Here is a 162441-nt window from a genome sequence, read left to right on the forward strand (position 1 = left end):
GCTCATCCTGAAGCACAGGATTCAAAGGCAAATCGCATTTTGCTGGAGGCGGCAGAGAAAACAGAACATGTCACCGTTCACGATCTCTATGCTGCCTACCCGGATTTTTTTATTGATGTCTACCACGAGCAACAGCTGCTGCGTGAGCATGATGTGATTATTTTTCAACATCCGCTTTACACCTACAGCTGCCCGGCGCTGTTAAAAGAGTGGCTGGATCGCGTGCTGTCGCGCGGCTTTGCCAACGGCGTGGATGGTAATGCGCTCGAAGGCAAATACTGGCGCAGTATTGTGACCACCGGTGAGCCAGAGTCCGCCTTTCAGCGCCAGGGGCTAAATCGCTACGCCATGAATGACATTTTACGTCCCTTCGAGCTGACGGCGCAGATGTGCCGCATGCACTGGATGCCGCCGATGATTATTTACTGGGCTCGCCGTCAGGATCCCGATTTACTGAAAAACTATGCCCGCGCGTACAGCGACTGGCTGGCAGCACCGCTGCCAAATGGAGGGTTATAAATGGAAGGACAAACGCTACTGACCGCGGGGGTAATCTATCTCGTTGCGGCGGTGCTGATCGTACCGGTAGCGGCGCGTCTCGGTATTGGCGCGGTTTTAGGGTACTTGCTGGCCGGTATTGCTATCGGGCCATGGGGACTGGGGTTTATTAGCGACGTCGATGAGATTCTGCACTTTTCTGAGCTGGGCGTCGTGTTTCTGATGTTTATCATCGGGCTGGAGCTTAATCCGGCAAAGCTTTGGGCGCTGCGCCGTTCTATTTTTGGTATCGGCGCGGCGCAGGTGATTTTTTCAGCGGCCATTCTCGGCGTATTGCTGTGGCTGACCAAATTTGACTGGCGAGCGGCGGTTATTGGCGGCATTGGTCTGGCAATGTCATCCACGGCGATGGCGCTCCAGCTGATGCGCGACAAGGGAATGAATCGCAGTGAAGCCGGGCAGTTAGGCTTTTCAGTACTGCTGTTCCAGGATCTGGCCGTCATTCCAGCTCTGGCGTTGATTCCGCTGCTGGCAGGCAATGACAGCGGCAGTATCGACTGGATGAAAGTGGGCATGAAGGTGCTGGCCTTCGCTGGCATGTTAGTGGGTGGCCGTTATTTGCTGCGCCCCATTTTTCGTTATATCGCGGCATCGGGCGTACGCGAGGTGTTTACCGCTGCTTCACTGCTGCTGGTATTAGGATCGGCGCTGTTTATGGATGCGCTGGGATTGTCCATGGCGCTGGGGACATTTATCGCCGGCATTCTGTTGGCGGAAAGTGAATACCGGCATGAGCTGGAAGTGGCGATTGAGCCGTTTAAAGGTTTGCTGCTGGGGCTGTTTTTTATCTCAGTCGGCATGGCGCTGAATCTTGGCGTGCTCTATACCCATATTATCGCGATTTTGCTGGGCGTACTGGCGCTGGTGGCGGTAAAAATCCTGGTTTTATACGTACTGGCGCGTATTTATGGTCTGCGCAGCTCGGAGCGCCAGCAGTTTGCCGGTGTACTGAGTCAGGGCGGTGAGTTTGCCTTCGTCCTGTTTTCAGCCGCGTCATCCGCCAAACTGTTTTCGGGCGATCAACTTCCGCTTCTGCTGGTAACCGTGACCTTGTCCATGATGACGACGCCACTGCTGATGCAAGGCATTGACCGTCTGTTAGCGCGTCGTTTCAATGAAATCGACGAAGATGCTGAAAAGCCGTTCGTTGAAGACGATCAGCCGCAGGTTATTGTGGTGGGCTTTGGTCGTTTTGGTCAGGTCGTTGGCCGCTTGCTGATGGCGAACAATAAACGTATCACGGTACTGGAGCGCGATATCAGCGCGGTGAGCCTGATGCGTAAATATGGCTACAAGGTTTATTATGGCGATGCCACCGAGCTGGAGCTACTGCGTGCAGCCGGGGCGGCCAGTGCGCAATCCATTGTGATTACCTGCAGTAATCCGGAAGATGCCATGACGATTGTCCATCTCTGCCAGCAGCATTTTCCGCATCTGCACATCATGGCGCGTGCTCGCGGCCGCGTAGAAGCCCACGAGCTACTTCAGGCGGGCGTTACGCAGTTCTCGCGTGAAACCTTTTCCAGTGCGCTGGAACTGGGGCGTAAAACATTGATGTCGTTGTGTATGCATCCGCATCAGGCGCACCGCGCACAGCAGCATTTCCGTCGGCTGGATATGCGCATGTTACGGGAACTGATGCCCGCCCATTCCGACAATGCACAGATTTCTCGTGCGCGTGAAGCCCGTCGGGAACTTGAAGATATCTTCCAGCGTGAAATGCAGCATGAACGGCGTCAGATCCATGACTGGGACGACGATCAGTAATCAGAGAAGGCAGGTAGAGCATCATGCGTAAACGTTTTATTGCCGGTGCGGTTTGTCCGCACTGCCAGGAAAAAGACACGCTGGCCATGTGGCGTGAAAACAATGTCGATGTGGTTGAGTGTGTGAAGTGCGGCCATCAAATGCGCGAAGCGGATAAACAGGCACGCGATCAGGTTCGCAGCAATGAGCAGGTGATCGGAATTTTCCATCCCGAGTAGCGAAATGGCCCAGCTTTTTTTAAGCTTAACCACACAGCGGGATTGAATTCCGTTACAATTGACGCCATTAACGCTGTGGTCGCAAGAGAAAAAGATAACCTCTTGTACTCAGCCCCGAACCTTTCTGGTTGGTGTTATTGCACGCAAGAATAGACCAATGAGACGGGATCTTTGTTCTCAACGGTTAGGAGATATCATGAAAGTAGCAAAAGACCTGGTGGTAAGCCTGGCCTATCAGGTACGTACAGAAGACGGTGTGTTGGTTGACGAGTCACCGGTGAGTGCACCGTTAGACTATCTGCACGGTCATGGTTCCCTGATTTCTGGTCTGGAAAACGCGCTGGAAAACCACGTAGCGGGCGATAAGTTTGAGGTGCACATTCCTGCAAACGACGCTTACGGTCAGTACGATGACAACCTGGTACAGCGCGTACCAAAAGACGTTTTTATGGGCGTTGATGAATTACAGGTTGGTATGCGTTTCCTGGCAGAAACCGATCAGGGCCCAGTACCGGTTGAAATCACCGAAGTTGAAGACGAGCATGTTGTGGTTGACGGTAACCACATGCTGGCAGGTCAGAACCTGAACTTCAATGTTGAGGTGGTTGCGATTCGTGAAGCCACACCGGAAGAGCTGGCCCATGGCCACGTTCACGGTGCCGATGGTCATCATCACGATCATGACCACGATCACGATCACGGCCATGACCACGGTCAGGGTGGTTGCGGTACCGGTGGTTGCGGTTGCAGCCACTAAGTTCAAATCTGCATGTCAAGGCCACCTCCGGGTGGCCTTACTTTTTTCTGCCTGTCGCGGTGCGCGCGTCGATAACCGCCTGAATCAGTAATGAGGCGGTGGCGTTTCTTCAGAAGGATCGGCAATCATCGATGGCGCGCTGGCTTTGAACTTCTCAAGCAGCAGGCGCATATGTTCGCGCATCTTACTCATTTCAAGTTCATGCTGGACCACGGTATTGTTCAGTTGATCGATGGTCATCTCCTGAAAAGCCAGTTTACTTTCAAGCGTTTCAATACGTTGTTCCCACTCTGACTGTTGCATGACCTGTTCTCCTGTTAAGGTGCTACTCAGCGCGCAATTCTAATGGCTGACGTTGCAGAATTGCCCTATTTTTTATCTTTAATTTAGTGTTTAGCTTGAAAATGGCCCAGATGGCAGCATCTCTGGTGAAACTTCCTGATGCAAAAAAGGTCGGAAGTAGACCAGGATAATTACGCTGTGGGAGTGTTCGCCACTGCCACGTAAAGTTATAGTGTGGGCCCGCAGTCCGCAATGATTCCCGAGGTGTCAGGCTTCGGTTTTGGAGAAAGGATGAAATCACTGTTCAAAGTCACATTGTTAGCTACCACCATGGCCGTTGCGCTAAATGCTCCGCTGGCAATGGCCGCAGAAACTGCAGCGGCACCGGCTGCTGCTGATGCACCTCAGACTGCTCCCCAGGCTCCAAAAAACGCTGCCTTCAAAAACGAAGATCAGCAATCTGCATATGCATTAGGTGCATCGCTGGGCCGTTACATGGACAACTCTCTGAAAGAACAAGAGAAGCTGGGCATCAAACTGGACAAACAGCAGCTGATTGCCGGTGTTCAGGATGCATTCGGTGGCAAGAGCAAACTGTCTGACGAAGAAATCGAGCAAACACTGCAGGCGTTTGAAGTGCGTGTGAAAGGCGCGGCTTCAGCCAAGATGGAAAAAGACGCGAAAGAAAACGCTGAGAAAGGGGAAGCTTACAGCGCTAAGTTTGCCAAAGAGAGCGGCGTGAAGAAAACTGACAGTGGTCTGCTTTACAAAGTAGAGAAAGAAGGCACCGGCGATGCGCCGAAAGACAGCGATACCGTGGTCGTCAACTATAAAGGTACGCTGATTGACGGTACTGAGTTCGACAACTCTTACACGCGCGGTGAGCCTCTGTCATTCCGTCTTGATGGCGTGATCCCGGGCTGGACCGAAGGCCTGAAGCACGTTAAGAAAGGCGGTAAGATCAAGCTGGTCATTCCACCGAACCTTGCTTACGGTAAAAACGGCGTTCCGGGTATTCCGGCTAACTCCACCCTGGTGTTTGATGTTGAACTGCTTGATATCAAACCTGCTCCGAAAGCGGATGAAAAAACGCAGGCCCCTGCTGCTGACGCGAAGAAATCGCAGTAATCTGTCTACCGCCACCTTCGGGTGGCGGTTTCTGTTTATGACAAACCTCTGGCATAAGCCCGCGACATTTGCCAGACTATCGCCTGCATAACTATCCCAATATTGAGTCTGCCCGTAAGCCGCTGAGACAGGCTCCAGCCATGTAGGGTGATGTCTTCAATGTCTAATCCATTCAATCCCGGTGAACTGAGCGACTTCGATCTTCTGGAGCAGCATCCGTTCGAGCAAACTGATTACGATATTCTAAAGTCGTATGAGGCCGTCGTAGATGGCCTTGCCATGTTGATTGGCTCGCATTGCGAAATCGTCCTTCACTCACTGGAGGATCTGAACTGTTCGGCCGTGCGCATTGCTAACGGCGAGCACACAGGGCGTAAAGTGGGATCGCCCATTACGGATTTAGCACTGCGCATGCTGCACGATATGCAGGGTGCAGACAGCAATGTTTCCCGTGCCTACTTTACCCGCGCGAAAAGCGGTGTGCTGATGAAGTCAGTGACCATCGCGATTCGTAACCGACAGCAGCGGGTGATTGGGCTGCTGTGTATCAATATGAACCTTGATGTTCCGTTTTCGCAGATTATGTCGACATTTCTTCCCCCTGAGATGCATCAGGTTGACTCCAACGTCAACTTCGCCAGTTCGGTAGACGACCTGGTGATGCAAACGCTGGAATTTACTATTGAAGAGGTGAGCGCCGATCGCAACGTCTCTAATAATGCCAAAAATCGTCAGATCGTATTGAACCTGTATGAGAAAGGTATTTTTGACATCAAGGACGCGATTAATCAGGTGGCGGACCGCTTAAATATTTCTAAACACACCGTGTATCTGTACATCCGTCAGTTTAAAAATGGCGACTTTCAGGGGCAGGATCGCTAATGCGCTATGCGCTGTTAGTGACGGGACCGGCTTATGGCACGCAGCAGGCGACCAGCGCCTTGCTGTTTGCCAACGCGTTGCTGGCAGCCGGCCATCAACTGGAAAGCGTGTTCTTTTACCGCGAAGGGGTGCTGAATGCGAATCAGCTGACGGCACCGGCCAGTGATGAGTTTGATCTGGTAAGGGCATGGCAGACACTCAGTCAGACTCAGGGCGTCGCGCTGAATATCTGCGTTGCGGCGGCGTTACGCCGCGGCGTGACCGACCAGCAGGAAGCGTCACGGCTGGCGCTGCCCGGCGCTAATCTTCAACCCGGCTTTACGCTGGCGGGGTTAGGCGCGCTGGCGGAAGCTCTGCTGCGTTGCGAACGTATGGTGCAGTTTTAATGAATCGTGTTGCATTTGTTTTTACCCGTGCGCCGCATGGTAGCAGCGCGGGGCGTGAAGGACTGGATGCTGCGCTGGCCACCGGCGCGTTAAGCGACGATATTGGCCTGTTTTTTATCGGCGATGGCGTGCTCCAGCTCTGCAGCGGGCAACAGCCAGAAAGCATTCACGCCCGTCATTATGCCGCGACCTTTGGTGTGCTGGCGCTGTACGATATTGAGCAATGTTACCTGTGTCGGGACGCGTTACGGGATCGCGGTTTAGCGGAACGTGCGCCGCGCATGTTGGATGCTGAGATTTTAGATGCGCCGTTGCTGCGTCAAAAACTCGCGAGCTATGACCGTATTGTGACTTTTTAAGAGCGTGTAATGCTGCATACTTTATTTCATTCTCCGGCCTACAGTGATATCGATTCGCTGTCTTTGCTCCTCAGCCCGGACGACGACCTGTTATTGCTGCAGGACGGCGTGCTGGCTGCGATGCAGGGCAGTAAGGCGTTGGAAAAACTGAGCGCCAGTGGGGTAAACGTGTGGGCGTTGGAAGCGGACCTGAATGCACGCGGGCTGGGCGAGCAAATTTCCCCCATTGTGCAGCCAGTAGACTATACTTTCTTCGTTGCGTTAACGGTAAAACATCGACAACAAATGGCCTGGTAATTCGTTAACCCCCTGGTTATTTCTTGACACCCTTTTGACACAGCCCTAAAATTCTGCCTCCTCGTAATTCTACGAGGTGATTTATTACGTGTTTACGAAGCAAAAAGCTAAATCCCAGGAGCTATTTAATGGCAACAGTTAACCAGCTGGTTCGCAAACCACGCGTCCGCAAAGTTGCAAAGAGCAACGTGCCGGCGCTGGAAGCTTGCCCGCAGAAACGTGGTGTTTGTACTCGTGTGTACACCACCACTCCTAAAAAACCAAACTCAGCACTGCGTAAAGTTTGCCGTGTGCGTTTGACTAACGGTTTTGAAGTCACCTCCTACATCGGCGGTGAAGGTCATAACCTGCAGGAACACTCCGTGATCCTGATCCGTGGCGGTCGTGTTAAAGACCTGCCAGGTGTGCGTTACCACACCGTTCGTGGCGCGCTGGACTGCTCAGGTGTTAAAGACCGTAAGCAGTCACGCTCCAAGTACGGCGTGAAGAAGCCAAAGGCTTAATGGTTCTCCGTTAAGTAAGGCCAAACGTTTTAACTTAAATGTCAAACTAAACTCGTAGAGTTTTGGACAATCCTGAATTAACAACGGAGTATTTCCATGCCACGTCGTCGCGTCATTGGTCAGCGTAAAATTCTGCCGGATCCTAAGTTCGGATCAGAGCTGCTGGCTAAATTTGTAAACATCCTGATGGTAGATGGTAAAAAATCTACTGCCGAATCTATCGTCTATACCGCGCTTGAGACCCTGGCTCAACGTGCTGGTAAAGATGGCCTGGAAGCGTTCGAGGTTGCTCTCGAAAACGTACGTCCGACTGTCGAAGTTAAGTCACGTCGCGTTGGTGGTTCAACCTACCAGGTTCCAGTTGAAGTCCGTCCGGTTCGTCGTAATGCCCTGGCAATGCGTTGGATCGTAGAAGCTGCTCGTAAACGCGGTGATAAATCTATGGCTTTACGCCTGGCGAACGAACTTTCTGATGCTGCAGAAAACAAAGGTACTGCAGTGAAGAAACGTGAAGACGTTCACCGTATGGCTGAAGCCAACAAGGCGTTCGCTCACTACCGCTGGTAACAGCTGCGTAGGTGTTATTAACCCAGCGGGCGTCCCAGTGGCTTACCTGCTGGGCTTTATTAACTTAGAACGTCTAAGAATCAGAGGAATCAAATGGCTCGTAAAACACCCATTGAGCGCTACCGTAACATTGGTATCAGTGCGCACATCGACGCCGGTAAGACTACAACTACCGAACGTGTTCTGTTCTACACCGGTGTAAACCACAAAATCGGTGAAGTTCATGACGGCGCAGCAACCATGGACTGGATGGAGCAGGAGCAGGAACGTGGTATTACCATCACGTCAGCTGCGACCACCTGCTACTGGTCTGGTATGGCTAAGCAGTTTGAACCACACCACGTAAACATCATCGACACCCCGGGACACGTTGACTTCACCATCGAAGTTGAGCGTTCTATGCGTGTGCTTGATGGCGCAGTTATGGTTTACTGTGCAGTTGGTGGTGTTCAGCCACAGTCTGAAACCGTATGGCGCCAGGCTAACAAATATAAAGTTCCACGCATCGCGTTCGTTAACAAAATGGACCGCATGGGTGCTAACTTCCTGAAAGTTGTTGACCAGATGAAAGCGCGTCTGGGTGCAAACCCAGTTCCACTTCAGCTGGCTATCGGCGCAGAAGACAGCTTCACCGGTGTTGTTGACCTGGTGAAAATGAAAGCGATCAACTGGAACGATGAAGACCAGGGCGTGACCTTCGTTTACGAAGACATTCCAGCCAACATGCAGGAACTGGCTGAAGAATGGCGTGCGAAACTGGTTGAAGCCGCAGCTGAAGGTTCTGACGAGCTGATGGAGAAATTCTTCGGCGGCGAAGAGCTGACAGAAGAAGAGATCAAAACTTCTCTGCGTAAGCGCGTTCTGAAAAACGAAATCATTCTGGTGACCTGTGGTTCTGCATTTAAGAACAAAGGTGTTCAGGCGATGCTGGATGCGGTTGTTGAATACCTGCCAGCACCGACTGACGTTACCGCGATCAACGGTATCCTGGACGACGGTAAAGACACACCGGCTGAGCGTCATTCCGATGACAAAGAGCCGTTTGCTGCGCTGGCGTTTAAAATCGCTACCGACCCGTTTGTAGGTAACCTGACCTTCTTCCGCGTTTACTCTGGTGTGGTTAATACGGGTGATACCGTATTCAACCCGGTTAAGTCAAACCGTGAGCGTCTGGGCCGTATCGTTCAGATGCACGCCAACAAGCGTGAAGAAATCAAAGAAGTTCGTGCGGGCGATATCGCAGCAGCGATCGGCCTGAAGGACGTGACGACAGGTGACACCCTGTGTGACCCAGATAACGTCATCATCCTTGAGCGCATGGAATTCCCAGAGCCGGTAATTTCTATCGCCGTTGAGCCGAAAACCAAAGCTGACCAGGAAAAAATGGGTCTGGCTCTGGGTCGTCTGGCGAAAGAAGACCCGTCATTCCGCGTATGGACTGACGAAGAGTCTAACCAGACTATCATCGCTGGTATGGGTGAACTTCACCTCGATATCATCGTTGACCGTATGAAGCGTGAATTCAACGTTGAAGCGAACGTGGGTAAACCACAGGTTGCTTACCGTGAAGCCATTCGCTCTAAAGTCACCGGTATCGAAGGTAAACACGCCAAGCAGTCTGGTGGTCGTGGTCAGTACGGTCATGTTGTTATCGACATGTACCCACTGGAGCCGGGCGTTAACCCGAAAGGTTACGAATTTGTCAACGATATCAAAGGTGGTGTAATTCCTGGTGAATTCATCCCGGCCGTTGATAAAGGTATCCAGGAGCAGTTGAAATCAGGCCCACTGGCAGGTTATCCGGTTGTGGATCTGGGTGTTCGTCTGCACTTCGGTTCTTACCATGACGTTGACTCCTCTGAACTGGCGTTTAAACTGGCCGCGTCTATTGCCTTTAAAGATGGCTTTAAGAAAGCGCAGCCTGTTCTGCTTGAGCCTATCATGAAGGTTGAAGTTGAAACCCCAGAAGAGAACACCGGTGACGTAATCGGTGACCTTAGCCGTCGTCGTGGTATGCTCAAAGGGCAAGAATCTAACGCTACTGGCGTTCAGATCCACGCTGAAGTTCCGCTGTCTGAAATGTTCGGATATGCAACTCAGCTGCGCTCTCTGACCAAAGGTCGTGCTTCGTACTCCATGGAGTTCCTGAAGTATGACGACGCACCGAGCAACGTTGCGCAGGCCGTTATTGAAGCTCGTAGCAAATAAGCTACGGTTTAAATTTGAACTGATGCCTTCATCCAGAGTGATGAAGGCATAACGTAAGGAATATCGCCATGGCGAAAGAGCAATTTCAACGTAACAAACTGCACGTAAACGTGGGCACCATCGGTCACGTTGACCACGGTAAAACCACCCTGACTGCAGCGATCACCACCGTTCTGGCTAAAACCAACGGCGGCCAGGCACGTGCGTTCGATCAGATCGACAGCACCCCGGAAGAAAAAGCACGTGGTATCACCATCAACACGGCACACGTTGAGTATGAAACCCCGTCTCGCCACTATGCGCACGTTGACTGCCCAGGCCACGCCGACTATGTGAAAAACATGATCACCGGTGCTGCGCAGATGGACGGCGCGATCCTGGTTGTTGCTGCGACTGACGGCCCAATGCCGCAGACCCGTGAGCACATCCTGCTGGGTCGTCAGGTAGGCGTTCCTTACATCATCGTGTTCCTGAACAAGTGTGACATGGTTGATGACGAAGAGCTGCTGGAACTGGTTGAGATGGAAGTTCGTGACCTGCTGTCACAGTACGACTTCCCGGGCGACGATACACCAATCGTTCGCGGTTCAGCCCTGAAAGCGCTGGAAGGTAACCCAGAGTGGGAAGAGAAGATCGTTGAGCTGGCTGGTCACCTGGATAACTACATCCCGGATCCAGTACGTGCAATCGATATGCCATTCCTGCTGCCAATCGAAGACGTATTCTCAATCTCTGGCCGTGGTACTGTTGTAACCGGTCGTGTAGAGCGCGGTATCGTTAAAGTCGGCGACGAAGTTGAAATCGTTGGTATCAAAGATACCGCGAAATCAACCTGTACCGGTGTTGAAATGTTCCGCAAACTGCTGGACCAGGGTCAGGCAGGCGAAAACTGTGGTGTTCTGCTGCGCGGTATCAAGCGTGAAGACATCCAGCGTGGTCAGGTTCTGGCGAAGCCAGGCTCAATCAAGCCACACACCAAGTTCGAGTCAGAAGTTTACGTTCTGTCTAAAGACGAAGGTGGCCGCCATACTCCGTTCTTCAAGGGCTACCGTCCACAGTTCTACTTCCGTACCACAGACGTGACCGGTTCAGTAGAGCTGCCAGAAGGCGTTGAAATGGTTATGCCAGGCGACAACATCAAAATGGTTGTTACCCTGATTCACCCAATCGCAATGGACGAAGGTCTGCGCTTCGCAATCCGCGAAGGTGGCCGTACCGTTGGCGCGGGTGTTGTTGCTAAAGTTATCGCTTAATTGTGATATCTGATGTGGCCGCGTAAGCGGTCACAGCAAGACAGAAGAGGGCACTTAGGTGCTCTCTTTTTTTTGGGCTTAAACAGGCTACCTGAACGTTTTCCCTACAAAGGGTAGGTTTGAAATAAAAACGATTCGCATTTACACTGTGTGCACGAAATAGACTGAGTGATGAAGAAATGTACGTCTGTCTGTGTAATGCCATTAGTGATAAGACCCTCCGTGAAGTCGTGCGCCGCTACCAGCCGAAATCTATTCAGCAGCTTCGCCAAATCGTACCCGTGGGTAAGCAATGCGGTAAGTGCATTCGTGTCGCCCGTGAAATCATGGATGAAGAGATGCAGCAGGTTCCGCAGTATAAAGAGATCGCCTGAGCGCTTTCTTTCCTGGGACATGATAATACCCACAGTTTTCATCGCGTTTTTTTGACTTCTTTTTAACCGCATCTACGCTCAAATAAACATGAGCGGAGGACGTGAAATGAAGGGCGATGCGAAAATCATAAGTCATCTCAATAAACTGTTAGGGAATGAACTGGTTGCGATTAATCAGTATTTTCTCCATGCGCGGATGTTCAAAAACTGGGGGCTGATGCGTCTTAATGACGTTGAGTACCACGAATCCATTGATGAAATGAAGCATGCGGACAAATACATTGAACGCATTCTGTTTCTTGAGGGCATTCCAAATCTGCAGGATCTGGGACGACTCAGGGTCGGAGAGGATGTGGAAGAGATGCTGCAGTCCGATCTTAACCTTGAACTTGAAGGCGCAAAAGATCTGCGCGAAGCGATCGCGTATGCCGACAAAATTCATGACTACGTCAGTCGGGATATGATGATCGAAATCCTTGCGGACGAAGAGCACCATATCGACTGGATCGAGACCGAACTCGATCTGATCAAAAAAATGGGCATTCAAAACTATCTTCAGGCGCAAATCAGAGACGAATGAGGCTTTGCAGGACGATCATTCCCCAGCCCGCGGCGGCCAGAAAAGGGCCAAAAGGAAGCGGGCTGTTCATATACAAGCGCTTGTGGATGATAGCCCTGACCGCAAAGGCAAGCAGGGCTGACACACTGGCTATCAAGGCAATCCACGGCAGAGCCTGCCAACCACACCATATGCCCAGTGCGGCAAAGAGTTTGATATCGCCGTTACCCAATCCCTCTTGATGCTTTATCTGACGATACAGCCAGGCCAGTAGCCAGAGTGAACCGTAACCTGCGACGGCACCACCGACTGCCGAGGTGACGGAGAGCGGCGCAGCGAAAAAGAAGCGCGACAGTCCCAGCCAGAGTAAAGCGCCCGTCAGCACATCCGGCAGCAGGAAGTGGCGCTGGTCAATAACCGCAAGTAACAGAAGCAGGCAGGACGCCACCAGAATAAATGCTGCGGTGAGGGGGCACGCGTTAAACACGATCACCAGCATCAGGCAAAGCAGGGCGCCCGTCAGCTCAAACAGCAGGGGCAGCACGCCGATAGCCTGGCGACAGGCACGACAGCGCCCCTGAAGACACAGCCAGCTGATTAAGGGGATTTTATCGCGCCACAGGATGGGGGCCCGGCACAGCATGCATCGCGAAGGTGGCGTCCACAGCGCGCGGAACCAGTCGGACGGTGACGCCGTGGGCGAGTAACGTTGGCAGGCCAGGGCAAGAGTGCTACCCAGAGCGGCGCCAAGCGCCGTGACAGTGAACAGGATGATAAGCACCGCATTGCCTCAAATGAACTGACATGTCGCCTCAGCCTGGCGGAAGGCCCATCTGACGTCGCGGGCAAGATGAGCAGAGTGGAGCGCCCCTCACAGAGAAATTGCGGCTTTACATCTCTTATTCATCATTTTGTGCGGGCTGTGCCAGCACATCAGTTTCCACTTTTCACCGGCAAATTCCTGACATGGGTTGCTTCCTGAGCAAATATACGTATAATGCGCGGGCCTACCGATATTGGTAGGCGCGATTCGAGCTGAATCGCAGACGGCAGAATGTTGGGCCGTCTGACAATACTCCCAACTGTGGAGTTATATGCTGAACGATTACACTCTCCCATCAATCGTAATGGGTTCGAGTAGTAATTTTTTTCGTCTATAAAATGTTTGGAGCCTTGGTCTCATGTCGAACCAAAGAATCCGTATCCGTCTTAAAGCGTTTGATCATCGTCTGATCGATCAATCAACCGCGGAAATCGTCGAGACTGCCAAGCGCACTGGTGCGCAGGTCCGTGGTCCGATCCCGCTGCCAACCCGCAAAGAGCGCTTTACCGTTCTGATCTCCCCGCACGTTAACAAAGACGCGCGTGATCAGTACGAAATTCGCACTCACAAGCGTCTGGTAGACATCGTTGAGCCAACTGAGAAAACCGTTGATGCTCTGATGCGTCTGGACCTGGCTGCCGGTGTTGACGTGCAGATCAGCCTGGGTTAATCAGGTCATCGAGCGATTGAGAGGTTGAAACAATGATTGGTTTAGTCGGTAAAAAAGTGGGTATGACCCGCATCTTCACTGAAGATGGCGTTTCTATCCCAGTAACCGTAATCGAAGTTGAAGCGAACCGCGTTACTCAGGTCAAAGGCCTGGAAAACGATGGTTACCAGGCAATTCAGGTTACCACCGGTGCTAAAAAAGCAAACCGTGTGACCAAACCTGAAGCTGGTCATTTTGCTAAAGCTGGCGTAGAAGCTGGCCGTGGCCTGTGGGAATTCCGCACCGTTGAAGGTGATGAGTATGCCGTAGGTCAGAGCATCAGCGTTGAAATTTTCGCTGACGTTAAAAAAGTAGACGTAACTGGCACCTCTAAAGGTAAAGGTTTCGCAGGTACCGTTAAGCGCTGGAACTTCCGTACCCAGGACGCTACCCACGGTAACTCCTTGTCTCACCGCGTTCCGGGTTCTATCGGTCAGAACCAGACTCCGGGCAAAGTGTTCAAAGGCAAGAAAATGGCAGGTCAGCTGGGTAATGAGCGCGTAACTGTTCAGAGCCTGGACGTAGTACGTGTTGACGCTGAGCGCAACCTGCTGCTGGTTAAAGGTGCAGTTCCCGGTGCTACCGGTAGCGACCTGATCGTTAAACCAGCTGTGAAGGCGTAAGGGGATAGCAATGGAATTAGTATTGAAAGACGCGCAGAGCGCGCTGACTGTTTCCGAAACTACCTTCGGTCGTGATTTCAACGAAGCGCTGGTTCACCAGGTTGTTGTTGCTTACGCATCAGGCGCCCGCCAGGGTACTCGCGCGCAGAAAACTCGCGCTGAAGTAACCGGTTCAGGCAAAAAGCCTTGGCGTCAGAAAGGCACCGGCCGTGCGCGTTCAGGTTCTGTAAAGAGCCCGATCTGGCGTTCAGGTGGCGTGACCTTTGCTGCGAAGCCACAAGACCACAGTCAAAAAGTTAATAAAAAGATGTACCGCGGCGCGCTGAAAAGCATCCTGTCCGAACTGGTACGTCAAGATCGTCTGATCGTCGTCGAGCAGTTCTCTGTTGAAGCACCGAAAACTAAGTTGCTGGCGCAGAAGCTGAAAGACATGGCGCTGGAAGACGTGCTGATCATCACCGGTGAACTGGATGAGAATCTGTTCCTGGCTGCGCGTAACCTGTACAAGGTTGACGTGCGTGATGCAGCGGGTATCGATCCAGTTAGCCTGATCGCCTTCGACAAAGTCGTTATGACTGCTGATGCAGTTAAGCAAGTTGAGGAGATGCTGGCATGATCCGTGAAGAACGTCTGCTGAAAGTACTGCGCGCGCCGCACGTATCTGAAAAGGCATCTAGCGCGATGGAAAAAACCAACACCATCGTACTCAAAGTAGCTAAAGACGCGACTAAAGCAGAGATCGTTGCTGCTGTTGAGAAGCTGTTCGAAGTAGAAGTTAAAGACGTAAACACCCTGGTTGTTAAAGGTAAGGTTAAGCGTCACGGACAGCGTATCGGTCGTCGTAGCGACTGGAAAAAAGCTTACGTCACCCTGAAGGAAGGCCAGAATCTGGACTTCGTCGGCGGCGCTGAGTAAGTCGGAGGAGAAAGACAATGGCAGTTGTTAAATGTAAACCGACATCTCCGGGTCGTCGCCACGTCGTTAAAGTGGTGAACCCAGAGTTGCACAAGGGCAAGCCGTTTGCTCCATTGCTGGAAAAAAACAGCAAATCCGGTGGCCGCAACAACAACGGTCGCATCACTACCCGTCACATCGGTGGTGGTCATAAGCAGGCTTACCGTCTGGTTGATTTCAAACGCAACAAAGATGGTATCCCGGCAACCGTTGAACGTCTTGAGTACGATCCGAACCGCTCTGCGAACATCGCACTGGTTCTGTACAAAGACGGCGAACGCCGTTACATCCTGGCCCCTAAAGGCCTGAAAGCCGGCGACCAGATTCAGTCTGGCGTTGATGCTGCGATCAAAGCAGGTAACACACTGCCGATGCGTAACATCCCGGTGGGTTCTACCGTTCACAACGTAGAAATGAAACCAGGCAAAGGCGGTCAGATTGCTCGCTCAGCCGGTGCTTACGTGCAGATCGTTGCGCGTGAAGGTTCCTACGTTACCCTGCGTCTGCGTTCAGGTGAAATGCGTAAAGTCGAAGCTGACTGCCGCGCAACACTGGGCGAAGTCGGTAACGCTGAGCATATGCTGCGCGTTCTGGGTAAAGCCGGTGCAACCCGTTGGCGTGGTGTTCGTCCGACCGTTCGTGGTACCGCGATGAACCCAGTAGATCACCCGCACGGTGGTGGTGAAGGTCGTAACTTTGGTAAGCACCCGGTAACCCCGTGGGGCGTTCAGACCAAAGGTAAGAAGACCCGTAGCAACAAGCGTACCGATAAGTTTATCGTACGTCGCCGTAGCAAATAATATTAGAGGATAAGCCATGCCACGTTCTCTCAAGAAAGGTCCTTTTATTGACCTGCACTTGCTGAAGAAGGTAGAGAAAGCGGTGGAAAGCGGTGACAAGAAGCCTTTGCGCACTTGGTCCCGTCGTTCAACGATCTTTCCTAACATGATCGGTTTGACCATCGCTGTCCATAATGGTCGTCAGCACGTTCCTGTCTTTGTTTCCGACGAAATGGTTGGTCACAAACTGGGTGAATTCGCGCCGACACGTACTTATCGCGGTCACGCGGCTGATAAAAAAGCCAAGAAGAAATAAGTAGGAGGAAGAGATGGAAACTTTAGCTCAACATCGCCACGCTCGTTCTTCTGCTCAGAAGGTTCGCCTTGTTGCTGACCTGATCCGCGGTAAGAAAGTGTCGCAGGCACTGGACATTTTGACCTACACCAACAAGAAAGCGGCTGTACTGGTCAAGAAAGTTCTGGAATCTGCCATTGCTAACGCTGAACACAACGATGGCGCTGATATCGACGATCTGAAAGTCGCGAAAATTTTCGTCGACGAAGGCCCAAGCATGAAGCGCATTATGCCGCGTGCAAAAGGTCGTGCAGATCGCATCCTGAAGCGCACCAGCCACATTACTGTGGTTGTGTCCGATCGCTGAGACTCTGGAGACTAGCAATGGGTCAGAAAGTACATCCTAATGGTATTCGCCTGGGTATTGTAAAACCATGGAACTCTACCTGGTTTGCGAACACCAAAGAATTCGCTGACAACCTGGACAGCGACTTTAAAGTACGTCAGTACCTGACTAAGGAACTGGCTAAGGCGTCTGTATCTCGTATCGTTATCGAGCGTCCGGCTAAGAGCATCCGTGTGACCATTCACACCGCTCGTCCTGGCATCGTGATCGGTAAGAAAGGTGAAGACGTAGAAAAACTGCGCACGGTCGTGGCGAAAATCGCTGGCGTACCTGCACAGATCAATATCGCCGAAGTCCGTAAACCGGAACTGGACGCTAAACTGGTTGCTGACAGCATCACTTCACAGCTGGAGCGTCGCGTGATGTTCCGTCGTGCTATGAAGCGTGCGGTTCAGAACGCCATGCGTCTGGGCGCGAAGGGTATTAAAGTTGAAGTTAGCGGCCGTCTGGGCGGCGCCGAGATCGCACGTACCGAATGGTATCGTGAAGGTCGCGTGCCGTTGCACACTCTGCGTGCTGACATTGACTACAACACCTCTGAAGCGCACACCACTTATGGTGTAATCGGCGTTAAGGTATGGATCTTCAAAGGCGAGATCCTGGGTGGTATGGCTGCTGTTGAACAACCGGAACCGGCTGCTCAACCTAAAAAGCAGCAGCGTAAAGGCCGTAAGTAAGGAGAGTCGCTATGTTACAACCAAAGCGTACAAAATTCCGTAAAGTGCACAAAGGCCGCAACCGTGGTCTGGCGCAGGGTACGGATGTTAGCTTCGGGACTTTCGGTCTGAAAGCTGTTGGCCGTGGTCGTCTGACTGCCCGTCAGATCGAAGCAGCACGTCGTGCTATGACCCGTGCAGTTAAGCGTCAAGGTAAGATCTGGATCCGTGTATTCCCGGACAAACCGATCACCGAGAAGCCGCTGGAAGTGCGTATGGGTAAAGGTAAGGGTAACGTCGAGTATTGGGTTGCCCTGATCCAGCCTGGTAAAGTCCTGTATGAAATGGACGGCGTACCAGAAGAGCTGGCCCGTGAAGCATTCAAGCTGGCAGCAGCAAAACTGCCTATCAAAACCACCTTTGTAACTAAGACGGTGATGTAATGAAAGCAACAGAGCTGCGTGAAAAAAGCGTTGAAGAGCTGAACACTGAGCTGCTTAATCTGCTGCGTGAGCAATTTAACCTGCGCATGCAGGCAGCATCTGGCCAACTGCAGCAGTCTCATCTGCTGAAGCAGGTTCGCCGTGATGTTGCGCGCGTTAAGACTTTACTGACTGAGAAGGCGGGTTCGTAATGACCGATAAAATCCGTACTCTGCAGGGTCGTGTCGTTAGTGACAAAATGCAGAAATCTGCGGTTGTTGCTATCGAGCGTTTCGTGAAGCATCCAATCTATGGAAAATTCATTAAGCGTACGACTAAGCTGCACATCCATGACGAGAACAACGAATGTGGAATCGGTGACGTGGTAGAAATCCGCGAATGCCGTCCACTGTCCAAGACTAAGTCCTGGACTCTGGTTCGCGTTGTAGAGAAAGCAATTCTGTAATAGAATCTGCCCTCTTTAAAAATCGAATGAACGGCTCGCAAGAGCCGTTCATTTTTTCTACCCATCTGCGAGAACCGGTGTTATAATGCCGCGCCCTCAATTATGGGGCTTTCAATCGACCTGAGGTCTAGGTCCCGAAGTAGTAGTTGACATTAGCGGAGCACTGAAATGATCCAAGAACAGACTATGCTGAACGTCGCCGACAACTCCGGTGCACGTCGCGTAATGTGTATCAAGGTTCTGGGTGGCTCGCACCGTCGCTACGCAGGCGTCGGCGACATCATTAAAGTTACCATCAAGGAAGCAATTCCACGTGGTAAAGTTAAAAAAGGTGATGTCCTGAAGGCGGTAGTGGTGCGCACCAGGAAGGGTGTTCGTCGCCCGGACGGTTCTGTCATTCGCTTCGATGGTAATGCATGCGTTATTTTAAACAATAACAGTGAGCAGCCTATCGGTACGCGTATTTTTGGGCCGGTAACTCGTGAACTTCGTACTGAAAAGTTCATGAAAATTATCTCTCTGGCACCAGAAGTACTCTAAGGAGCGAACAATGGCAGCTAAAATCCGTCGTAACGACGAAGTTATCGTGTTAACCGGTAAAGATAAAGGTAAGCGCGGTAAAGTTAAGAACGTCCTGTCTTCTGGCAAGGTCATCGTTGAAGGTATCAACCTGGTTAAGAAACATCAGAAGCCTGTTCCGGCTCTGAACCAACCAGGCGGCATCGTTGAAAAAGAAGCTGCTATTCAGGTTTCTAACGTTGCTCTCTTCAATGCGGCAACCGGTAAGGCTGACCGTGTAGGCTTTAGATTCGAAGACGGCAAAAAAGTCCGTTTCTTCAAGTCTAATAGCGAAACTATCAAGTAATTTGGAGTAGTACGATGGCGAAACTGCATGATTACTACAAAGACGAGGTAGTCCAGAAACTCATGAGTGAGTTCGGCTACAATTCTGTCATGCAAGTCCCTCGGGTCGAGAAGATCACCCTGAACATGGGTGTTGGTGAAGCGATCGCTGACAAGAAACTGCTGGATAACGCAGCAGCTGACCTGGCAGCAATCTCCGGTCAAAAACCGTTGATCACCAAAGCACGCAAATCAGTTGCAGGCTTCAAAATCCGTCAGGGCTATCCGATCGGCTGTAAAGTAACTCTGCGTGGCGAACGCATGTGGGAGTTCTTTGAGCGTCTGATCACCATTGCTGTACCGCGTATCCGTGACTTCCGTGGCTTGTCCGCTAAGTCATTCGATGGTCGTGGCAACTACAGCATGGGTGTACGTGAGCAGATCATCTTCCCAGAAATCGACTACGACAAAGTCGATCGCGTTCGTGGTTTGGATATTACCATTACCACTACTGCGAAATCTGATGATGAAGGCCGTGCTCTGCTGGCTGCCTTTGACTTCCCGTTCCGTAAGTAAGGTAGGGTTACTTAATGGCTAAGCAATCTATGAAAGCACGCGAAGTTAAGCGTGTGAAATTAGCAGACAAATTCTTCGCAAAACGCGCTGAACTGAAAGCGATCATTTCTGATGTGAACGCTTCCGACGAAGACCGTTGGGATGCCGTTCTCAAGCTGCAGAGTCTGCCGCGTGATTCCAGCCCTTCACGTCAGCGTAACCGCTGCCGTCAAACAGGTCGTCCGCACGGTTTCCTGCGGAAGTTTGGGTTGAGCCGTATCAAGGTCCGTGAAGCCGCAATGCGCGGTGAAATCCCGGGTCTGAAAAAGGCTAGCTGGTAATTGTCACCAATTGAATCACGGGAGTAACACAGATGAGCATGCAAGATCCGATCGCGGATATGCTGACCCGTATCCGTAACGGTCAGGCCGCGAACAAAGTTGCGGTCACCATGCCCTCCTCCAAGCTGAAATTGGCAATTGCCAACGTGCTGAAGGAAGAAGGCTTTATTGAAGATTTTAAAATCGAAGGCGACATCAAGCTGGAACTGGAACTGACTCTTAAGTATTTCCAGGGTAAAGCTGTTGTAGAAAGCATTCAGCGAGTAAGCCGTCCCGGCCTGCGCATCTATAAGAAAAAAGATGAGCTGCCAAAGGTAATGGCTGGTATGGGTATCGCTGTCATTTCTACATCGAAAGGTGTCATGACTGATCGTGCAGCGCGCCAGGCTGGTCTTGGTGGCGAAATTATCTGCTACGTAGCGTAATCGGAGGAATAAAATGTCTCGTGTTGCTAAAGCACCTGTCGTTATTCCTGCCGGCGTAGAGGTAAAACTCAACGGTCAGGTAATTTCGATTAAAGGTAAAAACGGCGAGCTGACTCGTACTATCAATGATGCTGTTGAAGTTAAGCATGCTGACAACGCTCTGACTTTCGCTCCGCGCGAAGGTTTCGTTGACGGCTGGGCGCAGGCGGGTACTTCTCGCGCGCTGCTGAACGCAATGGTTATCGGTGTTACCGAAGGCTTCACTAAGAAGCTGCAGCTGGTTGGTGTTGGTTATCGTGCTGCCGTAAAAGGCAACGTAGTTAACCTGTCTCTGGGCTTTTCTCATCCAGTTGATCACCAGCTGCCCGCGGGTATCACTGCAGAGTGTCCGACTCAGACTGAAATCGTGCTGAAAGGCGCTGATAAGCAGGTGATCGGCCAGGTTGCAGCTGACTTGCGCGCCTACCGTCGTCCTGAGCCTTATAAAGGCAAGGGTGTCCGTTACGCCGACGAAGTCGTGCGTACCAAAGAGGCTAAGAAGAAGTAAGGTAACACTATGGATAAGAAATCTGCTCGTATCCGTCGTGCGACCCGTGCACGTCGCAAGCTCAAAGAGCTGGGTGCTACTCGCCTGGTGGTACATCGTACCCCGCGTCACATTTACGCACAGGTAATCGCCCCGAACGGTTCCGAAGTTCTGGTTGCTGCTTCTACTGTAGAAAAAGCTATCACTGAACAACTGAAGTTTACCGGTAATAAAGAAGCCGCAGCTGCTGTAGGTAAAGCTATTGCAGAACGCGCAATCGAAAAAGGCATCACTGGTGTTTCTTTCGACCGTTCCGGTTTCCAATATCATGGTCGCGTCCAGGCACTGGCAGATGCTGCCCGTGAAGCTGGCCTTCAGTTCTAAGGTAGAGGTCTAAGATGGCACACATCGAGAAACAAGCTGGCGAACTGCAGGAAAAACTGATCGCGGTAAACCGTGTATCTAAAACTGTAAAAGGTGGTCGTATTTTCTCCTTCACCGCACTGACTGTAGTGGGTGATGGTAACGGCCGCGTTGGTTTTGGTTACGGTAAAGCGCGTGAAGTTCCAGCAGCGATCCAGAAAGCGATGGAGAAAGCCCGTCGCAATATGGTTAATGTCGCGCTGATCAACGGCACCCTGCAGCACCCTGTTAAAGGTGCGCACACTGGGTCCCGTGTGTTCATGCAGCCGGCTTCAGAAGGTACCGGTATCATCGCCGGTGGTGCAATGCGCGCCGTTCTGGAAGTCGCTGGAGTACATAACGTTCTGGCAAAAGCCTATGGTTCCACCAACCCGATTAACGTGGTTCGTGCAACTATTGACGGTCTGGGCAATATGAAGTCTCCGGAAATGGTCGCTGCTAAGCGTGGTAAATCCGTTGAAGAAATTCTGGGGTAATCACGATGGCTAACACTATTAAAATCACCCAAACCCGTAGTTCAATCGGCCGCTTGCCTAAGCATAAAGCCACTCTGGTTGGCCTGGGTCTGCGTCGTATTGGTCATACCGTAGAGCGTGAAGATACGCCAGCTGTACGCGGTATGGTCAACGCGGTTTCCTACATGGTTAAAGTGGAGGAGTAAGAGATGCGTTTAAATACTCTGTCTCCGGCCGAAGGGTCTAAGCACGCTACCAAGCGTCTGGGTCGTGGTATCGGTTCTGGCCTCGGAAAAACCGGTGGTCGTGGTCACAAAGGTCAGAACTCTCGTTCTGGCGGTGGCGTACGTCGCGGTTTCGAAGGTGGTCAGATGCCTCTGTACCGTCGTCTGCCGAAGTTCGGTTTCACCTCTCGCAAAGCAATGATCACCACAGAGATTCGTCTGTCTGATCTGGCGAAAGTTGAAGGCGGTATCGTCGACCTGAACGCGCTGAAAGCAGCCAACATTGTCGGTGTTCAGATTGAATTCGTTAAAGTAATTCTTTCTGGTGAAGTTTCTGCACCGGTAACGGTTCGCGGCCTGCGTGTCACCAAAGGTGCTCGTGCTGCAATCGAAGCTGCTGGCGGTAAAATCGAGGAATAAGTAGCAGATGGCTAAACAACCGGGATTAGATTTTCAAAGTGCCAAAGGTGGCTTTGGTGAACTGAAACGCAGACTGCTGTTTGTAATCGGTGCACTGATTGTCTTCCGTATTGGCTCTTTTATTCCGATCCCTGGTATTGATGCCACTGTACTTGCCAAACTGCTTGAGCAACAGCGTGGCACCATCATTGAAATGTTTAACATGTTCTCTGGTGGTGCTCTCAGCCGTGCTTCTATCTTTGCTCTGGGTATCATGCCGTATATTTCGGCATCGATTATTATCCAGCTGTTAACGGTGGTTCATCCCGCGTTAGCTGAAATTAAGAAAGAAGGGGAGGCTGGCCGTCGTAAGATTAGCCAGTACACCCGTTACGGTACGTTGGTATTGGCCATATTCCAGTCAATCGGTATTGCTACCGGTTTACCGAATATGCCTGGTATGCAAGGCCTGGTAATGAATCCAGGCTTTGCATTCTATTTTACCGCTGTTGTGAGTCTGGTTACCGGGACAATATTCCTGATGTGGCTGGGCGAACAGATAACTGAGCGTGGTATCGGTAACGGTATTTCAATCATTATCTTCGCAGGTATTGTTGCGGGTCTTCCGCCGGCCATTGGCCATACCATCGAGCAAGCGCGGCAAGGTGACCTGCACTTCCTTCTGTTGCTGTTGGTTGCAGTTCTCGTATTTGCAGTGACCTTCTTTGTTATTTTCGTTGAGCGTGGTCAACGCCGCATTGTGGTGAACTATGCCAAACGTCAACAAGGTCGCCGTGTATACGCTGCACAGAGCACACATTTACCGTTGAAAGTGAATATGGCAGGGGTTATCCCGGCAATCTTCGCTTCCAGCATTATTCTGTTCCCGGCAACGATTGCATCGTGGTTCGGGGGCGGTACCGGTTGGAACTGGCTGACAACAATTTCGATGTATTTGCAGCCAGGACAGCCGCTTTATGTGCTACTCTATGCGACTGCTATCATCTTCTTCTGTTTCTTCTACACGGCGTTGGTTTTCAACCCGCGTGAAACAGCAGATAACCTGAAGAAGTCTGGTGCATTCGTACCGGGAATTCGTCCGGGAGAGCAAACGGCGAAGTATATTGATAAAGTAATGACGCGGTTAACCTTAATCGGTGCCCTCTACATTACCTTTATCTGCCTTATCCCGGAGTTCATGCGTGATGCGATGAAAGTTCCTTTCTACTTTGGCGGTACATCACTGCTCATCGTAGTGGTCGTCATCATGGACTTTATGGCTCAAGTGCAAACTCTGATGATGTCAAGTCAGTACGAGTCTGCATTGAAGAAAGCTAACCTGAAGGGCTACGGCCGTTAATTCAGGTGGTTGAGAAGTTACGGAGAGTAAAAATGAAAGTTCGTGCTTCCGTCAAGAAATTATGTCGTAACTGCAAAATCATTCGCCGCGACGGTGTCGTTCGTGTGATCTGCAGCGCCGAGCCAAAGCATAAACAGCGCCAAGGCTGATTTTCACATATTTTTCTTGCAAAGTCGGGTTGAGCTGGCTAGATTAGCCAGCCAATCTTTTGTATGTCTGTACGTTTCCATTTGAGTATCCTGAAAACGGGCTTTTCGGCATGGTACGTACATATTAAATAGTAGGAGTGCATAGTGGCCCGTATAGCAGGCATTAACATTCCTGATCAGAAACATACCGTTATCGCTTTAACCTCGATTTTCGGTATTGGTAAGACTCGTTCGAAAGCCATCTGCGCTTCAACGGGCATTGCTGAAAATGTTAAGATCAGTGAGCTGTCTGAAGAACAAATTGATCAGCTGCGTGATGCAGTTGCTAAATTCGTTGTAGAAGGTGATCTGCGCCGTGAAATCACCCTGAGCATCAAGCGTCTTATGGACCTTGGTTGCTACCGTGGTTTGCGCCATCGTCGTGGTCTTCCGGTTCGCGGTCAGCGCACCAAGACCAACGCACGTACCCGTAAGGGTCCGCGTAAACCGATCAAGAAATAATCGGGGTGAGTAAATAATGGCAAAGGCACCAGTTCGTGCACGTAAGCGTGTAAGAAAACAAGTCTCAGATGGCGTGGCTCATGTCCATGCTTCTTTTAACAACACAATCGTTACCATTACTGATCGTCAGGGTAACGCACTGGGTTGGGCAACCGCCGGTGGTTCCGGTTTCCGCGGTTCACGTAAATCCACTCCGTTTGCTGCTCAGGTCGCTGCAGAGCGCTGTGCAGAAGCGGTAAAAGATTACGGTATTAAGAACCTGGAAGTTATGGTTAAGGGTCCGGGTCCGGGTCGCGAATCAACAATTCGTGCACTGAACGCCGCTGGTTTCCGCATCACGAATATTACTGATGTGACTCCGATCCCTCATAACGGTTGTCGTCCGCCGAAAAAACGTCGCGTATAACGCCCCGTTTTTTAGGATAGTTGGAGAAAGAAAATGGCAAGATATTTGGGTCCTAAGCTCAAGCTGAGCCGTCGTGAGGGCACTGACTTATTCCTTAAGTCTGGCGTTCGCGCGATTGATTCCAAGTGTAAAATTGAACAAGCTCCTGGTCAGCACGGTGCGCGTAAGCCACGTCTGTCTGACTACGGCGGCCAGTTACGTGAAAAGCAAAAAGTTCGTCGTATGTACGGTGTTCTTGAGCGTCAGTTCCGTAACTATTACAAAGAAGCAGCACGTCTGAAAGGCAACACCGGTGAAAACCTGTTGGCTCTGCTGGAAGGCCGTCTGGACAACGTCGTTTATCGTATGGGCTTTGGTGCCACGCGTGCGGAAGCACGTCAGCTGGTGAGCCATAAGTCTGTTCTGGTAAATGGTCGCGTTGTTAACATCGCTTCTTATCAGGTATCTCCGAATGATGTCGTTAGCATCCGTGAGAAAGCCAAAAAGCAATCTCGCGTGAAGGCCGCTCTGGAGCTGGCTGAGCAGCGTGAAAAGCCAACCTGGCTGGAAGTTGATGCAGCTAAGATGGAAGGTGTGTTCAAACGTATTCCTGAACGTACCGATCTGTCTGCGGACATTAACGAACACCTGATCGTCGAGCTTTACTCCAAGTAAAGCTTAGTACCAAAGAGAGGACACAATGCAGGGTTCTGTGACAGAGTTTCTAAAACCGCGCCTGGTAGATATCGAGCAAGTGAGTTCGACGCACGCCAAGGTGACCCTTGAGCCTTTAGAGCGTGGCTTTGGCCATACTCTTGGTAACGCGCTGCGCCGTATTCTGCTTTCATCAATGCCGGGTTGCGCGGTGACCGAGGTTGAAATTGATGGTGTACTGCATGAGTACAGCACCAAAGAGGGTGTACAGGAAGATATCCTGGAAATCCTGCTCAACCTTAAAGGTTTGGCGGTAAGAGTTCAGGGCAAAGATGAAGTTATTCTTACCTTGAATAAATCTGGCATTGGCCCTGTGACTGCAGCCGACATTACCCATGATGGTGATGTCGAAATCGTCAAGCCGCAGCATGTGATCTGCCATCTGACCGATGAAAATGCATCTATTAGCATGCGTATCAAAGTTCAGCGTGGTCGTGGTTATGTGCCGGCTTCTGCCCGAATTCATTCGGAAGAAGATGAGCGCCCAATCGGCCGTCTGTTAGTTGACGCTTGCTACAGCCCTGTAGACCGTATCGCCTACAATGTTGAAGCAGCGCGTGTAGAGCAGCGCACCGACCTGGACAAGCTGGTCATCGAAATGGAAACCAACGGCACAATCGATCCTGAAGAGGCGATTCGTCGTGCGGCAACCATCCTGGCAGAACAACTGGAAGCTTTCGTTGACTTACGTGATGTACGTCAGCCGGAAGTGAAAGAAGAGAAACCAGAATTCGATCCGATCCTGCTGCGCCCTGTTGACGATCTGGAATTGACTGTCCGCTCTGCTAACTGCCTTAAGGCAGAAGCTATCCACTACATCGGTGATCTGGTACAGCGTACTGAGGTTGAGCTGCTTAAAACGCCTAACCTTGGTAAAAAATCTCTTACCGAGATTAAAGATGTGCTGGCCTCACGTGGTCTGTCTCTGGGCATGCGCCTGGAAAACTGGCCACCGGCAAGCATTGCTGATGAATAACCCGATCACAGGTTAAGGTTTCACTGAGAAGGATAAGGTCATGCGCCATCGTAAGAGTGGTCGTCAACTGAACCGCAACAGCAGCCATCGTCAGGCTATGTTCCGCAACATGGCTGGCTCTCTGGTTCGTCATGAGATCATTAAGACGACTCTGCCGAAAGCCAAAGAGTTGCGCCGCGTAGTTGAGCCGCTGATTACTCTTGCCAAGACCGACAGCGTAGCTAATCGTCGTCTGGCATTCGCCCGCACTCGTGATAACGAGATCGTGGCAAAACTGTTTAATGAGTTAGGCCCGCGTTTCGCGAGCCGTGCAGGTGGTTACACTCGCATTCTGAAGTGTGGCTTCCGCGCTGGTGACAACGCTCCGATGGCATACATCGAGCTGGTTGATCGTCCAGAAGCTCAAGCAGAAGCTGCGGCAGAGTAATCTGTTGCAACGTGAAAAACCCGCTTCGGCGGGTTTTTTATTGTCTGCAGTTCCGCGTCTGCTACGCTTGTCATGTTATGAAGGAGGCGAACAATGTGGTTAATTGATCAGCTTGTTGAACAGCATATCAAAGCGGCGCAGGAGAAAGGCGAGCTAAGTAACCTGCCGGGTGAAGGTGCGCCGCTGCAACTTGAAGACGACAGTCAGGTTCCACCTGAGCTGCGTGCAGGATTTCGACTGTTAAAAAATGCAGGCTTCCTGCCCCCGGAGCTCGAACTCCGGCGCGAAGCGCTGCAGGTCAGCGATCTGTTACACCATTTAGATCCTGACGATCCTGAGCGACTGATTCAGACACAACGGCTGCTGCTGCTGAAGGTTAAACTTCGTCAGGCCGGCATGAGCACAGATTTTCTGGATGGGGAATATGGCCGCGCAATTAAGCGCAAAATTTCGCCAGATTAGCATGTTTTATGTCGTCAGCATCCGCGTATAATAGTGGCTGCTGCATCTTTAACAGCCTTATTTCTATCAACGACACGGAGAAATTATGTCCAGTTATCGCCATACGAAAGGGCAAATACAGGATAACGCCTTACAGGCATTGTTACACGATCCTCTCTTCAGACAGCGGGTCGAACAGAAACAAAAAGGGAAGGGCAGTTTCAAACGTAAAGCAAAACATGGAAAAGGAAAAGACTGGGAGGCCAGTGATAAGCAAGCCGTTTATCACTGGCCTTCTGCTTTTCGGGCACAAAAAAGCCGCGTTATAGCGGCTTCGTCGTTTAAATTTTTGTGTTTTGTTGTTTAAGTAAGTCGCGAATTTCGGTCAGAAGCAGTTCTTCGTTTGAAGGTTTGGGGGCCGGTTTTTCCACTTCTTTCTTTTTATACAGTTTGTTCATCAACTTGATTGCCATGAAGATAGCAAAAGCAACAATGATGAAATCAAATACGGTTTGCAGGAAAACACCATATTCCATGACGACAGCGGGCGCATTACCTACGGCGGGTTTAAGCACCCAACTAAACGATTTGAAATCAACGCCGCCAATCAGCAAACCCAAAGGTGGCATAATGATGTTCGCCACCAATGATGAAACAATTTTACCAAATGCCGCACCAATGATGACACCGACTGCCAGGTCAACCACATTGCCGCGCATCGCAAAATCACGAAACTCTTTGAATAAACTCATACTTCTCTCCTTGCCTTAGCCAATGCCATAAAGTTTAACAAAGCTTGCCATATTTGCCATTGCTGCGAACAATTTGCTAAATGATGTCAGACACAGCCCTGAATTTTTTACAGGAAGAACGGACTTGGCTGAAACAGGCGTTCGACGTCCGGTACAAATTTCTTATCGGTTAAAAACATGACGACGTGGTCGCCCTGTTCAATACGCAGGTTGTCATTCGCTATCATCACATCATCGCCGCGAACCACCGCACCAATCAATGTGCCTGGTGGAAGCTTGATATCATCAATTGACCGTCCCACCACGCGTGAGGTGGTTTCATCACCGTGCGCAATGGCTTCAATGGCTTCGGCAATACCGCGGCGTAAAGACGAAACGCCTACAATGTCCGCTTTGCGCACGTGCCCTAACAGGGCTGAAATCGTGGCCTGCTGTGGCGAAATGGCAATATCAATTACGCTGCCCTGGACCAGATCGACGTAAGCCCGTCGTTGTATCAGCACCATGACTTTCTTGGCACCCATTTTTTTAGCCAGCATGGCCGACATAATATTCGCTTCGTCATCGTTGGTGACGGCAATGAATAAGTCGACCTGCTCGATGTGCTCTTCCGCCAGCAGCTCCTGATCGGACGCATCACCATAGAACACCACTGTATCATGTAACTGTTCTGCCAGCTCGGCAGCACGCTGAGGATTACGCTCAATGAGTTTGACGCTGTAATTTTTCTCAAGCCGCTGCGCCAGGCCAAAACCAATATTTCCGCCGCCCACCAACATGATGCGTTTATAGGGTTTTTCCAGCCGCTGCATTTCACTCATGACTGCACGAATATGCTGGCTTGCGGCAATGAAAAAGACCTCATCCCCTGCTTCAATAATGGTGGATCCCTGTGGACGGATAGGGCGATCCTGACGGAAGATTGCCGCCACGCGCGTATCGATATGTGGCATATGGTCCCGCAGGATCGACAGCGGATTGCCTACGAGCGGACCGCCATAATAGGCTTTGACAACGGCAAGACTGACCTTACCTTCGGCAAAGTTAACGACCTGCAGTGCACCAGGATACTGAATCAGACGATATATGTTGTCGATGACCAGTTGCTCAGGCGAAATCAAATGATCGATGGGCACGGCTTCAGGAATAAACAGTTTATCGGCGTCGCGCAGATAGTCCGCCGCACGGATACGGGCGATGCGATTTGGCGTGTTGAAAAGCGAATAAGCGATTTGGCAGGCAATCATATTGGTTTCATCCGAGCTGGTCACGGCAACCAGCATATCGGCATCCTCTGCACCGGCCTCACGGAGAATACGTGGGTGAGAACCATGGCCCTGCACGACACGTAAATCAAATTTGTCCTGCAGTTGGCGTAACCGCGTTGAGTCTGTATCCACAACGGTAATATCGTTATTTTCACCAACCAGGTTTTCTGCCAGTGTGCCGCCGACCTGACCAGCACCAAGAATTATGATTTTCATCGCTTATCAATGCCTTTTCAGAGTGGACCCGTGCGTTTCACCAGCTTAGCGTAGAAAAAACCATCTCCGCCTTCTGCCTCGGGAAAGACCTGCCAACCGTTCAGGGGCGCGCCGGACAATGAAACCGCTTCCGCATCAGCGTGACGCTCGATGAACTCGCTGATTTGCCGCTGGTTCTCGTCCGGTAAGACAGAGCAGGTTGCATAGATCATCGTACCGCCGGGTTTGAGCAGCGGCCAGGTCGCATCCAGAATTTCACGTTGTAATGCGGCCAGCTCTGCAATGTCGCGATCGCGACGTAACCACTTAATGTCGGGATGCCGGCGGATAACGCCGGTCGCTGAGCAGGGCGCATCCAGCAAAATGCGGTCAAACTGACGTTGGTCGCACCACTGCTGCGGCGTGCGCCCATCTCCCTGTTTTACCTCGGCGGTCATCCCCAGACGAGTCAGATTTTCATTCACGCGTTTCAGTCGTTGGGCATCAACATCGACAGCAAGCACCTGTGCCTCGGGAGCAATCTCCAGAATGTGGGTCGTTTTCCCTCCCGGCGCCGCGCAGAGATCCAGAATCTGCTCACCGTTTTTTGGCTCAAGCAGAAGCGCACAGCGTTGAGCGGAGAGATCCTGTACCGTAAACCAGCCTTGCTCAAAGCCAGGCAGCAGAGTAACCGGTGCAGGCGCCGCAAGACGCAGCGCTTCTGGCACATCTTGGGCGACAGCAGCACTCTTCTCCTCTGCGGTGAGGCGCGCCAGCCAGCTGTCACGTGAATGATGTTGGCGATTAACACGCAACCACATCGGTGGTCGCTGGTTGTTTGCCTCAACAATTTGCTGCCACTGCTCTGGCCATGCCTGCTGAAGCCGGTTCAGTAACCAGCCCGGATGAAGATGACGCTGAGGACCATCCTGAATACTGGCAAGAAGGGCTTCCTGCTGACGCTGGAACTGGCGCAAGACGCCATTGATTAATCCTTTCAGGTTTGCGCGTTTCAGCACCTCCGCCCCGGCCACTGTCTCCGCTAATGCTGCATGAGCGGGCACGCGTGTATAAAGTAGCTGATATAAGCCCACCATAATCAGGAAATGCAGCGTACGCTGCTTACCCGTTAAGGGACGTTCCATCAGTTTGCCGATCAGCGCTTCCAGCTGCGGTAACGTGCGCAGTACACCAAAGCAGATCTCTTGTACCAGGGCAGCATCTTTATCTGAGAGTTTTTTCTGTGCCGCGGGCAAGGCGGTATTGAGTGATTCGCCTTTATCGACAACGCGTTCGATCAGTTGAGCAGACAGGCTACGAAGATTGGTTGATTTAGTCATAAGATAGTGCCATCAAGCAAAAGGCCCGGTTTTGCCGGGCCTGAGGGTCAGTCCAGAAGCGTGCCGGTTTCAAACCATTCGCGACGCGAGTTAAGCAGGTCCTGTGCTGACATCGTTTTTTTACCGGCGGGTTGAAGCTGAAGTAAATTCAGCACGCCGTCGGCAGTGGCAATGTGAATGCCGTGTTTGTCAGCCTGGATAATCTCTCCCGGCTGCTTGTTGACATGAGGTAAGACGCTGGCTTGCCAGACTTTCACCGGCTGGTCATTCACCATAAAAAAGCTTATCGGCCAGGGATTAAAAGCACGAATGCAGCGTTCCAGCTGTTCAGCCGGCAACGTCCAGTTAAGGCGCGCCTCTTCTTTGCTCAGTTTTTCTGCGTAGTTAGCCAGACTTTCATCCTGCTGAACGGCCTGCGCGTTACCGTCACGTAACTGGGATAATGTGGTCATCAACCCTGCCGGACCCAGATCTGCCAGCTTATCGTAAAGCGTTGCGCTGGTGTCTTCAGCGCTAATCGGACAGGCGAGTTTTAACAACATGTCACCCGTATCCAGCCCGACATCCATCTGCATAATGGTCACGCCGGTTTCGCTGTCACCCGCCCAGAGTGCGCGCTGAATAGGCGCGGCGCCACGCCAGCGTGGTAACAGGGAACCGTGCACGTTGATACAACCCAAACGGGGCATCTCAAGCACGGTTTTTGGCAGGATGAGCCCATAAGCGACGACAACCATGACGTCAGCCTGTAAGTCTGCAACCAACTGTTGGTTTTCGGCCGGGCGCAGGGATTGGGGTTGAAATACCGGAATGTTGTGAGCCTGGGCCAATGACTTGACCGGGCTGGCGGTCAACTTATTGCCGCGACCTGCAGGACGATCCGGCTGGGTGAAGACGCCGACAATCTGATGCTCAGAAGCAAGCAGCGCGTCAAGATGACGCGCTGCAAAGTCTGGCGTGCCAGCAAAGATAATTTTAAGCGGAGCAGACACGTTTATCCCTTATTCCGATCTCAGGAAGCCTGAGCATTTTGACGCGCCAGCTTTTCTAACTTTGTTTTAATGCGCTGACGCTTTAAAGGCGAAAGATAATCGATGAACAGCTTACCATCGAGATGGTCGATTTCGTGCTGGATGCAGATAGCCAGAAGATCACCGGTTTCAAGTTCGAAGCTTTTACCCTCGCGGTCCAGTGCACGGACTTTTACCCGCTCGGCACGAGGCACAAAGGCACGTTGCTCAGGAATAGACAGGCAACCTTCTTCGATACCCGTTTCGCCGCTCTTTTCCAGCAGCTCAGGATTGATTAAGACCAGGCGTTCGTCGCGGTTTTCAGAGACATCAATCACAATGATGCGCTGATGAATATCCACCTGCGTCGCGGCAAGGCCGATACCTTCTTCGGAATACATGGTTTCGAACATATCATCGACGATACGCTGAACGTCCGCGTTAACTTCTTTAACAGGCGCGGCAATTTTGCGCAGGCGCTCGTCAGGGAAATGTAATACCTGTAAAACTGACATAAATATCCAGATATAAATTCTAAAAGGGAAAGATTACTTCCTCATATTGTAGACTTTTTACTACCCGATTGACAGCATTCTGCGGAGGGACGCGATGCTTGTCAGAGGGCTTTGAAGATGAGAAAACGGGAGCAATTACTGCGGCTGGGCACTATACCGGGCTTAACCGGCAGGCGTTGGTTAAAGGCGGCACAGCAACTGTCTGAAGGCAAAGATGTTGACGATGTGTTGACCCAGAATGGATTAGAGGTTTCACAGCGCCACCATTACCATCATCTCTCCCCGGGTTGGCTGAAAACGGTAAACAAGTGGCTGTCGCAAAGCCCGTTACATCATTTGATTACCGCCCTTGATCCGCTTTATCCCGCTCAGCTCACTGAAATCAGCTGTTTTCCTCCTTTGCTGTATGTAAAGGGCGATCCTTCCGTTCTGGGTACATCGCAGCTGGCGGTGGTGGGCAGCCGCCAGTGCTCTCACTCCGGTCGTTACTGGTGTGACGTGTTCACACAGGCGTTGTCGCTCAGTGGCTTCACCATCACCAGCGGCCTGGCTCTCGGTATTGATGGTGTTGCACATCGTGCTGCGCTGAACGTGAGGGGGAAAACCGTTGCGGTACTGGGCAGCGGACTGGCCCACCTCTATCCCAGGAGGCATGTTGCGCTGGCTCAGGAAATTGTCGAGCAGGGGGGCGCGGTGATATCCGAGTTTCCGCTTGATGCACTTCCTCTGGCACACCGGTTTCCACGCAGAAACCGGATTATCAGCGGATTAAGCCAGGGCGTGTTAGTCATTGAAGCGTCATTAAAGAGTGGTTCATTAGTCACAGCCCGTTACGCATTAGAGCAAAATCGCGCTGTTTATGCCTTGCCTGGAGCATTGGGCAACAGCGGCAGTGAGGGAACAAACTGGTTGATTCAGCAGGGAGCAATGCTGGTGGCACATCCTAATAACATCATTGAAGATTTACGCGCTATGCTTAACTGGTTACCTGTTACACAATCAGACGAAATTTATTCTGATGCCAGTGACGATGCTCCATTGCCATTTGCCGAGCTGTTGGCTAACGTAGGTGATGAGGTTACACCTGTTGACGTTGTCGCTGAACGTGCCGGCCAACCTGTGCCAGTTATTACAGCTCAGTTGCTGGAACTGGAGTTAGCAGGATGGATCGCAGCTGTACCCGGCGGCTATGTCCGATTGAGGAGGGCATGCCATGTTCGACGTACTCATGTACTTGTTTGAGACCTATATCCACAACGAAGCAGAAATGGGTGTTGATCAGGACAGATTGACAGATGACTTGACGGATGCCGGTTTTCATCGCGAAGACATTTATAACGCGTTGAACTGGTTAGAAAAGTTGGCAGACTACCAGGAAGGTCTGGTCGCACCAATTTTACTGGCAAATGATCCGCTCTCCATGCGCATCTATACAGATGAAGAGAGCAAGCGTTTAGATGCCGAAAGCCGCGGTTTCCTGCTCTTCCTGGAACAAATTCAGGTATTGAGCCTTGAAACACGAGAAATGGTCATTGAACGTGTCATGGCGCTTGATACTCTTGATTTCGATCTTGAGGATCTTAAATGGGTGGTGTTGATGGTGCTTTTTAACATCCCAGGATGTGAAAATGCCTACCAACAAATGGAAGAACTGTTATTCGACGTCAACGAAGGTATGCTGCATTAAATTTCACTGATGCATTATCGTTATGAGTAAAACCGCACTCTTCACTGTGCGTAAACAGGATCCCTGCCCCGCTTGCGGGGCAGAACTTGTTATACGTTCAGGAAAACACGGCCCTTTTTTGGGCTGTGCAAACTACCCTGCCTGCGATTACATTCGGCCCTTGGGCAACCAGGCCGACGGGCACGTTGTGAAAGTTCTGGAAGGTCACGCCTGCCCGCAATGTGGCGCAGATAAAGTATTACGCCAGGGCCGTTTTGGTATGTTCATTGGCTGTAGCCATTATCCAGAATGTGATTACACAGAAACGATCGATAAACCTGATGAGACGACTCTCGATTGCCCGCAGTGTCAGCAGGGTAAACTGGTACAGCGGCGATCGCGCTTTGGTAAAACGTTTCATTCCTGTGATCGCTATCCAGCCTGCCAGTTTGCCGTCAACCTGACACCCGTGGCCGGGCGTTGTCCGCATTGTGAATTTCCACTTTTAGTTGAAAAAAAGACCACGCAAGGCACCCGGCTTTTTTGCGCCAGTAAACGTTGTGGCAAAGCTATCATTGAAGAGACGTAAGACATCATCATGCAAAATCAACCAGTTTCCGGCTCACTCCAGGATTGTGTGAACCATCTGAAGCAACATGCAGTCATTGCTTACCCTACAGAAGCGGTATTCGGCCTGGGCTGCGATCCTGATAATGAATCGGCCGTCATGGCGCTGTTGGCGTTGAAACGGCGGCCCGTGGAAAAAGGATTGATTCTGATAGCGGCCGATTATGGCCAGCTCATGCCCTACGTTTCCGATCACGTGTTAACGGCGATGCAGCGTGAACGTATGTTTGCCTGCTGGCCCGGCCCGGTGACCTTTGTCGTGCCTGCGGCACCGCATACGCCGCGTTGGTTAACCGGACAATTCGATTCTCTGGCTATTCGCGTCAGCGATCATCCTGACGTTCAGGCGTTGTGCCGGGCGTTTGGCAAGCCTCTGGTGTCAACCAGTGCGAATCTTTCAGGGCAGCCGCCCTGTCGCACAGTAGATGAAGTCAAACGGCAGTTTGGTCCGGCGTTCCCCGTGCTCAACGGGAACACGGGAGGCAGGTTAAATCCCTCCGAGATCCGCGACGTCATCAGCGGCAACCAGATACGGCAGGGTTAGCAGATGACACATTTTGCCGTTTTTGGTCACCCAATAAGCCACAGTAAGTCGCCGCAAATCCATCAGGCTTTTGCCAGACAAACGGGGATCACCCTTCAATATGATCGTATTGAAGCGCCTGTGGATAGTTTCCCCGAGGCGGTTACGACGTTTTTTGCCCAAGGCGGAGCGGGCGCAAATATCACGTTACCTTTCAAGCAGCAGGCCTGGGAATATGCCGATCAACTGACCGAGCGGGCTTCTACCTCGGGGGCGGTTAACACGTTGAAAAAGTGCCCGGACGGACAGATTCTTGGCGACAATACGGACGGCATTGGTTTAGTCAGCGATCTTCAGCGTCTGTCGATGATCAAACCAGGCGATCGTGTCTTACTGATGGGGGCTGGTGGGGCAGCGCGTGGCGTTATCCTGCCTCTGCTTTCTCTGGGAACGACGATTACGCTAGTCAACCGCACGGCTGCGAGTGCCCAAAGCATGGCAAAGGCGTTCGGACAGTATGGGGCGGTGAGTGCATGTTCATTTAATGCGCTGAGTGGTAAACAATTTGATTTACTGATTAACGCGACATCGAGTGGCATTAATGGCGATGTGCCGCCATTACCCTCATCATTAATCCATGCTGATTTACACTGCTATGACATGTTTTATCAGAACGGATTAACCGCTTTTCTGCGCTGGTGCCAACAACAGGGTTCATCGCATCTTGCGGATGGATTAGGCATGCTGGTGGGGCAAGCCGCGCATGCATTTCATTTATGGCATGGCATCATGCCGGAAATTGCGCCGGTGATCGCGTCATTGAAAGCGGAGCTGTCGTCGTGAATCAGGCTATCCAGTTTCCAGATCGTGAAACGCTGGATACGACATTAATGGCTGTCTGTTTCCCTGTTTTGGTCAATGGCATGGGGCTAACCTGTGCCATCAGTGTGACGGCTTTACACCAACAATTCGGGGAAGGGGATGCGATGGCACTGTTTCGTGACCATCGCTGGGATTTGGAAGATCAGGCGGAAGACTGTATCCGTAACGATCAGGTCGATAATGAAGGATGGATCTGGCTGTCGCCGGCCAGGTAGTCGTTCTTCCAACTGACATAGTTGCTGGCAGAGTAGAGCAATCCTGCTATTTCTTTTTCATTCAGCGGTCGGATCTGTTTGACCGGACTGCCTACATAAAGATAACCACTTTCCAGCCGCTTACCGGGAGGAACCAGGCTCCCGGCACCAATCAGAACGTCATCCTCAACAATCACGCCATCCAGCACAATTGACCCCATTCCAACCAGTACGCGATTGCCAATAGTACAACCGTGCAGCATGGCTTTATGTCCGACAGTAACATCCTCACCGATCACCAGTGGGAAACCTGCAGGATTAGCATCAGACTTATGGGTAACATGCAGCACGCTACCATCCTGAATATTGGTGCGGGCGCCGATGCGAACCTGGTTCACATCACCACGAATAGCCACCAGAGGCCAGATACCGACATCGTCTTCCATGATTACGTCACCCGCCACAACGCTGGTGGGATCAACCATGACGCGCAGACCCAACTGCGGGAAGAGATGTTTATAAGGACGTAACGCTACAGTCATTGTGCTCTCCTTTACTGTGTTTACCGGCAGCCTGATGCGATTGTGACCAACTGGCAAGGGGATTTTGCGCCGGATCGTTGGTGATCTAATCAATATGAATGTTTTCTCGGCAGTCAGTAAAAAGATCCAAAAAAAGGGTTGTGCAATTAAATCGGATCCCTATAATGCGCCTCCATCGACACGGCACAACGGCTTACGGAATGCGGTGTTGAGAGGGTCAGGCAACTGAGCCGCCGGAGAAAAACTTCTGAAAAAGAGGTTGACTCTGAAGGAGGAAAGCGTAATATACGCCACCTCGCGACAGACGGTTAACCCGCTGTTCGCACTGCTCTTTAACAATTTATCAGACAATCTGTGTGGGCACTCGCAGGATTGATATCAGCGTCTCCGGACGTAAAAAATATCAAGTCTCACGAGTGAACACATAATGAAATTCATTATGACGTTTTACAGATGAGCACCGCTTAACTTGTTTAAGCAAATCAAACTTTAAATTGAAGAGTTTGATCATGGCTCAGATTGAACGCTGGCGGCAGGCCTAACACATGCAAGTCGGACGGTAGCACAGAGAGCTTGCTCTCGGGTGACGAGTGGCGGACGGGTGAGTAATGTCTGGGGATCTGCCCGATAGAGGGGGATAACCACTGGAAACGGTGGCTAATACCGCATAACGTCGCAAGACCAAAGAGGGGGACCTTCGGGCCTCTCACTATCGGATGAACCCAGATGGGATTAGCTAGTAGGCGGGGTAACGGCCCACCTAGGCGACGATCCCTAGCTGGTCTGAGAGGATGACCAGCCACACTGGAACTGAGACACGGTCCAGACTCCTACGGGAGGCAGCAGTGGGGAATATTGCACAATGGGCGCAAGCCTGATGCAGCCATGCCGCGTGTATGAAGAAGGCCTTCGGGTTGTAAAGTACTTTCAGCGGGGAGGAAGGCGATGTGGTTAATAACCGCATTGATTGACGTTACCCGCAGAAGAAGCACCGGCTAACTCCGTGCCAGCAGCCGCGGTAATACGGAGGGTGCAAGCGTTAATCGGAATTACTGGGCGTAAAGCGCACGCAGGCGGTCTGTTAAGTCAGATGTGAAATCCCCGGGCTTAACCTGGGAACTGCATTTGAAACTGGCAGGCTTGAGTCTCGTAGAGGGGGGTAGAATTCCAGGTGTAGCGGTGAAATGCGTAGAGATCTGGAGGAATACCGGTGGCGAAGGCGGCCCCCTGGACGAAGACTGACGCTCAGGTGCGAAAGCGTGGGGAGCAAACAGGATTAGATACCCTGGTAGTCCACGCCGTAAACGATGTCGACTTGGAGGTTGTTCCCTTGAGGAGTGGCTTCCGGAGCTAACGCGTTAAGTCGACCGCCTGGGGAGTACGGCCGCAAGGTTAAAACTCAAATGAATTGACGGGGGCCCGCACAAGCGGTGGAGCATGTGGTTTAATTCGATGCAACGCGAAGAACCTTACCTACTCTTGACATCCACGGAATTTGGCAGAGATGCCTTAGTGCCCTCGGGAACCGTGAGACAGGTGCTGCATGGCTGTCGTCAGCTCGTGTTGTGAAATGTTGGGTTAAGTCCCGCAACGAGCGCAACCCTTATCCTTTGTTGCCAGCGATTCGGTCGGGAACTCAAAGGAGACTGCCGGTGATAAACCGGAGGAAGGTGGGGATGACGTCAAGTCATCATGGCCCTTACGAGTAGGGCTACACACGTGCTACAATGGCGCATACAAAGAGAAGCGACCTCGCGAGAGCAAGCGGACCTCATAAAGTGCGTCGTAGTCCGGATCGGAGTCTGCAACTCGACTCCGTGAAGTCGGAATCGCTAGTAATCGTGGATCAGAATGCCACGGTGAATACGTTCCCGGGCCTTGTACACACCGCCCGTCACACCATGGGAGTGGGTTGCAAAAGAAGTAGGTAGCTTAACCTTCGGGAGGGCGCTTACCACTTTGTGATTCATGACTGGGGTGAAGTCGTAACAAGGTAACCGTAGGGGAACCTGCGGTTGGATCACCTCCTTACCTGAAGATACCTTCCCGCGAAGTGCTCACACAGATTGTCTGATAGAAAAGTAATGAGCAAAGCGTCTACGCGTTGGGGTGCGGTAACAATATTAATTGTCGCCTGATTATACAATCTCACCTTCACGTGAAACTACCCGTGTCTGTTGCACAAGTATTTCACGTCCCCTTCGTCTAGAGGCCCAGGACACCGCCCTTTCACGGCGGTAACAGGGGTTCGAATCCCCTAGGGGACGCCACTTGCTTGGTGACAGGTGAAAGGTGTTGCCCACATATCTTAAAGATGACTTGCGAGTCATGTTTAAGATATTGCTCTTTAACAATCCGGAACAAGCTGAAAATTTGAAACGACACAGCGTCGCATTCTTCCGTAATAAAGAATGATGACAATGTGTTCGAGTCTCTCAAAAGCTCACGACACGCAGCGTAAAACGCCTGTGGGTTGTGAGGTTAAGCGACTAAGCGTACACGGTGGATGCCCTGGCAGTCAGAGGCGATGAAGGGCGTGCTAATCTGCGATAAGCGCCGGTAAGGTGATATGAACCGCAATAACCGGCGATACCCGAATGGGGAAACCCAGTGTGTTCCGACACACTATCATGCAGTGAATACATAGCTGTATGAGGCGAACCGGGGGAACTGAAACATCTAAGTACCCCGAGGAAAAGAAATCAACCGAGATTCCCCCAGTAGCGGCGAGCGAACGGGGAGGAGCCCAGAACCATCATCAGCTTGTGCATCAGTGGAAGCGTCTGGAAAGTCGCAGGGTACAGGGTGATACTCCCGTACACAAAGGTGCACAGGCTGTGAGTTCGATGAGTAAGGCGGGACACGTGGTATCCTGTCTGAATATGGGGGGACCATCCTCCAAGGCTAAATACTCCTGACTGACCGATAGTGAACCAGTACCGTGAGGGAAAGGCGAAAAGAACCCCGGCGAGGGGAGTGAAACAGAACCTGAAACCGTGTACGTACAAGCAGTGGGAGCCTCTTTATGGGGTGACTGCGTACCTTTTGTATAATGGGTCAGCGACTTATATTCTGTAGCAAGGTTAACCGTATAGGGGAGCCGCAGGGAAACCGAGTCTTAACTGGGCGTTAAGTTGCAGGGTATAGACCCGAAACCCGGTGATCTAGCCATGGGCAGGTTGAAGGTTGGGTAACACTAACTGGAGGACCGAACCGACTAATGTTGAAAAATTAGCGGATGACCTGTGGCTGGGGGTGAAAGGCCAATCAAACCGGGAGATAGCTGGTTCTCCCCGAAAGCTATTTAGGTAGCGCCTCGTGAACTCATCTCCGGGGGTAGAGCACTGTTTCGGCTAGGGGGCCATCCCGGCTTACCAACCCGATGCAAACTGCGAATACCGGAGAATGTTATCACGGGAGACACACGGCGGGTGCTAACGTCCGTCGTGAAGAGGGAAACAACCCAGACCGCCAGCTAAGGTCCCAAAGTCATGGTTAAGTGGGAAACGATGTGGGAAGGCCCAGACAGCCAGGATGTTGGCTTAGAAGCAGCCATCATTTAAAGAAAGCGTAATAGCTCACTGGTCGAGTCGGCCTGCGCGGAAGATGTAACGGGGCTAAACCATGCACCGAAGCTGCGGCAGCGACACTATGTGTTGTTGGGTAGGGGAGCGTTCTGTAAGCCGTCGAAGGTGTGCTGTGAGGCATGCTGGAGGTATCAGAAGTGCGAATGCTGACATAAGTAACGATAAACAAGGTGAAAAACCTTGTCGCCGGAAGACCAAGGGTTCCTGTTCAACGTTAATCGGAGCAGGGTGAGTCGACCCCTAAGGCGAGGCCGAAAGGCGTAGTCGATGGGAAACAGGTTAATATTCCTGTACTTGGTGTTACTGCGAAGGGGGGACGGAGAAGGCTATATCAGCCGGGCGACGGTTGTCCCGGTTTAAGCGTGTAGGTGTGTGTTCCAGGCAAATCCGGTTCACTTTACACTGAGGCGTGACGACGAGGCACTACGGTGCTGAAGTGATAAATGCCCTGCTTCCAGGAAAAGCCTCTAAGCATCAGGTAACACAAAATCGTACCCCAAACCGACACAGGTGGTCAGGTAGAGAATACCAAGGCGCTTGAGAGAACTCGGGTGAAGGAACTAGGCAAAATGGTGCCGTAACTTCGGGAGAAGGCACGCTGGCGCGTAGGTGAAGGGACTTGCTCCCGGAGCTGAAGCCAGTCGAAGATACCAGCTGGCTGCAACTGTTTATTAAAAACACAGCACTGTGCAAACACGAAAGTGGACGTATACGGTGTGACGCCTGCCCGGTGCCGGAAGGTTAATTGATGGGGTTATCCGCAAGGAGAAGCTCTTGATCGAAGCCCCGGTAAACGGCGGCCGTAACTATAACGGTCCTAAGGTAGCGAAATTCCTTGTCGGGTAAGTTCCGACCTGCACGAATGGCGTAATGATGGCCAGGCTGTCTCCACCCGAGACTCAGTGAAATTGAAATCGCTGTGAAGATGCAGTGTACCCGCGGCAAGACGGAAAGACCCCGTGAACCTTTACTACAGCTTGACACTGAACACTGAGCCTTGATGTGTAGGATAGGTGGGAGGCTTTGAAGCGTGGACGCCAGTCTGCGTGGAGCCGGCCTTGAAATACCACCCTTTAATGTTTGGTGTTCTAACGTAGGCCCGTAATCCGGGCTGCGGACAGTGTCTGGTGGGTAGTTTGACTGGGGCGGTCTCCTCCCAAAGCGTAACGGAGGAGCACGAAGGTTGGCTAATCCTGGTCGGACATCAGGAGGTTAGTGCAATGGCATAAGCCAGCTTGACTGCGAGAGTGACGGCTCGAGCAGGTGCGAAAGCAGGTCATAGTGATCCGGTGGTTCTGAATGGAAGGGCCATCGCTCAACGGATAAAAGGTACTCCGGGGATAACAGGCTGATACCGCCCAAGAGTTCATATCGACGGCGGTGTTTGGCACCTCGATGTCGGCTCATCACATCCTGGGGCTGAAGTAGGTCCCAAGGGTACGGCTGTTCGCCGTTTAAAGTGGTACGCGAGCTGGGTTTAGAACGTCGTGAGACAGTTCGGTCCCTATCTGCCGTGGGCGCTGGAGAATTGAGGGGGGTTGCTCCTAGTACGAGAGGACCGGAGTGAACGCACCGCTGGTGTCCGGGTTGTCACGCCAGTGGCACTGCCCGGTAGCTAAGTGCGGAAAAGATAAGTGCTGAAAGCATCTAAGCACGAAACTTGCCCCGAGATGAGTTCTCCCTGAGCCTTTAAGGCTCCTGAAGGGACGTTGAAGACGACGACGTTGATAGGCCGGGTGTGTAAGCGCAGCGATGCGTTGAGCTTACCGGTACTAATGACCCGTGAGGCTTAACCTTACAACGCCAGAGGCGTTTTGGTAGAGAGACGACTTAAATTTTCAGCATTGTTTACCGGATAAAGAATTTAGTTCTGTTCTGCGGACGTGAGTCCGAAGGATTTTGCGCTGAGTGCAAGGCGGCAACCGAGACGGGGTGAAGGAGCATACTGAGGTATGTGACTGAGCGTCGCGAGGGAAGCCAGCGCGGCAGCAGCGTAAAAGACGCAGGACGGAGCACAAAGAATTTGCCTGGCGGCTGTAGCGCGGTGGTCCCACCTGACCCCATGCCGAACTCAGAAGTGAAACGCCGTAGCGCCGATGGTAGTGTGGGGTCTCCCCATGCGAGAGTAGGGAACTGCCAGGCATCAAATTGAAGGACCTGCACGTGACTTCGGGCAGTTCACTACTTGACAGAGAGTAGGACAAAAGCGAACGCTTTTGAACGCTGCGAGGCAGCGGCCCGAAGGGTGAATCACAGCGTGATTCATAAACTGCCAGGCATCAAATTGAAAGACCCGAGCATCAGCATAACAGTGCCGGGAGTACCTGTTGCGTGCTGATATGGCTCAGTTGGTAGAGCGCACCCTTGGTAAGGGTGAGGTCCCCAGTTCGACTCTGGGTATCAGCACCAGTTATATATGGCTAGAGTTCGGCAAATAAAGAATTTGCCTGGCGGCTGTAGCGCGGTGGTCCCACCTGACCCCATGCCGAACTCAGAAGTGAAACGCCGTAGCGCCGATGGTAGTGTGGGGTCTCCCCATGCGAGAGTAGGGAACTGCCAGGCATCAAACAGAAAAGCCCCGTACGAAAGTGCGGGGCTTTTTTACGTCTGCAAAGCGGTAAAAAGCCAATACTGAGCCGATTATGGCGCGCGGAAGGCCCCCTTTGGGCACTGAAAACTTTCGAATGCTCCTTTCCATACGAATAAAACGCCGGCTAAAAACCGGGCAACTGAGCTCAAACAGGGTTGTTAGCGTAATGAAACGCGATTATAAGCAACGCTGGCAGCTGAGGCGTTGTGCAACCACAGTTAACGCAGTGCGATTATTCGCGTAGCAGAAGAATATTATGCTGAGCGTCATGAGGGGAAACCGCACCTCCGTCGTAGACGAAGATGCGGGGAGAGATAAGAGGGGTTAGTGGATAACCTGGGACAGGAAAGCGCGGGTACGCTCTGACCGAGGATTAGCAAAAAACTCCTGCGGAGGAGCGACTTCCACGATCTCACCGCGATCCATAAAGATCACTCTGTCGGCTACCGTACGGGCAAAGCCCATTTCGTGCGTCACACAAAGCATTGTCATACCATCTTCGGCCAGTCCAATCATCGTATCGAGCACTTCCTTCACCATCTCTGGATCCAGAGCAGAGGTCGGCTCATCAAACAGCATGATTTTAGGCTTCATGCATAGCGAACGTGCGATAGCTACGCGCTGCTGCTGTCCCCCAGAAAGCTGGCCGGGAAACTTATGCGCATGTTCTTCAATACGAACACGCTTGAGGTAGTGCATAGCAAGCTCTTCGGCTTCCTTTTTAGCAATTTTACGCACCCACATGGGCGCCAGCGTGCAGTTCTGCAAAACCGTAAGATGAGGGAAAAGGTTAAAATGTTGAAACACCATACCGACCTCGGTACGGACCCGCTCAATGTTGCGCACATCATCATTCAAATGAATACCATCAACCACAATACGGCCCTTCTGGTGTTCTTCAAGATGGTTGATGCAGCGAATTGTGGTGGATTTGCCTGAACCTGATGGTCCACACAAGACGATACGTTCCTGGGGTTTAACCTGAAGATTAATATCTTTCAGCACATGGAATTGCCCGTACCACTTGTTCACATTTTCCAGCGAAATCATCGCATTGGTTGAATCAGTTATTATTTGTGTCATAGAAACCTCAGTGCGATTTGCGCCCAGTGTGAAAACGTTTTTCCAGATACTGGCTGTAACGTGACATGCTAAAACAGAAAATCCAGTAGACCAGCGCGGCAAAGACATAGCCTTCAGTAGACATGCCTAGCCAGGCGGGATCGACGGTAGCCTGCTGCACGCTACTAAACAGATCGAATAAACCAATAATGATGACCAGGCTGGTATCTTTGAATAACGCGATAATGGTATTCACCAGTCCTGGAATAGTCAGCTTTAAGGCCTGCGGAAGGATGACCAGCATTTGCGTCTTCCAGTATCCCAGAGCCAGCGATTCAGCAGCTTCATACTGCCCCTTAGGCAAGGCTTGCAGTCCACCACGTACCACCTCTGCCACATAAGCCGACTGGAACAAGATCACGCCAACCAGTGCACGCACCAGTTTGTCGATGGTCGTTCCTTCTGCCATAAACAACGGCAACATGACCGAAGACATAAACAGCACGGTTATCAGCGGCACGCCGCGCCAGAACTCAATAAAAATCACTGACAGCGTTCGCACCACCGGCATCCGGGAGCGTCGTCCCAGCGCCAGTAAAATCCCCAGCGGTAAGGCGCCAGCGATACCGACGGATGCAATGATCAGCGTCAGTGTAAGCCCACCCCATTGACGGGTTTCCACGCGGTCCAGCCCTAAGAAACCGCCATACAACAGAAACCAGACAACAAGGGGGTAGCATACTGCCCATGCGGCAATGTAGCGTCCACGGTAAGGCAGCCGTTTAATAAACATCGGCACAATGGATGCCAGCCCAATGACCAGCGCCAGGTTGATGCGCCAGCGCAGTTCATGTGGATAAAGCCCATACATAAACTGGCCAAAGCGGGCATGAATAAAGACCCAACATGCCCCCTCTTTCGTACAGTCTGCGCGTGTTGTGCCAAACCAGTTTGCATCGAAGATCAGCCAGTTCAGAGCAGGTGGAATCACATGCCAGATAAGCCAGATGCAAAGCAGCGTCAGAAAGGTATTAAACCACCCTGAAAACAGATTTTTGCGCGCCCACAGCCAGGCCCGGCTCAGCGGTGATGAGGCTATCTGCGGTGTTTCGTGTGTAGTGACAGACATAGTTATCCCGTTCTCTTAACGCTCAACCAGCGCGATTTTGCGGTTGTAGAAGTTCATCAACATTGAAATCAGCAGGCTGATAATCAGATAGACGCTCATGGTGATAGCAATGGTTTCGATGGCCTGGCCGGTCTGATTCAGGACCGTTCCGGCAAACAACGACACCATATCGGGATAGCCAATTGCCGCAGCCAGAGAAGAGTTCTTCACAATATTCAGATACTGGCTGGTGAGGGGAGGAATGATCACGCGCATCGCCTGAGGGATAATAACCTGACGCAAGGTGACAGGATTGGGTAATCCCAGCGAGCGGGCCGCCTCATGCTGCCCATAGGGCACAGCCTGAATACCTGAACGAATGACTTCCGCAATAAACGAGGAGGTATAAATCGACAGCGCCAGCGTCAGTGCCGCCAGCTCAGGAATCATGACGAAACCGCCCCTAAAGTTAAAGCCGCGTAACTCAGGAATGTCCCAATGCATGGCTGCGCCAAAGCCCAGATGTGCAATGAAGGGAAAGAGTAACAACATCAAAATGGCGACAGGCCAGGTGCGACGAAATTGACCGGTTTTAAGCTGATGCTGACGGTTGAAGCGGAACAGGGCGTAACTCGCGACAACAGACAAAACGAGGGCAAAAACAAATGGCCAGCTTCCCGGTGCATAGGTCGGCCAGGGCACATACAGGCCACGGTTGCTGACGAAGGCCAGATCGAAAGCATTGAGCGCCTGACGGGGGCCGGGCAGGTTACGTAATACCGCAAAATACCAAAAGAAGATCTGGAGTAAGGGGGGAATATTGCGGAAAATTTCAATATAGATATTGGCGATTTTACGCAGTAACCAGTTATCTGACAGGCGTGCCAGCCCGATAAAAAACCCCAGAACAGATGCAAAAACAATACAGAGTGCCGAAACCAGTAACGTATTGGTCAGCCCGACCAGAAAGACGCGTGCGTAGGTGTCACCCTCAGTGTAGTCAATAAGATGCTGAACAATGCCGAAACCCGCATTGCGCTCCAGAAAACCAAACCCGGAAGTAATACCGCGATTAGCGAGATTGATAACGGTGTTGTGGATAAGGTAGCCCACCACAGCAACTACAATAATGATCGCAACTATCTGGTAAAGCCAGGCTCGAACCGTGGGATTACCGAACGAAAAATCCCTTTTCACGGTTGGGCGTTGTGACATGTTTAAACCTCAATAACAAAAGCTTTGCTGGGGCACCGTAGAAAACGGTGCCCGACGGGTTGAGGCGCGATTAACGTACCGGTGGCGCGTACTGAATACCGCCCTGATTCCAGAGTGCATTCTGGCCACGAGCGATTTTTAACGGGCTGTCTTTACCGACGTTGCGATCAAAACTTTCCTGATAGTTACCTACCTGTTTAATGATGTTGTAAGCCCATTTGTTATCCAGCTTCAAATCTTTGCCGAAATCACCTTCAGCGCCCAGCAGGTGAGCCATATCAGGTGTTGCCGGTTTAGCCGTCATTTCATCAACGTTTTTGGAGTTGATGCCCATCTCTTCGGCGTTCAGCATGGCGAAAAGCGACCACTTAACAATGGTGAACCAGTCATCATCACCGCGACGTACAAGCGGCCCCAGTGGTTCTTTAGAAATCACTTCAGGCAAGACGATAAAGTCGTCTGGCTTACCTAATTTAATGCGCAGGGCGTACAACTGAGACTGGTCAGATGCCAGCGTATCGCAACGACCGCTGTCCAGTGCCTTAGCGGATTCATCAGAGCGATCGAAGGTGACCGGCGTGTACTGCATTTTGTTGGCTTTGAAGAAGTCAGCGACGTTCAGCTCGGTATCGGTGCCCGCCTGAATACAGACGGTCGCACCGTCGAGTTCTTTCGCGCTCTTCAGACCCGCTTTCTTGTGGGTCAGGAAGCCAATGCCGTCGTAGTAGTTGACGCCGGTAAACATGAAGCCCATGCCGCCGTCACGTGATGAAGTCCAGGTGGTGTTGCGAGAAAGCACATCGACTTCGCCGGACTGCAGCGCGGTAAAACGCTCTTTTGCCGTCAGCGGGGTGTACTTCACTTTTGTGGCGTCGCCAAATACGGCGGCCGCGGCAGCACGACAGATATCCACATCAAGGCCGGTAAATTTGCCGCTGGCATCCGCATAAGAGAACCCCGGCAGGCCATCGCTGATCCCACACTGAATGAAGCCTTTCTTTTTAATCGCATCGAGTGTAGGGCCTGCATGGGCCTGCTGAGCAACGGCAAGCAGAAAAGCCGCAGCAACCAGAGTAGAGAGCATCATCTTTTTCATAAAGCATCCTGTGTGGCATGTCATGTTGTGTTGTTATGTATTGCGCACTTTATTGTGCGTCCTGTCTGTGGCGAACGGCCCCCCACGACTTTGCAAAGCCAGTGCCAGGTTTGCAGAATCCTGAAGTCACCTGAAAGATCGGGTAATAATCTGAATTATCTGGAAGGCTGCGTTAATATGACGCACCAAAAGGAAGCATTTCGAGTCGTAGGGATCACATTTAGTGCAAAATGTTTCACTATTTAGCAACATTGTGAGCAGCGTTGCATGCGCTGACTGCAAGCAGGGTGCTCGTTGCGAAAAAAGTAAAGCAGGCTCACACAAGGCCGCTATAGCGGGGCTGAGAGGCAGGAAACGGGAAAAGACAGGGTTGGAAATGAGGACGATATGAAAAAGGCAGCCCGTTAAAAATCACGCTGGCGACTGCAACTACAGTTACCATATTTGACGAAACTGTTTCACAAGTTTTAAAACAATTTGTGTGTCAGGGCACAAATAAAAACGCCAGCCCTGAGGCTGGCGAGATTAACGGCCTGAACCTGAATCAGTTCATGCCGTATTTTTTCAGTTTCTTACGCAGCGTACCGCGGTTGATACCCATCATCAGGGCAGCACGGGTCTGGTTGCCACGGGTATACTGCATCACCATGTCCAACAGAGGCTGCTCGACTTCAGCCAAAACCAGCTCATACAGGTCACTAACATCCTGACCATTCAGTTGAGCAAAATAGTTCTTCAGTGCCTGTTTAACCGAATCACGCAAAGGTTTTTGAGTTACCTGATCCTGTGAGTTAACGGTAGAAACGGTCAGTACGTCAGAATTTACGCGTTGTTCGAACATAGTTCTTTCAGCTCTTTATTTCGTTACGCAAGATTTTCGAAGTATGCCTCCAACGCCTCCAGCTGTTCGCTGGCATCCTCAATGGCGTTGAATGTGCGCCGAAACTGGTCATTTGGGGCATGTTCCTGGAGATACCAGGAGACGTGCTTTCGCGCTATACGGTATCCCTTGCCTGAACCGTAAAAGTCGTGCAGCTCACGTATATGCGAAACAAGCAAACGCTTGACCTCTGCCAGTGGCAGCGGGGCAAGCAGCTCCCCAGTGTCCAGATAATGCTGGATTTCCCGGAAGATCCACGGTCTTCCCTGAGCAGCACGTCCTATCATCAGAGCATCGGCTCCGGTGTAGTCGAGCACTGCTCTGGCTTTATGCGGGTCAGTTATGTCTCCATTCGCGATAATCGGAATAGAAACACTCTGCTTAACTGTCCGAATACTGTCGTATTCAGCGTCTCCGTTGAACAGGCAGGCACGAGTGCGGCCATGTATCGTCAAAGCCTGAATGCCACAGCGTTCAGCCAATTGGGCAATCGCGACACAGTTTCTGTTTTCTGGATCCCATCCGGTACGGATTTTCAGCGTTACCGGGACATCAACAGCATTTACCACGGCAGAGAGAATTGACTCTACTACTGAGGGATACTGCAGTAAGGCGGAGCCCGCCATTTTGCGGTTCACCTTTTTCGCCGGGCAACCCATATTAATATCAATAACCTGTGCACCAGCATCAACATTAATACGTGCAGCCTGGGCCATCTCACTGGGATCACAGCCTGCAATCTGGACGGCACGAATGCCGGGTTCATCACTGTGCACCATGCGTAAACGAGATTTGTCACTGGCCCAGACTTCGGGGTTCGATGACAACATCTCAGAAACCGCCATTCCTGCACCCATCTCGTGACAAAGCGTTCTGAAAGGCCTGTCGGTAATACCGGCCATCGGCGCTGCAATCAGTCGATTTCTCAGCTGGAGGTTTCCAATGCGCATGAAGTCGTAATGCCATACTGTGTCTGCAAGGCGGCGTATATTACGCATTTTTTTATGAAGATGAAAGGCCAAACTTTGAACAATTCACAAGAAAACCGCTTTTATCCTGCACTGACCCTGTTGATAAGGATAAATAACAAGATAAATCAGTATATTAAGTGTTTGTGTTTATTTTGTGAACAAAGGTTTTTCCGACGAAGATTCGGTATTCACCAGATAAAAAACGTCACATACCGTGATTAACGATACAAGCAGCGGTTTTATCAACCACAAAGACTGCGCCACAGGAGGGTTTAGCCTCAGCCGATTGCAATCGCGGCTCTGGGTGAAACACTGAACGGACAGTAACGAATGTTTAACAGCCCTGCCGATCCGCCAGGGCTGCTGTTGGTAGCTGCAATGCCTGAAAGGCTAAGCGGTTTTAACGCCTGTAATACGACACCACTCTTCCTTGACTGCAACGGGATCGAGCGCAAAATGCGTCCTGTAAGCTTCACAGACGCTTTCAGCCTGGCTCTCCAGTACGCCTGACAAACCAAGATGCCCGCCAGATTTAGGCAGGACACCAATAAGCGGTGCCAGCTCGCGGAGCGGCCCGGCCAGGATATTCGCGACCACGACATCAGCCTGCAGGTTTTCCGGCTGCTGATGCGGCAGATACAGGGATAAACGATCGGCCACCCCATTGCGCTCGGCGTTGTCGCGGCTGGCCTGGATCGCCTGGGGATCGATATCAATACCGATAGCCTGCGCCGCCCCAAGTTTAAGCGCCGCAATTGCCAGGATCCCTGAACCGCAGCCAAAATCGATCACGGTTTTACCCGCGAGATCCAGGCCGTCGAGCCACGTCAGGCACAGCGAAGTGGTGGGGTGCGTGCCGGTTCCGAACGCCAGGCCGGGATCGAGCATCACATTGACGGCATCGGGGTCGGGTACATCGCGCCAGCTTGGACAGATCCACAAACGCTCACCGAACCGCATAGGATGGAAGTTTTCCATCCATTCACGTTCCCAGTCTTTGTCTTCGATCTGCTCGATCTTGTGACGGAAATTCTCGCCGAGCAGCGGATGTTGAGACAGTTCCGCAATCACGCCATCCATGTCGCTTTCAGCGTCGAACAATCCGATAACGTCGGTATCACCCCATAAACGCGTTTCACCCGGCATAGGTTCATATACCGGCGTATCGTTTGTGTCCTGAAAGGTCACAGACACGGCACCGACTTCCATTAGCGCGTCGCTCAGTCCTTCCGCGTTTGCGCCAGAACTGTTAATTTTGATTTGAATCCAAGGCATAACGTCTCTCTTAATTCAGTGTTGTGGTGCATCAACCGCATGCGGTAAGCGCCCAAACAGGTTGCCGACCAGGAATGCCAGCAGACTTAACATTAATGACGGCACAATGGGATGAAAACCCCATAGTTGCAGACCAAAGGTTGCCAGAACGGCATAACATCCTCCGCCCACCACCATGCCGCTGACAGCGCCGGCGGCGTTAGCGCGCTCCCAATATAAACCCAGCACCAGCGGCCATAAGAACACGGCTTCCAGACCACCAAAAGCCAGCAGGTTGAGCCAGATAATCATGTTTGGCGGATGCCAGGCGACAAACAGCAGTATGACACCCAGCAAAAAGGTCACCGTTCCCGATAATATTCGCAACCGCGGCTCATTATCGATTTGCTGCGGTGCAAGGCGCAGGTAGAGATCTTTCACCAGCGTAGCGGAGGCCTGCAGCAACTGGGCATTGATAGTGGACATGATCGCCGCCATCGGCGCGGCTAAAAACAGCCCGGCAGCCAGTGGTGGTAGCACGGTGATCATCAGCGTAGGGATAACGCTGTCCGGCACGGTCAGGTCAGGTAATACCGCGCGTCCGAGCGCCCCGGCCAAATGCATTCCCAGCATCAGGAGCACAACAACAATGGTGCCAAGCACAATAGCCCGGTGTACCGCTTTACTGTCCTTGTAAGAGATACAGCGAACGGCGGTGTGCGGCAGGCCGATGACGCCAAAGCAGACCAGCACGATAAACGAGCTCAGGAACGTGGGCGTAATAATATCGCCCGGTCCCTCCGGCGACAGCAGCTTGGGATCGATGGCGTGCAGTTTATCGACGGCCGAGTGAATACCGCCAGCGTGGTGAATAACGGCAAACAGCAGTAAAAACGTGCCTATCAGCATCACCACGCCCTGCATCGCATCATTCAGCACACTGGCGCGGAAGCCGCCGAAGGCCGTATAAAGCGCTATTGTACCGCCAAAGATCAACAGGCCGGTGTCGTAAGGGATCCCGGCAGCGGTTTCCAGCAGACGCGCGCCACCAATAAACTGCACGGCCATCGCGCCCACGAAGGCAATCAGCAGGCTCAGGCTAGCTAACCAGACCAGCAGCGTACTGCCATAGCGTGCATAGAGCATATCGTTAAGGGTCACGGCGTTGTGCTTGCGCGCCAGAATGGCAAACTTTTTACCCAGCACGCCTAACGACAGCCAGACAGCAGGCACCTGTACCATAGCCAGCAGCACCCAGCCCAGGCCGTACTTATAAGCTGCACCCGGCCCGCCGATAAACGAGCTCGCACTGATATAGGTGGTCGTGATGGTCATTGCCAGGACAAATCCGCCCATTGAGCGGCTGCCCAGGAAATACTCAGTCAGGAAATTTCCCTGGCGTTGTTTTCGCATCGCAAAGACGGAAAGGCCCGCGATAACAGCCAGATAAGCCAGCAGTGGAAGAATGATTTCAGTATTCATTTTCATCCTCCAGCGACATATTCCGGAAGATTTTACGCACCATCATCCAGCATAAAAAAATGAACAGTAGGGGGGCAAAAAGACAGGAGAGCTCAAACCAGCGAGGTAAGCCGGTCAGGCCAGTGGCATTTCCCCCTAACCAGGCAGAACCGCCCCAGACGGCTAACCAGGCCAGCGTCAGATAGAGTGACCAGCGAGCTTCTTTATGAGCCTGTAAATAACGCGCGTCCATAGTGTGACCTCAACGCCAGCGGGAAAAGAAAAAGGCCGGAATATCCGGCCTCAGACTGACTCAGCGTGGCGATTACTTCTCGTGCAGGCCAAGCTTTTTCTCCAGATAGTGGATATTGGTTCCACCCTGCTGGAAGTTCTCATCGGACATGATTTTCATCTGCAGTTCGATGTTGGTTTTGATACCGTCGATAATCAGCTCCGCCAGGGCATTTTTCATACGTGCAATGGCGATATCGCGGGTTTCACCGTAGGTGATTAACTTGCCAATCATGGAGTCATAATAAGGCGGTACGCTGTAACCGGCATAAATATGAGATTCCCAACGCACGCCAAAACCACCCGGCGCATGGAAGCGGGTGATTTTGCCCGGGCTTGGCAGGAAGCTAACCGGATCTTCCGCGTTGATACGGCACTCGACCGCATGACCGCGAATAATCACGTCTTCCTGCTTGATTGACAGCGGCTGACCCGCAGCAATACGCAGCTGCTCTTTAATCAGGTCAACGCCGGTGATCATCTCGGTAACCGGATGCTCAACCTGGATACGGGTGTTCATTTCAATGAAATAGAACTCGCCGTTTTCATACAGGAATTCAAACGTACCTGCCCCGCGATAGCCAATATCAATACAGGCTCGGGTGCAACGCTCACCGATGAAGGAACGCAATTCTGGCGTGATCCCCGGTGCTGGCGCTTCTTCCACGACCTTCTGGTGACGACGCTGCATTGAACAGTCGCGTTCGCCCAGATAAATGGCATTGCCCTGGCCGTCGGCCAGTACCTGAATCTCGATATGGCGTGGATTCTCCAGATACTTTTCCATGTAAACCATGTCGTTGTTGAAAGCCGCTTTGGCTTCCGCTTTCGTCATGTTGATGGATTGTTCCAGATCTTTATCGCTACGCACAACGCGCATGCCGCGACCGCCGCCGCCGCCAGAGGCTTTGATAATAACCGGATAGCCGATGCGCTTGGCGAAGGCACGGTTTTTTTCCATGTCATCGGTGAGCGAGCCATCGGAGCCGGGGACGGTAGGAACGCCCGCTTTCTTCATCGCGGTAATCGCGGACACTTTATCGCCCATCAGGCGAATGGTATCGGCTTTCGGACCGACGAAGATAAAGCCAGAGCGCTCAACCTGCTCAGCAAAATCGGCGTTCTCAGAAAGGAAGCCGTAGCCGGGGTGAATCGCCACCGCGCCGGTGATCTCAGCGGCAGAAATCAGCGCCGGGATGTTGAGGTAACTTTTGACCGACTGCGCCGGGCCGATGCAAACCGTTTCGTCTGCCAGCAGCACGTGCTTCAGGTCACGATCCGCGCTTGAATGGACCGCGACAGTCTTGATGCCCAGTTCTTTACAGGCACGCAGAATGCGCAGCGCAATCTCACCGCGGTTAGCAATAACAATTTTATCCAGCATGGTTCGCCCCGTTATTCGATGACAACAAGTGGCTCGTCAAATTCTACCGGCTGACCACTTTCCACCAGAATGGCTTTAACAACGCCAGACTTATCCGCTTCAATCTGGTTCATCATTTTCATGGCTTCAACGATGCACAGCGTGTCACCTGCATTGACTTTCTGACCCACTTCCACGAACGCTTTTGCATCCGGGCTTGGTGTGCGATAGAAGGTTCCTACCATTGGTGAACGTACGATGTGGCCGCTGATCTCAGCAGGCGCGGCTTCTGCAACGGCGGCAACAGGTGCAACGGCTGTCGCCAGAGCAGGCTGTTGAGCAACCGGCGCGGCATAAGCCTGTTGCATCATTGGGTAACCGGTATTTGCAGGTGCGCGACTGATGCGAACAGACTCTTCGCCTTCGGAGATTTCCAGCTCAGAAATGCCAGATTCTTCAACCAGTTCGATCAGTTTTTTAATTTTACGAATATCCATGAATGGGGTTCCGTACTCAGTTTGATTAATTAGTATGAGACAGGCGCTTTACTGCCGTTTGCAATGCCCACGAGTAACCGTCAGCGCCAAGCCCACAAATGACGCCAGCAGAGACATCAGAAAAATAGGAGTGATGGCGAAAAGGCTCGCGACCGTGCACATTTGACAGGTGAACTTCGATAAAGGGAATATTCACCGCTAGCAGCGCATCACGTAATGCTACGCTGGTATGCGTAAACGCAGCAGGATTGATAAGGATATAATCCACATTGCCTTTTGCCTCATGAATGCGATCAATAAGCTGAAATTCAGCATTGGATTGCATATGGCTTAATCTTACATTCAGCTGGTCTGCCTGATGGCTCAAATCGGAAACGATCTGATCCAGGGTGACATCCCCGTATTTTTCAGGCTCGCGCGTCCCTAACAGATTAAGGTTGGGACCGTTCAAAAGCAGAATATGTAATTTGTCGGCCATCTTGCTGCCATCTCCCGCAATCATTGAGGCATCGCGTAAAATACCTTGCCGCTTTCCATTTGTCACCCGTCACAGTAAAAAAGAAGCGTCATATCGCAATAAAGCCGGGCATTATATCCGTTTCGTGGCATTTCGCAGCAAAATACTGGTCTTATCTGCGAAGTTGATCGGGTGCGGCCTGTGGACCCCATTTTTCGCAGACGTTAGGAGAAGCGCAGGGGCTAACGCGGCCACCATTTAATGAACTTTTTATAGCGCCAGGCTAACAGGATCAGGGCGAAAAGCGCGTAGATGACAGGCTGGGGAGAAAGGATTTTTACCGACCATATGTAGTGAATTGGGGCCAAAATCGCGACCAGATAAATCGCGTTGTGCAAGGTTTGCCAGCGTCTGCCCAGTTTTCGCTGCATGCGTTGAAAAGAGGTCACCGCCAGCGCCAGCAGAATAAACCAGCAAATAATTCCCAGCGTGAGATAGGGGCGTGAAATCAGTTCGCTACCGAGCAGACCAAGGTTGTTAATGCCCAGTTCCAGCAGGTAGTAGCTGGTTAAATGCAGGCTGGCCCAGAAAAAAGTCCAGATCCCCAGCAGCCGTCGGGTGCGAATGAGTAAAGGCTGTTTGGCGATGCGCGTTAACGGCGAGACAAGCAGCGTCGCCAGTAGCAGTTTCAGCGCCATACGGCCGGTAAAATGCTGGATATCTTTGGCGGGATCGGCGCTAAGACCGCCCTGCATAGCGGCCATAATCAAGTAAACCAGCGGTAAGAAAGCCGCCAGATGTAGCAGGACTTTAAGCCAGCCGATCTGCTTTATTGTCAGGCGCACTCAATAATTCTCCCGCAAATCCATACCGCGATACAGCGACGCGACCTGATCGGCATAACCGTTGAAGAGTAATGTTGGCTGACGATCCACATTAAAGCTGCTGCCCGGACCAATAAAACGCTCGGTCGCCTGCGACCAGCGTGGATGATTAACATGCGGATTAACGTTAGCATAGAAGCCGTACTCGTTATCGGCAATCTGGTTCCAGGTCGTCGGTGGCTGATCATGCGTCAGCGTGATTTTCACAATGGACTTGATGCCCTTGAAGCCATATTTCCACGGGACCGTCAGGCGAATCGGGGCACCATTCTGCGGGGGCAGCGCTTTACCGTAAACGCCTGTCGTCAGAATCGTGAGGGGATGCATGGCTTCATCCAGACGTAAACCTTCTACATAAGGGTAATTTAGCCCGCCGCCGATAAAGCGATCTTTTTGACCAGGCATCTGATCGGGAGCATAAAGCGTCTGGAAAGCGACAAAACGCGCTTTGCTGGTGGGTTCTGCCAGCTTCAGGAGTCTATTGAGTTCGAAACCTATCCAGGGCACCACCATCGACCAGGCTTCAACGCATCGCATCCGATAGATACGCTGCTCCATGGCAAAGCGTTTGAAGATATCATCCATATCTAATGTGATGGGCTTTGCCACTTCGCCTTCAATCGTCAGCTTCCAGGGATCGGTCTTTAGCGTCCCCGCATTGGCGGCCGGATCGGCTTTATCAAGGCCAAACTCATAGAAATTGTTATAGCCCGAAACCTTGTCTGCAGGCGTCAACGGCAGGTTAGCCTGGTATTGTGCAGGTTTGGTAAAGTCCAGAGGGCGGCCTGCGGGCGCGGGTGGGCGGTCATTGCCTTTAAACCAACTCAGAATATCGGCGTTGGCCATGCCGGGAATGCTAATAGCGGCAGCGCCCAGACCCAGGGTCTGAAGCACGCGACGACGATTCATATTAAAGATGTTTTCTGGCGTTACATCAGCTTCAGTCAGGCGTTTTTTCAGCGTCATCGTCTCTTCTCCGGCTCGATTTTCATCATCAGCATGATGACTATTACTTAAGCTGGCGAATTTTGCCGCAAAAATGTGAAATTTCCTGGTAAACCCTTCCAATGAGAATGCGCTGAAAAAAGGATAATTAAGCGCTCTGGGCCTTTCTCAACGGTATACTTCGGCTTCATGCACGACCTCGCTGCCGCCGGGAACAATTTGTGTTATTTTTCTCAAAATTTCTCCCGGCGGACGGGCAGAGGGGCGGCGTGATTCGGCTACAACCGTAGTGAAACAGGCACAGGGATGCGATTAACTACCAAACTTTCTGCATTTATTACATTTATTAGCGTACTGGCAATGGTTTTAATGCTGGTGGGCTGTGCTTTTAGCGTTTTCTGGCTCACGCATCAACGCGTTGAAAATCGCGTACAGGTTTTGGCAACGGAAGTGGATAAAGTCTTGCTAAAACAGCCGCCCGATGCGTTAGAAGCCTGGCTTGCGCCGGTCTTACCCGTCATCAACGCTGAGCAATTATCTTTATACAATGGCCGGCAGAATGTTTTTACGCTTTCCCGCCACGAAAACCAGATGCTGCAACATCAAAAAAACCGCTACATCCACTTTGACATTGCGCTGATGCATCAGCCGGGTATGCGTTTGCAATTGACGATACTTGACCCGGCACAAACCTGGCTAAGATCTATTCCCACCACCTATACGCTTGCCGCCCTGATGCTGGTGGTGCTGATTATGGCGGTGACGTTGTTCATCACCCATCGCTGGCTGGTAAGACAATGGCGCGGAATGGAACAGCTGGAGAGCCGGTCGGCATCAATACTCAGCGGCGCGCGCCAGCTTTATCGCCAGAAGCATGCTGATGAGTGGCCGCCTAAAGCCAGCCGGGCAATTGACGTGTTGCTCTCCGATTTACAGGAAGCCGGTGAGCAGCGTGTGCGCATTGATACCTTAATTCGTACCTTCGCTGCACAGGACGGGCGGACGGGGCTGAATAATCGCCTTTTCTTCGACAGTCAGCTGGCAACGCTGCTTGAAGATCAGGAAGATGTTGGCACGCATGGCGTGGTCATGATGATCCGTTTTCCTGAACTTGATACACATGATGATTCACTGGGGCCCGTGCTGGTCGAAGAGTATCTCTTCAATGTCGTGAATATGTTGTCGACCTTTGTCATGCGTTACCCCGGCGCACTTCTGGCCCGCTATTTTCGCAGCGATTTTGCGGTCTTACTGCCGCACCGCAGCCTGAAAGAGGCTAACAGCATCGCCGATCACCTCATCAATGCGGTCGATGCCCTGCCGCCTATGCGCATGGTCAACCGGGACGATTTTATCCACATTGGTATCAGCGCCTGGCACAGCGGACAGACGGTGCCCCAGGTCATGGAAAACGTTGAAATGGCCACGCGTCGGGCAACCCTGTCGGGCGGAAACAACTGGTCCAATGGCGCAGGAAATCCCCTGGATGCCGGGCGCGGCAGCGTTCGCTGGCGTACTCTGCTGGAAAATACCTTAAGTCGCGGCGGCCCCCGGTTATATCAAAAGCCCGCCGTGGACAGAGAGGGTAAGGTGCGGCATCGCGTTCTGCTCACGCGCATTTTTGACGGGGATAAAGAGGTCCTGTCGGCAGAATATATGCCCCTGGTTCAGCAGCTCGGTATGGCTGAGAACTGGGACCGGCAGATGGTATTACGCGTTGCCGCACTCTCTGAATTGTGGCCGGAAGAGACGCTGGCGATCTCCGTTAACATTGAGTCGTTGCTGAAACGTCCCTTTATTGCCTGGTTGTACACGATGTTGTTGCAGTGCCCAAAAAGTCAAAGAAAGCGATTTTTATTTGAACTTGCAGAAGGGGACGTCTGTCAACACATCAGCGATTTGATTCCCGTATTTCACGCATTGCAGGCGTTCGGTTGTCGCATCGCCGTTAATCAGGCGGGTTTGACGGTGGTCAGCAGTGCCTATATCCGGCAGTTACCGGTTGAGTTGATCAAGCTGGATGCGGGTTTAGTACGTAATATTGAGCGCCGTACAGAAAACCAGCTGTTCGTGCGAAGCTTACTGGATGTTTGCAAACCCACCGGGACGCAGCTGTATGCGACTGGCGTGCGAACGCACGCAGAGTGGCAGACTTTGGTCGGGTTAGGTGTAGAAGGTGGTCAGGGTGACTTTTTTTCACCTTCACAACCGGTTAACAGTAACGTAAAAAAGTACTCCCAACGTTACCGTTTTTAATCGTTTGACCGGTTTCAGGGTTATCGCCTGCGCTTTTGGTGAATATGTGACAATAAACAGGCAGAATAATGCGCCTGAAATGTTAGATTTTATGTCGGAGTAAAGTTAAGAAAATTCTTTAACATGCCGCTCTGATGCCGTGGTATCGCTGTTCCGCTCGTGTGCGTAACAGGCATAAATGATGTAAAGCGAATGCAGTCTAATTTTTCACCGAAGCAGAACGTTTTTGCGCCTTGTGGCAGCTTCGTGTGGTTGGTAAAGTAAGCGGATTTTATTTTCCGCCTCCAGCTTGCAGGATTATCCTTTAGTATGTTTAAAAAATTTCGTGGCATGTTTTCAAATGACTTGTCCATTGACCTGGGTACCGCGAACACCCTGATTTATGTAAAAGGACAAGGCATCGTGCTGAACGAGCCTTCCGTGGTTGCTATTCGCCAGGATCGTGCCGGTTCACCAAAAAGCGTGGCGGCAGTAGGTCATGACGCCAAACAGATGCTTGGCCGTACGCCAGGCAATATCGCAGCTATCCGTCCAATGAAAGATGGCGTTATCGCCGATTTCTTTGTGACGGAAAAAATGCTGCAGCACTTCATTAAGCAGGTTCACAGCAACAGCTTTATGCGTCCAAGCCCGCGCGTGCTGGTCTGTGTGCCAGTTGGCGCTACCCAGGTTGAACGTCGTGCGATTCGCGAATCGGCCCAGGGCGCTGGCGCCCGCGAAGTTTTCCTGATTGAAGAGCCGATGGCGGCCGCGATTGGTGCTGGCCTACCGGTTTCCGAAGCAACGGGTTCTATGGTCGTCGATATCGGTGGTGGTACCACTGAAGTCGCCGTTATTTCCCTGAACGGCGTCGTGTACTCGTCATCCGTCCGTATCGGCGGTGATCGTTTCGACGAAGCCATTATTAATTATGTGCGCCGTAACTATGGTTCACTGATTGGTGAAGCCACGGCAGAACGCATCAAGCATGAGATCGGCTCGGCTTATCCGGGCGATGAAGTGCGCGAAATTGAAGTGCGTGGACGTAACCTGGCGGAAGGTGTGCCACGCGGCTTTACACTTAATTCCAACGAGATTCTTGAAGCCCTGCAAGAGCCTCTGACCGGTATCGTCAGTGCAGTCATGGTTGCGCTGGAACAGTGCCCGCCGGAGCTGGCATCTGATATCTCCGAGCGCGGTATGGTACTGACCGGTGGTGGTGCGCTGCTGCGTAACCTGGATCGCCTGCTGATGGAAGAAACCGGTATTCCTGTGGTCGTCGCGGAAGATCCCCTGACCTGCGTGGCTCGCGGTGGCGGTAAAGCGTTGGAAATGATCGACATGCATGGCGGCGATTTATTCAGCGAAGAATAATTGCCTCAACCGGCTGGAATCGTTGTAACAGTGCGCAGGGAGTAGCGTGTAAACCGGCGCTGCGTGCATCGGTATGATGTGACCAGCCCAGGAAAGTGCGGCCCGCCCGTACTTTCTTACCTTGTAGTCGAGGAACACGCAGATTATATGAAGCCGATTTTTAGCAGAGGGCCTTCTCTGCAATTGCGTCTATTTCTGGCGGTGATTGTGGCGATTGCCATTATCATCGCTGATAGTCGCGTGAGTTCATTTACTCAAATACGCAACTATCTGGACACGTCGGTCAGTCCGTTTTACTTCCTGGCCAACGGGCCGCGCCAGCTACTTGATGGCGTGTCAGACACGCTGGCTTCTCGCCAGCAGCTCGAACTGGAAAATAAAGCGTTACGTCGAGAGCTTTTTCTGAAGAACAGCGACCTGCTCATGCTGGGGCAATATAAGCAGGAGAACGCGCGCCTGCGCGAGCTGCTGGGTTCCCCACTGCGTCAGGACGAGCACAAGATGGTGACCCAGGTGATCTCTACCGGCACCGATCCTTACACCGATCAGGTCGTGATCGATAAGGGCAGTGCGAATGGCGTATATGAAGGCCAGCCGGTTATCAGTGATAAAGGTGTGGTCGGTCAGGTGATTGCCGTAGGCCAGTTCACCAGCCGTGTTCTGTTGATTTGTGATGCATCACATGCGCTGCCTATTCAGGTGCTGCGCAATGACATTCGTGTCATCGCAGCGGGCAATGGTTGTACGGAAGATCTGCAGCTGGAGCATCTGCCGGGCAATACTGACATTCGCGTTGGTGACGTGCTGGTCACCTCTGGCTTAGGTGGCCGTTTCCCTGAAGGCTATCCGGTGGGTGTTGTGTCATCGGTCAAGGTTGACACACAGCGCGCCTACACTGTCATTCAGGCGCATCCTACCGCGGGTCTGCAACGTCTGCGTTACCTGCTGCTGCTGTGGGGCGCGGATCGCAAAGGCGAGATGCCGATGGCACCTGACGATGTTCATCGGGTAGCTAATGAACGGCTGATGCAAATGATGCCGCAGGTTCTGCCTCCCGCCGGTGAAATGGGCCCTCCTGCGCCTTCAGCGCAGAACACCACTCCGGCTTCGGGTAGTAGCGAAAGCGCCGCACAGGGTTCCGCTTCGCGCTCACGCGGAGGCCAGAATTGAGTCGATATCGCAGCCAGGGTCGATGGGTTATCTGGCTGTCCTTCCTTATGGCCTTTATTCTGCAAATCATGCCGTGGCCGGAACAGATCTATATGTTCCGGCCATCATGGCTATTGCTGATTCTCGTCTATTGGGTTCTGGCGCTACCGCACCGTGTCAACGTCGGAAGTGGTTTTCTGCTGGGAGCGATTATGGATTTAATCGCGGGTTCGACGCTCGGCGTTCGGGCGTTGGCGCTGAGCATCATCGCCTATCTGGTCGCATTTAAATTCCAGCTATTCCGTAACTTAGCGTTGTGGCAGCAGGCGTTAATGGTTATGGTGCTGTCATTAGCAATGGATGTGATCGTCTTCTGGGCGGAGTTTCTGGTGATCAACGTCTCATTCCGCCCTGAAATTTTCTGGAGCAGTGTTGTCGACGGGATTCTCTGGCCGTGGCTATTCTTATTAATGAGAAAGATCCGCCGTCAGTTCGCTGTTCAATAAGGAAATTTATGGTAACCCTTTATCTGGCCTCCGCGTCTCCCCGTCGACGTGAGCTGCTGACCCAACTGGGTCTGACCTTTGAGCGCATCATCACTGACGTTGAAGAACAGCGTCAGCCCCATGAAGCGGCAGACGTTTATGTCCGCCGCCTGGCGCATGACAAAGCGAAAGCCGGTACGCTGATTGCCCAACACGATCTGCCGGTGCTGGGCGCGGATACCATTGTCGTGCTCAATGGAGAAGTGCTGGAAAAACCGCACGATGCCGACCATGCCAGCGCCATGCTCAGTAAACTCTCCGGGAAAACCCATCAGGTCATGACCGCAATTGCCCTCGCCGATCGTCAGCAGGTGCTGGACTGCCTGGTGGTAACCGAGGTGACATTTCGTAACTTAACCGCGCGCGACATTACCGATTACATCGCAACAGGTGAACCCATGGATAAAGCCGGCGCGTACGGCATTCAGGGGAAGGGCGGAAACTTTGTTCGTAAAATCAATGGAAGTTATCACGCGGTGGTCGGATTGCCCTTGGTTGAGACAGCGGAGCTGATCGACCATTTTCAGTCACTGCGTGCCGTAAGGGGTTAACATGACGGCTGAACTACTGGTTAACGTTACGCCTGCTGAAACGCGTGTCGCCTATATCGACGGCGGCATCCTGCAGGAAATCCATATTGAGCGTGAAGCCCGACGCGGCATTGTTGGCAATATCTACAAGGGACGCGTCAGTCGCGTGCTGCCTGGCATGCAGGCGGCCTTTGTGGATATCGGACTGGACAAGGCCGCTTTCCTGCATGCTTCTGACATCATGCCGCATACGGAATGTGTCGCAGGCGATGAAAAGAAAAATTTTGTCGTACGCGATATCGCAGAACTGGTTCGTCAGGGGCAGGATTTGGTCGTGCAGGTAGTGAAAGACCCGCTTGGCACAAAAGGCGCGCGCCTGACTACGGATATCACGTTGCCTTCCCGTTATTTGGTGTTCATGCCTGGTGCTGCGCACGTCGGGGTTTCTCAACGTATTGCCAGTGAAAAAGAACGCGAGCGTCTCAAAGCGGTAGTAGCTGACTACTGCGACGATCTGGGCGGCTTTATTATTCGCACGGCAGCCGAAGGCATTGGCGAAGAAGAGCTGGCACAGGATGCCGCCTTTCTGAAACGTCTGTGGACCAAAGTCAGCGAGCGGAAAAAACGTAACCAGACACGTTGCCTGCTTTATGGCGAACTGGCGCTGGCGCAGCGTATTCTGCGAGACTTTGCCGGCGCAGCCCTTGACCGCATTCGCGTAGACTCGCGGCTAACCTGTGATTTACTTAACGAGTTTACCAGCGAATACATCCCCGAGATGGCCAGCAAGCTCGAACTTTACAACGGCAAGCAGCCCATCTTCGATCTGTTCGACGTTGAAAATGAGATTCAACGCTCGCTGGAGCGTAAAGTTGAACTCAAATCTGGCGGATACCTCATCATCGATCAAACTGAAGCGATGACGACGATAGACATCAACACGGGTGCCTTTGTCGGACACCGAAACCTTGATGAGACGATCTTTAATACCAACGTGGAAGCCACTCAGGCCATTGCACGTCAGCTAAGGCTTCGCAACCTTGGCGGCATTATTATCATCGACTTCATTGATATGAGTAATGAAGATCATCGTCGTCGCGTACTGCATTCACTGGAAACGGCGCTGAATAAAGATCGGGTCAAGACAGGTATCAGCGGTTTTTCCGCATTGGGGCTGGTGGAAATGACCCGCAAGCGCACGCGCGAAAGCATTGAGCACGTGCTGTGCGAAGACTGTCCTGTGTGCAAAGGGCGCGGCACGCTGAAAACGGTTGAAACCGTGTGCTATGAAATCATGCGCGAAATCGTCCGCGTGCACCATGCTTATGATTCGGATCGTTTCCTGGTGTATGTTTCGCCAACCGTAGGTGAAGCGTTGAAAACGGATGAGTCCCATGCGCTGGCCGAAGTGGAGCTTTTCGTGGGCAAGCAGGTAAAGGTGCATGTCGAAGCGCTTTACACCCAGGAACAATTTGACGTGGTGATGATGTAATACTGGCTGGTCGGGCTGACGATGCCTGACTGCACATTTTAGGGTAAAATGTGAACCCATACCGCTATGTCATAGGACGCCGGGTATGAGCAGCAACCATCCGTCGTTAACGGTAGACAAGGAGAGGTGTGAGTGAGGCAGTTGCCAAGAATTCTGTTACTGCTGCTCGCGACAGTCGTTGTGATTGTGGCGCTGCTCGTCAGCGCGCTACGTCTGGCGATGCCGCATCTCGATGCCTATCGCAGTCAGGTCCTTCAGTGGGTTTCTGACGCCAGCGGCGTCAACGTGAAAGCCAGTGAGCTACGTGGCAAGTGGGAGAATTTTGGGCCCACGCTACAAATCCGCAATTTAGACGTCGATATGAAAGAGACGGGGTCGCTCTCTATCGCGCGTATCACCGTGGCACTGGACGTCTGGCAGTCACTGCTTCACTGGCGCTGGCAGTTCCGCGATCTTACCTTCTGGCAGTTACATCTCGACAGCACACAGCCTCTGTTAACCAGTGACAATGACAAGCACAGTTTCAAACTCACTCAGGTTAACGATCTGTTTTTGCGCCAGTTCGATCACTTTGACCTGCGTGACAGCACCATTCGTTTTATCACGCCATCCGGCCAACATGCTGAACTGGCGATACCGAAACTGACATGGCTGAATGAAAACACCCGGCATCGGGCTGAAGGTGAAGTCAGCTTGTCGAGCTTTACCGGCCAGCACGGCGTGGTGCAGGTCCGTCTCGACCTGAAAGACAGCGGTGGCTTACTCAACGATGGTCGTATATGGATGCAGGCTGATGACGTTGATATGCGCCCCTGGCTGGGCCGCTGGGTGCGGGATAATACGCGTCTTGACAGTGCCCGATTCAGTCTGGCGGCCTGGGTTAATTTGCGCGATGGCGACGTCTATGCCGGCGATCTGCTGTTAAGTCGGGGCGGCGCAAGCTGGCAGGGCGAAAGCGGCCCACATACGCTGAGCGTTGATAACCTTACTGCCCATCTGTCGCGTTACAAAAATGGCTGGGTGGTTAATGTGCCGCAAACCAAACTCAGCACAGACGGTAACGCCTGGCCCGCTGGTCATTTTTCGCTACTCTGGCAACCTCAGGACGCGCAGATGCTGGGCAGCAACAGCGAGGCTGAGGTACGGGTTCGCGCGACGCAACTGGCGCTGGACCATATTGCCCCCCTGGTGCCGCTGTTTGCGCCCTTGTCACCGGCGCTGTTTGATAACTGGCGAGCACTGCGACCTCGCGGCACCATTGACGGGCTGGCCCTGGATATTCCTGTTGAGCAGCCTGAGCAGACACGCTTTCAGGTTAAATGGCGAGATTTCAGCTGGCAGTACTGGAAACTGGTTCCGGGAATCAGTCATTTAAGTGGCGAGGCAGCAGGCAGCCTGAATAACGGACAGGCCAGGATTGCGATGGGTCAGGCTACGGTGCCCTATGGTGATATGTTCCAGGCCCCGTTAGAGATCAAGAAGGTGACCGGCAGCATGAACTGGCTGCGTGACCAACACGGACTGACTCTGGCAGGTCAGGATCTTGATGTACAGGCGCGTTCACTCTGGGCGCATGGCGATTTCCGTTATCAGCAAAATACCGATACGCATCCTCAGCTGGATATCCTGGCCGGGATCAACGTTACTGACGCGGGCGATGCCTGGCGCTATTTCCCAACGCCGTTAATGGGGCATTCACTTACGCGCTATCTGAGCGGTGCCGTAAAAGGGGGCAGGGTCGACAATGCTACGCTGCTGTTCAACGGCAATCCGGCGCTTTTCCCCTTCCAGCACAACGACGGCATGTTTCAGGTCTGGGTACCGTTACGCAAGGCTACCTATGGCTTCCAGCCGGGTTGGCCGGATATCAGCAATCTCGATATCGATCTTAACTTTCTCAATGACGGTTTGTGGATGCAGGCTCATCTGGCAAAACTGGGGGAGGTTAATGCCCGCAACGTCAGCGCCGTCATTCCTGATTACATGAAGGAAAAGCTGATTATCAATGGCGATATCAGCGGTGATGGGCAGGAAATTGGCGAATACTTTCAGCACACGCCACTTAAGTCCTCGCTGGGCGCGGCGCTGGAGCAGCTACAGATTAAAGGTCTGACCAAGGGCCATCTCAAACTTGATATTCCGCTGGATGGTAAGGATGTTCACGCCAGCGGTGATGTGGTGATGAACAATAACAGCCTGCATATCAAGCCGCTGAACACCACCATGACGCATCTGACAGGACAGTTTCGTTATGACAACGGCAATCTCGAAAGCGATCAGATGCAGGCTAACTGGTTTGGTCAGCCACTCAATGTCAGCTTTAGTACGAAAGAAAACCCCGATGATTTTGGCGTTAACGTAAAGTTGCTTGCTGACTGGCAGCTGGCAAAAATCACCGGAATGCCGCCTCAGATTGGCAGCCAACTGGCCGGGCATCTTCCCTGGCAGGGTGAGGTGAACGTTTCCTTACCGCACAAGGGCGGCGCGCGTTATGACGTAGCCTTGAAAGGTGACGGAAAAGAAGTAAGTAGTCGCTTACCTTCGCCGCTTGATAAAAAAGCGGGCGAAAGCCTGCCGATCGCCGTCAATGCTAAAGGCGATTTAACGCATTTTGATCTCAGCGGTAGCGTGGATGAACGACATAAGTTCAACAGCCGCTGGCTGCTGGAACCCACACTGCGCGTCGATCGGGGCATCTGGCTTAACGATACAAAAACCCTACCGACGTTGCCAGACCGATCGGGAATGGTGCTGAACCTGCCGGCGCTGGATGGCGAAGCCTGGGCGGCATTGATGGCGACCGGCGGCGGCGGATCAACCCGTTCGACGACGGGTGAGCATCAGGTGGGCGGCGCAACGCTGCCAGGCAATATTATCCTGCGCAGTCCTTCTGTGACTCTGGCCGGGCAACAGTGGCATAACGTTGATACCTCTCTCACTCAGGAAATGAGTGGTAAGACCCGGGTGAAGGTCAACGCCGATGAGCTGAGAGGCCAGTTAACGACCTCACCTTCGGCCCCGTGGCAGATTGCACTGGATTACCTGTATTACAATCCAGAATGGAAGGCGACGGCCGATCAAAAAGGCGCGTCGACTTCACCGCTGGGACAAAAGAGCGAGCGGATCGATTTTAGTCAGTGGCCTGCCTTACAGCTGCAGTGTGCGGAATGCTGGCTGATGGGGCAGAAGTATGGCCGGGTGAACGCCAGACTGCAGCCCAATGGAAGTACGTTAGCACTCACTAACGGACTGGTTGACACCGGCACCTCGCGCCTGAATATTCAGGGCGAATGGGTTAATCGTCCAGACGACCAGCGAACCTCATTGAAAGGCACATTACAGGGCAGCAACATCAATAACGCCACCAACTGGTTTGGCGTAAATACACCGCTGCGGGATGCGCCTTTCAAGATTGATTATGATCTGCACTGGCGCTCTGCACCGTGGCAGCCTGCAGCGGAAACGCTGAGCGGCACATTAAAAACGCATTTTGGCAAAGGGCAAATCAGTGATGTGGATACCGGCGCTGCGGGACAGATCCTGCGTCTGCTGAGCTTTGATGCGTTGTTGCGCAAACTGCGTTTTGACTTCAGCGATACCTTTAACAAAGGATTCTACTTCGACGCCATCAACGGCACCGCCTGGATTGAAAATGGCGTCGTACGCACGGATAACCTGCTTGTCGATGGGCTGGAAGCGGATATCGCCATGCAGGGGAATATGGACCTGGTGAAGCGCCGCATTGATATGGAAGCGATAGTCACGCCAGAAATCTCAGCCTCAGTCGGCGTAGCGGCTGCGTTTGCCATCAATCCGGTGGTGGGCGCTGCGGTATTTGCTGCCAGCAAGGTGCTGGGGCCGCTCTGGAGTAAGATTTCCGTGCTGCGTTATCACATCAGCGGGCCGCTGGATAAGCCTGAAATTGATGAAGTAATGCGTAAACCACGCGAAACCTATAACAAGTGATATTTGACGGCGTAACATAATTGCCGCAGGCTATGATTATCCGAGCACATATTAAGTGAGAAACGATGACTCTGAATCTGGTAAGTGAGCAGTTGCTAACTGCTAACAACATTAATCAGCAGGACCTTTTTTCCCTGTTAGGGCAGCTTTCAGAACGTCGTCTGGACTATGCCGATCTCTATTTCCAGTCCAGCTTCCATGAATCCTGGGTTCTGGAAGATAAAATCATTAAAGACGGGTCCTACCATATCGATCAGGGCGTGGGCGTACGCGCCGTAAGCGGTGAAAAAACCGGCTTTGCCTATGCTGACCAAATTACCCTGAATGCGTTGCGTTTATCTTCTGAAGCGGCACGTAGCATTGTGCGTGAACAAGGCAACGGCAAGGCACAGACGCTGTCGGCCGTAGTTAACCGCTCGCTGTACGCGCCGGTCGATCCGCTCGGTAGCCTGAGCCGTGAAGATAAAATAGCCCTTCTGCATCGTGTAGACCAGGTCGCACGTGCTGCCGATCCCCGCGTTCAGGAAGTCAATGCCAGCCTGACTGGCGTCTATGAGCAGGTCCTGGTTGCCGCTACTGACGGCACCTTAGCCGCCGATGTCCGCCCACTGGTTCGTCTGTCCATTAGCGTCCAGGTTGAAGATCAGGGCAAGCGTGAGCGCGGTTCAAGCGGCGGCGGTGCGCGTACCGGCTATGCCTTTTTCCTGGCCGATGAGAACGGCGAGGTGCGGGCCGATGCCTGGGCTCGTGAGGCCGTGCGCATGGCGCTGGTAAATCTGTCAGCGGTGGCTGCGCCTGCAGGAACCTTACCTGTGGTGTTGGGCGCTGGCTGGCCGGGCGTACTGCTGCACGAAGCCGTAGGTCACGGCCTGGAAGGTGATTTCAATCGCCGTGGTACATCGGTCTTTAGCGGCAAGATGGGCCAACTGGTCGCTTCTGATCTGTGCACCGTTGTCGATGACGGCACGATTGATGGATTGCGGGGTTCGTTAGCTATCGACGATGAAGGCGTGCCGGGGCAATACAATGTGCTGATCGAAAATGGCGTATTGAAAGGCTATATGCAGGATAAGCTGAATGCCCGACTGATGGGGGTGAATCCCACCGGTAATGGTCGTCGCGAATCCTATGCGCACCTGCCGATGCCGCGTATGACAAATACCTATATGCTGGCCGGTAAATCCACGCCGCAGGACATCATTGAAAGCGTGGAGTACGGATTATATGCCCCTAACTTCGGCGGCGGTCAGGTCGATATCACTTCCGGAAAGTTTGTGTTCTCCACCTCGGAAGCCTATCTGATTGAGAAGGGCAAAGTGACCAAACCCGTAAAAGGGGCGACATTGATCGGCTCCGGTATCGAGGCAATGCAGCAAATTTCGATGGTCGGCAACGACCTGGCGCTGGATAAAGGCGTTGGCGTCTGTGGTAAAGAAGGACAGAGCCTGCCGGTAGGCGTGGGGCAACCCACACTCAAGCTGGATAAGCTGACAATCGGCGGCACCGCCTGACCGAGACGCAAAACCCGCCAACTGGCGGGTTTTTAGCTTTTGCGGTGCTGTTTGTACTGCTCGGCAACCTGCTCGAAATACTGCGTCAGATAGTCGATGCAAACCTGCACTTTCAGCGGCAGCTTGTCTCTTTCAGTATAAAGCGCATAAACCGGTCGTGGGTCAGATTGGTACTGCGGGAACAAAATATCAATCTCACCTTTCTTGATTTCATCCGCCACCCACATCATCGGGACATAGGCGATGCCATTACCGGCCTTAAGCCAGCGGATGAGCGTCTGAGAGTCATTGGTGACAAAACGCCCCTGCGGTGATAAACGCGTAACGATGCCTTCGGGGGCAATCAGCTCAAAATTGTTATCTGGCCTTACGCTGTATTCCAGCCAGGCAAATTTAGTGATATCGCCAGGTTTCTCCGGCGTCCCATGCTGCGTCAGATAGTGTTTAGCGGCACAGACCACCATTGGCATCGCCCCGAGTCGGCGCGAGAACAGGCTCGAATCCTTTAAAGCGCCCACCCGGATCACCACGTCCAGCCCGTCCGCGATTAAATCTGGCGCAGGAATACCGGTGACCAGGTTGACGCTCAGCCCCGGGTAATCACGCAGCATGTCGCTCGTCATACCGGCCAGCACGTTCTGTGCCATCGTGGAAGAACTGCCAATGCGTAGTACGCCGATCGGCGTGTTGTTAAAGGCATAAAGCTGTTCGTGAACCTGGTTAGCCTCTGCCAGCATACGGCGACAGCCCTGATAGTAGATTTTACCGGCTTCAGTGAGCCCAATGCTGCGCGTACTGCGGTTGAGTAGCTTTATCTGCAGCGCATCTTCCAGTTTGGCGACAATCTGGCTGATTGATGACACGCTAAGGTGAAGCTGTCGTGCGGCCGCAGTAAAAGAACCCAGTTCAACTACTTTGGCAAAAATCGACATACCTTTGAGTCGTTCCATTGTTTACTCTGGCTAAAAAGTGATTTAGATCACATTCAGTAGAAAACGTATAGTTAAGCGCGTTACTATATGTCGACCGGGGTATGACCTGGCGACGCTTCATTACCTGAAAACACCCGATGATACGCTATTATTAAGTCAGCCGTAGTTCAGATGTGGCTTATGGCGCGCAGGCGTTTGCGTCCTTCAGGCGGTGAATTATCCCGGCCGTATCGAACTAAGGATTTTTAATGAGTGTACTTCCGGTATTTGTCATGTTTGGGCTCTCTTTTCCGCCCATTTTCATCGAACTCATCGTTTCGCTCATGCTGTTCTGGATGGTGAAACGCGTGCTGACGCCCAGCGGTATCTACGATCTTGTCTGGCATCCGGCACTCTTCAATACAGCCCTTTACTGCTGTGTATTTTATCTGGTATCCCGTTTATTTGTTTGAGGTTTACGTGAACACGCTTATAAGAAAAATCGCGCGTTACGCGATCACCATCCTGCTGGTCATCATCGCCGTCATTATCATATTCCGTGCCTGGGTGTTCTATACCGAATCCCCCTGGACACGCGATGCAAGGTTTGCGGCCGATGTGGTCGCGATTTCACCTGATGTCACCGGGTTAATTACCGAGGTTCCCGTTCACGACAACCAACGGGTTAAAAAAGGTGACACGCTGTTTGTGGTCGATCGTCCACGGTACCAAAAAGCGTTAGATGAAGCGCAGGCTGATGTGGAATATTACCAGGCACTGGTTAATGAAAAACGCCGTGAGGCCGGACGTCGAAACCGACTCGGAACCTCTGCGATGTCACGCGAAGCCATTGAGCAGTCCAACAACGATCTGCAAACCAGTGAACATCAACTGGCAAAATCTGTCGCTACCCGCGATCTGGCTAAGATCGACCTGGAACGAACCACGATCACCGCGCCGTCAGATGGATGGGTGACGAACCTGAACGTCTACCAGGGCGAATTCATTACGCGGGGAGCGGTTGCCGTGGCGCTGGTACAGCAGCGCTCATTTTACGTGCTGGCTTATCTCGAAGAGACCAAGCTGCATGGTGTGCGCCCCGGCTTTCGGGCCGAGATCACGCCATTGGGCAGCAATGTGACGCTGCGCGGTACGGTTGACAGCATCGCGGCAGGCGTGACCAACAGCAGCAGCAGCGTTGACAGTAAAGGAATGGCAACGGTCCAGTCTAACCTGGAGTGGGTACGCCTGGCGCAGCGCGTACCGGTTCGCATCCGTCTTGACCAGGACCCCGGCAATCACTATCCGGCCGGAACGACAGCGACCGTGGTCATCACTGGCACAGAGGATCGTCAGCATACTGATACATCGCCCATCATGTCCTTCTTTAACCGTCTGCGTGAGTTTGGTTAAGAGGACGCTATGACTGAGTTCCTGCGGTTCCCGATAAAGCTGACTTTTGCGCTGGTTGCGGCGCTGATGATCGGCTTTCATCTTAACCTTGAAACCCCCCGCTGGGCCGTCATGACAGCGGGCATTGTGGCAGGCGGGACGGCGTTTGCGGCAGGCGGCGATCCCTATTCGGGCGCATTACGCTATCGCGGTATTCTTCGTATCATCGGAACCTTTATTGGCTGTGTCGCCGCGCTGGTCATCATGATTGCGACCGTACGCGCACCGGTAGTCATGCTGCTGTTGTGTTGTATTTGGGCGGGTTTCTGCGTATGGCTGTCTTCGCTGATCAAGGTTGAAAACTCCTATGCGCTCGGACTGGCTGGTTACACCGCGTTAATTATTGTCGTGACGGCGAATGCCAGTGGTGGGCTGACGCTGGTCCCGCAATATGCCGTGGAACGCTGTAGCGAGATCATTTTAGGGATACTGTGCGCCATTCTGGCCGATATGATTTTCTCGCCACGTTCGATTAAAAAAGTGATTGATGCTGAAGTTGACTCGCTGCTGGTGGCGCATTACAGGTTGCTGCAGCTGTGCGTGGCGCATGAGGACAAAGAAGAAGTCGATAAAGCCTGGGGGGCTTTGGTACGGCGTACCACGGCGCTCAGCAGTATGCGTAGCCAGTTGATGATGGAGTCTTCGCGCTGGCAGAATACCAGTCGACGGCTGCAAATGCTGAACACTCTGTCACTGACGATGATTACCCAGGCGGCTGAAACCTTTTTAATTCAAAACTCACGGCCTGACTACATTGCAACGCAGTATCGTGTGTTAATGGAGAAAGAGGCAGCGACGGCAGAAGACGTACACAAGCGTATGAAAGCGCTGCGACGGTTAATTGCCGTCAGCAGTAAAACGGTCCCCGAGACGCTGGAAAGCTGGGTTGAGGCAGCAACGGAATATCAGCTGCTGACGCATGGCATCAAAAGTAACGGCCGTATCACAGCGCTGGAGGAGGGGATTCTTCAGCGCGAGGTCGTGATTCAGGCGCGTTCTGCTGAAAACCACCATGCGATGATTAACGGTGTTCGCACCTTTGTAGCGACTGCGCTCGGTTCGCTGTTCTGGCTCTATACCGGCTGGACATCAGGTAGCGGCTGTATGGTCATGTTGGGCGTGATTACGGCACTGGCGATGCGCATGCCCAATCCGCTCATGATGGCTAAAGACTTTGTTTACGGTATGACGGTGGCGGTCCCGCTGGGCGCACTCTATTTCATGTATATTTTGCCCAACACCCAACAAAGTGCCGTGCTGCTGTGCATTGCCATTGGCCTGTTAGGGTTTATTTCCGGCATTTTAATTCAGCGCAGGCAGATTGGTACGCTGGGAGCCATGGTCGGCACAATCAACGTGCTGGTGCTGGATAATCCGATGCAGTTCAACTTTACGCAGTTTATCGACAATGCGCTGGGACAGTGGATCGGCAGCTTCGTTGCGTTGATGGTCATCCTGTTGATTCGGGATAAGTCCAAAGCGCGCACGGGCCGTAAATTGCTCAACCGCTTCATGTATGCGGCGGTCTCGGCGATGACCACTAACCAGGCTCGCCGTCGTGAAAACCATCTTCCGGCACTCTATCAGCAGCTCTTTTTACTGCTTAACCTGTTCCCGGGTGACATCGACAAATATCGCATTGCCCTGACCTTAATTATTGGTCATCAGCGATTACGTGCTGCCGATGTGCTGGTTAATGCCGATCTGTCTGCGTATCATCGCCAACTGCGTCACACGGCGGATCGGATCATCTCGGTACGCAGTGACGAAAAGCGCCGTTACTATTTCGAACGGTTACTCAAAGAGCTGGATGTCTATCAGCACAAGCTGGCGCACTATGACGCCCCAACCAGCGTGACCGAGCCGGTAACGCGACTGGCTGAGATGCTGAAAAAATATCAAAATACGCTCGTCCAAATCTGAATTATGGCCGCGGCAAGCGCTGGCGGCCATGATGATCCCCCGTGTTATCTGACCTGTCATTTTTGCCATCTATACTTTCCTGACAGATGACAAACCGACAGGAGCACCTAATGCATTCTTTACTGCACGACAGCGAACTGTTCCAGACAGGCTATCTGGTAAACGGGCAATGGCTGCGTACCACGTCTACCTTTGACGTGACGAATCCTGCCACGGGCGAGGTCGTCGCTCAGGTGGCAAAAGCAGGAAAAACGGAAACGGAAGCTGCAATAAAGGCTGCCCAGGATGCTTTCCCAGCGTGGCGAGCACAGACCGCCAAGGGGCGTTCAGAACTGCTGTACCGCTGGTATAGGTTAATCATTGAACACAAACGCTGGCTGGCTGAGTTAATGACAACGGAGCAAGGCAAGCCGCTCAAGGAAGCAGAAGGCGAAGTGGAATATGCCGCCAGCTTTATTCAATGGTTCGCCGAGCAAGCTAAACGGGCTAACGGTGAAATCATCCCTCCTGCTAAAGCGGGCTCGCGCATTCTGGCAACCCGTGAGCCGGTCGGCGTCGTCGCCGCTATCACGCCCTGGAATTTCCCTATGGCGATGCTGACACGTAAGTTAGGCCCGGCGCTGGCAGCGGGATGTACAGGCATTATTAAACCCGCGAATAACACACCGCTTTCCGCATTTGCCTTACTGGCGCTGGCAAAAAAAGCCGGCATCCCTGATGGCGTGCTTAACGGTGTAGCAGGCGACACGCATGCCATTAGCGATGCCATTATGGCCAGCAAAGCCGTACGTAAAATTTCCTTTACCGGTTCGACGGCAGTGGGGAAAACGCTAATGCGTAACGCTGCTGAAACCATGAAAAAGGTTTCGATGGAACTGGGCGGTAATGCGCCCTATATCGTCTTTGAAGATGCAGATATCGATGCAGCCGTGCAGGGAGCCATCGCCAATAAATTCCGCAATGCCGGTCAGGTTTGTGTCAGCGTTAACCGCTTTTTCATTCACAGTGCAGTTTACGAACGTTTTACGACCCAACTGGCCGCTGAAGTGGATAAGCTTAGCGTCGGAAACGGCATGGATAATGGCGTGGTCGTCGGCCCGTTAATCGAATCATCCGCATTAGAAAAAGTCGAAGAGCATGTCAAAGATGCCATTGCTCAGGGCGGAAAAGTGCTGACGGGTGGTCAGCGGCACGCGCTGGGCGGTAATTTTTGGCAGCCAACGGTCATTGTTGAGGCACATGAAGGCATGAAACTGGCTCAGGAAGAAACGTTTGGCCCGGTGGCAGCCTGTTTCCGCTTTGATGACGAAGAAGAGGTTGTCCGTCGTGCCAACCAGACGGAATACGGGCTGGCGGCGTATTTTTATACGCAAAACCTGCAGCGGGTATTCCGGGTCTCTGCCGCGCTCGAAAGTGGAATGATTGGCATCAATGAGTGTGCGGTCTCGACAGAGTTGGCCCCCTTTGGCGGCGTGAAAGAGTCTGGTCTGGGACGTGAAGGATCGGTACTGGGGATGGATGAGTACCTGGAGGTCAAAGCGCTGCACCTCGGCGGGTTAAGTTAGATGAACATCCGGGCGGCGCAGGGCCGCCCAGAACCGGATAACGGGAGTCGCCAGTATGAAAGTCGAGCGTTTTGATTTTAATGAGATTGTCGATCAGGCCCATTTTTTACGGCAATTTTGCGAACGCTTTGCTTTAAAGGCGTACGCCATCTGTGATTTGGATGGATTGTGGGACATCATTGTCTGCAAAGGTTTACCTCTCCCCCTGAAAATAGAGTTTGTGAATTTAGGACAAGGGCAGAAGCGGCGATATGGAGCCTTAATTCTGCTGTTCGACGAGGCGGAAGAGGAGCTGGAAGGACAACTGCAATTTAACGTAATAGAGCGTTAACAGCGTTGAAGACCGACTAACGTGTGTTATCGGGTCGCCCACGTGCGAGAAATTCCTCGAGAGCTCTCGCAACGTCACCGTTTGCTGACGCTGAGCATTTTCAGGTCGTGCTAACCTGCCACCTCATCATCAGGACAGGTTACATGAAAAGTAAAAATGGCACGCCCACGCCCCATGATGCGACATTCCGTCAATTCTTGTCCCAGCCCACCATTGCCCGTGATTTTATGGCATTGCATCTTCCGGCAGAGTTTCTCGCGCTGTGCGATCTGGATACGTTAAAACTGGAGTCTGGCGCTTTTGTGGAAGAGGACTTACGGCAATATTTTAGCGATATACTGTACAGTCTAAAAACCACAAGCCGCGATGATGGCTATATCCATGTGTTGATTGAACATCAGTCATCACCTGACAGGCATATGGCATTCAGACTGATGCGTTATGCCATTGCGGCAATGCAGCGGCACCTGGATGCCGGGCACAAAAAACTCCCGTTAGTCATTCCGATTTTATTCTACAGTGGCAAACGCAGTCCCTATCCCTATAGTACCCGCTGGCTGGACGAATTTTCGATTCCCGCCTTCGCCAGTCGGCTCTACAGCAACGCTTTTCCGCTAGTGGACGTGACGGTGATTCCTGATGAGGAGATTGTCGGCCACCGCAGCATGGCTGCATTAACACTGCTGCAAAAGCATATTCATCAAAGAGATTTAGCAGAACTCATCGATAAGCTGGCCCCTGTCACACTGGCGGGTTATCTCTCTTCATCACAGGTTATATCGTTGGTAAACTATCTTTTACAGGCGGGCGAAACCGCGGACGCTGACCTTTTCGTCAGAACGCTGGCGCAGCGGGTGCCGCAACATGAGGATGCATTGATGACCATCGCACAACAGCTTGAGCAGAAAGGCATTGAAAAGGGGATGGAAAAGGGCCTGGAAGAGGGCCTTCAGCTTGGTGAACAACGTGGCCTGGTGAAAGGCCGCAGTGAGGGAGAACGGTCGGCTGCACTAAAAATCGCGCGAACAATGCTGCAAAACGGTTTGCCTCCCAGCCTTGTCGCAGAGATGACCGGACTGTCAGACGATGATTTGGCGCAGATTGCCCATTGATATATTGCGCCTTAGGTCTGTGATTTACGGTACTGTTGACAGCTGTGATTTACGGTACTGTTGACAGCGTATTAATCCCCCGCGTAAGCCAGACTTCTTCTGCTCATGTCGTTTTATGTCGCTGAATCCCGTCGATTAACATTGGCGGATGAAGGCTGCCTTTGCTTACCCCCTGTCACAGTTCACTCACCGCGCGTTTCAGGCAAAAAAAAGCCCCGGCGAGCGGGGCTAAAGGGTTCGTCATACGTCAGACGAGGAACTATTTATACAGCTGCGCGGTGATGTGGTAGCTGTCACCGGTATTAGCCTCAATAATTTTATAGGCACTTGCGCCTTGTTCATCCGCTTTCTGGGACAGCTGGGCGCGATAGTCGATAGGTGAACCCGCAACGCCACTGATGCTTACGGTTCCTGCAGGTTGCAGATTCTGCGTTTGATCGGCCGTGACGAGCTGCGCTGCTGAAGCGCCAAAAGCGATCACGGAGAGCAGACTCATCGTTGCGATGGTTGATTTGATGTTCATGATTTATTCCTCATAGCAATCAACAACCTGCGGAATGGCATACATAGAGCGGGTCATCGATTTTGTCAGGGCGGCAACATTGCCGCAGATGAATTATTTATACAGTTCGGCGGTGACGTGGAAGGTATCGTCACGGTTGTTCTCAATCACGCGGTAATGGCCTGCACCTTGTGCATCCGCTTTCTCAGACAGTACCTGGCGGATGTTGGTCTGGTCGCCATTGATACCGCTTACGCTAATTGTTTGGTTTAGCGGCTGCAGATTCATGTCTTGCGCCTGCTGATTTGTGACCATGCTAGCGGCATTGGCACCAAAAGAGAGCAGTGAGGCCACGCCCAGCGCGGCAATCGTTAATTGGATTTTCATGATTCATTCTCCGGTAAGGATGTTTAACCAGCGGTCGCATTGGGACCGCTGGTTACCTGTCAGGTCCTGCGAGTTTATTTGTACAGCTCAGCCGTCGCGTGGTAGTTGCCGTCGTTATAGGCCTCAATAACACGGAAAGCTTTCGCGCCTTGTTGATCGGCTTTATCGCTCAGTTGCTGTCTGATATCGGATGGCGCGCCGGCCACACCGCTCACGCTTACCGTGCCAACAGGCTGCAGATTTTGTGCTTGTGAAGCAGAAATATAATCTGCTGCAGAAGCGCCGAATGACAGGGCAGATAAAATGCTCAAGGCAGCGATGGTAGATTTAGTTTTCATAAAAGATGTCCTCGTCCTGGTTGTTCTTCTTTTTTATTAGTGTGATTCACATCACGAAACTAAGTATAGGACTAATAACGGCAGAAATTAATACCTGCCTAATAATGTTTTGTTGATGCAATTTAACCATTTGGGATTTTTTAATAACTAAAAGTTATTAAAAATGGCTAAAATGCCACTACAGATGGGTAATTACGCATAAAAACAGTAAGATACGTTACTTTAACTTTTAGTGCGAAAAATCATGGTTGATCTGGCTGCTTATCTGTTTTGGTCTGGGTGATGACGCCAGTATTTGAATATAAAGCAGTGTAAAATAGCGCGTAATGTTAAAGGTGGCAAAGGGTATGACCAATATTTTATGTGCTGAAAACGACGCGGCTAAAGAGTAATGCCTTGAAAAGTAACGTATCGGCTGAAAGAGAGCTGACAGAAGGAAGAGGGGGATAACGGGCAGAATAAACCGGCGATGTGCTGCCGGTTAGCGGGAACGACTATAGCTCTTGTTCAAACAGGACGAGGATAGCATCGTGAAGTTGTTTGACGGTAAAGGCGCGTGCCGGCGTGATAAAAATGGTGTCATCACCCGCAATCGTTCCCAGAATCCCCTCAGATTTACCCAGAGAATCCAGCAGGCGAGCGATCAGCTGCGCTGCGCCAGGGCTGGTATGGATCACGACCAGCGCATCATTGTAGTCAATATCCAGAACCAGATTCTTCAATGGACTGGTTGTTGTCGGCACGCCCAGCTCGGCAGGCAAACAGTACACCATCTCCATTTTGGCATTGCGGGTCCGCACCGCGCCAAACTTTGTCAGCATCCGGGAAACTTTGGACTGGTTGATGTTCTCAAAGCCGTCTTCCTGAAGCGCCTGAACAATTTCGCCCTGAGAACTGAATTTTTCTTCTTTTAATAAAGCCTTGAAGGCTTTGATCAGATCGTCTTGTTTCGATGGGTTTCGCATAATTTACCAGCAAATGTAAGAAAAACCGCGGAACAGACCGCAGCAAAGTCATTATTATGCATATAAATGAATTTTTATGCAATTGGTTGTTAATTGAACGGGGCGGTATCCATGGCGGGCGGCGATAATAGCAAAGAATTTACTCAGACCAAAACCCAGCTCACAGCCTGGAAAGGCAAAGGTTGCAAAGCTGTTATATTATTGATGAGGTAAGAAAATAAAAATTTACACTGCCGTTCTCTGTCTGCCGACGTCAAGGTTGTCGATTTCAGGTGATACCGGCCAACTCCCGCGCAACAGTTGGAGAGAAATCCCGTCACCGTCGTCGGCGCTTACCTGAGGTAGCCCTGACACGGCAAACAGGTTAGCTCGTTGTCTGCAACGCAGGATGAGGACGATATAGCGATGATAAGTAAGTTTTAAAATCCCGAGACTGCGGGCATTAGCGCGTAAAATAGTCTCGGATACCCGTCATCACCTGAGCAGTTGATTAAGGTCTGACACAGATGGAATTTCGGCTCTTCTCTGCCCCACCTTAATAAGGAGTTATGAATGAAAGTTGCCGTACTCGGTGCCGCTGGTGGCATAGGCCAGGCGCTAGCACTTCTACTCAAAACCCAGCTTCCCGCAGGTTCAGAACTTTCTCTCTACGACATCGCGCCCGTCACGCCTGGCGTCGCGGTCGATCTCAGCCACATTCCTACCGCAGTTAACGTTAAGGGTTTTAGTGGGGAAGATGCCACCCCGGCTTTAAAAGGTGCGGATGTCGTGCTCATCTCTGCTGGGGTAGCGCGTAAGCCTGGTATGGATCGGGCCGATTTGTTTAACGTCAATGCCGGCATCGTGCGTAATTTGATTGAGCAGGTTGCTACGACAGCGCCGAAAGCGTTAATTGGGGTGATCACCAATCCGGTTAACACGACGGTGGCGATTGCGGCCGAGGTCCTGAAGAAACACGGTGTTTATGACAAGAATCGACTGTTTGGCGTGACAACGCTGGACATTATTCGCGCCAATACCTTTGTCGCTGAGCTGAAAGGCAAACAGCCTGGCGAGGTGAACGTGCCCGTGGTGGGGGGACACTCAGGCGTCACTATTCTGCCATTACTGTCCCAGGTTGCGGGCGTCAGCTTTAGCGATCAGGAAGTGGCTGACCTCACCAAACGTATTCAAAACGCCGGTACAGAAGTGGTGGAAGCGAAAGCCGGTGGGGGGTCAGCAACGTTATCCATGGGGCAGGCCGCCGCCCGTTTCGGTTTATCGCTGGTACGTGCCTTAAACGGCGAAGCGAACGTTGTGGAGTGTGCCTACGTGGAAGGCGATGGCGAGCATGCCCGCTTCTTCTCTCAGCCCCTGCTGTTAGGTAAAAACGGCGTGGCGGAGCGTAAGCCTGTTGGTGCCCTTAGCCCGTTCGAACAGCAGGCGCTGGATGGCATGCTGGAAACACTGAAAAAAGATATCGCGCAGGGCGAAGCTTTTGTGAAGCAATAACCCCCGCAGCCCGAACAGGAAAGCGCCCGGTCAGACCGGGCGTTTTTTTATAATCCGCCTGATTTAAAAGTCCGCGTCGTCGACGCACCATTTCCGGCAGGCGTTTTTCTGCTTAAGGTTTCTACCCGCATCTGGAAGGGTGGGAAAGGCATTTCGATACCATGTTCTGCAAAGCCGTGCAGAATAAGCTGATGCAGTTCATGGCGAAGCGGCATGCGATGGCCCATTTCAGCGGCGTGTACGCGTAGCTCAAATAACTGTATTCCCTGCTGCAGGTCAACCAGAAACACTTCCGGCGGCGGTGTATCCAGAACGTAGCTACAACGTTCTGCAGCCAGCTTCAGCAACGTGGTGACCTCCTCGCTGCTTACCTGTGCGGGAGCGGGTATGGTCAGCACGACGCGCGTGACGGAGTCCGACAGCGACCAGTTAACAAACTGTTCTGTAATAAAGGCCTTATTAGGCACGATGATCTCTTTGCGATCCCAGTCTGTAATTGTCGTGGCGCGGGTATTGATGCGCGTAATGCTGCCGGTCAGATCGCGAATAGTAACGGTATCGCCAATACGAATGGGTTTTTCAAACAAAATAATCAGGCCGGAGATAAAGTTCGCAAAAATCTCCTGCAGGCCAAATCCCAACCCAACGCCCAGGCCGGTCACCAGCCATTGCAGCTTGGACCATTCAATCCCAATCAATGAGAAGCCGAGCAAGCCACCAATTAGCAGCAGCAAATACTTGGTCAGCGTGGTAATGGCATAGCCGGTGCCTGGCGACAAATCAAGATGCTGCAGCAGGGCCAGCTCAAGGAGGGCCGGCATATTGCGCACCAGCTGCGTCGTAATCACGAACACCAGGATGGCGATCAGAACGGCGCCCAGCGTAATGGGTTGAATACTCTCCACGCCCTGAACGGAGGTGTTGACATCCCATAAACGAATATTCTCAAGGAAACCAAACGCAGAGTGGATTTCCGACCACAGGACAATGACTGACACCAGCGCAATCAGCGTCAGGATTGACCTGACCAGGCGCAGTGACTGAGCACTGATGGCGTCCAAATCAATCACGGGCTCTTCTATTTCAATAACGTCAGTATTTTGCGCCTGATCTTTTTCTTCTTCGTTGCGCGCGCGATTGGCCAGCATATCGGCCCGGCGCTGGCGTGCGCGATCGAACCCCAGCCTGCGTCGTTGAATCAGCATCCAGCGGCGAATGATATGGTAAATAACCAGCAGGAAAAACCAGATTGCCACCGAGGTTTCCAGACGTGCCAGCAGCGCCTGCGCTGTTTCAAGGTAACCAATCATGGAGGCCAGCGCGGCCAGCAATGGAATGGCGATCATAATATTCCACAGCAGGCGGTTAATCATGTTTTCGCCGTTGCCCTCTTTATCAAGATAAAGAGGGATCCCTGCACGTTTTAGACTTACCGTAACAAGACTCAGGGCGCCACAGATCAAAATAAAACACAGTCGGCCCAGGGTGGCAGAGAAAAGACGATCGTCAAGGTTATCAAAGGTGATCAGCAGCATAATCAGCGGCACGATCAGGCCAATACTCAACGAGTAGTAACGCATGGCACGCGCAACGCGTACCTGCGGCCAGCGGAAATGCACAATGAACAAACCGTTGGCGCGGGCAAACTGGGCGCTGACCATGAATATCCACAGCAGAGGCAGCGTCGCCGTAATGCCATCGCCGATAGCAACGGCTACCGGATACGGCCAGGCGTTTTGCAGCCCGTATCCCAGGGTTGCCCAAAGCACAGGAAGCGGAAGCGCGACCAGAATTGACCAGAAAACAGTGCGGATGGTCAGGCGGAAGCGATCCTGGGTGACCTTACCAACCTTACTGGCTGAGCGTTCCAAAAAAGCGTTGAAGTGACGGCGTGTACTCAGGCTAAAACCGACCAGCAACACGGCACCCAAAATGGGCAGGACGGTGCTGCGGCTGGTAAACATCATTGCCAGAGCTTTGCCAAGCTGCCCAAGCGTATCCAGCGTAAGCAGGTGCGACAGGCCTTTAGCCACGTCCAGAGGATAGCTCAATGAAATGGGGCTGACATCTGCTGTCCAGAACAGATAGCGGTGCGTGGCGTCTTTGACTTCGGTTAACGCATCCTGAAGCTGCGTATTGGCGACCTTGAGTTTAGTGATTTCCAGAATCAGCGTATCGCAGCCGGATATCAGGGAGTTCAGCAATTCTCGCTGCGTTTTTAACTGTGCATCCAGAATGCGCTTTTGGTCGCTGGTAAAAGGCTGCCCGTCCGCCTGATGTGCTTTGCGAAGCGCATTCTGTCGTTCCAGAAGATCTTCATAATGCAGGCGCTGAACGCGCAGCTGTGCCATTTCATTATCGATTTGCTGAGATTTCGGCATATCGGGTAAACGCGCCACCTGTGCCCGAAGCGCATCGCCGAGCAGGTTAGAGGCACCCAGCCACTGGGATTGTTCCCGCAACGTTGCCAGCGCCTGACGGACCTGAATAATTTGATTGGTGGCGAGGCGCTGTTGCGATGCCACCAGATCCATGCGCTGTGCCTGCTGATTCAGCGCACCGGACAAATCGCGGTTAACCCGAAACTGCTCACTGATCTCGGGCGGTAAATCACCACTGTTTTCCGCCAGCTGTTCCGTACGCGCCAGCGCCGTTTCGGCCTCGCGCTGACGTTGTTCATTCAGTTGATTACGTAAAGCCTGCAGATAATTATCAAGCTGGGTCACTTTGCGCTGATGCACCTCGGCGCGCATGCGAGCCAGCTCCTGGCGATTGTTGGCCGACAACTGCGCCAGCTCATACTCATCGACTTTGGCTTTATTGGCGGCATTTTCTGCCTGGCGAGCCACCAGTTGGGCCTGACCTACTGGAGTGGCAGCGCTGCCGGCACTCTGTAAGCGCCGTTCGCTCTCGGTCAGTGCCCGGCGCGCTTCCGTTTGCTGCTGTGGCAACTGCGACAGGGAATCACTGATCTCTCTGGCACGGTCCTGCTCCTGCTGGGCCTGGCGTCCTTCTTCAATCAGCTGACTGCTGATTTGCAGAATCTCTTGTTCCAGCTCTGCGCTGCTCATCGTGCTGCGCACGGTTTTAGCGTTGTCGTTAAGCGTGGCGATTTGCTGCCTTAACTCGCGGGCAAGGCGCGGAAAATCGTCAATAACCTGTTGATACTGTTGTGCGCGTTCGAGGGCATCATCGCGTTCAGAGAGCGAGGCCAGTGCGGCTTCCAGTGACTGAATTTGTTCAGTTTGCGAGGGGGCATTTTTAGTGGCTTTGACCTCTTCCAGCTGCTGTTTGAGCTGGCTGGCATCAGGCAGGCTGGCGGCTAGCGTAGAAGAGCTGAGCCAGAGGCTCAGCAGCAGACAAAAGATCGAACGCACGAACATAGGTTCTACTCGACAGCGTCAGGCGCGGTAGTCGTCAGTGGAAGGGCGAGCGCTAAAGGTTGGCCCAGTCGAACCTTACTTTCCGCCTCAAGGCTTTCCGCCAGCTTGATTCGGCCAGGCGCGAACAGGTTGATTACCGTAGAACCCAGTTTAAAGCGGCCCATTTCCTGACCTTTGAGTAATACCACGGCACCGTCATGATCGGCGGCCGGGTAATGCCAGCGTTTAATAATGCCTTCGCGCGGCGGTGTGACGGTGCCTGCCCAAACGGTTTCAATGCTGCCGACAATCGTTGCGCCCACCAGGATCTGCACCATCGGGCCCATATCGGTTTCAAAGTAACAAATTACGCGCTCGTTACGGGCAAAGAGGTTAGGGATGTTACGTGCGGTCAGCGGATTAACGGAGTAAAGATCGCCCGGTACATAGATCATCTCACGCAGGATGCCGTTACAAGGCATGTGGACGCGGTGATAATCACGCGGTGCCAGGTAAGTGGTCGCAAATTCCCCCTCACGAAACTGTGCCGCCATATGCTCATTACCGGCGAGCAGGGCGTCGATCGTGTAGTAATGGCCTTTCGCCTGGAAAATCTGATCGCCTTCAATATGGCCAAGCTGGCTGATCGCGCCGTCAGCAGGCAGAACGATCAGGCTGGCATCGGGATCGATTGGGCGTGCATCGTCCTTTAACGGACGAACAAAGAAATCGTTAAAGGTGCGGTAGCTGGCGGTATCCGGTTTCCGTGCTTCAGCCATATCGACTTTGTAAAACCAGACAAAAATATCAATGACCAGCTTCGTCAGCCAGCCGCCGCGACGGCTGGCTCCCCAACCCGCAAGTTCAGTCAGCCATTTTTTTGGAAGAATGTGATTCAAGCCGAGTTTAAAACGATCAAACACCCTAGCCTCCTGGCTATCTTTCATAACATTGACAAAAAGGGAGCGGATTGTAACAGCGCCCCAGTCAGATGGCGAATACGCCGTTACGGGCCTTAATCTTCACTCTCGGCGAAGTTTTTCCGGGTTTTCATTTGCGCCATGCTTTCAAGAATACGGTGGTAGTTATAGAAGCGTGATTGATCGATTTTGCCGTTTTCAACGGCTTCACGAATCGCACAGCCCGGATCGGTGTCATGCTTACAGTCACGAAACTTACAATCGCCTAAGAACGCACGGAATTCGACAAATCCACGCGTGATTTGTTCCGGCTCAAGATGCCACAAACCAAACTCACGGACACCCGGAGAATCAATCACATCCCCGCCCTCGGGGAAATGATAAAGCCGGGATGCGGTCGTGGTATGTTGGCCCAGTCCGGAAACATCGGAAACATCATTGGTCAGAATGGCGGTGTCCTGCTGTTGATCGAAGCCAAGCAGGGCGTTCAGCAGGCTGGACTTACCTACGCCGGACTGCCCGGCAAAGATACTTATCCGGTCAGTTAAGGCTGCCTGCAGTGCATTCAAACCCTCTTTCACATGGCTGGAAACCATCAATACCCGATAACCGATCTTGCGGTAAATCTCCATCTGCTCGTCAACAAACGCACGTGCGTTGTCATCCAGCAGATCGATTTTGTTCAGCACCAGCAGGGGCTCAATATCCAGTGTTTCGCTGGCGACCAGATAACGGTCGATAATATTCAGTGACAGCTCTGGCAGAATCGCGGACACGATAATAATTTGATCGATGTTTGCGGCGATGGGTTTGACGCCATCGTAGAAATCGGGGCGCGTCAGCACGCTGGTGCGTTCGTGCACCGCTTCAACAATACCTTTACCGCCGTTTAGCGCGGGACGCCATACCACCCGATCGCCGGTGACCAGCGAACGAATCGTACGACGTATATTGCAACGGTGGGTAAGGCCAGCACTGTCCTCGACATCGGCATGCATGCCAAATCGGCTGACCACCACGCCCTCTGCGTCCTGACCAAACAAATTATCGTCCGCTTCCGGGCGCGTTTTGCGCTGGTTCAAACGACGATCGTGGTTAGCGCTTACGCGACGTTGTTGACCTTTAGACAGTTTATTTTTACTCACTCACCCTCACCGTTTAGCTGGATTTCGCCCTGAGGGGCAAAACGTCTATGATACACCTTATTCATGATGAATGACGACTCAGCAACCACAGGTAACAGCATGGCCACTGGAAACGAAAATAATCTAATTTGGATCGACCTTGAAATGACCGGACTCGATCCGGAACGCGATCGCATTATTGAGATCGCCACTATCGTGACCGATGCTGACCTCAATATCCTGGCTGAAGGGCCGGTGATGGCGGTTCATCAGTCAGATGCACAGCTCGCATTAATGGACGAATGGAACGTCCGTACACATACGAATAGCGGTTTGGTGGAACGGGTAAAGGCCAGTAAGATTGACGATCGCGCTGCGGAAAAAGCGACTATCGAGTTCCTACAGCAGTGGGTGCCCGCAAATACCTCGCCCATCTGCGGCAACAGCATTGGGCAGGATCGCCGTTTCCTGTTCAAGTACATGCCAGAGCTGGAAGCCTATTTCCACTACCGCTATTTAGATGTCAGCACGCTCAAGGAACTGGCTCGTCGTTGGAAGCCAGACATTCTTCCAGGCTTCAAAAAGAGCGGCTCGCATCAGGCGTTAGACGATATTCGTGAGTCCGTTGCCGAACTGGCGTACTACCGCCAACACTTTTTGCAGCTTTAAACCGCAAAGGGTGCGCAGGAAATCGCCAGGTTGATGCAATAAGCAGCAAACGCATCAAAAGCGCAAATTTTTGCTGTAAGCATCTTGCAGCAGCAGCGATTTCTCGTATAATGCGCACCCCGTACCGGTGAAGAATTTATGACGGTACAAGGCGCGGGAATAGCTCAGTTGGTAGAGCACGACCTTGCCAAGGTCGGGGTCGCGAGTTCGAGTCTCGTTTCCCGCTCCAAATTATGTTTAGCAGTACCCTCTATGCGGGAATAGCTCAGTTGGTAGAGCACGACCTTGCCAAGGTCGGGGTCGCGAGTTCGAGTCTCGTTTCCCGCTCCAAAATATGTTTAGCAGTGCCCTTCTATGCGGGAATAGCTCAGTTGGTAGAGCACGACCTTGCCAAGGTCGGGGTCGCGAGTTCGAGTCTCGTTTCCCGCTCCAGTTTTGTCACTTTCTTTGTCGCAGCCTGCCAGGCTGGATGATGATCTTTAGTACTACAGTCAGAGTTATCCACAGCAGGACAGATGACTGTTCATGCTTTTTTGCCGTTCTGTAAAACTCTTTTAAACAGAGTTATCCACAGATATAGGGATTAAGCCAAACGCTAGACGCATTTGCAAAATAACACAAATTTTATTTAATCTATTGATAGTTAAATAAATAATAATATTTCATTATGTTATTTGATTCTGTCACTTGTGTTATTACGATTGAATGACAAGGTGTTTTTATTTTTATTCACAGGATGTGGAAATCTGTTTCCTGTGCATCGTTGCGCAATCAGGCATCACGCGGCAATCCCTTCTCTATTACCCTGACGAGCCTTTTTTGCTGTGCTGGCTGTACGTCAATCTCTACGTGCTTTCGCTTATCCTGTTGCTGCGCAATGGCCCACTGAATATGTTCGTCCAGTAAATCACTTTCACCCAGCCGCTGTTCGAGTATGGGGAGGATCTCTGCGCTCCACGGGGCATTCCCCAGCGCCACCGCAATATTGCGTGACCAGCGCTGATAACCAATTCGGCGGATGGGAGAGCCTTCGGTAATACGCAGGAATTTCGCTTCATCCCACTGAAACAGTGCGGTTAACGCTGGCGCATGCAGCGCTGCGCGGGGTGAAAAATCTGCTTCGTCAGTCAGTTGCCCATAGCGGTTCCAGGGGCAGATGAGCTGGCAGTCGTCACAGCCATAAATGCGGTTCCCCATCAGGGGCCGCAGCGCTTCGGGGATGGCGCCTTCGAGCTCAATCGTCAGGTAGGAAATGCAGCGGCGGGCATCCACCGTGTAGGGCGCCACGATAGCGCCTGTCGGGCAAATCGTCATGCAGGCCACGCAGCGTCCACACTGCTCTTCCTGTGGGGAATCTATCGGCAGAGGCAGATCGATCATCAATTCCCCCAGGAAAAACCATGAGCCCGCTTCGCGGTTCAGGATCAACGAGTGTTTACCGGTCCAGCCCAATCCGGCTTTCTCTGCCAGAGGGCGTTCAAGCAGTGGGGCAGAATCGACAAACGGACGAAACTGGCTTTCGCCACAGTGGGCCTGAATCATTTCTCCGAGCTTTTTCAGGCGATTGCGCAATACTTTGTGGTAATCACGGCCCAGCGCATAGCGGCTGACATAACCTAACTGTGGGTTTTTCAGCGTACTGGCGAAAGCGGCTTTGGCAGGAAGATAATTCATGCGCACGCTGATCACCCGCAGCGTACCGGGTAACAGCTCATGGGGACGCGCACGCATCATTCCATGGCGGGCCATCCATTCCATCTCGCCATGGTACTGTTTGTCCAGCCATGCCTGCAGACGTGGTTCTTCAGCGCTGAGATCGGTGTCGGTAATACCGACCTGCTGAAAGCCGAGATCGCGTCCCCACTGTTTAATGTGTTGAGCGAGTTGATCAAGATCGAGAGGGTATGACATGACTAACCAGAATTCGAAGAGAAACGGCAGCAGTTTACCACACTCTGTCTGGCCTGCGCAGGCACTGGCACAACTTGAGCGTGAGGGTGCCGATGCACTGGGTATCTCGCTCTACGAGCTGATGTTAAGGGCAGGACAGGCCGCCTATGAGCATATAACTGTCCACTGGCCGGATGCAGAGCACTGGCTGGTGCTGTGCGGTCATGGCAATAACGGAGGCGATGGTTATGTGGTTGCCCGTCTGGCGCAGGCTGCAGGCAAAGAGGTGACGCTTCTGGCCTGTGATAGCGATAAGCCGCTGCCCGACGAAGCGGAGGCCGCCAGAAACAGCTGGCTTGAAGCGGGTGGGGTGATCCATGCGCCCGACGTTGCCTGGCCTGAAAAGGTCGATATTATCGTCGATGCGTTACTGGGAACAGGCATCAGCCGGGCGCCCGCCGAACCTGTTTCCACCCTGATAACTCAGGCAAACGCACATGACGCGCCGGTCATGGCGATTGACCTCCCCTCTGGTCTGTCTGCAGCGACAGGCAACACACCGGGAGAGGTTATCAATGCCACGCATACGTTGAGCGTTATTGCGCTGAAGCCCGGACAGCTTACCGGCAAGGCGCGGGACTGTATTGGGTCGCTTTACTTTGCCGACCTGGGGCTGCAGAGCTTTCTGTCAGCGCAGTCGCCGCCTATGGCTCGCTATGATGCCCGTTTCTTATCCCACTGGCTGAAACCGCGTAAAGCAACGTCCCACAAAGGCGATCAGGGGCGTTTGTTGGTGATTGGCGGTGACAGCGGCACCGCCGGTGCCGTGCGGATGTCGGCAGAAGCCGCGCTACGAACGGGAAGTGGTTTGGTGCGAGTGCTTACTCACAAAGACAATATTATCCCTATCCTCACCGCGCGCCCGGAAATTATGGTGGATGTGCTCACGGACGCGGGACTGGCTGATGCGCTGGAATGGGCGGACGTCATCGCCATCGGTCCGGGGCTGGGACAGCGGGAATGGGGCAAAAAGGCGCTCGAAAAGGTTAAAAGTACTGAAAAGCCCATGCTTTGGGATGCAGATGCGCTTAACTTGCTGGCAATAAGCGCTGAGAAACGTCAGAATCGCATTATAACGCCGCATCCGGGTGAAGCTGCTCGTTTACTGGGTGTTAAGACCAGCGAAATTGAGAGTGACCGCTTACAAGCCGCACGAGAGCTGGCGAAACGTTATGGTGGCGTTGCCGTATTAAAAGGTGCGGGCACGATTATCGCCAGTGAAAACGGGCAAATGGCGTTTGCCGATGTGGGTAATGCCGGGATGGCATCGGGCGGTATGGGTGATGTGCTCACCGGTATTATTGCCTCGTTAATGGGACAAAAATTGGCGCTGTTTGATGCTGCCTGTGCAGGTTGTGTTGCTCACGGTGCTGCCGCTGATACGTTGGCTGAGCAGCGGGGCACGCGCGGCATGCTGGCATCAGACTTATTTGATCTGCTGTGGCAGTTTGTTAATCCAGAGATGAATCAAGAAGCATGAAGAGCTGTGTTATATCTTTGCCCAATGAGGCGGCAACACTCGAACTGGGTGCTCAACTGGCGCAGGCCTGTGGCAATGCGGCGGTGATCTATCTTTATGGCGACCTCGGCGCAGGAAAGACCACCTTCAGCCGCGGTTTCTTGCAGGCATCCGGTCATCCGGGCAATGTGAAAAGCCCTACCTACACCCTCGTCGAGCCTTATGTTCTTGAAGGGCGTTCCGTTTATCATTTCGATCTCTACCGCCTTGCCGATCCGGAAGAGCTGGAGTTTATGGGCATTCGTGACTACTTCACGAACGACGCGGTTTGTCTGGTTGAGTGGCCCCAGCAGGGCGCCGGTATTTTGCCCCCGCCGGACGTGGCGTTGACGCTCCGTTATGTCGATGAAGCGCGGCAAGCCGAGCTGGTTGCGCACTCCGCTCAGGGGCAGCGCTGGGTTGATCAGATCGAACAAGGCAGGGCCCGGGCATGATGATATGGATGAAAATGCTCGTTGTGGCAGGATTGCTACTGATTACCGGCCCCCTGTTTGCCGCTAACCTGTCTGATATTCAGGTATCGAATGGCGGAAATCAGGCCACGGTTACGCTGAGTTTTTCCGGCCAGCCGGTTTATGCCTACTTTCCGCTACACAATCCCGACCGTGTGGTGCTGGATATTCGTCAAAGCGGCGTCATCAAAGGCTTACCCCTGACGTTTAGCGGCGATAACATCGTTAAACGCATTCGTACCAGTACCCCAAAAGATAAACAAAGCATACGTCTGGTCTTTGAGCTGACGCAGTCTGGAAAAACCCGCGCCGTCACGCAACGCAACGGCAGTCAGTACAGCGTGGTCTTTACCATACAGGGTAAACATCCGGCCGTTACGCGCAGCGCGCCCGTGGTTGCAGCCGAGCCTGCGCCGACACGAGTACGGGAAACCGCAGCCAGTAATCCGTTCAATGCTAATCCGGTGACCACGGTCACCAATACCAACAGCACGGTCCGTCCCGGTGGGGTTGCCAGCCGAAACGACACGGTTATTGTAGCCATTGATGCCGGACACGGTGGCCAGGATCCCGGGGCGATAGGCCAGCACGGACTTAAAGAGAAAAACGTCACCATCGCCATTGCGCGTAAACTGAAAGTGTTGTTAAACGACGATCCCATGTTTAAAGGGGTTCTGACGCGTGACGGCGACTATTTTATCTCTGTGATGGGCCGTTCAGACGTTGCGCGCAAAGCGAATGCTAACGTGCTGGTGTCAATTCACGCCGATGCGGCACCCAGCCATGCGGCAACCGGAGCCTCTGTTTGGGTATTGTCTAACCGCCGCGCGAACAGTGAGATGGCAAACTGGCTGGAGCAGAAAGAGAAACAGTCAGAACTGTTAGGCGGAGCAGGCGATCTGCTGGCGAACAGTCAGGCCGATCCCTATCTGAGTCAGGCCGTGCTGGATTTGCAGTTTGGTCACTCGCAGCGCGTCGGATATGACATCGCGACGAAGGTGATTCAGCAGCTGCGTGGCGTCACGTCTTTACACAAGCGTTTACCTGAGCATGCCAGTCTTGGCGTGTTACGTTCGCCGGATATTCCTTCCCTGTTGGTGGAAACCGGTTTTATTAGTAATGCCTCGGAGGAGCGACTGCTCGGCAGTAGCGCACACCAGGATAAGATTGCTCAGTCGATATATAAAGGACTGCGCGCTTATTTCCTGGCGCACCCGCTACAATCGGTCCCAAAGGAGGAAAACCGGCCGCTGGCTACGTCGCCAGCGGTCAGCGTAGTCAGTAATCCGGCGACCGGAGAGACGCAGTATACGGGCGCCATTCAGCGGCATACCGTAACGCGCGGCGAAACGCTCTCAGGAATCGCGGCAAAATATGGCGTGAGCATGGCAACACTGCGGCAGATGAACACCCTGAAGCGCGATGTTGTCTGGGTGGGGCAGCGGCTGAAAGTTCCGGCCAGTGCGGTGGCCAGCCGTACCGCACCTGCTTCCTCAGGGGCGCATCGCCCGGTGCGGCATAAAGTGGTGCGGGGAGACTCGCTGAGCAGTATCGCCGCGCATTATGGCGTCAGCCCTAAATCGATTCTCCAGGCGAATAACCTGAAATCCACCAACGTGATGTTGGGTCAGAACCTGAAAATCCCTGCATCCTGATTGTTAGCCCGGCCGCCGTGCCGGGTTGTCAGCCACAAGGATATCCAGCATGCCAATACAAATTTTGCCGCCGCAACTCGCAAACCAAATTGCGGCGGGAGAAGTGGTTGAGCGTCCTGCATCGGTCGTCAAAGAGCTGGTGGAAAACAGCCTTGATGCCGGGGCGACGCGCATTGATGTGGAAATTGAAAAGGGTGGCGCAAAACTGATTCGCATCCGCGATAACGGCTGCGGTATAGCGAAAAATGAGCTGGCAATGGCGCTGGCTCGCCATGCCACGAGTAAAATTGCTTCGCTGGACGATCTTGAGGCCATTATGAGCCTGGGCTTTCGCGGTGAAGCCCTGGCCAGTATCAGCTCAGTGTCTCGTCTGACCCTGACATCGCGCACGGCCGAGCAAAACGAAGCCTGGCAGGCGTATGCTGAAGGGCGCGATATGGACGTTACTGTTAAGCCCGCCGCCCATCCTTGTGGATCGACGCTGGAAGTGCTTGACCTGTTTTACAACACGCCAGCCCGGCGCAAATTCATGCGCACTGAAAAAACTGAATTCGGGCATATTGATGAAGTGATCCGGCGCATCGCGCTGGCGCGCTTTGACGTGGCTATCTCATTAAGCCATAACGGCAAACTGATGCGTCAGTACCGGGCCGTCAATGATGACGGGCAACGTGAGCGTCGGCTGGGTGCCATATGCGGGACGACCTTCATGCAGCATGCGCTACGCATAGACTGGCAACATGATGACCTTGTATTGCGCGGCTGGGTTGCCGATCCGTCCGGCTCCCGTCAGGTGAGTGATATTCAGTATTGCTATGTTAATGGCCGCATGATGCGTGACAAGCTGATCAATCATGCTATACGTCAGGCGTTTCAGAGCCAGCTACAGGATGATCAGCACCCCGCTTACGTCTTGTATTTAGAGATAGATCCGCATCAGGTCGATGTAAATGTGCATCCGGCAAAACACGAAGTGCGTTTTCATCAGTCACGTCTGGTGCATGACTTCATCTATCAGGGCGTCATGAGCGTGCTGCAGGAAAGCGCCTCCCCGGTTCTGCCAACGTTACAGGCTGAAGAACCCACTCCGCGTTGGCAGCAGGAGAACCGCCAGGCGGCAGGCGGCAATCATTTCAGCCAGCCGGCTGTCACAGGTGACGCGGCCAGGCCATCGGTTGCACCCGCCTGGCAAAATAAAGACGCCGGATACAGCCAACGCGAAGGCCGGGTTTACCAGCAGCTTCTTAAAACGCCGGCGAGTTCGCCGGCAACCAAAAGTGCCGAGCCTGCGGCACGAGAGCCGGTCAGTGCCGTGCCACCTCTGGCGGCTCACGCCCACAGTTTTGGCCGCGTGTTAACCGTGCTTGAAGGCCAGTATGCTCTGCTTGAGCAGGGCCAGCGGTTACTGCTAATGGCTCTGCCTGTGGCAACCCGCTGGTTAAAGCAGGCACAGTTAGAACCTACCGAAGGGGGGCTGAAATCACAGCCGCTTTTGATCCCGGTGCGGTTAAAAATCGCCTCGGCGGAGCGCAAGGCGGCCCAGGAAAATCTCAGCCTGCTCAACCTGATGGGCATTGATTTACACCCTGAGGGTGACCACATTATCCTGCGTGCGGTGCCTTTACCGTTACGAACACAAAATTTACAAATCTTGATTCCTGAACTGTTAGGCTATCTCGCCCGGCAGCAAGAGAACTCTGCTACGCAACTGGCCCAGTGGCTGGCGCGACGTGAAGATGCAGAGCCTCAACACTGGAATCACTCCCAGGCGATTACCTTGCTGGCTGAGCTCGAAAGGCTTTGTCCGCAGTTACTGAAATCGCCACCTTCTGGCTTAGTACAAGCCATTGAGATTGAGAGCGCGGTCAACGCGTTGAAGCATGAGTGAACTGAACCAGGCTGGCCGGCCAAAGGCAATATTTTTGATGGGGCCTACAGCGTCAGGCAAAACCGCATTAGCGATCGAATTGCGCAAGCACTTACCTGTAGAGCTTATCAGCGTAGATTCGGCTCTGATTTATCGTCAGATGGATGTCGGTACGGCAAAACCCTCTGCAGAAGAGCGGGCGCAGGCGCCCCATCGTTTGCTGGACATTCGCGATCCTGCCGAAGCCTATTCGGCGGCAGAGTTCCGGCGGGATGCGTTAGCAGAAATGGCGGATATCGTTCAGCATGGACGAATTCCGTTGCTTGTTGGTGGAACTATGCTCTACTTCAAGGCGTTACTTGAAGGATTGTCGCCGCTGCCCTCGGCCGATCCGGAGGTTCGTCAAAAAATAGAGCAAATGGCGAATGAAAGAGGCTGGGAAGCTTTACATCGTCAACTTTGCGAAATTGATCCGGTCGCAGGCAGTCGTATTCATCCGAATGATCCGCAGAGACTTTCGCGAGCACTGGAAGTTTTTTTTATTTCGGGTAAAACTTTAACGGAACTGACAAAAATTTCTGGTGAAGCGTTACCCTACGATGTGCATCAGTTTGCTATCGCCCCCGCGAACCGCGAACTGTTGCATCAACGCATCGCACTGCGTTTTGATCAGATGTTGGCGTCAGGATTTGAAGCGGAGTCTCGGGCCCTGTTTGCACGAGGTGATTTGCATACGGATATGCCTTCCATTCGTTGTGTTGGCTATCGCCAGATGTGGTCGTATTTGGCTGGCGAGATCGATTACGACGAAATGGTTTATCGGGGAGTTTGCGCAACCCGGCAACTCGCTAAACGCCAGATGACCTGGTTACGTGGTTGGGAAAATATTCACTGGCTAGACAGTGATGAACCTCACTCAGCGCGTGATACAGTACTGAAGGTTGTTAGTGCGAAGCATGGGTGATTGTGTACAATTGGCAAGTTACGTGCGCAAATTTTTACGCAGTTTTTTTCAGAACCACTGTGTTCTACAAGCAACAAACAACAAGCATATAAGGAAAAGATAGAATGGCTAAGGGGCAATCATTACAAGACCCGTTTCTGAACGCACTGCGTCGTGAACGTGTTCCGGTTTCGATTTATTTGGTTAACGGTATTAAGCTGCAAGGTCAGATCGAATCCTTTGATCAGTTCGTGATCTTGTTGAAAAACACGGTAAGTCAGATGGTTTATAAGCACGCCATTTCTACCGTCGTGCCTTCACGCCCGGTTTCTCACCATAGCAACAATACCGGCGGTGGCAGCAGCAACAATTACCATCATGGCGGCAGCAGCACTTCTGCGCAGTCGCAGCCACAACAAGACGGTGATAACGCAGAGTAAGGCGGCACCGTTTAACCAGGATCGGAAAGCGTCAGGTTTTCCATCCTGGTCTTTTTATATAAGCGAGGTTATAGCTTGTTTGACCGTTATGATGCCGGTGAGCAGGCCGTACTGGTACACATCTGGTTCTCCCAAGACAAAGAGCTGGAAGATTTACAGGAATTCGAAACCCTGGTGTCTTCTGCTGGCGTTGAAGCACTGCAGGTTGTCACCGGCAGTCGTAAAGCGCCACACCCAAAGTATTTTGTCGGTGAAGGAAAGGCCGTTGAAATTGCCGATGCGGTAAAAACAAGTGGAGCATCGGTCGTTCTTTTCGATCATGCTTTAACGCCCGCTCAGGAACGTAATCTTGAGCGCCTGTGCGAGTGCCGTGTTATCGACCGCACTGGCTTGATTCTTGATATTTTTGCCCAGCGCGCACGTACCCACGAAGGTAAATTGCAGGTTGAACTGGCGCAGTTGCGTCACCTTGCAACACGTCTGGTACGTGGCTGGACGCACCTTGAACGCCAGAAGGGCGGGATTGGCCTGCGTGGTCCGGGTGAAACCCAGTTAGAAACTGACCGCCGTTTACTTCGCGGGCGCATTAGCCAGATTTTGTCGCGTCTTGAACGTGTTGAAAAACAGCGCGAGCAGGGCCGCCAGGCGCGTGCCAAAGCGGACGTCCCGACTGTTTCACTGGTGGGCTACACCAACGCCGGTAAATCTACTCTCTTTAACGCTATTACGTCTGCCAATGTCTATGCCGCGGACCAGCTGTTTGCGACGCTGGACCCCACGCTGCGTCGGCTAAACGTCGCTGATGTGGGCGAAGTGGTGTTGGCCGATACCGTTGGCTTCATTCGCCACCTGCCGCACGATCTGGTTGCCGCCTTCAAAGCTACCCTGCAAGAGACGCGTCAGGCCACGCTGCTGATGCACGTGATCGATGCCGCCGATGTCCGGGTTAATGAAAATATCGGCGCGGTGAATGAGGTGTTGGAGGAAATCGACGCTGATGAAATCCCCACGTTACTGATCATGAATAAGATCGACATGCTGGACGGTTTTGAGCCGCGCATCGACCGTGATGAAGAAAATATGCCGGTCCGCGTGTGGCTCTCTGCACAGTCCGGCGTCGGCATTCCTTTATTGTGGCAGGCGCTTTCCGAGCGGTTGTCCGGTGAAATTGCGCAGTATGATTTACGTCTGCCGCCGGAGGCGGGTCGCTTACGCAGCCGCTTCTATCAGTTGCAGGCGATTGAAAAAGAGTGGAACGAAGAAGACGGCTGTGTAGGGTTGCATGTGCGTATGCCCGTGATTGACTGGCGCCGCTTGTGCAAGCAGGAGCCGTCGCTGACCAGTTATATTGTTTGATATTGCCAAATCGAACTTACTCTGAGGATTTTATGTTGTCGTGCGGCGTTGGGGGTTTACTCTCTGACAGTGACTTTGCAAAGGGTCAGGGCAATGAGCGTAGCCAGCGTAGCGACAATACGGAATACAACGGGTAAGCCGCTAAAACTATAAATGGAGTAATGACATGGCGTGGAATCAGCCCGGAAATAACGGACAGGACCGCGACCCGTGGGGAAGCAGCAATAATCAAGGCGGCAACTCTGGGGGAAATAAGGGAGGTAAGGAATCTGGGCCTCCTGATCTGGATGATATCTTCCGTAAACTGAGCAAAAAGCTCGGCGGATTCGGTGGTGGCAAAAAAGGTGATAATGGTCAGCGCAGTTCCGGTGGTAGTGGCAAAATCTTTGGTATCGTCGCCGTAGCCGCCGTCGTCATCTGGGCCGCGAGCGGATTTTACACGATAAAAGAAGCCGAGCGGGGCGTAGTCACTCGCTTTGGTAAGTTCAGCCACCTGGTGGAGCCGGGCCTGAACTGGAAACCGACCTTTATCGATCAGGTGCGCGCGGTCAACGTTGAAGCCGTTCGCGAACTGGCGGCATCAGGTGTGATGCTGACCTCTGATGAAAACGTCGTGCGCGTTGAAATGAACGTGCAGTATCGCGTTACCGATCCTGAGCGCTATTTATTCGCGGTGACTAGCGCCGACGACAGCCTGCGTCAGGCAACCGACAGCGCCCTGCGTGGCGTCATTGGTCGCTCTACCATGGATCGTATTCTGACCGAAGGTCGTACGGTCGTGCGTAGCGAAACCCAGCGTGAAATCGACGAAACCATTCGTCCTTACAATATGGGCATTACGGTTCTCGACGTGAACTTCCAGGCGGCACGTCCACCAGAAGAAGTGAAGTCGGCGTTTGACGATGCGATTGCCGCACGTGAAAACCGTGAGCAGTACGTACGTGAAGCCGAAGCCTATGCCAACGAAGTGCAGCCGCGTGCTAACGGTCGTGCACAGCGTGTGCTGGAAGAAGCGCGTGCCTATAAAGAGCGTACGGTTCTGGAAGCACAGGGTGAAGTCGCGCGTTTTGCCAAGCTGTTGCCTGAGTACAAAGCCGCGCCGGAAATCACCAAAGAGCGTCTGTATATCGAGACCATGGAACGCGTGCTGAGCCATACACGTAAAGTGCTGGTGAACGATCGCGGTAACAATCTGATGGTCCTGCCTCTCGATCAACTGATGCGTGGCGGCGAGTCTTCATCCGCGAAGAGTGGACAAAAAAGCAGCTCAACATTGCCCTCGCTTTCCGATCGCAGTGCCAGCCGCAATGACACGTCGTCATACAGTCCAGACAGCATCATGGATCAGCGTCGAGCCAATGCTCTGCGCAACGATACCCAGCGCGAAGGGAGAGAGTAATCAATGCGTAAGCCAGTAATTGTACTAATCATTATCGCGTTGGTGGCCTTTTATGCGTCGCTGTTCGTGGTTCAGGAAGGCGAGCGCGGTATCGTTCTGCGCTTTGGTAAAGTGTTACGCGATAGCGAAAACAAACCGCAGGTGTTTGCGCCGGGTCTTCATTTTAAAATTCCGTTTATCGAAACGGTTAAGATGCTGGATGCACGTATCCAGACCATGGACAACCAGGCCGATCGCTTTGTAACCAAAGAGAAGAAAGACCTGATCGTGGACTCTTACATCAAGTGGCGCATCAGCGATTTCAGTCGTTACTACCTGGCGACCGGTGGCGGGGATGTTTCTCAGGCCGAAGTCCTGCTGAAACGTAAATTCAGTGACCGTTTACGTTCAGAGATGGGACGTCTTGACGTTAAAGACATCGTGACCGATTCACGAGGCCGTTTAACCACCGACGTGCGCGATGCATTGAACACCGGTACAGCGGGCGGTGACGACGAAGTTGCCACGCCTGCTGCGGATGATGCTATCGCCAGTGCAGCCGCGCGGGTTGAGCGTGAAACCAACAGCAGCGAACCTGCGCCTAATCCAAACAGTATGGCGGCGTTAGGGATTCAGGTTGTAGATGTGCGCATCAAACAGATCAACCTGCCGACGGAAGTGTCGGATGCGATCTTCAACCGTATGCGCGCAGAACGTGAAGCCGTTGCACGTAGTCAGCGTTCGCAGGGTCAGGAAGAGGCCGAAAAACTGCGCGCCCAGGCCGATTACCAGGTCACCCGTACGCTGGCAGAAGCACAGCGTGAGGCATTGATTACCCGCGGTGATGGTGATGCAGAAGCGGCGAAACTGTTTGCCAACGCATTCAGCCAGGATCCGGATTTCTATGCCTTTATCCGCAGCCTGCGCGCGTATGAAAACAGCTTCAATGAAAATCAGGACGTCATGGTGCTGAGCCCGGATAGCGACTTCTTCCGCTATATGAAGGCGCCTTCTAACGCCACGCGTTAAGAACTGATATAACTAACAGGCCGACAATGTTGTCGGCCTTTTTTTTGGATGCAGTATGAACGTGAATATCTGGATGGCACTGGCGTTGGTTCTGGTGCTGGAAGGCCTGGGGCCAATGTTTATGCCACGTCTGTGGCGACGTGTGATTTTGAGCATGACACAATTGCCCGATCGCCTGTTACATCGATTTGGCGGGGGATTGGTGGTGGCAGGAATGGTGATTTACTGTATGTTGCGGCTGCATGGCGAACTCTGATGCGTTCAGCCTCGCCGTCTGAATGGTATCTCAGCCTCGATTTTACCCCTGGATGTTGTAGTGATCAAAACTCAGGCAAAAAAGCGCGCAATCGTATGCTAAAAGTGCTGAAAACCGAAAAATCAGATGGTAGAATCCTTTTTTAAGCAATCGGTGATTTTGAGAAATGGGTAAGAACGTCGTCGTACTGGGCACCCAATGGGGTGACGAAGGTAAAGGTAAGATTGTAGACCTTCTGACTGAGCGCGCTAATTACGTTGTGCGTTATCAAGGCGGCCACAATGCGGGCCATACACTTGTCATCAACGGTGAAAAAACCGTCCTCCACTTAATCCCTTCTGGCATTCTGCGTGACAACGTTACCAGCATCATTGGTAATGGCGTGGTGCTTTCTCCTGAAGCTCTGATGAAAGAGATGAAAGGCCTGGAAGAGCGTGGAATTCCGGTACGCGAACGTCTGCTGATTTCTGAAGCCTGCCCGTTGATCCTGCAATACCATGTGGCAATGGATATGGCGCGCGAGAAAGCGCGTGGTGCAAAAGCCATTGGTACCACAGGTCGCGGTATCGGTCCTGCTTATGAAGACAAAGTAGCCCGCCGTGCACTGCGCGTCAGCGACCTGTTTAACAAAGAAACCTTTGCAGCCAAGCTGAAAGAAGTGATCGACCTGTATAACTTCCAGCTGGTGCATTACTACAAAGAAGAAGCCGTTGACTACGACAAAGTGCTGAGCGATGTGATGGCGGTTGCCGACATCCTCACCAGCATGGTTGTTGACGTTTCTGAACTGTTAGACGTGGCGCGTAAGCGTGGCGATCTGATCATGTTCGAAGGTGCCCAGGGCACGCTGCTGGATATTGACCACGGTACTTATCCCTATGTGACCTCCTCAAATACCACTGCCGGTGGCGTGGCGACGGGGTCAGGTATTGGTCCACGCTTTGTGGATTACGTCCTGGGTATCGTTAAAGCTTACTCAACGCGTGTCGGTGCAGGCCCGTTCCCGACCGAGTTATTCGACGAAACTGGTGAGTTCCTGTGCAAGCAGGGCAACGAGTTTGGCGCCACAACAGGCCGTCGCCGCCGTACTGGCTGGCTGGATGCGGTCGCTGTACGTCGTGCCGTGCAGATTAACTCGCTCTCCGGTTTCTGCATGACCAAGCTGGACGTGCTGGATGGTCTGAAAGAAGTGAAAATTTGTGTGGCTTACCGCATGCCTGATGGCAGCGAAGTCACCACCACGCCGCTGGCAGCGGAAAACTGGGAAGGCATTGAGCCGATCTACGAAACCCTGCCGGGCTGGAGCGAGACAACCTTTGGCGTGAAAACGCTGGAAGGCCTGCCCCAGGCCGCGCGTGACTACATTAAACGTGTAGAAGAAGTGACCGGTGTGCCAATTGATATTATTTCAACGGGTCCAGACCGTAGCGAGACGATGATTCTGCGCGATCCTTTCAACGCATAATCATCCTGTGGCCGGACATTGTCCGGCCTTTGTTTTTTATGTAATTTGATGCCACTAAACGCCCCTTCGCTTGTCAAACCCTTCACTGGCTGAAAAAATACACAGTCGTCAACAGTCTGGTTTATCATCGTAGCTCGATACGAAAGAGCCAGTTCAACATTGAAATAAAGAGCAGGACGGGCGAGCATAGACGTGCCACCGGATGATTGACTGAGGTCACTGTGCAGCTAACAAGTTTTACCGATTACGGCCTGCGGGCGCTGATTTACATGGCCACCTTGCCGGAAGGCAGGCTGACCAATATCACTGAAGTCACCGATACCTATGGCGTATCGCGTAATCATATGGTCAAAATTATCAATCAGCTTAGTCGTGCAGGATTCGTCTCCGCCATTCGTGGTAAAAATGGTGGTATCCGCCTGGGCATGAGCGCCAGGGACATCGTGATAGGTGAAGTGGTACGCAAAATGGAGCCACTACAGTTAGTGGATTGCTCGAACTGCTCTATCGCGCCCGCCTGCCGCCTTAAAAAGGCCTTACATGACGCCGTGCAGCTGTTTTTACAGGAGCTGGATGGCTACACGCTGGCAGACTTAGTAGAAGGTAATACACCTTTATATGAAATTATATTGTCCGAACCGCCGGTGGCAATGAATATTAAATGACATCGGAGGAACCGTAATGTCAAAAGATCCTTTTCTGGACAGAGAAGCTGAAAAGTACGAAAACCCTATTCCAAGCCGTGAATTTATTCTGGCGTTATTAGAAAAACGAGAAAAACCGGCCAGCCGTGAAGAGCTGGCACAAGAGATGAACCTGCAGGAAGAAGAACACCTCGAAGCCTTGCGCCGTCGTTTACGTGCGATGGAGCGTGACGGTCAGTTAGTTTTTACCCGCCGCCAGTGTTATGCCTTGCCAGAACGTCTCGATCTGCTCCGTGGAAAAGTCATTGGCCACCGTGATGGCTATGGCTTTCTGCGCGCAGAAGGACAAAAAGACGATCTCTACCTGTCTGCGGAACAGATGAAATTCTGCATGCACGGCGACGTGATTCTGGCCCAGCCACTGGGTGCGGATCGCAAAGGCCGCCGTGAAGCCCGTGTGGTGCGGGTACAGGAACCGCGTAACAATCAAATCGTCGGCCGCTACTTTACGGACGCGGGCGTGGGATTTGTGGTGCCTGATGACAGCCGTCTGAGCTTCGACATCCTGATTGGCCCTGACGAAACCATGAATGCCCGAATGGGCTCCGTGGTGGTGGTTGAACTGTTGCAGCGCCCGACGCGTCGTTCGAAGGCGATCGGCAAAATCGCAGAGATTCTGGGCGATGACATGGGCACCAGCCTGGCGGTCGATATGGCGCTGCGCACGCATGAAATTCCGCACAGCTGGCCGCCAGAGGTTGAGGCTCAGGTGGGCAAACTGAATGAAGAGGTCCCGGAGTCGGCAAAAAAAGGCCGTGTTGACCTTCGCGATCTGCCATTGGTCACTATTGATGGTGAAGATGCGCGCGACTTCGATGATGCTGTTTACTGCGAGAAAAAACGCGGCGGCGGCTGGCGGCTGTGGGTCGCGATTGCGGACGTCAGTTATTATGTTCGTCCCGGCACACCGCTGGACAACGAAGCGCAGCAGCGCGGTACCTCGGTCTATTTCCCTTCGCAGGTGGTGCCGATGCTGCCGGAAGTGCTGTCGAACGGCTTGTGTTCGCTGAATCCACAGGTCGATCGCCTGTGTATGGTGTGCGAAATGACCGTGTCGTCAAAAGGTAAGCTCACCGGCTTTAAGCATTATGAAGCCGTGATGAACTCCCATGCACGTCTGACCTATAACAAAGTCTGGAATATTCTGCAGGGCAATCCGGAACTGCGTGAGCAATATGCGCCGCTGGTGAAAGACCTGCAGGAACTTCACAACATGTATCAGGTGCTGGAAACGGCCCGTGAAGAGCGTGGCGGCATCTCATTTGAAACCGAAGAAGCGAAATTTATCTTCAACGCGGAACGTCGAATTGAACGTGTCGAGCGCACCTCACGCAATGATGCCCACAAGCTGATTGAAGAGTGCATGATTCTGGCAAACATTGCCTCCGCGCGTTTCGTCGAGAAGCATCAGGAACCGGCACTGTTCCGCGATCACGATCGTCCCAGCGATGACAGTATCAAAAGCTTCCGCACGGTATTGAATGAGTTGGGTCTGAGCTTACCGGGCGGTAACAAACCGCAGCCGATCGATTACGCCGCGCTACTGGATCAGGTTGCCGATCGCCCCGACGCGGAAATGCTGCAAACCATGCTGCTGCGTTCCATGAAACAGGCGGTGTACGATCCGGAAAACCGGGGCCACTTTGGCCTGGCGCTGGCCTCTTATGCGCACTTCACTTCGCCAATCCGCCGCTATCCGGATTTGTTACTGCATCGCGCCATCAAGTATCTGCTGGCAAAAGAGCAGGGCGAAGTAAAAGGCCTGACCACGGCTACCGGCGGCTACCATTACGATATGCAACAGATGCTGCAGCTGGGCCAGCACTGCTCCATGACAGAGCGCCGTGCCGATGAGGCCACTCGCGATGTGGCAGACTGGCTGAAGTGTGACTTTATGCAGGATCAGGTAGGCAACGTCTTTAACGGCGTGATCTCCAGCGTGACCGGATTCGGCTTCTTTGTGCGCCTGAGCGATCTCTTTATCGACGGGCTGGTTCATGTCTCTACGCTGGACAACGACTACTATCGTTTCGATCCGGTAGGGCAGCGACTGATTGGCGAATCTGGCGGTCGTACCTATCGCCTGGGCGATACCGTTGAAGTCCGGGTCGAAGCGGTCCATATGGACGAGCGTAAAATCGACTTTGCGCTGGTTTCCAGCAAGCGCCAGGTACGTGGCGAAGGCAAAACGGAACGGGATAAGGCGAAGCGGAACGCTAAGGCACCGACGAAGCATCGCCGCCAGGCCGGTCGCAAAACGAATTTCGAGCCGGATTCAGCCTTCCGCAACAGCAGCAGTCAGCCTGCTGCAGCAAAGACTGAGAAAAAAAGTAAAAAAGTTTCCGAGAAAACCCGTAAAATCGCCGCCGCCACCAAGGCTAAGCGTGCCGCGAAGAAGGCGAAGCCGGCCTGATGCGCACATCAGCCCCTGCGTGCATGCAGGGGCTGTTATCCATTCATTTCCAACCACTGAGCAGATTGATGAGCGAAATTATTTTTGGTATCCATGCCGTGCAGGCGCTGCTGGAACGCGATCCTCAGCGTTTCCAGGAAGTCTTTATTCTCAAAGGCCGCGACGATCGTCGCCTGCAACCGCTGGTGACCGCGTTAGAAGCTCAAGGGATCGTGATTCAACTGGCCGATCGTAAATGGCTGGACAGCCAGGTGGAAGGCGGCGTACATCAGGGGATCGTGGCGCGTGTGAAGCCGGGCCGCCAGTATCAGGAAGGCGATCTGCCGGATCTGCTGCAGAGCCTGGAAAAGCCGTTCCTGCTGGTGCTCGACGGCGTTACCGACCCCCACAACCTCGGTGCCTGCTTACGTAGCGCCGATGCCGCAGGCGCCCATGCCGTGATCGTCCCCAAAGATCGCTCCGCACCGCTGAACGCGACGGCGAAAAAGGTTGCCAGTGGTGCGGCAGAAAACGTTCCCCTCATCAGGGTAACCAATCTGGCACGCACCTTGCGCCTGCTGCAGGAATATAACATCTGGGTCGTCGGCACCGCTGGCGAAGCCGACCATACTGTATACCAAAGCAAGATGACCGGGCCGATGGCGCTTGTCATGGGGGCTGAAGGTGAAGGGATGCGTCGCCTGACGCGTGAGCACTGCGATGAGCTAATCAGTATCCCTATGGCAGGCAGCGTTTCGTCCCTCAATGTGTCAGTGGCCACTGGCGTCTGCCTGTTTGAAGCGGTCCGTCAGCGTAACGCGTGATCGCTGCCGCAATTTAATCTCTCTGTCCGGTCATAATGGTGACTCACCTTACATACTAAGTGAGTGATATCCGCGAGGAGCCGTTATGACCTGGACAACTCACACCGTTTTCAATCAACCTTTCCCCCTCAGTCACAGCAATCTGTTTCTGTCTGATGTTCCGCTGTGTGACGCACTGCAGCGCGAAGGCGGCGGCTGGGACAGCGAGTGGCTGGCGTCAGTCGGCAGGCAGCTGGGCAGTGCAGAATCGCTGGAGCTGGGCAGGCTCGCCAATGCCAGTCCGCCTGAACTCCACCGTTATGACGCACGCGGCGTCAGGCTGGATGACGTCCGCTTTCATCCAGCCTGGCATCTACTGATGCAGGGCCTTTGCGCCAGCCGTCTGCATAACCTCAGCTGGCAGCCTGACGTACAGCCAAATGCCAGCGTGGCCCGTGCGGCACGCTTTATCTTGCATGCTCAGGTTGAGGCCGGAACGCTCTGTCCGGTGACCATGACCCACGCGGCAATCCCTTTACTACAGCGTTATTTGCCTGCCCGGTTTGAGTCCTGGCTCGAACCCTTACTCAGCGATCGTTACGACACGCATGCGGTTCCGGGCGATCAGAAGCGCGGTCTGCTGATTGGCATGGGCATGACTGAAAAGCAGGGCGGCAGCGATGTGCTGACCAACACGACGCGCGCAGAGCCCCTGGACAGGCGCGGAAGCGGTGAAGCCTATCGTATCGTCGGGCATAAATGGTTTTTCTCTGTGCCGTAAAGCGATGCGCATGTGATTCTTGCGCAAACGCAGCAGGGGCTCAGCTGCTTCTTTCTGCCACGGCTGCTGCCGGACGGTTCACGAAATGCCATCGTCATTGAGCGGTTAAAAGACAAGCTCGGTAACCGATCCAACGCCAGCAGTGAGGTGGAGTTCAGGGATGCGACCGGCTGGCTGCTGGGCGAAGAGGGCGAAGGCGTTCGTCTGATCCTGAAAATGGCGGGCATGACGCGTCTTGACTGCGCGCTGGGCAGCCACGGCCAAATGCGCCGGGCGTTTTCCGTTGCGCTGTACCACGCACATCAGCGTCAGGTCATGGGCAAAACTCTGGTGGATCAACCGATCATGCGTCAGGTGCTGGCGCGTCAGGCCTTGCAGTTAGAAGGGCAAACGGCACTGCTGCTACGCCTGGCTCGTGCCTGGTCTTCTCCCGCCAACGTCCATGAAGCCGCCTTCGCCCGGTTATTCACCCCGGCGGCGAAATATGTGATCTGTAAAGCAGGTGCCCCCTTTATCGCTGAGGCCATGGAGATACTGGGCGGCGTGGGCTATTGCGAAGACAGCGAACTGCCTCGCCTCTATCGTGATATTCCGGTTAACAGTATCTGGGAAGGATCGGGCAACGTGATGTGCCTTGACGTATTAAGAGTGGTGGGCCGCCAGAGCGGCACGCTGGACATGCTCAGGCAGGCGTTTGACGCCGTTAAAGGCTGTAACCGCCATTTCGATCGCAGCTGGCGACAGCTGGCTCTGCACCTGAGCAAAATGGATGAGTCGCAGGCCCGTGAACTTACCGACAGGCTGCTGCAACTGGCGACGGCGGCACAATTGTTAAAGCACGCCGAGCCGTTAGTGGCGGATGCATGGTGCAGTCAGTGGCTCGACCCGCGCGGCACGCGCAAAATCGAGGTGCCACTGACCGACCGCTTACTGGCGCGCGCCAGCGGCAGGTGAGGCGCCATACAGGATGGCGGTCGTGTACCAGATCCCGGGAGTAACCGTTTCGTCGACCATCAAAATCTGATAATAAACGGCACCGGCCTGATTCGCGCGCGCAGCAATGGCACGCTGCGCGTCGTCAGGCGAGCCTCTTACGCTGGCGCTGATGGTGCCCAGCTTCGGTAAACCACCACTCTGGGCACGGGTAATAGATTGCGCGTGACCTGTTGGCGCGGGCGGGGCCTTTGGCGTCACCTGGAACAGCGAGCAGCCACTTAACAACAAACTTAACGTCAGTAACAGAGCGTAACGCATAGCAGATTTCTCGCCGTCAGGTTAAGTGGATAAGTGTAAGCTACCCGCCCGTTATCTTCACGATTTGATCGAGAAAACACTGACCAGCTGCGTCAAATGATGTCCCTTGTCGCTCAGGCTCTGGGCCGTGTTTTCTGCCTGTGCAACCAGCTCACTGTTTTGATGGGTAGCCTGGCTTATCTGGTTCATCGCCAGATTGACCTGACCAATGCCCGCCGTCTGCTGTTGTGCAGCAACGTTAATCTCACCCATTAATGCCTGAACCTGCTCAATATGCGTCACGATATCGCTCATCGCGTCACGGGTTTGCTCCGACAGTGTATGTCCCTCCGCAACGTGACGTATCGAGGTCGCGATCAGCGTATCGATCTCTTTTGCCGCCTGTGCCGAACGCTGTGCCAGCGCACGCACTTCGGCTGCCACTACGGCAAATCCACGACCGTGCTCACCTGCACGCGCGGCTTCGACAGCGGCATTCAGGGCCAAAATATTGGTCTGGAACGCGATGGACTCGATAACGTGGGTAATTTCGGCAATGCTCTGCGAAGACACGTTAATGGCCGACATCGTGCTAACCGAGCGCGTCACCGTCTGGTTGCCATTACTCACGATACCGCTAGCCTCCGCGACCAGCGACATGGCCTGACGCAGGCTATCGGCGGTGTGCTCAACGGTCGCACCAAACTGCTCCATGCTGGCAGAGGTTTCTTCAACGCTGCTGGCCTGGCGGCCAATCTGCTCACTGATGTTGTGGCTGCTGGCTGCAATGGTATCTGTGCCGTCACTGATCTCCTGCGCGGCGCGGCGAACCTGGGCAACAATCTTCTCCAGCCCCTCGCCGATGCCGTTAATGGCGTTAATCAACTGACCCACTTCGTCATGACGCGTGGTGTCCAGATGCTCCAGCAAATTGCCGGCGGCATACTGCTCAGCTAAGTGAATAACCTGTTGTAACGGTCGCGTGATGGCGCGGCGGCTGTACCAGACAAAGCAGGGGGCAAACAGCAACACCAGAATCAGGCCGGTGATAAGAAACAGATTTCGGCTGTGAATAACCGGAGCCAGCAGGCTGTCACGATTAACTTCACCGACCACAATCCAGTTCCAGCCGGGCAGCTGTTGCCAGGCGAGCATCTTCGTTTCACCGTCGATTTCGACTTGCTGAACACCCTCGGGCTGCGCCAGCATCTGCTTCATGACGCTATCCTGCCAGTCTGGACGCTTGCCTTCATTTTGTTTATCAAACAGATATTGTCCCTGCGCCGCGCCCGGCGAGCCATTGAGCACATAGAAATGCCCGCTGTCGCCCAGGCGGCGAGCCAGCACTTTTTCGCGCATCAGGCCGTACTGCTTATCGATCTGGACGCCGACAAACAGAATCGCGATGACGGCACCGCTGTCGTCTTTAATCGGTTGATACTGCGTGATGTAACGGTGATCGAATAAGGTGGCCAGGCCCCGGAAGGTTTCCCCCTTCATAACGCTTTTCCAGGCGGCGCTGGCAGGATCAAGTTGGGTACCGATCGCCCGGCTGCCATCCTGTTTCTTCAGGGACGTGGAAATACGGATAAAATTATCACCATCGCGGACAAAAATCGTCGCGACAGCCGAGGTGCGATCCGTAAAATCATCGACGGCGATCTGATCGAGGTTAAGGGTTTTAAGGCCTGCACGCAGGGTCGGTGTGGAAAATTCTCCGACCTGAACACGTGCGGTTTCATCGCGGCTGAAGCGTTTAGGTAAAAAGCTGACGAAGAGCTGAGTATAGTTGCCGACTTCCTGCGTCAGCGTCGCATTAAACATGGATGCCATCTCGGTGATGCCCTGCACCTGATTAACCATGTCATCGACGGCAAGACTTTCCAACTGGCGTGAGGCATTCTGGCTTTGGATAAGGGTTAACGCCAACAACAAAACGCCTACGCTGAAGGAAGTGATGACGCATAGCTTCACTCCAAGGCTCGTTCTGCTAAGAGAGAAACGTTTCATAGATTACCTTTGTTTTCTTGTCAAATATGCATTAACAACGGCAGCGCAGCGGAAATATTTAGTTTAGAAATTATTACTATTGTAATGTTGTAAACCATTACCCAGGTTATCGTCGTTGGCGAGGCGCTAAGGGCCGCCCCTGCTTCAGGAGAAAATATGATTGAACTCACCACGGAAAGGCTGGCAGGTATTGAATGTTTGCATGCAGCACCCGCAGGCCAGCGCCAGCAGCGGCTGCCAACGGTCGTGTTTTATCATGGCTTTACCTCGTCGAAAGAGGTTTATGCCTACTTTGCGGTGGCCCTGGCCCAGGCGGGGTTTCGTACCCTGATGCCCGACGCCGATATGCATGGCGCACGCTATAACGGCGATGCCGACGCGCGGTTTAGCCATTTTTGGGACATCCTCAAACAAAACATTGATGAATTCCCGTTGATAGAGGCCGCGTTACGCGCTGATGACCTGATTGCCGGCGACCGTCTTGCCGTCGCCGGGGCCTCAATGGGCGGAATGACGGCGTTAGGGGTGATGGCGCGCTATGCGCATATTCACAGCGTCGCCTGCATGATGGGGTCCGGCTATTTTATGCAACTCAGCCACACGCTGTTCCCGCCTGTCACGGTAACGGGCCCGGAACAGCAGGCACAGTTCACAAAACGGATGGCGCCGCTGGCGGATTACGATCCCGCTGCCCGGCTACATAATCTCGCGGACCGCCCCCTCCTGCTATGGCACGGTGAGGCCGATGAGGTCGTCCCTTTCGCAGAAACCCAGCGGCTGGAACGGGCTCTGCATGAGCAGAGGCTGGATGCCCATCTTGTTTCGTTATCCGAAAAGCATATCGGACACAAAATTACGCCGTCGGGCCTGACGGCGCTGGTCAGCTTTTTTAAGCGCCAACTCTAGCCCGTAAACGACAGCGCCTTCCGTTTCAGCCTCTGTTTGCCTCTGCATTCCCGCTTTCCGCACACAAGGGCGGAAAGCGGGCGTCTCCCGACAATTTAAATGAAATCCCCGCTTGAGTTTGTGCGTTGCCGCCAGTATGATTACGCGTCAATTTTTCAGCTGCATTCAGAGGTGTGTGTCATTACGGTGACTCACAACCTATAACGTTCCTTGCTTCCGTGGGCCGCAGCTGACCCTGACAGGAGGCTGAATAATCCGTAAGGAGCAATTTCGATGCGTCATTACGAAATCGTATTTATGGTTCATCCTGACCAGAGCGAACAGGTTCCGGGCATGATCGAGCGTTACACTGGTGCTATCACTGGTGCAGAAGGCACGATCCACCGTCTGGAAGACTGGGGCCGTCGTCAGCTGGCTTACCCGATCAACAAACTGCACAAAGCACACTATGTTCTGCTGAACGTAGAAGCGCCGCAGGAAGTGATCGACGAGCTGGAAACGAACTTCCGCTTCAACGACGCCGTTATCCGTAGCATGGTTATGCGCGTTAAAAACGCGGTAACTGAAGCATCACCGATGGTTAAAGCGAAAGACGAGCGTCGTGAGCGCCGCGAAGATTTTGCTAACGAATCCGCTGATGACTCAGATGCTGGGGATTCTGAAGAGTAATCCATCGTGACGGTTAATCGGCTGCGCTTGTCTGGCACGGTGTGCAAGACGCCAGTCCGTAAAATTAGCCCGTCAGGAATTCCGCACTGTCAGTTCGTGCTTGAGCACAACTCGGTGCAGGAGGAGGCCGGATTTCACCGGCAAGCCTGGTGTCGAATGCCTGTTATTATTAGCGGCAGCGCCCATCAGGTGATTACTCAACATATAACGGTCGGCACGCAACTCATTCTCGAAGGCTTTATCAGCTGCCATCAGGCGCGAAATGGTCAGAGTAAAATGGTGTTACATGCCGAGCAGATTGAATTGATAGATTCTGGAGACTAGCCAAATGGCACGTTATTTCCGTCGTCGCAAGTTCTGCCGTTTCACCGCGGAAGGCGTTCAAGAGATCGATTATAAAGATATCGCAACGCTGAAAAACTACATCACTGAAAGCGGCAAGATTGTACCAAGCCGTATCACTGGTACTCGCGCAAAATACCAGCGTCAGCTGGCTCGTGCTATCAAGCGCGCGCGTTACCTGTCTCTGCTGCCGTACACTGATCGTCATCAGTAACGGCTGTTGTCCATTAACGACTTTAAGAGGATAAGGTAATGCAAGTTATTCTGCTTGATAAAGTAGCAAACCTGGGCAGCCTGGGTGATCAGGTTAATGTTAAAGCGGGCTACGCTCGTAACTTCCTGGTTCCACAGGGTAAAGCTGTTCCTGCTACCAAGAAAAACGTTGAATTCTTCGAAGCACGTCGTGCAGAACTGGAAGCCAAACTGGCTGACGTTCTGGCAGCATCTAATGCTCGCGCAGAGAAAATCAACGCACTGGGCACCGTTACCATCACGTCTAAAGCAGGCGATGAAGGTAAACTGTTCGGTTCCATCGGTACCCGCGACATCGCTGATGCAGTCACTGCAGCTGGCGTTGAAGTCGCTAAGAGCGAAGTTCGTTTACCGAACGGCGTTCTGCGCACCACTGGTGAGCACGAAGTGGACTTCCAGGTTCACAGCGAAGTCTTCGCGAAACTGATCGTGAACGTAGTAGCAGGCTAATTTTTAGTTACCTGCCACACCTGAACGCCGACACTAGTGTCGGCGTTTTTGTTTTAACGACGTAACAGAATTCCCTTCTCTGTCTTGCAGATTCAGGCTCCTCCGGGCATGTTCAATATAAAATGAAACGCGATTTTATTATTGGCTACGTCCATGCATATCCTTCTGTCGAATCCGTGTTCACCCGTCGAAATGGGTTTTTTGCCTGCGCAACGCGGTGCTGTTTGCTCCGGAGACGTTCTTACCCCGCGATCAAAAGCGGCTACGTGCTGTATCGAATCGCCCAGACGATATTGCCTCGAAAGGGGTTTTTGCCGGTTATCGTTTTCTGTTAGCGGGGCTGATATTGTTTCTTTTCGCCCTGGTGCAGCGCAAACCGGTTTACCGTTTATCCCCCGCCAGTTTAGTCAGCTTGTCCTGTTGGGTAGCATGCAAACCGCCCTTCAATACACGTTTTTCTAAATCGGGCTCGCGTTTACCACAGGGGTAAAAGGTTCGATCATGAACGCCACGGACACATTTTTTAGCATCATGCTGGCGCATTTTATCTATCAAAATGACAGGCTCAGCGACAACAAATCGCCTGGCTGCCTTCTGGGTTTTAGCGGCGTGATGCTGGTCAACATCGAAAGTAGACTGAGTGATGTTCAGTTTGTCTGGCAGGGTAACGGCTTTGTGGTGCTGGCCGCGTTTCTCCTCTCTGCCGCCACGCGATAGGGAAAACGCATTTCTCACACTATCGATCCGAAGGTGATGACCGGCTGGCAGTTGGCTCTGGGCGGGGGCGTCATGGTAATGGGCGGTGGCCTGGCGAGTGAGACGCTGCAGATCAACAGTATCGGTGCTGGGGCGGTGTTGGGTTATCTGACGCTGATCTCGTCAGTGACCTTTGTTGCCTTGTAGAGCGTGCTGCTAAAATATAACCGCGTCAGCATGATTGCGCCGTTTAACGTCGTGATGCCTGTAGCGGGAACAGTGCTCTCCGCCGTTTTCCTGGGTGAAGATATGTTGGGCATCAAGTATCTGCTTGCCCTGCTGCTGGTCTGTTCGGGGATCGTGCTGGTCAATAAAATCAAAAAAGCGGGATAACGGACAGCCGGTGACGTGAGCCACCGGTTATCGCTTATTCTACCCGTAAAAAGCTGCCGTCCGGCTGGCGGGTAAACAGCACCGGGCCGTTCGCGCCATCCAGCGTTAAACCTGTCACGACGCCTTTTGCATCCCGACGGATTTTCACCTGCTGGCCCTCTTTTAATGTGCTGAGCGGCTGATCGTTACCTTCGACGCGCGCCATCGCAAAGACGTCATTCACCGGAAGATTATTGTCGCGGAACAGCTGCGCCAGCGTCTGCCCGGACGCAATCTGGTAGCTATGCCAGTCACCCTGAGAATCGGCCTTTGCCTCTGGCTGAGACGCGGATTGAGCCGGTTTGTTATTGTAGATGTCCGCCTGCATCGGCACCTCTTTTTCTGCCGAAGGCGTCACAGGCCGTTCTACCGGATACTGTGGCGTGCTGGATGGCCAGAGAAAGGCCAGCAGCAGGATGAGTAAAGCGAGCACGATCCCACGACGGTGGAAAGCCGGCAGCGGGTCCATCCAGCGGATATCGTCTGTGAAATGCCAGATTCGATAAAGCCAGTGAGGCAGGCGAGACGAGACGTTTGAAGGCATATCAGGTTCCTCCGCTCCGGCACCTTGCGGCCGCGTTCGTTGCGGCAGCCAGGCCTGTAACCGGGTTAAAATACGCAGTGCGTGCGTCCTGCGGCGACGAGGGGCAATCTGGCCCATATTTTCTCTCTTTCTTATAGTGCCACTGACAAGGAAAAACTTGTCACTTATACAGTATGGGCAATGTGGACGCGAAGTGCCTGCCAGCATTGATAAATTTGACCTGCGTATTGTTTCTCTTTCGCCAGCAAAAGTCATCTGCGGCGCTGTGGATTTTACGCCAGCGGCCTGCGCTGCTATGCTGCCCGTCTTACTATATCCGAGAGTGAAAGGAACGAAGATGACTACCCCTTCTTTCGACAGCGTCGAAGCACAAGCAAGTTACGGTATTGGTTTACAGGTTGGCCAGCAGCTGCTGGAGTCTGGTCTGCAGGGGCTGCAGCCAGAAGCACTGCTCGCGGGCCTGCGCGACGCGCTGGAAGGGAACTCACCCGCGGTGCCTGTTGATGTGGTCCATCGCGCGCTGCGTGAAGTGCATGAGCGTGCGGAAAGCGTGCGTCGTGAGCGCGTGGAAGCGATGGCCGCAGAAGGCCAGGCTTTCCTGCAGGACCATGCCCAGCGCGAAGGCGTCAGCAGCACCGAGTCAGGTTTACAGTTCAGCGTGATGACGCAGGGGGAAGGTCCGATTCCATCGCGCCAGGACCGCGTACGCGTGCATTACACCGGTAAACTGATCGACGGCACCGTCTTTGACAGCTCAGTCGCTCGCGGCGAACCGGCTGAATTCCCGGTTACCGGCGTGATTGCGGGCTGGATCGAAGCGCTGACGCTGATGCCGGTGGGTTCCAAATGGGAACTGGTTATTCCACACAACCTCGCTTACGGCGAGCGCGGTGCGGGTGCGTCCATCCCGCCATTCAGCACCCTGATTTTTGAAGTTGAGCTGCTGGAAATCCTGTAAGGATAAAAGGGCGGCGCGATGCCGCCCTTAGCCCTCTTACTGCTGTAAATTTACCTGCCAGAGAGCAAATCCCGTCTCGTCATTCCCTGTTGCCTTCATTGGATACTGCGCATGCTGTTGAATAAAGTGCGTGGCTTTATCACCGGGCGCGGTTTCAAAGCGAATATCAAGGGGCTGTGCAGCCTTGATCGTCGCCAGCCGCCAGTTATTGTCAGCCTGAGGGCGCACTTCACCCTGCTTTTTGGTTTCTGCGCTGATATAGGCCGCCAGGATAGCGCGGTTTTCATCCGGTGAGGCAAAAGCAATGTACTTGTCGCCCGTGCCCGCGAATTTACCGCTGTAGGCCCGGTAGTTATTGGTCGCCACCAGGAAGGTCGCTTTAGGATCGATGGGTTGCCCCTGCCAGCGAAGATCCTTAACACGTGAGGCATCAGGATGAATCAGTTGGCACTCTTCGTCATAACGGGCCGGCTGTGTCACATCAATCTGGTAACTCACACCGTCGATCACGTCGAAGTTATAGGTGCGGAAATTCCAGTTAATTAAGGATTGCGTACGGGTGCTGGTCGGATCGATCTGATTAAACTGGCCTGCGGAGCATTCCAGCCACTCTTTTACCTGCTCGCCGCTCACTTTCATCACCACCAGCGTATTGGGATAGAGATAAAGATCCGCCGCATTGCGGAACGTCAGGTCACCTTTCTCCACTTCCACGTAGCTGGCAGGATCGTTCTTACGTCCACCGGCTTTAAAGGGCGCAGCGGCCGACAGCACCGGGAGCGTCGCCAGATCGGGATCGCCCTGAATAAAATGCTCCACGTAGGCGCGCTGAGCGTTATTCACAATCTGTACGGTGGGATCGTCCTGAACCAGCGACAGGTAGCTGTACATCACATCGGCGGATTTTCCGATGGGCTGAGCGACAAACTCGCGGGTGGCATGGTGATCGTCTTTCAGGACGTTAACCAGTGCCGGATCCTCTGCGGCCAGCGATGTCTTGTTTGCGGTGTCATAGACAGGGCGCGCCTGTGCGGTGCCTTGAGTAACGTGCCAGCGGCCACCTGCGTTGCTCAGCGCCAGATCCACCACGCCCAGATGATCGCCCCACATGCCCGGCATCACCGCAGGAATACCGTTAAGGGTTCCTTTCTCAATATCCGCACCTTTAATCCGTGCAAACTCCTTGCCTGGGAAAACGGCGTGCGCATGGCCAAACATAATGGCATCAATGCCTGCGACCTCGCTGAGGTAATAAACAGAATTTTCAGCCATGGCCTGATAAGGTTCGCTACTCAGACCGGAGTGGGCAAGGGCTATAACAACATCCGCGCCTTTAGCGCGCATCTCTGGGACATAGCGACGTGCGGTTTCTGTGATGTCATCCACCCGCACCTTGTCGTGCAGGTTGGCTTTATCCCACACCATAATTTGCGGCGGAACAAAGCCGATATAGCCCACCTGCAGGGTATGTGTTTTACCCTCACGATCGGTCACGCGGGTCGGTTTAATCAGGTAGGGCGTAAACAGAGGCTTACCGCTTTTCAGATCGATAACGTTCGCATTCACATAGGGGAAGCGCGCGCCAGCCAGCGCTTTTTGCAGGTACGGCAGGCCGTAGTTAAACTCATGGTTGCCCAACGTACCGACGCTGTAATCAAGCGTATTCATGGCTTTATAGACAGGATGGATGTCGCCCTGTTTGAGCCCTTTTGCGGCCATATAGTCGCCCAGCGGGCTGCCCTGAATAAGATCGCCATTGTCTACCAAAACGCTGTTGGTGGCTTCCTGACGCGCCGCATGGATTAACGAGGCGGTGCGCACCAGACCATATTTTTCCGTGGGCGTATCTTTGTAGTAGTCGAAGTCCATTATATTGCTGTGCAGATCGGTCGTTTCCAGCACGCGTAAATCCACGGTGGCTCCCTGTGCTGCAACTGAAACGCTCAACGCCAGTAACATCATTCCCGCCTTAAACATGCTCGCTCCCAAAGCTAATAGATCAAGGCTACAAAAATAATGTAAAACTCTGATGAAAGGGCAGATTAAATCGTGATGAAGATAACGTTTTGAGCCAGCCGCACGCTGGGGTCGGGCGAAACGCGTTGCAGGATTTGTAAAAGGATATCGTTGCCATTTTTTTCTATTATGTTGATATACCTGAAAAATGATTCAGAATGTTTGCCTGAAATCAGAGATGAACGTGAAGCTGCTAGACTGTATTCCAACGGGTATGACAGTTAACGCGTAGCATTCTCATACATGAGGTGGAAAATGTTAGAGCAAATAAGCCAACTGGCGCGTGAAGCAGGCGACGCGATTATGCAGGTCTACAACGGTTCCGTTCCGACAGACGTTTCTCACAAAGCGGATGATTCTCCTGTCACGGCGGCAGACCTGGCCGCTCATGATGTGATTGTGTCGGGCTTAAAACAGCTGACACCAGATATTCCGGTACTATCAGAGGAAGATCCGCCCGGCTGGGAGGTTCGCCAGCACTGGCAACGTTACTGGCTGGTTGACCCGCTGGATGGCACCAAAGAATTTATCAAACGTAACGGCGAATTTACCGTGAATATTGCGCTGATTGAGCAGGGCAAACCGGTAATGGGCGTGGTTTATGCCCCCGCGCTGGGCGTGATGTATTCCGCCGCAGAGGGCAAAGCCTGGAAAGAAGAGAACGGCGAGCGACAACAGATTCATGTGCTTGATGCGCGTCCACCGTTAGTGGTGGTGAGCCGTTCGCACAACGACGACGACGAGATGAAAGAGTACCTCAAGCAACTGGGGGAACATCAGACGGTGGCAACCGGGTCATCACTGAAGTTTTGCCTGGTGGCAGAAGGGAAAGCACAGCTCTATCCGCGCTTTGGGCCAACCAATATTTGGGATACCGGAGCGGGTCATGCCGTTGCCGCGGCCGCGGGTGCTCACGTTCACGACTGGCAGGGAAGAACACTGGACTATGCACCGCGTGAATCTTTTCTTAATCCCGGCTTTCGCGTCTCGCTGTTTTAACCCAGTGCGGGAGGCGCAGCCCTCCCGCTTCCCGCCTTCAGTCCTGCAACAGCGATTTTAATAAGCTCATCACCTGCTGCACCTCCTGCTGAGAGAGCGCCCCGTCTTTAACGTATTTAACCTGACCCGTTTTATCCAGTACCACAATAGCCGAGCCGCCCTGCTGTAATTGCCAGGCGTGCTGCACATTGCCATTGCTGTCGACGATAAACTGCGACCAGGGATACTGCTGCTTATTACTGTGAATACTGCTGCGTACGAACATGCTGGTGCCAGGAATGGCATCATCGGTATTAACAATGGTGGTGGTCTGATAGCGGTCGTGAGGCAATTTCGCTGCCTTGATATCTTCAACCAGCGCCGCGTTCATCTCTTTCGCGGATGAGCGCCCGGCAATATGCTGTACTACGCGGACTTTTCCGCTCAGCTGAGCGCTGTTCCAGTTTTTATAACTGAATTTTTCCTGCTGTAAAATCAGCTCGCCTTTGTCGTTGACGCCCACTGCTGGCACACGTTTGCCCAGCTCAATGTTATGCGCCAGCGCGCTAACGGGAATCAACAACGATAAAGCCAGTGCTGCCAGTGTTGCACGCATCATTATTCTCTCCAGTGATCAGACCAGTTAGTCATTCCACTGTCATATTAAGTAGGGATGATGCGGCTGTCTCAAAAAGCTGTCAGCTTTGCTATCGACAACACAATTCTTTAACCAATGAAGGTTTACACTGAATAGTGAAAAGTAAATAACAGAGTATTCTGTAATGTTGTGTCAGAACGGTAAAAAAATTTATTTCTTATCGTGCGAAGCAAACAGAGTGTTCTATAGTTTATCTCGAATTCGCGCTTCATGGATCCGTACCGAATTTGGCAACGGTGAAGCGTGCTTAAAAATTAAGGAGTTAATCACTATGAAAATCTTCCAGCGCTATAATCCACTACAGATAGCAAAATATGTTAAGACGCTGTTTAAAGGAAGGTTGTACATCAAGGATGTTGGCGCATTCGAGTTTGATAAAGGTAAAGTCCTGATCCCACGGGTCAAAGACAAACAGCACCTGAGCGTGATGTCAGAAATTAACCGCCAGGTCGTTCGTCTCAAGCTAGAGTTCAACTAAATAACAGGGCGCCGTTGGCGCCCTTAGTGTTTCTACTCTTCGGTTTTTGCCACATTCAGCATCGGCGGGCGTTCATCAATCCGCGTCACAAGTAGCTGGTCAATTCGGTAGCTGTCGATATCCACCACTTCGAACTTGTAACCGGCAAACTTCACAAAGTCTGTGCGCTTCGGGATTTTGCGCAGCATATACATCATAAAGCCGCCAATGGTTTCGTAGTTACCTGACTGCGGAAAATCATCAATATCCAGCACGCGCATGACATCATCTATCGGCGTACCGCCTTCCACCAGCCAGGAGTTTTCGTCACGTGCGACGATTTGCTCTTCCATGCCCTGGCCCACCAGGTCGCCCATCAGCGTGGTCATGACGTCGTTGAGCGTAATGATGCCCACCACCAGCGCGTACTCGTTCATGATGACCGCAAAATCGTCACCCGCCGTCTTAAAGCTTTCCAGCGCCTCAGATAACGTCAGCGTATCGGGCACAATAAGCGCCGATCGGATCTGAACCCCGCTGTTCAGCGCCATGCTCTGATTTCCCAGCACGCGCAGCAGGAGCTCTTTAGAGTCGACATAGCCCACAATGTGGTCAATATCGCCATTACAGACCAGGAATTTAGAGTGAGGATGTTGAGCGATTTTGGTTTTCAGGCTGACTTCATCTTCGTGCAGATCGAACCAGACAATGTTTTCGCGTGAGGTCATGGAGGAAGGGACGGTACGCGACTCCAGTTCAAACACGTTCTCAATGAGTTCGTGCTCCTGCTTACGCAGCACACCGGCCAGCGCACCGGCTTCGACAACCGCATAAATATCGTCAGAGGTAATATCGTCTTTACGCACCATCGGCAGTTTAAAAATGCGAAAGAAGACGTTGGCCAGACCGTTGAACAGCCACACCAGCGGGCGCATCACCAGCAAGCAGAAGCGCATGGGATTGATAATGCGCAGGGCGATGGTTTCGGGCGCGATCATACCGACGCGTTTCGGGGTCAGGTCGGCAAACAGAATAAACAGGCTGGTCACGATGGTAAACGAGCAGATAAAGCTAAGCTGTTCGGCAAGTTCATGCGACATAAAGCGGTTAAACAGGCTGGAAAACGCGGGCGAAAACGCCGCATCACCGACGATACCACCGAGGATCGCCACGGCATTCAGGCCGATTTGCACCACGGTAAAGAACATGCCGGGTGTTTCCTGCATTTTCAAAACGCGCTGAGCGTTGATGTTGCCTTCGTCGGCCAGAAGTTTCAGCTTAATCTTGCGGGCGGCGGCCAGCGAGATTTCCGAAAGAGAGAAAAAAGCACTGATTACGATCAGTAGCAGAATGACAAGTAAGCTATCAAGCATATGAGATCCAAAGAGTTATTCACTTGTCATTTTTGGCCTGGGCAGCGTGCGGTTTAGGCGGTCATTCCCTGTGCTGGTGACGCAAGGGGAGCTATCCGTGCCAAAAATGTCTGCGCCCATTTAACACAATGCGTGAGCGTCGGGGCAGAAATGAAGACAGGCGGGATGCCTGTGGTGGGTGATTATAGCAGCAGCGACGATGCCGCCGCCAGAGGGCAATCGGTGGCGTCCTGTGAGGCCATCGGGCAGCCTGTCATCAACCGCCCGGTCAGGCGGACAAACGGCAATGGCGCCTGCGACGTAACAACATCGTTGTAACGTAAGTGGGTTTTGCCGACAATAATGCTCAATTTGACTTATAACTCGTTGTAGACTGCCAGTTAGCAAAAAGTGCGGCTATGATGAGTGAGTTGCCGTCGCGATCGTATCGGTAACGAGGATTAACACGCGCCCTGTGGAATGGGGCAGGCATGACAGACAGGAGTACAGGTGCCACGATTTTATGTTTATTGCATGGCGGGTTTGCTACTCGTCGCGCCCGCCTTCGGGGCAGCGCCGGTTCGACTACAGCTGGAAGGGCTAACCGGAGAACTGCAAAAAAACGTCAGGGCACGCCTGTCGACTATTGGCAGCGATGAAGTCACCAACGATGGCCGCTTTCGCTCCCGCGTATCCGCGGCAATAAAAGAGGGGCTGCGTGCGCTTGGCTATTATGAGCCGGATATCGACTTCGTATCCCGGCCCGCGCCACCTCAGGGCGGCCGTCCGGTGTTAATCGCCCGCGTCACGCCCGGTCAGCCGGTAAAAATTGCGGGCAGTACGATTATCGTCACCGGCCAGGCTAAAAACGATGCGGACTATAAAAACTGGATCGCGCAGGGGCGCCCCAAAGTCGGAACGGTGCTGAATCACGGGCAGTACGACAAATTCAAAAGCGGCTTCACTAACCTTGCCCTCCGTAACGGCTATTTCGACGGTGAGTTTGAGAAAAGCGAGCTGGGCGTTTCCGTTGCGCGCCATGAAGCCTTTTGGGATCTCGATTACAACAGCGGCCCGCGCTATCGTTTTGGCAATGTCAGCTTTGAAGGTTCGCAGATTCGCGAAGCCTATTTGCAAAATTTAGTCCCTTTTAAAGAGGGCGATTACTACAGCTCGCGCGATCTGGCTGAGCTTAACCGCCGTCTTTCTGCGACCGGCTGGTTCCAGTCAGTTGTGGTTGCGCCTGAGTTTAAGCAGGGACGTAAAACCAAGGTCCTGCCCTTGAATGCGGTGGTATCGCCCCGCGCTAAAAACACCATCGAAGCCGGTGTCGGTTATTCAACCGATGTCGGACCGCGCCTGAAAGGAACGTGGAGAAAGCCCTGGGTTAACGATCGCGGTCACAGCATGGTCGCCAGTGCCTATGTTTCTGCCCCCGAGCAGCAGGTCGATCTCAGTTATAAAGTCCCCTTGCTGAAAAGCCCCCTGGAGCAGTACTACACGTTCTCGGGCGGCCTGAAGCGCACCGACCTCAACGATACCAAGGCGGACACCAGTACGCTGGCGGTATCACGTAACTGGGACAGCAGCAGCGGCTGGCAAAGAGCCCTTAATCTGCGCTGGAGCCTGGACCACTTTACACAGGGTAACGTCACTAACACCACGATGCTGCTCTATCCCGGCGTCAGTCTCAACCGCACCCGTTCGCGCGGGGGCTTAATGCCCACCTGGGGCGACTCGCAGCGTTATTCCGCCGATGTGTCCGATACCACCTGGGGATCGGATGTCGATTTCTTGATCCTGCAGGCGCAAAACGTCTGGATCCGCACACTGGGCGAAAAGAACCGCTTTATCGCGCGCGGCACAGTGGGATGGATTGAAACCAACGACTTCGACAGGGTGCCGCCGGACCTGCGTTTCTTCGCCGGCGGGGATCGCAGCATTCGCGGTTATAAATACAAAAACGTTTCGCCCCGTGACAGTGACGGCAAACTGACCGGGGCCTCAAAAATGGCCACCGGTTCGCTGGAATATCAATACAACGTCAGCGGCAAATGGTGGGGTGCGGTGTTTATTGACTCCGGTGAGGCCGTTAATGACATCAGCCAAAGCAATATCAAAACCGGTGCCGGTATCGGCGTACGCTGGGCATCACCCGTGGGGCCCATTAAGTTTGATATTGCCCGCCCTATTGGCGACAGCGAGGAGCATGGTGTGCAATTTTACGTAGGATTGGGGCCTGAATTATGACGCGCTGGAAAAAGGTCCTGATTGGCTTTTTGATTTTTTTAGTGCTGCTGTTTGCTGGCCTGGCATTTTTGATTGGTACAACGCCGGGATTACATCTGGTGCTGAAGGGCGCTTCGCGCTGGGTGCCGGGGCTATCCATTAACAAAGTGGACGGTGGCTGGCGTAATCTTACCCTCAGTGGATTGCGCTATGAGATGCCTGGCGTCAGCGTGAACGCGGGCAATATCCATCTGGCCGTGGATCTTAACTGCCTGCTGCACTCGTCTGTTTGTGTGAACGATCTTACGCTGAGGGATATCAGCGTGGTGGTCGACAGCAAAAAGATGACGCCCTCCACCGCGCCGCCGGAAGAAGAAAGCGGCAAGACAAACCTCAGCACGCCCTATCCGATCACTCTGCGCCACGTGGGCCTGCACAATATAAACGTGAAAGTGGATGATACCGCTATTTCGCTGGTGGATTTTACCACCGGCCTGCAGTGGCAGGATCGTGCGCTGACGCTCAATCCCACCCATATTCAAAGCCTGCTGATTGCGCTGCCGAAAGCGGCGCAGGTGGCAAAAGAGCAGGTGGTGCAGCCCAAAATACAGCAGCCGAAGCCCGACGAGAAGCCGCTGGGCGAAACCTTACAGGCGATGTTTGCCAAACCGCTGTTGCCTGAACTGCCCGACTTTCAGCTTCCGCTGGACATTGATGTACAGGACATTGTGGGCGAGCAGTTGCGGATTACTGGGGATACCGATATTACGGTAAGCCGATTGCAGGTGAAGGCAAAAACCCTCGACCGGCATATGCAGTTGCAAACGCTGGCGGTGGATTCAAACCTGGGCAAGCTGAACGGCAGCGGTCAGGCGACGCTGGCCGACAACTGGCCCGTTGATTTGACGCTAAACGGTGACGTGAACGTTGATCCGGTGAAAGGCGAAAAGCTAAATCTGACAGTAAAAGGCGCGATGCGCGACGAGTTGAAACTGGCGCTAACGCTTTCAGGCCCGGTGCGCGCGCAGCTCGATGCCAGCGCCCAGCCCGCCGTTATTGGGCTTCCGCTGGCGCTCAACCTGACCAGTCCGCAGTTACGCTGGCCCCTGACCGGGCCGGTTCAGTATCAGGCCGACGATCTTCACTACCAGTTCAACGGCAAGGCGACTGACTATGTCATGTCGCTCCGTACGTCGGTCAAAGGGGAGTCGGTGCCGCCTGCGACGGTCGCCCTGGAGGGGAAAGGCAACGTTCAGCAGTTCAGTCTGGATAAGCTGCGTGTGGCGGTGTTGCAGGGCAACGTTGATCTGACAGCGCTGGTGGACTGGAGCAAAGCGATCAGCTGGCGCAGTGAGTTGACGCTGGACGGCATCAATACCGCACGCCAGTATCCTGACTGGCCGGCAAAGCTGAACGGCAACATTACCACGCGCGGCAGCCTGTATGGCGGCAGCTGGCAGGTCAGCGTACCGCAACTGATGCTAAAAGGTAACGTTAAGCAGAATGCGGTCAGCGCAGAGGGGACCTTAAGGGGCAACAGCTACAACCAATGGGATATCCCCGGCATCAAAATAGCGCTGGGACGCAATCACCTGGAGATAAAAGGCAGTCTGGCAGATAGCCTGAACCTGGATGCCAACGTTGATGCGCCCCGTCTTGATAATGCACTTCCGGGCCTGGGCGGCGTGGTGAAAGGGGATATCAAAGCACGCGGTACGCTGAAAGCGCCACAGTTGCTGGCCGATCTTACCGCCACGGGTTTACGCTGGCAGCAACTGCTTGTCCGCCGCATCACCCTGAAAAGCGACGTGCGCTCCAGCGATCAGATCGCCGGTAAACTTCAATTGCGGGTTGAACAGCTAAAACAGGATGCACTCAACATCAGCCTGCTGACGCTCAATGCCGAGGGTGATGAAAAGCAGCACCAGCTCAAACTCAACGTACAGGGCGAGCCGGTATCAGGACAGCTTGCGCTCAACGGCAGCTTTGACCGTCAGACAGAGACGTGGAAAGGCAGCCTTAATAATACGCGTTTTGACACGCCGGTGGGTGAATGGCGACTGACGCGTGCGATGAGCATTGACTATTTTAATCAGAAACAGAGCGCGACGATCGGCCCCCACTGCTGGCAAAACCCCAATGCACAGCTTTGTGTGCCAGAGCCCATTGAAGCCGGCCCCAGTGGTCATGCTCACGTGGTGTTAAACCGCTTCGATCTGGCAATGTTGAAACCCTTCCTGACCGATCAAACGCAGCTGAGCGGCGTGTTCAGCGGTGATGCCCGCGTCAACTGGACGGCGGAGGGTAAACTGCCCGTCGGCACGCTGTCGCTGAAGAGTAACAACGTGAAAGTCGCGCAGGATGTGCAGGGCAATACGCTGCCCATCGCCTTTAACACGATTAACGTTAATGCGGCACTGCGGGACGGACGGGCTCAGCTCGACTGGCTGATTCGCATCGTGAATAACGGTCAACTGGACGGCAATGTGCAGATTACCGATCCGCAGCAGCGCCGTACGCTGGGCGGCAACGTGAATATCCGCAACATCTCCCTGGCAATGATCAACCCGGCGTTGATGCAGGGCGAAAGCATCAAAGGCAATCTGAACAGTAATCTGCGTCTGGGAGGAACGGCACAGCAGCCGCAGATTTTTGGTCAACTCGGCCTCAAAGATGTGAATGTAAAAGGCAACTTCATGCCGGTGGATCTCACCAGTGCCAGCCTGAATATGGTGTTTAACGGCATGAGTTCGACGCTGAATGGCCTGCTCCAGACCGCACAGGGCAACATTAACCTGAGTGGTGATGCGGACTGGAGTCAGTTGGATAACTGGCGTGCGCGCGTTGCCGCTAAAGGCAGTCGGGTTCGCGTCACCGTGCCGCCCATGGTGCGCATGGACGTTTCCCCGGATGTGGTCTTTGAGGCTACGCCAGCCGCCTTTAACCTTGACGGCCGGGTGGATATCCCATGGGCGCGCATCACGGTACAAGAGGTGCCAGAGAGCGCCGTGGGCGTCTCCTCTGACGAGGTGATGCTGGATAAGAACCTCAAACCGATTGAGCCTAAAACCGCCTCAATACCGATTAACAGTAACCTGACCATTCACGTCGGAAACGACGTACGTCTGTCGGCCTTTGGACTAAAAGCCCGGCTCAATGGCGATCTGAAAATGGTGCAGGATAAATCCGGACTGGGGCTTAACGGACAGATCAACATTCCATCCGGCCGTTTCCATGCCTATGGTCAGGACTTGATCGTACGCAAAGGTGAACTGCAGTTTGCAGGCCCGCCAGACCAGCCTTATCTCAACCTGGAGGCGATTCGTAATCCGGATGCAACAGAGGATGGCGTCACCGCAGGGTTGCGCGTCACGGGGCTGGCAGACGAGCCAAAAGTAGAAGTGTTCTCCGATCCGGCGATGTCACAGCAGGAAGCCCTTTCATACCTGTTACGGGGTCAGGGACTGAAAAGCGACGGTGACGGTAACGCACTAACTTCTGCGTTAGTCGGCTTAGGGGTTGCACAAAGTGGGCAGGTTGTGGGTAAAATCGGCGAGACGTTCGGTGTAAGTAACCTTGCTCTCGACACCACCGGCGTTGGCGACAGTCAACAGGTGCAGGTCAGCGGCTATGTACTGCCGGGTCTACAAGTAAAATACGGAGTGGGCATTTTTGATTCACTGGCAACGTTAACCTTGCGTTACCGCCTGATGCCCAAACTCTATTTGGAAGCCGTGTCCGGTGTGGATCAGGCTCTTGATTTGCTTTATCAGTTTGAGTTTTAGCAATGCGAATAATTGTCTATGGCAGTTTACGGCGCAAACAGGGAAACAGTCACTGGATGACACACGCGCAATGGTTGGGTGACCATCAGATTGAGGGCTATGAGCTTTACAGTCTCGGTCACTATCCCGGCGTGATTACTGGCGAAGGAACGGTATATTGCGAAGTATACCGAATTGATGCCTCCATCCTCGCCGAGTTAGATGCGCTTCGCACCAAAGGCGGAGAATACAAACGTTTTCTGATTCAGACGCCGTTTGGGAGCGCGTGGCTTTATGTTTATCAACGTTCAGTTTCAGGACGTCAGCGCATTATGAGCGGCGACTGGCTGAAACGTGAAGAGGAGCAGGAAAGCGAATAATTCGTTGGACTCACCAGCCAGTTAAGCTGAATGCCATTCAGATAAAAGGGTTCATGATCTTGATGAACCCTTTTATTCCTGTTTTCAGGCGACTCTCCAGCCTGCCTCATTATCGTGTCTTCACAGGGCTTTTAAGACGAGGCGTAATGTCTTCGGTGTCGTGCGACCGTAAGCAAGACAGGATTTAATCATGGGCAATTTATGAAAAAGTGTGGAAAGGGCGGTTAATGTCGTTAATGATACAAAACCTTTTCCGGTAAGCTTACGGGCGGGTAAGTGCGTCGCATGAACGCCCGGTTATCACTCACTCAGCGAATGACCGTACAGATATCATCAAAGTGAAGAGTAATGAAAAAAACAATCAATATTTATCTTATCGCTGCTTTTATATTTTCTTTACCGCTGTTACTTGCCAATACTTTTTATATTGATGACAACGGCAGAGCAATAACGGGCAATGCACTCTGGGGGAGAGACGGAAGGCCATTAGCTGACCTGCTAATGAAAGCGCTGTTCCTCAGTTCCCATGTTTCAGACATTTTTCCTTTACCGCTCATTATCACTGCCGTTCTTATCGCTGTAACGTTGGCACACTATCATCATCGCCACTTCACCGCGTCGAAAACCTGGGTTGGCGTGTTAGCCACGCTGAGTTTTTTTGCTAATCCGTATCTGGCTGAAATATTTTCCTATCGTTTTGATGTGCTCACTATCGGTTCTGCGCTCGTGTTGAGCCTGGCCTGGGTATTATTTCCGGTACAAAAAACGATTATCCAGTTCCTGACAGCGGTCTTTGTTCTTCTCGCTATTTATTGCCTTTATCAAATAGCCATCAATATTGCGGTCATGATGGTCTTTGTTGTGGCATTTGGTCAGATGGTGAACAATACGCCGCCGTTACAGATTATTCGCGATCTTGTTCAGCGAGGTGCAGCGTTTCTGGTCGCGTCTGTTATCTACCTTAAGATCCTGTTACCGCTAACCTTCTCTGGTGAGCATGCTGCCAATCATCCCGGTATTGCCAGTAACCAGCTATGGGGAACTCTCTGCAACAATGCGCTGGCCTACTGGCATTTTATTGATGCTACCTTCTATAAAGATGGCAAAGGGATGGCAGTGCTGCTTTCAGTTCTGGTCGTGGCTGTCGTGTCCGCAGCAATAATTGCCCTACGCTATGTACAACAACAGCGTAATCCCATCCGTATTATGGTTGCCATACTGGCGCTGCTGTTCCCCTTCGCTGCCTTCGTGATTATTCCGGGGAGTCTGCTTATTTTACAGAATCCCCTTCTTGCTCCTCGGGTGATGCTGGCAGTGAGTGGGTTTATGCTGTTCAGTGCAACATTACTGGCATGGGCAATGAAGGGAAAAGGCGCCTTCGTCAACGTCATTATCGCGATTCCTTTGCTCTATGCATTTACGGGCATATATGTGTACGGTAATGCGGTTCATCAACAGGACGTAATTAATGCCGGGATTACGAATCAGTTAAAACGGGACACGAATGCATTGTCTGTGGGAGCGCTCTATATGCAGTTTAACGGGACCGCGCCTCGTTCACCTGTCTATCTCAATTCTCTTAATAATTATCCTGTGCTCAGTGCGCTGATTCCTGAATATTTTGCCAACTGGTGGTTTCCGTTTCCCTATATGGCAATAAGAGGCTTTAAAGCGTCCAATCCCATACAGGACGATATTACGGTAAGCCATGAGGATGTGGTCATGTCGATGTGCCATGGAGAACGCATTGCGCATAATCAGGACTATGACCTGTATAAGTATCGCGATCGTTTAACCGTCGATTTCACATTAAAGGGATGCCAGCACTAACAGGCGGCCAGCCCGCAACGAAGCAACATAATAACGACAAAAAAATACAGGCCCGTAGCAGGGCCTGTATGTATGACAAAGGAAAACGTCGTTTGCCTTTTGTCCTGTGCTGAAAACGGTAGGGCGTTTCAGCGCAGGGGGATTTATTTCTTCGCCGCACGCTCGAAAGAAGAGATGATCTCAGCTTTCGCTGCTTCAGCGTTATCCCAGCCGTCAACCTTAACCCATTTGCCTTTTTCCAGATCTTTGTAGTGCTCAAAGAAATGGGTGATCTGCGCACGCAGCAGCTCTGGCAGGTCGTTCACATCTTTAATGTGATCGTATTCTTTGGTGAGCTTGGTATGCGGAACGGCAACCAGCTTGGCATCTTCACCTGACTCGTCGGTCATTTTTAATACGCCAACCGGGCGGCAACGGATCACTGAGCCTGGCTCCAGTGGGTACTGGGTAGGGACCAGCACGTCTACCGGATCGCCATCCAGTGACAGGGTATGGTTGATGTAACCATAGTTGCACGGATAGAACATCGCAGTGGACATGAAGCGATCTACAAACAGGGCTCCAGAATCTTTATCAACTTCATATTTGATCGGATCGGCATTGGCCGGGATCTCAATAATTACGTAGATATCTTCTGGCAGGTCTTTACCTGCTGGCACCTGGTTCAAACTCATCGGGAATTCCTTCAGTCGTCGTGTGTTGAGTGTTGGCTATTATAGCCAACTGACTGTGAAAGTACGCCCCCTTTTTGGCGTTTCGGAATGCTCCTCAACGCTATTTGGCCGTGATGAACAGGGAAACAATGCCCGCAGCAATCAATGGCCCTACCGGGACGCCGCGGAAAAACGCCACACCAATCACCGTGCCCATCAACAACCCGCCAATGACCGAAGGTTGCACGCTCATATAGCTGACGCCACGGCCGCCCAGCCAGGCGACAAAAATACCCACCAGCACCGCCACAATGGATTGCCAACTGGCAAAGGACTTAATCAGGGAGGAGGCGGGCAACGAACCGCTGGCGAGCGGGGCCATGACCGCCACCGTAAGGATGATAATGCCTATCGTAATGCCCTGTTTTTCCACGTAAGGGAAGAACTGCGCCAACGGGGTCAGTTTGATGGCCAGCAGAATCAATATAGAAAGGGTGACGGCGGTGTTGTGGACAAAATAGCTCAGTATGGCAAGGCCGATTAATATCAGCGTAGAGGCATAAGCAGCCATGATTTTTCCCTGCAGGTAAAAGACAACATTGGCAAAAAGCCAACAACGGACTGACATTAATCAACAATCGTCGGGGTTAGCGCAACTGCCATTGGCCAAAGATTGCAGTTGTAACGTTTGATTGCGTACCAGGGCTGTACTCTGCGCCGCCAGCGCAACGGGACCAAGGGTGCCCTGCGTATTCAGTTGGCTGCGGCTCGCCGCTAACCATGCCTCACGGTATTTCATCCATGCGCGCTGTGCGGCACGCAGTTTTTCTCTGGGCTGTCCGCTTAATTTTTTCATCAATGCACTGTACTGCGTGTTCATTTCCTTGTCCCACTCCTGGGTCGCCGCATCCTGGCATTGCATCAAGGCCAGCGTGGTATCAGCTTGATTAAGGCATTGATTTAATGTGACATCAATAGTGGACTGCTCCGCAACTGCTGCGTTGCAGCTTAAGAGTAACAGCAACACCCATCTTCTTTTCATGGATTTCCCCTTTTGTTTTTTTAACACAATACCTTCAGATTCATTAACAGATTAGCGGTAATGAATGGGTTAATCATTCACTGGCGTTAAAGTTTACGAATCGCAGTGCCGATACTTTCTCCGTTTAAGGGTTGTCGAAATTTTTTTCGCCTTTTACTACTCATACGGAAACGATCAAGATGAAACAGTTATCACTACGCACGGGGTTGCTGGCGTTGCTGGCATTCATGACACTGCTGCTGTTGGCGGTGAGTGTGATGGGCATTGTGGCCATTAATAAAGGTAACCGTTCTTTGGATGTGATCAACCGCATTCAGGGAATCGAGTTAAACAGCTTGTATCAAAGTAATGCCGATTTAATGCGCGCACGGGCCAGTGCTGCGCTGGCGGTGCGTAAAATTGAGATTGGTTTACTGGATGAGGGCGCGCAGGTCACCAAAACGGCGCAGGCTGATGTCGCGGCATCGCAGCAGAATCTTAAGCGATTTGTCGATGCCGGTACCGTGACCGCTGAAGGGAAAATTATGGCCGATGCCATCGCATCCAGCTATAAGGACTACCTCGATCAGGGCATCCTGCCAATGATGAAGGCGCTGGATAAACAGTACAACGATGAATACTACCAGCTGCTGGAAGGCAAGCTGGAGCCGCTTTCGGCGAAATACAGCAAAGCGGTAGAAACCTTCGGTAAAAAAGCCGATGAGATTACCCAGGCGCAATTAGTTGAAGCCCAGCGCAATGAAATCATGATGAAAGTGCTGATAGCCGTGGCCGTCGGACTCTCGTTGTTGCTGCTGGTGCTGGCCTGGGTGCTGTTGCGCCGCATGCTGCTGATTCCGCTAAACAACGCGATCATCCATCTTGAGCAGATTGCGGCGGGCGATTTGTCCCAGACGTTGCCGCTGGCGGGCAATAATGAGCTGGGGCGCCTGAACAATGCGCTGGCGGGCATGCAGCATGCGTTGCGCGAATCGGTTAATCAGGTGCGCGAAGCCGGCCTGAAAATTGACATCGGTAGCCGTGAACTGGCCGCCGGCAATGTCCATCTTTCCCAACGTACCGAAGAGTCAGCGGCATCGCTGGAGCAAACGGCGGCCAGCATGGAGCAGCTAACTGCAACGGTCCGTCTTAACGCCAGCAATGCCCAGCAGGCCCATCAGCTGGCTAACGCCGTGTCTGACAGTGCCGATCGCGGCGCAGAGGTGGTGAATTATGTTATGGAAAAAATGCATGAAATCACCGACAGCGCTAACCGTATCGGCGATATCCTGAGCGTCATTGACGGCATTGCTTTCCAGACCAATATCCTGGCACTGAACGCGGCGGTGGAAGCGGCACGTGCCGGAGAGCAGGGGCGCGGATTTGCCGTGGTCGCCAACGAGGTTCGTACGCTGGCACAGCGCAGTGCCAGTGCGGCGAAAGAGATCCGTACGCTGATCGGTGATTCACAAACGCGCGTCAAAGAGGGCAGTGAAATGGCGACGCGTGCGGGTGAAACAATGGATGAGATTGCCGCTGAAGTTATGCGGGTTACGGCCCTGATGAAAGAGATTTCCATGGCGTCAGAAGAGCAGAGCCGGGGAATCGATCAGGTGAATCACGCGGTCACGCAGATGGATGAAGCGGCGCAGCAGAACGCGGCGCTGGTAGAACAGGCAACGGCGGCGACCCATTCACTGGAGTCGCAATCCGAGCAGCTCCAGGCGGCGATGGCGCAGTTCAGGCTGCAGCAGTCGTAACGCAAAAAGGGCGCGTCACGCGCGCCCTTGATGTTTAGCCCTGACGGCACTCGGGGAATTCAGCCAGGAAACGCTCTACGTCGTCAACCATGGCGGTGTTACCGCAGTAGAACGGACAGCGTTGGTGCAGCGTGACCGGGGGAATATCCAGGATACGGTTCTGACCGTCGCTGGCTTTACCGCCGGCCTGCTCCGCCAGGAAAGCCATTGGGTTGCACTCATACAGCAGGCGCAGCTTGCCTTTTGGATGGCTGGCGGTGCTGGGATAAAGATAAATACCGCCCTTCAGCAGGTTACGGTGAAAATCCGCGACCAGAGAGCCGATATAGCGTGATGTGTAAGGACGGTGCGTCGCCACATCCTCTTCCTGACAGAATTTCAGGTACTTTTTCACGCCCTGTGGGAAACGAATGTAGTTACCTTCGTTAATGGAATAGGTGTAACCCACTTCCGGATAGGTCATGCGTTCATGGCTGAGGCAGAACACGCCCAGAGAGGGATCATAGGTAAACGCATGGACGCCACAGCCGGTGGTGTACACCATCATGGTGGATGAGCCATAAACGACGTAACCGGCGGCAACCTGTTTGTTGCCTGGCTGCATGAAGTCGGCTTCGACAACTGGCGTACCCGGCTCGCTGACGCGGCGATAGATGGAGAAAATGGTGCCGACGGAGACGTTAACATCGATGTTCGACGAACCGTCGAGCGGGTCCATCAATACGACGTATTTTCCGTTTTCCTCGCCTTCAAAGATAACAAACTCATCTTCTTCTTCAGAAGCGATACCGGCAACAATGCCGCGTGCTTTCAGTGCGGCTTTGAGTTTTTCGTTGGCGAACAGATCCAGTTTCATCTGCTGTTCACCCTGAACATTCTCAACGCCGCTGGCACCAAGAATATCGACTAAGCCGGCTTTGTTGATATCACGGTGAATAATTTTAGCACCCAGCTTAATGGCTGAGATAAGTGCCGTCAGTTCACCTGTGGCGTGCGGAAAGTCGTGTTGCTTCTCGACGATAAATTCGCCCAACGTTTTCATAACACATTCCCTGAATCATCGATGGAGTGGCAGCGGCATACTTAACTGCCCGTGGATGCGTACGCAGTTTAGCCGATTGAACTTTAAAAACCATAGTCCTAATCCGTTTCTTCCGTGTGCAAGCGAGGTTACACTGTGCGCCGAACTTTTGAGTTATGGACCTCGTTATGCGCATTCACATCCTCGGGATATGTGGCACTTTTATGGGCGGACTGGCTATGCTGGCCCGCTCCCTTGGTCATCAGGTGACAGGCTCTGACGCCAATGTCTATCCACCGATGAGCACGTTGCTTGAGCAGCAAGGCATTGAATTAACAGAGGGTTACGATGCGAGCCAGCTTGAGCCCGTACCGGACCTGGTCATTATTGGCAACGCCATGACGCGCGGTAACCCCTGCGTGGAAGCGGTACTTGAACGCAACATTCCTTACCTCTCTGGCCCTCAATGGCTGCACGATTTTGTGCTGCGCGATCGCTGGGTGCTGGCCGTGGCGGGCACGCACGGTAAAACCACCACAGCAGGCATGGCAGCGTGGATTCTGGAAGCCTGCGGCCTGGAACCTGGATTTATTATTGGTGGCGTACCCGGTAACTTCGATGTTTCTGCAAAATTAGGAAAAAGCCCATTCTTTGTCATTGAGGCTGATGAATACGACTGCGCGTTTTTCGACAAGCGCTCGAAATTCGTCCATTACTGCCCACGTACGCTGATTCTGAATAATCTTGAATTCGATCATGCCGATATTTTTGACGATCTGCGGGCCATCCAGAAACAGTTTCATCATCTGGTACGCATTGTGCCGGGTCAGGGCAAGATCCTGCTGCCAGAGCACGATCATAACCTGAAGCAGGTGATGGCAATGGGCTGCTGGAGCGAACAGGAGCATGTGGGCGACGGCGGTCACTGGCAGGCGAAGAAGCTGACGCCGGATGCCTCCCGCTGGGAAGTGCTGCTGGCGGGTGAAAAAGTGGGTGAGGTGAACTGGGGACTGGTGGGCGAGCACAACATGCACAATGGCCTGATGGCGATTGCGGCAGCGCGCCATGTCGGCGTAAAACCTGAGGACGCAAGCCAGGCGCTGGACAGCTTTATTAATGCCCGTCGCCGTCTTGAGCTGCGCGGTGAGGTCAACGGCATCAAGATCTATGATGATTTTGCCCACCACCCGACGGCGATTCTGGCCACGCTGAGCGCACTGCGCAGTAAAGTGGGCGGCACCGCGCGCATTCTGGCGGTGCTGGAGCCGCGTTCAAACACCATGAAAATGGGCGTGAATAAAAATGAGCTGGCGCCGTCGCTGGCGCGCGCAGACGAAGTGTTCCTGTTCCAGCCGAGCCATATTCCGTGGCAGGTCGCGGACGTCGCAGAAGCCTGCATGCAGCCCGCTCACTGCAGCGCGGATATCGATACGCTGGTAGAGACGATCGCGAAAACGGCCCAGCCGGGCGATTCCATCCTGGTCATGAGTAACGGGGGCTTTGGTGGGATTCATCAGAAGCTGCTGGATCGTCTGGCGCGCTGATCACTAGCGGACCCGTTCCTCTCCCTCAGACGGGAGAAGAAAACCCTGCGGCTGGGCGCTGCTCAGCCGCAAATCAGCGGAAAGGTCAGACGGTTTCGGCTAACTCACGCAGATACTGAAAAATCTGACGGGCAGATTTTGGCGGTTTGTTACCGGCTTTTTCCTTCTGCGCATTACGGATCATGCTACGCAGCTGCTGGCGATCCGCCTGCGGATATAGGGCGATCACGTCCGCCATCGCCTCATCACCCTCATCAATCAGACGATCGCGCAGCATTTCCAGTTTGTGGAACAGGGCGACCTGCTGGTTATGACGGTTCTTGAGTTTGTCGAGTGCGATGCGGATCGGCTCAACATCCATACTGCGCAACAGTTTACCGATAAGCTGTAACTGACGGCGGCGACCTTCTTTCTTGATGCGCTGTGCCAGTTCAATCTCGTTACGTAAACGCTCGTCCAGCGGAATTTTATCCAGAGAGTTTTTACCCAGATCGACCAGCTCGGCACCCAGGCGTTTCAGCTCTTCAGCATCACGTTTTATTTCGCTCTTACTAACCCAAATAATCTCTTCATCTTCTTCTTCGTGATTATCGGGTACATCGTCGAGCCACTCATCAGGCTGCTTAGTCATATCTGGCTCCAAAAAAAAGAGGCTAATCCTACCAGTTTATCGGGTGACTGCGAAATTGTTCTCTGACTCTGATAGACTCAAATTATTCAACCATAAGATTAGACGGCAGGTCGATGAACGTATCAACTCAAGTTGCAGAACAGCGAACAGCACTGGAACAGGCAATTGCACAGGCGCTTGAACTGGCAAAAGCAAGTACGGATGGCGCGGAAGTCGCGGTGAGCAAGACGACCGGTATTGGTGTGAGTACCCGCTACGGCGAGGTAGAAAACGTTGAGTTCAACAGCGACGGCGCACTGGGTATTACCGTTTATCATCAAAACCGTAAAGGCAGTGCTTCATCGACCGATCTCAGCCCGGACGCGATTAAACGGACTGTGCAGGCGGCGATCGATATTGCACGCTATACGTCACCCGATCCTTTTGCCGGACCGGCGGATGCAGAATTACTGGCTTATGAGGCTCCGGATCTCGATCTTTACCATCCGTGGGAGATCGATGCCGATTACGCCATCAAACTGGCGGCCCAGGCAGAACAGGCGGCGCTGCAGGCGGACAAACGCATCACCAACACCGAAGGCGGCAGCTTTAACAGCCACATCGGGATTAAAGTCTTCGGCAACAGCCACGGCATGTTACAGAGCTACTGCTCCAGCCGCCACTCGCTTTCCAGCTGCGTGATTGCTGAGCAGGACGGCAATATGGAGCGTGACTATGCTTACACCATCGGCCGGGCAATCGACGATTTAAAAAGCCCGGACTGGGTCGGCGCAGAATGCGCGCGCCGTACGCTGTCGCGTCTTGCGCCACGCAAGCTCGACACCATGAAAGCGCCGGTGATCTTTGCCCCCGAAGTGGCAACGGGTCTGTTCGGTCACCTGGTGGGCGCCATCAGCGGTAGCAGCGTATATCGGAAATCCACCTTCTTGCTGGATGCCATGGGCAAACAGATTTTGCCTGAGTGGCTGACCATTCAGGAGCAGCCGCACTTGTTGAAAGGTTTAGCGTCAACGCCGTTTGACAGCGAAGGCGTTCGCACCCAGGCTCGCGACATTATCAAAGATGGCGTGCTGCAAACCTGGCTGATGACCAGCTATTCGGCGCGCAAGCTGGGCCTGACCAGCACCGGCCACGCGGGCGGTATCCACAACTGGCGCATCGCCGGTCAGGGGCACAGCTTCGACGCTATGCTGAAGCAGATGGGCACCGGCCTGGTGGTGACAGAACTGATGGGGCAGGGCGTCAGTGCGATCACGGGCGACTACTCACGTGGCGCAGCCGGTTTCTGGGTAGAAAACGGTGAAATCCAGTATCCGGTAAGCGAAATTACTATCGCCGGTAACTTAGGCGACATGTGGCGGAACATTGTCACCGTGGGCGATGACATTGAAACCCGTAGCAATATTCAGTGCGGTTCGGTCTTACTCCCCGAAATGTATATTGCCGGACAGTAAAATCTCTTTTAAGTTGTTTATGCGATAGCAAGCGGAGGGCATCGACCCTCCGTTTTTTTATAAAAAGCATTCCCACAATAAAAAGGAAGCTGAGCATGCGTAAAGAGCTTATGTCGTTGTTAGCTGTAGCCGTGTTATCCGTGAGCGTGACCGCCGGTGCTGCCTCTCTTGAGCACGATATGAAAGATATGTCGGGTATCTATAAGTCACTGGACGGGGCGAAAAGCGCCGACCAGTTGCACAAGATGTTAAGTGATTTGCGTGCTAAAGCAGAGGATGCCAAAAAAGGCACGCCGGACAAGCTGGAAGGCAAAGCCCCGGACAGCCCGGAAATGAAAGACTTTCACAAAGGTATGGATGACCTGATCGCCCAGATTGATAAAGCGGATGCGCTGGCTAAGCAGGGTAAACTGGATGAAGCCAAAGCAGAAGCGCAAAAGCTGGCGGCTATCCGTAACGAAAACCACAAGAAGTTCCGCTAATTTTACCGATAACCCCGGCTTGCCGGGGTTAATTGCTCAGGGCTCTTCATCGCCGCCTGGCGTCGCCTGAATGATTTCCACCTGATGTGCTTTAAGTACGTTCTGCAACGCCGTTGCCGGCAACCGATCTGTAAACAGGGCGGTCGCCTGGGTAACGCTGCCCATTTCTACCGCTGCCGATGCCTGAAACTTGGTGTGGTCTGCCGCTAACAAAATATGACGCGCATGCGCCATCATGGTTTGCGCCACGGCGGCCTCGTTAACATCAAATTCCAGTAGCGCACCATCGCTCTCAATGGCGCCCATGCTGGTAACCAGATAATCTGCCCGAAAACCGGCCACAAACGCGGACGTGACCGGGCCAATAATGCCACCGTTGTGGGGACGCAGCGTGCCGCCGGGCACCATCACTTCAAACTGTGGGCATTTGTACAGAATATGGGCGACACGAAGGCTGTTGGTGATAACGCGCAGATGTTTATGATTTGCCAGCGCCCGGGCGACGTGTTCAACCGTAGTGCCAATAGTGATAAATACCGTTGATCCATCGGGAATATAGTCCGCAATGGCTTCCGCAATCGCACGTTTTTCTTCAGTCTGTGAGACTTCGCGCTGTTCAAAAGCGGTGTTCACTACGCTGGATGCACGGCCCGCACCACCATGATGACGCGTGATTAATCCCTGATCGCTGAGTTTACGAATATCGCGCCTGACCGTTTGTGTGGAAACGTCGAGCAGCAAGGCGAGTTCATCAATATTCATGTAGCCACGTTCAGCGATCAGCCTGAGCAAACGATCGTGGCGAGGATTACCGGTTACGTCCGTGAGGATCATGGATTGTTCTCTGAATACCACCATGGCACACAGTTTATACATTTACCGACATAAAAGAACAGGTTTGATCATAATCAGGGATCCCGTCTCGCCCGCCCGGTCGCGTACATTTTAGCGCCGCGACCGCACTGGCAAAGCGCACGGCCTCTGTGACAGAGCCCTTCTGCGCCAGTTTCACGGCCAGCCCCCCGTGGAAGACGTCGCCCGCGCCGGTGGTATCGACGACCTGTACCTCAAAGGCGGGCTGATGCTGTAGCGTGCCGGCGTCCAGCCAGACGCAGCCCTGAGCGCCCTGGGTAACATAGACATGACCATTTGTGAGCATTTGTGCTTTTTTAACGCCGCCGTTTCCCCCTCCAGCCCGGTTAAGCGCTGTAAACCCGGCGCTGAAAATGCCGCATGATCGCTTAACGCCACCAGCTCCCCAATGTCCTGCGGGGTCACATCCCCATCCAGAATGGTGGGAACGCCCTGTTGGCGGGCCAGGGTAAACGCGCACTTGGCACCCTGGTGCCAGCGAACATCTGCCAGCACCGCATCCCATTGTGAGAAGTCGATCTCTGTTAGCCAGTCTGCGCATTCTGCTAAGTCCGGGCTAGGGTAGTTGGCAATCATCCGTTCCCCCTCGGCATCCACCAGAATCGCGGATTGTGAAGAGCGGGCGGCCTCAAAAACTTTAGTATATCGGGTCTTTACACCGTACTCATTTAACTCAGACAGCAGTCTCTTCCCTGTGTCATCGTCACCAACCCGACCAATAAAATCCACCTCTGCACCCAGTTTAGCTGCGGCAACGGCCGCTGTAGCAGCCGGACCACCGCCGACTTCCCGATAGTTGTTTGCCACATATTTTCCGCTCTGAGACGGCAAGGTATCCAGATACCAAATGCGATCTAATACGGTGATCCCTACACAAGCAATACGCGTCATAACGCTTCCTCACATTTTGTTGGTGTTGTCATTTTAATTTCATCAAATGTTTTAAAAGTGACACCTGTCAATTTTTTGACCATAAATTACAAATATGATCTAAAACAGACAGTAAAAGTCGTCTTTAATGACAAAATATGACAATAACGGGGTTGGGAGAGCGGTATGTCGGTAATTGCGTTTATTGGATTGGGACAAATGGGCGCGCCGATGGCGAGCAATCTGCTGAAGCAGGGCCATCAGCTCAACGTCTTTGATGTGGATCCTCAGGCCGTCGCGCGTCTGGTTGATAAGGGCGCCCGGGCGAGCGTTTCTGCTGCGGAGGCGGCAACCGGGGCCGAGTTTGTTATCACCATGCTGCCCAACGGCGAGTTAGTGCGTTCCGTACTGCTTGGCGACAAAGGTGTGTGTAGCACGCTGGCATCCACTGCGCTGGTGATTGATATGTCCACGATCCATCCGCTGCAAACCGATCGGCTGATCGGTGAGATGGCCGCTCGCGGTTTCAGCATGATGGACGTGCCCGTCGGCCGCACGTCAGACCATGCGATAGCCGGTTCACTGCTGCTACTGGCAGGCGGCACGCCGCAACAGGTTGCACGAGCAAAACCCGTGCTTATGGCGATGGGCAATGAGCTGGTCGTGGCAGGCGGCCCCGGTATGGGGATTCGCGTCAAGCTGATTAACAACTACATGAGCATCGCCCTGAATGCCCTCTCGGCGGAAGCGGCGGTGCTGTGTGAAGGTCTGGGGCTGTCGTTTGACGTGGCGTTGCAGGTGATGAACGGCACGCCTGCGGGCAAAGGGCATTTCACCACGACCTGGCCTGACAAGGTACTGAAAGGGGATCGCTCACCGGCCTTCATGATCGATCTGGCGCATAAGGACCTGGGGATTGCGCTGGATGTTGCCAACCAGCTGCATGTACCGATGCCGCTCGGGGCTGCCTCACGTGAAGTTTACAACCAGGCCCGCGCTGCCGGACGCGGACGCGAGGACTGGACCGCCATCCTTGAACATGTTCGCGCCAGCTCGGGCCTAATTTCTCCCCACACAGTGTGACGCTTAATTCAGAGGAAAGAAGCATGACTCATTACACCCTTAAAGACATCACCCGACCTTCAGGTGGTTTCGCCATGCTCGCAGTCGATCAGCGTGAGGCCATGCGTTTGATGTTCGCGGCCGCTGGCGCGTCACTACCCGTCAGCGATCGCGTGCTGACCGAGTTTAAAGTCAATGCCGCCAGCGTGTTATCGCCCTATGCCTCGGCGATCCTGATTGATCAACAGTTTTGTTTCCCGCACATCGTCGAACGGCAAGCGGTTGCCCCCGGCTGCGGCCTTATCGTCGCGGCGGATGAATTCATTCCGGGCAATGGTATTCCGGTGGACAGCGTGGCGATCGATAACAACGTCGATCCGGTGGCGATGAAGCGTGACGGCGCGAAGGCGCTGAAGCTGCTGGTGCTGTGGCGCAGCGATGAAGATCCGCAGCAACGTCTCGACATGGTTAAGGCCTTCAACACCCGCTGCCACCGCCATGGCCTGCTCAGCATTATCGAACCGGTAGTCAGGCCACCGCGCCGCGGCGATCGCTTTGATCGCGAGCAGGCGATCCTGGACGCGGCCACAGAATTGGGCAACAGCGGCGCGGATCTCTACAAGGTGGAAATGCCCCTGTACGGCAAAGGTACACAGTCGGATCTGCTGGCGGCCGCGCAAAAGCTCAACGATCGGATCGCGATGCCGTGGGTCATTCTCTCGTCCGGCATTGATGAGAAATTATTCCCGCGCGCCGTGCGGGTGGCGATGCAGGCGGGCGCATCGGGCTTCCTGGCCGGGCGAGCCGTCTGGTCTTCCGTCATTGGCTTACCGGATACCGACCTGATGTTGCGGGATGTCTCCGTCCCCAGGCTGCAACGGCTGGGTGAGATCGTAGATGAAATGATGGCTAAACGCTAAGAGGGCAACGCAAATGAAATGGTTTAACACGCTGAGTCATAACCGCTGGCTCGAACAGGAAACGGACAGGATTCTCAACTTTGGTAAAAACGCAGCGGTCGCCACCGGATTTGGCTGGCTGGGGAATACCGGGCAGGTAAAACCCGAGATGGGCACGCACCTGTGGATTACCGCACGCATGCTGCATGTCTATGCCGTTGCGGCCTCGATGGGACGGCCGGGAGCTTATCAACTGGTCGATCACGGCATTAGCGCCCTGAATGGTGCGCTGCGCGATAAACAGTACGGCGGCTGGTATGCCTGCGTAAACGATGAAGGCGTCGTTGATGCGTCCAAACAGGGTTATCAGCACTTTTTCGTGTTGCTGGGCGCGGCCAGTGCGGTCACTACGGGGCATCCTGCCGCCCGCCAGCTGCTGGATGACGCGATCGACGTGATCGATCGCTACTTCTGGAGTGAAGACGAACAGATGTGCCTGGAGTCCTGGGATGAAGCCTTTAGCAAGACAGAAGACTACCGCGGCGGCAATGCCAATATGCACGCCGTTGAAGCCTTCCTGATTGTCTATGACGTCACGCACGACAAGAAATGGCTGGATCGCGCGCTGCGTGTTACCTCGGTGATTATTCACGACGTCGCGCGCAACGGTGAGTACCGCGTCAATGAACACTTCGACACTGACTGGAACCCATTACGCGATTACAACAAAGAGAATCCCGCTCACCGCTTCCGGGCTTATGGCGGCACGCCCGGACACTGGATTGAATGGGGACGTCTGATGCTGCATCTGCATGCTGCGCTGGAAGCGCGCTTCGAAACGCCGCCGGCCTGGCTTATTGAAGATGCGAAAGGCTTATTCCACGCCACTATCCGCGATGCCTGGGCGCCCGATGGCGCAGACGGGTTTGTTTACACCGTGGACTGGGATGGCAAGCCCGTAGTGAGCGAAAGAGTGCGCTGGCCCGTGGTTGAGGCAATGGGCACGGCTTACGCCCTGTATACCGTCACTGGCGAGGCGCAATACGAAGCCTGGTACCAGAAATGGTGGGATTACTGCATCACTTACATGATGGATTTCGAGAATGGCTCATGGTGGCAAGAGCTGGATTGCGAAAACAAGGTGACCACCAAAGTGTGGGACGGCAAACAGGATATCTATCACCTGCTGCATTGCCTGGTGATCCCGCGCCTTCCTCTGGCACCGGGGCTGGCACCCGCCGTAGCGGCAGGATTACTGGACTGTAATGCGAAATAACCCCCGAAAAACAGACTAACGGGAGTACCAGCTATGCACAGCAGCGGACAAACCCTTGTTCTTCACGCTGGAGAATATCAGGCAAAAATCGTCACCGTAGGCGCTGGCCTGGCTGAGCTGACGCACGCGGGCCGCCATCTGGTGCTCCCACATCCTCCGGAGGCAATGCCGCTGGCGCATATGGGCAAAGTCCTGATTCCCTGGCCGAATCGCGTCTCGAAAGGAACCTGGAAACATAACGGCAAGCTGCTTCAGCTACCCATCAATGACCACGAAGGCGTTACCGCCATTCACGGCTTATTGGCCTGGCGTGACTGGCAGATCGTCAAACACACCGACAGCGAGGCGACCTTAACGGTTTTCCTGCCGCCCAGTTACGGCTATCCGTTTGCGTTGCTATCGGCAGTGACTTACCGGCTTGATGCCGCACAGGGCCTGCAGGTCAGTATCAGCAGCCAGAACGTAGGCGATCAACCCGCGCCCTACGGTGTCGGTTCGCATCCTTATCTGACCTGCAACATGACCCTGGTGGATCACTGCCTGCTTACGCTGCCGGCCGCGATTGCAGAAGGGGATTTTCTTACCCCGCGTCGGTTGGCGTCGACGCAGATCGACTGCAGTGTTAACACCCGCGCAGCCGGACGCGAATGGGAGGTGAGATTAACCTGTCCACAGCAGGCACTTTCGGTTTTCTTACGCAGCGATCAACCCTGGTTGCAAATTTACAGCGGCGAAAAACTTGGCCGCACGGGATTGGCAGCCGAGCCGATGAGTTGTCCACCTGACGCGTTCAATTCTGGCATTGATGTGATTTTTCTTGCGCCACAGGCGCGCCATCTCATGACGTTCACGATTGGCTGTGACCAGCACGAATCACGCTAAACCTTATTTTTTATCCTACAACGCAGAGGTCAGAATGCATTTACAACATCCTGAGGCGGCAGGCGTAAAGCTGACTGCCGCCGGTAACGGCTTTTCACTGACTTATCAAAACCGACAGATTCTTAGCCACAGCGAGGAAAAACCCTGTCTGTGGATAGGCAATGGCAACGCCGATATCGACATGTTTCGCGGCAATTTCAGTATTAAAGACCGGTTGAATGAAAAACTGGCGTTAACCTCGGCCGTTGTGACCGCGCAGGACACCGGCTGGACGGTGCGCTTCTCACGCGGAGAGGTATTTAGCGCCACGCTGATCATCGGCACAGATGAAAACGGCCGCCTGTTGCTTACGCTGACAAACGACAGCGACAGGCTTAACCGTATCTGGCTGAGGCTGTCAGCCTTGGACGACGATCATATCTACGGCTGTGGCGAGCAGTTTTCCTGTTTTGATTTGCGCGGGAAACCTTTTCCACTCTGGACCAGCGAACAGGGCGTCGGGCGCAATAAGAAAAGCGTGGTCACCTGGCAGGCTGACTGTGCAGAGAATGCCGGCGGAGATTACTACTGGACCTTTTTCCCACAGCCGACCTTTGTCAGCAGCCAGAAGTATTACTGCCATGTGGATAACAGCGGCTACATGAATTTTGACTTCAGCGCAGCGGATTATCATGAACTGGCTTTCTGGGAAAATAACGCCACGTTACGTTTTGAATGTGCCGATACCTACATCGCCCTGCTGGAAAAAATGAGTGCCCTGTTGGGGCGTCAGCCGGTATTACCGGACTGGGTTTACGATGGCGTCACGCTGGGGATCCAAGGCGGCACCGACATCTGCCAGCAGAAGCTGGACAAAATGCGTCAGGCGGGCGTGAAAGTGAATGGCATCTGGGCGCAGGACTGGTCCGGCATCCGGATGACCTCCTTCGGCAAACGCGTGATGTGGAACTGGCAGTGGGACAGCGAGCTTTATCCCCAACTGGACGCGCGCATTCAGCAGTGGAAAGCGGAAGGCGTACAGTTCCTGTCTTATATCAACCCTTACGTCGCCAGCGACCGTAACCTGTGCGAAGAGGCCGCCCGGAAAGGATATCTGACCAAAAATGCGGCTGGGGACGATTACCACGTCGAATTTGGTGAGTTTTATGCGGGCGTCGTCGATCTCACGAATCCGGAGGCTTACCACTGGTTCAAAGGCGTCATCAAAGACAATCTGATTGCCCTGGGCTGTCGCGGCTGGATGGCGGATTTTGGGGAGTACCTGCCAACGGACACGTATCTGCACAACGGCGTCAGCGCCGAAATCATGCACAATGCCTGGCCCGCGCTGTGGGCGAAGTGTAACTACGAGGCGCTGGAAGAAACCGGCAAACTCGGTGACGTGCTGTTCTTTATGCGTGCGGGTTACACCGGCAGTCAGAAATACTCCGTGATGATGTGGGCCGGGGATCAAAATGTTGACTGGAGCCTGGACGATGGCCTGGCCTCGGTGGTGCCCGCCGCGCTGTCACTGGCGATGAGCGGCCACGGTTTGCATCACAGCGACATCGGTGGCTACACCACGCTGTACGGCATGAAACGCAGTAAAGAACTGCTGCTTCGCTGGTGTGACTTCAATGCTTTTACCCCGATGATGCGCACCCATGAAGGGAACCGTCCTGGCGATAACTGGCAGTTTGACAGCGATGAAGAAACCATTGCCCACTTTGCCCGCATGTCCACGATCTTCACCACCTTAAAACCTTATATCAAGCAGGCTGTCGCGCAGAATGCCCACTCGGGCTTACCCGTTATGCGCCCTTTGTTTTTGCACTATGAAGCGGATGCCCGCACCTACACGCTCAAATACCAATATCTGCTGGGGCGTGACCTGCTGGTGGCACCGGTTTATGAAGAGGGCCGCCGCGACTGGTCGCTCTATCTGCCTGAAGACCGCTGGGTCAACATGTGGACCGGAGAAACGTTAAACGGCGGGGATATCACTGTCGCCGCGCCGATGGGGCAGCCGCCGGTATTTTATCGGGCAGACAGCGAATGGCAGTCATTGTTTGCTTCATTACGGCTTGCTGGCAGTCAGATATTGCCACAGTAGCGGGAGAAAGGATTATGGATTTCTTTACGCTACTTACACCTGAAGGTCTGGAAATCACCACTGAGGTCGTCTGCATCATTATTGCCATTATGTTTCTGTACACCTTTATTGGCATCTGTGCTGGATTTGGTGGCGCGCTGGTTACGATGCCGCTGGTGACGTTGCTGCTGCCGGTCAAAATGGCTGCACCGATGTCGGTGATTGTGGGGACGGCAACGGCGCTGTATGCCACCTGGCTGTCTCGCAAGGAAACCAACTGGAAGTCAGCCCTGGTGCTGATCCTGTTCTCCTTTGCCGGTATCCCTTTGGGCATTTACGCGCTGTCCAATTTTCCGGACGACGTGATGAAAACCGGGCTGGGCGTTTTCCTGATCCTTTATTCGTTCTACAGCCTGTTTATTCCTCGTCTGCCTGTCTATGACAAAAACTGGATAGTGATGCCCACCGGTATTATCGCCGGGGCGCTCGGCTCGGCGTTTGCCACCAACGGTCCGCCCGTCGTGATCTACGGCATGTTAAGGAATCTGGCACCCGCTGCTTTTCGCGGCACGCTCAATGCATTTTTTACCGCGAATAACATCGCCATTATTGGCGGCCTGACCACCAGCGGCATTTTAACGGTCTCAACGGTCAAGCTGGTGATGTTCTGCATTCCTACCATGATCCTGGGATCGTTAGTGGGCCAGTATGTGCACAAGCGTATCTCCGTGCGGGCTTTCCGACTGATGGTGTTTCTCCTGCTGATTGCTTCGGGCTCCATGCTGATCAAAGGCGCTCTGGATATCCCGGCCTGGCAGGTACTGGTGCCCTCATTTGGCCTGCTGGCCGTCATGCAGCTGCTGTTTGGTAAAAAAGTGGCCGCTATTCGCGCTGAAATCGAGCAACAAAACGCTTCAAAACCATCCTGAAAAAGCGGCCCTGCTGACAGGTTCAGTGGGGCAGCGGAGAGAAATCATGAGCCAACACCATCTTGCTTCCGGCAGTGAACCGGCGACGTTACGGTTGCCCTTCAAAGAGAAAGTCGCCTATGGCATCGGCGATCTGGGTTCAAATATTTTATTAGATATCGGTACGCTCTACCTCCTGAAGTTCTATACCGACGTGCTGGAGCTGCCGGGAACCTACGGCGGCATCATTTTCCTGGTGGCCAAGTTTTTTACCGCCTTTACCGATATGGGCACCGGCATCATGCTGGATTCGCGGCGTCGGATTGGCCCGAAAGGCAAGTTCCGCCCCTTCGTGCTGTACGCGGCCTTTCCGGTAACTCTGTTAGCTATCGCCAATTTTGTGGGTACGCCGTTTGACGTCACCGGAAAAACGATCGTCGCCACAGTGCTGTTTATGATGTATGGCCTGTTCTTCAGCATGATGAACTGTTCCTACGGTGCGATGGTGCCCGCGATGACGAAAAACCCCGACGAGCGTGCCGCACTGGCCGCCTGGCGGCAGGGCGGCGCAACGCTGGGCTTGCTGATCTGTACCGTGGGTTTTGTACCGGTCATGAACCTGATTGAAGGCAATCCGCAGCTGAGTTATGTCGTTGCGGCCACGCTGTTCTCGGCGTTTGGCTTATTTTTTATGTGGTGGTGTTATGCCGGCGTAAAAGAGCGTTATGTCGAGCAACCCGCCAGCAGCCCCACGCAGAAACCGGGACTGTTAGCGTCGTTCCGTGCCATCGCGGGCAACCGTCCACTGTTTATCCTGTGCATTGCCAACTTATGCACACTGGGCGCCTTTAACGTCAAACTGGCGATCCAGGTTTATTACACCCAGTACGTGCTGAACGATCCCATTCTGCTGTCATGGATGGGATTCTTCAGCATGGGGTGCATTTTTATTGGCGTATTTATGATGCCCGGCGCGGTCAGGCGCTTTGGTAAGAAAAAAGTGTATATCGGCGGTTTGCTGAATTGGGTCGCGGGCGATCTGCTCAACTATTTCTTCGGCGGCGGTTCGGTCAGTTTTGTCGCGTATTCCTGTCTGGCTTTTTTTGGCTCAGCCTTTGTCAACAGCCTTAACTGGGCGCTGGTTTCCGATACGGTGGAGTACGGGGAATGGCGGACGGGCGTTCGTTCTGAAGGTACGGTTTATACCGGTTTTACCTTTTTCCGTAAGGTCTCACAGGCGCTGGCCGGCTTTTTCCCCGGCTGGATGCTGACACAAATCGGCTACGTGCCCAACGTGATTCAGTCGTCCGGAACGGTAGAAGGGTTGAAGCAGCTGATGTTCATCTATCCCGGTGCGCTGGCCGTGATCACCATCGTGGCCATGGGGTGCTTCTACAATCTCAATGAGAAGATGTATGTCCGTATCATTGAGGAGATCGATGCACGTAAGCGTCAGCGCTAATTTGGCTTTGTGACTGCGCCGGTCGCGGCGCTAAAAGGATCACTTATGAAGACAGGCTCCGATCCATTAACGCTGAAACTCCCGCTGCGTGAGAAGGTGGCTTACGGCGTCGGTGATTTTGGCTCCAACCTGATGCTGACTATCGGGACGCTTTATTTACTCAAGTTCTACACCGATGAGCTGGGCATGCCAGCCTGGTACGGCGGGGTGATTTTCCTGGTGGCGAAATTCTTTACCGCCCTAACCGATATGTTCACCGGCATTGTGCTGGATTCACGCCGCCATATTGGCACGAGAGGAAAATTCAGACCTTTTATTCTCTATTTCTCGCTGCCGGTAGCGCTGGTGGCTGCGGCACAGTTTGTTGCTAACGACTTTAGCCTGACGATAAAGACAACGATCGCGACCGCCCTGTTTATGACGTTTGGTCTGTTTTACAGCCTGATGAACTGTTCCTATGGCGCAATGGTGCCAGCCATAACCAAAAATCCCCACGAACGCGCCCACCTCGCCGCCTGGCGGCAGGGCGGGGCAACGGTGGGATTACTGGTTTGCACCGTGTGCTTTATGCCCATTCAGTCGCTGTTTGTTGGCAAAAGTGCGCTGGGCTATCAGGTTGCCGCCGCCGTCTTTGTGGTCGCCGGGCTGCTGTGCATGTGGTTCTGTTACAGCGGGGTTAAAGAGCGCTATGTTGAGCTCACCCCGACGCATCATAAACCCGGTGTGGCAACGGCCTTCCGCGCCATCTTTCACAATCCGCCGTTGCTGGTTCTGTGCCTCGCGAACCTCTGTACCCTGGCGGCGTTTAATATCAAGCTGGCCATTCAGGTCTACTACACGCAGTACGTGCTGAACGATGTTCATTTGCTCTCCTGGATGGGCTTCTTCAGCATGGGCTGTATTCTGGTGGGCGTACTGCTGGTGCCCACAGCGGTAAAACAGTTTGGTAAGAAACAGGTTTATCTGGGGGGACTCATCCTCTGGGCCCTGGGCGATCTGGGTAACTTTCTCTGGGGAAGCAGCTCTCTGCTGTTCGTCATGTTCTCCTGCGTGGCGTTTTTCGGTACGGCATTCGTTAACAGCCTTAACTGGGCGCTGGTGCCGGATACCGTCGAGTACGGGGAGTGGAAAACCGGCATTCGGGCAGAAGGTGCCTGTTACACGGGCTACACCTTCTTTCGCAAGATATCCGCCGCGCTGGCGGGATTTTTGCCCGGTCTGATGCTGACGCAAATAGGCTACGTGCCCAATGCCGTACAAAGCGATGGCACGCTGGCAGGTTTAAGGCAGCTGATCTTTATCTGGCCCTGTTCGCTGGCGATTGCGGCGGCGTTGATCATGGGCTTCTGCTACAAGCTGAATGAAGCGCGTTTTGCCCTGATCGTGGCCGCCATTAGCCGACGTAAAACGCATCGCCTCCAGCCCGTTGACGACAAAAACCGCGTTACGCCATTACGTCAGCCCACTGACGCTGAGTCATAAGTTTCTCTGTTACCTTGCCCTCAGGGTTGCTGTTTGCCAGTTTTGTGACGGCTGACCAGCAACCCGGTTTTCTGTTTATTCCTCATCTGCCGCCTTTCCTGTGTGATATCCCTTTTTTAACTCACTGTTTAATCTGGTAAAAATAATCCGTCCGCTAAGCGAACGCGCAAGTTTGCGTTCCGGATCACTCACAAGGGCCGAATTTCCACTTCGAAACGGAAAAAGTCGTTCTCCACAGCGCTGCCGCCTCTGGTTAGTTTGAGATCACGCTAAGCGCGAAATGGGAAGCAGACGATGAGTACGGGTAAGGGAGCGGTAGCGATGAGTGCTTCACAAGACGAACAGCAAAGGATTCAGGCCCAGACGGATCGCGTGATGGCGCAGATTGATGCGCTTTTTGCCGAGCTGGCCATCCAGCCGAATGCCGTGCAGATACAAATGCTGGCTTCGCACGTGCGGGCAATGGCATTGCGATCCGTCACCGGCGAGAGTCTGCCAGAGGTTGAGGCTGAGCTGTTTGACGAAATTTCCAAAGAGTCGATGGCGCTGGCACAGCAGGTGGTGGACCTGTTTGGCAATTTGCCACCAGAAGAAGCCTGGCTGCTTTCTGTCCACTTTGAAGTGGCGAAGAACGACTAATTTTCCAACCCTGAGAGGAACAGACATATGGTAACCGTAGTGATCGGCGATCGTTTAGGTAAAGGACAAAAAGTGGCGGCTGGCGTAGAAAAAGCCGGTGGCCGTGCCGTTGTGGTGCCGGGCGTCGCGGCAGACATGAAGCTGGGCGACGTCATGAAAGCAGAGAATGCCGATTTCGGTATCTCCTTTTGCGGCAGCGGAGGGGCAGGCGCGATTACGGCGCAAAACAAATACGGCTATAAGGCCAAACATGGTATGCGCTCTGTGGATGAAGGCGTGACCGCCATTAATGAAGGCGCGAACGTGCTGGGCTTCGGCTTTATGGACAAAGAAGAGCTGGGTGAACGTCTGGTTCAGGCCTGGAACAAAAAACACGGTGGATAAGGAATGAAAGAGACCTTTACAACCTCGGTTGCCGTAAGCGGTAAGGGCGACACCAAGGCGAAAGCCTTCGCAGATGCGCTGAGTCGTGTACAGCACGAAGTCCTGCGCAACGCCAATAAGATTCTGCTGCGCATTGAACCGCAGGACGTAAAGGTGGTGCGCGCGCGGGAACGCGTCACAACCGAAAAATTCCTTTTCTTTTTCCTGGCACGCGAGCGCAGGCTCTTCAGCGTCGACCTGGAGGTCACCATTAACGTGACCTGCCTGGACGGAGATAAGGTCGAGTTCACCCGCGTGTAAGTCAGCCTCAAACAACACATATAAGGAAAGAGGATGTTTCTCATCATTTTGCTCAAGTCGTTAATTATCGGCGGCCTCGTGGGCGTCGGTGTGGGCGCCGGTGCCGCCCGCATGTTCCATGCCCCGACGACACAAGGTATGGGCGCCTTTCGCACACTGGGTGAACTTAACTCCTGTGAAGGCGATCCTGCCTCTCATTTCTCTTTTGGGTTGGGATTCTTCTTTAACGCCTGGGCCTCCTCCGTGGCGGCGGGTGCGTTCACGCAGGACGTGGATCATCGCATCATCCCCAACTGGGGCGCGGCGGCGATCATGATCAAAAACCGCAATGTGGCAGAGACGCTATACGACCCGAAAAAGATGGCTATCGCCTGCGGCATCATCGGCATGGTGGTGGTGGCTTTTCTCAACTCGACCGCCTCTGCCGTTCCGGCGGCCCTGCAGGTCACGGCGGTAAAGGTGCTGGTACCGGCCGCTAATTTGCTGGTGAACACGGTCATGCCGGTGATCTTCTGGCTGGCGGCAATTGACGCCGGTAAGAAATCGGGCTTTTGGGCCACCATCTTCGGCGGTCTGGCACAGCTGATTATGGGCAATGCCGTACCGGGCCTGGTGCTGGGCATTTTGATTGGTAAAGGGGTTGAAGAGAGCGGCTGGAACAAAGTGACCAAAATCATGATGACCGCCATCGTCGCCCTGTTTGTTCTCAGCGCCTTCTTCCGCGGTTTCGATATGAAGATGCTGCAATCCTTCCAGCTCGGCATTCCTGGCTGGCTCGACAGTATTCATAACAGCCTGAGCGGCAAATAACGGAGCGTCTGCAATGGAAGAATCAAACAAAGGTTTCTGGTATGCCGACTGGTCATTCCCGATTTTTGTCGGTCTGCTCTCCTCCGGCGTGTTTGCCGGGACCCATATGTACTACCTGTACGGTATCGGCGCTTTTAACGAAGTGGCCTTCGTCTCGATGTTACGGGCGGGCATCGATACCGGCGTTTACGGCGCGGTGGCCGCTTTCGGTGCCAGCTTTCTGTTCGCCCGCATCATTGAAGGATCGCTGGTCGGGATTCTGGATATCGGTGGTGCCATCCAGACCGGCGTCGGGTTGGGCGTGCCCGCGCTGCTGCTGGGCGCCGGTTTTGTCTTCCCGGTGGCGAATTTTGCGGCTTCGCTGGTCACCGGTCTGGTTATCGGTGTGGCGATAGGCTACGTCATCATTCTGGCGCGTAAGTTCACCATTAATCAAAGCAACAGCACCTATGGTGCGGACGTGATGATGGGCGCGGGCAATGCATCAGGACGCTTCCTGGGGCCATTGATTATCCTGGCCGCCATGGGCGCCTCCATTCCTATCGGTCTCGGTTCGCTGTTGGGTGCGCTGGTGTTCTATCTGTGGAACAAACCGATCACCGGCGGGGCGATCCTCGGTGCCATGATCCTCGGCGCGATTTTTCCGGTCGCGATCTGATCGCGTTAATGCCCGATCGGTGAAGGCCGATCGGGGCAGTCAAAGGAGATTCCTATGTACGATCTGATTCTGCGTCGGGCGCGACTGCCGGATGAACGTCTGATCGATATCGCCATACTCGACGGAAAAATAGCCGCCGTGGGTGAGGTAACCGGTAGGGCCAGAGTGGAACAAACCCTGGCGGCGAACTGCTATCTCAGTGCGGGCTGGATCGACTCCCACGTACACTGCTATGAAAAATCGCCCATCTACCACGATCATCCCGACCGGATTGGCGTGGAAAGCGGCGTCACCTGTGTTGTCGATGCAGGCAGTACAGGTGCAGACGACATTGATGATTTCAGACAGCGCACGCAAGCGGTCACCACCCAGGTTTTTGCGCTGCTGAATATCGCCCGCACCGGCATCGTTACCCAAAATGAACTGGCGGACATGACGCAGATTGATCGCCCGGCGATTGCCGACGCGGTAAGACGTCATCCCGATTTTATCGTCGGGCTTAAAGCCCGGATGAGCAGCAGCGTAGTGGGCGAAAACGGCATTCAGCCGCTGGTGCTGGCGAAGGCGATTCAGCAGGAAAATGGCAACCTGTCCCTGATGGTGCACATTGGTAACAATCCCCCCAACCTCGATGAAATCGCCGCGTTGCTGACCTCCGGCGACATCATCACGCACTGCTACAACGGCAAGCCAAACCGCATCCTGACGCCCGAAGGGCAACTGCGTGCAGCGGTAAAACAGGCCCTGGCAAGGGACGTGCGGCTTGATGTTGGCCACGGCAGTGCCAGCTTCAGCTTTGAGGTGGCGCGCGCGGCGATTGCCCAAGGCATTCTGCCTGACACCATCAGTTCAGACATCTACTGCCGCAATCGTCTGAACGGACCGGTTTATACCCTGGCGCACGTGATGTCGAAATTTTTCAATGTAGGCATGACGCTGCCACAGATTATTGCCTGCGTAACGCATCAGGCGGCCAGCGGGCTGAGATTACGCAGCAAAGGTGCTATTGAGCCCGGACTTGATGCCGACTTTACCCTGTTTACCGTGGCGCACGAATCCGTGTCGTTTGTGGATGCGGAAGGGCTGGCGGAGCAGGGCGATCGCCAATTGATTCCTCTGGCGGCTATCGTCGCCGGTGAGTGCTGGATGACTGAAGAAGGGAAAAAACACAATGTCTTCACTGTATGAGAAATATGGCCTGAAGCAGGTCATTAATGCCTCTGGCCGCATGACCATTCTTGGCGTGTCTACACCGGCCAGCGACGTGGTTGATACGGTTAAATACGGCCTGGAGCACTATTTTGAAGTGAAGGACCTGGTTGATAAGACCGGGGCTTACATCGCTAATTTGCTGCAGGTGGAAAATGCGCTGGTGGTGTCCTGTGCTTCTGCGGGCATCGCCCAAAGCGTGGCTGCCGTCATTGTGAAAGATGACGACTGGCTGCTGGATAATTTACATAGCGCACCGCTGACCGTGCCGCACGACATCGTGGTGCCAAAAGGGCATAACGTGAATTACGGCGCGCCCGTTGGCAGCATGATTGCGCTGGGCGGCGGTCGGACGGTTGAGGCGGGTTACAGTAACGAGTGCTCGCCCCAGCAGCTTTCCGCCGCAGTCACCGCCCAGACGGCGGCCATTCTCTATGTGAAGTCCCATCACTGCGTACAAAAGAGCCACCTGAGCGTCGCGCAGGCCGCCGAGGTGGCACGTAAGCATGGCGTGCCGCTTATCGTGGATGCCGCCGCTGAGGAAGATCTGCAGTGCTATTACCGGGCGGGTGCCGATCTGGTTATTTACAGCGGGGCTAAAGCCATTGAAGGCCCCACCAGCGGCCTGGTTATCGGGAAACATCAGCTTGTCGAGTGGGTGAAGCGCCAGAGCAACGGCATTGGCCGCACCATGAAAGTGGGCAAAGAGGGGATTCTGGGACTGACCCAGGCCATTGAATCCTACCTGACCCTGCCGAAAACCACCGGCGCCCAGATGGTGGAAAAAATGACGCCTTTCATCAACAACCTTAACGGTCTGGATGGCGTCAGTGCGCGCGTTGTATGGGATGCCGCCGGGCGCGACATTGCCCGGGCAGAGATCAAATTCGATGAGACCACAATCGGGCATCAGACCGGCGATCTGGTGCAGGCGCTAAAAAACGGTGATATCGCCATTTACTTCCGTGGATACAAAGCCAATGAGGGCATTATTGAAGCCGACGTGCGCAGCGTCAGCGCTGAGCAGCTGCAGATTATTTTCACCCGCATTCAGGCGCTGTTAACAGGAGAAAAATAGCATGACGCTAACCCCCAATTTTTATCAGGATCGCCTGTGTCTTAACGTGCTGGCGGGTTCAAAAGAGAACGCGCGAGCCATCTGGCAGGCCGCAGAAGGCCACGTACTGGTCGGCGTGTTATCAAAAAACTACCCCAGCAACGAGGCCGCTATTGCGGATATGCGCGAGTACGCCGCGCTGATTGATAACGCGCTGTCCATCGGCCTGGGCGCGGGCGATCCCCGGCAGTCGCGAATGGTCAGCGAACTGGCCGCCGTACTACAGCCGCAACATGTTAATCAGGTGTTTACCGGCGTCGGCACCAGCCGTGCGCTGCTCGGTCAGTCACAAACGGTAGTCAACGGGCTGATTTCACCAACCGGCACGCCGGGCAAGGTGAAAATTTCCACCGGTCCCCTCAGTTCACAGAGCAGCGACGGAATTGTGCCCATTGATACCGCGATTGCGTTACTGAAGGACATGGGCGGCAGTTCCGTGAAGTATTTTCCAATGGGCGGTCTGGATACGGTGGACGAGTACCGCGCGGTGGCCGAAGCCTGTGCGAAACAGGATTTCTGGCTGGAGCCGACCGGCGGGATCGATCTGCAAAACGTTGGGCCGATCCTGCGTATTGCCCTGGACGCTGGCGTGAGCAAGATCATTCCCCACATATACAGTTCGATCATCGACAAAGCCAGTGGCGAAACCCGCGTGGAAGACGTGCGCCAACTGCTGGCCATCTGTAAAAGTCTGCTGGACTGAGCCCAGGCCTGTGCGCCACTTCAAGGACAGATTACGGGCGCGCAGGGCATAATAGACCTGCCGCCTGTTTTCCGGCAGTCTGACGTTTACTTTGTTCTTGTTAACCGCTGAAGCAGGTAACCCGACGTGAGATTCCCGAATCAGCGCCTTGCGCAACTGTTCGACGCATTGAAAAACGAAACGCTCCCCCAGGACGAACTGGCACGGCGGTTTGCGGTGTCCACGCGCACCGTACGCACGGATATTACCGCGCTCAACGCCATGCTGCAGCAGCACGGCGCGCAGTTTGTCCTGAATCGCGGTGCGGGCTACCAGCTTAAAATTATTGATGCGCTGCGCTTTAACGTGCTGCAGCAGCAGACGCGTGCGCCTCTGCGGGTGCCGCGCACCTCACACGACCGAATCCGCTACCTGCTGGTGCGTTTCCTCACCGCCGCCTATTCCCTGAAGCTGGAAACCCTGGCAGAGGAGTGGTTTGTCAGCCGTGCCACGCTGCAGAATGACATGGCCGACGTGCGCGAATGGCTCGGCCGTTATCAGTTGAGTATCGAAAGCAAACCCCATCACGGCATGAAGCTGTTTGGCAGTGAAGTGGCGATCCGCACCTGCTTAACCGATCTGCTGTTTGAGATCGATCAGGAGCAGCCTGACAGCCCGCTGATCGTGCCCGAATCGCTGGAAAGCGGCCTGCTGGAAACTCTTCAGCCGCTGCTGCAAAACGGCCTTGCCCAGCACAATATCCGCCTCAGTGATGAAGGCGAACGCTATTTGCGTTTTTACTGCGCGGTGGCGCTACGTCGCATCAATGAAGGCTATCCGCTGAGCGATCCGCAGGTGGAAGAGATCGGGGAGGACGTGCGCGAGTCTGCGCAGACGCTGATCCATGCGCTGCGGCCGCTTACCGTTAAACCGGTTTCTCCGGCGGAAGAGAGCTGGCTGCGGGTGAATATCGCCGCCCGACGCATTCAGGACGTTGCCCCCAGCGCCATTAATGCTGACGATGCGGAGGCGCTGGTTAACTACCTGCTCAGCTTTATTAACACTCACTACTATTACGATCTGCAGAACGATCCTCAACTCCGTGCCGATCTGCTTACCCATATTAAAACGATGATCACGCGCGTGCGTTATCAGATCCATATTCCTAACCCGTTATTAAGCAACATCAAGCAGCACTATCCAATGGCCTACGATGTGACGCTGGCGGCGGTGTCCAGTTGGGGAAAATATTCGCCCTATACGATTAGCGAAAATGAAATTGGTTTTCTGGTGCTTCATATCGGCGTCGGGCTGGAGCGCCATTATAACGTGGGTTACCAGCGTCGCCCTCAGGTACTGCTGGTGTGCGACAGCGGTACTTCGACGCTCCGCATGATCGAAGCCATGTTAATGCGCAACTATCCCCAGTTGCAGGTGACGCAGTGCCTGTCGCAGCGTGAATATGAGGCCCGCCAGCGCATCGAAGAAGATTTTGTGATTTCCACCACGCGGCTGAGTGAAAAAGAGAAACCGGTTGTCGTGGTCGCACCTTTCCCGACGGAATTTCAACGGGAGCAGATAGGCAAGCTGGTGCTGGTGGACCGCACCCGGCCCTATATGTTGGAGAAATTTTTTGATGCCCGCCATTTCTGCATCATCGATCGGCCGATGAGTCAGTCTGCGCTGTTTCGGCTGTTATGCGATCGGCTGGAGGCAGAAGGCGTGGTGGATAATGCGTTTTATGCTTCCGTTGAGGAGCGTGAAGCCATTGTCAGCACTATGCTGGGCGAAGGGATTGCGCTTCCGCATTCGCTGGGGCTGATGGCGAAAAAAACGGTGGTGTACACCGTGCTGGCCCCGCAGGGTATCCCCTGGGGCGAGGACACGGCTTACGTGATTTTCCTGCTGGCAATCAGCAAAAACGAGTATGAGGAAGCGATGGCTATCTATGACCTGTTCGTGACCTTTATGCGCGAGCGGGCGATGACGCGATTGCGCGACAGCAGTGACTTTGCCTGCTTTAAAAGCGTCGCGCTGGACTGTCTGAGCCGGCTGTAATCTTCAGGGATGGGCGCCCGGCGTCGGTGAGTTTTTCCGGGCCAGCAGGCGAGGAATTTCGCGCAGGCACCAGGCTTTTGCCTCACCCATGCTGTCACGCCGCCAGGCCATGATGATATCGACCTCACGCGAATACTCCGGGCTGACCACCCGCAAGCGGCCCTCTGCAATGTCCTGCTCCACCATGTTATAAGGCATGGTGGCGACCCCTAAACCGGCCAGGAGCGCGCGACGTTTGTCATCCATCGTACTGACGGTCAGGCGCTGTTGCTTGTCCAGCAGTTGCACGGTCAGAACCGGACGTTCGCGGGCCGTATCTGCCACGGCAATGCCGCGATATTTTACCCGGGTGACTTCTGAAAGCGGCTCGGGTTCGTTGTGTATTGGATGGTCAGGGCTGGCAACGTAAACGCTGATGATGCTGTAAAGTTTGCGGGTGTTTATTTCGGTCGAGGCGCGAAAATGCATATCCGGTGCAATGACAATATCAGCCCGCCCCTGTTCCAGTCTCTCCCAGGCGCCAGCCAGTACTTCTGTGATGATGGCGATCTGGGTATTGGCTTTGTCAGCCAGCTTCGTGACCAACGGAAACAGCGCATCGGTGGGCACTAACGCTTCCGTCACGATAGTCAGCTGGGTTTCCCAGCCGCGTGCCAGCGCCTCGGCATCGGTCGTGAGCTTGTCGGCAGCCTCCAGCAACACCCGACCGCGCTCCAGTAACATTCTTCCGACATTGGTGAACTTCGTTCGATGGCCCGAACGGTCAAACAGCACCACATCCAGCTCTTCTTCCAGTTTCTGCATGGTGTAGCTAAGCGCTGAGGGCACGCGGCCCAGTTCATCGGCGGCGGCGGCAAAGCTGCCGCGGCGATCGATAGCATCCATCACACGTAAAGCTTCAAGGGTTAACGCACGGTCTTTGGCCATCCCGGTTCTCTGTCAGGAAATTTGAATATGCACGGCAGATTAACTGGCTAACAATCCGGCGTCCAGACTTTTACCATAAAGGCATATTTCCCGTCGTCGATTCTTGCCGACGGATGCTGGAGGTACATAATGATTACGACACGCAGTGCATCCGCTTGTGGTCAGGCCGATTACGGTTGGTTACAGGCGCGCTACAGCTTCTCTTTTGGCCACTATTTCGATCCCAAATTAATGGGTTATGCCTCCTTACGCGTTTTGAATCAGGAAGTCCTGGCACCCGGCGCGGCGTTTCAGCCGCGCACCTATCCTCAGGTGGATGTGCTGAATATCGTTTTACAGGGTGAGGCGGAATACCGGGACAGCGAGGGTAATCACATCAGCGTGCGTGAAGGTGAGGCGTTGCTGCTCTCCGCTCAGCCCGGCGTGAGCTACAGCGAACTTAATCCGAGTAAAGATCGCCCGTTAACCCGTATGCAGCTCTGGCTGGCGGCCTGCCCGGAACGTGAAAATCCCCGTATGCAGAAAATGACGTTGTCGGGCGGCATGCGTTCGCAACTGCTGGCCTCACCAGATGGCGGCGACAGCAGCCTGCAGTTGCGTCAGCAGGTCTGGATTCATCAGGTTGAGCTGGCGGCAGGCGAGCAGCATCTGGTGCCGCTTCAGGGCGCGCGCGCCTATCTGCAATCTATCCATGGCGCGTTTGAGGCCTCGGCCGGGGGCGCTCATCAGGAACAGCTGGGCTGTGGCGATGGCGCATTTTTGCAGGAAGAGCAACAGCTGTGGCTGTCAGCGAAAACCCCGACCCGCGCACTGGTGATCGATATTCCGGTCTGAGGCCTTCTCTCGTTACGCCGCCGCCAGCGGAGACAACCTCGGGCGGCGCGATAATGCTGGGCGGCAAGCCGGAAAGCGTTTGTTGGCTCTGACCCGGTCACGGCTAAACCCGCAATAAAAAAGCCGCAACCCAACAGGGTGCGGCTTTTCTGTCTGCGCCAGTAACAACCCGGACAGCTGTCCTGGGGTTAACTCAGCATTACTTCACCATGGTAAACGCGGTGGTGACGTGTTTCACGCCGCTGACCCGGCTGGCAATGTCCGCGGCGGCTTTGGCTTCTTCTGGCGTCACCAGGCCCAGCAGGAACACTTCACCGTTTTCCGTGGTGACTTTGACGCTTGATGATTTCACCTGATCGCTGCCCAACAGCTGCGAGCGAATCTTGGTGGTAATCCAGGTATCAGACGACGAGGTGCCAAGGCTGACTTTCGGCCCAATCCGAATCTCGTTATAGACTTCGGTTGCGCCATCAACGCCCATGGTGATCTGTTTCGCGCGGTTGGCAATCTCCTGACTCGGGGCCTGACCGGTTAGCAGGACTTTACCCTGATAGGCGGTAGCAATGACGCGAGCATCGGTTTTGATTTGCTGATCTTTTGCCAGCGCGTTGCTGACGCGTAATTCCAGCGTGCCGTCATCGACCTGCGTTCCGACAGAGCGGGGATCGGTGGCGGTTTTGGTCGCCACAGCGGCGCTACCGGCAACCACCGCGACGCAGCCCTGCAGCAGCATGGCGGTTAAAACAATGGCTATAGCGTTCAATGCTTTCATTGGTGCTCCTTCCGTCATTCCTGGTGGGGAAACAAGGTGTTATCAATCAGATCGCACAAACAGTTGAGTGTTAACATATGCATCTCCTGAATGCGAGCACTACGATGTGAAGGAATACGAATTTCCACATCCTGCGGTCCCAGCAATCCGGCTAATTCGCCCCCATCATAACCGGTAAGCGCAACGATAGTCATATCGCGCGTGACGGCGGCTTCGACGGCCTTCACGATGTCCCGTGTATTCCCGCGTGTAGAGATTGCCAGCAGAACGTCACCGGTTTGTCCCAGTGCACGCACCTGCTTAGCGTAAATTTCGTCATGCAGACGATCGTTACTGATCGCCGTCAGCATGACGTTGTCCGCACTTAAGGCCAGCGCGGGCAGGCTGGGGCGTTCGGTTTCAAAGCGGTTGATCATGCTGGCGGCAAAGTGCTGAGCATTGGCGGATGATGCACCATTACCACAGCTCAGTATTTTGTTACCGTTGAGAAGCGACTGCACCATTGTCATTGCTGCACGCGAAATGGCATCGGGTAACGCCTCTGCAGCAGCGATTTGAGTTTGAATACTTTCGGTAAAACACGCTTTAATTCTTTCCTGCACACGACCACCTGGTTCTAAACGTCTGCATTAAAGGCATTCGGCAACCATTCAAGCGCCGTGCCGGTAATGGCAATGATGTCGAAACGGCAATTCACTGTTTCAAAACTGCCGCCGCGTTGCGCCAGCCACAGAGAGGCGGCACGCAGCAGCTTGTGTTGTTTCTGTCGGGTAATACTGGCCAGACTGCCGCCGAAGCGTGCGTTACGCCGGTAACGCACTTCGACGAACACCCAACACTGGTTGTCTCGCATTATCAGGTCTAGTTCCCCTGCGCGATAGTAAACATTGCTGGCGACCCATGTTAACCCCGCCCGCTCAAGATAGCGGCGGGCGAGTTGTTCGTGCTCGGCACCCGTACGGCGGCGGTTTAGCTGGCCGGTACGATGTTGCCCTGGCGATACTGGTTCCATGTCAACTTCCTGTTGATCACACAATCAGCGGTGGCGCTCAGCTTGCCGGTATTGCCGTCGAGCGAGAAGCCCGGCACCTGACGCATCTGGTTAAAGTGGTTAGCCAGCGTCCACGCATCAATCCCCATTGCGTACAGACGCACCAGCGAGTAATCGTTATTGAACGACTTCGCGGCCTGCTGCATCAACGCCGGATTTGCGCCGGAAAGCAGGGGGATATCGCTGAACTGCAGCCCTTCCATTTCCAGACGGAAATCCGGCCCTGCGCCCGCCTGCGCGCTGCGCGAACTGGCGTAGAGCGCAACGTTGCTGCGGCTACCGGTGCGCATGCTGATCATCGGTTTGATCAGTTGCAGTTCATCCTGAGTCGAGACGATATAAGCGGCATCAATGGCTCCGCCACTGCTGGCGGCCGGGGCGCTGGTTTGCGGTGCCGGAATGTTCAGGCCCGCAACGGAAACGCTTTGCGGCTGAGAAGACGAGGGCATAACCACGGGCGTACCGCTCATGCTGATGCCTGCACCGCTATTGATGCCCTGCTTGAGTTCTGAAACAGAACCAAAGCGCTGCTGGAGCACGGTGCCGCCGCCCAGTGACTGCCACTCTTTCGTAAAGGCCGCCGTTACGCGATCGCCCAAGCCGTTGCGAGGCACTAACAGCAGCGGCTGGCGTTTGCCCTGGTCCCAGATATGATGCGCCGCATCGCGCGCTTCATCTTCAGGCGACAGCGCAAAATAGCACATATTCGGATGGTTCTGGATTTGCTCTGGCTCGTTCAGCGCCAGGACATTCAGCGGTGTCTGGCTGTTCGCGACCGTTTCAACGTTGTTTTTCAACAGCGGTCCAACAACGAGCGTGGCACCATCCTGTTGGGCCTGCTGCATCACCTGCGCGATGGGCTGACTGCTGGTGTCGTAAACCTTCACCTGCGCATTGCTGGCGGGTTCGGCGGCCGGCTGTTGCTGAGGCTGCTGTTGCGTCGTTGCCGGTTGCTGCGCCGTGCCGCTCTGCTGCGCAGCCGCCGGGTTAGCTGACGGGCTGACGACCGCATTCGCATCCGCAGGCTGCTGCTGATTTATCGCGATAGGATCCTGGGCGCTGCCCGGCATCGCCTGAGGCGCGGTAGCGAGGGTGCCGTTCTTCGCGTCGTTAAAGCCTTTCTGGATAGCGCTGGCGAACATCTGAGCCTGACCGTTCAGCGGCAGCAGCAGCGCGATAGTGCTGGTGGACGCTTTGGTAAAGTTTTGCACCTGGCTCAACTGGGTCGGTAAGGTTTTTGCAGCAGGGTTATCGGGATAGCGCGTCTGCCAGTCTTTAATGGCTGACTTCAGCATGTTGGCATCCTGCGCGTTGGCATGCCACGCCGTGAGCAGATCCAGCCAGCCCTGCAGAATGTTTTCGTCGGCATTGATCACCAGCGAATTCATATCCTGCTGCGACAGCTGGGTCAGCGCCTGCCAGGTGGCATCGATATTCTGCTGGCGTTCATCGCCTTTCAGCAACGGCTCCTGAGCAATATAGGCGCGGAGCAGGGCCAGCGAAGTTTTACCCTGTGCGCTGGCAATCTGTAAACCGTAGTAGCGCGCCAGCTGATCCTGAGACAGCTCGCTGGTTTTCACCTGACTCAATATTGGTTGAGCATCGGCAATCTTTTGCTGAGCAACCAGAGACTGGGCTTTCAGCAGCAGTAATTCTTGCTGCTGTTTATCAGAAAGCTGATTAGGCAGTTCGCCGATCGCCTGAGCAGCCTGCGGATATTTTCCTTCTTTCAACAGGGCGCGGATTGCGAGTAATTGCCAGTCGGTCTTGCTATCATCGCTGCTTTGCTGCACCTGCTGCAGATAGTAGGCGGAATTATTAGTAACGGGTGCCTGGATGTCTACGGACTGGCTTTTCGGGCCCTGGCCACTACACGCGGCTAAAATCAGACCAGCAAGAAGGACAGGCACAAAGCGTCCTGCTTTATGACGAACGATTTTTGAAGGAAGCATACTGTATCCAGTGATGTTTTTTTCAAGATGCTCAATATTAAATCGGCAATTCGGATGAAACAATGAAACAACTCGATCGGGCAGACATTTCCGCCAGCACGCTCTACATCGTGCCAACCCCAATAGGTAATTTGGCTGACATTACCCAGCGGGCGCTAGCGGTACTTTCCAGCGTCGATCTGGTCGCAGCGGAAGATACACGTCATACCGGACTGTTGCTACAACATTTCGCCATCAATGCGCGACTCTTCGCACTTCATGACCACAACGAACAGCAGAAAGCAGAAATCCTGCTAACCAGGCTGCAACAGGGAGAAAGCATAGCTCTGGTTTCCGATGCTGGCACGCCATTGATCAACGATCCGGGTTATCACCTGGTTCGCCGCTGCCGTGAGGCCGGTATTCGCATCGTTCCTTTACCGGGTGCCTGCGCAGCGATAACAGCATTAAGCGCAGCGGGATTGCCGTCTGATCGTTTCTGTTACGAAGGATTTCTACCCGCCAAAACAAAGGCGCGGTGTGATGCGCTTCGGGCGCTGGCCGAGGAGCCGCGTACCTTAATCTTTTACGAATCCACGCACCGTTTGCTGGACAGCCTGCAGGATATGGTCACGGAGTTGGGGGCTGGCCGTTACGTCGTGCTGGCGCGCGAATTAACCAAAACCTGGGAAAACCTGAATGGCGCACCGGTGGGGGAACTCCTGGCCTGGGTGAAAGAGGATGAAAATCGCCGTAAAGGTGAGATGGTGCTCATCGTTGAAGGCCATCATCCTGACGAAGAGGCATTACCCGCAGATGCACTGCGCACGCTGGCATTGTTGCAGCAGGAACTGCCGTTGAAAAAGGCGGCGGCGCTCACGGCTGAGATACACGGTGTGAAAAAGAATGCGCTCTATAAACATGCGCTTGAGCAGCAGGCCTGAGCCTGTTGAGTTGCCTGCGCGCCGGGCGTGACAGCGCGGGCTAAACCCTCTATAATGCGCGCCGAAGCTGACCAGACAGTCGCCGCTTCGTCGTCGTCCTTCTCTGAAGGAGACGGGCGGAGGGGAGGAAAGTCCGGGCTCCATAGGGCAGGGTGCCAGGTAACGCCTGGGGGGGAAACCCACGACCAGTGCAACAGAGAGCAAACCGCCGATGGCCCAGTAAT

At 53.5% G+C, this 162441-nt stretch carries 165 protein-coding genes, 5 tRNA genes, 4 rRNA genes and 3 pseudogenes (1 of these 177 cut by a window edge); 127 read left to right on the top strand and 50 right to left on the bottom strand.

Annotated elements, in window-relative coordinates; all coding sequences use genetic code 11:
- From kefG to slyD, 4 genes are all read left to right on the top strand, one after another.
- Nucleotides 1-519, top strand: partial view of a glutathione-regulated potassium-efflux system ancillary protein KefG gene (kefG, locus tag AAIE03_RS19800; RefSeq protein WP_013027481.1) — the 3' portion only. It extends 33 nt beyond the left edge of the window; only the last 519 of its 552 coding nucleotides appear in the window; its start codon lies beyond the left edge, outside the window; its stop codon occupies nucleotides 517-519.
- Nucleotides 520-2325 (top strand): glutathione-regulated potassium-efflux system protein KefB, encoded by a 1806-nt coding sequence (gene kefB, locus AAIE03_RS19805; protein ID WP_498563148.1) that lies wholly within the window; start codon nucleotides 520-522, stop codon nucleotides 2323-2325.
- Between the two features lie 23 nt (nucleotides 2326-2348).
- Nucleotides 2349-2543, top strand: coding sequence for a YheV family putative zinc ribbon protein (locus AAIE03_RS19810; RefSeq protein WP_006120567.1), 195 nt, complete (start codon nucleotides 2349-2351; stop codon nucleotides 2541-2543).
- Between the two features lie 196 nt (nucleotides 2544-2739).
- Complete coding sequence (gene slyD, locus AAIE03_RS19815; RefSeq protein WP_014604868.1) at nucleotides 2740-3300, top strand: peptidylprolyl isomerase; 561 nt, start codon at nucleotides 2740-2742, stop codon at nucleotides 3298-3300.
- A gap of 84 nt (nucleotides 3301-3384) precedes the next feature.
- Here the strand turns inward: slyD and AAIE03_RS19820 are convergent, their stop codons facing one another.
- Nucleotides 3385-3603 carry a protein SlyX gene (locus AAIE03_RS19820; RefSeq protein WP_013027478.1) on the bottom strand — a complete coding sequence of 73 codons (219 nt, stop codon included), beginning with the start codon at nucleotides 3601-3603 and terminating at the stop codon, nucleotides 3385-3387.
- A 270-nt stretch (nucleotides 3604-3873) separates the two neighbouring features.
- On the opposite strand from AAIE03_RS19820, the gene fkpA reads away from it, so the two are divergent.
- The 11 genes from fkpA to bfr all read left to right on the top strand — a co-directional run bounded on the left by fkpA (nucleotide 3874) and on the right by bfr (nucleotide 12119).
- Nucleotides 3874-4710 carry an FKBP-type peptidyl-prolyl cis-trans isomerase gene (fkpA, locus tag AAIE03_RS19825; protein WP_024471368.1) on the top strand — a complete coding sequence of 279 codons (837 nt, stop codon included), beginning with the start codon at nucleotides 3874-3876 and terminating at the stop codon, nucleotides 4708-4710.
- A gap of 159 nt (nucleotides 4711-4869) precedes the next feature.
- Nucleotides 4870-5592: a helix-turn-helix transcriptional regulator gene (locus AAIE03_RS19830; RefSeq protein WP_014604869.1), complete on the top strand. Its 723-nt coding sequence runs from the start codon at nucleotides 4870-4872 to the stop codon at nucleotides 5590-5592.
- Nucleotides 5592-5978: a sulfurtransferase complex subunit TusD gene (tusD, locus tag AAIE03_RS19835; protein ID WP_013027475.1), complete on the top strand. Its 387-nt coding sequence runs from the start codon at nucleotides 5592-5594 to the stop codon at nucleotides 5976-5978. Before AAIE03_RS19830 ends, tusD begins: the two co-directional genes overlap by 1 nt.
- Nucleotides 5978-6337: a sulfurtransferase complex subunit TusC gene (gene tusC, locus AAIE03_RS19840; RefSeq protein WP_015699398.1), complete on the top strand. Its 360-nt coding sequence runs from the start codon at nucleotides 5978-5980 to the stop codon at nucleotides 6335-6337. Before tusD ends, tusC begins: the two co-directional genes overlap by 1 nt.
- A gap of 9 nt (nucleotides 6338-6346) precedes the next feature.
- Nucleotides 6347-6634 (top strand): sulfurtransferase complex subunit TusB, encoded by a 288-nt coding sequence (gene tusB / locus AAIE03_RS19845; protein ID WP_013027473.1) that lies wholly within the window; start codon nucleotides 6347-6349, stop codon nucleotides 6632-6634.
- Nucleotides 6635-6762: 128 nt separating this feature from the next.
- Nucleotides 6763-7137 carry a 30S ribosomal protein S12 gene (rpsL, locus tag AAIE03_RS19850; protein WP_006120575.1) on the top strand — a complete coding sequence of 125 codons (375 nt, stop codon included), beginning with the start codon at nucleotides 6763-6765 and terminating at the stop codon, nucleotides 7135-7137.
- A 96-nt stretch (nucleotides 7138-7233) separates the two neighbouring features.
- Entirely contained in the window at nucleotides 7234-7704 is a 471-nt protein-coding gene (gene rpsG, locus AAIE03_RS19855) for a 30S ribosomal protein S7 (RefSeq protein WP_006120576.1), read from the top strand.
- Nucleotides 7705-7797: 93 nt separating this feature from the next.
- The gene (fusA, locus tag AAIE03_RS19860; protein WP_013027472.1) at nucleotides 7798-9912 is read left to right on the top strand and encodes an elongation factor G; all 2115 of its coding nucleotides are present in this window, start codon (nucleotides 7798-7800) and stop codon (nucleotides 9910-9912) included.
- A 68-nt stretch (nucleotides 9913-9980) separates the two neighbouring features.
- Complete coding sequence (tuf, locus tag AAIE03_RS19865; RefSeq protein WP_013027471.1) at nucleotides 9981-11165, top strand: elongation factor Tu; 1185 nt, start codon at nucleotides 9981-9983, stop codon at nucleotides 11163-11165.
- A gap of 179 nt (nucleotides 11166-11344) precedes the next feature.
- Nucleotides 11345-11539, top strand: coding sequence for a bacterioferritin-associated ferredoxin (bfd, locus tag AAIE03_RS19870; RefSeq protein ID WP_013027470.1), 195 nt, complete (start codon nucleotides 11345-11347; stop codon nucleotides 11537-11539).
- A gap of 106 nt (nucleotides 11540-11645) precedes the next feature.
- Nucleotides 11646-12119, top strand: a complete 474-nt coding sequence (gene bfr, locus AAIE03_RS19875) for a bacterioferritin (protein ID WP_014604871.1) — start codon at nucleotides 11646-11648, stop codon at nucleotides 12117-12119.
- On the opposite strand, the gene AAIE03_RS19880 is transcribed toward bfr, so the two are convergent.
- Nucleotides 12106-12879 carry a prepilin peptidase gene (locus AAIE03_RS19880; RefSeq protein WP_028715863.1) on the bottom strand — a complete coding sequence of 258 codons (774 nt, stop codon included), beginning with the start codon at nucleotides 12877-12879 and terminating at the stop codon, nucleotides 12106-12108. The two genes, bfr and AAIE03_RS19880, sit on opposite strands and share 14 nt — an antisense overlap.
- Nucleotides 12880-13279: 400 nt before the next feature.
- Here AAIE03_RS19880 and rpsJ point away from each other — a divergent pair, with 400 nt between their 5' ends.
- From rpsJ to AAIE03_RS20030, 30 genes are all read left to right on the top strand, one after another.
- Complete coding sequence (rpsJ, locus tag AAIE03_RS19885) at nucleotides 13280-13591, top strand: 30S ribosomal protein S10 (RefSeq protein ID WP_006120582.1); 312 nt, start codon at nucleotides 13280-13282, stop codon at nucleotides 13589-13591.
- Nucleotides 13592-13623: 32 nt separating this feature from the next.
- Nucleotides 13624-14253 carry a 50S ribosomal protein L3 gene (gene rplC, locus AAIE03_RS19890; protein ID WP_013027467.1) on the top strand — a complete coding sequence of 210 codons (630 nt, stop codon included), beginning with the start codon at nucleotides 13624-13626 and terminating at the stop codon, nucleotides 14251-14253.
- Nucleotides 14254-14263: 10 nt separating this feature from the next.
- On the top strand, nucleotides 14264-14869 hold the full coding sequence (gene rplD, locus AAIE03_RS19895) for a 50S ribosomal protein L4 (protein ID WP_006120584.1): 606 nt from the start codon (nucleotides 14264-14266) through the stop codon (nucleotides 14867-14869).
- Nucleotides 14866-15168, top strand: coding sequence for a 50S ribosomal protein L23 (rplW, locus tag AAIE03_RS19900; RefSeq protein WP_006120585.1), 303 nt, complete (start codon nucleotides 14866-14868; stop codon nucleotides 15166-15168). Before rplD ends, rplW begins: the two co-directional genes overlap by 4 nt.
- A 17-nt stretch (nucleotides 15169-15185) precedes the next feature.
- Nucleotides 15186-16007, top strand: coding sequence for a 50S ribosomal protein L2 (rplB, locus tag AAIE03_RS19905; RefSeq protein WP_006120586.1), 822 nt, complete (start codon nucleotides 15186-15188; stop codon nucleotides 16005-16007).
- 16 nt (nucleotides 16008-16023) lie between these two features.
- A complete protein-coding gene (gene rpsS / locus AAIE03_RS19910) occupies nucleotides 16024-16302 on the top strand; it encodes a 30S ribosomal protein S19 (protein ID WP_001138115.1) in 279 nt (92 codons plus the stop codon).
- 13 nt (nucleotides 16303-16315) lie between these two features.
- Nucleotides 16316-16648, top strand: coding sequence for a 50S ribosomal protein L22 (gene rplV / locus AAIE03_RS19915; RefSeq protein WP_002919773.1), 333 nt, complete (start codon nucleotides 16316-16318; stop codon nucleotides 16646-16648).
- A gap of 17 nt (nucleotides 16649-16665) precedes the next feature.
- The gene (gene rpsC, locus AAIE03_RS19920; protein ID WP_006120587.1) at nucleotides 16666-17364 is read left to right on the top strand and encodes a 30S ribosomal protein S3; all 699 of its coding nucleotides are present in this window, start codon (nucleotides 16666-16668) and stop codon (nucleotides 17362-17364) included.
- Between the two features lie 11 nt (nucleotides 17365-17375).
- The gene (gene rplP, locus AAIE03_RS19925; RefSeq protein ID WP_002438716.1) at nucleotides 17376-17786 is read left to right on the top strand and encodes a 50S ribosomal protein L16; all 411 of its coding nucleotides are present in this window, start codon (nucleotides 17376-17378) and stop codon (nucleotides 17784-17786) included.
- A complete protein-coding gene (gene rpmC, locus AAIE03_RS19930; RefSeq protein ID WP_006120588.1) occupies nucleotides 17786-17977 on the top strand; it encodes a 50S ribosomal protein L29 in 192 nt (63 codons plus the stop codon). The genes rplP and rpmC overlap by 1 nt, the downstream gene beginning before the upstream one ends.
- Nucleotides 17977-18231: a 30S ribosomal protein S17 gene (rpsQ, locus tag AAIE03_RS19935; RefSeq protein WP_006120589.1), complete on the top strand. Its 255-nt coding sequence runs from the start codon at nucleotides 17977-17979 to the stop codon at nucleotides 18229-18231. Before rpmC ends, rpsQ begins: the two co-directional genes overlap by 1 nt.
- A 168-nt stretch (nucleotides 18232-18399) precedes the next feature.
- Entirely contained in the window at nucleotides 18400-18771 is a 372-nt protein-coding gene (rplN, locus tag AAIE03_RS19940; RefSeq protein ID WP_006120590.1) for a 50S ribosomal protein L14, read from the top strand.
- Between the two features lie 10 nt (nucleotides 18772-18781).
- Entirely contained in the window at nucleotides 18782-19096 is a 315-nt protein-coding gene (gene rplX / locus AAIE03_RS19945) for a 50S ribosomal protein L24 (RefSeq protein ID WP_003850150.1), read from the top strand.
- Nucleotides 19097-19110: 14 nt separating this feature from the next.
- A complete protein-coding gene (gene rplE, locus AAIE03_RS19950; RefSeq protein ID WP_006120591.1) occupies nucleotides 19111-19650 on the top strand; it encodes a 50S ribosomal protein L5 in 540 nt (179 codons plus the stop codon).
- A gap of 14 nt (nucleotides 19651-19664) precedes the next feature.
- Complete coding sequence (gene rpsN / locus AAIE03_RS19955) at nucleotides 19665-19970, top strand: 30S ribosomal protein S14 (protein ID WP_006120592.1); 306 nt, start codon at nucleotides 19665-19667, stop codon at nucleotides 19968-19970.
- Nucleotides 19971-20002: 32 nt separating this feature from the next.
- The gene (gene rpsH, locus AAIE03_RS19960) at nucleotides 20003-20395 is read left to right on the top strand and encodes a 30S ribosomal protein S8 (RefSeq protein ID WP_013027465.1); all 393 of its coding nucleotides are present in this window, start codon (nucleotides 20003-20005) and stop codon (nucleotides 20393-20395) included.
- Nucleotides 20396-20408: 13 nt separating this feature from the next.
- A complete protein-coding gene (rplF, locus tag AAIE03_RS19965; RefSeq protein WP_013027464.1) occupies nucleotides 20409-20942 on the top strand; it encodes a 50S ribosomal protein L6 in 534 nt (177 codons plus the stop codon).
- Nucleotides 20943-20951: 9 nt separating this feature from the next.
- Nucleotides 20952-21305, top strand: coding sequence for a 50S ribosomal protein L18 (rplR, locus tag AAIE03_RS19970; RefSeq protein ID WP_013027463.1), 354 nt, complete (start codon nucleotides 20952-20954; stop codon nucleotides 21303-21305).
- A gap of 14 nt (nucleotides 21306-21319) precedes the next feature.
- Nucleotides 21320-21820, top strand: a complete 501-nt coding sequence (gene rpsE / locus AAIE03_RS19975) for a 30S ribosomal protein S5 (protein WP_006120595.1) — start codon at nucleotides 21320-21322, stop codon at nucleotides 21818-21820.
- A 5-nt stretch (nucleotides 21821-21825) separates the two neighbouring features.
- Nucleotides 21826-22005, top strand: a complete 180-nt coding sequence (gene rpmD, locus AAIE03_RS19980) for a 50S ribosomal protein L30 (RefSeq protein ID WP_013027462.1) — start codon at nucleotides 21826-21828, stop codon at nucleotides 22003-22005.
- Nucleotides 22006-22008: 3 nt separating this feature from the next.
- Entirely contained in the window at nucleotides 22009-22443 is a 435-nt protein-coding gene (gene rplO, locus AAIE03_RS19985; protein WP_009087579.1) for a 50S ribosomal protein L15, read from the top strand.
- 7 nt (nucleotides 22444-22450) lie between these two features.
- Nucleotides 22451-23782 (top strand): preprotein translocase subunit SecY, encoded by a 1332-nt coding sequence (gene secY, locus AAIE03_RS19990; RefSeq protein WP_498563149.1) that lies wholly within the window; start codon nucleotides 22451-22453, stop codon nucleotides 23780-23782.
- 32 nt (nucleotides 23783-23814) lie between these two features.
- Nucleotides 23815-23931, top strand: a complete 117-nt coding sequence (rpmJ, locus tag AAIE03_RS19995) for a 50S ribosomal protein L36 (RefSeq protein WP_004160566.1) — start codon at nucleotides 23815-23817, stop codon at nucleotides 23929-23931.
- Nucleotides 23932-24075: 144 nt separating this feature from the next.
- The gene (rpsM, locus tag AAIE03_RS20000) at nucleotides 24076-24432 is read left to right on the top strand and encodes a 30S ribosomal protein S13 (protein WP_003850176.1); all 357 of its coding nucleotides are present in this window, start codon (nucleotides 24076-24078) and stop codon (nucleotides 24430-24432) included.
- A gap of 16 nt (nucleotides 24433-24448) precedes the next feature.
- Entirely contained in the window at nucleotides 24449-24838 is a 390-nt protein-coding gene (rpsK, locus tag AAIE03_RS20005; RefSeq protein WP_004160563.1) for a 30S ribosomal protein S11, read from the top strand.
- A 33-nt stretch (nucleotides 24839-24871) separates the two neighbouring features.
- Nucleotides 24872-25492, top strand: coding sequence for a 30S ribosomal protein S4 (gene rpsD, locus AAIE03_RS20010; RefSeq protein WP_013027460.1), 621 nt, complete (start codon nucleotides 24872-24874; stop codon nucleotides 25490-25492).
- Nucleotides 25493-25517: 25 nt separating this feature from the next.
- A complete protein-coding gene (locus AAIE03_RS20015; RefSeq protein ID WP_007891688.1) occupies nucleotides 25518-26507 on the top strand; it encodes a DNA-directed RNA polymerase subunit alpha in 990 nt (329 codons plus the stop codon).
- Between the two features lie 40 nt (nucleotides 26508-26547).
- Entirely contained in the window at nucleotides 26548-26934 is a 387-nt protein-coding gene (gene rplQ, locus AAIE03_RS20020; protein WP_003850180.1) for a 50S ribosomal protein L17, read from the top strand.
- A 93-nt stretch (nucleotides 26935-27027) separates the two neighbouring features.
- Nucleotides 27028-27396: a DnaJ family domain-containing protein gene (locus tag AAIE03_RS20025; RefSeq protein ID WP_019105358.1), complete on the top strand. Its 369-nt coding sequence runs from the start codon at nucleotides 27028-27030 to the stop codon at nucleotides 27394-27396.
- 85 nt (nucleotides 27397-27481) lie between these two features.
- Nucleotides 27482-27742, top strand: a complete 261-nt coding sequence (locus AAIE03_RS20030) for an alternative ribosome-rescue factor A (RefSeq protein WP_019105359.1) — start codon at nucleotides 27482-27484, stop codon at nucleotides 27740-27742.
- On the opposite strand, the gene mscL is transcribed toward AAIE03_RS20030, so the two are convergent.
- The 5 genes from mscL to def form a co-directional block, all read right to left on the bottom strand.
- Nucleotides 27717-28127, bottom strand: coding sequence for a large-conductance mechanosensitive channel protein MscL (mscL, locus tag AAIE03_RS20035; protein ID WP_013027457.1), 411 nt, complete (start codon nucleotides 28125-28127; stop codon nucleotides 27717-27719). The two genes, AAIE03_RS20030 and mscL, sit on opposite strands and share 26 nt — an antisense overlap.
- 107 nt (nucleotides 28128-28234) lie before the next feature.
- Entirely contained in the window at nucleotides 28235-29611 is a 1377-nt protein-coding gene (gene trkA, locus AAIE03_RS20040; protein ID WP_013027456.1) for a Trk system potassium transporter TrkA, read from the bottom strand.
- A 17-nt stretch (nucleotides 29612-29628) separates the two neighbouring features.
- Nucleotides 29629-30930, bottom strand: coding sequence for a 16S rRNA (cytosine(967)-C(5))-methyltransferase RsmB (gene rsmB / locus AAIE03_RS20045; RefSeq protein ID WP_014604875.1), 1302 nt, complete (start codon nucleotides 30928-30930; stop codon nucleotides 29629-29631).
- A 47-nt stretch (nucleotides 30931-30977) separates the two neighbouring features.
- A complete protein-coding gene (fmt, locus tag AAIE03_RS20050) occupies nucleotides 30978-31922 on the bottom strand; it encodes a methionyl-tRNA formyltransferase (RefSeq protein WP_014604876.1) in 945 nt (314 codons plus the stop codon).
- Nucleotides 31923-31942: 20 nt separating this feature from the next.
- Nucleotides 31943-32455, bottom strand: coding sequence for a peptide deformylase (gene def / locus AAIE03_RS20055; protein WP_013027453.1), 513 nt, complete (start codon nucleotides 32453-32455; stop codon nucleotides 31943-31945).
- A 117-nt stretch (nucleotides 32456-32572) separates the two neighbouring features.
- Here def and dprA point away from each other — a divergent pair, with 117 nt between their 5' ends.
- The 6 genes from dprA to AAIE03_RS20085 are packed head-to-tail and all read left to right on the top strand — an operon-like array spanning nucleotide 32573 to nucleotide 36368.
- On the top strand, nucleotides 32573-33697 hold the full coding sequence (gene dprA / locus AAIE03_RS20060; protein WP_014594751.1) for a DNA-protecting protein DprA: 1125 nt from the start codon (nucleotides 32573-32575) through the stop codon (nucleotides 33695-33697).
- Nucleotides 33669-34142, top strand: coding sequence for a DUF494 family protein Smg (gene smg / locus AAIE03_RS20065; RefSeq protein WP_013027451.1), 474 nt, complete (start codon nucleotides 33669-33671; stop codon nucleotides 34140-34142). Before dprA ends, smg begins: the two co-directional genes overlap by 29 nt.
- Before the next feature lie 22 nt (nucleotides 34143-34164).
- Entirely contained in the window at nucleotides 34165-34710 is a 546-nt protein-coding gene (locus tag AAIE03_RS20070) for a DNA topoisomerase family protein (RefSeq protein ID WP_014594750.1), read from the top strand.
- 9 nt (nucleotides 34711-34719) lie between these two features.
- On the top strand, nucleotides 34720-35292 hold the full coding sequence (gene tsaC / locus AAIE03_RS20075) for an L-threonylcarbamoyladenylate synthase type 1 TsaC (protein ID WP_014594749.1): 573 nt from the start codon (nucleotides 34720-34722) through the stop codon (nucleotides 35290-35292).
- 3 nt (nucleotides 35293-35295) lie between these two features.
- Nucleotides 35296-36114, top strand: a complete 819-nt coding sequence (gene aroE, locus AAIE03_RS20080; protein ID WP_013027448.1) for a shikimate dehydrogenase — start codon at nucleotides 35296-35298, stop codon at nucleotides 36112-36114.
- Nucleotides 36111-36368, top strand: a complete 258-nt coding sequence (locus tag AAIE03_RS20085) for a DUF1488 family protein (RefSeq protein ID WP_014604878.1) — start codon at nucleotides 36111-36113, stop codon at nucleotides 36366-36368. The genes aroE and AAIE03_RS20085 overlap by 4 nt, the downstream gene beginning before the upstream one ends.
- Here AAIE03_RS20085 and AAIE03_RS20090 read toward each other — a convergent pair.
- Nucleotides 36323-36889 carry a gamma carbonic anhydrase family protein gene (locus AAIE03_RS20090; protein WP_014604879.1) on the bottom strand — a complete coding sequence of 189 codons (567 nt, stop codon included), beginning with the start codon at nucleotides 36887-36889 and terminating at the stop codon, nucleotides 36323-36325. The two genes, AAIE03_RS20085 and AAIE03_RS20090, sit on opposite strands and share 46 nt — an antisense overlap.
- A 491-nt stretch (nucleotides 36890-37380) precedes the next feature.
- Between AAIE03_RS20090 and AAIE03_RS20095 the strand changes: the two genes are divergently transcribed.
- The 6 genes from AAIE03_RS20095 (at nucleotide 37381) to rrf (AAIE03_RS20120) (ending at nucleotide 43038) form a co-directional block, all read left to right on the top strand.
- Nucleotides 37381-38920 (top strand): 16S ribosomal RNA (locus AAIE03_RS20095).
- 163 nt (nucleotides 38921-39083) lie between these two features.
- Nucleotides 39084-39159 (top strand) — tRNA-Glu (locus AAIE03_RS20100).
- Between the two features lie 209 nt (nucleotides 39160-39368).
- A 23S ribosomal RNA gene (locus AAIE03_RS20105) occupies nucleotides 39369-42273 on the top strand.
- Between the two features lie 229 nt (nucleotides 42274-42502).
- Nucleotides 42503-42618, top strand: a 5S ribosomal RNA gene (rrf, locus tag AAIE03_RS20110).
- Between the two features lie 191 nt (nucleotides 42619-42809).
- Nucleotides 42810-42885 (top strand) — tRNA-Thr (locus AAIE03_RS20115).
- Between the two features lie 37 nt (nucleotides 42886-42922).
- Nucleotides 42923-43038: ribosomal RNA gene (rrf, locus tag AAIE03_RS20120) — 5S ribosomal RNA — on the top strand.
- The 16S, 23S and 5S rRNA genes sit together here with 2 tRNA genes alongside, the layout of an rRNA operon.
- 352 nt (nucleotides 43039-43390) lie before the next feature.
- Here the strand turns inward: rrf (AAIE03_RS20120) and AAIE03_RS20125 are convergent.
- The 14 genes from AAIE03_RS20125 to msrP form a co-directional block, all read right to left on the bottom strand.
- Entirely contained in the window at nucleotides 43391-44149 is a 759-nt protein-coding gene (locus tag AAIE03_RS20125) for an amino acid ABC transporter ATP-binding protein (RefSeq protein ID WP_013027445.1), read from the bottom strand.
- A gap of 7 nt (nucleotides 44150-44156) precedes the next feature.
- Complete coding sequence (locus AAIE03_RS20130) at nucleotides 44157-45257, bottom strand: amino acid ABC transporter permease (protein ID WP_014594746.1); 1101 nt, start codon at nucleotides 45255-45257, stop codon at nucleotides 44157-44159.
- Between the two features lie 15 nt (nucleotides 45258-45272).
- The gene (locus AAIE03_RS20135) at nucleotides 45273-46451 is read right to left on the bottom strand and encodes an amino acid ABC transporter permease (protein ID WP_498563150.1); all 1179 of its coding nucleotides are present in this window, start codon (nucleotides 46449-46451) and stop codon (nucleotides 45273-45275) included.
- 70 nt (nucleotides 46452-46521) lie between these two features.
- Nucleotides 46522-47547, bottom strand: coding sequence for an amino acid ABC transporter substrate-binding protein (locus AAIE03_RS20140; protein ID WP_498563151.1), 1026 nt, complete (start codon nucleotides 47545-47547; stop codon nucleotides 46522-46524).
- 544 nt (nucleotides 47548-48091) lie between these two features.
- Nucleotides 48092-48388: a DNA-binding transcriptional regulator Fis gene (gene fis, locus AAIE03_RS20145; protein ID WP_003855228.1), complete on the bottom strand. Its 297-nt coding sequence runs from the start codon at nucleotides 48386-48388 to the stop codon at nucleotides 48092-48094.
- Nucleotides 48389-48411: 23 nt separating this feature from the next.
- Nucleotides 48412-49377: a tRNA dihydrouridine synthase DusB gene (gene dusB, locus AAIE03_RS20150; protein ID WP_014604881.1), complete on the bottom strand. Its 966-nt coding sequence runs from the start codon at nucleotides 49375-49377 to the stop codon at nucleotides 48412-48414.
- A gap of 411 nt (nucleotides 49378-49788) precedes the next feature.
- Nucleotides 49789-50673 carry a 50S ribosomal protein L11 methyltransferase gene (prmA, locus tag AAIE03_RS20155; protein WP_014604882.1) on the bottom strand — a complete coding sequence of 295 codons (885 nt, stop codon included), beginning with the start codon at nucleotides 50671-50673 and terminating at the stop codon, nucleotides 49789-49791.
- Nucleotides 50674-50688: 15 nt separating this feature from the next.
- Entirely contained in the window at nucleotides 50689-52134 is a 1446-nt protein-coding gene (gene panF, locus AAIE03_RS20160; protein ID WP_116220086.1) for a sodium/pantothenate symporter, read from the bottom strand.
- On the bottom strand, nucleotides 52124-52366 hold the full coding sequence (locus tag AAIE03_RS20165; RefSeq protein WP_014594741.1) for a YhdT family protein: 243 nt from the start codon (nucleotides 52364-52366) through the stop codon (nucleotides 52124-52126). The genes panF and AAIE03_RS20165 overlap by 11 nt, the downstream gene beginning before the upstream one ends.
- A 72-nt stretch (nucleotides 52367-52438) precedes the next feature.
- A complete protein-coding gene (gene accC / locus AAIE03_RS20170; protein WP_013027437.1) occupies nucleotides 52439-53788 on the bottom strand; it encodes an acetyl-CoA carboxylase biotin carboxylase subunit in 1350 nt (449 codons plus the stop codon).
- An 11-nt stretch (nucleotides 53789-53799) separates the two neighbouring features.
- Nucleotides 53800-54264: an acetyl-CoA carboxylase biotin carboxyl carrier protein gene (gene accB, locus AAIE03_RS20175; protein ID WP_013027436.1), complete on the bottom strand. Its 465-nt coding sequence runs from the start codon at nucleotides 54262-54264 to the stop codon at nucleotides 53800-53802.
- 25 nt (nucleotides 54265-54289) lie between these two features.
- Nucleotides 54290-54742, bottom strand: coding sequence for a type II 3-dehydroquinate dehydratase (gene aroQ, locus AAIE03_RS20180; protein ID WP_024472015.1), 453 nt, complete (start codon nucleotides 54740-54742; stop codon nucleotides 54290-54292).
- A gap of 221 nt (nucleotides 54743-54963) precedes the next feature.
- On the bottom strand, nucleotides 54964-55566 hold the full coding sequence (msrQ, locus tag AAIE03_RS20185; protein WP_013027434.1) for a protein-methionine-sulfoxide reductase heme-binding subunit MsrQ: 603 nt from the start codon (nucleotides 55564-55566) through the stop codon (nucleotides 54964-54966).
- Entirely contained in the window at nucleotides 55567-56571 is a 1005-nt protein-coding gene (msrP, locus tag AAIE03_RS20190; protein ID WP_019104913.1) for a protein-methionine-sulfoxide reductase catalytic subunit MsrP, read from the bottom strand. It lies immediately after the preceding gene.
- Between the two features lie 285 nt (nucleotides 56572-56856).
- On the opposite strand from msrP, the gene csrD reads away from it, so the two are divergent.
- From csrD to tldD, 8 genes are all read left to right on the top strand, one after another.
- On the top strand, nucleotides 56857-58806 hold the full coding sequence (csrD, locus tag AAIE03_RS20195) for an RNase E specificity factor CsrD (RefSeq protein ID WP_072137263.1): 1950 nt from the start codon (nucleotides 56857-56859) through the stop codon (nucleotides 58804-58806).
- A gap of 309 nt (nucleotides 58807-59115) precedes the next feature.
- Nucleotides 59116-60159, top strand: a complete 1044-nt coding sequence (gene mreB / locus AAIE03_RS20200) for a rod shape-determining protein MreB (RefSeq protein WP_003855260.1) — start codon at nucleotides 59116-59118, stop codon at nucleotides 60157-60159.
- Between the two features lie 147 nt (nucleotides 60160-60306).
- A complete protein-coding gene (gene mreC, locus AAIE03_RS20205) occupies nucleotides 60307-61329 on the top strand; it encodes a rod shape-determining protein MreC (protein ID WP_014594736.1) in 1023 nt (340 codons plus the stop codon).
- On the top strand, nucleotides 61326-61814 hold the full coding sequence (mreD, locus tag AAIE03_RS20210) for a rod shape-determining protein MreD (protein ID WP_006120976.1): 489 nt from the start codon (nucleotides 61326-61328) through the stop codon (nucleotides 61812-61814). Before mreC ends, mreD begins: the two co-directional genes overlap by 4 nt.
- A gap of 8 nt (nucleotides 61815-61822) precedes the next feature.
- Complete coding sequence (locus AAIE03_RS20215; RefSeq protein ID WP_014594735.1) at nucleotides 61823-62404, top strand: Maf family protein; 582 nt, start codon at nucleotides 61823-61825, stop codon at nucleotides 62402-62404.
- A gap of 1 nt (nucleotide 62405) precedes the next feature.
- The gene (rng, locus tag AAIE03_RS20220) at nucleotides 62406-63875 is read left to right on the top strand and encodes a ribonuclease G (RefSeq protein WP_013027429.1); all 1470 of its coding nucleotides are present in this window, start codon (nucleotides 62406-62408) and stop codon (nucleotides 63873-63875) included.
- A 132-nt stretch (nucleotides 63876-64007) separates the two neighbouring features.
- Nucleotides 64008-67841 (top strand): AsmA2 domain-containing protein YhdP, encoded by a 3834-nt coding sequence (yhdP, locus tag AAIE03_RS20225; protein ID WP_105091760.1) that lies wholly within the window; start codon nucleotides 64008-64010, stop codon nucleotides 67839-67841.
- Nucleotides 67842-67906: 65 nt separating this feature from the next.
- Nucleotides 67907-69352, top strand: coding sequence for a metalloprotease TldD (gene tldD / locus AAIE03_RS20230; protein ID WP_013027427.1), 1446 nt, complete (start codon nucleotides 67907-67909; stop codon nucleotides 69350-69352).
- Between the two features lie 32 nt (nucleotides 69353-69384).
- Here tldD and aaeR read toward each other — a convergent pair whose 3' ends face one another.
- Entirely contained in the window at nucleotides 69385-70302 is a 918-nt protein-coding gene (gene aaeR / locus AAIE03_RS20235; RefSeq protein WP_498563152.1) for an HTH-type transcriptional activator AaeR, read from the bottom strand.
- Nucleotides 70303-70532: 230 nt separating this feature from the next.
- On the opposite strand from aaeR, the gene aaeX reads away from it, so the two are divergent.
- The 6 genes from aaeX to AAIE03_RS20265 all read left to right on the top strand — a co-directional run bounded on the left by aaeX (nucleotide 70533) and on the right by AAIE03_RS20265 (nucleotide 76646).
- Complete coding sequence (gene aaeX / locus AAIE03_RS20240; protein ID WP_014594732.1) at nucleotides 70533-70736, top strand: p-hydroxybenzoic acid efflux pump operon protein AaeX; 204 nt, start codon at nucleotides 70533-70535, stop codon at nucleotides 70734-70736.
- A gap of 7 nt (nucleotides 70737-70743) precedes the next feature.
- Complete coding sequence (aaeA, locus tag AAIE03_RS20245) at nucleotides 70744-71676, top strand: p-hydroxybenzoic acid efflux pump subunit AaeA (protein ID WP_015699409.1); 933 nt, start codon at nucleotides 70744-70746, stop codon at nucleotides 71674-71676.
- 9 nt (nucleotides 71677-71685) lie between these two features.
- Nucleotides 71686-73638, top strand: coding sequence for a p-hydroxybenzoic acid efflux pump subunit AaeB (gene aaeB, locus AAIE03_RS20250; protein ID WP_498563153.1), 1953 nt, complete (start codon nucleotides 71686-71688; stop codon nucleotides 73636-73638).
- Between the two features lie 110 nt (nucleotides 73639-73748).
- Entirely contained in the window at nucleotides 73749-75203 is a 1455-nt protein-coding gene (locus AAIE03_RS20255; protein WP_112900615.1) for an NAD-dependent succinate-semialdehyde dehydrogenase, read from the top strand.
- Between the two features lie 55 nt (nucleotides 75204-75258).
- Nucleotides 75259-75534 (top strand): barstar family protein, encoded by a 276-nt coding sequence (locus tag AAIE03_RS20260; protein WP_041930924.1) that lies wholly within the window; start codon nucleotides 75259-75261, stop codon nucleotides 75532-75534.
- A gap of 143 nt (nucleotides 75535-75677) precedes the next feature.
- Nucleotides 75678-76646 carry an Rpn family recombination-promoting nuclease/putative transposase gene (locus AAIE03_RS20265; RefSeq protein ID WP_014594729.1) on the top strand — a complete coding sequence of 323 codons (969 nt, stop codon included), beginning with the start codon at nucleotides 75678-75680 and terminating at the stop codon, nucleotides 76644-76646.
- Nucleotides 76647-76905: 259 nt separating this feature from the next.
- Here AAIE03_RS20265 and yhcN (AAIE03_RS20270) read toward each other — a convergent pair whose 3' ends face one another.
- From yhcN (AAIE03_RS20270) to argR, 4 genes are all read right to left on the bottom strand, one after another.
- Entirely contained in the window at nucleotides 76906-77169 is a 264-nt protein-coding gene (gene yhcN, locus AAIE03_RS20270; RefSeq protein ID WP_013027419.1) for a peroxide/acid stress response protein YhcN, read from the bottom strand.
- Nucleotides 77170-77262: 93 nt separating this feature from the next.
- Entirely contained in the window at nucleotides 77263-77535 is a 273-nt protein-coding gene (locus AAIE03_RS20275) for a YdgH/BhsA/McbA-like domain containing protein (RefSeq protein WP_015699414.1), read from the bottom strand.
- 74 nt (nucleotides 77536-77609) lie between these two features.
- Complete coding sequence (yhcN, locus tag AAIE03_RS20280; protein ID WP_013027417.1) at nucleotides 77610-77873, bottom strand: peroxide/acid stress response protein YhcN; 264 nt, start codon at nucleotides 77871-77873, stop codon at nucleotides 77610-77612.
- A 494-nt stretch (nucleotides 77874-78367) separates the two neighbouring features.
- Complete coding sequence (argR, locus tag AAIE03_RS20285; RefSeq protein WP_013027416.1) at nucleotides 78368-78838, bottom strand: transcriptional regulator ArgR; 471 nt, start codon at nucleotides 78836-78838, stop codon at nucleotides 78368-78370.
- Nucleotides 78839-79390: 552 nt separating this feature from the next.
- Between argR and mdh the strand changes: the two genes are divergently transcribed.
- The gene (gene mdh / locus AAIE03_RS20290; protein WP_014594728.1) at nucleotides 79391-80329 is read left to right on the top strand and encodes a malate dehydrogenase; all 939 of its coding nucleotides are present in this window, start codon (nucleotides 79391-79393) and stop codon (nucleotides 80327-80329) included.
- Between the two features lie 47 nt (nucleotides 80330-80376).
- Here mdh and mscM read toward each other — a convergent pair whose 3' ends face one another.
- The 3 genes from mscM to rsgA form a co-directional block, all read right to left on the bottom strand.
- Nucleotides 80377-83712 (bottom strand): miniconductance mechanosensitive channel MscM, encoded by a 3336-nt coding sequence (mscM, locus tag AAIE03_RS20295; RefSeq protein ID WP_013027414.1) that lies wholly within the window; start codon nucleotides 83710-83712, stop codon nucleotides 80377-80379.
- Between the two features lie 5 nt (nucleotides 83713-83717).
- Nucleotides 83718-84614: an archaetidylserine decarboxylase gene (asd, locus tag AAIE03_RS20300; protein ID WP_014604894.1), complete on the bottom strand. Its 897-nt coding sequence runs from the start codon at nucleotides 84612-84614 to the stop codon at nucleotides 83718-83720.
- A 92-nt stretch (nucleotides 84615-84706) separates the two neighbouring features.
- Nucleotides 84707-85756, bottom strand: a complete 1050-nt coding sequence (gene rsgA, locus AAIE03_RS20305) for a small ribosomal subunit biogenesis GTPase RsgA (protein WP_013027412.1) — start codon at nucleotides 85754-85756, stop codon at nucleotides 84707-84709.
- A gap of 99 nt (nucleotides 85757-85855) precedes the next feature.
- Here rsgA and orn point away from each other — a divergent pair, with 99 nt between their 5' ends.
- The 4 genes from orn to AAIE03_RS20325 all read left to right on the top strand — a co-directional run bounded on the left by orn (nucleotide 85856) and on the right by AAIE03_RS20325 (nucleotide 86836).
- A complete protein-coding gene (gene orn, locus AAIE03_RS20310; protein WP_014604895.1) occupies nucleotides 85856-86404 on the top strand; it encodes an oligoribonuclease in 549 nt (182 codons plus the stop codon).
- Nucleotides 86405-86557: 153 nt separating this feature from the next.
- A tRNA-Gly gene (locus AAIE03_RS20315) sits at nucleotides 86558-86633 on the top strand.
- A 25-nt stretch (nucleotides 86634-86658) separates the two neighbouring features.
- Nucleotides 86659-86734 (top strand) — tRNA-Gly (locus AAIE03_RS20320).
- Nucleotides 86735-86760: 26 nt separating this feature from the next.
- Nucleotides 86761-86836: transfer RNA gene (locus AAIE03_RS20325), tRNA-Gly, on the top strand.
- Nucleotides 86837-87175: 339 nt separating this feature from the next.
- On the opposite strand, the gene queG is transcribed toward AAIE03_RS20325, so the two are convergent.
- Complete coding sequence (gene queG, locus AAIE03_RS20330; protein WP_019104908.1) at nucleotides 87176-88315, bottom strand: tRNA epoxyqueuosine(34) reductase QueG; 1140 nt, start codon at nucleotides 88313-88315, stop codon at nucleotides 87176-87178.
- Between queG and nnr the strand changes: the two genes are divergently transcribed.
- The 15 genes and pseudogenes from nnr (at nucleotide 88314) to AAIE03_RS20405 (ending at nucleotide 106348) form a co-directional block, all read left to right on the top strand.
- Nucleotides 88314-89834, top strand: coding sequence for a bifunctional ADP-dependent NAD(P)H-hydrate dehydratase/NAD(P)H-hydrate epimerase (gene nnr / locus AAIE03_RS20335; protein WP_498563154.1), 1521 nt, complete (start codon nucleotides 88314-88316; stop codon nucleotides 89832-89834). The two genes, queG and nnr, sit on opposite strands and share 2 nt — an antisense overlap.
- On the top strand, nucleotides 89831-90307 hold the full coding sequence (gene tsaE / locus AAIE03_RS20340; RefSeq protein WP_013027408.1) for a tRNA (adenosine(37)-N6)-threonylcarbamoyltransferase complex ATPase subunit type 1 TsaE: 477 nt from the start codon (nucleotides 89831-89833) through the stop codon (nucleotides 90305-90307). Before nnr ends, tsaE begins: the two co-directional genes overlap by 4 nt.
- Complete coding sequence (gene amiB, locus AAIE03_RS20345) at nucleotides 90304-91980, top strand: N-acetylmuramoyl-L-alanine amidase AmiB (RefSeq protein WP_498563155.1); 1677 nt, start codon at nucleotides 90304-90306, stop codon at nucleotides 91978-91980. Before tsaE ends, amiB begins: the two co-directional genes overlap by 4 nt.
- Nucleotides 91981-92029: 49 nt before the next feature.
- A complete protein-coding gene (gene mutL, locus AAIE03_RS20350; RefSeq protein WP_014594725.1) occupies nucleotides 92030-93868 on the top strand; it encodes a DNA mismatch repair endonuclease MutL in 1839 nt (612 codons plus the stop codon).
- Nucleotides 93861-94811 (top strand): tRNA (adenosine(37)-N6)-dimethylallyltransferase MiaA, encoded by a 951-nt coding sequence (gene miaA, locus AAIE03_RS20355; RefSeq protein WP_013027405.1) that lies wholly within the window; start codon nucleotides 93861-93863, stop codon nucleotides 94809-94811. Before mutL ends, miaA begins: the two co-directional genes overlap by 8 nt.
- 104 nt (nucleotides 94812-94915) lie before the next feature.
- Nucleotides 94916-95230 carry an RNA chaperone Hfq gene (gene hfq / locus AAIE03_RS20360; RefSeq protein ID WP_013027404.1) on the top strand — a complete coding sequence of 105 codons (315 nt, stop codon included), beginning with the start codon at nucleotides 94916-94918 and terminating at the stop codon, nucleotides 95228-95230.
- Nucleotides 95231-95305: 75 nt separating this feature from the next.
- Nucleotides 95306-96586: a ribosome rescue GTPase HflX gene (gene hflX, locus AAIE03_RS20365; protein ID WP_013027403.1), complete on the top strand. Its 1281-nt coding sequence runs from the start codon at nucleotides 95306-95308 to the stop codon at nucleotides 96584-96586.
- A 166-nt stretch (nucleotides 96587-96752) separates the two neighbouring features.
- Nucleotides 96753-97985, top strand: coding sequence for an FtsH protease activity modulator HflK (hflK, locus tag AAIE03_RS20370; protein ID WP_013027402.1), 1233 nt, complete (start codon nucleotides 96753-96755; stop codon nucleotides 97983-97985).
- Nucleotides 97986-97988: 3 nt separating this feature from the next.
- Complete coding sequence (gene hflC, locus AAIE03_RS20375; RefSeq protein ID WP_013027401.1) at nucleotides 97989-98993, top strand: protease modulator HflC; 1005 nt, start codon at nucleotides 97989-97991, stop codon at nucleotides 98991-98993.
- 55 nt (nucleotides 98994-99048) lie between these two features.
- The gene (locus AAIE03_RS20380) at nucleotides 99049-99249 is read left to right on the top strand and encodes a DUF2065 domain-containing protein (protein ID WP_013027400.1); all 201 of its coding nucleotides are present in this window, start codon (nucleotides 99049-99051) and stop codon (nucleotides 99247-99249) included.
- A 166-nt stretch (nucleotides 99250-99415) separates the two neighbouring features.
- On the top strand, nucleotides 99416-100714 hold the full coding sequence (locus AAIE03_RS20385) for an adenylosuccinate synthase (RefSeq protein ID WP_013027399.1): 1299 nt from the start codon (nucleotides 99416-99418) through the stop codon (nucleotides 100712-100714).
- 221 nt (nucleotides 100715-100935) lie between these two features.
- Nucleotides 100936-101379 (top strand): nitric oxide-sensing transcriptional repressor NsrR, encoded by a 444-nt coding sequence (nsrR, locus tag AAIE03_RS20390; protein WP_014604899.1) that lies wholly within the window; start codon nucleotides 100936-100938, stop codon nucleotides 101377-101379.
- Nucleotides 101380-101395: 16 nt separating this feature from the next.
- Nucleotides 101396-103831: a ribonuclease R gene (gene rnr, locus AAIE03_RS20395; RefSeq protein WP_013027397.1), complete on the top strand. Its 2436-nt coding sequence runs from the start codon at nucleotides 101396-101398 to the stop codon at nucleotides 103829-103831.
- Nucleotides 103832-103899: 68 nt separating this feature from the next.
- A complete protein-coding gene (rlmB, locus tag AAIE03_RS20400) occupies nucleotides 103900-104634 on the top strand; it encodes a 23S rRNA (guanosine(2251)-2'-O)-methyltransferase RlmB (protein WP_014604900.1) in 735 nt (244 codons plus the stop codon).
- Nucleotides 104635-104719: 85 nt separating this feature from the next.
- Nucleotides 104720-106348: pseudogene (locus tag AAIE03_RS20405) on the top strand (isovaleryl-CoA dehydrogenase).
- On the opposite strand, the gene bsmA reads toward AAIE03_RS20405, so the two are convergent.
- Together bsmA and AAIE03_RS20415 are read right to left on the bottom strand one after the other, a co-directional pair.
- Nucleotides 106322-106648 (bottom strand): biofilm peroxide resistance protein BsmA, encoded by a 327-nt coding sequence (gene bsmA / locus AAIE03_RS20410; RefSeq protein ID WP_014594721.1) that lies wholly within the window; start codon nucleotides 106646-106648, stop codon nucleotides 106322-106324. The pseudogene AAIE03_RS20405 and the gene bsmA sit on opposite strands and share 27 nt — an antisense overlap.
- Before the next feature lie 57 nt (nucleotides 106649-106705).
- Nucleotides 106706-108637: a methyl-accepting chemotaxis protein gene (locus tag AAIE03_RS20415; protein ID WP_013027393.1), complete on the bottom strand. Its 1932-nt coding sequence runs from the start codon at nucleotides 108635-108637 to the stop codon at nucleotides 106706-106708.
- Nucleotides 108638-108793: 156 nt separating this feature from the next.
- Here AAIE03_RS20415 and yjfP point away from each other — a divergent pair, with 156 nt between their 5' ends.
- From yjfP to AAIE03_RS20445, 6 genes and pseudogenes are all read left to right on the top strand, one after another.
- Nucleotides 108794-109543, top strand: a complete 750-nt coding sequence (gene yjfP / locus AAIE03_RS20420) for an esterase (RefSeq protein ID WP_014594719.1) — start codon at nucleotides 108794-108796, stop codon at nucleotides 109541-109543.
- 273 nt (nucleotides 109544-109816) lie between these two features.
- Nucleotides 109817-110212: a 30S ribosomal protein S6 gene (rpsF, locus tag AAIE03_RS20425; RefSeq protein ID WP_013027391.1), complete on the top strand. Its 396-nt coding sequence runs from the start codon at nucleotides 109817-109819 to the stop codon at nucleotides 110210-110212.
- Nucleotides 110213-110218: 6 nt separating this feature from the next.
- Nucleotides 110219-110536 (top strand): primosomal replication protein N, encoded by a 318-nt coding sequence (priB, locus tag AAIE03_RS20430; protein ID WP_013027390.1) that lies wholly within the window; start codon nucleotides 110219-110221, stop codon nucleotides 110534-110536.
- A gap of 4 nt (nucleotides 110537-110540) precedes the next feature.
- On the top strand, nucleotides 110541-110768 hold the full coding sequence (gene rpsR / locus AAIE03_RS20435; protein ID WP_000135199.1) for a 30S ribosomal protein S18: 228 nt from the start codon (nucleotides 110541-110543) through the stop codon (nucleotides 110766-110768).
- 38 nt (nucleotides 110769-110806) lie between these two features.
- Nucleotides 110807-111256: a 50S ribosomal protein L9 gene (rplI, locus tag AAIE03_RS20440; RefSeq protein ID WP_013027389.1), complete on the top strand. Its 450-nt coding sequence runs from the start codon at nucleotides 110807-110809 to the stop codon at nucleotides 111254-111256.
- A gap of 122 nt (nucleotides 111257-111378) precedes the next feature.
- Nucleotides 111379-112345 (top strand): annotated as a pseudogene (locus tag AAIE03_RS20445) (DMT family transporter).
- Nucleotides 112346-112379: 34 nt separating this feature from the next.
- Here the strand turns inward: AAIE03_RS20445 and AAIE03_RS20450 are convergent.
- On the bottom strand, nucleotides 112380-113045 hold the full coding sequence (locus AAIE03_RS20450; RefSeq protein ID WP_024471140.1) for a LysM-like peptidoglycan-binding domain-containing protein: 666 nt from the start codon (nucleotides 113043-113045) through the stop codon (nucleotides 112380-112382).
- A 220-nt stretch (nucleotides 113046-113265) separates the two neighbouring features.
- Between AAIE03_RS20450 and bamJ the strand changes: the two genes are divergently transcribed.
- Complete coding sequence (gene bamJ, locus AAIE03_RS20455; protein ID WP_014604905.1) at nucleotides 113266-113886, top strand: BamJ family beta-barrel-assembly machinery protein; 621 nt, start codon at nucleotides 113266-113268, stop codon at nucleotides 113884-113886.
- A gap of 36 nt (nucleotides 113887-113922) precedes the next feature.
- Here bamJ and AAIE03_RS20460 read toward each other — a convergent pair whose 3' ends face one another.
- Nucleotides 113923-115863, bottom strand: a complete 1941-nt coding sequence (locus tag AAIE03_RS20460; RefSeq protein WP_105082821.1) for a bifunctional 2',3'-cyclic-nucleotide 2'-phosphodiesterase/3'-nucleotidase — start codon at nucleotides 115861-115863, stop codon at nucleotides 113923-113925.
- Nucleotides 115864-116157: 294 nt separating this feature from the next.
- Between AAIE03_RS20460 and cysQ the strand changes: the two genes are divergently transcribed.
- Nucleotides 116158-116901 carry a 3'(2'),5'-bisphosphate nucleotidase CysQ gene (gene cysQ / locus AAIE03_RS20465; protein ID WP_014604907.1) on the top strand — a complete coding sequence of 248 codons (744 nt, stop codon included), beginning with the start codon at nucleotides 116158-116160 and terminating at the stop codon, nucleotides 116899-116901.
- 37 nt (nucleotides 116902-116938) lie between these two features.
- Here cysQ and AAIE03_RS20470 read toward each other — a convergent pair whose 3' ends face one another.
- Nucleotides 116939-117496: a YtfJ family protein gene (locus AAIE03_RS20470; RefSeq protein WP_498563171.1), complete on the bottom strand. Its 558-nt coding sequence runs from the start codon at nucleotides 117494-117496 to the stop codon at nucleotides 116939-116941.
- A gap of 313 nt (nucleotides 117497-117809) precedes the next feature.
- On the opposite strand from AAIE03_RS20470, the gene AAIE03_RS20475 reads away from it, so the two are divergent.
- A complete protein-coding gene (locus AAIE03_RS20475) occupies nucleotides 117810-118016 on the top strand; it encodes a DUF1107 domain-containing protein (RefSeq protein WP_003855513.1) in 207 nt (68 codons plus the stop codon).
- Between the two features lie 32 nt (nucleotides 118017-118048).
- Here the strand turns inward: AAIE03_RS20475 and paeA are convergent, their stop codons facing one another.
- The gene (paeA, locus tag AAIE03_RS20480) at nucleotides 118049-119368 is read right to left on the bottom strand and encodes a polyamine export protein PaeA (protein ID WP_013027381.1); all 1320 of its coding nucleotides are present in this window, start codon (nucleotides 119366-119368) and stop codon (nucleotides 118049-118051) included.
- A gap of 182 nt (nucleotides 119369-119550) precedes the next feature.
- Complete coding sequence (locus AAIE03_RS20485; RefSeq protein ID WP_155676331.1) at nucleotides 119551-119718, bottom strand: hypothetical protein; 168 nt, start codon at nucleotides 119716-119718, stop codon at nucleotides 119551-119553.
- Between the two features lie 163 nt (nucleotides 119719-119881).
- Here AAIE03_RS20485 and tamA point away from each other — a divergent pair, with 163 nt between their 5' ends.
- The 4 genes from tamA (at nucleotide 119882) to AAIE03_RS20505 (ending at nucleotide 127550) form a co-directional block, all read left to right on the top strand.
- Nucleotides 119882-121597 (top strand): autotransporter assembly complex protein TamA, encoded by a 1716-nt coding sequence (gene tamA, locus AAIE03_RS20490; protein WP_014594713.1) that lies wholly within the window; start codon nucleotides 119882-119884, stop codon nucleotides 121595-121597.
- Nucleotides 121594-125361 carry an autotransporter assembly complex protein TamB gene (gene tamB / locus AAIE03_RS20495; RefSeq protein WP_014594712.1) on the top strand — a complete coding sequence of 1256 codons (3768 nt, stop codon included), beginning with the start codon at nucleotides 121594-121596 and terminating at the stop codon, nucleotides 125359-125361. Before tamA ends, tamB begins: the two co-directional genes overlap by 4 nt.
- Before the next feature lie 2 nt (nucleotides 125362-125363).
- Nucleotides 125364-125720: a gamma-glutamylcyclotransferase family protein gene (locus AAIE03_RS20500; RefSeq protein ID WP_028721927.1), complete on the top strand. Its 357-nt coding sequence runs from the start codon at nucleotides 125364-125366 to the stop codon at nucleotides 125718-125720.
- 348 nt (nucleotides 125721-126068) lie between these two features.
- On the top strand, nucleotides 126069-127550 hold the full coding sequence (locus AAIE03_RS20505) for a glucosyltransferase domain-containing protein (RefSeq protein WP_013027377.1): 1482 nt from the start codon (nucleotides 126069-126071) through the stop codon (nucleotides 127548-127550).
- A 143-nt stretch (nucleotides 127551-127693) separates the two neighbouring features.
- On the opposite strand, the gene ppa is transcribed toward AAIE03_RS20505, so the two are convergent.
- The 3 genes from ppa to AAIE03_RS20520 form a co-directional block, all read right to left on the bottom strand.
- Nucleotides 127694-128224: an inorganic diphosphatase gene (gene ppa, locus AAIE03_RS20510; protein WP_013027376.1), complete on the bottom strand. Its 531-nt coding sequence runs from the start codon at nucleotides 128222-128224 to the stop codon at nucleotides 127694-127696.
- Nucleotides 128225-128324: 100 nt separating this feature from the next.
- Entirely contained in the window at nucleotides 128325-128774 is a 450-nt protein-coding gene (locus AAIE03_RS20515) for a DUF441 domain-containing protein (RefSeq protein ID WP_022622414.1), read from the bottom strand.
- A gap of 60 nt (nucleotides 128775-128834) precedes the next feature.
- The gene (locus tag AAIE03_RS20520) at nucleotides 128835-129245 is read right to left on the bottom strand and encodes a lysozyme inhibitor LprI family protein (RefSeq protein ID WP_072138345.1); all 411 of its coding nucleotides are present in this window, start codon (nucleotides 129243-129245) and stop codon (nucleotides 128835-128837) included.
- A 179-nt stretch (nucleotides 129246-129424) separates the two neighbouring features.
- On the opposite strand from AAIE03_RS20520, the gene AAIE03_RS20525 reads away from it, so the two are divergent.
- Nucleotides 129425-130984, top strand: coding sequence for a methyl-accepting chemotaxis protein (locus tag AAIE03_RS20525; RefSeq protein WP_014594710.1), 1560 nt, complete (start codon nucleotides 129425-129427; stop codon nucleotides 130982-130984).
- Nucleotides 130985-131018: 34 nt separating this feature from the next.
- Here the strand turns inward: AAIE03_RS20525 and fbp are convergent, their stop codons facing one another.
- A complete protein-coding gene (fbp, locus tag AAIE03_RS20530; RefSeq protein ID WP_006118345.1) occupies nucleotides 131019-132026 on the bottom strand; it encodes a class 1 fructose-bisphosphatase in 1008 nt (335 codons plus the stop codon).
- A 167-nt stretch (nucleotides 132027-132193) separates the two neighbouring features.
- Here fbp and mpl point away from each other — a divergent pair, with 167 nt between their 5' ends.
- Nucleotides 132194-133549: a UDP-N-acetylmuramate:L-alanyl-gamma-D-glutamyl-meso-diaminopimelate ligase gene (gene mpl / locus AAIE03_RS20535; protein WP_014604911.1), complete on the top strand. Its 1356-nt coding sequence runs from the start codon at nucleotides 132194-132196 to the stop codon at nucleotides 133547-133549.
- 85 nt (nucleotides 133550-133634) lie between these two features.
- On the opposite strand, the gene yjgA is transcribed toward mpl, so the two are convergent.
- Entirely contained in the window at nucleotides 133635-134180 is a 546-nt protein-coding gene (gene yjgA, locus AAIE03_RS20540) for a ribosome biogenesis factor YjgA (protein ID WP_014594709.1), read from the bottom strand.
- 113 nt (nucleotides 134181-134293) lie between these two features.
- Here yjgA and pmbA point away from each other — a divergent pair, with 113 nt between their 5' ends.
- Nucleotides 134294-135634, top strand: a complete 1341-nt coding sequence (gene pmbA, locus AAIE03_RS20545) for a metalloprotease PmbA (protein WP_014594708.1) — start codon at nucleotides 134294-134296, stop codon at nucleotides 135632-135634.
- Between the two features lie 95 nt (nucleotides 135635-135729).
- Nucleotides 135730-136116, top strand: coding sequence for a cytochrome b562 (cybC, locus tag AAIE03_RS20550; RefSeq protein ID WP_013027369.1), 387 nt, complete (start codon nucleotides 135730-135732; stop codon nucleotides 136114-136116).
- A gap of 36 nt (nucleotides 136117-136152) precedes the next feature.
- Here the strand turns inward: cybC and AAIE03_RS20555 are convergent, their stop codons facing one another.
- Entirely contained in the window at nucleotides 136153-136950 is a 798-nt protein-coding gene (locus AAIE03_RS20555; protein WP_128574250.1) for a DeoR/GlpR family DNA-binding transcription regulator, read from the bottom strand.
- 34 nt (nucleotides 136951-136984) lie between these two features.
- Nucleotides 136985-137880 (bottom strand): annotated as a pseudogene (locus tag AAIE03_RS20560) (sugar kinase).
- A 165-nt stretch (nucleotides 137881-138045) separates the two neighbouring features.
- Between AAIE03_RS20560 and yihU the strand changes: the two are divergent.
- The 17 genes from yihU to AAIE03_RS20645 all read left to right on the top strand — a co-directional run bounded on the left by yihU (nucleotide 138046) and on the right by AAIE03_RS20645 (nucleotide 155758).
- Complete coding sequence (gene yihU, locus AAIE03_RS20565; protein WP_028715845.1) at nucleotides 138046-138942, top strand: sulfolactaldehyde 3-reductase; 897 nt, start codon at nucleotides 138046-138048, stop codon at nucleotides 138940-138942.
- 23 nt (nucleotides 138943-138965) lie between these two features.
- On the top strand, nucleotides 138966-139841 hold the full coding sequence (gene yihT / locus AAIE03_RS20570; RefSeq protein WP_015699437.1) for a sulfofructosephosphate aldolase: 876 nt from the start codon (nucleotides 138966-138968) through the stop codon (nucleotides 139839-139841).
- A 13-nt stretch (nucleotides 139842-139854) separates the two neighbouring features.
- Nucleotides 139855-141096, top strand: coding sequence for a sulfoquinovose isomerase (yihS, locus tag AAIE03_RS20575; RefSeq protein ID WP_013027364.1), 1242 nt, complete (start codon nucleotides 139855-139857; stop codon nucleotides 141094-141096).
- 33 nt (nucleotides 141097-141129) lie between these two features.
- Complete coding sequence (locus AAIE03_RS20580; RefSeq protein WP_013027363.1) at nucleotides 141130-141978, top strand: aldose-1-epimerase; 849 nt, start codon at nucleotides 141130-141132, stop codon at nucleotides 141976-141978.
- 34 nt (nucleotides 141979-142012) lie between these two features.
- A complete protein-coding gene (locus AAIE03_RS20585) occupies nucleotides 142013-144070 on the top strand; it encodes an alpha-glucosidase (protein ID WP_072139078.1) in 2058 nt (685 codons plus the stop codon).
- A gap of 14 nt (nucleotides 144071-144084) precedes the next feature.
- A complete protein-coding gene (locus AAIE03_RS20590; RefSeq protein WP_014604919.1) occupies nucleotides 144085-144978 on the top strand; it encodes a sulfite exporter TauE/SafE family protein in 894 nt (297 codons plus the stop codon).
- 46 nt (nucleotides 144979-145024) lie between these two features.
- Nucleotides 145025-146419 (top strand): MFS transporter, encoded by a 1395-nt coding sequence (locus AAIE03_RS20595; RefSeq protein WP_498563156.1) that lies wholly within the window; start codon nucleotides 145025-145027, stop codon nucleotides 146417-146419.
- Between the two features lie 45 nt (nucleotides 146420-146464).
- Nucleotides 146465-147901: an MFS transporter gene (locus AAIE03_RS20600; RefSeq protein ID WP_014604920.1), complete on the top strand. Its 1437-nt coding sequence runs from the start codon at nucleotides 146465-146467 to the stop codon at nucleotides 147899-147901.
- Between the two features lie 294 nt (nucleotides 147902-148195).
- Nucleotides 148196-148540 carry a glycine dehydrogenase gene (locus AAIE03_RS20605; protein WP_072139075.1) on the top strand — a complete coding sequence of 115 codons (345 nt, stop codon included), beginning with the start codon at nucleotides 148196-148198 and terminating at the stop codon, nucleotides 148538-148540.
- Nucleotides 148541-148567: 27 nt separating this feature from the next.
- Nucleotides 148568-148924, top strand: a complete 357-nt coding sequence (locus AAIE03_RS20610) for an SFCGS family glycine-rich protein (protein WP_013027356.1) — start codon at nucleotides 148568-148570, stop codon at nucleotides 148922-148924.
- 3 nt (nucleotides 148925-148927) lie between these two features.
- Nucleotides 148928-149224 (top strand): DUF4312 family protein, encoded by a 297-nt coding sequence (locus AAIE03_RS20615; protein WP_013027355.1) that lies wholly within the window; start codon nucleotides 148928-148930, stop codon nucleotides 149222-149224.
- Between the two features lie 33 nt (nucleotides 149225-149257).
- Nucleotides 149258-150034 carry a DUF4311 domain-containing protein gene (locus tag AAIE03_RS20620; RefSeq protein ID WP_072139074.1) on the top strand — a complete coding sequence of 259 codons (777 nt, stop codon included), beginning with the start codon at nucleotides 149258-149260 and terminating at the stop codon, nucleotides 150032-150034.
- A gap of 13 nt (nucleotides 150035-150047) precedes the next feature.
- Entirely contained in the window at nucleotides 150048-150692 is a 645-nt protein-coding gene (locus tag AAIE03_RS20625) for a DUF4310 family protein (RefSeq protein WP_013027353.1), read from the top strand.
- 54 nt (nucleotides 150693-150746) lie between these two features.
- Nucleotides 150747-151880 carry an amidohydrolase/deacetylase family metallohydrolase gene (locus tag AAIE03_RS20630; RefSeq protein WP_498563157.1) on the top strand — a complete coding sequence of 378 codons (1134 nt, stop codon included), beginning with the start codon at nucleotides 150747-150749 and terminating at the stop codon, nucleotides 151878-151880.
- A complete protein-coding gene (locus tag AAIE03_RS20635; protein ID WP_024471127.1) occupies nucleotides 151864-152979 on the top strand; it encodes a DgaE family pyridoxal phosphate-dependent ammonia lyase in 1116 nt (371 codons plus the stop codon). The genes AAIE03_RS20630 and AAIE03_RS20635 overlap by 17 nt, the downstream gene beginning before the upstream one ends.
- A 1-nt stretch (nucleotide 152980) precedes the next feature.
- The gene (gene dagF, locus AAIE03_RS20640; protein ID WP_013027350.1) at nucleotides 152981-153721 is read left to right on the top strand and encodes a 2-dehydro-3-deoxy-phosphogluconate aldolase; all 741 of its coding nucleotides are present in this window, start codon (nucleotides 152981-152983) and stop codon (nucleotides 153719-153721) included.
- Between the two features lie 126 nt (nucleotides 153722-153847).
- The gene (locus AAIE03_RS20645; protein WP_019104891.1) at nucleotides 153848-155758 is read left to right on the top strand and encodes a BglG family transcription antiterminator; all 1911 of its coding nucleotides are present in this window, start codon (nucleotides 153848-153850) and stop codon (nucleotides 155756-155758) included.
- 3 nt (nucleotides 155759-155761) lie between these two features.
- Here AAIE03_RS20645 and AAIE03_RS20650 read toward each other — a convergent pair whose 3' ends face one another.
- Nucleotides 155762-156685 carry a LysR family transcriptional regulator gene (locus AAIE03_RS20650; RefSeq protein ID WP_013027348.1) on the bottom strand — a complete coding sequence of 308 codons (924 nt, stop codon included), beginning with the start codon at nucleotides 156683-156685 and terminating at the stop codon, nucleotides 155762-155764.
- A gap of 129 nt (nucleotides 156686-156814) precedes the next feature.
- Between AAIE03_RS20650 and AAIE03_RS20655 the strand changes: the two genes are divergently transcribed.
- Complete coding sequence (locus AAIE03_RS20655) at nucleotides 156815-157519, top strand: pirin family protein (RefSeq protein ID WP_013027347.1); 705 nt, start codon at nucleotides 156815-156817, stop codon at nucleotides 157517-157519.
- Nucleotides 157520-157718: 199 nt separating this feature from the next.
- On the opposite strand, the gene dolP is transcribed toward AAIE03_RS20655, so the two are convergent.
- From dolP to AAIE03_RS20675, 4 genes are read right to left on the bottom strand one after another with little or no spacing between them, the layout of a single operon-like run.
- Nucleotides 157719-158291 carry a division/outer membrane stress-associated lipid-binding lipoprotein gene (dolP, locus tag AAIE03_RS20660; RefSeq protein WP_014604927.1) on the bottom strand — a complete coding sequence of 191 codons (573 nt, stop codon included), beginning with the start codon at nucleotides 158289-158291 and terminating at the stop codon, nucleotides 157719-157721.
- 14 nt (nucleotides 158292-158305) lie between these two features.
- Nucleotides 158306-158893: a DnaA initiator-associating protein DiaA gene (gene diaA, locus AAIE03_RS20665; RefSeq protein ID WP_013027345.1), complete on the bottom strand. Its 588-nt coding sequence runs from the start codon at nucleotides 158891-158893 to the stop codon at nucleotides 158306-158308.
- A 14-nt stretch (nucleotides 158894-158907) separates the two neighbouring features.
- Complete coding sequence (locus AAIE03_RS20670; RefSeq protein WP_014604928.1) at nucleotides 158908-159303, bottom strand: YraN family protein; 396 nt, start codon at nucleotides 159301-159303, stop codon at nucleotides 158908-158910.
- Nucleotides 159261-161294: a penicillin-binding protein activator gene (locus AAIE03_RS20675; protein WP_072139071.1), complete on the bottom strand. Its 2034-nt coding sequence runs from the start codon at nucleotides 161292-161294 to the stop codon at nucleotides 159261-159263. Before AAIE03_RS20675 ends, AAIE03_RS20670 begins: the two co-directional genes overlap by 43 nt.
- A 62-nt stretch (nucleotides 161295-161356) precedes the next feature.
- Between AAIE03_RS20675 and rsmI the strand changes: the two genes are divergently transcribed.
- Entirely contained in the window at nucleotides 161357-162217 is an 861-nt protein-coding gene (gene rsmI, locus AAIE03_RS20680) for a 16S rRNA (cytidine(1402)-2'-O)-methyltransferase (protein ID WP_014594693.1), read from the top strand.
- The last annotated feature ends 224 nt before the right edge of the window (nucleotides 162218-162441 follow it).

Source organism: Pantoea sp. Ae19-2 (assembly GCF_059801205.1).

What these genes read in the sequence shown, in the direction of transcription:
- kefB (WP_498563148.1), top strand. Translation starts at nt 520, where the DNA reads ATGGAAGGACAAACGCTACTGACCGCGGGGGTAATCTATCTCGTTGCG.
- AAIE03_RS19810 (WP_006120567.1), top strand. Translation starts at nt 2,349, where the DNA reads ATGCGTAAACGTTTTATTGCCGGTGCGGTTTGTCCGCACTGCCAGGAA.
- slyD (WP_014604868.1), top strand. Translation starts at nt 2,740, where the DNA reads ATGAAAGTAGCAAAAGACCTGGTGGTAAGCCTGGCCTATCAGGTACGT.
- AAIE03_RS19820 (WP_013027478.1), bottom strand. Translation starts at nt 3,603, where the DNA reads ATGCAACAGTCAGAGTGGGAACAACGTATTGAAACGCTTGAAAGTAAA.
- fkpA (WP_024471368.1), top strand. Translation starts at nt 3,874, where the DNA reads ATGAAATCACTGTTCAAAGTCACATTGTTAGCTACCACCATGGCCGTT.
- AAIE03_RS19830 (WP_014604869.1), top strand. Translation starts at nt 4,870, where the DNA reads ATGTCTAATCCATTCAATCCCGGTGAACTGAGCGACTTCGATCTTCTG.
- tusD (WP_013027475.1), top strand. Translation starts at nt 5,592, where the DNA reads ATGCGCTATGCGCTGTTAGTGACGGGACCGGCTTATGGCACGCAGCAG.
- tusC (WP_015699398.1), top strand. Translation starts at nt 5,978, where the DNA reads ATGAATCGTGTTGCATTTGTTTTTACCCGTGCGCCGCATGGTAGCAGC.
- tusB (WP_013027473.1), top strand. Translation starts at nt 6,347, where the DNA reads ATGCTGCATACTTTATTTCATTCTCCGGCCTACAGTGATATCGATTCG.
- rpsL (WP_006120575.1), top strand. Translation starts at nt 6,763, where the DNA reads ATGGCAACAGTTAACCAGCTGGTTCGCAAACCACGCGTCCGCAAAGTT.
- rpsG (WP_006120576.1), top strand. Translation starts at nt 7,234, where the DNA reads ATGCCACGTCGTCGCGTCATTGGTCAGCGTAAAATTCTGCCGGATCCT.
- fusA (WP_013027472.1), top strand. Translation starts at nt 7,798, where the DNA reads ATGGCTCGTAAAACACCCATTGAGCGCTACCGTAACATTGGTATCAGT.
- tuf (WP_013027471.1), top strand. Translation starts at nt 9,981, where the DNA reads ATGGCGAAAGAGCAATTTCAACGTAACAAACTGCACGTAAACGTGGGC.
- bfd (WP_013027470.1), top strand. Translation starts at nt 11,345, where the DNA reads ATGTACGTCTGTCTGTGTAATGCCATTAGTGATAAGACCCTCCGTGAA.
- bfr (WP_014604871.1), top strand. Translation starts at nt 11,646, where the DNA reads ATGAAGGGCGATGCGAAAATCATAAGTCATCTCAATAAACTGTTAGGG.
- rpsJ (WP_006120582.1), top strand. Translation starts at nt 13,280, where the DNA reads ATGTCGAACCAAAGAATCCGTATCCGTCTTAAAGCGTTTGATCATCGT.
- rplC (WP_013027467.1), top strand. Translation starts at nt 13,624, where the DNA reads ATGATTGGTTTAGTCGGTAAAAAAGTGGGTATGACCCGCATCTTCACT.
- rplD (WP_006120584.1), top strand. Translation starts at nt 14,264, where the DNA reads ATGGAATTAGTATTGAAAGACGCGCAGAGCGCGCTGACTGTTTCCGAA.
- rplW (WP_006120585.1), top strand. Translation starts at nt 14,866, where the DNA reads ATGATCCGTGAAGAACGTCTGCTGAAAGTACTGCGCGCGCCGCACGTA.
- rplB (WP_006120586.1), top strand. Translation starts at nt 15,186, where the DNA reads ATGGCAGTTGTTAAATGTAAACCGACATCTCCGGGTCGTCGCCACGTC.
- rpsS (WP_001138115.1), top strand. Translation starts at nt 16,024, where the DNA reads ATGCCACGTTCTCTCAAGAAAGGTCCTTTTATTGACCTGCACTTGCTG.
- rplV (WP_002919773.1), top strand. Translation starts at nt 16,316, where the DNA reads ATGGAAACTTTAGCTCAACATCGCCACGCTCGTTCTTCTGCTCAGAAG.
- rpsC (WP_006120587.1), top strand. Translation starts at nt 16,666, where the DNA reads ATGGGTCAGAAAGTACATCCTAATGGTATTCGCCTGGGTATTGTAAAA.
- rplP (WP_002438716.1), top strand. Translation starts at nt 17,376, where the DNA reads ATGTTACAACCAAAGCGTACAAAATTCCGTAAAGTGCACAAAGGCCGC.
- rpmC (WP_006120588.1), top strand. Translation starts at nt 17,786, where the DNA reads ATGAAAGCAACAGAGCTGCGTGAAAAAAGCGTTGAAGAGCTGAACACT.
- rpsQ (WP_006120589.1), top strand. Translation starts at nt 17,977, where the DNA reads ATGACCGATAAAATCCGTACTCTGCAGGGTCGTGTCGTTAGTGACAAA.
- rplN (WP_006120590.1), top strand. Translation starts at nt 18,400, where the DNA reads ATGATCCAAGAACAGACTATGCTGAACGTCGCCGACAACTCCGGTGCA.
- rplX (WP_003850150.1), top strand. Translation starts at nt 18,782, where the DNA reads ATGGCAGCTAAAATCCGTCGTAACGACGAAGTTATCGTGTTAACCGGT.
- rplE (WP_006120591.1), top strand. Translation starts at nt 19,111, where the DNA reads ATGGCGAAACTGCATGATTACTACAAAGACGAGGTAGTCCAGAAACTC.
- rpsN (WP_006120592.1), top strand. Translation starts at nt 19,665, where the DNA reads ATGGCTAAGCAATCTATGAAAGCACGCGAAGTTAAGCGTGTGAAATTA.
- rpsH (WP_013027465.1), top strand. Translation starts at nt 20,003, where the DNA reads ATGAGCATGCAAGATCCGATCGCGGATATGCTGACCCGTATCCGTAAC.
- rplF (WP_013027464.1), top strand. Translation starts at nt 20,409, where the DNA reads ATGTCTCGTGTTGCTAAAGCACCTGTCGTTATTCCTGCCGGCGTAGAG.
- rplR (WP_013027463.1), top strand. Translation starts at nt 20,952, where the DNA reads ATGGATAAGAAATCTGCTCGTATCCGTCGTGCGACCCGTGCACGTCGC.
- rpsE (WP_006120595.1), top strand. Translation starts at nt 21,320, where the DNA reads ATGGCACACATCGAGAAACAAGCTGGCGAACTGCAGGAAAAACTGATC.
- rpmD (WP_013027462.1), top strand. Translation starts at nt 21,826, where the DNA reads ATGGCTAACACTATTAAAATCACCCAAACCCGTAGTTCAATCGGCCGC.
- rplO (WP_009087579.1), top strand. Translation starts at nt 22,009, where the DNA reads ATGCGTTTAAATACTCTGTCTCCGGCCGAAGGGTCTAAGCACGCTACC.
- secY (WP_498563149.1), top strand. Translation starts at nt 22,451, where the DNA reads ATGGCTAAACAACCGGGATTAGATTTTCAAAGTGCCAAAGGTGGCTTT.
- rpmJ (WP_004160566.1), top strand. Translation starts at nt 23,815, where the DNA reads ATGAAAGTTCGTGCTTCCGTCAAGAAATTATGTCGTAACTGCAAAATC.
- rpsK (WP_004160563.1), top strand. Translation starts at nt 24,449, where the DNA reads ATGGCAAAGGCACCAGTTCGTGCACGTAAGCGTGTAAGAAAACAAGTC.
- rpsD (WP_013027460.1), top strand. Translation starts at nt 24,872, where the DNA reads ATGGCAAGATATTTGGGTCCTAAGCTCAAGCTGAGCCGTCGTGAGGGC.
- AAIE03_RS20015 (WP_007891688.1), top strand. Translation starts at nt 25,518, where the DNA reads ATGCAGGGTTCTGTGACAGAGTTTCTAAAACCGCGCCTGGTAGATATC.
- rplQ (WP_003850180.1), top strand. Translation starts at nt 26,548, where the DNA reads ATGCGCCATCGTAAGAGTGGTCGTCAACTGAACCGCAACAGCAGCCAT.
- AAIE03_RS20025 (WP_019105358.1), top strand. Translation starts at nt 27,028, where the DNA reads ATGTGGTTAATTGATCAGCTTGTTGAACAGCATATCAAAGCGGCGCAG.
- AAIE03_RS20030 (WP_019105359.1), top strand. Translation starts at nt 27,482, where the DNA reads ATGTCCAGTTATCGCCATACGAAAGGGCAAATACAGGATAACGCCTTA.
- mscL (WP_013027457.1), bottom strand. Translation starts at nt 28,127, where the DNA reads ATGAGTTTATTCAAAGAGTTTCGTGATTTTGCGATGCGCGGCAATGTG.
- trkA (WP_013027456.1), bottom strand. Translation starts at nt 29,611, where the DNA reads ATGAAAATCATAATTCTTGGTGCTGGTCAGGTCGGCGGCACACTGGCA.
- rsmB (WP_014604875.1), bottom strand. Translation starts at nt 30,930, where the DNA reads ATGACTAAATCAACCAATCTTCGTAGCCTGTCTGCTCAACTGATCGAA.
- def (WP_013027453.1), bottom strand. Translation starts at nt 32,455, where the DNA reads ATGTCAGTTTTACAGGTATTACATTTCCCTGACGAGCGCCTGCGCAAA.
- dprA (WP_014594751.1), top strand. Translation starts at nt 32,573, where the DNA reads ATGAGAAAACGGGAGCAATTACTGCGGCTGGGCACTATACCGGGCTTA.
- smg (WP_013027451.1), top strand. Translation starts at nt 33,669, where the DNA reads ATGTTCGACGTACTCATGTACTTGTTTGAGACCTATATCCACAACGAA.
- AAIE03_RS20070 (WP_014594750.1), top strand. Translation starts at nt 34,165, where the DNA reads ATGAGTAAAACCGCACTCTTCACTGTGCGTAAACAGGATCCCTGCCCC.
- tsaC (WP_014594749.1), top strand. Translation starts at nt 34,720, where the DNA reads ATGCAAAATCAACCAGTTTCCGGCTCACTCCAGGATTGTGTGAACCAT.
- aroE (WP_013027448.1), top strand. Translation starts at nt 35,296, where the DNA reads ATGACACATTTTGCCGTTTTTGGTCACCCAATAAGCCACAGTAAGTCG.
- AAIE03_RS20090 (WP_014604879.1), bottom strand. Translation starts at nt 36,889, where the DNA reads ATGACTGTAGCGTTACGTCCTTATAAACATCTCTTCCCGCAGTTGGGT.
- AAIE03_RS20125 (WP_013027445.1), bottom strand. Translation starts at nt 44,149, where the DNA reads ATGACACAAATAATAACTGATTCAACCAATGCGATGATTTCGCTGGAA.
- AAIE03_RS20130 (WP_014594746.1), bottom strand. Translation starts at nt 45,257, where the DNA reads ATGTCTGTCACTACACACGAAACACCGCAGATAGCCTCATCACCGCTG.
- AAIE03_RS20135 (WP_498563150.1), bottom strand. Translation starts at nt 46,451, where the DNA reads ATGTCACAACGCCCAACCGTGAAAAGGGATTTTTCGTTCGGTAATCCC.
- AAIE03_RS20140 (WP_498563151.1), bottom strand. Translation starts at nt 47,547, where the DNA reads ATGAAAAAGATGATGCTCTCTACTCTGGTTGCTGCGGCTTTTCTGCTT.
- fis (WP_003855228.1), bottom strand. Translation starts at nt 48,388, where the DNA reads ATGTTCGAACAACGCGTAAATTCTGACGTACTGACCGTTTCTACCGTT.
- dusB (WP_014604881.1), bottom strand. Translation starts at nt 49,377, where the DNA reads ATGCGCATTGGAAACCTCCAGCTGAGAAATCGACTGATTGCAGCGCCG.
- prmA (WP_014604882.1), bottom strand. Translation starts at nt 50,673, where the DNA reads ATGCCTTGGATTCAAATCAAAATTAACAGTTCTGGCGCAAACGCGGAA.
- panF (WP_116220086.1), bottom strand. Translation starts at nt 52,134, where the DNA reads ATGAATACTGAAATCATTCTTCCACTGCTGGCTTATCTGGCTGTTATC.
- AAIE03_RS20165 (WP_014594741.1), bottom strand. Translation starts at nt 52,366, where the DNA reads ATGGACGCGCGTTATTTACAGGCTCATAAAGAAGCTCGCTGGTCACTC.
- accC (WP_013027437.1), bottom strand. Translation starts at nt 53,788, where the DNA reads ATGCTGGATAAAATTGTTATTGCTAACCGCGGTGAGATTGCGCTGCGC.
- accB (WP_013027436.1), bottom strand. Translation starts at nt 54,264, where the DNA reads ATGGATATTCGTAAAATTAAAAAACTGATCGAACTGGTTGAAGAATCT.
- aroQ (WP_024472015.1), bottom strand. Translation starts at nt 54,742, where the DNA reads ATGGCCGACAAATTACATATTCTGCTTTTGAACGGTCCCAACCTTAAT.
- msrP (WP_019104913.1), bottom strand. Translation starts at nt 56,571, where the DNA reads ATGACGCTGAAAAAACGCCTGACTGAAGCTGATGTAACGCCAGAAAAC.
- csrD (WP_072137263.1), top strand. Translation starts at nt 56,857, where the DNA reads ATGCGATTAACTACCAAACTTTCTGCATTTATTACATTTATTAGCGTA.
- mreB (WP_003855260.1), top strand. Translation starts at nt 59,116, where the DNA reads ATGTTTAAAAAATTTCGTGGCATGTTTTCAAATGACTTGTCCATTGAC.
- mreC (WP_014594736.1), top strand. Translation starts at nt 60,307, where the DNA reads ATGAAGCCGATTTTTAGCAGAGGGCCTTCTCTGCAATTGCGTCTATTT.
- AAIE03_RS20215 (WP_014594735.1), top strand. Translation starts at nt 61,823, where the DNA reads ATGGTAACCCTTTATCTGGCCTCCGCGTCTCCCCGTCGACGTGAGCTG.
- rng (WP_013027429.1), top strand. Translation starts at nt 62,406, where the DNA reads ATGACGGCTGAACTACTGGTTAACGTTACGCCTGCTGAAACGCGTGTC.
- tldD (WP_013027427.1), top strand. Translation starts at nt 67,907, where the DNA reads ATGACTCTGAATCTGGTAAGTGAGCAGTTGCTAACTGCTAACAACATT.
- aaeR (WP_498563152.1), bottom strand. Translation starts at nt 70,302, where the DNA reads ATGGAACGACTCAAAGGTATGTCGATTTTTGCCAAAGTAGTTGAACTG.
- aaeX (WP_014594732.1), top strand. Translation starts at nt 70,533, where the DNA reads ATGAGTGTACTTCCGGTATTTGTCATGTTTGGGCTCTCTTTTCCGCCC.
- aaeB (WP_498563153.1), top strand. Translation starts at nt 71,686, where the DNA reads ATGACTGAGTTCCTGCGGTTCCCGATAAAGCTGACTTTTGCGCTGGTT.
- AAIE03_RS20255 (WP_112900615.1), top strand. Translation starts at nt 73,749, where the DNA reads ATGCATTCTTTACTGCACGACAGCGAACTGTTCCAGACAGGCTATCTG.
- AAIE03_RS20260 (WP_041930924.1), top strand. Translation starts at nt 75,259, where the DNA reads ATGAAAGTCGAGCGTTTTGATTTTAATGAGATTGTCGATCAGGCCCAT.
- AAIE03_RS20265 (WP_014594729.1), top strand. Translation starts at nt 75,678, where the DNA reads ATGAAAAGTAAAAATGGCACGCCCACGCCCCATGATGCGACATTCCGT.
- yhcN (WP_013027419.1), bottom strand. Translation starts at nt 77,169, where the DNA reads ATGAACATCAAATCAACCATCGCAACGATGAGTCTGCTCTCCGTGATC.
- AAIE03_RS20275 (WP_015699414.1), bottom strand. Translation starts at nt 77,535, where the DNA reads ATGAAAATCCAATTAACGATTGCCGCGCTGGGCGTGGCCTCACTGCTC.
- yhcN (WP_013027417.1), bottom strand. Translation starts at nt 77,873, where the DNA reads ATGAAAACTAAATCTACCATCGCTGCCTTGAGCATTTTATCTGCCCTG.
- argR (WP_013027416.1), bottom strand. Translation starts at nt 78,838, where the DNA reads ATGCGAAACCCATCGAAACAAGACGATCTGATCAAAGCCTTCAAGGCT.
- mdh (WP_014594728.1), top strand. Translation starts at nt 79,391, where the DNA reads ATGAAAGTTGCCGTACTCGGTGCCGCTGGTGGCATAGGCCAGGCGCTA.
- mscM (WP_013027414.1), bottom strand. Translation starts at nt 83,712, where the DNA reads ATGTTCGTGCGTTCGATCTTTTGTCTGCTGCTGAGCCTCTGGCTCAGC.
- orn (WP_014604895.1), top strand. Translation starts at nt 85,856, where the DNA reads ATGGCCACTGGAAACGAAAATAATCTAATTTGGATCGACCTTGAAATG.
- nnr (WP_498563154.1), top strand. Translation starts at nt 88,314, where the DNA reads ATGACTAACCAGAATTCGAAGAGAAACGGCAGCAGTTTACCACACTCT.
- queG (WP_019104908.1), bottom strand. Translation starts at nt 88,315, where the DNA reads ATGTCATACCCTCTCGATCTTGATCAACTCGCTCAACACATTAAACAG.
- tsaE (WP_013027408.1), top strand. Translation starts at nt 89,831, where the DNA reads ATGAAGAGCTGTGTTATATCTTTGCCCAATGAGGCGGCAACACTCGAA.
- amiB (WP_498563155.1), top strand. Translation starts at nt 90,304, where the DNA reads ATGATGATATGGATGAAAATGCTCGTTGTGGCAGGATTGCTACTGATT.
- mutL (WP_014594725.1), top strand. Translation starts at nt 92,030, where the DNA reads ATGCCAATACAAATTTTGCCGCCGCAACTCGCAAACCAAATTGCGGCG.
- miaA (WP_013027405.1), top strand. Translation starts at nt 93,861, where the DNA reads ATGAGTGAACTGAACCAGGCTGGCCGGCCAAAGGCAATATTTTTGATG.
- hfq (WP_013027404.1), top strand. Translation starts at nt 94,916, where the DNA reads ATGGCTAAGGGGCAATCATTACAAGACCCGTTTCTGAACGCACTGCGT.
- hflK (WP_013027402.1), top strand. Translation starts at nt 96,753, where the DNA reads ATGGCGTGGAATCAGCCCGGAAATAACGGACAGGACCGCGACCCGTGG.
- hflC (WP_013027401.1), top strand. Translation starts at nt 97,989, where the DNA reads ATGCGTAAGCCAGTAATTGTACTAATCATTATCGCGTTGGTGGCCTTT.
- AAIE03_RS20380 (WP_013027400.1), top strand. Translation starts at nt 99,049, where the DNA reads ATGAACGTGAATATCTGGATGGCACTGGCGTTGGTTCTGGTGCTGGAA.
- AAIE03_RS20385 (WP_013027399.1), top strand. Translation starts at nt 99,416, where the DNA reads ATGGGTAAGAACGTCGTCGTACTGGGCACCCAATGGGGTGACGAAGGT.
- rnr (WP_013027397.1), top strand. Translation starts at nt 101,396, where the DNA reads ATGTCAAAAGATCCTTTTCTGGACAGAGAAGCTGAAAAGTACGAAAAC.
- rlmB (WP_014604900.1), top strand. Translation starts at nt 103,900, where the DNA reads ATGAGCGAAATTATTTTTGGTATCCATGCCGTGCAGGCGCTGCTGGAA.
- bsmA (WP_014594721.1), bottom strand. Translation starts at nt 106,648, where the DNA reads ATGCGTTACGCTCTGTTACTGACGTTAAGTTTGTTGTTAAGTGGCTGC.
- AAIE03_RS20415 (WP_013027393.1), bottom strand. Translation starts at nt 108,637, where the DNA reads ATGAAACGTTTCTCTCTTAGCAGAACGAGCCTTGGAGTGAAGCTATGC.
- yjfP (WP_014594719.1), top strand. Translation starts at nt 108,794, where the DNA reads ATGATTGAACTCACCACGGAAAGGCTGGCAGGTATTGAATGTTTGCAT.
- rpsF (WP_013027391.1), top strand. Translation starts at nt 109,817, where the DNA reads ATGCGTCATTACGAAATCGTATTTATGGTTCATCCTGACCAGAGCGAA.
- rpsR (WP_000135199.1), top strand. Translation starts at nt 110,541, where the DNA reads ATGGCACGTTATTTCCGTCGTCGCAAGTTCTGCCGTTTCACCGCGGAA.
- rplI (WP_013027389.1), top strand. Translation starts at nt 110,807, where the DNA reads ATGCAAGTTATTCTGCTTGATAAAGTAGCAAACCTGGGCAGCCTGGGT.
- AAIE03_RS20450 (WP_024471140.1), bottom strand. Translation starts at nt 113,045, where the DNA reads ATGGGCCAGATTGCCCCTCGTCGCCGCAGGACGCACGCACTGCGTATT.
- bamJ (WP_014604905.1), top strand. Translation starts at nt 113,266, where the DNA reads ATGACTACCCCTTCTTTCGACAGCGTCGAAGCACAAGCAAGTTACGGT.
- AAIE03_RS20460 (WP_105082821.1), bottom strand. Translation starts at nt 115,863, where the DNA reads ATGTTTAAGGCGGGAATGATGTTACTGGCGTTGAGCGTTTCAGTTGCA.
- cysQ (WP_014604907.1), top strand. Translation starts at nt 116,158, where the DNA reads ATGTTAGAGCAAATAAGCCAACTGGCGCGTGAAGCAGGCGACGCGATT.
- AAIE03_RS20470 (WP_498563171.1), bottom strand. Translation starts at nt 117,496, where the DNA reads ATGCGTGCAACACTGGCAGCACTGGCTTTATCGTTGTTGATTCCCGTT.
- AAIE03_RS20475 (WP_003855513.1), top strand. Translation starts at nt 117,810, where the DNA reads ATGAAAATCTTCCAGCGCTATAATCCACTACAGATAGCAAAATATGTT.
- paeA (WP_013027381.1), bottom strand. Translation starts at nt 119,368, where the DNA reads ATGCTTGATAGCTTACTTGTCATTCTGCTACTGATCGTAATCAGTGCT.
- tamA (WP_014594713.1), top strand. Translation starts at nt 119,882, where the DNA reads ATGGCGGGTTTGCTACTCGTCGCGCCCGCCTTCGGGGCAGCGCCGGTT.
- tamB (WP_014594712.1), top strand. Translation starts at nt 121,594, where the DNA reads ATGACGCGCTGGAAAAAGGTCCTGATTGGCTTTTTGATTTTTTTAGTG.
- AAIE03_RS20500 (WP_028721927.1), top strand. Translation starts at nt 125,364, where the DNA reads ATGCGAATAATTGTCTATGGCAGTTTACGGCGCAAACAGGGAAACAGT.
- AAIE03_RS20505 (WP_013027377.1), top strand. Translation starts at nt 126,069, where the DNA reads ATGAAAAAAACAATCAATATTTATCTTATCGCTGCTTTTATATTTTCT.
- ppa (WP_013027376.1), bottom strand. Translation starts at nt 128,224, where the DNA reads ATGAGTTTGAACCAGGTGCCAGCAGGTAAAGACCTGCCAGAAGATATC.
- AAIE03_RS20515 (WP_022622414.1), bottom strand. Translation starts at nt 128,774, where the DNA reads ATGGCTGCTTATGCCTCTACGCTGATATTAATCGGCCTTGCCATACTG.
- AAIE03_RS20520 (WP_072138345.1), bottom strand. Translation starts at nt 129,245, where the DNA reads ATGAAAAGAAGATGGGTGTTGCTGTTACTCTTAAGCTGCAACGCAGCA.
- AAIE03_RS20525 (WP_014594710.1), top strand. Translation starts at nt 129,425, where the DNA reads ATGAAACAGTTATCACTACGCACGGGGTTGCTGGCGTTGCTGGCATTC.
- fbp (WP_006118345.1), bottom strand. Translation starts at nt 132,026, where the DNA reads ATGAAAACGTTGGGCGAATTTATCGTCGAGAAGCAACACGACTTTCCG.
- mpl (WP_014604911.1), top strand. Translation starts at nt 132,194, where the DNA reads ATGCGCATTCACATCCTCGGGATATGTGGCACTTTTATGGGCGGACTG.
- yjgA (WP_014594709.1), bottom strand. Translation starts at nt 134,180, where the DNA reads ATGACTAAGCAGCCTGATGAGTGGCTCGACGATGTACCCGATAATCAC.
- pmbA (WP_014594708.1), top strand. Translation starts at nt 134,294, where the DNA reads ATGAACGTATCAACTCAAGTTGCAGAACAGCGAACAGCACTGGAACAG.
- cybC (WP_013027369.1), top strand. Translation starts at nt 135,730, where the DNA reads ATGCGTAAAGAGCTTATGTCGTTGTTAGCTGTAGCCGTGTTATCCGTG.
- AAIE03_RS20555 (WP_128574250.1), bottom strand. Translation starts at nt 136,950, where the DNA reads ATGATCCTCACGGACGTAACCGGTAATCCTCGCCACGATCGTTTGCTC.
- yihU (WP_028715845.1), top strand. Translation starts at nt 138,046, where the DNA reads ATGTCGGTAATTGCGTTTATTGGATTGGGACAAATGGGCGCGCCGATG.
- yihT (WP_015699437.1), top strand. Translation starts at nt 138,966, where the DNA reads ATGACTCATTACACCCTTAAAGACATCACCCGACCTTCAGGTGGTTTC.
- yihS (WP_013027364.1), top strand. Translation starts at nt 139,855, where the DNA reads ATGAAATGGTTTAACACGCTGAGTCATAACCGCTGGCTCGAACAGGAA.
- AAIE03_RS20580 (WP_013027363.1), top strand. Translation starts at nt 141,130, where the DNA reads ATGCACAGCAGCGGACAAACCCTTGTTCTTCACGCTGGAGAATATCAG.
- AAIE03_RS20585 (WP_072139078.1), top strand. Translation starts at nt 142,013, where the DNA reads ATGCATTTACAACATCCTGAGGCGGCAGGCGTAAAGCTGACTGCCGCC.
- AAIE03_RS20590 (WP_014604919.1), top strand. Translation starts at nt 144,085, where the DNA reads ATGGATTTCTTTACGCTACTTACACCTGAAGGTCTGGAAATCACCACT.
- AAIE03_RS20595 (WP_498563156.1), top strand. Translation starts at nt 145,025, where the DNA reads ATGAGCCAACACCATCTTGCTTCCGGCAGTGAACCGGCGACGTTACGG.
- AAIE03_RS20600 (WP_014604920.1), top strand. Translation starts at nt 146,465, where the DNA reads ATGAAGACAGGCTCCGATCCATTAACGCTGAAACTCCCGCTGCGTGAG.
- AAIE03_RS20605 (WP_072139075.1), top strand. Translation starts at nt 148,196, where the DNA reads ATGAGTACGGGTAAGGGAGCGGTAGCGATGAGTGCTTCACAAGACGAA.
- AAIE03_RS20610 (WP_013027356.1), top strand. Translation starts at nt 148,568, where the DNA reads ATGGTAACCGTAGTGATCGGCGATCGTTTAGGTAAAGGACAAAAAGTG.
- AAIE03_RS20615 (WP_013027355.1), top strand. Translation starts at nt 148,928, where the DNA reads ATGAAAGAGACCTTTACAACCTCGGTTGCCGTAAGCGGTAAGGGCGAC.
- AAIE03_RS20620 (WP_072139074.1), top strand. Translation starts at nt 149,258, where the DNA reads ATGTTTCTCATCATTTTGCTCAAGTCGTTAATTATCGGCGGCCTCGTG.
- AAIE03_RS20625 (WP_013027353.1), top strand. Translation starts at nt 150,048, where the DNA reads ATGGAAGAATCAAACAAAGGTTTCTGGTATGCCGACTGGTCATTCCCG.
- AAIE03_RS20630 (WP_498563157.1), top strand. Translation starts at nt 150,747, where the DNA reads ATGTACGATCTGATTCTGCGTCGGGCGCGACTGCCGGATGAACGTCTG.
- AAIE03_RS20635 (WP_024471127.1), top strand. Translation starts at nt 151,864, where the DNA reads ATGTCTTCACTGTATGAGAAATATGGCCTGAAGCAGGTCATTAATGCC.
- dagF (WP_013027350.1), top strand. Translation starts at nt 152,981, where the DNA reads ATGACGCTAACCCCCAATTTTTATCAGGATCGCCTGTGTCTTAACGTG.
- AAIE03_RS20650 (WP_013027348.1), bottom strand. Translation starts at nt 156,685, where the DNA reads ATGGCCAAAGACCGTGCGTTAACCCTTGAAGCTTTACGTGTGATGGAT.
- AAIE03_RS20655 (WP_013027347.1), top strand. Translation starts at nt 156,815, where the DNA reads ATGATTACGACACGCAGTGCATCCGCTTGTGGTCAGGCCGATTACGGT.
- dolP (WP_014604927.1), bottom strand. Translation starts at nt 158,291, where the DNA reads ATGAAAGCATTGAACGCTATAGCCATTGTTTTAACCGCCATGCTGCTG.
- AAIE03_RS20670 (WP_014604928.1), bottom strand. Translation starts at nt 159,303, where the DNA reads ATGGAACCAGTATCGCCAGGGCAACATCGTACCGGCCAGCTAAACCGC.
- AAIE03_RS20675 (WP_072139071.1), bottom strand. Translation starts at nt 161,294, where the DNA reads ATGCTTCCTTCAAAAATCGTTCGTCATAAAGCAGGACGCTTTGTGCCT.
- rsmI (WP_014594693.1), top strand. Translation starts at nt 161,357, where the DNA reads ATGAAACAACTCGATCGGGCAGACATTTCCGCCAGCACGCTCTACATC.